Annotated in this window: 223 protein-coding genes, 3 tRNA genes and 7 pseudogenes (1 of these 233 only partly in view); 166 read left to right on the top strand and 67 right to left on the bottom strand. The window is 72.8% G+C overall.

Going from position 1 to position 227,496, the window contains the following annotated elements:
• Both CRP29_RS06825 and CRP29_RS06820 read right to left on the bottom strand, forming a co-directional pair.
• Nucleotides 1-1,127: the 5' portion of a DUF222 domain-containing protein gene (locus tag CRP29_RS06825; protein WP_245852568.1), read on the bottom strand. 310 nt of this gene lie to the left of the window's left edge; only the first 1,127 of its 1,437 coding nucleotides appear in the window; its start codon is at nt 1,125-1,127; its stop codon lies beyond the left edge, outside the window.
• A gap of 99 nt (nt 1,128-1,226) precedes the next feature.
• Entirely contained in the window at nt 1,227-1,895 is a 669-nt protein-coding gene (locus CRP29_RS06820; protein ID WP_097194322.1) for an ACT domain-containing protein, read from the bottom strand.
• Nucleotides 1,896-2,071: 176 nt separating this feature from the next.
• On the opposite strand from CRP29_RS06820, the gene gatC reads away from it, so the two are divergent.
• Genes gatC through gatB form a run of 4 tightly spaced genes read left to right on the top strand, consistent with a single transcriptional unit; the run spans nt 2,072 to nt 5,614 of the window.
• Nucleotides 2,072-2,389, top strand: a complete 318-nt coding sequence (gene gatC, locus CRP29_RS06815) for an Asp-tRNA(Asn)/Glu-tRNA(Gln) amidotransferase subunit GatC (protein ID WP_097194321.1) — start codon at nt 2,072-2,074, stop codon at nt 2,387-2,389.
• The gene (gene gatA / locus CRP29_RS06810) at nt 2,386-3,912 is read left to right on the top strand and encodes an Asp-tRNA(Asn)/Glu-tRNA(Gln) amidotransferase subunit GatA (RefSeq protein ID WP_097194320.1); all 1,527 of its coding nucleotides are present in this window, start codon (nt 2,386-2,388) and stop codon (nt 3,910-3,912) included. Before gatC ends, gatA begins: the two co-directional genes overlap by 4 nt.
• Nucleotides 3,909-4,112, top strand: a complete 204-nt coding sequence (locus tag CRP29_RS06805) for a hypothetical protein (RefSeq protein WP_097194319.1) — start codon at nt 3,909-3,911, stop codon at nt 4,110-4,112. The genes gatA and CRP29_RS06805 overlap by 4 nt, the downstream gene beginning before the upstream one ends.
• Nucleotides 4,109-5,614, top strand: a complete 1,506-nt coding sequence (gatB, locus tag CRP29_RS06800; protein ID WP_097194318.1) for an Asp-tRNA(Asn)/Glu-tRNA(Gln) amidotransferase subunit GatB — start codon at nt 4,109-4,111, stop codon at nt 5,612-5,614. Before CRP29_RS06805 ends, gatB begins: the two co-directional genes overlap by 4 nt.
• A gap of 78 nt (nt 5,615-5,692) precedes the next feature.
• Here gatB and CRP29_RS06795 read toward each other — a convergent pair whose 3' ends face one another.
• Nucleotides 5,693-6,811 (bottom strand): PQQ-dependent sugar dehydrogenase, encoded by a 1,119-nt coding sequence (locus CRP29_RS06795; RefSeq protein WP_097194317.1) that lies wholly within the window; start codon nt 6,809-6,811, stop codon nt 5,693-5,695.
• 61 nt (nt 6,812-6,872) lie between these two features.
• Between CRP29_RS06795 and CRP29_RS06790 the strand changes: the two genes are divergently transcribed.
• A complete protein-coding gene (locus tag CRP29_RS06790) occupies nt 6,873-7,820 on the top strand; it encodes a 2-hydroxyacid dehydrogenase (RefSeq protein ID WP_245852565.1) in 948 nt (315 codons plus the stop codon).
• Here CRP29_RS06790 and CRP29_RS06785 read toward each other — a convergent pair.
• A complete protein-coding gene (locus tag CRP29_RS06785) occupies nt 7,814-8,197 on the bottom strand; it encodes a PH domain-containing protein (protein ID WP_245852562.1) in 384 nt (127 codons plus the stop codon). The genes CRP29_RS06790 and CRP29_RS06785 overlap by 7 nt on opposite strands.
• Nucleotides 8,198-8,220: 23 nt before the next feature.
• Entirely contained in the window at nt 8,221-9,039 is an 819-nt protein-coding gene (locus tag CRP29_RS06780; RefSeq protein WP_097194315.1) for a helix-turn-helix transcriptional regulator, read from the bottom strand.
• 83 nt (nt 9,040-9,122) lie between these two features.
• Between CRP29_RS06780 and ilvD the strand changes: the two genes are divergently transcribed.
• From ilvD to ilvC, 6 genes are all read left to right on the top strand, one after another.
• A complete protein-coding gene (gene ilvD, locus CRP29_RS06775) occupies nt 9,123-10,847 on the top strand; it encodes a dihydroxy-acid dehydratase (protein ID WP_097194314.1) in 1,725 nt (574 codons plus the stop codon).
• An 87-nt stretch (nt 10,848-10,934) separates the two neighbouring features.
• Complete coding sequence (locus tag CRP29_RS06770; RefSeq protein ID WP_141437079.1) at nt 10,935-13,559, top strand: putative bifunctional diguanylate cyclase/phosphodiesterase; 2,625 nt, start codon at nt 10,935-10,937, stop codon at nt 13,557-13,559.
• Between the two features lie 13 nt (nt 13,560-13,572).
• Nucleotides 13,573-16,305 (top strand): putative bifunctional diguanylate cyclase/phosphodiesterase, encoded by a 2,733-nt coding sequence (locus tag CRP29_RS23545; protein ID WP_141437078.1) that lies wholly within the window; start codon nt 13,573-13,575, stop codon nt 16,303-16,305.
• Between the two features lie 222 nt (nt 16,306-16,527).
• Nucleotides 16,528-18,396: an acetolactate synthase large subunit gene (locus CRP29_RS06760; protein WP_097194311.1), complete on the top strand. Its 1,869-nt coding sequence runs from the start codon at nt 16,528-16,530 to the stop codon at nt 18,394-18,396.
• The gene (gene ilvN, locus CRP29_RS06755) at nt 18,396-18,923 is read left to right on the top strand and encodes an acetolactate synthase small subunit (protein ID WP_097194310.1); all 528 of its coding nucleotides are present in this window, start codon (nt 18,396-18,398) and stop codon (nt 18,921-18,923) included. The genes CRP29_RS06760 and ilvN overlap by 1 nt, the downstream gene beginning before the upstream one ends.
• A 59-nt stretch (nt 18,924-18,982) precedes the next feature.
• Nucleotides 18,983-20,008, top strand: coding sequence for a ketol-acid reductoisomerase (ilvC, locus tag CRP29_RS06750; RefSeq protein ID WP_097194309.1), 1,026 nt, complete (start codon nt 18,983-18,985; stop codon nt 20,006-20,008).
• A 63-nt stretch (nt 20,009-20,071) separates the two neighbouring features.
• Here the strand turns inward: ilvC and CRP29_RS22985 are convergent, their stop codons facing one another.
• Together CRP29_RS22985 and CRP29_RS06740 are read right to left on the bottom strand one after the other, a co-directional pair.
• Nucleotides 20,072-20,653 (bottom strand): DUF805 domain-containing protein, encoded by a 582-nt coding sequence (locus tag CRP29_RS22985; RefSeq protein WP_141437077.1) that lies wholly within the window; start codon nt 20,651-20,653, stop codon nt 20,072-20,074.
• A gap of 76 nt (nt 20,654-20,729) precedes the next feature.
• A complete protein-coding gene (locus CRP29_RS06740) occupies nt 20,730-21,299 on the bottom strand; it encodes a hypothetical protein (RefSeq protein WP_097194308.1) in 570 nt (189 codons plus the stop codon).
• A 168-nt stretch (nt 21,300-21,467) separates the two neighbouring features.
• On the opposite strand from CRP29_RS06740, the gene serA reads away from it, so the two are divergent.
• Nucleotides 21,468-23,081: a phosphoglycerate dehydrogenase gene (serA, locus tag CRP29_RS06735; RefSeq protein ID WP_245852560.1), complete on the top strand. Its 1,614-nt coding sequence runs from the start codon at nt 21,468-21,470 to the stop codon at nt 23,079-23,081.
• A gap of 14 nt (nt 23,082-23,095) precedes the next feature.
• Nucleotides 23,096-24,118: a 3-isopropylmalate dehydrogenase gene (locus CRP29_RS06730; RefSeq protein ID WP_097194307.1), complete on the top strand. Its 1,023-nt coding sequence runs from the start codon at nt 23,096-23,098 to the stop codon at nt 24,116-24,118.
• Between the two features lies 1 nt (nt 24,119).
• Here CRP29_RS06730 and CRP29_RS06725 read toward each other — a convergent pair whose 3' ends face one another.
• Entirely contained in the window at nt 24,120-24,521 is a 402-nt protein-coding gene (locus CRP29_RS06725) for a hypothetical protein (RefSeq protein ID WP_141437076.1), read from the bottom strand.
• Between the two features lie 177 nt (nt 24,522-24,698).
• Between CRP29_RS06725 and cimA the strand changes: the two genes are divergently transcribed.
• Nucleotides 24,699-26,291, top strand: coding sequence for a citramalate synthase (cimA, locus tag CRP29_RS06720; RefSeq protein WP_176522872.1), 1,593 nt, complete (start codon nt 24,699-24,701; stop codon nt 26,289-26,291).
• Between the two features lie 4 nt (nt 26,292-26,295).
• Here cimA and CRP29_RS06715 read toward each other — a convergent pair whose 3' ends face one another.
• Nucleotides 26,296-26,622 carry a putative quinol monooxygenase gene (locus tag CRP29_RS06715; protein WP_097194840.1) on the bottom strand — a complete coding sequence of 109 codons (327 nt, stop codon included), beginning with the start codon at nt 26,620-26,622 and terminating at the stop codon, nt 26,296-26,298.
• A 167-nt stretch (nt 26,623-26,789) separates the two neighbouring features.
• A complete protein-coding gene (locus CRP29_RS06710; protein ID WP_245852552.1) occupies nt 26,790-27,221 on the bottom strand; it encodes a VOC family protein in 432 nt (143 codons plus the stop codon).
• Here CRP29_RS06710 and CRP29_RS06705 point away from each other — a divergent pair.
• The 6 genes from CRP29_RS06705 (at nt 27,214) to CRP29_RS06680 (ending at nt 30,930) form a co-directional block, all read left to right on the top strand.
• On the top strand, nt 27,214-28,032 hold the full coding sequence (locus CRP29_RS06705; protein WP_097194304.1) for a fumarylacetoacetate hydrolase family protein: 819 nt from the start codon (nt 27,214-27,216) through the stop codon (nt 28,030-28,032). The genes CRP29_RS06710 and CRP29_RS06705 overlap by 8 nt on opposite strands.
• A complete protein-coding gene (gene gltX / locus CRP29_RS06700) occupies nt 28,029-29,516 on the top strand; it encodes a glutamate--tRNA ligase (protein ID WP_097194303.1) in 1,488 nt (495 codons plus the stop codon). The genes CRP29_RS06705 and gltX overlap by 4 nt, the downstream gene beginning before the upstream one ends.
• 38 nt (nt 29,517-29,554) lie before the next feature.
• A complete protein-coding gene (locus CRP29_RS06695; protein WP_176522871.1) occupies nt 29,555-30,523 on the top strand; it encodes a CPBP family glutamic-type intramembrane protease in 969 nt (322 codons plus the stop codon).
• A 41-nt stretch (nt 30,524-30,564) separates the two neighbouring features.
• Nucleotides 30,565-30,636 (top strand) — tRNA-Gln (locus tag CRP29_RS06690).
• 47 nt (nt 30,637-30,683) lie between these two features.
• A tRNA-Glu gene (locus tag CRP29_RS06685) sits at nt 30,684-30,756 on the top strand.
• Nucleotides 30,757-30,857: 101 nt separating this feature from the next.
• Nucleotides 30,858-30,930, top strand: a tRNA-Glu gene (locus tag CRP29_RS06680).
• 53 nt (nt 30,931-30,983) lie between these two features.
• Here CRP29_RS06680 and CRP29_RS06675 read toward each other — a convergent pair.
• Nucleotides 30,984-33,431 (bottom strand): glycoside hydrolase family 3 protein, encoded by a 2,448-nt coding sequence (locus CRP29_RS06675; RefSeq protein ID WP_245852551.1) that lies wholly within the window; start codon nt 33,429-33,431, stop codon nt 30,984-30,986.
• A gap of 155 nt (nt 33,432-33,586) precedes the next feature.
• On the opposite strand from CRP29_RS06675, the gene CRP29_RS06670 reads away from it, so the two are divergent.
• Genes CRP29_RS06670 through CRP29_RS06655 form a run of 4 tightly spaced genes read left to right on the top strand, consistent with a single transcriptional unit; the run spans nt 33,587 to nt 36,842 of the window.
• Entirely contained in the window at nt 33,587-34,417 is an 831-nt protein-coding gene (locus CRP29_RS06670; RefSeq protein ID WP_097194300.1) for a nucleotidyltransferase family protein, read from the top strand.
• A 43-nt stretch (nt 34,418-34,460) separates the two neighbouring features.
• Nucleotides 34,461-35,411 (top strand): ROK family protein, encoded by a 951-nt coding sequence (locus CRP29_RS22980; protein ID WP_217991483.1) that lies wholly within the window; start codon nt 34,461-34,463, stop codon nt 35,409-35,411.
• Nucleotides 35,408-36,355 carry an ROK family protein gene (locus tag CRP29_RS06660; protein WP_217991482.1) on the top strand — a complete coding sequence of 316 codons (948 nt, stop codon included), beginning with the start codon at nt 35,408-35,410 and terminating at the stop codon, nt 36,353-36,355. The genes CRP29_RS22980 and CRP29_RS06660 overlap by 4 nt, the downstream gene beginning before the upstream one ends.
• A complete protein-coding gene (locus tag CRP29_RS06655; RefSeq protein ID WP_141437074.1) occupies nt 36,345-36,842 on the top strand; it encodes a hypothetical protein in 498 nt (165 codons plus the stop codon). The genes CRP29_RS06660 and CRP29_RS06655 overlap by 11 nt, the downstream gene beginning before the upstream one ends.
• Nucleotides 36,843-36,850: 8 nt before the next feature.
• Here CRP29_RS06655 and CRP29_RS06650 read toward each other — a convergent pair whose 3' ends face one another.
• Nucleotides 36,851-37,552: an IclR family transcriptional regulator gene (locus tag CRP29_RS06650; RefSeq protein WP_097194296.1), complete on the bottom strand. Its 702-nt coding sequence runs from the start codon at nt 37,550-37,552 to the stop codon at nt 36,851-36,853.
• Nucleotides 37,553-37,642: 90 nt separating this feature from the next.
• Between CRP29_RS06650 and leuC the strand changes: the two genes are divergently transcribed.
• Together leuC and leuD are read left to right on the top strand one after the other, a co-directional pair.
• Entirely contained in the window at nt 37,643-39,049 is a 1,407-nt protein-coding gene (gene leuC, locus CRP29_RS06645) for a 3-isopropylmalate dehydratase large subunit (RefSeq protein WP_097194295.1), read from the top strand.
• Nucleotides 39,050-39,052: 3 nt separating this feature from the next.
• Entirely contained in the window at nt 39,053-39,652 is a 600-nt protein-coding gene (gene leuD / locus CRP29_RS06640; RefSeq protein WP_097194294.1) for a 3-isopropylmalate dehydratase small subunit, read from the top strand.
• 1 nt (nt 39,653) lies between these two features.
• On the opposite strand, the gene CRP29_RS06635 is transcribed toward leuD, so the two are convergent.
• Genes CRP29_RS06635 through cofC form a run of 3 tightly spaced genes read right to left on the bottom strand, consistent with a single transcriptional unit; the run spans nt 39,654 to nt 43,309 of the window.
• The gene (locus tag CRP29_RS06635) at nt 39,654-40,574 is read right to left on the bottom strand and encodes an NUDIX hydrolase (protein WP_245852550.1); all 921 of its coding nucleotides are present in this window, start codon (nt 40,572-40,574) and stop codon (nt 39,654-39,656) included.
• The gene (locus tag CRP29_RS06630) at nt 40,558-42,627 is read right to left on the bottom strand and encodes an RNA degradosome polyphosphate kinase (protein WP_245852549.1); all 2,070 of its coding nucleotides are present in this window, start codon (nt 42,625-42,627) and stop codon (nt 40,558-40,560) included. Before CRP29_RS06630 ends, CRP29_RS06635 begins: the two co-directional genes overlap by 17 nt.
• A 4-nt stretch (nt 42,628-42,631) precedes the next feature.
• On the bottom strand, nt 42,632-43,309 hold the full coding sequence (gene cofC, locus CRP29_RS06625; protein ID WP_097194292.1) for a 2-phospho-L-lactate guanylyltransferase: 678 nt from the start codon (nt 43,307-43,309) through the stop codon (nt 42,632-42,634).
• A 112-nt stretch (nt 43,310-43,421) separates the two neighbouring features.
• Here cofC and CRP29_RS06620 point away from each other — a divergent pair, with 112 nt between their 5' ends.
• From CRP29_RS06620 to CRP29_RS06610, 3 genes are read left to right on the top strand one after another with little or no spacing between them, the layout of a single operon-like run.
• Nucleotides 43,422-44,258, top strand: a complete 837-nt coding sequence (locus CRP29_RS06620) for a lysophospholipid acyltransferase family protein (RefSeq protein ID WP_245852548.1) — start codon at nt 43,422-43,424, stop codon at nt 44,256-44,258.
• Nucleotides 44,255-45,250: an NAD(P)H-dependent glycerol-3-phosphate dehydrogenase gene (locus CRP29_RS06615; RefSeq protein ID WP_097194291.1), complete on the top strand. Its 996-nt coding sequence runs from the start codon at nt 44,255-44,257 to the stop codon at nt 45,248-45,250. The genes CRP29_RS06620 and CRP29_RS06615 overlap by 4 nt, the downstream gene beginning before the upstream one ends.
• Entirely contained in the window at nt 45,247-46,401 is a 1,155-nt protein-coding gene (locus CRP29_RS06610; RefSeq protein WP_245852547.1) for a cystathionine gamma-lyase, read from the top strand. The genes CRP29_RS06615 and CRP29_RS06610 overlap by 4 nt, the downstream gene beginning before the upstream one ends.
• On the opposite strand, the gene CRP29_RS06605 is transcribed toward CRP29_RS06610, so the two are convergent.
• On the bottom strand, nt 46,375-47,142 hold the full coding sequence (locus CRP29_RS06605) for a CDP-alcohol phosphatidyltransferase family protein (protein ID WP_097194289.1): 768 nt from the start codon (nt 47,140-47,142) through the stop codon (nt 46,375-46,377). The genes CRP29_RS06610 and CRP29_RS06605 overlap by 27 nt on opposite strands.
• 76 nt (nt 47,143-47,218) lie before the next feature.
• Between CRP29_RS06605 and CRP29_RS06600 the strand changes: the two genes are divergently transcribed.
• Together CRP29_RS06600 and CRP29_RS06595 are read left to right on the top strand one after the other, a co-directional pair.
• The gene (locus CRP29_RS06600; RefSeq protein WP_097194288.1) at nt 47,219-48,340 is read left to right on the top strand and encodes a D-alanine--D-alanine ligase family protein; all 1,122 of its coding nucleotides are present in this window, start codon (nt 47,219-47,221) and stop codon (nt 48,338-48,340) included.
• Entirely contained in the window at nt 48,337-49,002 is a 666-nt protein-coding gene (locus tag CRP29_RS06595) for a hypothetical protein (RefSeq protein WP_245852546.1), read from the top strand. Before CRP29_RS06600 ends, CRP29_RS06595 begins: the two co-directional genes overlap by 4 nt.
• 11 nt (nt 49,003-49,013) lie before the next feature.
• Here CRP29_RS06595 and CRP29_RS06590 read toward each other — a convergent pair whose 3' ends face one another.
• A complete protein-coding gene (locus CRP29_RS06590) occupies nt 49,014-49,535 on the bottom strand; it encodes a DUF3515 domain-containing protein (protein ID WP_245852545.1) in 522 nt (173 codons plus the stop codon).
• A 126-nt stretch (nt 49,536-49,661) separates the two neighbouring features.
• Nucleotides 49,662-49,895 carry an Lrp/AsnC ligand binding domain-containing protein gene (locus CRP29_RS06585; RefSeq protein WP_097194286.1) on the bottom strand — a complete coding sequence of 78 codons (234 nt, stop codon included), beginning with the start codon at nt 49,893-49,895 and terminating at the stop codon, nt 49,662-49,664.
• Between the two features lie 47 nt (nt 49,896-49,942).
• Here CRP29_RS06585 and CRP29_RS06580 point away from each other — a divergent pair, with 47 nt between their 5' ends.
• From CRP29_RS06580 to CRP29_RS06570, 3 genes are read left to right on the top strand one after another with little or no spacing between them, the layout of a single operon-like run.
• On the top strand, nt 49,943-51,016 hold the full coding sequence (locus CRP29_RS06580) for a thiamine-phosphate kinase (protein ID WP_342745216.1): 1,074 nt from the start codon (nt 49,943-49,945) through the stop codon (nt 51,014-51,016).
• Nucleotides 51,000-51,566 (top strand): GNAT family N-acetyltransferase, encoded by a 567-nt coding sequence (locus tag CRP29_RS06575; protein WP_097194284.1) that lies wholly within the window; start codon nt 51,000-51,002, stop codon nt 51,564-51,566. Before CRP29_RS06580 ends, CRP29_RS06575 begins: the two co-directional genes overlap by 17 nt.
• On the top strand, nt 51,554-52,189 hold the full coding sequence (locus CRP29_RS06570) for a cytidylate kinase-like family protein (RefSeq protein ID WP_097194283.1): 636 nt from the start codon (nt 51,554-51,556) through the stop codon (nt 52,187-52,189). The genes CRP29_RS06575 and CRP29_RS06570 overlap by 13 nt, the downstream gene beginning before the upstream one ends.
• 76 nt (nt 52,190-52,265) lie before the next feature.
• Here the strand turns inward: CRP29_RS06570 and rpmB are convergent, their stop codons facing one another.
• On the bottom strand, nt 52,266-52,448 hold the full coding sequence (gene rpmB, locus CRP29_RS06565) for a 50S ribosomal protein L28 (RefSeq protein ID WP_425427062.1): 183 nt from the start codon (nt 52,446-52,448) through the stop codon (nt 52,266-52,268).
• Nucleotides 52,449-52,620: 172 nt separating this feature from the next.
• Between rpmB and CRP29_RS06560 the strand changes: the two genes are divergently transcribed.
• From CRP29_RS06560 to smc, 11 genes are all read left to right on the top strand, one after another.
• The gene (locus CRP29_RS06560) at nt 52,621-54,243 is read left to right on the top strand and encodes a DAK2 domain-containing protein (RefSeq protein ID WP_097194282.1); all 1,623 of its coding nucleotides are present in this window, start codon (nt 52,621-52,623) and stop codon (nt 54,241-54,243) included.
• Between the two features lie 18 nt (nt 54,244-54,261).
• Nucleotides 54,262-56,451 carry an ATP-dependent DNA helicase RecG gene (gene recG / locus CRP29_RS06555; RefSeq protein WP_217991480.1) on the top strand — a complete coding sequence of 730 codons (2,190 nt, stop codon included), beginning with the start codon at nt 54,262-54,264 and terminating at the stop codon, nt 56,449-56,451.
• On the top strand, nt 56,448-57,002 hold the full coding sequence (gene rsmD, locus CRP29_RS06550) for a 16S rRNA (guanine(966)-N(2))-methyltransferase RsmD (protein WP_097194281.1): 555 nt from the start codon (nt 56,448-56,450) through the stop codon (nt 57,000-57,002). Before recG ends, rsmD begins: the two co-directional genes overlap by 4 nt.
• A complete protein-coding gene (coaD, locus tag CRP29_RS06545) occupies nt 56,999-57,487 on the top strand; it encodes a pantetheine-phosphate adenylyltransferase (RefSeq protein ID WP_097194280.1) in 489 nt (162 codons plus the stop codon). The genes rsmD and coaD overlap by 4 nt, the downstream gene beginning before the upstream one ends.
• Nucleotides 57,484-58,161 carry a hypothetical protein gene (locus CRP29_RS06540; protein ID WP_097194279.1) on the top strand — a complete coding sequence of 226 codons (678 nt, stop codon included), beginning with the start codon at nt 57,484-57,486 and terminating at the stop codon, nt 58,159-58,161. Before coaD ends, CRP29_RS06540 begins: the two co-directional genes overlap by 4 nt.
• 117 nt (nt 58,162-58,278) lie before the next feature.
• Nucleotides 58,279-58,926 carry a YceD family protein gene (locus CRP29_RS06535; protein WP_097194278.1) on the top strand — a complete coding sequence of 216 codons (648 nt, stop codon included), beginning with the start codon at nt 58,279-58,281 and terminating at the stop codon, nt 58,924-58,926.
• A 3-nt stretch (nt 58,927-58,929) separates the two neighbouring features.
• The gene (gene rpmF / locus CRP29_RS06530) at nt 58,930-59,109 is read left to right on the top strand and encodes a 50S ribosomal protein L32 (protein WP_097194277.1); all 180 of its coding nucleotides are present in this window, start codon (nt 58,930-58,932) and stop codon (nt 59,107-59,109) included.
• A gap of 17 nt (nt 59,110-59,126) precedes the next feature.
• On the top strand, nt 59,127-59,897 hold the full coding sequence (rnc, locus tag CRP29_RS06525) for a ribonuclease III (protein WP_097194276.1): 771 nt from the start codon (nt 59,127-59,129) through the stop codon (nt 59,895-59,897).
• Nucleotides 59,898-59,901: 4 nt separating this feature from the next.
• Nucleotides 59,902-60,822: a bifunctional DNA-formamidopyrimidine glycosylase/DNA-(apurinic or apyrimidinic site) lyase gene (gene mutM / locus CRP29_RS06520; protein WP_097194275.1), complete on the top strand. Its 921-nt coding sequence runs from the start codon at nt 59,902-59,904 to the stop codon at nt 60,820-60,822.
• 149 nt (nt 60,823-60,971) lie between these two features.
• On the top strand, nt 60,972-61,160 hold the full coding sequence (locus CRP29_RS06515; RefSeq protein ID WP_097194274.1) for a hypothetical protein: 189 nt from the start codon (nt 60,972-60,974) through the stop codon (nt 61,158-61,160).
• Nucleotides 61,161-61,232: 72 nt separating this feature from the next.
• Nucleotides 61,233-64,799 (top strand): chromosome segregation protein SMC, encoded by a 3,567-nt coding sequence (gene smc, locus CRP29_RS06510; RefSeq protein ID WP_097194273.1) that lies wholly within the window; start codon nt 61,233-61,235, stop codon nt 64,797-64,799.
• A 30-nt stretch (nt 64,800-64,829) separates the two neighbouring features.
• Here smc and CRP29_RS06505 read toward each other — a convergent pair whose 3' ends face one another.
• Together CRP29_RS06505 and CRP29_RS06500 are read right to left on the bottom strand one after the other, a co-directional pair.
• On the bottom strand, nt 64,830-65,648 hold the full coding sequence (locus CRP29_RS06505; RefSeq protein WP_097194272.1) for an endonuclease/exonuclease/phosphatase family protein: 819 nt from the start codon (nt 65,646-65,648) through the stop codon (nt 64,830-64,832).
• Nucleotides 65,649-65,660: 12 nt separating this feature from the next.
• A complete protein-coding gene (locus CRP29_RS06500; protein ID WP_097194271.1) occupies nt 65,661-67,334 on the bottom strand; it encodes an alkaline phosphatase D family protein in 1,674 nt (557 codons plus the stop codon).
• An 85-nt stretch (nt 67,335-67,419) separates the two neighbouring features.
• Here CRP29_RS06500 and ftsY point away from each other — a divergent pair, with 85 nt between their 5' ends.
• Nucleotides 67,420-68,619, top strand: a complete 1,200-nt coding sequence (gene ftsY, locus CRP29_RS06495) for a signal recognition particle-docking protein FtsY (RefSeq protein WP_097194270.1) — start codon at nt 67,420-67,422, stop codon at nt 68,617-68,619.
• 101 nt (nt 68,620-68,720) lie between these two features.
• Here ftsY and CRP29_RS06490 read toward each other — a convergent pair whose 3' ends face one another.
• From CRP29_RS06490 to CRP29_RS06480, 4 genes are read right to left on the bottom strand one after another with little or no spacing between them, the layout of a single operon-like run.
• Entirely contained in the window at nt 68,721-69,464 is a 744-nt protein-coding gene (locus CRP29_RS06490; RefSeq protein WP_097194269.1) for an energy-coupling factor ABC transporter ATP-binding protein, read from the bottom strand.
• Entirely contained in the window at nt 69,461-70,243 is a 783-nt protein-coding gene (gene cbiQ, locus CRP29_RS06485; RefSeq protein ID WP_097194268.1) for a cobalt ECF transporter T component CbiQ, read from the bottom strand. The genes CRP29_RS06490 and cbiQ overlap by 4 nt, the downstream gene beginning before the upstream one ends.
• Nucleotide 70,244: 1 nt before the next feature.
• Nucleotides 70,245-70,604: a PDGLE domain-containing protein gene (locus CRP29_RS22625; protein ID WP_176522870.1), complete on the bottom strand. Its 360-nt coding sequence runs from the start codon at nt 70,602-70,604 to the stop codon at nt 70,245-70,247.
• Nucleotides 70,601-71,296 (bottom strand): energy-coupling factor ABC transporter permease, encoded by a 696-nt coding sequence (locus CRP29_RS06480; RefSeq protein ID WP_176522869.1) that lies wholly within the window; start codon nt 71,294-71,296, stop codon nt 70,601-70,603. Before CRP29_RS06480 ends, CRP29_RS22625 begins: the two co-directional genes overlap by 4 nt.
• Nucleotides 71,297-71,536: 240 nt before the next feature.
• On the opposite strand from CRP29_RS06480, the gene CRP29_RS06475 reads away from it, so the two are divergent.
• From CRP29_RS06475 to CRP29_RS06440, 8 genes are all read left to right on the top strand, one after another.
• Nucleotides 71,537-72,868, top strand: a complete 1,332-nt coding sequence (locus CRP29_RS06475) for an ammonium transporter (RefSeq protein WP_097194267.1) — start codon at nt 71,537-71,539, stop codon at nt 72,866-72,868.
• A complete protein-coding gene (locus CRP29_RS06470; protein ID WP_091980408.1) occupies nt 72,865-73,203 on the top strand; it encodes a P-II family nitrogen regulator in 339 nt (112 codons plus the stop codon). The genes CRP29_RS06475 and CRP29_RS06470 overlap by 4 nt, the downstream gene beginning before the upstream one ends.
• A gap of 100 nt (nt 73,204-73,303) precedes the next feature.
• Nucleotides 73,304-75,667 (top strand): [protein-PII] uridylyltransferase, encoded by a 2,364-nt coding sequence (locus CRP29_RS06465; RefSeq protein WP_097194266.1) that lies wholly within the window; start codon nt 73,304-73,306, stop codon nt 75,665-75,667.
• A 39-nt stretch (nt 75,668-75,706) separates the two neighbouring features.
• Nucleotides 75,707-75,898 carry a hypothetical protein gene (locus CRP29_RS06460; RefSeq protein ID WP_097194265.1) on the top strand — a complete coding sequence of 64 codons (192 nt, stop codon included), beginning with the start codon at nt 75,707-75,709 and terminating at the stop codon, nt 75,896-75,898.
• Nucleotides 75,899-75,962: 64 nt separating this feature from the next.
• On the top strand, nt 75,963-77,534 hold the full coding sequence (ffh, locus tag CRP29_RS06455; RefSeq protein WP_097194264.1) for a signal recognition particle protein: 1,572 nt from the start codon (nt 75,963-75,965) through the stop codon (nt 77,532-77,534).
• Nucleotides 77,531-78,622 (top strand): amidohydrolase family protein, encoded by a 1,092-nt coding sequence (locus CRP29_RS06450; protein WP_245852543.1) that lies wholly within the window; start codon nt 77,531-77,533, stop codon nt 78,620-78,622. Before ffh ends, CRP29_RS06450 begins: the two co-directional genes overlap by 4 nt.
• Before the next feature lie 29 nt (nt 78,623-78,651).
• Nucleotides 78,652-80,400 (top strand): proline--tRNA ligase, encoded by a 1,749-nt coding sequence (locus CRP29_RS06445; RefSeq protein ID WP_097194263.1) that lies wholly within the window; start codon nt 78,652-78,654, stop codon nt 80,398-80,400.
• Between the two features lie 149 nt (nt 80,401-80,549).
• The gene (locus tag CRP29_RS06440) at nt 80,550-80,915 is read left to right on the top strand and encodes a ribonuclease E inhibitor RraB (protein WP_097194262.1); all 366 of its coding nucleotides are present in this window, start codon (nt 80,550-80,552) and stop codon (nt 80,913-80,915) included.
• Here CRP29_RS06440 and CRP29_RS06435 read toward each other — a convergent pair.
• Nucleotides 80,912-81,328, bottom strand: a complete 417-nt coding sequence (locus CRP29_RS06435; protein WP_217991479.1) for a VOC family protein — start codon at nt 81,326-81,328, stop codon at nt 80,912-80,914. The genes CRP29_RS06440 and CRP29_RS06435 overlap by 4 nt on opposite strands.
• 154 nt (nt 81,329-81,482) lie before the next feature.
• Between CRP29_RS06435 and rpsP the strand changes: the two genes are divergently transcribed.
• The 10 genes from rpsP (at nt 81,483) to CRP29_RS06385 (ending at nt 87,711) form a co-directional block, all read left to right on the top strand.
• Nucleotides 81,483-81,980 (top strand): 30S ribosomal protein S16, encoded by a 498-nt coding sequence (gene rpsP, locus CRP29_RS06430; RefSeq protein WP_097194261.1) that lies wholly within the window; start codon nt 81,483-81,485, stop codon nt 81,978-81,980.
• Between the two features lie 3 nt (nt 81,981-81,983).
• The gene (locus tag CRP29_RS06425) at nt 81,984-82,220 is read left to right on the top strand and encodes an RNA-binding protein (RefSeq protein WP_091980387.1); all 237 of its coding nucleotides are present in this window, start codon (nt 81,984-81,986) and stop codon (nt 82,218-82,220) included.
• An 11-nt stretch (nt 82,221-82,231) separates the two neighbouring features.
• Nucleotides 82,232-82,777 (top strand): ribosome maturation factor RimM, encoded by a 546-nt coding sequence (gene rimM / locus CRP29_RS06420; RefSeq protein ID WP_245852542.1) that lies wholly within the window; start codon nt 82,232-82,234, stop codon nt 82,775-82,777.
• Nucleotides 82,774-83,511, top strand: a complete 738-nt coding sequence (gene trmD / locus CRP29_RS06415) for a tRNA (guanosine(37)-N1)-methyltransferase TrmD (protein ID WP_097194260.1) — start codon at nt 82,774-82,776, stop codon at nt 83,509-83,511. Before rimM ends, trmD begins: the two co-directional genes overlap by 4 nt.
• 4 nt (nt 83,512-83,515) lie before the next feature.
• Nucleotides 83,516-84,016, top strand: coding sequence for an NUDIX hydrolase (locus CRP29_RS06410; protein WP_097194259.1), 501 nt, complete (start codon nt 83,516-83,518; stop codon nt 84,014-84,016).
• A gap of 153 nt (nt 84,017-84,169) precedes the next feature.
• The gene (gene rplS / locus CRP29_RS06405) at nt 84,170-84,526 is read left to right on the top strand and encodes a 50S ribosomal protein L19 (RefSeq protein ID WP_097194258.1); all 357 of its coding nucleotides are present in this window, start codon (nt 84,170-84,172) and stop codon (nt 84,524-84,526) included.
• Nucleotides 84,527-84,602: 76 nt separating this feature from the next.
• The gene (lepB, locus tag CRP29_RS06400; RefSeq protein WP_097194257.1) at nt 84,603-85,541 is read left to right on the top strand and encodes a signal peptidase I; all 939 of its coding nucleotides are present in this window, start codon (nt 84,603-84,605) and stop codon (nt 85,539-85,541) included.
• A 193-nt stretch (nt 85,542-85,734) separates the two neighbouring features.
• On the top strand, nt 85,735-86,463 hold the full coding sequence (locus CRP29_RS06395) for a LuxR C-terminal-related transcriptional regulator (protein WP_097194256.1): 729 nt from the start codon (nt 85,735-85,737) through the stop codon (nt 86,461-86,463).
• A 136-nt stretch (nt 86,464-86,599) separates the two neighbouring features.
• Nucleotides 86,600-87,394 (top strand): ribonuclease HII, encoded by a 795-nt coding sequence (locus CRP29_RS06390; RefSeq protein ID WP_097194255.1) that lies wholly within the window; start codon nt 86,600-86,602, stop codon nt 87,392-87,394.
• A complete protein-coding gene (locus tag CRP29_RS06385; protein WP_091980364.1) occupies nt 87,391-87,711 on the top strand; it encodes a DUF2469 domain-containing protein in 321 nt (106 codons plus the stop codon). The genes CRP29_RS06390 and CRP29_RS06385 overlap by 4 nt, the downstream gene beginning before the upstream one ends.
• Nucleotides 87,712-87,714: 3 nt before the next feature.
• Here CRP29_RS06385 and CRP29_RS06380 read toward each other — a convergent pair whose 3' ends face one another.
• Nucleotides 87,715-87,945, bottom strand: a complete 231-nt coding sequence (locus CRP29_RS06380; RefSeq protein ID WP_097194254.1) for a hypothetical protein — start codon at nt 87,943-87,945, stop codon at nt 87,715-87,717.
• Nucleotides 87,946-88,055: 110 nt separating this feature from the next.
• On the opposite strand from CRP29_RS06380, the gene CRP29_RS06375 reads away from it, so the two are divergent.
• Genes CRP29_RS06375 through CRP29_RS06365 form a run of 3 tightly spaced genes read left to right on the top strand, consistent with a single transcriptional unit; the run spans nt 88,056 to nt 90,090 of the window.
• Nucleotides 88,056-88,412, top strand: a complete 357-nt coding sequence (locus tag CRP29_RS06375) for a YraN family protein (protein ID WP_097194253.1) — start codon at nt 88,056-88,058, stop codon at nt 88,410-88,412.
• Nucleotides 88,409-88,690 carry a magnesium chelatase domain-containing protein gene (locus CRP29_RS06370; protein WP_097194252.1) on the top strand — a complete coding sequence of 94 codons (282 nt, stop codon included), beginning with the start codon at nt 88,409-88,411 and terminating at the stop codon, nt 88,688-88,690. The genes CRP29_RS06375 and CRP29_RS06370 overlap by 4 nt, the downstream gene beginning before the upstream one ends.
• An 8-nt stretch (nt 88,691-88,698) precedes the next feature.
• On the top strand, nt 88,699-90,090 hold the full coding sequence (locus tag CRP29_RS06365) for a recombinase family protein (protein WP_141437073.1): 1,392 nt from the start codon (nt 88,699-88,701) through the stop codon (nt 90,088-90,090).
• 334 nt (nt 90,091-90,424) lie between these two features.
• Here the strand turns inward: CRP29_RS06365 and CRP29_RS06360 are convergent, their stop codons facing one another.
• Together CRP29_RS06360 and CRP29_RS06350 are read right to left on the bottom strand one after the other, a co-directional pair.
• Nucleotides 90,425-90,727 (bottom strand): hypothetical protein, encoded by a 303-nt coding sequence (locus CRP29_RS06360; protein WP_097194250.1) that lies wholly within the window; start codon nt 90,725-90,727, stop codon nt 90,425-90,427.
• Between the two features lie 417 nt (nt 90,728-91,144).
• Nucleotides 91,145-91,351 carry a hypothetical protein gene (locus tag CRP29_RS06350; RefSeq protein ID WP_097194249.1) on the bottom strand — a complete coding sequence of 69 codons (207 nt, stop codon included), beginning with the start codon at nt 91,349-91,351 and terminating at the stop codon, nt 91,145-91,147.
• A 354-nt stretch (nt 91,352-91,705) separates the two neighbouring features.
• On the opposite strand from CRP29_RS06350, the gene CRP29_RS06345 reads away from it, so the two are divergent.
• From CRP29_RS06345 to CRP29_RS06285, 13 genes are all read left to right on the top strand, one after another.
• A complete protein-coding gene (locus CRP29_RS06345; protein ID WP_097194832.1) occupies nt 91,706-92,158 on the top strand; it encodes a helix-turn-helix domain-containing protein in 453 nt (150 codons plus the stop codon).
• A gap of 529 nt (nt 92,159-92,687) precedes the next feature.
• Nucleotides 92,688-92,972 (top strand): hypothetical protein, encoded by a 285-nt coding sequence (locus CRP29_RS23205; RefSeq protein WP_245852541.1) that lies wholly within the window; start codon nt 92,688-92,690, stop codon nt 92,970-92,972.
• 314 nt (nt 92,973-93,286) lie between these two features.
• Nucleotides 93,287-93,877: a hypothetical protein gene (locus CRP29_RS06335; protein WP_245852540.1), complete on the top strand. Its 591-nt coding sequence runs from the start codon at nt 93,287-93,289 to the stop codon at nt 93,875-93,877.
• Nucleotides 93,874-94,560, top strand: a complete 687-nt coding sequence (locus tag CRP29_RS06330) for an SAF domain-containing protein (protein ID WP_097194248.1) — start codon at nt 93,874-93,876, stop codon at nt 94,558-94,560. Before CRP29_RS06335 ends, CRP29_RS06330 begins: the two co-directional genes overlap by 4 nt.
• A gap of 15 nt (nt 94,561-94,575) precedes the next feature.
• Nucleotides 94,576-95,379, top strand: a complete 804-nt coding sequence (locus tag CRP29_RS06325) for a CpaE/TadZ family protein (RefSeq protein WP_097194247.1) — start codon at nt 94,576-94,578, stop codon at nt 95,377-95,379.
• Nucleotides 95,369-96,790, top strand: a complete 1,422-nt coding sequence (locus CRP29_RS06320) for a TadA family conjugal transfer-associated ATPase (RefSeq protein WP_097194246.1) — start codon at nt 95,369-95,371, stop codon at nt 96,788-96,790. The genes CRP29_RS06325 and CRP29_RS06320 overlap by 11 nt, the downstream gene beginning before the upstream one ends.
• A complete protein-coding gene (locus CRP29_RS06315; RefSeq protein ID WP_097194245.1) occupies nt 96,787-97,695 on the top strand; it encodes a type II secretion system F family protein in 909 nt (302 codons plus the stop codon). Before CRP29_RS06320 ends, CRP29_RS06315 begins: the two co-directional genes overlap by 4 nt.
• Nucleotides 97,692-98,606, top strand: a complete 915-nt coding sequence (locus CRP29_RS06310; protein ID WP_097194244.1) for a type II secretion system F family protein — start codon at nt 97,692-97,694, stop codon at nt 98,604-98,606. The genes CRP29_RS06315 and CRP29_RS06310 overlap by 4 nt, the downstream gene beginning before the upstream one ends.
• A 28-nt stretch (nt 98,607-98,634) precedes the next feature.
• Nucleotides 98,635-98,832: a hypothetical protein gene (locus tag CRP29_RS06305; protein WP_091929634.1), complete on the top strand. Its 198-nt coding sequence runs from the start codon at nt 98,635-98,637 to the stop codon at nt 98,830-98,832.
• Nucleotides 98,833-98,839: 7 nt separating this feature from the next.
• Nucleotides 98,840-99,304, top strand: a complete 465-nt coding sequence (locus CRP29_RS06300) for a TadE/TadG family type IV pilus assembly protein (RefSeq protein ID WP_245852539.1) — start codon at nt 98,840-98,842, stop codon at nt 99,302-99,304.
• A gap of 26 nt (nt 99,305-99,330) precedes the next feature.
• Nucleotides 99,331-99,726, top strand: coding sequence for a TadE/TadG family type IV pilus assembly protein (locus tag CRP29_RS06295; RefSeq protein WP_245852538.1), 396 nt, complete (start codon nt 99,331-99,333; stop codon nt 99,724-99,726).
• On the top strand, nt 99,723-100,163 hold the full coding sequence (locus CRP29_RS06290; RefSeq protein WP_097194242.1) for a TadE/TadG family type IV pilus assembly protein: 441 nt from the start codon (nt 99,723-99,725) through the stop codon (nt 100,161-100,163). Before CRP29_RS06295 ends, CRP29_RS06290 begins: the two co-directional genes overlap by 4 nt.
• Nucleotides 100,160-103,366 (top strand): AfsR/SARP family transcriptional regulator, encoded by a 3,207-nt coding sequence (locus CRP29_RS06285; protein WP_097194241.1) that lies wholly within the window; start codon nt 100,160-100,162, stop codon nt 103,364-103,366. Before CRP29_RS06290 ends, CRP29_RS06285 begins: the two co-directional genes overlap by 4 nt.
• A 289-nt stretch (nt 103,367-103,655) precedes the next feature.
• On the opposite strand, the gene CRP29_RS06280 is transcribed toward CRP29_RS06285, so the two are convergent.
• From CRP29_RS06280 to CRP29_RS06270, 3 genes and pseudogenes are all read right to left on the bottom strand, one after another.
• Nucleotides 103,656-104,225, bottom strand: a complete 570-nt coding sequence (locus tag CRP29_RS06280; RefSeq protein ID WP_097194240.1) for an RNA polymerase sigma factor — start codon at nt 104,223-104,225, stop codon at nt 103,656-103,658.
• A complete protein-coding gene (locus CRP29_RS06275) occupies nt 104,222-105,079 on the bottom strand; it encodes a hypothetical protein (RefSeq protein ID WP_097194239.1) in 858 nt (285 codons plus the stop codon). Before CRP29_RS06275 ends, CRP29_RS06280 begins: the two co-directional genes overlap by 4 nt.
• A 140-nt stretch (nt 105,080-105,219) precedes the next feature.
• Nucleotides 105,220-105,398 (bottom strand): annotated as a pseudogene (locus tag CRP29_RS06270) (transposase); the annotation flags it as partial.
• A 637-nt stretch (nt 105,399-106,035) separates the two neighbouring features.
• On the opposite strand from CRP29_RS06270, the gene CRP29_RS06265 reads away from it, so the two are divergent.
• From CRP29_RS06265 to CRP29_RS06210, 12 genes are read left to right on the top strand one after another with little or no spacing between them, the layout of a single operon-like run.
• The gene (locus tag CRP29_RS06265) at nt 106,036-106,725 is read left to right on the top strand and encodes a hypothetical protein (protein ID WP_176522866.1); all 690 of its coding nucleotides are present in this window, start codon (nt 106,036-106,038) and stop codon (nt 106,723-106,725) included.
• Nucleotides 106,722-107,111: a hypothetical protein gene (locus CRP29_RS06260; RefSeq protein WP_097194237.1), complete on the top strand. Its 390-nt coding sequence runs from the start codon at nt 106,722-106,724 to the stop codon at nt 107,109-107,111. The genes CRP29_RS06265 and CRP29_RS06260 overlap by 4 nt, the downstream gene beginning before the upstream one ends.
• Nucleotides 107,111-107,920, top strand: a complete 810-nt coding sequence (locus CRP29_RS06255) for a hypothetical protein (protein WP_097194828.1) — start codon at nt 107,111-107,113, stop codon at nt 107,918-107,920. The genes CRP29_RS06260 and CRP29_RS06255 overlap by 1 nt, the downstream gene beginning before the upstream one ends.
• Nucleotides 107,913-109,484 (top strand): hypothetical protein, encoded by a 1,572-nt coding sequence (locus tag CRP29_RS06250; protein WP_245852537.1) that lies wholly within the window; start codon nt 107,913-107,915, stop codon nt 109,482-109,484. The genes CRP29_RS06255 and CRP29_RS06250 overlap by 8 nt, the downstream gene beginning before the upstream one ends.
• Nucleotides 109,481-110,995 (top strand): SCO6880 family protein, encoded by a 1,515-nt coding sequence (locus tag CRP29_RS06245; RefSeq protein ID WP_217991478.1) that lies wholly within the window; start codon nt 109,481-109,483, stop codon nt 110,993-110,995. The genes CRP29_RS06250 and CRP29_RS06245 overlap by 4 nt, the downstream gene beginning before the upstream one ends.
• On the top strand, nt 110,992-112,500 hold the full coding sequence (locus CRP29_RS06240) for an ATP-binding protein (RefSeq protein WP_097194236.1): 1,509 nt from the start codon (nt 110,992-110,994) through the stop codon (nt 112,498-112,500). Before CRP29_RS06245 ends, CRP29_RS06240 begins: the two co-directional genes overlap by 4 nt.
• The gene (locus CRP29_RS06235) at nt 112,497-113,666 is read left to right on the top strand and encodes a M23 family metallopeptidase (RefSeq protein WP_097194235.1); all 1,170 of its coding nucleotides are present in this window, start codon (nt 112,497-112,499) and stop codon (nt 113,664-113,666) included. Before CRP29_RS06240 ends, CRP29_RS06235 begins: the two co-directional genes overlap by 4 nt.
• Nucleotides 113,667-113,724: 58 nt before the next feature.
• On the top strand, nt 113,725-115,632 hold the full coding sequence (locus CRP29_RS06230; protein WP_097194234.1) for a type IV secretory system conjugative DNA transfer family protein: 1,908 nt from the start codon (nt 113,725-113,727) through the stop codon (nt 115,630-115,632).
• Nucleotides 115,632-116,204, top strand: a complete 573-nt coding sequence (locus CRP29_RS06225; RefSeq protein ID WP_097194233.1) for a hypothetical protein — start codon at nt 115,632-115,634, stop codon at nt 116,202-116,204. Before CRP29_RS06230 ends, CRP29_RS06225 begins: the two co-directional genes overlap by 1 nt.
• On the top strand, nt 116,201-116,794 hold the full coding sequence (locus CRP29_RS06220; RefSeq protein WP_245852536.1) for a hypothetical protein: 594 nt from the start codon (nt 116,201-116,203) through the stop codon (nt 116,792-116,794). The genes CRP29_RS06225 and CRP29_RS06220 overlap by 4 nt, the downstream gene beginning before the upstream one ends.
• Nucleotides 116,791-117,087: a hypothetical protein gene (locus CRP29_RS06215; RefSeq protein WP_097194232.1), complete on the top strand. Its 297-nt coding sequence runs from the start codon at nt 116,791-116,793 to the stop codon at nt 117,085-117,087. The genes CRP29_RS06220 and CRP29_RS06215 overlap by 4 nt, the downstream gene beginning before the upstream one ends.
• Nucleotides 117,088-117,090: 3 nt before the next feature.
• On the top strand, nt 117,091-118,413 hold the full coding sequence (locus tag CRP29_RS06210; protein WP_097194231.1) for a hypothetical protein: 1,323 nt from the start codon (nt 117,091-117,093) through the stop codon (nt 118,411-118,413).
• A 348-nt stretch (nt 118,414-118,761) separates the two neighbouring features.
• Here CRP29_RS06210 and CRP29_RS06205 read toward each other — a convergent pair whose 3' ends face one another.
• Nucleotides 118,762-119,811, bottom strand: a complete 1,050-nt coding sequence (locus CRP29_RS06205; RefSeq protein WP_245852535.1) for an NAD(P)/FAD-dependent oxidoreductase — start codon at nt 119,809-119,811, stop codon at nt 118,762-118,764.
• Between the two features lie 77 nt (nt 119,812-119,888).
• On the opposite strand from CRP29_RS06205, the gene CRP29_RS06200 reads away from it, so the two are divergent.
• The 15 genes and pseudogenes from CRP29_RS06200 (at nt 119,889) to CRP29_RS06135 (ending at nt 133,286) form a co-directional block, all read left to right on the top strand.
• Nucleotides 119,889-121,799 (top strand): AMP-dependent synthetase/ligase, encoded by a 1,911-nt coding sequence (locus tag CRP29_RS06200; RefSeq protein ID WP_176522865.1) that lies wholly within the window; start codon nt 119,889-119,891, stop codon nt 121,797-121,799.
• 130 nt (nt 121,800-121,929) lie between these two features.
• Nucleotides 121,930-123,165, top strand: a complete 1,236-nt coding sequence (locus CRP29_RS06195; RefSeq protein ID WP_176522864.1) for an ABC transporter substrate-binding protein — start codon at nt 121,930-121,932, stop codon at nt 123,163-123,165.
• 60 nt (nt 123,166-123,225) lie between these two features.
• Complete coding sequence (locus CRP29_RS06190) at nt 123,226-124,101, top strand: branched-chain amino acid ABC transporter permease (RefSeq protein ID WP_176522863.1); 876 nt, start codon at nt 123,226-123,228, stop codon at nt 124,099-124,101.
• A 37-nt stretch (nt 124,102-124,138) separates the two neighbouring features.
• On the top strand, nt 124,139-125,263 hold the full coding sequence (locus CRP29_RS06185; RefSeq protein WP_176522862.1) for a branched-chain amino acid ABC transporter permease: 1,125 nt from the start codon (nt 124,139-124,141) through the stop codon (nt 125,261-125,263).
• A 9-nt stretch (nt 125,264-125,272) separates the two neighbouring features.
• Nucleotides 125,273-126,049 carry an ABC transporter ATP-binding protein gene (locus tag CRP29_RS06180; protein ID WP_097194226.1) on the top strand — a complete coding sequence of 259 codons (777 nt, stop codon included), beginning with the start codon at nt 125,273-125,275 and terminating at the stop codon, nt 126,047-126,049.
• Nucleotides 126,046-126,843, top strand: a complete 798-nt coding sequence (locus CRP29_RS06175) for an ABC transporter ATP-binding protein (protein WP_097194825.1) — start codon at nt 126,046-126,048, stop codon at nt 126,841-126,843. Before CRP29_RS06180 ends, CRP29_RS06175 begins: the two co-directional genes overlap by 4 nt.
• Nucleotides 126,844-126,939: 96 nt before the next feature.
• Nucleotides 126,940-127,857: a Phenylacetic acid catabolic protein gene (locus tag CRP29_RS06170; protein WP_097194225.1), complete on the top strand. Its 918-nt coding sequence runs from the start codon at nt 126,940-126,942 to the stop codon at nt 127,855-127,857.
• Complete coding sequence (locus tag CRP29_RS06165; protein WP_097194224.1) at nt 127,854-128,180, top strand: hypothetical protein; 327 nt, start codon at nt 127,854-127,856, stop codon at nt 128,178-128,180. Before CRP29_RS06170 ends, CRP29_RS06165 begins: the two co-directional genes overlap by 4 nt.
• A complete protein-coding gene (locus CRP29_RS06160; protein ID WP_097194223.1) occupies nt 128,177-128,896 on the top strand; it encodes a Phenylacetic acid catabolic protein in 720 nt (239 codons plus the stop codon). Before CRP29_RS06165 ends, CRP29_RS06160 begins: the two co-directional genes overlap by 4 nt.
• Nucleotides 128,893-129,381 carry an iron-sulfur cluster assembly protein gene (locus CRP29_RS06155; protein ID WP_097194222.1) on the top strand — a complete coding sequence of 163 codons (489 nt, stop codon included), beginning with the start codon at nt 128,893-128,895 and terminating at the stop codon, nt 129,379-129,381. The genes CRP29_RS06160 and CRP29_RS06155 overlap by 4 nt, the downstream gene beginning before the upstream one ends.
• Nucleotides 129,374-130,159: an enoyl-CoA hydratase-related protein gene (locus tag CRP29_RS06150; protein WP_097194221.1), complete on the top strand. Its 786-nt coding sequence runs from the start codon at nt 129,374-129,376 to the stop codon at nt 130,157-130,159. Before CRP29_RS06155 ends, CRP29_RS06150 begins: the two co-directional genes overlap by 8 nt.
• A gap of 9 nt (nt 130,160-130,168) precedes the next feature.
• A complete protein-coding gene (fdxA, locus tag CRP29_RS06145) occupies nt 130,169-130,510 on the top strand; it encodes a ferredoxin (protein ID WP_097194220.1) in 342 nt (113 codons plus the stop codon).
• Nucleotides 130,507-130,641: pseudogene (locus CRP29_RS23790) on the top strand (zinc ribbon domain-containing protein); the annotation flags it as partial. The gene fdxA and the pseudogene CRP29_RS23790, both read left to right, overlap by 4 nt.
• A gap of 102 nt (nt 130,642-130,743) precedes the next feature.
• The gene (locus CRP29_RS06140) at nt 130,744-132,108 is read left to right on the top strand and encodes a thiolase family protein (RefSeq protein WP_097194219.1); all 1,365 of its coding nucleotides are present in this window, start codon (nt 130,744-130,746) and stop codon (nt 132,106-132,108) included.
• On the top strand, nt 132,105-133,286 hold the full coding sequence (locus CRP29_RS06135; RefSeq protein WP_176522861.1) for an acyl-CoA dehydrogenase family protein: 1,182 nt from the start codon (nt 132,105-132,107) through the stop codon (nt 133,284-133,286). Before CRP29_RS06140 ends, CRP29_RS06135 begins: the two co-directional genes overlap by 4 nt.
• A gap of 72 nt (nt 133,287-133,358) precedes the next feature.
• On the opposite strand, the gene CRP29_RS06130 is transcribed toward CRP29_RS06135, so the two are convergent.
• The 8 genes and pseudogenes from CRP29_RS06130 to CRP29_RS06090 all read right to left on the bottom strand — a co-directional run bounded on the left by CRP29_RS06130 (nt 133,359) and on the right by CRP29_RS06090 (nt 140,077).
• Nucleotides 133,359-134,126, bottom strand: a complete 768-nt coding sequence (locus tag CRP29_RS06130) for an SDR family NAD(P)-dependent oxidoreductase (RefSeq protein ID WP_097194217.1) — start codon at nt 134,124-134,126, stop codon at nt 133,359-133,361.
• A 1-nt stretch (nt 134,127) separates the two neighbouring features.
• Nucleotides 134,128-134,700, bottom strand: coding sequence for a TetR/AcrR family transcriptional regulator (locus CRP29_RS06125; RefSeq protein ID WP_097194216.1), 573 nt, complete (start codon nt 134,698-134,700; stop codon nt 134,128-134,130).
• Nucleotides 134,701-134,755: 55 nt separating this feature from the next.
• Entirely contained in the window at nt 134,756-135,511 is a 756-nt protein-coding gene (locus CRP29_RS06120) for an SDR family oxidoreductase (RefSeq protein WP_097194215.1), read from the bottom strand.
• On the bottom strand, nt 135,508-135,915 hold the full coding sequence (locus CRP29_RS06115; protein ID WP_097194214.1) for a MaoC family dehydratase: 408 nt from the start codon (nt 135,913-135,915) through the stop codon (nt 135,508-135,510). The genes CRP29_RS06120 and CRP29_RS06115 overlap by 4 nt, the downstream gene beginning before the upstream one ends.
• Nucleotides 135,916-135,919: 4 nt before the next feature.
• The gene (locus CRP29_RS06110) at nt 135,920-136,333 is read right to left on the bottom strand and encodes an FAS1-like dehydratase domain-containing protein (RefSeq protein ID WP_097194213.1); all 414 of its coding nucleotides are present in this window, start codon (nt 136,331-136,333) and stop codon (nt 135,920-135,922) included.
• A 628-nt stretch (nt 136,334-136,961) separates the two neighbouring features.
• Nucleotides 136,962-137,216, bottom strand: a complete 255-nt coding sequence (locus CRP29_RS06105; RefSeq protein WP_097194212.1) for a hypothetical protein — start codon at nt 137,214-137,216, stop codon at nt 136,962-136,964.
• 74 nt (nt 137,217-137,290) lie between these two features.
• Nucleotides 137,291-138,019: pseudogene (locus CRP29_RS06100) on the bottom strand (amidase family protein).
• A 219-nt stretch (nt 138,020-138,238) separates the two neighbouring features.
• Entirely contained in the window at nt 138,239-140,077 is a 1,839-nt protein-coding gene (locus tag CRP29_RS06090) for a flavin-containing monooxygenase (RefSeq protein ID WP_097194209.1), read from the bottom strand.
• 44 nt (nt 140,078-140,121) lie between these two features.
• Here CRP29_RS06090 and CRP29_RS06085 point away from each other — a divergent pair, with 44 nt between their 5' ends.
• Nucleotides 140,122-141,285 carry a thiolase family protein gene (locus tag CRP29_RS06085; RefSeq protein ID WP_097194208.1) on the top strand — a complete coding sequence of 388 codons (1,164 nt, stop codon included), beginning with the start codon at nt 140,122-140,124 and terminating at the stop codon, nt 141,283-141,285.
• 389 nt (nt 141,286-141,674) lie between these two features.
• Nucleotides 141,675-141,835 (top strand): annotated as a pseudogene (locus CRP29_RS06080) (helix-turn-helix domain-containing protein); the annotation flags it as partial.
• A 53-nt stretch (nt 141,836-141,888) separates the two neighbouring features.
• On the opposite strand, the pseudogene CRP29_RS06075 reads toward CRP29_RS06080, so the two are convergent.
• A pseudogene (locus CRP29_RS06075) lies at nt 141,889-143,119 on the bottom strand (IS256 family transposase).
• 208 nt (nt 143,120-143,327) lie between these two features.
• On the opposite strand from CRP29_RS06075, the pseudogene CRP29_RS23200 reads away from it, so the two are divergent.
• A pseudogene (locus CRP29_RS23200) lies at nt 143,328-143,525 on the top strand (transposase); the annotation flags it as partial.
• Between the two features lie 97 nt (nt 143,526-143,622).
• Nucleotides 143,623-144,856: pseudogene (locus CRP29_RS06065) on the top strand (IS110 family RNA-guided transposase).
• 28 nt (nt 144,857-144,884) lie between these two features.
• On the opposite strand, the gene CRP29_RS22975 reads toward CRP29_RS06065, so the two are convergent.
• The 3 genes from CRP29_RS22975 to CRP29_RS06050 all read right to left on the bottom strand — a co-directional run bounded on the left by CRP29_RS22975 (nt 144,885) and on the right by CRP29_RS06050 (nt 147,348).
• The gene (locus CRP29_RS22975) at nt 144,885-145,442 is read right to left on the bottom strand and encodes a DUF6158 family protein (RefSeq protein ID WP_217991476.1); all 558 of its coding nucleotides are present in this window, start codon (nt 145,440-145,442) and stop codon (nt 144,885-144,887) included.
• On the bottom strand, nt 145,439-145,897 hold the full coding sequence (locus CRP29_RS06055; RefSeq protein ID WP_097194206.1) for a MaoC/PaaZ C-terminal domain-containing protein: 459 nt from the start codon (nt 145,895-145,897) through the stop codon (nt 145,439-145,441). The genes CRP29_RS22975 and CRP29_RS06055 overlap by 4 nt, the downstream gene beginning before the upstream one ends.
• Before the next feature lie 65 nt (nt 145,898-145,962).
• Nucleotides 145,963-147,348 carry an aldehyde dehydrogenase family protein gene (locus CRP29_RS06050; protein ID WP_097194205.1) on the bottom strand — a complete coding sequence of 462 codons (1,386 nt, stop codon included), beginning with the start codon at nt 147,346-147,348 and terminating at the stop codon, nt 145,963-145,965.
• Between the two features lie 56 nt (nt 147,349-147,404).
• Here CRP29_RS06050 and CRP29_RS06045 point away from each other — a divergent pair, with 56 nt between their 5' ends.
• From CRP29_RS06045 to CRP29_RS06035, 3 genes are read left to right on the top strand one after another with little or no spacing between them, the layout of a single operon-like run.
• A complete protein-coding gene (locus tag CRP29_RS06045) occupies nt 147,405-148,235 on the top strand; it encodes an amidohydrolase family protein (RefSeq protein WP_176522860.1) in 831 nt (276 codons plus the stop codon).
• Between the two features lie 10 nt (nt 148,236-148,245).
• On the top strand, nt 148,246-150,000 hold the full coding sequence (locus CRP29_RS06040; RefSeq protein ID WP_097194203.1) for an acetate--CoA ligase: 1,755 nt from the start codon (nt 148,246-148,248) through the stop codon (nt 149,998-150,000).
• Nucleotides 149,997-150,812 (top strand): enoyl-CoA hydratase/isomerase family protein, encoded by an 816-nt coding sequence (locus CRP29_RS06035; protein ID WP_097194202.1) that lies wholly within the window; start codon nt 149,997-149,999, stop codon nt 150,810-150,812. The genes CRP29_RS06040 and CRP29_RS06035 overlap by 4 nt, the downstream gene beginning before the upstream one ends.
• A 25-nt stretch (nt 150,813-150,837) precedes the next feature.
• On the opposite strand, the gene CRP29_RS06030 is transcribed toward CRP29_RS06035, so the two are convergent.
• Together CRP29_RS06030 and CRP29_RS06025 are read right to left on the bottom strand one after the other, a co-directional pair.
• Nucleotides 150,838-151,881: an MBL fold metallo-hydrolase gene (locus CRP29_RS06030; RefSeq protein WP_217991475.1), complete on the bottom strand. Its 1,044-nt coding sequence runs from the start codon at nt 151,879-151,881 to the stop codon at nt 150,838-150,840.
• Nucleotides 151,871-153,568 (bottom strand): acetate--CoA ligase, encoded by a 1,698-nt coding sequence (locus CRP29_RS06025; RefSeq protein ID WP_097194201.1) that lies wholly within the window; start codon nt 153,566-153,568, stop codon nt 151,871-151,873. The genes CRP29_RS06030 and CRP29_RS06025 overlap by 11 nt, the downstream gene beginning before the upstream one ends.
• Between CRP29_RS06025 and CRP29_RS06020 the strand changes: the two genes are divergently transcribed.
• Nucleotides 153,567-153,881, top strand: coding sequence for an acyl-CoA dehydrogenase family protein (locus tag CRP29_RS06020; RefSeq protein ID WP_245852534.1), 315 nt, complete (start codon nt 153,567-153,569; stop codon nt 153,879-153,881). The two genes, CRP29_RS06025 and CRP29_RS06020, sit on opposite strands and share 2 nt — an antisense overlap.
• Here CRP29_RS06020 and CRP29_RS06015 read toward each other — a convergent pair.
• Together CRP29_RS06015 and CRP29_RS06010 are read right to left on the bottom strand one after the other, a co-directional pair.
• Nucleotides 153,871-154,155: a transposase gene (locus CRP29_RS06015; protein WP_097194200.1), complete on the bottom strand. Its 285-nt coding sequence runs from the start codon at nt 154,153-154,155 to the stop codon at nt 153,871-153,873. The two genes, CRP29_RS06020 and CRP29_RS06015, sit on opposite strands and share 11 nt — an antisense overlap.
• On the bottom strand, nt 154,149-154,340 hold the full coding sequence (locus CRP29_RS06010) for a hypothetical protein (protein WP_097194199.1): 192 nt from the start codon (nt 154,338-154,340) through the stop codon (nt 154,149-154,151). The genes CRP29_RS06015 and CRP29_RS06010 overlap by 7 nt, the downstream gene beginning before the upstream one ends.
• A gap of 534 nt (nt 154,341-154,874) precedes the next feature.
• On the opposite strand from CRP29_RS06010, the gene CRP29_RS06005 reads away from it, so the two are divergent.
• Nucleotides 154,875-155,105 carry a hypothetical protein gene (locus CRP29_RS06005; RefSeq protein WP_097194198.1) on the top strand — a complete coding sequence of 77 codons (231 nt, stop codon included), beginning with the start codon at nt 154,875-154,877 and terminating at the stop codon, nt 155,103-155,105.
• A gap of 155 nt (nt 155,106-155,260) precedes the next feature.
• Nucleotides 155,261-155,686 (top strand): acyl-CoA thioesterase, encoded by a 426-nt coding sequence (locus CRP29_RS06000; protein ID WP_176522859.1) that lies wholly within the window; start codon nt 155,261-155,263, stop codon nt 155,684-155,686.
• A 573-nt stretch (nt 155,687-156,259) separates the two neighbouring features.
• Here CRP29_RS06000 and mobF read toward each other — a convergent pair.
• Nucleotides 156,260-161,755: a MobF family relaxase gene (gene mobF / locus CRP29_RS05995; protein ID WP_097194822.1), complete on the bottom strand. Its 5,496-nt coding sequence runs from the start codon at nt 161,753-161,755 to the stop codon at nt 156,260-156,262.
• A 924-nt stretch (nt 161,756-162,679) separates the two neighbouring features.
• Between mobF and CRP29_RS05985 the strand changes: the two genes are divergently transcribed.
• The 4 genes from CRP29_RS05985 (at nt 162,680) to CRP29_RS05970 (ending at nt 168,012) form a co-directional block, all read left to right on the top strand.
• Nucleotides 162,680-163,795, top strand: coding sequence for a hypothetical protein (locus CRP29_RS05985; protein WP_097194195.1), 1,116 nt, complete (start codon nt 162,680-162,682; stop codon nt 163,793-163,795).
• Nucleotides 163,792-165,210 carry a hypothetical protein gene (locus CRP29_RS05980; RefSeq protein WP_097194194.1) on the top strand — a complete coding sequence of 473 codons (1,419 nt, stop codon included), beginning with the start codon at nt 163,792-163,794 and terminating at the stop codon, nt 165,208-165,210. The genes CRP29_RS05985 and CRP29_RS05980 overlap by 4 nt, the downstream gene beginning before the upstream one ends.
• Nucleotides 165,211-165,274: 64 nt before the next feature.
• A complete protein-coding gene (locus CRP29_RS05975; protein WP_141437071.1) occupies nt 165,275-167,080 on the top strand; it encodes a DEAD/DEAH box helicase in 1,806 nt (601 codons plus the stop codon).
• A gap of 119 nt (nt 167,081-167,199) precedes the next feature.
• Nucleotides 167,200-168,012, top strand: coding sequence for a protein NO VEIN domain-containing protein (locus CRP29_RS05970; RefSeq protein WP_176522858.1), 813 nt, complete (start codon nt 167,200-167,202; stop codon nt 168,010-168,012).
• Between the two features lie 43 nt (nt 168,013-168,055).
• Here CRP29_RS05970 and CRP29_RS05965 read toward each other — a convergent pair whose 3' ends face one another.
• The gene (locus CRP29_RS05965) at nt 168,056-170,107 is read right to left on the bottom strand and encodes a hypothetical protein (protein ID WP_097194191.1); all 2,052 of its coding nucleotides are present in this window, start codon (nt 170,105-170,107) and stop codon (nt 168,056-168,058) included.
• 329 nt (nt 170,108-170,436) lie between these two features.
• Between CRP29_RS05965 and CRP29_RS05960 the strand changes: the two genes are divergently transcribed.
• Entirely contained in the window at nt 170,437-170,757 is a 321-nt protein-coding gene (locus CRP29_RS05960) for a hypothetical protein (protein ID WP_097194190.1), read from the top strand.
• Between the two features lie 536 nt (nt 170,758-171,293).
• A complete protein-coding gene (locus CRP29_RS05955) occupies nt 171,294-171,869 on the top strand; it encodes a hypothetical protein (protein WP_097194189.1) in 576 nt (191 codons plus the stop codon).
• Nucleotides 171,870-171,937: 68 nt separating this feature from the next.
• On the opposite strand, the gene CRP29_RS05950 is transcribed toward CRP29_RS05955, so the two are convergent.
• The 3 genes from CRP29_RS05950 to CRP29_RS05940 all read right to left on the bottom strand — a co-directional run bounded on the left by CRP29_RS05950 (nt 171,938) and on the right by CRP29_RS05940 (nt 173,308).
• Nucleotides 171,938-172,297, bottom strand: a complete 360-nt coding sequence (locus CRP29_RS05950) for a hypothetical protein (RefSeq protein WP_097194188.1) — start codon at nt 172,295-172,297, stop codon at nt 171,938-171,940.
• A 24-nt stretch (nt 172,298-172,321) separates the two neighbouring features.
• Entirely contained in the window at nt 172,322-172,558 is a 237-nt protein-coding gene (locus tag CRP29_RS05945; protein WP_141437070.1) for a hypothetical protein, read from the bottom strand.
• Between the two features lie 210 nt (nt 172,559-172,768).
• Nucleotides 172,769-173,308 (bottom strand): hypothetical protein, encoded by a 540-nt coding sequence (locus CRP29_RS05940; protein ID WP_097194186.1) that lies wholly within the window; start codon nt 173,306-173,308, stop codon nt 172,769-172,771.
• Nucleotides 173,309-174,089: 781 nt separating this feature from the next.
• Between CRP29_RS05940 and CRP29_RS05935 the strand changes: the two genes are divergently transcribed.
• A complete protein-coding gene (locus CRP29_RS05935; protein WP_245852533.1) occupies nt 174,090-175,445 on the top strand; it encodes an HNH endonuclease family protein in 1,356 nt (451 codons plus the stop codon).
• 76 nt (nt 175,446-175,521) lie between these two features.
• Here CRP29_RS05935 and CRP29_RS05930 read toward each other — a convergent pair whose 3' ends face one another.
• A complete protein-coding gene (locus CRP29_RS05930) occupies nt 175,522-175,818 on the bottom strand; it encodes a hypothetical protein (RefSeq protein WP_097194185.1) in 297 nt (98 codons plus the stop codon).
• A gap of 252 nt (nt 175,819-176,070) precedes the next feature.
• On the opposite strand from CRP29_RS05930, the gene CRP29_RS05925 reads away from it, so the two are divergent.
• From CRP29_RS05925 to whiG, 10 genes are all read left to right on the top strand, one after another.
• Nucleotides 176,071-176,445 carry a phage major capsid family protein gene (locus CRP29_RS05925; RefSeq protein WP_097194184.1) on the top strand — a complete coding sequence of 125 codons (375 nt, stop codon included), beginning with the start codon at nt 176,071-176,073 and terminating at the stop codon, nt 176,443-176,445.
• 184 nt (nt 176,446-176,629) lie between these two features.
• The gene (locus CRP29_RS05920) at nt 176,630-177,106 is read left to right on the top strand and encodes a hypothetical protein (protein ID WP_141437068.1); all 477 of its coding nucleotides are present in this window, start codon (nt 176,630-176,632) and stop codon (nt 177,104-177,106) included.
• Nucleotides 177,103-177,759: a hypothetical protein gene (locus CRP29_RS05915; RefSeq protein ID WP_097194182.1), complete on the top strand. Its 657-nt coding sequence runs from the start codon at nt 177,103-177,105 to the stop codon at nt 177,757-177,759. Before CRP29_RS05920 ends, CRP29_RS05915 begins: the two co-directional genes overlap by 4 nt.
• A complete protein-coding gene (locus CRP29_RS05910; protein WP_097194181.1) occupies nt 177,759-178,760 on the top strand; it encodes a hypothetical protein in 1,002 nt (333 codons plus the stop codon). Before CRP29_RS05915 ends, CRP29_RS05910 begins: the two co-directional genes overlap by 1 nt.
• Before the next feature lie 29 nt (nt 178,761-178,789).
• The gene (locus tag CRP29_RS05905) at nt 178,790-178,987 is read left to right on the top strand and encodes a hypothetical protein (RefSeq protein ID WP_097194180.1); all 198 of its coding nucleotides are present in this window, start codon (nt 178,790-178,792) and stop codon (nt 178,985-178,987) included.
• Between the two features lie 36 nt (nt 178,988-179,023).
• Complete coding sequence (locus CRP29_RS05900) at nt 179,024-179,287, top strand: hypothetical protein (protein ID WP_097194179.1); 264 nt, start codon at nt 179,024-179,026, stop codon at nt 179,285-179,287.
• A gap of 205 nt (nt 179,288-179,492) precedes the next feature.
• A complete protein-coding gene (locus tag CRP29_RS05895) occupies nt 179,493-180,773 on the top strand; it encodes a YifB family Mg chelatase-like AAA ATPase (RefSeq protein WP_342745220.1) in 1,281 nt (426 codons plus the stop codon).
• Nucleotides 180,770-182,029, top strand: a complete 1,260-nt coding sequence (gene dprA, locus CRP29_RS05890) for a DNA-processing protein DprA (RefSeq protein ID WP_097194178.1) — start codon at nt 180,770-180,772, stop codon at nt 182,027-182,029. Before CRP29_RS05895 ends, dprA begins: the two co-directional genes overlap by 4 nt.
• A gap of 31 nt (nt 182,030-182,060) precedes the next feature.
• A complete protein-coding gene (locus CRP29_RS05885; RefSeq protein WP_097194177.1) occupies nt 182,061-182,996 on the top strand; it encodes a tyrosine recombinase XerC in 936 nt (311 codons plus the stop codon).
• 91 nt (nt 182,997-183,087) lie between these two features.
• The gene (gene whiG / locus CRP29_RS05880) at nt 183,088-183,888 is read left to right on the top strand and encodes an RNA polymerase sigma factor WhiG (RefSeq protein WP_097194176.1); all 801 of its coding nucleotides are present in this window, start codon (nt 183,088-183,090) and stop codon (nt 183,886-183,888) included.
• Here whiG and CRP29_RS05875 read toward each other — a convergent pair.
• Nucleotides 183,779-184,408 (bottom strand): M23 family metallopeptidase, encoded by a 630-nt coding sequence (locus tag CRP29_RS05875; protein ID WP_097194175.1) that lies wholly within the window; start codon nt 184,406-184,408, stop codon nt 183,779-183,781. The two genes, whiG and CRP29_RS05875, sit on opposite strands and share 110 nt — an antisense overlap.
• Before the next feature lie 302 nt (nt 184,409-184,710).
• On the opposite strand from CRP29_RS05875, the gene rpsB reads away from it, so the two are divergent.
• From rpsB to CRP29_RS05850, 5 genes are all read left to right on the top strand, one after another.
• Nucleotides 184,711-185,646, top strand: coding sequence for a 30S ribosomal protein S2 (rpsB, locus tag CRP29_RS05870; RefSeq protein WP_097194174.1), 936 nt, complete (start codon nt 184,711-184,713; stop codon nt 185,644-185,646).
• A gap of 98 nt (nt 185,647-185,744) precedes the next feature.
• Nucleotides 185,745-186,560 (top strand): translation elongation factor Ts, encoded by an 816-nt coding sequence (gene tsf, locus CRP29_RS05865; protein WP_097194173.1) that lies wholly within the window; start codon nt 185,745-185,747, stop codon nt 186,558-186,560.
• A gap of 100 nt (nt 186,561-186,660) precedes the next feature.
• Entirely contained in the window at nt 186,661-187,431 is a 771-nt protein-coding gene (gene pyrH, locus CRP29_RS05860) for a UMP kinase (protein WP_425427060.1), read from the top strand.
• 70 nt (nt 187,432-187,501) lie between these two features.
• On the top strand, nt 187,502-188,059 hold the full coding sequence (frr, locus tag CRP29_RS05855; RefSeq protein ID WP_091980337.1) for a ribosome recycling factor: 558 nt from the start codon (nt 187,502-187,504) through the stop codon (nt 188,057-188,059).
• 265 nt (nt 188,060-188,324) lie between these two features.
• The gene (locus CRP29_RS05850) at nt 188,325-189,188 is read left to right on the top strand and encodes a phosphatidate cytidylyltransferase (protein WP_245852530.1); all 864 of its coding nucleotides are present in this window, start codon (nt 188,325-188,327) and stop codon (nt 189,186-189,188) included.
• 3 nt (nt 189,189-189,191) lie between these two features.
• Here the strand turns inward: CRP29_RS05850 and CRP29_RS05845 are convergent, their stop codons facing one another.
• Nucleotides 189,192-190,304 (bottom strand): DUF952 domain-containing protein, encoded by a 1,113-nt coding sequence (locus tag CRP29_RS05845; RefSeq protein ID WP_097194171.1) that lies wholly within the window; start codon nt 190,302-190,304, stop codon nt 189,192-189,194.
• Between the two features lie 17 nt (nt 190,305-190,321).
• Between CRP29_RS05845 and CRP29_RS05840 the strand changes: the two genes are divergently transcribed.
• Nucleotides 190,322-190,963 (top strand): TrmH family RNA methyltransferase, encoded by a 642-nt coding sequence (locus CRP29_RS05840; RefSeq protein ID WP_097194170.1) that lies wholly within the window; start codon nt 190,322-190,324, stop codon nt 190,961-190,963.
• On the opposite strand, the gene CRP29_RS05835 is transcribed toward CRP29_RS05840, so the two are convergent.
• Entirely contained in the window at nt 190,960-191,730 is a 771-nt protein-coding gene (locus CRP29_RS05835) for a polyphosphate kinase 2 family protein (RefSeq protein WP_097194169.1), read from the bottom strand. The two genes, CRP29_RS05840 and CRP29_RS05835, sit on opposite strands and share 4 nt — an antisense overlap.
• Before the next feature lie 91 nt (nt 191,731-191,821).
• Here CRP29_RS05835 and rlmN point away from each other — a divergent pair, with 91 nt between their 5' ends.
• Together rlmN and CRP29_RS05825 are read left to right on the top strand one after the other, a co-directional pair.
• Nucleotides 191,822-193,006, top strand: coding sequence for a dual-specificity RNA methyltransferase RlmN (rlmN, locus tag CRP29_RS05830; protein WP_097194168.1), 1,185 nt, complete (start codon nt 191,822-191,824; stop codon nt 193,004-193,006).
• Nucleotides 193,003-193,719: a VIT1/CCC1 transporter family protein gene (locus CRP29_RS05825; protein WP_097194167.1), complete on the top strand. Its 717-nt coding sequence runs from the start codon at nt 193,003-193,005 to the stop codon at nt 193,717-193,719. Before rlmN ends, CRP29_RS05825 begins: the two co-directional genes overlap by 4 nt.
• Nucleotides 193,720-193,728: 9 nt before the next feature.
• On the opposite strand, the gene CRP29_RS22620 is transcribed toward CRP29_RS05825, so the two are convergent.
• The 4 genes from CRP29_RS22620 to CRP29_RS05805 form a co-directional block, all read right to left on the bottom strand.
• Nucleotides 193,729-194,748 (bottom strand): hypothetical protein, encoded by a 1,020-nt coding sequence (locus CRP29_RS22620; protein WP_097194166.1) that lies wholly within the window; start codon nt 194,746-194,748, stop codon nt 193,729-193,731.
• Nucleotides 194,749-194,928: 180 nt separating this feature from the next.
• Nucleotides 194,929-195,255 (bottom strand): DUF2631 domain-containing protein, encoded by a 327-nt coding sequence (locus tag CRP29_RS05815; protein WP_097194165.1) that lies wholly within the window; start codon nt 195,253-195,255, stop codon nt 194,929-194,931.
• Nucleotides 195,256-195,367: 112 nt separating this feature from the next.
• Nucleotides 195,368-196,339 carry an LCP family protein gene (locus CRP29_RS05810; RefSeq protein WP_097194164.1) on the bottom strand — a complete coding sequence of 324 codons (972 nt, stop codon included), beginning with the start codon at nt 196,337-196,339 and terminating at the stop codon, nt 195,368-195,370.
• 2 nt (nt 196,340-196,341) lie between these two features.
• Complete coding sequence (locus CRP29_RS05805) at nt 196,342-197,232, bottom strand: LPXTG cell wall anchor domain-containing protein (RefSeq protein WP_097194163.1); 891 nt, start codon at nt 197,230-197,232, stop codon at nt 196,342-196,344.
• Nucleotides 197,233-197,396: 164 nt separating this feature from the next.
• Here CRP29_RS05805 and dxr point away from each other — a divergent pair, with 164 nt between their 5' ends.
• Entirely contained in the window at nt 197,397-198,593 is a 1,197-nt protein-coding gene (gene dxr / locus CRP29_RS05800; protein ID WP_097194162.1) for a 1-deoxy-D-xylulose-5-phosphate reductoisomerase, read from the top strand.
• The gene (locus CRP29_RS05795) at nt 198,523-199,947 is read left to right on the top strand and encodes a M50 family metallopeptidase (protein WP_245852528.1); all 1,425 of its coding nucleotides are present in this window, start codon (nt 198,523-198,525) and stop codon (nt 199,945-199,947) included. The genes dxr and CRP29_RS05795 overlap by 71 nt, the downstream gene beginning before the upstream one ends.
• On the opposite strand, the gene CRP29_RS05790 is transcribed toward CRP29_RS05795, so the two are convergent.
• Nucleotides 199,863-200,843, bottom strand: coding sequence for an EamA family transporter (locus tag CRP29_RS05790; RefSeq protein ID WP_245852526.1), 981 nt, complete (start codon nt 200,841-200,843; stop codon nt 199,863-199,865). The two genes, CRP29_RS05795 and CRP29_RS05790, sit on opposite strands and share 85 nt — an antisense overlap.
• Nucleotides 200,844-200,879: 36 nt before the next feature.
• Between CRP29_RS05790 and CRP29_RS05785 the strand changes: the two genes are divergently transcribed.
• Nucleotides 200,880-201,809 carry a LysR family transcriptional regulator gene (locus CRP29_RS05785; RefSeq protein WP_217991474.1) on the top strand — a complete coding sequence of 310 codons (930 nt, stop codon included), beginning with the start codon at nt 200,880-200,882 and terminating at the stop codon, nt 201,807-201,809.
• 4 nt (nt 201,810-201,813) lie between these two features.
• Here the strand turns inward: CRP29_RS05785 and CRP29_RS05780 are convergent, their stop codons facing one another.
• Nucleotides 201,814-203,169 carry a hypothetical protein gene (locus tag CRP29_RS05780; protein WP_097194161.1) on the bottom strand — a complete coding sequence of 452 codons (1,356 nt, stop codon included), beginning with the start codon at nt 203,167-203,169 and terminating at the stop codon, nt 201,814-201,816.
• A 126-nt stretch (nt 203,170-203,295) separates the two neighbouring features.
• On the opposite strand from CRP29_RS05780, the gene ispG reads away from it, so the two are divergent.
• Genes ispG through CRP29_RS05765 form a run of 3 tightly spaced genes read left to right on the top strand, consistent with a single transcriptional unit; the run spans nt 203,296 to nt 207,287 of the window.
• Complete coding sequence (ispG, locus tag CRP29_RS05775) at nt 203,296-204,456, top strand: flavodoxin-dependent (E)-4-hydroxy-3-methylbut-2-enyl-diphosphate synthase (protein ID WP_097194160.1); 1,161 nt, start codon at nt 203,296-203,298, stop codon at nt 204,454-204,456.
• 28 nt (nt 204,457-204,484) lie between these two features.
• Nucleotides 204,485-205,363 (top strand): GNAT family N-acetyltransferase, encoded by an 879-nt coding sequence (locus CRP29_RS05770; protein ID WP_245852524.1) that lies wholly within the window; start codon nt 204,485-204,487, stop codon nt 205,361-205,363.
• Nucleotides 205,364-205,394: 31 nt separating this feature from the next.
• The gene (locus CRP29_RS05765) at nt 205,395-207,287 is read left to right on the top strand and encodes a penicillin-binding transpeptidase domain-containing protein (RefSeq protein WP_097194158.1); all 1,893 of its coding nucleotides are present in this window, start codon (nt 205,395-205,397) and stop codon (nt 207,285-207,287) included.
• 9 nt (nt 207,288-207,296) lie between these two features.
• Here the strand turns inward: CRP29_RS05765 and CRP29_RS05760 are convergent, their stop codons facing one another.
• From CRP29_RS05760 to CRP29_RS05750, 3 genes are all read right to left on the bottom strand, one after another.
• The gene (locus tag CRP29_RS05760) at nt 207,297-208,025 is read right to left on the bottom strand and encodes a hemerythrin domain-containing protein (RefSeq protein WP_097194157.1); all 729 of its coding nucleotides are present in this window, start codon (nt 208,023-208,025) and stop codon (nt 207,297-207,299) included.
• Between the two features lie 124 nt (nt 208,026-208,149).
• Entirely contained in the window at nt 208,150-208,623 is a 474-nt protein-coding gene (locus tag CRP29_RS05755) for a ferritin-like domain-containing protein (protein WP_097194156.1), read from the bottom strand.
• Between the two features lie 12 nt (nt 208,624-208,635).
• Complete coding sequence (locus CRP29_RS05750; RefSeq protein WP_097194155.1) at nt 208,636-209,121, bottom strand: hypothetical protein; 486 nt, start codon at nt 209,119-209,121, stop codon at nt 208,636-208,638.
• Nucleotides 209,122-209,388: 267 nt separating this feature from the next.
• Between CRP29_RS05750 and rimP the strand changes: the two genes are divergently transcribed.
• The 18 genes from rimP (at nt 209,389) to dapB (ending at nt 227,213) form a co-directional block, all read left to right on the top strand.
• Nucleotides 209,389-210,072, top strand: coding sequence for a ribosome maturation factor RimP (rimP, locus tag CRP29_RS05745; RefSeq protein WP_097194154.1), 684 nt, complete (start codon nt 209,389-209,391; stop codon nt 210,070-210,072).
• Nucleotides 210,069-211,187: a transcription termination factor NusA gene (gene nusA, locus CRP29_RS05740; RefSeq protein ID WP_097194153.1), complete on the top strand. Its 1,119-nt coding sequence runs from the start codon at nt 210,069-210,071 to the stop codon at nt 211,185-211,187. The genes rimP and nusA overlap by 4 nt, the downstream gene beginning before the upstream one ends.
• 8 nt (nt 211,188-211,195) lie before the next feature.
• Nucleotides 211,196-211,606, top strand: a complete 411-nt coding sequence (locus tag CRP29_RS05735) for a DUF448 domain-containing protein (protein WP_097194152.1) — start codon at nt 211,196-211,198, stop codon at nt 211,604-211,606.
• A gap of 86 nt (nt 211,607-211,692) precedes the next feature.
• Nucleotides 211,693-214,611, top strand: a complete 2,919-nt coding sequence (infB, locus tag CRP29_RS23540; RefSeq protein WP_097194151.1) for a translation initiation factor IF-2 — start codon at nt 211,693-211,695, stop codon at nt 214,609-214,611.
• 22 nt (nt 214,612-214,633) lie between these two features.
• Nucleotides 214,634-214,933, top strand: a complete 300-nt coding sequence (locus CRP29_RS05725) for a DUF503 domain-containing protein (protein WP_245852521.1) — start codon at nt 214,634-214,636, stop codon at nt 214,931-214,933.
• A 72-nt stretch (nt 214,934-215,005) separates the two neighbouring features.
• Entirely contained in the window at nt 215,006-215,539 is a 534-nt protein-coding gene (gene rbfA / locus CRP29_RS05720; RefSeq protein WP_097194150.1) for a 30S ribosome-binding factor RbfA, read from the top strand.
• Nucleotides 215,536-215,778 (top strand): hypothetical protein, encoded by a 243-nt coding sequence (locus CRP29_RS05715; RefSeq protein ID WP_097194149.1) that lies wholly within the window; start codon nt 215,536-215,538, stop codon nt 215,776-215,778. The genes rbfA and CRP29_RS05715 overlap by 4 nt, the downstream gene beginning before the upstream one ends.
• A 3-nt stretch (nt 215,779-215,781) precedes the next feature.
• Nucleotides 215,782-216,801, top strand: a complete 1,020-nt coding sequence (locus tag CRP29_RS05710) for a DHH family phosphoesterase (RefSeq protein WP_097194148.1) — start codon at nt 215,782-215,784, stop codon at nt 216,799-216,801.
• Nucleotides 216,798-218,111, top strand: a complete 1,314-nt coding sequence (locus CRP29_RS05705) for an MATE family efflux transporter (protein WP_097194147.1) — start codon at nt 216,798-216,800, stop codon at nt 218,109-218,111. Before CRP29_RS05710 ends, CRP29_RS05705 begins: the two co-directional genes overlap by 4 nt.
• Nucleotides 218,112-218,130: 19 nt before the next feature.
• Complete coding sequence (gene truB, locus CRP29_RS05700) at nt 218,131-219,048, top strand: tRNA pseudouridine(55) synthase TruB (RefSeq protein WP_097194146.1); 918 nt, start codon at nt 218,131-218,133, stop codon at nt 219,046-219,048.
• A 42-nt stretch (nt 219,049-219,090) separates the two neighbouring features.
• Nucleotides 219,091-219,429 (top strand): antibiotic biosynthesis monooxygenase family protein, encoded by a 339-nt coding sequence (locus CRP29_RS05695; RefSeq protein WP_097194145.1) that lies wholly within the window; start codon nt 219,091-219,093, stop codon nt 219,427-219,429.
• A gap of 105 nt (nt 219,430-219,534) precedes the next feature.
• Nucleotides 219,535-220,674, top strand: a complete 1,140-nt coding sequence (locus CRP29_RS05690; protein ID WP_176522857.1) for a branched-chain amino acid aminotransferase — start codon at nt 219,535-219,537, stop codon at nt 220,672-220,674.
• Between the two features lie 29 nt (nt 220,675-220,703).
• The gene (locus tag CRP29_RS05685) at nt 220,704-221,663 is read left to right on the top strand and encodes a bifunctional riboflavin kinase/FAD synthetase (protein WP_097194144.1); all 960 of its coding nucleotides are present in this window, start codon (nt 220,704-220,706) and stop codon (nt 221,661-221,663) included.
• A 137-nt stretch (nt 221,664-221,800) separates the two neighbouring features.
• A complete protein-coding gene (rpsO, locus tag CRP29_RS05680; protein WP_040338171.1) occupies nt 221,801-222,070 on the top strand; it encodes a 30S ribosomal protein S15 in 270 nt (89 codons plus the stop codon).
• Between the two features lie 305 nt (nt 222,071-222,375).
• Nucleotides 222,376-224,634 carry a polyribonucleotide nucleotidyltransferase gene (locus tag CRP29_RS05675; RefSeq protein ID WP_176522856.1) on the top strand — a complete coding sequence of 753 codons (2,259 nt, stop codon included), beginning with the start codon at nt 222,376-222,378 and terminating at the stop codon, nt 224,632-224,634.
• A complete protein-coding gene (locus tag CRP29_RS05670) occupies nt 224,631-225,992 on the top strand; it encodes a M16 family metallopeptidase (RefSeq protein WP_097194143.1) in 1,362 nt (453 codons plus the stop codon). The genes CRP29_RS05675 and CRP29_RS05670 overlap by 4 nt, the downstream gene beginning before the upstream one ends.
• Entirely contained in the window at nt 225,992-226,363 is a 372-nt protein-coding gene (locus tag CRP29_RS05665) for a VanZ family protein (protein WP_176522855.1), read from the top strand. The genes CRP29_RS05670 and CRP29_RS05665 overlap by 1 nt, the downstream gene beginning before the upstream one ends.
• Nucleotides 226,364-226,412: 49 nt before the next feature.
• The gene (gene dapB / locus CRP29_RS05660; RefSeq protein WP_097194142.1) at nt 226,413-227,213 is read left to right on the top strand and encodes a 4-hydroxy-tetrahydrodipicolinate reductase; all 801 of its coding nucleotides are present in this window, start codon (nt 226,413-226,415) and stop codon (nt 227,211-227,213) included.
• The last annotated feature ends 283 nt before the right edge of the window (nt 227,214-227,496 follow it).

Here is a 227,496-nt window from a genome sequence, read left to right as displayed (position 1 = left end):
GAACGGCTCCTCGGCCCACCAGCGCTCGAGCACGTCGAGCGGGGATCCTCCGCACCGCCCCACTCGCCCCGCAGTGCCCGCTCCTCGATCGCGGCCCACCACCGTTCGTCGGCCGCGCGCACCGCGTCGGTCCACGCCCCGGCCGGGGGCTCGTCCGGCCGCAGGTCGGGATCGGGGGAGGAGCCGGGCGCCTCCGGCCTCACCTCGGGCAGGAGGCCCAGGGCGCGTGCCAGCGCGCGCACCAGCTCCGCCGGCACCGGTTCGCCGTCGATCTCTCCGGGCTGGTCACCCCCTAGCAGCGTCGCCACCCCGGCCACCAGGGTCAGCCGTGCCTGCACCGGCGGGCCGTCCTGCTCGCCGGGTCGGAGCACCAGATCGAGCAGGCAGTCGGCCATCTTCTGGCCGCGGGTACGGGTGTCGCCCGGTTCGTCGATCGCGTCGGCGTACTGCCCCAGGACGTCCAGCAAGGCATGCGCCTCGGGAACGGTCAGCAGGGCGTCGAAGACGGCCATGCCCTCTCGGCGGTCGGACCGGACGGAGACGCCGCGTTCGCGCAGCGCTCTCGCCAACCGCTGGGCTGCGGCGGCCGCGTCGTGCTTGAGCACCGACCGCCGAGCCTTCGCGCCCAGCTGTGCCGGGGTGGTGACCGACCGGCCGGCCACCCAGTCCAGCACTCCCCGCTCCACCCGGGCGCGGATCGCCGCGTCGGCGATCGGCGCGACCTTGTCCAGCAGGTGCCAGAGGTGCCCGTCGTGGATCAGCCCGGACTCCAGCGCCACCAGCGTGCGCGGCAGCCGGTGCACCAGCGTGAGCGAACGTTGCAGCAGGTTCTCGGCGGCGACCTGGGTGATCGACATCGCGATCACCAGCTCCTGCGCCGCCCACTCGCTGACGCCCGCCAGCACCTCCGGCCGGGACGCCCGCCGGTCGGCGCTCATGGCGCCGGGCGTTCCGGGAGGCCGGTCGTCCGACGCGGGCCGCGTCGCGGCGAAGGCGGCCACCGCCCGAGCGCGGAGCGCGGTCTGCCGGCCGATCTCTCGGGCCGCCGCCTGGGCGATTCCGAGCGGGCCCTCAGCCCACCCGACGGTCGGAGAGGGGGCGGCCCTCGTCTCCGCCGTCACGTCCATGTGTTCGATCATACGTTCGAACAGAGGGGTCGACAAGGTGCTTGTGGACGGAGAACGTGCAGGTGGGAGCTGGTCGGCAGGTCGCCGGACAGGACGCGGTCAGGCCGGCGGCAGGTGCACGACGGTCGAGGCGATGCCGGCGAGGTGTGCCAGCCGGAGCAGCTCCGAGCGGCGGAACGCCGGTCCGCCCGACCGGCCCAGGACCACCGCGCAGGCGTCCCCGCCGTACGGCACCGCCATCATCTCGATGGCCATCTCCCGCCAGCGCTCGGGCAGCCAGTCGTCGTCACTGGGCAGGAGCCGGGCCCCGGTCAGTGGCATCCACGGCAGTTCGAGCCCCTCGAACGCCGGCGCGGCGTCCGACGTCGCGCGTACCTCCCACGAGCCGTCCGGGCCGCAGTCGAGGACCACCGCCCACCCGCAGTGGAAGACCCGCGGCAGTTCGGCGGCCAGCAGCTTCTCCGCACCGTCCTCACCGGCGCGGGCCAGCCCGTCGAGCAACTCCAGCTCGCGGTGGGTGTCCAGCGCGCCGGAGAAGGGCCGCAGCGACTCCACGACGACGTCCGGCACGCTCTGCGCCACGGTGATCAGGCTGTCGGGTAGCCGGTCGGGCGGGAGGTCGACCACGACGTCGTCGACGGCGACGCCGCTGCCCCGCTCGAGCACGTCCAGGGACACGATGTCGATGCCGGCGGTGCCCAGGGCGGTGGCGACCGCACCCAGGATGCCGGGTCGGTCGGGCATGACCAGACGCAGGAGATAGGACACGGTTCCTCCGGGACGTCCTCGGGCGCGGACCGATCTCCGTTGATCGCAGGCGAGGGCAGCTTCTCACGGTGACGGCCTGCGCAGACCCCCCACGTACAGTGGGACGGTCAGGCCCCGGTCCCGCAAGGGGTTGCCGGCGCCGGCCAGTCGCCCCTCGAAGTGGAGTTCCGTCCCGCATGAGCACGCCGTCCCGCAAGGACCGACTCACCCGTGACGAGGTGGCCCACCTGGCCCACCTCGCGCGGCTGGCCGTCACCGACGAGGAGCTAGACCTCTTCGCCGGGCAGCTGGGCGCCGTGCTGGACGCCGTCGCACAGGTGGGCCGGGCCGACGTCGCCGACGTACCGCCGACGACGCACGCCGTGCCGATGACCAACGTCTTCCGCGAGGACGTCGCCCGTCCCAGCCTGCCCCGTGACGCCGTGCTGGCGGGCGCCCCGGCGGCCGAGGACGGCCGCATCCGCGTGCCGCGCATCCTGGGGGAGGGAGCATGAGCGACCTGACCAGTACGGACGCCGCCGAGCTCGGCCGGCTGCTCACCGCCGGTGAGGTCACCGCCGTCGAGGTGACCCGCGCCTACCTGGACCGCATCGCGGCCGAGGACGACGCGCTCGGGGCCTACCTGCACGTCGACGGCGAGGCCGCGCTGCGCACCGCGGAGCAGGTCGACGCCGCCCGCGCCGGCGGCACCGCCACCGGCCCGCTGGCCGGCATCCCGCTGGCGCTCAAGGACGTCGTCGTCACCGAGGGCGTGCCGACGACGAGCGGCTCGAAGATCCTCGAGGGCTGGCGCCCGCCGTACGACGCGACGCTGGCCGCCCGGCTCAAGAACGCCGGCACGGTCCTGCTCGGCAAGACCAACATGGACGAGTTCGCGATGGGCTCGTCCACCGAGAACTCCGCCTACCGCGTCACCCGCAACCCCTGGGACCACGACCGCATCCCGGGCGGCTCGTCGGGCGGCTCCTCGGCGGCCGTGGCCGGGGGCCTCGCCCCGTGGGCGATCGGCACCGACACCGGCGGCTCGATCCGCCAGCCGGCCGCCGTCACCGGCCTGGTCGGGCACAAGCCCACCTACGGCTCGGTCTCCCGCTACGGCCTCATCGCCTTCTCCTCGAGCCTCGACCAGGCGGGGCCGATGACCCGCACGGTCCTCGACGCGGCGCTGCTGCACGAGGCGATCGCCGGGCACGACCCGCTGGACTCCACCTCCATCGACTCCCCGGTCCCGGTGCTCGCCGAGGCCGCGCGCCGCGGCGCCGAGGGCGACCTCGCCGGCCTCCGGGTCGGCGTCGTCACCGAGCTCGGCGGTGACGGGCACACCGACGGCTACGACGAGGGCGTGCTCGCCCGGTTCGCCGAGACGGTGGCCCTGCTGGAGAGCCTCGGTGCCGAGGTCCGCCCGGTCTCCTGCCCGGCCTTCGATCTCGCGCTGCCGGCCTACTACCTGATCGCCCCGAGCGAGGCGTCGTCCAACCTCGCCCGCTTCGACGGCGTCCGGTACGGGCTGCGCGTCGGCGACGACGGCGACCGCGACCTCGACGAGGTCATGGCGCTCACCCGCGAGCAGGGCTTCGGGCCCGAGGTGAAGCGCCGGATCATCCTCGGCACGTACGCGCTCTCCAGCGGCTACTACGACGCCTACTACGGGCAGGCGCAGAAGGTCCGCACGCTGATCACCCGCGACTTCACCCGCGCGTGGGACGACGTGGACGTGCTGGTCAGCCCGACCAGCCCCACCGTCGCCTGGGAGGTCGGCGCCCGCGTGGACGACCCGATCGCCATGTACGCCGCCGACCTCTGCACCCTGCCGGCCAGCCTCGCCGGGGTGCCCGCCATCTCGGTGCCCTGCGGGCTGTCCGAGGGGCTGCCGGTCGGCTTCCAGATCATGGCGCCGGCGCTGGCCGACGACCGCTGCTACAAGGTCGCCGCCGCGCTCGAGGCCGCCCAGGACGCCGCTCGCGGCTCCCGCTTCCTCGACCAGCTCGCCGCCCGCCCGGCCGGGAGTGCCGCATGAGCGCCGCGCTGAAGGCCGCCTGGGCCCTGACCGCCTTCGTCATCGTCGGCGGCATCGTCGGGTGGATCGCCTCCGGGCGCCCCGTCTTCGCCGTCTTCCTCGTCCTGGGCGTGCTCACCGCCGCCGGCGCCGTCGTCACCGGCCGCGCCGAGCGAGCCGCAGGTCGGCCCCCCGCACCCAAGGAAGGCCCCACCCCGTGAGCGCCACCCCCGATCGGCTCGTCGACTACGACGAGGTCCTGACCCGCTACGAGCCGGTGTTCGGTCTGGAGACCCACGTCGAGCTGGGCACCGCGTCCAAGATGTTCTGCGGGTGCTCCACCACGTTCGGCGCCGAGCCGAACACCCAGACCTGCCCGACCTGCCTCGGGCTGCCCGGCTCGCTGCCGTCGGCCAACGCCGCCGCCATCGAGTCGACCATCCGCATCGGCCTCGCGCTGGGCTGCCGCATCGCCACCTGGGCGCGGTTCTCCCGGAAGAACTACTTCTACCCGGACATCCCCAAGGGCTTCCAGACGACGCAGTACGACGAGCCGATGTGCACCGCCGGCCACCTCGACGTCGAGGTGGACGGCGAGACCTACCGCGTCGAGATCGAGCGCGTGCACCTCGAGGAGGACACCGGCAAGAACCTGCACGTCGGTGGCTCGACCGGGCGCATCCACGGTGCCGACCACTCGCTGATCGACTACAACCGGGCCGGCATCCCGCTCGTCGAGATCGTCACGCGGCCCATCCCGGGCGCCGGGGCCAAGGCGCCAGAGGTCGCGAAGGCCTACGTCACCGAGCTGCGCGAGATCCTGGTCGCCCTCGGCGTCTCCGAGGTGCGCATGGAGCAGGGCAACCTGCGCTGCGACGTCAACACCTCGCTGGCGCCGATCGGCAGCCTCGAGTGGGGCACCCGCACCGAGACGAAGAACGTGAACTCGCTGCGCTCGGTGGAGCGCGCGGTGCGCTTCGAGATGCGCCGGCAGGCCGCGCTCCTCGACGAGGGGCAGCGGATCTTCCAGGAGACCCGGCACTTCCACGAGGACACCGGCACGACCTCGCCCGGCCGCAGCAAGGAGGAGGCGACCGACTACCGGTACTTCCCCGAGCCCGACCTGGTGCCGGTCGCCCCCGACGAGGAGTGGGTGGCCTCGCTGCTCGCCGCGCTCCCCGAGCTGCCCGCCGCGCGCCGCAGCCGGCTCTCCGACGAGTGGGGCATCGCGCCCACCGAGATGGCCTGGCTGGTCAACGCCGGCGCCGTCGAGCTGGTCAGCGACACCGTCGCCGCCGGCGCCTCGCCGGGCGACGCCCGCAAGTGGTGGCTGGGCGACCTCGCCCGCCGCGCCAACGACACCGGCACGGAGCTCGGCGAGCTGGCGGTCACGCCGAAGCAGGTGGCCGAGCTGATCGGGCTGATCTCCGCCGGCACGATCAACGACCAGCTGGCGCGTCAGACCCTGGACGGCGTGCTGGCCGGCGAGGGCGACCCGGCGGCCGTGGTCGAGGCGCGCGGGCTGGCCGTCATGGGCGAGTCCGACGAACTGGTCAGCGCCGTCGACGGCGCGATCGCGGGCAACCCCGACGTCGCCGAGAAGGTGCGCGGCGGCAAGGTGCAGGCGATCGGCGCGCTCGTGGGCGCGGTCATGAAGACCACCCGCGGCAAGGCCGACGCCGCCACCGTCAAGCGCATGCTCGAGGAGAGATTGATCGGTTGACCTGTCGCGCCGAGTGGGCCCCGGAGGGGTCCGCGCAGGCGTGACGGTGGGGCTCTGCGCAGCCGGGCACGACCCCGCTTACAGCGGTGAGCCGCCAGCCGACGACGGCGGGTTGATGCGCAGCACCTTGTCGTCGTCCTCGGCCGGGGTGCCGGTCCCGTCGCGGTTGGACGTGGTGATCCACAGCGCGCCCGTGGGGTCGGCGACGACGGTGCGCAGCCGGCCGTAGCGGCCGCCGAGGAACTCCTCGAGCTCGCCGGACACGGTGTCCGACGCGTCGACGGGGACGGCGTGCACCCGCTGGCCGTCCAGCGCGCCCAGGAAGACGGCGTCGCCGGCGACGGCGCAGCCGCCCAGGCCGTCCTCGCCCGGCACGAACTCGACGACGGGCCCGGCGACGCCGTAGTCCTGCCCCTCGGTGAGCGCGTTCAGCTCGTCGGCGCCGTCGCGCGCGGCGTCGGCGGCGAACAGCCGGTCCTCCTCGCCCACGCAGACGGCGGTGACGTCTCGGTGCCCGCTGGTGAACACCGGGCCCGCGCCGAGGGGCCGGCCGAAGACGTCGACGTGCAGCACCTTGCCGCCGAGCGAGGCCGGGTCGCTCGCCAGTGCGGGGTTCCCGGTGTCGCCGGTGCCGACGTACAACGTCCCGTCGGCGCCGAACACCAGGCCGCCGCCGTTGTGCACCTCGCCGCGCGGGATACCGGTGACCACGGCGTTCGGCGTCCCCCCGATCGGGAAGCGCACCACGCGGTTGTCCACGGCCGTCGACACGTAGGCGTAGAGCAGTCCGTCCTCGGGATAGGTCGGGGACGCCGCCAGCCCGAGCAGGCCGCCGTCGCCGGCGGTGTCCACGCCCGGCACGATCATCAGCTCGCGGGCGGGGGAGCGGTCGGGGAAGACCTGCAGAATGCGGCCGCTGTCGCGTTCGCCCACGATCGCGGTGCCGTCGGGGAGCAGCGCCAGCCCGGTGGGGACGGCCAGCCCGGTGGCGACCACGGCGGGGTCGCCGTCGGTCTCCTCGGCGCCCGGCTCGGCGGGGCGCCCGGGGTTCGGTGCGCTCGACGGGGGCGGTCCGACCTGGGGCGGTGCGCCCTCGAGGAGCGGGCGGAAGGGCCCGGACGGTTCGTAGCCGTCGTCGCCGCACCCGGTCAGGAGGGCGGCGGTCAGGAGCAGCGCACCCGCCGAGACCCGCCGCATGGCTCCCACAGTACGTGCGCGCCGTGGGCGGGGCGGGCGGTTGCGCCTAGTCTCGGCGCTCGTGAGCGAACCGCTGGTCGGCCCCGACGAGGTGCTCGACGTCCTGGTCCCTTCCCGTGCCCTGGCTGCTGCCGTCGAGGCGGTCTCGCCACGCGTGCGCGCGCACCGCTGGGCGGCGGCCGACGGCCCGCCCACCGGTGACGCCGCCCGGTCGAAGGTCTGGATCCCGCGGTCCGGCGGTGCCCCGTTCCCGGGGGAGGAGTTCTTCGCCGCGCTGCCCGGACTCCGCGTCGTCCAGCTGCTCAGCGCGGGCGCCGAGCGCTTCGCCGGGCGGCTGCCCGACGGGGTCTCGTTGTGCAACGCCCGCGGCGCGCACACGCCCTCGACCGCCGAGTGGGCAGTCACCGCCACGCTCGCCGCCCAGCGCGGGATCCCGTTCTTCGTCCGCGAGCAGGACGCCGGCCGCTGGACGCCGCGCACCCACCACAAGCTCGTCGGCGCGAAGGTGCTCGTCGTCGGCGCGGGCGACATCGGCCGCACGATCGGCCGGATGATGGCCGGGTTCGACGTCGAGCTGACCTTCGTCGCCCGCAGCGCCCGCGACGGCGTGCACGCCACCAGCGAGCTGCCGGAGCTGCTGCCGCAGGCCGACATCGTCGTCGTGATCGTGCCGGTGACCGACGAGACCATCGGCCTGGTCGACGCCGCCTTCCTCGCCGCGATGAAGGACGACGCCCTGCTGGTCAACGCCGCCCGCGGCGTCGTCGTCGACACCGACGCGCTCCTCGCCGAGCTCACCGCCGGCCGGCTGCGCGCCGCCGTCGACGTCACCGAGCCCGAGCCGCTGCCCGAGGGGCATCCGCTCTGGACGGCGCCGAACCTGCTGATCACCCCGCACGTGGGCGGGGACGTGCCCGGCACCAACGAACGGGCCGCGGCCGCGGTGGCCGACCAGCTGGAGCGGATCCTCGACGGCCGGCCGCTGGTGAACGTGGTCGACCGCTACTGATCCGTCGGTGGCGTGGGCACCGGGATCCGGCCCCCGGACGCCTGGCCGATCGCGGGCAGGTCGCGGGCCCGCACCGCGGGCAACCGCACCTCGGTGCCACCCGTGGTCACCAGCCAGAGGTCGGCCCGCTCGCCGACCCGCACGCCGGCGAGCTCGGTCCACGGCACCCGGCGGCGGCCGGCCAGCGTGCGCACGGTGATCGCGCCGGGGTCGATGTCGAAGCCGGTGCGCCACACCCAGGCGGCCACGACCGCGGGGACGAGCAGCAGCAGCAGGAGCCACGCCGAGGCCGCCGACAGCGGGATCAGGCAGAAGGCGAACACCAGCACCGGCAGCAGCGTGGTGCGGTTCATCCGGAAGCGGGCGGTGGTGTCCACGAGCGCCGATCCTCCCAGACGGCTCAGCCCGCGAGCCGGGCCAGCCCTGCGCTGCTGCCGGGCTCGGCGGCGGTGTAGACGACCAGCTGGAGACCGGGGGCGTCGGCCGGCGTCAGCTGGTGGTGCTCGAGCACCAGGGAGCCGACGGCGGGGTGCTCGAACCGGCGCTCGGTGGAGGTGAACCGGTCGACGTCGTGGCTCGCCCACCCCTCGCGGAAGGCCGGGCTGACCGCCTGGAGCCGCGTCACGAGGTCGACCACCTGCGGATCGGCCAGCCGCGGGCCGACCTCGGCCCGGAACTGGGTGAGGAACCGGCGGCTGTCGGTCGTCCAGTCACCCAGGAGCCGGCGGACGGCGGGGTCGGTGAACACCACCCACAGCAGGTTGCGATCAGCGGCGGGCAGATCGGCCACCCCGGGATAGAGGCGCTCGTAGGCCCGGTTCCAGCCGACGATCGACCAGGTCGAGGTGATCGCGTACGCGGGGGAGGGGCCCAGGGCGTCCATCAGCCGCTGCAGGTGGGCGGGCATCGTCTCCTGCGCCTCGACCGTCGGCGCCGGCTCGTTGCCGGACAGCCGCAGCACGTACTCGCGCTCGGCCGCGGTGAGCTGCAGCGTCCGGGCCAGCGCGTCCATCACCTGCACGGAGGGCCGGATCTCCCGCCCCTGCTCCAGCCACGTGTACCAGGTGTGGCTGACCCCGGCGAGCAGCGCGACCTCCTCCCGCCGCAGCCCCGGTGTCCGGCGGTTCGCGCCGGGCGGCAGGCCGACCGCGCCCGGGGACAGCTGACGGCGGCGCGAGCCGAGGAACTCGGCGAGTTCGCGGCGGGCGGAGGCGGTCACGGCGGGCTCCCGATCGGTGGTGGTGCCGGTACTAGCACCGACGCAGTCTCCGACATGTCCGACCTCCGGCCTAGCATCGCCCCGTGACGATCGGCGAGGACCTCATCCCGGGCAACGACTCCGCCAGCGCGACGCGCAATCCGATGAAGCCGCGCAGCTTCGAGGTGACCGACGGGGACGCCAAGGCCCCGGCGCGCGCCATGCTGCGCGCCGTCGGCATGGGCGACGAGGACATGGTCAAGCCGCAGATCGGCGTCGCCTCGTCCTGGAACGAGATCACCCCCTGCAACCTCTCGCTGGACCGGCTGGCCAAGCGGGCCAAGGACGGCGTCCGCGCCGCCGGCGGCTTCCCGATGGAGTTCGGCACCATCTCGGTGTCCGACGGCATCTCGATGGGTCACGAGGGCATGCGCGCCTCGCTGGTCTCCCGCGAGGTCATCGCCGACTCGGTCGAGACCGTCATGTTCGCCGAGCGCCTCGACGGCTCGGTGCTGCTGGCCGGCTGCGACAAGTCGCTGCCCGGCATGCTCATGGCCGCCGCCCGGCTGGACCTGGCCAGCGTCTTCCTCTACTCCGGCTCGACGATGCCCGGGAAGCTCGGGGACCGCGACCTCACGATCATCGACGTCTTCGAGGCCGTCGGCGCCTGCGCCCGGGGGCTCATCACCCGCGACGAACTGGTCGAGATCGAGAAGGCCGCCTGCCCCGGCCAGGGCTCCTGCGGCGGCATGTACACCGCCAACACGATGGCCAGCGTGGCCGAGGCCCTCGGCATGGCCCTGCCGGGCAGCGCCGCACCGCCGGCACCCGACAGCCGGCGCGACGACTACGCCGTCGCCTCCGGCGAGGCGGTCGTGAACCTGCTGCGCCTGGGCATCACCGCGCGGCAGATCATGACCAAGAAGGCCTTCGAGAACGCGATCACCGTCGTCATGGCGCTGGGCGGCTCGACGAACGCCGTGCTGCACCTGATGGCGATCGCCCACGAGGCGCAGGTCGACCTCGAGCTCGAGGACTTCAACCGGATCGGTGACCGCACGCCCCTGCTGGCCGACGTGAAGCCGTTCGGCCGCTTCGTCATGACCGACGTGGACCGCATCGGCGGCGTCCCCGTCGTCATGCGCGCCCTGCTGGACGCCGGCCTGCTGCACGGCGACGTGCTCACCGTGACCGGGAAGACCATGGCCGAGAACCTGGCCGACATCGCCCCGCCTGACCCCGACGGCGCGATCATCCACGCGATGAACGACCCGATCCACGCCACCGGGGGCCTGTCGATCCTCCGGGGCTCGCTCTCGCCCGAGGGGGCCGTGGTGAAGTCCGCCGGCTTCGACACCGAGGTCTTCGAGGGCACCGCCCGCGTCTTCGACGGCGAGCAGGGCGCCATGGACGCCGTCACCGAGGGCACGCTCAAGCCGGGCGACGTCGTCGTCATCCGGTACGAGGGCCCGCGCGGCGGGCCCGGGATGCGCGAGATGCTCGCCGTGACCGGCGCCATCAAGGGCGCGGGCCTGGGCAAGGACGTCCTGCTGCTCACCGACGGCCGGTTCTCCGGCGGCACGACCGGCCTGTGCATCGGCCACGTGGCGCCCGAGGCCACCGACGGCGGGCCGATCGCCTTCGTCCGCGACGGCGACACGATCCGCCTGGACCTGACCACCCGCACGCTGGACCTGCTGGTCGACGACGCGGAGCTCGCCCGCCGCAAGGAGGGCTGGGAGCCGCTGCCGCCGCGCTACACCACCGGGGTGCTCGGCAAGTACGCCAAGTTGGTCGGATCGGCCGCCCAGGGCGCGATCTGCGGCTGATACCCCCGGGAGGGCGCCCCCCTCCCAAGGGGTGAGGTCCGCCCGCCACCGCTTGGCCGGGCCCCGCCCGGTGCCGAGACAACAGGCGTGGACCCGCGCCGTTGGTGGTTGCTCGCGGTGGCCGTGCCGGCGATTGTCGCCTGCGCCGCCGCCGCCGCTTCGCCTGCCCTCCGTGACCTCGGCGATCTCGCCGTCGTCCTCGTCGGCCTGATCACCTCCGCCGTCCTCTGGACCGCGGGAGGCCGGCCGGGCCGGCCTCCGGCCTGGCGGCTGTTCGCCGTCGCACCCCTGTTCCCGGTGCTCGGCGCGCTCCTGGCGTGGCTGATCGACGCCGGCGACCCGCTCGACCGGGTCGTCGTCCGCTGGCTGCCCACCGTTCCCGGCTACCTCATCGCGATCGTGGCGCTGCTCGGGCTGGCGGGCCGGTCCCGGCTGCGCACCGGACGTCGTGCGGCCGTGGAGGTCGCGCTGTTCCTCGCCTCGTGCCTGGTCGCGATCCGGCTGCTCGTCGCAGGCCCGGTCGGCGACTGGTCCGGGATGTACCTGCCCGAGCGGCTCGTCCTCGGTGCCGCTGTCGTCGTGACCTCGGCGACCATGACCGCCGCGCTCGTCCTGCTCGGCGTCGTCGAGCCCGCCCGCCGGCGCATGGCCGTCGTGCTCCTGGTCGGCACAGTGCTGCTCACCAGCGGCCGCGGTCTGGGCACCTCCGCCGTCCTCGCGGACGCCGTCGGCCTCACCTCCCTATCCCGGTTCCTCGTCCTGGGCGGCCTGCTGCTGCTCGCCCTCGCGGTCCTGGTGGACCCGGGGTGGAGCAGGCCCGCGCCCACCACCGGCTTCTCCCGTGCCGTCGACGTGGGCCAGCTGCTCCCCATGGGCGCGCTGCTGGTCGCCGTCGCCGCGGCCGGCGTGGTCCGGTTCATGGGCCACTCCCTCGACATCGTCACCTGGGTCGGGCTGATGCTCGCCGTCCTGCTCGCGCTGGCGCACCGCTGGGCCACCGCCTGCCAGGAGCACCACCTGTCGGCCCGCCTGCGGCGCAGCGAGGCCTACTTCCGGTCCCTGGTGCACTCCGGCATCGACGCCGTCGTCCTCCTCGACGATGCGTTGCGCGTCACCTGGGCCTCGCCGGCCCTGGAGCGCGTCTTCGGCTCCGCCGCGACGGAGCTCGTCGGCCGGCCGCTGCTCGACGCCGTGCACCCGGAGGACCAGGCCGCCCTCGGCGAGGCGCTGGCCCCCGGCGAGCGCGCCCCGGCCCTGCTGGGTCTGCGACTGCGGGACGCCGACGGCGTGTGGCGCTGCCTCGAGGCCGGCATCGCCGACCTCCGCCACGACTCCGACGTCGGTGCCGTCGTCCTGCAGTGCCGCGACATGACCGAGCGGCAGGCACGCGAGCGCTCCCTGCAGAGCGTCGCCTACATCGATCCCATGACCACCCTGCCCAACCGCGCGGGCATGCTGCAGCTGCTCACCGAGCGGCTGGCCGCCCCCGTGGAGGGGGAGGAGCCCGGCACCCTGCTGATGGTCGAGCTCGACGGCATCCTCGAGGCCCGCGAGCACGCCGGCCGCGACGTGGTCGGTGCCGTCGTCGCCGAGATCGGTCGCCGGCTGCGCGCCACCGTGCGCGGGGAGGACGTCGTCGCCCGCATCGGTGGCGGCACCTTCGCCGTGCTCGCCACCGGGCAGGGCCCGGACGCCGACCGGCTGGCCGGCCGCATCCTGTCCGTCGTCGAGCAGCCGATCCTGACCGACGCCGGCATCGTCGACCTGACCGCCGGTGTGGGGCTGGTCGAGCTCGACGAGGGCCTCGCCGTCGAGGACCTGCTCGTCCGGGCCGACCTCGCCGTCCGTGCCGCCCGCGCCGCGGGTTCCGGCATGGCGCAGCGCTACCGGGCCGCGCTCGGTGAGGCCGCGGCCCGCCGCGAGCAGCTGCGCGAGGACCTGCGCTCGGCGCGGGCCAACGGCGAACTGTTCCTGCTCTTCCAGCCCGTGGTCTCCCTGGCCGAGCAGCGGCTCTCCGGCGTGGAGGCGCTGCTGCGCTGGCGGCACCCCACCTTCGGGGAGGTCCCGCCGGCGGAGTTCCTGCCGATCGCCGAGCAGTCCGGTCTCCTGGGCGAGCTGCAGCGGTTCGCGCTGGACGAGGCCGTCTCCGCCGCCGCGGCCATGCCGGAGTCCGCCTCCGGCATCCGGGTCAGCCTCGACGCGCCCGCCGCCTACCTGGCCACCGGTGCGATCGTGCCCGACGTCGAGGCGGCGCTGCGCCGGTCGGGCCTCCCGCCCGAGCGCCTCGTGCTCGAGATCAGCGACGCGACCGTCACCTCCAGCGAGGAGCGCGACGGCCTGGACGTCGCGACCCTGCGGCTCATGGGCGTGCACGTGGCCCTCGCCGGCTTCGGTGGCGACTCCTCGATGCTCACCCACCTGACCAAGCTGCCGATCGACATGGTCAAGCTCGACCGGGCCTTCGTGTCCCGGATCGACCGCGACCCCAAGACCCGCGCGCTGTGCGAGTCGATCGTGGGCATCGGCCGGGCGCTGGGCATGTCGGTCGTGGCCGAGGGCGTGGAGACCTCCGCGCAGCTGGCCGTCCTGAGCGGCTTCGGCTGCGACTGCGCGCAGGGCTTCCTGCTCGCCCGCCCGATGCCGCTCGAGCAGCTCATGGGCATGATCCGCCTCGAGGCAGCGGTGTGGCCCGGCCTCGTCAGCGCCCGATGACCGGCGGCGGGCGATGAGCCCCGCCGCGGGAGCGGGCTGGCCCCGGCGTCCGGTGCTCCTCGGCTTCGCGGCCACCGCCCTGGTCCTGGCGGTCCAGCAGCTCGTCGTCCCGGGCTGGAACGGGTGGAGCGGCCCGGCGGTCCTCGCGCTCGCGACGTTCGCCGTCGCCGCGCTCGTGGGCCGGCACTGCCTCCGGCTGACGCCGGCGGTGGCGGGCACCTGGCGGTCCTTCGCCGTCATCGCGGTGCTGCTGGGCCTGGGCCACCTGGTCCGGGCCGTCACCGCTGCGGGCGTGAACCCCACGTCCGCGGGCCTCTCGGACCTCTTCCTCGCCGCCACCGGCCCCGTGGCCCTGCTGCTCTGCGTGCGGCTGACGCGGTCGGCCGGCGGGCGCGTCCGCATGCAGGTGGTGCTGGACGCCGCCGTCGCCCTCGTGGCCCTCGGCGTGCTGCTGGAGATGCTGGTGCCGCTGACGGCCGGCCCGGCCGGCGCGCCCGCGGACCCGCTGCTCACCGTCTTCTACCCGGCGGTCTCGGCCGTCCTCTGCGCGGTCGGGCTCGTCACCTTCGGCGCGGTCACCCCGCGCCGGCGGGCCGCGGCCGGCTGGCTGCTGCTGGGCTTCGCCTCGCTGTCGGTCACGATGGCCGGCGGCGCGCTCGCGGTCTCCGGCCCGTCCGCACTGCTGGACGCCGTCGCGACGACGGCCTACCTCGGCATGCTCGCGTCCGCCACGCTGGCGCTCGCCGCCGACCCGGGGCCCCGGGGCGCGGGGGAGACCGCCGGCGGGGTGCCGCTGGTCGGCGTCGTCGTGAGCTACTGCCTGAGCTTCGGCGTCCTCCTGCTGCTGCTCGGCACCCTCGCCGCGGGCCGGCCGCTGCACACGGCGGAGGCGCTCACCGTCGCCGTGCTGATGGCCCTGACCTTCGCGCGCACCCTCGTGTGGGCCTCCGACGGCGCGCGCCTGTCGCGGCAGGTGCTGCGGACGGAGGCCTACTTCCGCACCCTCGTCCACTCCGCGGCCGACGTCACGGTGGTGCTGGACGCCCGGGGGCAGGTCACCTGGGCGGCGGCCTCGACGGCGGAGGTCTCCGCCTGGCTGCCCCGCGACCTCGAGGGCCGGCCGCTGCGCGACTTCGTGCACCCCGACGACCGCCACGACCTGCACCGCGCCCTCGACCCGGGTGCCGAGCGGGGCAGCGCGTCCGGCGGCGGTCCCCGTCCGTACCTCCGGCTGCGCGGGCGGGACGGTGCCTGGCGCACCTTCGAGTCGGTCGGGCCGGCGTCCTCCGCCGGGCTGCCGACCGTCACCGACGCTGCCGTCGGCGACGGCCTGGTCCTGCACCTGCGGGACACCGACGGGCAGCGCAGCACCGAGCTGGAACGGCTCGCCTACACCGACTACCTCACCGGGCTGCCCAACCGCGCCCGGCTCATGGCGGCGCTCACCGACGCCCGCGACCGTGCCGCCCAGGGCGAGCCCGCCTCGTTCCTGCTGCTGGACCTCGACGGCTTCAAGCTGGTCAACGACGTCGCCGGCCACGAGGCGGGGGACGACCTGCTGATCCAGGTCGCGGGCCGGCTGCGGGCCGCCGTGCGCGACGGCGACCTGGTCGCCCGGCTCGGCGGCGACGAGTTCGCCGTCCTCGTGCCCGGCACGCTGGACGAGGCCGTCGGCCTGGCCGAGCGGATCGTGGCCGACCTCCGGACCGTCCGCGCCGCCGCGGACGGTGCCGGGCACGCCGCCGGGGTCGTGTTCGACGTCGCCGGGAGCATCGGGGTGACCGCGCTGGACGCCGCCGACGAGGTGTCGGCGACCATCCGGCAGGCCGACATCGCCCTGCGCGCGGCCAAGGCGGACGGGAAGTCCTGCGTCCGGACGGCGGCGCGTGCGATCGACAGCGCGATGGGACGGCGGGCCCGGCTGGCCCGCGACCTGCCCGCCGCCCTCGAGCAGGAGCACTTCCGGATGGTCTACCAGCCGGTGGTCGGGGTCGAGGAGCGGCGCATCCTGGGCCTGGAGTCGCTCGTCCGCTGGGACCACCCGCAGCTGGGCACCGTGCCGCCGGACGAGTTCATCTCGCTGGCCGAGGACGAGGGGCTGATCGTCCCGCTGCAGCGCTGGGTGCTGGGCCGGGCGACGCGGGACGCCGCGGCGCTGCACGCCGCGGGCTTCGAGGTCATGACGAGCATCAACGTCTCCGTCCGCCACCTCCAGGCCGGCTGCCTCGCGCCCGACGTCGCCTCGGCCCTGGCCGAGGCGGGCCTGCCGCCGCACAAGCTGATCCTCGAGATCACCGAGTCGGTGATGCTCGACGCGGAGGACCGGCTGGAGAGCGACCTGGCCACGCTCAAGGAGATGGGCTGCGTGCTGTCGGTCGACGACTTCGGTCGCGGCTACTCGTCGCTGGCCTACCTCGCCCGCCTGCCCGTGCAGATCCTGAAGATGGACCGCGAGTTCGTCGCGGACATCGAGCGGGACGAGCGCGGTGCGACGCTCGTGGCCGGTGTCCTCGACCTCGGTCACCGGCTGGGCCTGGACGTCGTCGCCGAGGGCGTGGAGACCGTCGGTCAGCTGCGCATGCTGGAGGAACGGGGCTGCCGGTTCATGCAGGGCTGGCTGTTCGGCCGGCCGGTCGACGCCGACTCGCTCCCGGAGGTGCTGACGGCCTTCGACTGGGGCTCGTTCACGGCAGTGGAGAACGCGGATCTGGACATCGGTGTCCAGTCAGTGGGACTGGCTGGTTGACGAGCCGCACGGTGGAGGAGCACAGTGTGCAGGTGCCCTCCGCCTGCATGCTCGTCGACGACTGCTCCCGCAGCCTCCTCGTAGTTCCCTAGCGCGTCGGTCCTCACGACCGACGCGCTGACCCCTCCGTGCCTGCGGCACGAGGGGTTTTTTGTTGCCCGACAGCTGTCGACGCCCCGCCGGCACCCGCACCCACCTCCGTTCGGCCCAGGAGAGAACCGCATGACCACCAACCAGGGCGAGTCCGCCACCCGCGAGGCCGCCGCCGCCCTCACGGGTGTCGAGACCACGGCCCGCTCGATCCACGAGGCCGCTCACGAGCCGGCCACGGGCATCACCGGGGCGCAGAGCCTCGTCCGCTCGCTGGAGGCCATCGGCGTCGACGTCGTCTTCGGCATCCCGGGCGGCGCGATCCTCCCGCTCTACGACCCGCTGTTCGACTCGAAGGTCCGCCACGTGCTGGTGCGCCACGAGCAGGGCGCCGGCCACGCCGCCACCGGCTATGCCCAGGCCACCGGGCGCGTCGGCGTCTGCATGGCCACCTCCGGCCCCGGCGCGACCAACCTCGTGACCCCGCTGGCCGACGCCTACATGGACTCGGTGCCGATCGTGGCCATCACCGGCCAGGTGCCCAGCGGCGCGATCGGCACCGATGCCTTCCAGGAGGCGGACATCCGCGGCATCACGATGCCGATCACCAAGCACAACTTCCTGGTCACCGACGCCGCGGACATCCCGCAGCGGATCGCCGAGGCGTTCCACCTGGCCTCCACCGGCCGCCCCGGCCCGGTGCTCGTCGACGTCCCCAAGGACGTGCTGCAGGCGACGACGGACTTCTCCTGGCCGCCGCGGATCGACCTCCCCGGCTACCGGCCGACCACCCGGCCGCACGGCAAGCAGGTCCGCGAGGCCGCCGCGATGATCGCCGGTGCGAGCCGGCCGGTGCTCTACGTCGGCGGCGGCGTGCTCAAGGCCGGCGCCACGTCCGAGCTGGCAGCGCTCGCCGAGCTGACGGGCGCGCCGGTGGTGACCACGCTGATGGCCCGCGGCGCGTTCCCGGACAGCGACCCGCAGCACCTGGGCATGCCCGGCATGCACGGCACCGTCGCCGCGGTGACCGCGCTGCAGAAGTCCGATGTCCTGGTCGCCCTCGGCGCGCGGTTCGACGACCGGGTGACCGGCCAGCTGTCCAGCTTCGCGCCGGACGCGCTGGTCGTGCACGCCGACATCGACCCGGCCGAGATCGGCAAGAACCGCAAGGCCGACGTGCCGATCGTGGGCGACGCGAAGGAGACCATCGCCCAGCTGGTCACCGCCCTGCAGGCCGAGCACGCGGCCGGGCGGACGCCCGACCTCGCCGCCTGGTGGACCCAGCTGGACGGCTGGCGCGACCGCTACCCGCTGGGCTACGACGAGCCCGAGGACGGCGCGCTCTCGCCGCAGTACGTGATCGAGCGGCTCGGGGCCATCGCCGGCCCCGACGCGGTCTACACCTCCGGCGTCGGCCAGCACCAGATGTGGGCCGCGCAGTTCATCAAGTACGAGAAGCCCGGCACCTGGCTCAACAGCGGTGGCCTCGGCACGATGGGCTACGCCGTGCCGGCGGCGATGGGCGCCAAGCAGGGCCTGCCCGACGCCACGGTGTGGGCGATCGACGGCGACGGCTGCTTCCAGATGACCAACCAGGAGCTGGCCACCTGCGCCATCGAGGGCATCCCGATCAAGGTCGCCGTCATCAACAACGGCAACCTCGGCATGGTCCGGCAGTGGCAGACCCTGTTCTACGAGGGCCGCTACTCCAGCACCAAGCTGCACGCCCAGAACGCCGACGGGACGCCCAAGCCGGTGCGCATCCCCGACTTCGTCGCGCTCGCCGAGGCGCTCGGCTGCGTCGGGCTGCGCTGCGAGAGCAAGGACGACGTCGACGCCGTCATCGAGAAGGCCATGGCGATCACCGACGCCCCCGTCGTCATCGACTTCGTCGTCGGCTCGGACGCGCAGGTGTGGCCGATGGTGGCCGCCGGCGCGAGCAACGACGACATCCTGGCCGCGCGCGACGTGCGGCCCGTCTTCGGAGAGGGTCAGGTCTGATGCCCCGCCACACGCTCTCGGTGCTGGTCGAGAACAAGTCCGGCGTCCTGGCCCGCGTCTCGGCGCTGTTCAGCCGGCGCGCCTTCAACATCGAGTCCCTCGCCGTCGGCCCGACGGAGAACCCCGGGCTGTCCCGGATGACGATCGTCGTCGAGGCCGAGGCCTCTCCGCTCGAGCAGATCACCAAGCAGCTGAACAAGCTGATCGAGGTCATCAAGATCGTCGAGCTGGAGACCGGGGCCGCGGTGCAGCGCGAGCTGCTCCTGGTCAAGGTGCGCGCGCCCCTGGCCGAGCGCACCCAGGTGCTCCAGACCGCGGAGCTCTTCCGGGCCCGCGTCATCGACGTCAACCCGGAGACGGTGACCCTCGAGGCCACCGGTACTCCCGACAAGCTCCAGGCGCTGCTCGCCGTCCTCGCCCCGATGGGGATCAAGGAGATGGCGCAGTCGGGCACCGTGGCCCTGGGCCGCGGCCCGCGGTCCATGTCCGGCACCGGTACCTTGCGCCCGGTCGAGCGCACCGCCTGAGACCCGCTCCACCCATCCGCTCCACCCGCTAGAGCAGAACCGAAGGGAACAGCACGCACATGGCTGCCGAGATCTTCTACGACGACGACGCCGACCTCTCGATCATCCAGGGGCGCACCGTCGCCGTCCTGGGCTACGGCAGCCAGGGACACGCGCACGCGCTGTCCCTGCGCGACTCGGGCGTCGACGTCCGCGTCGGCCTGCCCGAGGGCAGCAAGAGCCGCGCCAAGGCCGAGGCCGAGGGCCTCCGCGTGGTCACCCCCGCCGAGGCGTCCGCCGAGGCCGACCTGATCATGATCCTGGCCCCCGACCACGTGCAGCGGACGCTGTACACGGAGTCGGTCGAGCCCAACCTGCAGGACGGCGACGCGCTGTTCTTCGGCCACGGCTTCAACATCCGGTTCGGCTACATCAAGCCCCCGGCCGGCGTCGACGTCGCCATGGTCGCCCCCAAGGGCCCCGGCCACCTGGTCCGCCGCGAGTTCGAGAACGGCAAGGGCGTGCCCTGCCTCATCGCCGTCGAGCAGGACGCCAGCGGCAACGCCCAGGCGCTCGCGCTGTCCTACGCGAAGGCCATCGGCGGCACCCGCGCCGGAGTCATCAAGACGACCTTCGCCGAGGAGACCGAGACCGACCTGTTCGGCGAGCAGGCCGTGCTCTGCGGTGGTGCCAGCGCGCTGATCACCGCCGGGTTCGAGACGCTCACCGAGGCCGGCTACCAGCCCGAGGTCGCCTACTTCGAGTGCCTGCACGAGCTGAAGCTGATCGTCGACCTCATGTACGAGGGCGGCATCGCCAAGCAGCGCTGGTCGGTGTCCGACACCGCCGAGTACGGCGACTACACCTCCGGCCCGAAGGTCATCGACGCCCGCGTCAAGTCCTCGATGAAGGACGTGCTGACCGCGATCCAGGACGGCTCGTGGGCCGCGGCCTTCATCGCCGACCAGGACGCCGGCGCGCCCGACTTCAAGGCCAAGCGCGCCGCCGCCGAGGCGCACCCGATCGAGGAGACCGGGCGCAAGCTGCGCGGCCTCATGAGCTGGGTCTCGGCCTCCGACGACTACACCGGGACCGCCGCGCGCTGATCCCGCGAACGCAGAACGGGCCCCGTCACCGAGAGGTGACGGGGCCCGTTCGCCGTGCGGGGGTCAGTAGCCGTAGCCGCCGGCCGCCTGGTACTTCGGCGAGGGACCGTGCTGGTTGGTCGCCGGGTCGCTGTCCTGCGCCCAGAAGACGATCAGCACGATGATGCCGACCAGCGGCACCAGCGCGATCAGCTGCCACCAGCCGGACTTGCCGATGTCGTGCAGGCGACGCGCGCCGACCGCGAGGCCCGGGATGAGCAGGCCGAGGGCGACGACGACCTGGAACAGCGGCACGCCGATGACCTGGTCGATGATCGAGGCGACGATCGAGGCCAGGAAGTTGGCCAGGTAGAACCACCAGAACTCCGAGCGGCGCGCGCGGCCGGTGAAGTTGGCGTACTGCGTGAGCACGCTGCGCACCGCGGTGGCGATGTCCAGCTGCGGGGCGGCCGCGCCGGGCGCGCTGTAGCCGGGGGCGGCGGGGTAGGCCTGGCCGTAGCCGGGGGCCTGGCCGTAGCCGGGGGCCTGGCCGTAGCCCGGTGCCTGGCCGTAGCCGGGTGCGGGCGGCGGCGGGGGAGGAGCTCCCCAGCCCGGCTGGTCCTCGGGGGGCACGTTCTGGCCGTAGCCGGGGGGTGGGGTGGTCATCGCGGTGCATCCTCCTGTGGCGCCCGCCACGGTGGCGGGTCGAAGGGCGGAGTGTAGGGGCTCCCGTGCCCGCGGATCAGCCGCCGCGACGGGCCCGGTGGGCGGCGAAGTACTCCGCGGCCGGCCGCAGGGACAGCAGCAGCACGATCGCCAGCGCCCCGGCGAAGAGCAGCAGGTTGACGACGACGTCGCCACCGCTCGTGCTGCCGAGGCTGCCCAGGAACCCCAGCGTGGTGAAGAAGAGCGCGATCGAGCCGCCCACGAGCAGCAGCACGCGGCTGCGACCGGTCAGCGCCCACACCGATCCCCAGATGAGCAGCACCGTCCACGCCAGCGCCAGGAGACCGAGGGCGAGGGCGACCCCCGCGGCCGCGTCGGCGAACTCGTCGAACCCGCCCGTGGAGTCGTCGTCCAGGCTCCCGGCGATCGCGCCCAGGACGATCGCCCCGAGCGTCACCACGATCCCGAGTGCCCCGAACAGGAAGCCCAGGACGGCGGCGGCGATCACCGAGCCGGGCCGCGCGGGCGGCGGCCCGTACGGGCCGAACTGCGGCGCTGGCTGGTAGCCGGCCTGGTACCCGGCGTAGCCGAACTGCTGGCCCTGCGGTGGCTGGTTCCACTGCGGGTCGCCCGGGGGCAGGGTCATGGTCTCCTCCGTCGGCGTCGGACGTGCCGGCTGTCGTGGCCCGGCCAGGATGGCGAGCGCGGGGCGCGGCGGCAACAGCGCCCCGTTCGTCCCGAGCAGTGGGATGCTCCTCCCACGCCTCGCACCCGGCCGACCCCGCGAGGTGCGCCGTCCCTAGGCTGTCGATCCGTGACAGCCATCGTGTCGGGGACAGCGCCCGTCGTCCTGATCGCCGAAGAGCTGGCCCCGAGCGTGCTGGAGGTGCTCGGGAGCGACGTCGAGATCCGGCACGTCGACGGGGCCGACCGGTCCGCGCTGCTGCCCGCGCTGGCCGACGCCGCCGCGGTCATGATCCGCAGCGCCACGCAGATCGACGCCGAGGCGCTCGCGGCCGCGCCGAACCTGAAGGTCGTGGCCCGGGCCGGCATCGGTCTGGACAACGTCGACGTCGCCGCCGCCACCGAGCGCGGCGTCATGGTCGTGAACGCGCCGACCTCGAACATCGTCAGCGCCGCCGAGCACGCCGTCGCCCTGCTGCTGGCCGCCGCCCGCCAGATCCCCGCCGCCGACGCATCGCTGCGCGAGGGCGCCTGGAAGCGCTCCAAGTTCATGGGCGTCGAGATCACCGACAAGACCGTCGGCGTCGTCGGGCTCGGCCGCATCGGCGTGCTGTTCGCGCAGCGGCTGGCCGCCTTCGGCGTCGAGCTCATCGCCTACGACCCCTACATCCAGCCCGGCCGCGCCGCCCAGCTCGGCGTCCGGCTGGTCTCGCTGGAGGAGCTGCTCCGCGAGTCCGACTTCATCTCCATCCACCTGCCCAAGTCGCCGGAGACCCTCGGTCTCATCGGGGCCGAGGAGCTGGCGCTCACCAAGCGCGGCGTGATCATCGTCAACGCCGCCCGTGGTGGCCTGGTCGACGAGGCCGCGCTCGCCGATGCCCTGCGGTCGGGCCAGGTCGGGGCGGCGGGCCTGGACGTCTACGCCACGGAGCCCACCACCGACAGCCCGCTGTTCGGGCTGCCCAACACCGTCGTCACCCCCCACCTGGGCGCCTCCACGACCGAGGCCCAGGACAAGGCCGGCACCGCCGTGGCGCGTTCGGTGCGCCTGGCGCTGCAGGGCGAGTTCGTGCCCGACGCGGTGAACGTCCAGGCCGGCGGCGTCGTCGCGGAGGACGTGCGCCCGGGCCTCCCGCTGGCCGAGAAGCTCGGCCGGGTGTTCACCTCCGTTGCCGGAGGGCTCGCCCAGTCGGTGACCGTCGACGTGCGCGGCAAGCTCGCCGAGTTCGACGTCGCCGTGCTGCAGCTCGCGGTGCTCAAGGGCGTCTTCTCCGACGTGATCGAGGAGCAGGTCACCTACGTCAACGCGCCGCTCTTCGCCGAGCAGCGCGGACTCGAGGTGGCGCTGACCAGCGACCCGGAGAGCCCCACCTTCCGGAACCTGGTCACCGTGCGCGGCGCGATGGCCGACGGCCGCCAGGTCTCGGTGTCGGGCACGCTCTACGGCAAGAACCAGGTCGCCCGGCTCACCGAGGTGGCCGGCTTCGAGATCGACCTGGCCGCCGAGGGCCGGCTGCTGTTCTTCACTTACGCCGACCGGCCGGGCGTCGTCGGCGCCGTGGGCGCGGCGCTGGGGGAGGCCGGCATCAACATCGCCGGCGCCCAGGTCAGCCGCACGACCGAGGGCGGCGAGGCGCTGATGGCCGTCACGGTGGACAGCCCCGTCAGCCCCGAGCTGCTCGAGGACATCGCCGTCCGCATCGGCGCGCGCGAGGCCCGCGCCGCCGATCTCGACACCCTCTGAACCGGGAGTTCCCCATGCGCTTGGCAGTGATCCCTGGTGACGGCATCGGTCAGGAGGTCGTCGCGGAAGGCCTCAAGGTCCTCCGCGAGGTCGCTCCGGACCTCGAGACGACGCCCTACGACCTCGGCGCCGCACGCTGGCAGCGGACGGGCGAGCTCCTGCCCGACACAGTGCTCGACGAGCTGCGCGGGCACGACGCGATCCTGCTGGGCGCGATCGGCGACCCGAGCGTGCCCCCGGGCATCCTCGAGCGCGGGCTGCTGCTGCGGCTGCGCTTCGAGCTCGACCACCACGTGAACCTGCGGCCGGCCAAGCTGTTCGACGGCGTCCGCGGACCACTCACCGCCGAGGGCCCGATCGACATGCTGTGCGTGCGCGAGGGCACCGAGGGGCCCTACGTCGGCAACGGCGGCGTGCTCCGCAAGGACACCCCGCACGAGATCGCCACCGAGGTCAGCCTCAACACCGCCTTCGGGGTCGAGCGCGTGGTCCGCTACGCCTTCGAGCGGGCCGTCGCCCGCCCGCGCAAGCACCTGACGCTGATCCACAAGACCAACGTGCTCACCCACGCCGGCGGTCTGTGGTCGCGGATCGTCGAGGAGGTCTCCGCGGAGTTCCCCGACGTCGCCGTCGCCTACCAGCACGTGGACGCCGCCTCGATGTTCTTCATCACCGACCCGGGCCGCTACGACGTCATCGTCACCGACAACCTCTTCGGCGACATCGTCACCGACATCGCCGCGGCCGTGACCGGCGGCATCGGGCTGGCCGCCAGCGGCAACCTCGACGTCTCGGGCACCAACCCGAGCATGTTCGAGCCCGTGCACGGCTCGGCGCCCGACATCGCCGGGCAGGGCATCGCCGACCCGACCGCCACGGTCCTGTCGGTCGGCCTGCTGCTCGAGCACCTCGGCCGCGCGGAGCAGGCGAAGAAGGTCAACGCCGCCGTCGCGTTCGACCTCTCCACCCGCGACCCTCAGCAGCAGATCCGCACCACGCAGGTCGGCGACCGGCTGGCCGCGCTCGCCAGCGGCTGAGTCACGCCGCGGGGGGCTCCGCCCGCAGCAGGTCGCCGACGGGGACGGGCAGCGCGGCCCGTCCGGTCTCGCCCGGCGCGGGCCACTCGGGTCGCACCGTGCAACCGGCGGGGGAGGACTCCACCAGCACCACGGCCTGCCAGGTCCAGTCCGCCGCCGGCTCCCCGGCCCCGACGACGCCGCTCAGCGGCTCGCCGGGCAGCCGGGCCCACCACCGGCGGTCCAGGGCGCGCAGCCCGTGGGCGCGGAGCAGGGCCGCGCCGTCCTCCCTCGGGCCGGCGTCGGCCAGGGGCGTGCCGGTGAGCAGCAACGGCACGGCCAGGCCCGGGCCGCCGTCGGGCGCCAGCCAGCCCACCTGCTCGCCGTCGGCACGGTGCACGGGGGTCCAGCCGGGAGGGATCACGGTCGGCCAGCCTGCCAGGGGTGGAACGACGGCCGCGCATGATTTACTCGTCGGGATGTACGCCACCCGCACGATCATCATCGTTTAGCGCGCAGTCCCCTCCTCGACTGCGCGCAGACCTCCCGTACCCGGGGGGTCTTTTTCGTGTTCGGGCCGGCCGCACCCCCAGGAGTTCCCATGACGAGCGACCAGATCGACTTCCACGTCTTCGACACGACGCTGCGCGACGGCGCCCAGCGCGAGGGCGTCAGCTACTCCGTGACGGACAAGCTCGCCGTCGCCCGGTTGCTGGACGAGATCGGGGTCGGGTACATCGAGGGCGGCTGGCCGGGCGCGATGCCCAAGGACACGGAGTTCTTCTCCCGTGCCCGCACCGAGCTCAAGCTGCGGCACGCCCAGCTCGTCGCGTTCGGCGCCACTCGGAAGGCCGGCGTGCGGGTGGAGGACGACCTGCAGGTCCGTGCCCTGCTGGACGCCGGGACGCCGGTGGTGTGCCTGGTCGCCAAGAGCGACGTGCGGCACGTGCGCGAGGCGCTGCGGACGACGCTGGAGGAGAACCTGGCGATGGTGGCCGACACCGTCGCCTTCCTCGTCGCCGCCGGGCGCCGGGTGTTCGTCGACTGCGAGCACTTCTTCGACGGCCACGCCGCGGACCCGGACTACGGCGTGGCGGTGCTGCAGGCGGCGTTCGACGCGGGTGCCGAGGTCGGCGTCCTGTGCGACACCAACGGCGGCATGCTGCCCTCGGGGGTGAGCCCGGTCGTCACCGACGTGCGCACCCGGGTGAGCGGCCGGCTCGGCATCCACTGCCAGGACGACACCGGCTGCGCGGTGGCCAACTCCCTGGCCGCCGTCGAGGCCGGCGTCACCCACGTGCAGGGCACCGCCAACGGCTACGGCGAGCGGGCCGGCAACGCCGACACGTTCGCGCTGATCGGCAACCTGGTCACCAAGATGGGGCTGCCCGTGGTGCCGGCCGAGTGCCTGCCCGAGCTGCAGCGGGTCAGCCACGCCATCGCCGAGCTGGCCAACATCGCCCCCGACGACCACCAGCCCTTCGTCGGGGCGTCGGCGTTCGCGCACAAGGCCGGGCTGCACGCCAGCGCCATCAAGGTCAGCCCCGAGCTCTACAACCACCTGGACCCCACCGTCGTCGGCAACGACATGCGCATCCTGGTCACCGAGATGGCCGGCCGGGCGTCGGTCGAACTCAAGGGCCGCGAGCTCGGCGTCGACCTCACCGGCCAGTCCGACGCCATCGGCCGGGTGGTCGACCGGGTCAAGGTGCTCGAGGCCGACGGCTGGTCGTTCGAAGCGGCCGACGCCTCCTTCGAGCTGCTGCTGCGCGGCGAGCTGCCCGACGCCCCCGCGCCGCTGTTCGAGCTGGAGAGCTACCGGACCTCGGTCGAGCACTGGGGTAACGGCGTCGTCGTCAGCGAGGCGACGGTCAAGGTGCACGTCGACGGCCGGCGAGTCATCAGCACCGCCGAGGGCAACGGCCCGGTCAACGCCCTGGACAACGCGCTGCGCCATGCGCTCGTGCACCGCTACCCGCAGCTGGCCGACGTCGCCCTCGCCGACTACAAGGTCCGCATCCTCGGCTGGCGGGGCGGCACGAGCGCGACGACGCGGGTGCTCGTCGACACCACCGACGGCGTGGGGGAGTGGACCACCGTGGGCGTCCACGCCAACATCGTCGAGGCCTCCTGGCACGCCCTCGTCGACGCGATGACCTACGCCGTGCTCCGCCGGCCGTCGCCGACGGACTGAGCGCTCAGCGGGGCTGGATCTCGCCCATCGGGCCCCAGCCGGAGACGTCCGGCGCGTCCACGTAGATGATCTGCGGCTGCGCGGCGACCAGGTCCGGGGCCTGCTCGACGAAGCGCTTGAAGGCGTCGGTGCCCACGTGTGCTGCACCGGCGTCTGCGTCGCGGAAACCCTCGATGCAGACGTACGTGCCCGGCTCCTCGAGGCTGCGGGACCACTCGAAGAACAGCGACCCCTCCTCGGCGTTCACCGCGGCTGCGTAGTCGGCGGCCAGCGCCGTCCACTCGTCAGCGCGCTCGGGACGGACGGGGAACTTCACGACGATGAGGATCACCGGGAGATCCTCGCCCTGCCCCGACTGCCGTGCCACCCGCCCGCCGGGCCGCGTGACCACCGCTCGCCCGGTCGGTCGACGTCCTCCCTCACCGCGCAGCGTCCTCCCTCACCGTGGGACGTGAGGTAGGACGCTCGATGATCAGGTCACCTGATCCCAGCGCGGTGTCAGAGCGGGTCCAACCGCCGCTCCAGCAGGCAGAACTCGTTGCCCTCGGGGTCGGCGAGGACGTGCCAGTTCTCCTCGCCGGTCTGCCCGACGTCGGCCGGGACGGCGCCCAGCCCGAGCAGCCGCTGAAGCTCGGCGTCCTGGTCGCGGTCGGTGGGGCTGACGTCGATGTGCAGCCGCCGCCGGCCGGGAGTGGGGTCGGCGACCGGCCCGAAGACCAGCGTCGGTGCCGCTCCGCCGAAGCCCTCGGCGGGGCCGATCTCGATGCTGCCGTCGTCCTCCCGTCCCAGGACGCGGTAGTCCAGCACCGCGGCCCAGAAGGCGGCCAGCGCCTCGGGATCACGGCTGTTCACGACGAGCTCGGAGAAGCGGCAGGCCATGGGCGCCCGGTAGCCGGGACGGGGCGCGACTAACCTCGCGTCCGTGCGCATCGTCCGTTTCGCCTCCCCCCAGGGCATGTCCTTCGGCGTCCTCGACGGAGACGGCCAGGTGGCCCAGATCGAGGGCCACCCCTTCGGCCAGATCTCCTTCACCGGCGCCCGCTACGCGCAGGCCGACATCCGGCTCCTGTCGCCGATCCTGCCCAGCAAGGTGGTGTGCGTGGGCAAGAACTACGCCGACCACATCGCGGAGATGAAGGGGCTCACCGGTGACGCGCCGAAGGAGCCGCTGCTGTTCCTCAAGCCGTCGACGTCGGTGATCGGCCCGGGCGACGCGATCCGCATCCCCGCGGGCAGCACCAACGTGCACCACGAGGTCGAGCTGGGCGTGGTCATCGGCGCCCGGGGCGCCCGGAACATCTCCCCGGAGCAGGTCGGCGCCAGCATCTTCGGCTACACGATCGGCAACGACGTCACCGAGCGGGACATGCAGCAGAGCGACGGGCAGTGGACCCGCGCCAAGGGCTTCGACTCCTTCTGCCCGCTGGGCCCGTGGATCGAGACCGACCTGCCCGGCGTCGGCCTGGACCCGGCCGACCTCGAGGTCACCTGCACCGTCGACGGCGAGCAGCGCCAGTCCGGCCGCACCAGCTCGCTGATCTTCGACGTGCCGACGCTGATCTCCTACATCTCCCGCGTCATGACGCTGCTGCCCGGCGACGTCGTCCTCACCGGCACGCCCGCCGGGGTCGGCCCGATCCGGCCCGGCCAGCGGGTCGAGTGCACGATCGAAGGGCTGGGCTCGCTGGCCAACTCGGTCGCCGCCGCTGACGCCGTCTCCACCGCCGGTGGCTCGCGATGACGGGTGTGCCCGGCCCGGTGCGCACCCGGTTCTGCCCGTCGCCCACCGGCATGGTGCACGTCGGCCTGATGCGGACGGCGCTGTTCAACTGGGCGCACGCCCGGCACACCGGCGGCACCTTCGTCTTCCGCATCGAGGACACCGACGCCGCGCGGGACTCCGAGGAGTCCTACCGGCACCTGCTCGACTGCCTGCGCTGGCTCGGCCTGGAGTGGGACGAGGGCCCGGAGGTCGGCGGCCCGTTCGGCCCCTACCGGCAGTCGGAGCGGTCCGAGATCTACCGCGACGTGGCCGCCAAGCTGCTGGAGTCCGGGCACGCCTACGAGTCCTTCTCCACCAACGAGGAGGTCGACGCCCGCCGCCGGGCCGCCGGCCAGGACCCCAAGCTCGGCTACGACAACGCCGACCGCTTCCTCACCGACGCGCAGAAGGCCGCCTTCCGCGACGAGGGGCGCTCGCCCGTCCTGCGACTGGTCATGCCCGACGAGGACCTCGTCTGGACCGACCTGGTCCGCGGCGAGGTGCGGTTCGCCGCCGGCTCCGTGCCCGACTTCGTGCTGGTCCGCGGCAACGGCGCACCGCTGTACCCGTTCGTGAACCCGGTCGACGACGCGCTCATGCAGATCACCGACGTGCTCCGCGGCGAGGACCTGCTGCCCTCCACCCCGCGCCAGCTCGCCCTCTACGCCGCGCTCACCGACATCGGCGTCGCGCAGGGCACCCCGCGCTTCGGCCACCTGCCCTACGTCACCGGCGAGGGCAGCAAGAAGCTCTCCAAGCGCGACCCGCAGTCCAACCTCGACATCTACCGCGAGCGCGGCTTCCTGCCCGAGGGGTTCGCCAACTACCTGGCGCTGCTGGGCTGGTCGATCGCCGAGGACCGCGACATCTTCTCGATGCCCGAGATGGTCGAGGCCTTCGACGTCACCCGGGTCAGCGCCAACCCGGCCCGCTTCGACCTGAAGAAGGCCGAGGCCATCAACGCCACCCACCTGCGCGCGCTGCCGGTCGAGGAGTTCACCGAGCGGGTGGTGCCCTACCTCGCCGCGGCGGGGCTGGTCGCCGAGCCGCCGACGGCCGAGCAGCAGCAGACGCTGACCGCCATCGCGCCGCTGGCGCAGGAGCGGATGATCGTGCTGTCCGAGGCCGTGGGCCTGCTCGGGTTCCTCTTCGTCGAGGACGTCGAGATCGACCCGGCCGCGGCCGAGAAGCAGCTGAACGGCGACGGCGCGGTCGCGGTGCTCGACGCCGCGACGGCGTCGCTGCGCGAGCTGGCGGAGTGGTCCACCCCCGAGATCGAGGCGGCGCTGAAGTCCGCGCTCGTCGAGGGCCTGGGCCTCAAGCCCCGGCAGGCGTTCGGCCCGGTACGGGTCGCCGTCAGCGGCCGCACCGTCTCGCCCCCGCTCTACGAGTCGATGGAGCTGCTCGGCCGCGAGCGCACGCTCGCCCGGCTCGCCGCGGCGCGCGACGTCGCCGGCGGATGACCGCCGGGGCGTCGCGGGGACTGGCGCCGGAGGATCAGGTGGCGGAGCGCTACGCCGGTCCGCCGCCCACCCTGCGTCCGTCGCCGGACCTGCTGCCCGAGGCGGCGCCGCGGGAGGCGGCGGTCGCCGAGGAGCCCGAGCCGGTCCGGGCGACGCCCTTCCTGCTGGCGATGCGCGACGCGTCGTGGGTCTGGTGGCGCCCGGTCGCGGGCCTGCTGCTGATCGCCTTCCTGCTCGGCATCGCGCTGGTCCTCACCCGCATCGCCGACGTGCTCACCGGCACCGGCGCCGACCTCGATCCGGTTCCGCTCACCTGGCGCGGGCTGATGGTCACCGGACTGTTCCTCGCCGTCGCGCTGCCCGCGGTGCTGCTGGCCTGGCCGGTGGCCCACGGCGTCGGGCCCGGGCGCGGGCTGTCGGAGGCCGGCCGGTTCCGCCGGCCGCTGCTGTGGCGGTTCTCGCTGCTGGCACTCGCCACCGCGGGTACGGGGATCGGACTGGGGGTCCTCGGTGCCGTCGTCCTGGCCGACCGCGACGTCCCGGGGCCGGTGGACGACCTGCCCTGGGTGCTGCTGGCCGGGCTGCTCACGGTGCCGCTGCGCGCCGCCGCGGAGGAGGTGCTGCTGCGCGGGTACCTGAGCCAGGCCGTCGCCGGCTGGATCGGCCGGCCCCGGGCCGGCGCCGTCGTCGCCGCGGTGGTCGCCGCGCTGCTGGGCGCCCTCCTGCACGGCACGGACGACGTGCCCGCCTTCCTCGGCCGCGTGGCGCTCGGGCTGGCGGCCTCGGCGGTGGTGGCGGTCACCGGCGGGCTCGAGGCCGCGGTCGCGCTGCACGCCGTCGTGGCCGTGGCGGTGCTCCTGCTCGGCGCCGGGCTGGGGGAGGACGCCGTCCCGGGGCTGGTGCCGGGCGGCCCCGGATCGGCGTACGCGCTGGTCGGAGGGCTGGGGCTGGCCCTGTTCGTCGCCCTGGCCGCGCGGACCCGGAGGGGGGTGCGCGCAGCCGGCTGAGCGTCGGGTATCGTCTTCTGCGGCGCCGTGAGAACGGCCCATGGGGTATGGGGTAATTGGCAGCCCGACGGTTTCTGGTTCCGTTAGTCTAGGTTCGAGTCCTGGTACCCCAGCGAGGATGCGTCATTTCCTCCGCTGGAGCATGATCGCAGCACTGCACGGCCCCGTCGTCTAGCGGCCCAGGACGCCGCCCTCTCACGGCGGTAGCGAGGGTTCGAATCCCTTCGGGGCTACAGCGAGCGAGAGCCCCCGACCGGCAACGGTCGGGGGCTCTCGTCGTTCTCGGACCCCCCGTGCCGCCCGGTCGAGCAGCCGTGGCAAAATCGTCGCGTCCGGCCCCGTCGTCTAGCGGCCTAGGACGCCGCCCTCTCACGGCGGTAGCGAGGGTTCGAATCCCTTCGGGGCTACAACGAACGAGGGCCCCCGACCATCGGTCGGGGGCCCTCGTCGTCCCTGGACCTCAGCCCAGCGTCAGCGTCGTCTCCAGCGGGAGGTCGACCGCGGTCGTGCCGGCCCGCAGCCGGTAGGCCCCGGGCTCGTACTGCCAGCCGTCCGCCCAGTACGCCAGCAACCGGGTGTGGACGGCCACCTCCACCCGGGTCGACTCCCCGGCGGGGACGCGCACCGGGGTCGAGCCGACCAGCCAGCGCACCGGCCGGTCGACGGCGGAGTCGGGCCGCTCGGCGTAGACCTGCACCACCTGCTTGCCGGCGCGGTCGCCGCGGTTGGCCACCTCCACGGTCACCGTCACGATCTCGCCTCCGCGGGCGCTCCCGGGTGCGTCGACGCCGGTGAGGTCGATCCGGGTGTAGCCCTGGCCGGCGCCGAACCAGTAGGCCGGCGGCGTCTCCTGCTTCAGCCAGGCCCGGTAGCCGACGTGGATGCCCTCGGCGTACTCCAGCGCCCCGTCGACCGGGGTGCAGGAGAGCACCGGCACGTCGGCCTCCGCGTCCGGCCACGTCGTCGGCAGCCGCCCGCCGGGCTCGGTCGCACCGAGGAGGACGTCGGCGACGGCGTTGCCGAACTCCTGCCCGCCGAACCAGCCGAGCAGCAGGCCCGCGACGTCGTCCCGCCACGGCAGCAGCACCGGCGCGCCGGAGTTCACCAGCACCACGGTGCGCGGGTTCGCGGCGACGACGGCGCGGACCAGGTCGTCCTGCCGCCCCGGCAGGGCCAGCGTCGTCCGGTCGTAGCCCTCGGACTCGACGAGGGAGTTGGTACCGACGACGACCAGCGCGACGTCGGCGTCCGCGGCGGCGCGGGCGGCCTCGGCGATCAGTGCGTCGGCGACGACGTCGGCCGGCTCGGTGCCCAGGCGCAGCGACATCGCGCGGGCGTTGAAGCCGCGCCGCCGGCGCAGGTCGTACACCAGCCGCAGGTCGACCGGCGTGCCCGCGGTGAGCTCCACCGGCGCCGACGCCGTGGGCGGGTTGGTGAAGGCGGCCCCGACGGCCTCCGGGCTAGGGCGCAGCCGCTCGTCGAGCAGCAGTTCGTCGTCGACGTACAGCTTCGCGGTGCCGACGAGGGCGACGCCGAGGCGGACGACGCCGCTCTCCGAGGGGGTGAACCGGGTGGTGAGTTCGAACTCGGCGGCGTCCTCGATCGGCACGTCGCTGCCGAAGTAGACGAGGTTGCTGGAGCGGCGGTCCTCGGCGAGCAGCTCCGCGCCGTCCTCGGCGAGGAAGCGCGCGTGCAGGCCCGGCTCGCCGGTGGAGGGGTTGGTCAGATCGCGCAGCGGGAGCTCCACGACGCCGTCCTGGACCACCGCGCCGACCGAGTACCGCACGTCCACGCCGGGCAGGGCGCGGCGCAGGCCCTCCAGCGGGGACACGGTGTACTCCGGGACGACGGTCGCGCTGCCACCGCCCTGGGTCCGTGCGGCCGAGGCGTTGTTGCCGATCACGGCGACCGAGCGCAGGGCGGAGGCGGCCCACGGCAGCTCTCCCCGGTTCTCCAGCAGCACGATGCCCTCCGCGGCGGCCTCGCGGGCCAGCGCCGGGCCGTCCTCGACCAGGACCGGCTCGGCCGGTTCCGAGCCGGAGAGCGCCCCGACCCGCTCGGCCAGCCGGAGGATGCGCAGCACCTTGCGGTCGACCGTCGCCTCGTCGATCTCCCCGGCGCGGACCGCCGCGACCAGCGCCTCGCCCCAGGGGCCCTGCGGGCCGGGCATGACCAGGTCCTGCGAGGCCTTCGCGCTCTCCAGGCTCCGGACGCCGGTCCAGTCGCTGATGACGACGCCGTCGAAACCCCACTGGCTGTTCAGCGGCGTCTCCAGCAGCTCGTTCTCGCTGGCCGTGGCGCCGTTGATCGAGTTGTAGGAGCTCATGACCAGCCAGGCCCGCGCCTCGACGACCGCCTTCTCGAACGCCAGCAGGTACAGCTCGCGCAGGGTCCGGTCGTCGGCCCGGACGTCCACGGTGAAGCGGTCGGTCTCGAAGTCGTTGGCGATGTAGTGCTTCGGCGTCGCGCCGACGCCGTTGTCCTGGACACCGGAGACGTAGGCGGCGGCAAGCTCGGCGGTGAGCACCGGGTCCTCGCTGAAGCACTCGAAGTGCCGGCCACCCAGTGGCGAGCGGTGCAGGTTGATCGTCGGCCCGAGGACGACGTCGACCCCCTTGCGGCGGGCCTCGACCGCGGCCGCGGCGCCGTAGCGACGGGCGATCCCCGGATCCCAGGAGGACGCCAGGGCTGTGGCCGAGGGCAGGTTGAGCGAGGGGTCCCGCTCGTCCCAGACCTCGCCCCGGACGCCGGAGGGGCCGTCGGACACCAGGATGCGGCGCAGGCCGATCGACTCCATCGGCCAGGTGGTCCAGAAGTCGCGGCCGGTGAGCAGCTGGACCTTCTCCTCGAGAGACAGCGCGGCGAGGGCCTGGATCAGCCGGGTGTTCCGGGCGGCTGCGTGCGTCATGGTGTCCGATCTCGTCATCCGTCGGCTGGTGGGCGAGTGAGCCAGGGCACAACCTAGACGCGACCTGCTCTCCGCCCGGGTCCGCAGTTCTGCGACGTGACCCGCTTGCGTCCGGCCGCTACCGTGCCCTCCACAGCCCGGACACTGGAGGACCCGTGCAGTTCGACCTCGCCGCGGGGCACGCGACGGAGCCCTGGGAGAAGCCGGACCGGTCGTCCTATGAGGAGTGGCTGGCTCGGGTGTGGACGGGTGATCGCCGGGAGCTGCGACGTGGGCGTTACCTCCAGCAGCAACGGGATCTGCAGAAGGCCTTCGAGGAGTCGAAGTTCTTCCTGCAGCTGTCGAACCGTCTGCGTGACTGGTCGCTCGACTACGAGGACCGCAAGGGCGTGCCACTGTTCGGTGCCCCGCCGGAGATCAAGCTCGAGCTCAAGCCCTGGGAGTCCTTCCTCAGCAAGACGTGGCGGGCCAACGTCCACAACAACCCCAACTGGCCCGCTCCACCGGCCGATGGCTGGCTGTCGCCGGACTGCTGGTTCGAGGGTCTGTGGGATGTCGTCCGCTGTCGCATCGTCGTCCGGTATCTCGACGGCGTGCAGGAACTCGCCGACCACATGACGTCGCTGGGCGGCGAGGTGGGCGCGGACGTGGAGGTCTGGACCCACGCGCAGGACTACGGGTATTACGCCATGCACGTGACCGTGCGCCAGGACTTCCGCGTGCAGACGCTCAACTTCGAGGACGAGGAGGAGCGGTTCTCCAAGATCGAGATCCAGCTGACGACCGAGCTGCAGGAGACCATCGGCTCGCTCACGCACGGGTACTTCGAGAAGCGGCGAGAAGAGAAGCAGGATCCCGACCAGAAGTGGCAGTGGAACTATCAGTCGCCGGAGTTCACGCCGTACTACCTGGGCCACATGCTCCACTACCTCGAGGGGATGATCATGCGGGTCCGCGAGGACATCGGGCGGGCGCCCGATGCCTGACGAGCCGACACGGGCCGCCGGGGTTTCGCTGGCGTCCGGCCGGATGATCGTCACGGTGCGGGAGGACTCCGACCCCGAGCCCGTCTTCCTGCAGGAGCAGGTGGTCACCGTCCCTGATCCCGAGGGGGCCCTGGACGTGATCGGTCAGGCGCTGGTGGAGGCGGAGAAACGCGTGGGTCGCCTCGCGGGCGTGGGGCTGTCCATCGGGGGCCACATCTCGGACGACGGCCGGCGGGTCGTCGTCGCCCCCGGGCTCCTGCAACCCGGCTACGACTGGACCGACGTTCCGGTCGCCGACCTACTCACCGAGGCCTCGGGGCTGCCCGCCGTCGCCGAGAACGACGTGAACTGCATGTGTGCATACGAACAGCAGGTCGGCGTGGCCGCCGGCGTGGACGACGTCGTCGTGGTCTACCTCGCCCCCGACGTCCAGGGCCTCGGTTGCGCCATCGTCGCGCAGGGGCAACTCGTCCGCGGGGCGACCGGAGGTGCAGGCGAGTTCGGGCACATCGTCGTCCAGCCGGAAGGGCCCCTCTGCCGATGTGGCAACCGCGGTTGCCTGGAGGCGATGCTGGCGGTGACCAACTTCGACCGCGACATGAACTGGGGCGGAGTGAGCCGCTCGCGCGGTTTCGCAGACGCAGCGGCCCTGCTCGACGGCCCGCACGGTGATCGTGCAGCGCGGGTGTTCCGTCGCAGTGGCCGCTACCTAGGCCAAGGGCTGGCGACGGCCCTCAACCTGCTGAACCCGAAGATGATCGTGCTCGGCGGACCCGCTGAACTGGTAGGCAACGGGGACGGGTCCGGACCGCGATGCAGCGAGCTGTTCATGACGGGGGTGCGAGAGGCCATGCAGACCAACTCGTTCAGCTCGATGGCCCGCGACTGCGCTGTTGTCGTGGACCGGCTGGATCTGCCGATGGCGGCAGCCGGCGCGGCGATCCTCCTGCAGCGGGCGGTCCACGAGGAGCGCGTCCCGGCTCGGTCGGCGTGAGTCCCGGCGGGGGCACGCGAGCGATCGGCGTCGACGTCGGAGGCACCAAGATCGCAGCGGGGGTCGTAGGACCCGACGGGCTGATCGGGGAGCTGACCCGGGTGCCGACACCGCCCGGCCCTGGGGTCGACGACGCGATCGTCGCCGTGGTCGAGCCGCTTCTGGCTACCGGGGATGTGGTCGCCGTCGGGCTCAGCGTCGCGGGCTTCGTGCGGGCCGACCGTCGATCCCTCGTCTTCTCGCCGAACATCGACGGCTGGCTGCCAGGTGACCTGGCCGGTGCCGTTGAGTCGCGACTGGACCGGCCGGTGGTCGTCGAGAACGACGCGAACTGCGCCGCCTGGGGCGAAGCGGTCCACGGCGTCGGACAGGGGGCGACCACAACGGTCTGCCTGACGGTGGGCACTGGCCTCGGCGGGGGACTGGTCATCGATGGGCGGTTGCACCGGGGGTTCGGCGGGTTCGCCGCCGAGTACGGCCACATGGCGCTGGTCCCGGATGGTCTGCCGTGCGGGTGCGGCGGCGTCGGCTGCTGGGAGCAGTACGTCAGCGGAGCAGCACTCGTGCGCGCCTACCTGGCCCATCAAGGCGCAGGGCCTGACGCCGCCGTCTCCGGTCGCGCAGTGACCGAGGCGGCCGAGAACGGCGATCAGAGCGCACGGGCCGCTTTCGGCACCGTGGGAACGGCCTTGGGACGGGGGATGGCAGTGCTCGGCGCGGCGCTGGACCCAGAGCTGTACGTCATCGGTGGTGGGGTCGCCGACGCGGGGGCACTGCTGCTCGATCCCGTGCGCGAGGCCTACGAGGCGGCTCTGACGCCGAGACAGCTGCATCGCACTCCCGCCCGCGTCGAACTCGCCGCTCTCGGCAGCGCTGCCGGCGTCATCGGCGCCGGGGACCTGGCCCGGCGTCACGCGGAGGAGGGGCCGGCCCGTGGCCGTTGACTGGGGCGATGTGGCGACGTGGATGTCGGGCCTGGCCACCACGGGGGCGGTCGGCTTCGCGGCCGTCCAGCTGCGTGAGTTCCGTGCCCTCCAGCAGCGTGACCGGCGGATCGAGCTCGCGGGTGTCAGCGTCGAGTGGCGGCTGCGACAGGCGCCGGACCCGGTGGTGGACGGCGTGGCCCAGTCGCACTACGTGTTCGCGCTGGTCAACCCGGGGCGACTCCCGGTGACCCATGTCGAGGTGGAGGTCAGCGTGCCGATACCGGTGCAGCTCGTGGACAACGACGGCGCCGTTCGGCCTCCGACGACGTCGTTCCGCCTGGACACGCCCGTGGTCGCCGGCGCCAACGTCCGCGAATGGTGGCGGACTCTCCGTTTTGCCGACGCCGACCGCGAGGGCCTGCGGGACATGGTGGCCGTGGTCCGCTTCCAGGACCTCGACGGCAAGGCCCACGAGAACCGATGGGGCCGCCCCGCAGCAGCCTGACCGAGACGTCAGCGCGCGGCGCGGGCGATCGCGGCCGCCGCGTCCAGAACCGCGCCGACCACCTCGGGGGCCGGCCGGCGGCCGAGCCGCTCGACCGGGCCGGAGATGGAGACCGCGCCGAGCACGGCTCCGTAGCCGTCCCGCACCGGTGCGGACAGCGAGGCGACGCCCGGCTCGCGCTCGGCGATGCTGTGCGCCCAGCCGCGGCGGCGCACGTCGAGCAGCGTGCGGGCGGTGAAGCTCGCCGAGGGGAGCAGGCGGGTGACCTCGTCGGCCGGGGTGAACGCCAGCAGCGCGTGCGCGGCGGATCCCGCGGTCATGGGCAGGCGTGCGCCGACCGGGACGGTGTCGCGCAGGCCGCTGGTGCGCTCGGCTGCGGCGACGCAGACCCGGCTGGCGCCGTCGCGGACGTAGAACTGGGCGCTCTCGCCGGTCACGTCGCGCAGGGCCACCAGGTGCCGGGCGGCGACGTCGCCGAGGTCGGCCGAGCCGCGGCCGAGCTCGGCCAGCGCCGGACCGGGCGCCCAGGTGCCGGTGTCGGTGCGCCGGACCAGGCGGTGACCCTCGAGCGCGACGGCCAGCCGGTGCGCCGTGGCGCGCGGCAGACCGGTGCGCGCCACGAGCTCGGCGAGGGTCGCCGGCTCGTCGGCGACGGCTCGGAGGATCGCGACCGCTTTGTCCAGAACCGCAACGGGGTTAGGCTGTCCCACACAGCAATACTTGCATCTCACCTGATGAGACACAAGCGGAGTGAGACGCAAGCGCGACGAGCCGGGTGATCCCCGGTGAGAGGACGGACCGTGCCCAAGACCCTGGCCGAGAAGGTCTACGACGCCCACGTGGTGCGCAGCGCCGCCGGAGAACCCGACCTGCTCTACATCGACCTGCACCTCGTCCACGAGGTCACCAGCCCGCAGGCGTTCGACGGCCTGCGCGCCGCCGGGCGCACCGTGCGGCGTCCCGACCTCACGATGGCCACCGAGGACCACAACGTCCCGACGTTGGACATCCTCAGCCCCATCGCCGACCCGATCAGCCGGGCCCAGGTGGACGCGCTGCGCCGGAACACCGCCGAGTTCGGCATCCGGCTGGCCCCCATGGGCGACCGCGACCAGGGCATCGTGCACGTCATCGGCCCGCAGCTGGGGCTCACCCAGCCGGGCATGACCATCGTCTGCGGCGACAGCCACACCTCGACCCACGGCGCGTTCGGCGCACTGGCGTTCGGCATCGGCACCAGCGAGGTCGAGCACGTGCTGGCCACCCAGACGCTGCCGCAGTACAAGCCCAAGCAGATGGCGGTGAACGTCGACGGCGAGCTGCCCCCGGGTGTCTCGGCCAAGGACGTGATCCTCGCCGTCATCGCCCAGATCGGCACCGGCGGCGGCCAGGGCTACGTCATCGAGTACCGCGGCAGCGCCATCGAGAAGCTCTCGATGGAGGCCCGGATGACGATCTGCAACATGTCCATCGAGGCCGGCGCCAAGGCCGGGCTGATCGCGCCCGACCAGACCACGTTCGACTTCCTGCAGGGCCGCCCGCACGCGCCGCAGGGTGCGGACTGGGATGCCGCCGTCGCGGAGTGGTCGACGCTGCGCACCGACGAGGACGCGGTCTTCGACGCCGAGGTGCACATCGACGCCACGAGCCTCACGCCGTTCGTCACCTGGGGCACCAACCCCGGTCAGGGCCTGCCGATCGACGCGAGCGTGCCGGACCCGGCCGACTTCGCCGACGAGGGCGACCGCCGCGCCGCCGAGCAGGCCCTCGAGTACATGGGTCTCACCGCCGGCACGCGCCTGCGGGACATCAAGGTGGACACCGTCTTCCTCGGCTCCTGCACCAACGGCCGGATCGAGGACCTGCGGGTCGCCGCCGAGCTGCTGCGCGGCAAGCGGATCGACGCCGACACCCGGATGCTCGTCGTCCCCGGGTCGGTGGCGGTCAAGGCGCAGGCCGAGACCGAGGGCCTGGACCGGGTGTTCCTCGACGCGGGTGCGGAGTGGCGGGGTGCCGGGTGCTCGATGTGCCTGGGCATGAACCCCGACCAGCTCAAGCCGGGGGAGCGCTCGGCGTCCACCAGCAACCGCAACTTCCAGGGCCGTCAGGGCAAGGGTGGGCGCACCCACCTGGTGAGCCCCGCCGTGGCCGCGGCGACCGCGCTGACCGGTCGCCTGACCGCCCCCGCCGACCTGATCGGAGCTTGAGTCATGGACGCCTTCACCACCCACACCGGCACCGCCGCGCCGCTGCGCCGGACCAACGTCGACACCGACCAGATCATCCCGGCCGAGTACCTCAAGCGGATCACCCGCACGGGGTTCGAGGACGGCCTGTTCGTCGCGTGGCGCACGAACGAGCCCGACTTCGTGCTGAACCGGCCCGAGTACGCGAACGCCTCGATCCTCGTGGCGGGCCCGGACTTCGGCACCGGCTCCTCGCGCGAGCACGCCAACTGGGCGCTGCTCGACGGCGGCTTCCGGGTGGTCATCAGCCCGCGGTTCGCCGACATCTTCCGCAACAACTCGACCAAGGCCGGGCTGCTCACCGTCGTCCTGCCCGAGGCCGACGTCGAGGCGCTGTGGGCGGCGATCGAGGCGGATCCCGCGCTGCCGGTGACGGTCGACCTGCAGGCCGAGCAGGTCACCTACGGCGACGTCACCGTGCCGTTCCAGATCGACCCGTACACCCGCTGGCGGCTGCTCGAGGGGCTCGACGACGTCGGCCTGACCGAGCGGCACCTCGACGACATCCAGGCCTTCGAGGACGCCCGCCCGGCCTGGAAGCCGAAGGCGCTCCCGGCGGTGTGACCTAGGCGGGGCGGGCGTCGGGGTCGGGGGTGACGTCGCGGTAGTAGTCGGCGGCCAGCGCACCCGGCCGGCCACCGAGCGCCCACACGCTGCCCTTGGCGACCGGCGGGAGGAGGCCGGGGACGCCGTGCCCGTGGATGCCGAGCGCCTGCAGCACGGCGGGGATCGTCCCGCCCTGGCTGCAGACGACGGCGACGCCCGGCACGGTCAGGGAGCGCAGCACGGCGTCCAGGGCGCGCTGCGGGTCGCCGCCGAACTCGGGCTCCCCGAACTCCGGGCGCTCGTCCACCGCGAGACCCAGCCGGTCGGCGAGCGGCGCGACGGTCTGCCGGCAGCGCAGCGGCGTCGCGGCGGCGACCGAGGTCGGGCCGAACAGCGGCAGCACCGCGGCGAGCCGGCGGGCCTGCTCCTCGCCGGCGGAGGTGAGCGGGCGCTCCTCGTCCGGCCCCTCCCACTGCTCGCTGCTCCCGGCCTTGCCGTGCCGCACCAGCAGCACCGACACCTCCCGCGGGACGTCGGTCCGCGCGGCGTCGGCGATCACCCGGCGGTCCTGCTCGTAGCTGCACAGCTCCGCGGCGGCCGCCGGGGGGAGCCAGCGCAGCTCGTCGCACTCGTCGTTGGCGAGGAACTCCCCACCGACGCAGCGCACGACCCAGTAGTCGACCCGCTTGGGGGCGCCGTCGACCTCGTACCGGGTGGTCAGGCTCCGGCGGCCGGCGACCACGCTCAGCCCCGTCTCCTCGGCCACCTCCCGGCAGGCGGCCTGCAGGGAGTGCTCGCCGGCGTCGACGTGGCCCTTGGGCAGCGACCAGTCGTCGTGCCGCGGGCGGCGGACGACGGCGATCTCGACGTCGTCGCCTGCTCCCCTCCAGACGACCCCGCCGGCGGCCGCGATCACCGGAGCCTCAGCCCGCGAGCTCATGCATGCGCTCCGTCAGCTCGGCCTGGTAGTCCCGCCCCTCGAGGTGCTCCCAGCTGCCGTCGCTGCGCAGCTCCCAGCAGCGCACGCCCGGCGCCATGGCCGGGGCGAGCGTCTCCTCGAGCTGGGTGCGCAGCCGGTCGTCGCAGACCCGCAGCAGCACCTCGACGCGGCGGTCCAGGTTGCGGTGCATCAGGTCGGCGCTGCCGAGCCACCACTCGTCCTCGCCACCGTTGACGAAGGACATGACGCGGGAGTGCTCGAGGAAGCGGCCGACGATGGAGCGCACGCGGATGGTCTCGGACAACCCGGGCACGCCGGGGCGCAGGGCGCAGATGCCGCGCACGAACAGCTCCACCTGGACGCCGGCCCGCGAGGCCGCGTACAGCGCGTCGATGATCTTCTCGTCGACGATCGAGTTGGCCTTGATCCGGATGCCGGCCGGCTTGCCCTCGGCGGCGTGCCGCACCTCGCGGCGGATCTTCTCGATCAGGCCGTTGCGGATGCCGTGCGGGGCCACCATCAGCGTGCGGTAGTTGGTCTGCCGCGAGTAGCCGGTGAGCACGTTGAACAGATCGGTGAGGTCGGCTCCCACCCGCGGGTCGGCGGTGAGGATGCCCAGGTCCTCGTAGAGCCGCGCCGTCTTCGGGTTGTAGTTGCCCGTGCCGATGTGGCAGTAGCGCCGGATCACGCCCTGCTCGCGGCGCACGACCAGCGCCGTCTTGCAGTGGGTCTTGAGCCCGACGAGGCCGTAGACGACGTGGCACCCGGCCCGCTCCAGCGAGCGGGCCCAGCTGATGTTGGCCTCCTCGTCGAACCGGGCCTTGATCTCCACCAGGACGACGACCTGCTTGCCGGCCTCGGCCGCCTCGATCAGCGCGTTGACGATGGGGGAGTCGCCGGAGGTGCGGTACAGGGTCTGCTTGATCGCCAGCACGTCCGGGTCGGCGGCCGCCTGCTCGATGAACCGCTGCACGCTGGTGGCGAACGAGTGGTACGGGTGGTGCACCAGCACGTCGCCCTCGCGGAGGGTGGCGAACACGCTCTTGGGCGTCTCGCCCTCGCTGAGCCGCGGGTGGGTCGTGGGCACGAACGGCTCGTCCTTGAGCTCCGGCCGGTCCAGGTCGTAGAGGGCCATGAGCGAGGCGAGGTCGAGCAGCCCGGGCACGTGGACGACGTCGGCCGGCGAGACCTCGAGCTCGGAGATGAGCACCTCGAGGATCCGCGGGTCCATCGGCTCGGCGACCTCCAGCCGCACCGCCGGTCCGAAGCGGCGCCGCGCCAGCTCGCGCTCGAGGGCCTGCAGCAGGTCCTCGTCGCGGTCCTCCTCCACCTCGACGTCGGCGTTGCGGGTGACGCGGAAGAAGTGGTGGTCGAGCACGTCCAGCCCCGGGAAGAGCTGGTTGAGGTGCGCGGCGATGAGGTCCTCGAGCGGCAGGAACACCGCGGTGGACTCGGTCCGGCCGCCGGACACCGGCACGAACCGGGGCACGTTGTTGGGCACCTTGAGCCGGGCGAAGCGCGGGGCGTTCGTGTCCGGGTCGTGCACCGACACCGCGAGGTTCAGCGAGAGCCCGCTGATGTAGGGGAAGGGGTGCGCCGGGTCGACGGCGAGGGGGGTCAGCACGGGGAAGACCTGGTCGCGGAAGTACTCGCGCAGCCGCAGCGCGGCCGACTCCTCCAGCTCGTCCCACCGCACGATGCGGATGCCGGCCTCCTCGAGGCGCGGGAGCACGTCGTCGTCGAAGACGTCGGAGTGCCGCTGCACCAGCTCCTGGGTGCGGGCGGTGATCCGCTCCAGCTGCTCCCGGATGGTGAGCCCGTCGGGGGAGCGGACGGTCAGCCCGGTGCTGTGCCGGCGCTTGAGCCCGGCGATGCGGACCATGAAGAACTCGTCGAGGTTGCTCGCGAAGATGGCCAGGAACTTCACCCGCTCCAGCAGCGGCAGCGTGCTGTCCTCCGCCAGTTCCAGGACGCGGGCGTTGAAGTCCAGCCAGGACAGCTCGCGGTTCAGGAACCGGTCGGCCGGCAGGGGAGCGTCGTCGGGGGAGGGCACGCGATCATCGTGCCGCACCCAGCTGAACGGCGAGAGTCGGCGAGCCGGCCAGCAGGCGCGCCGTGTGCCGGCCCACGCCCAGACCCACCGCGGCCCGCAGGTCGTCCAGGTCGTCGACGTCGCGGAGCAGCCCGGGCCAGTCGCCGGCCAGGGCGAGCGCGCCGTCCTCGCGGTGGGCCCCCGCCGAGCCGGTGCCGAAGCGGGGCCGCAGCGGTGTCCCGATCGCGGTGAGCAGCGTGGTGCCCGTGCCGTGGACGTCGGGCACGAAGCTGCGCGGCACCGCGGCCGCCGCCCCGAGCGCCGCGGTCAGCTCCGCCGGGCGCAGCGCGGGCAGGTCGGAGGAGAGGGCCGCCACCGCGTCGCCGGCGGCCGCCCCCGCGCCGTGCTCGAGTGCGGCGTTCAGGCCGCCGTCCGGCTCGTCGGCCACGGTGCGGGCGCCCAGACCCCGCACCAGGTCCGCGGCGGCCGGTTCGTCGGTGACCACGACGACCTCCGCGACCAGCGAGCATTCCCGCGCGGCGGCGACGGTGTCGGCCAGCAGCGCCAGCACGAGGGCCTGGTGGAGTTCCTCGCGGGCGACGGCGGGGTGCGCGGCCTGGTCGGTGAGCGGCCGCAACCGGGTCTTGGCCACGGCGAGCCGCTTCGCCGGGACGACGACCGACCAGGCAGGCACGGCGACCATGTGAACACATCCTCCGCCGGAGGGGAGTTCGCGCCGTCCCGGACCCGGTGGCCCGCCCGGTGCGGGGAAGGGTCGATCATGGGACAGATCACAGCGACGGGGAGGCGATCCGGTGGCGGAGGAGAGGTCCTGGGCGGACCCGGGCACGGCCGGTGCCCTCGCGCCCCCGCAGGCAGCGAACCGGCGGCCGGGGAAGTGGCGCACCCGGGGCCACATCGGCTGGGCGTTCTGGCTGTGCATCGCCGTGGTCTTCCCGGCGTCGAAGCTGATGTTCCGCATCCGCTACCGCCACGGCGAGCGGCTGCCCACCAGCGGGCCGGTGCTGCTCGTGGCCAACCACGTCTCGATCCTCGACCCCCTCGCCTGCGCCCGGCTGGTGTTCGACCACGGACGGATGCCGCACTTCCTGGCCAAGGAGTCGGTGTTCAAGGGGCTGGCCGGGGCCATCCTGCGCTCGGCCGGGCAGATCCCCGTCGCCCGGTACTCCACCGACGCGCAGGGGGCGCTGGCCGCGGCCCAGGACGACCTGGCCGCCGGCAACCTCGTCGTCATCTACCCCGAGGGCTCGGTCACCCGGGATCCGCACTGGTGGCCGATGCAGTCGCGCACCGGTGCCGCCCGGCTGGCCCTGACCACCGACGCCGTGGTGCTCCCGGTCGCCCAGTGGGGCCCGCAGCGGCTGCACGACTACCACGCCAGGAAGCTGCACCTGCGGCTGCGCACCCCGACCGAGTACCTCGTCGGCGAGCCGATCGACCTGTCCGAGATCCGGGCGCAGCTGCGCGCCGGGCGCCCGCTCACCGCTGAACTGCTGAAGGAGACGACCGATCTGATGATGGGCCGCGTGCGCGACCAGCTGGCCGAGCTCCGCGGGGAGCCGGCGCCCGTGCTGTTCCACCCGCGGCCTCGACGTGAGCTGCCCGGCGACCTCCCCGGGGGTGCCGCGTGAGGCGCGCCGCCGTCCTGGGCGCCGGCTCCTGGGGGACGACGTTCGCCAAGGTCCTCGCCGACGCCGGCTGCGACGTCACGCTGCACGCCCGCCGTCCCGAGCTGGTGCGGGCCATCACCGACGACGGCGAGAACCCCGACTACCTGCCGGGGATCCGCCTCCCCTCGACGGTGCGGGCCACCGCCGACGCCGCGGAGGCGCTCGCGGGCGCCGACGTCGTCGTCCTCGCGGTGCCCTCGCAGTCGCTGCGGGACAACCTCACCGCGTGGAGCCCCCTGCTGCCGCCGGACGCCACCCTGCTGAGCCTGATGAAGGGCATCGAGCTCGGGACGACGAAGCGGATGAGCGAGGTCATCCGCGAGGTGACCGGCGCCGGCGCCGACCGCGTGGCGGCGCTCTCGGGCCCGAACCTGGCCCGCGAGATCGCCGAGGAGCAGCCCGCCGCGACCGTCATCGCCTGCCCCGACGCCGACCGCGCCGCGGCGTTGCAGGTCGCCTGCCACACCCGGTACTTCCGGCCCTACACCAATGCGGACCTGGTGGGCTGCGAGCTGGGCGGGGCGGTCAAGAACGTCATCGCGCTGGCCTGCGGCATCGCCGAGGGGCTCGGGTTCGGCGACAACACCCGCGCCTCGCTGATCACCCGCGGGCTGGCCGAGACCGCCCGCCTGGGCCTCGCACTGGGCGCCGAGCTCACCACCTTCGCCGGGCTGGCGGGCCTGGGCGACCTGGTCGCCACCTGCAGCTCGCCGCTGTCCCGGAACCGCACCTTCGGCGAGAAGCTCGGCCGCGGGATGACCGTGGAGCAGGTCCAGGAGAGCACCCGCCAGACGGCCGAAGGCGTGAAGAGCTGCCGGTCCGTGCTGGACCTGGCCCGGGCACACGGCATCGACGTCCCGATCACCGAGGCCGTGGTCCGCGTCTGCCACGAGGGGGAGTCGCCCGCGCAGATGGTGAAGGAGATCATGTCGCGCGAGGCGAAGCCGGAATGAGTGCAACCGGCATGGGCCTCGACGACAGCTGGGGCGACGGCACGCGCTCGGTGCGGGCGGGGGAGCAGCCGGCCGTGCCGGGGGCCCCGCTGCGCCCCTCGCCGGTGTTCGCCGCCCCCTTCCACCTCGGCGACCAGCCACCGCGGGCCGGCGGCGTGGACGCCTACGCCCGGACCGAGCAGCCCACGCTGCGGGACTTCGAGGCCGCCGTCGGGGAGCTCGACGGCGGCCGCTGCCTGTCCTTCGCCACCGGCATGGCGGCGCTGACCGCGGCGGTGCTGGCCTGCGCCGGCAGCGGCGACCGGGTGGTGCTCCCGTCGGACGGCTACTACGCGACCCGCCTGCTGGGCGCCGAGGAGCTCACCCGGTTCGGCATCCAGGTGGTGCAGGTGTCCACCCCGGACGTCGAGCGGTTCGCCGCCGACGGCGGGCTCGAGGGCGTCCGGATGGTGCTGCTGGAGACGCCCAGCAACCCCCAGCTCGACGTGTGCGACATCGCCGCGGTGGCCCGGGCCGCGCGGGCGGCGGGCACCTTGGTCGCCGTCGACAACACCACCGCGACGCCGCTCGGCCAGCGGCCGCTGGCCCTCGGCGCGCACCTCACCGTCGGTAGCGACACCAAGGCGCTGACCGGGCACAGCGACCTGCTGCTCGGGCACGTCAGCACGTCCGACGACGAGCTGCACGCGCGGCTCAAGGGCTTCCGCGACCGCACCGGCAGCACGCCGGGGCCGTTCGAGGCCTGGCTCGGGCACCGGTCGATGAGCACGCTGGACCTGCGGCTGGCCCGCCAGGCCGCGAACGCCGCCGCGGTGGCCGAGCTGCTGGCGTCCTCGCCGGCGGTCACCGGGCTGCGCTGGCCGTGGCGGGCCGGCGATCCCTCAGCCGGGCTCGCCGCCCGGCAGATGCTGCGGCCGAACGGGGTGCTCTCGTGCGAGCTGGCCGACGAGGACGCCGTCGCCCGGCTGCTGGGTGCCACCCGGCTGTGGGCGGCCGCCACCAGCTTCGGTGGGGTGCACAGCACGATCGACCGTCGGGCGCAGTGGGGCGGCGACGCCGTTCCGCCGGGTTTCGTGCGGCTGTCCTGCGGCATCGAGGACACCGCCGACCTGGTCGCGGACCTCTCAGCCGGCCTGGACGCCCTGCTCTGACGCCGACCGCTTCCGGCTGCCGGCGACGGTGAGCCAGATGCTCACGCCGAAGTAGTAGACGAGGTAGGCCAGGCTCAGCACGACGACCACCGGGTGCGGGTCGGGGTACTGGACCAGCAGCACGGCGTAGCTGACCATCCACATGGTCGCCAGCGCCAGGTTGAGGCCGTGCAGCAGGCGGGTGCGCGAGGGGTAGACGTACTTCACCGGCACGAACACCAGCACGGTCAGGACGGCCAGTGCGACCCCGACGCCCGTCGTCCCGACCTCCAGGACGATCGCGTAGAAGGCGACCACGTTCCAGTAGCTCGGGAAGCCCAGGAAGTAGTGGTCGTCGGTCTTCGCGTCGGTCCGGCAGAACTGGTAGCAGGAGGCCAGCAGCGGCAGGGCCGCCAGCACCCAGCCGAGCGCGCCGCCGGGCAGCCGGTCGGTGGTCCAGAGCAGCACGATGGGCGCGAAGACATAGGTCAGGTAGTCGACGATGTCGTCCATCCGGGCGCCGTCGAACCACGGGATCGTCTCCTTGACCCGGAACCGCCGGGCGAGCATGCCGTCGGTGCCGTCGACGAACAGCGTGGCCAGGACCAGCCACAGGGCCGTCTCCACCTCGCCCTCGACGGCGGCCAGCACGATGAGCAGGCCCAGCACCGAACCGCTGGCGGTGTACAGGTGGACGGCGGCACCGGCCAGTCGCTGGCGCCGCGAGAACGTCTCCGCCGGGGGAGCTGTCTGATCCTGCACGCGACGAGGCTGCCACACGCGCCGGAGCTCGGCGGGACGGCGCGGGGGCCCAGGACCGGCAGCTAGGGTCGTGTCGATGAACGGGCAGGCAGGCAAGGTGCGCGTCGCGGTCGTGTTCGGGGGCCGCAGCGCCGAGCACGCCATCTCCTGCGTCTCGGCCGGGAGCGTGATGGCGGCGCTGGATCCCGAGCGCTACGAGGTCGTGCCGGTGGGCATCGCCCGCGACGGCCGGTGGGTGCTGGCCGACCCCGACCAGCGGCTGGCGATCGCCGACGGCGTGCTGCCCGAGGTGTCCGGCGGGACGGCGGTCTCCCTGGTCGGCGACCCCGAGGGCCGCGGCCTGGCGGTGCTGGAGCCCGGCTCGGCGGTCGGGCAGGCGCTGACGGAGGTCGACGTCGTCTTCCCGGTGCTGCACGGCGCCTACGGCGAGGACGGGACGATCCAGGGGCTGCTGGAGATGACCGGCCTGCCCTACGTGGGCTCCGGGGTCTTCGCCAGCGCCGCCTCCATGGACAAGGAGTTCACCAAGAAGCTGCTGGCCGCCGCTGGTCTGCCGCAGGGCGAGCACGTCGTCCTGCGCGATGCGCACGGCGCCATCTGCGCCGACCCCTCCGTCCTGGACGACGCCGCCCGGGAGCGGCTGGGGCTGCCGGTGTTCGTGAAGCCCGCCCGCGCCGGCTCCAGCATCGGCATCACCCGGGTCACCGACTGGGCGCAGTTCCCGGCCGCCGTGGCCGAGGCCGCCGCCCACGATCCCAAGGTGATCGTGGAGGCCGCCGTGCCGGGCCGGGAGATCGAGTGCGGCGTGCTCGCCGCGCGCGGCACCGGCCTGCCGGAGGCGAGTCTCCCGGCGGAGATCCGGCTGCGCGAGGGCGTGGACTGGTACGACTTCGCCGCCAAGTACCTCGACGACGCCGCCGACTTCGACATCCCCGCCGACCTCACCCCGGAGCAGATCGAGGCGGTCCAGGCGGCCGCCCGCCGCGCCTACCTGGCCCTGGACTGCCAGGGGCTGGCGCGGGTGGACTTCTTCCTGGGCACCGGCCCCGACGGCGACGACCTCCTGGTCATCAACGAGGTCAACACCATGCCCGGGTTCACCCCCATCTCGATGTTCGCCCGGATGTGGGCGGCCACGGGCGTCGACTTCGCCGAGCTCGTCGACCGGCTCGTCTCCGGCGCCCTGGCCCGGCGGTGAGCGCCGGGCGGGGGGCCGGCGCGCACCGGGCCGCCGTCCTGCTCGCGCTGGTCCCCGTCCTGATCGCCGTTCCCGGCTGCGCACAGGAGAGCGAGGGCGCGGTCGACGCCGCTCCGGCGGAGACGAGCACACCCGGCGAGCTCGAGCGCCTGGTCTCCGACGAGGTCGCCTCGGGGCTGCCGCGGCTGCCCGACGACGCGATCAGCCCGCCGGCGGGCGCCAAGCGGGTGGAGGACGTGGCCGCGTACTCCGACGACCCGGCGCGCGAGCGCGCGGTCCTCGAGGACTACGGCTACCGGCACGGCTGGGAGCGGTTCTGGGGGTCCGGCACGGGGACGGGACCGCAGACCGGGATCTTCGTCGACCAGTTCGAGCAGCCCGGAGGGGCACTCGCCTACGCCGAGGACCTCGCGCGGAACGACGCCGACCACTACGGCGGGCTGCTCAGCGAGGGCTCACCCGACCTGCCGTCCGACTGCTGGCGGCTGGTCGTCGACGAGCCGCGCCCCGACCAGGGGCTGGCCGGCCCGGCAGCCTTCGCCTGGTGCACGCAGGGCCCGTTCAGCGTCTCGGTGAGCGCCGTCGCGGAGTCGGTGGACGCCGCCACCGAGGAGGTCGGCGCGGTGGTCACCGACCAGCTGGACCGGCTGCCGCCCGGGTGAGCGGCGGGGCCTCACTCGCCGGGATCGGGCTCCCGGTACGGCAGGGCCTGACCCAGCTCCACCGTCAGCGCCGTCACCGGTGCGCTGTCGACGCCGGACGGAAGGCGCACCTCGACGTAGACCGGCCGGTCGACCGTCGTCCAGACGGTGCTCGCGGGGTCGCTGGTGTCGACGTACCACTGCACGCCGTTGATCTGGATCGCCGAGGCGCCGACCGTCCAGCCGGTGGGTCGGTCGACCCCGCACACCAGGACGACGGGCGGCTCGCCCCACGCGTAGACGAACGGGGAGTCGGAGTCGACGGGCCGGGACTGCTCGCCGGCCAGCTCCAGCGGCAGCGAGCGCATCACCGCCTCGCAGGGCTCCACCGCCTCCGGGGGTGCCGGCGGGACCGTCACGGGCAGCGGCGGGAGATCGGCGCGCTGGGGTGCGGCCGTGCCGTCGATCTCGGCCGGTCCGGCGACCCCGTTGTCGTCGCCGGCGTCGTTCGCGAGGACGTTGGCCAGGATCACCAGCGCCACGACGACCGGCACGAGGACGGCCGTCGCGATCAGGGCGATGCGCCGCAGCGGATCGGCCGGCGGCTCCGGGGTCGGCGGCCCGACGGGCTCGACGGGCGGCGGGTGCTCGGTCAGGGGATCAGAGCTCGCAGGGGTCGGTCAGATGTTGACGACGGGGCAGGTCAGCGTCCGGGTGATGCCGTCGACCGACTGCACCCGCGCCACGACCAGACGACCGAGGTCGTCGACGGTCTCGGCCTCGGCGCGGACGATCACGTCGTAGGGGCCGGTCACGTCCTCGGCGCGCGTGACGCCGGTGATCTCGCTGATCGTGGAGGCGACCTGGGCGGCCTTGCCGACCTCGGTCTGGATGAGGATGTAGGCGTGGACCACGGGAGATCCTTCCTCCGGCAACTCGGCCGATACGTCGTCCCCGCCAGATGGCGGACAGGTCGGCAACCTACCGCAGTGACCGGAGGCACCTCATGACTCGGGCCCGTCCACCCCTCCCTGCCGACACCGTCCGGGAGGTGGGGGAGTTCGGCGTCATCGCCCGCGTGGTGGCCCGCGCGGGCGCAGCCCGGCTCGCCGAGGTCGGGCCGGGGGACGACGCCGCGGTCGTCACCACGCCCGACGGACGCGTGGTCGCCACCACCGACGTCCTGGTCGAGGGCCGGCACTTCCGCCGCGACTGGTCGTCGGCGGAGGACATCGGGCACAAGGCGGCGGCGGCGAACCTGGCCGACGTCGCGGCCATGGGCGCGAGGGCGACCGCGCTGCTGGTCGGCCTCGCCTGCCCGTCGGACACCCCGATCGGCTGGCTGGAGGGGGTCGCGACGGGGCTCGCCGAGGAGTGCGCGCCCCTGGGCGCCGCGGTCGTCGGCGGCGACACCGTGGCGTCGGCGCCCGGCAGCGACGCCGTGGTGCTGTCGGTGACGGCGCTGGGCGACCTCGGCGGGCGCCCGCCGGTGCTGCGGTCCGGAGCCAGGGCCGGCGACGTCGTCGCGCTCGCCGGCCGGCTGGGCTGGTCGGCGTGCGGCCTGGCCGTCCTCCGCCGGGGCTTCTCCAGCCCGCTGGCCGCCGTCGCCGCGCACCGCCGTCCGTCGCCGCCGTACGCCGCCGGCCCGGCCGCGGCCGCCGCGGGCGCGACCGCGATGTGCGACGTGAGCGACGGCCTGCTCGCCGACACCGGCCACGTGGCCGAGGCCAGCGGGGTGGTCCTCGACCTGGACCGCGCCGCCCTGGGGGATGCCTGCCTCGTCCCGGAGGGCCCGCTGCAGCAGGTGGGCGCCGCCCTGGGGGTGGACCCGCTGGTCTGGGTGCTCACCGGAGGCGAGGACCATGCCCTCGTGGCGACCTTCCCGGCGGGCACCCCGCTGCCCGCCGGCTGGCGGGTGATCGGAGTGGTGCGGAGCGCGGACCCGGCTGCCGGCGTGCTCGTGGACGGAGAGCCGGCCGAGACCGTGGCCCGCGCCCTGGGAGCGGAGGGGACGGGCCATGCCCACTTCGGCTGAGCGGCCCACGTCGGCTGATCGGCCCACGTCGGCTGAGCGGCTGCGACCGCTGCCCTATGACCACCCGGTCGCCCAGCACCTGGTCGAGCGGGTGCAGCAGGAGTACGTGGTCCGGTACGGCGGGCGCGACGCGGCCGTGGTCGACCCGGCCGATTTCACGCCGCCTGCCGGCCTGTTCCTCGTCGCCGAGGTGGACGGCGTGCCCGCCGGGTGCGGCGCGTGGCGGGTGCTCCCCTCGGGCGAGGTGGAGATCAAGCGCGTCTACGTCGAGCCGGCCTTCCGGCGCCGCGGGCTGGCCCGGCGGCTCATGGCCGCGCTGGAGGACAGCGCCGCCCGGGCGGGTCACCGCTCCGTCGTCCTGAACACCGGCCAGCAGCAACCCGAGGCCGTGGCGCTGTACACGCAGCTCGGCTACCGGGCGGTAGCCGGTTACGGGGTGTACGCATGTGCGCCGGACGCGGTGTTCCTGGGCAGGGAGCTCGAGCAGAGCTCCCGCACCCAGGACACCGAGGGCAACGAGGGTGGAGAGGGGATCTCATGGGCGTCGTGACGCTGTCTGCGGCCTACGGGTCCGGCGGTCCGGAGATCGGGCCGGCGGTGGCCGGGCGCCTGGGCCTGCCGTTCCACGACCGGGTGATCCCGGTGAAGGTCGCGGGCCGGCTCGGGGTGCCGATCGAGGAGGCCGAGGCCAACGACGAGACGGTGGTGACCGGGCTCTGGCGGATGGTGGCCAGCCTCGGCGCCATGCCGGACACCATCGGTGGCGTGATGCCGAGCCCCGGGATCCCCGACGCGCGGGCCTTCCGCGAGCAGACCGAGCGGGTGCTCACCGAGATCGCCGCGCCGGCGGGCGGCGGCGGCGTGGTGCTCGGCCGGGCGGCGGCGCTCGTGCTCGGGGACCGGCCCGACGTGCTCAACGTGCGCCTCGGTGGGCGCCGCGAGCGGCGCCTGGAGGCGGCGGTGGCGCGGTACGGCCGGCCGGCCGACGAACTGCGCCGCGAGATGGACGCCAACGACCGGGCGCGGGAGGCCTACGTGCGGCACTTCTACCGCGTCGACGCGTCCGCGCCGCGGAACTACCACCTGGTGATCGACAGCACCGCGCTCCCGCTGGAGACGGTGGTCGACCTGGTGGTGACGGCGGCGCGGGCACGGGGCATCGGCGCCGTCTGACCCGCAGCACGACGAACCCCGGAGGTCGGAGGACCTCCGGGGTTCGGCGCGATGTTCGGTTGCCGTACGGCGCGGACTAGGCGCGCACGACCTTGCCCGCGCGGATGCACGAGGTGCAGGCGTTGATGCGCCGGCGGTTGCCGGGGGCGATCAGCGCCCGCACGGACTGGATGTTCGGGTTCCAACGGCGCGGCGTGCGGCGGTGCGAGTGCGACACCGACATACCGAAACCGGGGCCCTTGCCACACACATCGCACACGGCAGCCACGGTGGATCACTCCCAGAAAGAAATCGTTCACAGACGGCGGGGCAGGAAGCACCCGCAACAAGACCGTGGAGGAGTCTAGCCGCTCCGGGGACGACGTGCCGCCACCGCCCCGGACGGGGCTCGTCGGACCGGTCCTGTCGGCGGCCACGGGTAGCCTGCGCCCGTGCTGCTGGCGCTGGACGAGGCCGCGGTCGGCCACTGGTGCCGCACCGCGGTCGACGCGCTGTCCGCGGCGCGCAGCGTCCTCGACGAGCTGAACGTCTTCCCGGTCCCCGACGGGGACACCGGCACCAACCTGCTGCTCACCGCGCAGGCCGCGCTCGCCGCCCTCGAGCGCGACGCCGCCCGCACGACGGAACCGGCCTGGTCGGTGCTCTCCCGCGGCGCGGTCCTCGGCGCGCGCGGCAACTCCGGCACGATCCTCGCCCAGCTGCTGCGCGGCCTGGCCGACCAGCTCGCCGGCCAGCCGCCGGCCGACGGGCCGACGCTCGCCGCCGCCCTGCAGAAGGCCGCGGAGACCGCCTACACCGCCGTGGCCGACCCGGAGGAGGGCACGTTCCTGAGCGTCGCCCGGGGGGCGGCCGAGTGCGCGGTCGCCCAGGTCGAGGCGGGCCCGGCCACGCTCGCCGACGTCGTCACGGCGGCCGCGGACGGCGCGCGCGCCGCCCTCGACCGCACCCCCGGCCAGCTGGCGGCGCTGCGCGAGGCGGGCGTCGTGGACGCCGGCGGCGCCGGGTTGTGCCTGGTCCTCGACGCGTTCGTCACCACCGTCACCGGCGTGGAACCGGCCCGCACGCCGCTGGCCACCCGGCGCGAGACGGGCCACCGCCACGCCCAGCGCACCGACGCGCGGAACGTCCCGCACCAGCCCCCGCCCGGGCCGGGCAGCGAGGTGCAGTTCCTGCTCGCCGACTCCGACGAGGAGTCGGTCGCCCGCATGCACGCCCGCCTGGCCGAGCTCGGGGACAGCCTCGTCGTCGTCGGCGTGGACACCCCCACGGGCCGGGAGTGGAACGTGCACGTGCACGTCTCCGACATCGGCGCCGCGATCGAGGCCGGGATCGAGGCCGGGCGTCCCTACCGGGTCTCGGTCGAGCCGCTGGCGCCGGTCCCGCCCCCGGCGCCCGTGGCCGGGACGCGGGCCCTGATCGCCGTCGTGTCCAGCGACGGCCTGGCCGAGCTGTTCGCCGAGGCGGGCGTGCGGGTGATCACCTGCGGTCCCGACGGCGTGACCGAGGACGACGTGCTGGCCGAGATCGTCGCCTCGGCGGCGCACGAGGTCGCCGTGCTGCCCAACGACTCCGACCTGATCCCCGTCGCCGGCCGGGCCGCCGTCCGTGCCCGCGAGCTGGGCCGCGAGGTCGGCGTCGTGCCGACGCGCTCCCCGGTCCAGGGCCTGGCGGCCTGCGCCGTCGCCGATCCCGGTCGGCGGTTCGGCGACGACGTCATCGCCATGGCCGAGGCGGCCGCCGCCACGCGGTGGGCCGAGGTGACCCTCGCCGAGCAGGAGGCGCTCACGTCGGCCGGCCGCTGCCAGCCCGGCGACGTGCTCGGCTCGGCCGAGGGGGACGTCGTCGTCATCGGGCAGGACCTCGCGGACGTCGCCTGCGACCTGCTCGACCGGATGCTCTCGGCCGGAGGGGAGATGGCCACGCTGCTCGTCGGCCCCGACGAGGACCTCGGCGACGCCGTCTGCCGCCACCTGTCCTCGGTGCACCCCGCGATCGAGGTCGTCCGCTACGACGGCGGGCCGGCCGGCATCCCGCTGCAGGTCGGCGTCGAGTGAGCCGGCAGGAGGTCTGACGTGACCGTCACGATGCAGACGCCGCTCGCGCGCGTGCTGGGCCCGAAGACGGCCACCGGCATGAGCGAGCAGCTGGGGCTGGAGACCGTCCGCGACCTGCTCCGGCACTATCCGCGCCGCTACGCCAGCCGGGGGGAGCAGTCCGACCTGGCCGACGTCCAGGTGGGCGACCGGGTGACGGTGCTGGCCCAGGTCCGCAGCGTCACCACCCGGCCGATGAAGAACCGCCGGGGGTCGCTCACCGAGGTGGTCGTCGGCGACGGCAGCGGGCGCATGAAGCTGGTGTTCTTCAACCACCGGCACGCGCAGCTGAAGCCGAACGCGTGGGGGATGTTCGCCGGCACCGTGGGGGAGTGGCGCGGTGAGAAGCAGTTCGCCCACCCCGACATGCACCTGCTCGACGGGGAGGACGACGACACCGACTGGGCGCGCGCCCTGGTGCCGATCTACCCGGCGAGCAAGGACGTCTCCAGCTGGGTGATCCAGAAGTCGGTGAAGCTGCTGCTCGGCGCGTCCGGGGAGCTGGGCGACCTGGTCGTCGACCCGCTGCCCGAGGAGATCCGGTCGCGGCACGGGCTGCTCTCCCTGCCCGCCGCCCTGCTCGACATCCACCGGCCGACGTCGATGGACGACGTCGAGCGCGCGGTGTCGCGGCTGAAGTGGGACGAGGCCCTGGTCCTCCAGCTCACCCTCGCCGCCCGCCGCCGGGCCGCGGCGCTCGAGCCGGGCATCGCGCGGCCGTGCCGGGCTGGCGGGCTGCTCGACGCCGTCGACGCCGCCCTGCCCTTCGCGCTCACCGAGGGCCAGCGCGAGGTGGGGGAGGAGCTCGCCGCCGAGCTCGACCGCGACCAGCCGATGCACCGGCTGCTGCAGGGCGAGGTGGGCTCGGGCAAGACGGTGGTGGCGCTGCGCGCGATGGCGCAGGTCGTCGACGCCGGCGGCCAGGCGGCGCTGCTCGCGCCGACCGAGGTGCTCGCCGCCCAGCACGCCCGCGGCATCCGCCAGCTCCTGGGCCCGCTCGGCCGGGCCGGTGAGCTGGACGGCGACGCGGCCGGCACCCGCGTCACGCTGCTGACCGGCTCGCTCAAGGCGGCCGCGAAGCGCCAGGCGCTGGCCGAGGTGGCCGACGGCAGCGCCGGCATCGTGATCGGCACCCACGCGCTGCTGCAGGAGGGCGTGGACTTCGCCGACCTGGGCCTGGTCGTCGTCGACGAGCAGCACCGCTTCGGGGTCGAGCAGCGCGACGCCCTCCGCGCCAAGGGCACCCGCCCGCCGCACGTGCTGGTCATGACCGCCACCCCGATCCCGCGCACCGTCGCGATGACCGTCTACGGCGACCTGGAGATCTCCACGCTGCGGCAGCTGCCCAGCGGCCGCGGCGGCGTCTCCAGCTCCGTCGTGCCGGCGACCGAGAAGCCCGGCTGGGTCGACCGCGCCTGGCAGCGGCTGCGCGAGGAGGTGGCCGCCGGCCGGCAGGCCTACGTCGTCTGCCCCCGCATCGGGGACGTGCCCGGCGACGAGCCCGAGGACGCCGACGGCGCCCCGCCCGAGGACGACGGCCCGCGCAGCGACCGGCGACCGCCGCTCGCGGTCCTCGACGTCGCCGAGCTGCTCCGCTCCGGCCCGCTGGCCGGGCTACGGCTGGACGTACTGCACGGTCGGCTGAGCCCGGAGGAGAAGGACGACGCGATGCGCGCCTTCGCGGCCGGCGAGACCCAGGTCCTCGTCGCCACCACCGTCGTCGAGGTCGGCGTGGACGTGCCCAACGCCACCGTCATGGTGGTGATGGACGCCGACCGGTTCGGGGTCAGCCAGCTGCACCAGCTCCGCGGGCGGGTGGCCCGCGGGAAGCACGCCGGGCTGTGCCTGCTGGTCACCGACGCCCCGACCGCGTCCCCGACCGGCACCCGGCTGGCGGCGGTCGCCGCGACCTCCGACGGCTTCGAGCTGGCCCGGCTGGACCTGGAGACCCGGCGCGAGGGCGACGTCCTGGGCGCCGCGCAGTCCGGCACCCGGTCGGGCATCCGGCTGCTCTCCCTCCTGGAAGATGAAGAGCTCATTGCCACCGCACGCACCGAGGCGACCGCGCTGCTGACCACCGAGCGCGGTCTGGCCGACCATCCCGGCCTGGCCGCCGAGGTGGCGGCGCTCGCCTCCGACGAGCGCGCCGACTGGCTGGAGAAGGCATGACACGGGTGATCGCCGGGCTCGCGCGGGGACGGAAGCTCGCCGTCCCGCGCACGGGCGTGCGGCCGACCGGCGACAAGGCCCGGGGGGCGCTGTTCAACAGCCTCGGCTCGCTGCTGGAGCTGGAGGGCGCCGCCGTCCTCGACCTCTACGCCGGCTCCGGTGCCCTCGGCCTGGAGGCGCTCAGCCGGGGGGCGCGGTCGGTGCTGTTCGTGGAGTCCGGCGGCGGGGTGCTCCCGGTCCTGCGGGCCAACCTGGCCGCGGTCGGGCTGCCCGGCGGGCGGGTGCAGGCCGGCTCGGTGCCCTCCGTCGTCGCCGGCACCGCGGCGGAGCGGTTCGACCTGGTCCTCGCCGATCCGCCCTACGCGACGCCCGCCGAGGAGGTGCTCGCCGTCCTGCAGTCGCTCCTCACCAAGGGCTGGCTGGCCCCCGACGCCGTGGTCGTCGTGGAGCGCGGCCGGCGCGACGAGCCGTGGGAGTGGCCGACACCGCTGACCGGACTGCGCGATCGGCGCTACGGCGAGGCAGTCCTCCGGTACGGTCGGCTGTCGTGAGACGCGCCGTGTGCCCCGGTTCGTTCGACCCGGTCACCAATGGCCACGTCGACGTCATCAACCGCGCCTCGGCGCTGTACGACGAGCTGGTCGTGGCCGTGCTCGTCAATCCGGGCAAGGCCGGGTTCTTCCCGGTCGAGGAGCGCATGGAGCTGCTCCGCGAATCCGTGGCGCACCTGCCCAACGTGACCGTGGACAGCTTCTCGGGGCTGCTGGTCGACTACTGCGGCGCGAACGAGATCCCGGTGATCGTCAAGGGCCTGCGCGCCGTCAGCGACTTCGAGTACGAGCTGCAGATGGCCCAGATGAACCGCGAGCTCGCCGCGATCGAGACGCTGTTCGTCCCCACGGCCCCCCAGGTCGGCCACCTCTCCTCGAGCCTGGTCAAGCAGGTCGCCACCTTCGGCGGGGACGTCTCGCGCCTGGTGCCGAAGGTCGTCAACGACCGCCTGCGCGAGCGGACCGCCCGGGGGACGACGCCATGACGCGCCCCGGGCGCATGAACACCACCGAGGTCGTCTACCGGCTGTACGAGACCGTCGACGAGCTGACCACCGTCATCGAGAACGCGCGCAGCGTCCCGATGTCCAGCTCCTGCATGGTGCCGCGCGACCACGTCCTCGACCTGCTCGACGACCTCCGCGAGTCCCTGCCCGAGGACGTGCAGGCCGCCGGCGCGATCGTCGAGCAGCGCACCGAGATCCTCCAGCAGGCGCAGGCGGAGGCCGAGCGGGTCACGACCCGCACCCGGGACGAGGCCGAGCGGCTGCTCGAGGCCGGCCGCCGGCAGCGCGACGAGCTGCTGGGCACCGCCCGCCGGCAGCGCGACGAGCTCATCAGCCAGGCGCAGCTCGACGTCGAGCAGCTGATCGTGGACGCCGAGGCCGAGGCCGAGGTGCTGGTCGCCGACGGGCGCCGCAGGCGCGAGTCGATGATCGCCGAGGCGCAGGCCGAGCACGAACGGCTCATCACCGAGACCGAGGTCTACCGCACCGCGGTCGACCGGGCCGACGCCCTCGGGGAGCAGGCCCACGCCGAGGCGGCCCGCATGCGCGCGGAGGTCGACGAGTACGTCGACACCCGGCTGGCCGACTTCGGGACGACGCTGGAGCGGATGCTGCGCTCGGTCGAGAAGGCCCGCACCACCCTGCGCGAGTGATCTCCCTCGCCGCCAGCGGCGGCGGTCTGCCGGTCGGGTAGGCTGGCGTCCTGGTTCGACCGCCGGTGGTCCCGCCCCGGGTCGAGCCGTTCCCCACTACCTACCGCGAGTACCGACATGCCTGCCGCTCCTGCGCCCCGCCGCGACGCCGCTCCCTCTCCGGGCCGGCGTCCCTCCGCCAACCCCTGGACGATCGACCTCCGGGAGCTGGGCCGCCGCGCGGGTGCGCTGCAGGAGCTGGAGCGCACCGTCCCCGCGCCGGCTGACTGGCGGGTCGAGCTCATCGGCGTCCCGGCCGGTGGCGAGGTGCACCTGCGGCTGCGCCTGGAGTCGGTCATGGAGGGCGTGCTCGTCAGCGGCGAGTTCGACGTCCCCGTCGAGGGTTCCTGCGCGCGGTGCCTCGAGCCGATCGCGGACACCCTGACCCTCCCGGTCCAGGAGCTGTACGCCTACGAGGGCAGCGCCACCGAGGAGACCAGCGAGGAGGACGAGGTGCGCCGCATCGAGGGCGACTTCCTCGACCTCGAGCCGCTGGCCCGCGACACCGTCGTGCTGAGCCTGCCGCTGTCCCCGGTCTGCTCCGAGGACTGCTCCGGCCTCTGCGTCGACTGCGGCCTGCGCCTGGACGACCTCCCCGAGGACCACACCCACGAGATCACCGACCCGCGCTGGGCCGGGCTGGCCGAGCGCTTCGGGATCTCCGAGACCGACCCTCACGCCTCCTCACCGGACACCTCCGGTGACGACACCACCAAGGAGAACTGAAAAGTGGCTGTTCCGAAGCGGAAGATGTCCCGCGCCAACACCCGTATGCGCCGCTCGCAGTGGAAGACCACCGCCCCCACGCTCGCGCCCTGCCCGAACCGCGCCTGCGGCGAGCTCAAGCCGCCGCACATCGCGTGCCCGACCTGCGGCCAGCACTCCGGCCGCCAGGTCCTCGCGGTCTGATCGACCACCGCATCGCCGTGGGCAGGACGGTCGCCGGTACGCACCCCGACGAGGGTGCCGAGGCCGACCGTCCGCCCGGTGGTCCGGAGCACGCCGAGCGCGCCGCCGCCTGGGCGCGCGACGCCCTGGGCGTCGAGCTGCCCGGCGGGCTGCTCGGCCTCGCCCTGACCCACCGCTCGTTCGCGTACGAGAACGGCGGCCTGCCGACCAACGAGCGCCTGGAGTTCCTCGGCGACTCGGTGCTCGGCCTCGTCGTCACCGACGAGCTCTACCGCAGCCAGCCGGACCTCCCCGAGGGCCAGCTGGCCAAGCTGCGTGCCTCCGTGGTCAACATGACCTCGCTGGCCGGCGTCGCCCGCCGGCTGGGGGAGCGCGGCGTCGGGCCGCACCTGCTGCTCGGCCGCGGCGAGGAGACCACCGGCGGCCGCGAGAAGGACTCGATCCTGGCCGACGTCGTCGAGGCGCTGATCGGCGCCGTGCACCTGGGCTGCGGCCTGGACGCCGCGTCCGGGCTCGTGCACCGGCTGTTCGACCCGCTCCTGGTCGAGGCCGCCACCCGCGGCGCCGGCCTGGACTGGAAGACCAGCCTCCAGGAGCTCGGCGCCGGCCTCGGCCTGGGCGCCCCGGCGTACGAGACCCAGGACGAGGGCCCGGACCACGCGAAGACCTTCACCGCCGCGGTCGTGCTGGCCGGCACCGTCCACGGGCGGGGCAGCGGCCGCACCAAGAAGGCCGCCGAGCAGGAGGCCGCCGAGGTGGCCTGGCGCGCGCTCTCCACCGAGGCCTGACGCCGTGCCGGAGCTGCCCGAGGTCGAGGTGGTGCGTCGGGGCCTGGAGCAGTGGGTCGCCGGGCGCACCGTCGCCCGCGTCGAGGTTCACCACCCGCGCGCCGTCCGCCGTCACCTCGAGGGTGCCGACCACTTCGTGGAGTCGCTGACCGGCCGCACCCTGACCGCCGCCCACCGCCGCGGCAAGTACCTGTGGCTGCCCTTGGCCGACGCCGACGGCACCCCCAGCGGCCGCGCGCTGGTGGGGCACCTGGGCATGAGCGGGCAACTGCTGGTCGAGAAGCCCTCGGCTCCCGACGAGACGCACCTGCGGGCCCGGTTCACCTTCACCGACGGCGGCCGCGAGCTGCGCTTCGTCGACCAGCGGACCTTCGGCGGGCTGGTCGTCGAGGAGCTCGGGGTGGGCGGGGACGGTGACGACACCGTGCCGGCCCGCCTGGCGCACATCGCGATCGACCCGCTCGACGAGGGCTTCGACGTCGACGCCTTCTCCGCGGCGCTGCGCCGCCGCCGGACCGAGGTGAAGCGGGCCCTGCTCGACCAGACGCTGATCGGCGGCGTCGGCAACATCTACGCCGACGAGGCGCTGTGGCGGGCCCGGCTGCACGGCGCCCGGCCGACCGACAAGCTCACCCGCGGCCAGGTGGCCGACCTGATCGAGGGCGTCCGCGACGTGCTCGGCGAGGCGCTGGCGCAGGGCGGCACCTCCTTCGACTCGCTGTACGTCGACGTCAACGGGCAGAGCGGCTACTTCTCCCGCTTCCTCGCCGTCTACGGCCAGCTCGACCGTCCCTGCCCCCGCTGCGGGACGCCGATCCGCCGGGAGTCGTTCATGAACCGCTCCAGCTACAGCTGCCCGGTCTGCCAGCCGCGACCGCGGACGTCGACCGCTCGGACGCGCAAGGCCCGACCTTCCGCGGAGTGACGAATCCGACACGCCCCCGACACGGGGGGCGGGCAGGGTGGCCGTTGACCTGCGTCTGCGGGGCTGTCACGCTTGTACCACCACAGCCGCGCCGACCGGATCCCGGGGCGCCGGCTCACCCTCTCGCTGTCTGAAAGGCCGCTCCAGTCATGGCCAAGGCCCTGTTCGGTCACATCGTCGCCCCCGCGCAGCTCCGCTTGGTCGAGGAGAACGCGGCGCTGCGGGCGAAGGTGCGCCGCTTGGAACTGGAGCTCGACGAGCTGCGCTCCCAGCGCGACGCCGCCATCGCCCACGAACTGCTCTCGCTGACCGGTGACAACGAGCCCGCGCTCGCCTGACGTCGTCCCACCCGCACCACCGGCCCCGCTGCACCCCTACCGAGCGTGCCGCGGCACTAAGCTCCCCGTTCCGTGCACCTCTCCAGCCTGACGCTCAAGGGCTTCAAGTCCTTCGCGTCCGCGACGACGCTCCGGCTGGAGCCCGGCATCACCGCCGTCGTCGGCCCCAACGGGTCCGGTAAGTCCAACGTCGTCGACGCCATCGCCTGGGTCCTCGGCGAGCAGGGCGCGAAGAGCCTGCGCGGCGGCAAGATGGAGGACGTCATCTTCGCCGGCACCGCCGGCCGGCCGGCCCTGGGCCGCGCCGAGGTCACGCTGACCATCGACAACTCCGACGGCGCGCTGCCGATCGCGTACACCGAGGTCTCGATCACCCGCCGCATGTACCGCTCCGGCGAGAGCGAGTACGAGATCAACGGCGACAAGGTGCGCCTGCTCGACGTCCAGGAGCTGCTCAGCGACTCCGGCATCGGCCGCGAGATGCACGTCATCGTCGGCCAGGGGCAGCTCGACGCCGTCCTCTCCGGCCGGCCCGAGGACCGTCGCGCCTTCATCGAGGAGGCCGCCGGCGTCCTCAAGCACCGCAAGCGCAAGGAGAAGGCGCTCCGCAAGCTCGACGGGATGCAGGCCAACCTCGACCGGCTGGCCGACCTCACCGCCGAGCTGCGCCGCCAGCTCAAGCCGCTGGGCAGGCAGGCCGAGGTCGCTCGCCGGGCCGCCGGGGTGCAGGCCGACCTGCGCGACGCCCGCCTGCGACTGCTGGCCGACGACCTCGTCCAGTTGCGCGACGCCCTCGACAAGGACGTCGCCGACGAGAACGCCGCCCGCGAGCGCCGCAGCGTGGTCGAGCAGGGCCTGGCGACGGTGTCCCTGCGCGAGGGCGAGCTGGAGTCGGGCCTGGCCGAGAGCGCGCCGCGGCTCGCCGCCGCCTCCGACACCTGGTACCGGCTCTCTGCCCTCACCGAGCGGTTCCGCGGCGTGGCCTCGCTCGCCGCCGAGCGGTCCCGCCACCTGTCGGCGCCGGCTCCCGCGGAGACGGCGGGCCGCGACCCCGACCAGCTGGACGCCGAGGCCGACCGGGTCGCGGCCAACGAGACCGAGCTCGCCGCGGGCCTGGAGGCCGAGCGGGCCCGACTGGCGGCGGTCGTCACCGACCGGGGACGGCTCGAGGCTGCCCTCGCCGACGCGGAGAAGGCCTGGGTCGCCGCCGCCCGCGCGCTGGCCGACCGGCGCGAGGGCCTGGCCCGCCTGTCCGGTCAGGTCGCGGCCGCGCAGTCGAAGGTGAGCGCCGGCCAGGCCGAGATCGAGCGGCTGGCGCGCGCCGCGGCCGAGGCGGCCGAGCGGGCGGAGGCCGCCGCCGACCGGCTGGCCGACCGGCGCTCCTCGGTGGCCGAGCAGGAGGACTCCGACGTCGCGCTGGTCACCGCGCACCAGGACGCCGTCGCTGCGCACACCGCGGCCGCGAAGGCCGTGACCGAGCTGACTGCCGCCGAGCGCGCCGCGGAGCGCGACCGCGCCTCCTGGCAGGCCCGTCGCGACGCACTGGCCCTCGGGCTCACCCCGGCCGACGGTGCCGCGGCCGTGCTGGGGGCCGGGCTGCCCGGGATCCTCGGGCCGGTCGCCGACCGGCTCACCGTCCGTCCCGGCGACGAGGTCGCGCTGGCCGCCGCGCTGGGCGGGATGGCCGACGCCGTCGTGGTGTCCGGGGTGGCCGGCGCCGCCGGTGCGCTGGAGCGGCTGAAGACCACCGACGGCGGCCGGGCCGGGCTGCTGGTCACCGGCGGGCTCCCACCCGTGCCCCGGGACGGGTGGCCCGAGCTGCCCGCCGGCGCCCGCTGGGCCCTGGACGCGGTCGAGGCGCCCGAGGAGCTGCGCCCGGCGCTGGCCCGGGCGCTGGAGCGGGTGGCCCTCGTGCCCGACCTCCCCGCGGCGGTCGAGCTGGTCGGCACCCACCCCCGGGTCCGTGCCGTGACCGCCGACGGCGACCTGCTGGGCGCGGACTGGGCGCTGGGCGGTCAGCGGGACGCGCCGTCCAACCTCGAGGTGCGGGCCCGCGTCGACGAGGCCGAGGGCGAGCTGCGCGGTGCGATCACCCGGGCCGCCGCGCTGGCCGACGAGCTGTCCGCCGCCCGGGACGCCGCCCGCGCGCGCTCCGCCGAGGTGGACGCGTCCCAGGCCGCCCGGCAGGCCGCCGACCGCGGCCGGTCGAAGGTCGCCGCCGAGCTCGCCGAGCTCGGCGCCGCCGCGCGCTCCGCCGCAGCCGAGGCCGAGCGGCACGAGGCCGCCCGCGTCCGCGCCGAGGGGGACCTCGAGCAGGCCCAGCTGGCGCTCGCCGGGCTGCAGACCCGGCTGGCCGAGGCCGAGGCGGCGCCGGTCGAGGAGGAGCCGCCCACCGAGGAGCGCGACCGGCTGCGCGCCGAGGTGACCGCGGCCCGCCAGGCGGAGACCGAGGCGCGGCTGGCGGTGCGCACCGCCGAGGAGCGCGCTCGGGCGCTGTCCGGCCGGGCGGAGTCGCTGCGTCGGCAGGCCCGGCAGGAGCGCGCCGCCCGCGAGCGCGCCGCCGCGGCCCGGGCGTCCCGCGAGCGCGGTGCCGCCGTGGCCGAGCGGGTCCGGGCCGACGCCGAGCGCGCGCTGGTCGCGCTGGGCACGTCGCTGGCGCGGGCCGCCGCCGAGCGGGACGCGCTGGCCACCGGCCGGGCCGCCGCCGAGGCCGAGCTGCTGGAGGTCCGCGGCCGGGTGCGGGCGGCGACCGCCGAGCTGGACCGGCTCACCGACGAGGTGCACCGCGACGAGGTGGCCCGCGCCGAGCAGCGGCTGCGGATCGAGGCGCTCGAGGGCCGGGCGGCCGAGGAGTACGGCGTCGACCTGCCCACCCTGGTCGCCGAGTACGGGCCCGCCGCGCCGGTGCCGCCGTCCCAGGCGGAGGAGGCGGCCGCGCAGGCAGCGGGCGAGGAGCCGCCGGCGCCGAGCGCCTACGACCGGTCGGTCCAGGAGCGGCGCGCGGCCCGTGCCGAGCGAGACCTGGCCACCCTCGGCAAGGTCAACCCGCTGGCGCTGGAGGAGTTCGCGGCGCTGGAGGAACGGCACACCTTCCTGGCCACCCAGCTCGAGGACCTCAAGAGCACCCGCCGCGACCTGCTCACCGTCGTCCGCGAGGTCGACGACCGCATCCACGACGTCTTCGCCGCCGCGTTCGCCGACGTCGCCCGCGAGTTCGAGGGCGTGTTCGCCACCCTCTTCCCGGGCGGGCTGGGCCGGCTGGTGCTCACCGAGCCCGACAGCATGCTCACCACCGGCATCGAGGTGGAGGCGCGCCCGCCGGGCAAGAAGGTCAAGCGGCTCTCGCTGCTCTCCGGTGGCGAGCGCTCGCTGACCGCCGTCGCGCTGCTGGTGGCGATCTTCCGGGCCCGGCCCTCGCCGTTCTACGTCCTCGACGAGGTCGAGGCGGCGCTCGACGACGTCAACCTCGGCCGGCTGCTCACGCTGGTCGAGCAGCTGCGGTCGACGTCCCAGCTGATCGTCATCACCCACCAGAAGCGGACGATGGAGATCGCCGACGCCCTCTACGGCGTGAGCATGCGCGGCGACGGCATCACCGGCGTCATCAGCCAGCGGCTGCGCGAGCTCCCCGCCGCCTGACCTCGAGGGCAGAAATGGCCATGTCTGCCCTCATACGCCGGACGGGATCCGGAGGTCGACGACGAGCGGCAGGTGGTCCGACGCGCCCTCGGCGTCGAGGACGCGGGCGCTCGCGACGGTGACGCCGGCCGACACCCACGCCTGGTCGATCCGGCGGTGGGGTGACCGCGCCGGGTGGGTGTGCCCCTCGTCGCGCTGCCAGAAGCGCCAGCCGGCCTGGTCTCCGCGGTCCTCGGCCAGCTCCCAGGCGTCGGTGAAGCGCTCGCGCAGCGGGTGCAGCTCGGGCGCGTCGGGACGGGCGTTGAAGTCGCCGACGAGGACGCCGGAGGCCATCTGCTCGGTGTGCAGCGCGGCGAGAGCGGCCACCTGCTCGGCGCGCTCCTGCGCCGAGCGCGTGGTCAGGTGCGTCGCGGTCACCCACAGGGTGCCGCCGTCGAGCTCGAGCATGGTGCGCAGGGCGCTGCGCGGCTCGCCGGTGCCGGGCAGCCGGTGGACGTCGCTGATCAGGATCGGCAGCCGGGAGAGCAGCGCGTTCCCGTACTGACGGCGCGGCCTCTCGCCCGGGTGCGGCTCGTCGATGGCCGGGCCCCACGCCAGCTGCATGTCCAGGGCGCGCGAGAGCAGCAGCGCCTGGTCGACGTCCTCGCTGCGCTCGCCGAACCAGCGGTCGACCTCCTGCAGGCAGATGACGTCGGCGTCGGCGGACGCCAGCACCCTGGCCAGCCGCGGCAGGTCGTGCCGGGAGTCCTCACCGACCCCGTGGTGGGTGTTGAAGCTGACCAGCCGCACCGGGATGGGCGGCTGGTCGGGCCCGGGGGCGGGACGGATGCCGAAGGGGTCGTCGGTCACCCGTCCAGCCTCTCAGGCATCGGACAACGGCATGTCCAGCACCTGCCGCAGGGCGTCGTCGCCGACCTCGGAGACCGAGAGCAGGAAGCGCGCCTCACGGCCCTCCAGCACCAGCTCACCGATCTGGTTGCCGAAGAACGGCCCGGACTGCTTGCTCCACTCCAGCTCGGTCGGCTCGGCCTTGGCCAGCCGCGCCAGGCGCTCGGTGAACCGGCGGGCCGCCCGGCTCCAGCCGATCTTGAAGCCGACGCGGATCGGGTGCGGTGCCTGGTTGTGCAGCGGGGAGACGGTGAGCTGGTGCACCCGTGCCGCCAGACCCTCGGGGCGCACGAGCTCGGCGGCGTAGGCGTGGTGGACGTCGCCGGAGAGCACCAGCGCCGTGGCCGGAGCCCGGCCCTGCTCCCCGCGGGCGACGGCGGTGAGCGCGGCGCCCAGCCGCTCGAAGGAGTGCCCGAACGCCGCCCAGTGCTCCAGATCGGCGCCCTGCCGGATCTTCTCGGCGAGCCGGCCGCGCCAGTGCCCGTGGTGGCGGACGTTGAGCGTCTCGTTCCACCGCTCGAGGTTGTGGATCGCGTGCGGCAGCAGCCACGGCAGCGAGGTGCCGAGGATCAGGTGCTCCACGCCCTCGTCGACGGCGCGCTGCATCGCGGCCTCGACCCAGGCGAACTCGTCCTCGTCGAGCATCCGGCGGTGTTGCTCCTCCAGCACCCGGCCGGCCCGGCTGTCGACCATGATCAGCCGGGCGTCGCCCCAGTGCCGCACGAAGCTCCACCGGATCGTGGCGGGCTCGGCGTCGGCCAGCTCGGCCGTGCGGCGCAGCATCGGCTCGGCGTCCCGGACGTCGTCGTCGTCGGCCATGTCCTGGATCGACTGCCAGGTCGCGTTCTCGGCGAGCTCCTGTGGGCTGAGGTTGCCCAGGTGCTGGTACACCCAGTAGCTGACCAGGCCGCCGGTGATCCGGCTGCGCCACCACGGCTCCTGCGCGACGGTGGCGCGCCAGGCGGCCGAGGTGTTCCAGTCGTCGATCATCTCGTGGTCGTCGAAGATCATCGAGGACGGGATGGTCGACAGCAGCCACCGCACCTGGGGGTCCAGCCAGGACTCGTAGTACAGCCCCGTGTACTCCTCGAAGTCCGCGACCTGGTCGTCCGGGGACTTCTCCTCGGTCCTCCGGTCCCGCCGGCGGTGCAGCAGCGACTTCGTGCGGGTGGTGAGCTCGTCGGCGTAGACCTGGTCGCCCAGGAGCACCAGCGCGTCGGGCCAGCGGTCCTCGGGCTGCCCGGCGATCTGCTGGGCGTAGAGGTCCAGCGCGTCGGGCGGGATGCCCTCGCTGTCCTCGACGGTGCGCGGGCTGGCGTACCGGCAGGAGCCGAACGCCAGGCGGAAGGGCCCCGGGCGGCCCGGCGTCCGGATGCGGCTCGGCGGGAACTCCGTGTCCGCGGGCGGCCACACCAGCGCCCCGTCGAGGAGCACCTCGTAGGGGGTGGTGCTGCCGGGCTCGAGCCCCTCGACGACGACCAGCGCGTAGTGGTGGCCGGCGACGCAGAACGTGCGCGCGGACCGCCCGAGGACCTCCACCCGGCAGGGGCGGTCGGTCTCCACCCAGACGGTCGCCGAGACCGGGTCGACGTGCCGCAGCAGGGGGCCGAGCAGGAGGGTGGGTTCGCTCGGTCCGGTGGCTGACATGGGCCCAGCCTGACGCATCGACCTGGGAAACGGTTGCGCCGGGAGTCGCCTCGGCGGGACCGCCGCGGACTGGGAGACTCCGGGCATGGAATTCGTGCTGATCGCGATCGCGATCCTCGTCGTCGCGCTCCTCGTGGGCATCGGCCTGCTCGTCGGGCGGGGACGGCGCACCACCCGCCTCGACGACGACGCCGTCGCCGGCACCACACTCACCCGCCCGCGGCCGCCCGAGACCCAGGCGCCGACGGCGCCGACCGCGCCCCCCACGCCCTCCGGATCGACGGCGTCCGGTCTCGGCCTGCCCCCGGAGACCGTCGAGCTGCCGCCGGCGGAGGCCGAGCCCGGACTGGTCTTCGAGACGCCGCCGCCCTCGGCCGGCCGCCTCGTGCGGCTGCGCTCCCGGCTGGCGCGCTCGCAGTCCTCGCTGGGCCGCGGCCTGCTCACGGTGCTCGCGCGCGAGAAGCTGACGGAGGACGACTGGGAGGAGATCGAGGAGACCCTCCTGGCCGCCGACGTCGGCATCTCCGCGACCACGCAGATCGTCCAGCGGCTGCGCACCCAGTCGCTGGTGCTGGCCACCGCGTCGCCCGCGGAGCTGCGCGAGCTGCTGGTCTCCGAGCTCACCGGCGTCCTCGGGCCCGACCTGGACCGGACGCTGGGCACCGATCGTCGTGAGGGGCGCCCCGGCGTCGTCCTGGTCGTGGGGGTCAACGGCGCCGGCAAGACGACGACGGTCGGCAAGATCGCGCGGGTGCTCGTGGGGGACGGGAAGAGCGTCATCCTCGGCGCGGCCGACACCTTCCGCGCCGCCGCCGCCGACCAGCTGGAGACCTGGGGGGAGCGCGTCGGCGTGCTCACCGTCCGGGGCCGCGAGGGCGGCGACCCGGCGTCGGTGGCCTTCGAGGCCGTGCGCACCGGCGTGGAGGCCGAGGTGGACACCGTCGTCGTCGACACCGCGGGCCGGCTGCACACCAAGTCGGGGCTGATGGACGAGCTCGGCAAGGTCAAGCGCGTCGTGGAGAAGCAGGCTCCGGTCACCGAGGTGCTGCTGGTGCTCGACGCCACGACCGGGCAGAACGGCGTCGTCCAGGCCCGGGTGTTCACCGAGGCGGTGGAGGTCACCGGCGTGGTGCTGACCAAGCTCGACGGCACCGCGAAGGGCGGCATCGTCGTCCGCGTGCAGCAGGAGCTCGGCATCCCGGTGAAGCTGATCGGGCTGGGGGAGGGGGCCGACGACCTGGCGCCGTTCGAGCCGCGCGCCTTCGCGGAGGCGATCGTCGGCTGACGCCGGCGGGAGCATCGCAGCGAGCGCCAGCGAGCGAGGAGCGGAGCGGGGGCGGAAGCCGACCAGTGTGATCGTCGGCTGACGCCGGCGGGAGCTGCTGGTCAGGTCCGAGTCGGGTCGAAGCCGTAGGGCAGTTCGAGCCGGTGCGCCGCGAGCAGCTGCTGGTCGGCGAGCAGCTCGCGGGTGCCGGCGTCGGCGACGACCGCGCCGGCGTCGAGCACCACCGACCGCGGGCACAGCTGCATCGCGTAGGGCAGGTCGTGGGTGACCATCAGCAGGGTCACCGGGAGCGACTCGAGCACCTCGGCGAGCTCGCGGCGGCCGGCCGGGTCGAGGTTGGACGAGGGCTCGTCGAGCACCAGGATCTCGGGATGCATGGACAGCACGGTGGCGACGGCGACCCGGCGGCGCTGCCCGAACGAGAGGTGGTGCGGCGGCCGGTCGGCGTAGCCGCCCATGCCGACCTGCTCGAGCGCCGTGGCCACGCGCGCGGCGACCTCGGCCTCGGGCAGCCCGAGGTTGCGCGGGCCGAAGGCCACGTCCTCGCCCACGGTGGGCATGAACAGCTGGTCGTCGGGGTCCTGGAAGACGATCCCCACCCGGCTGCGGATCTCCCGCAGGTTCTGCTTGGTGACCGGCAGCCCGGCGACGCTGATGCTGCCGCGCCCGGGCCGCAGGATGCCGTTGAGGTGGAGGACCAGCGTCGTCTTGCCCGCCCCGTTGGGGCCGAGCAGCGCGACCCGCTCGCCGGGCTCGATGCGCAGGTCCACGCCGAACAGCGCCTGGTGGCCGTCGGGATAGGCGAAGGCGACGTCCTCGACCAGCAGGGAGGGGGCGGTGCTCACCCCAGCAGCATCCCCGTCGCGAGCACGGCCCCCGCGGCGAGGGGCAGGCTCAGCCCGGTGAGCCAGTCCCGCGAGGGGACGGCGGCGACCGGCCCGCGGGGCAGCCGGCCGGTGTAGCCGCGCGACAGCATCGCCAGGTGTACCCGCTCGCCGCGCTCGTAGGAGCGGATGAACAGCGCTCCCGCCGCCGCCCCGACCACGCGGAGCGCGCCGCGTCGCCGGCCGTCGAAGGCACGGGACTCGCGGGCCACCCGCATGCGGTGCAGCTCACCGCTCACCACGTCGACGTACCGGATCATGAACCCCAGGATCTGGACCAGTGCCGACGGCAGCCGGAGCCGTTCGAGGCCGTGCATCAGCTCCCGCGGCTCGGTGGTCGCCGCGAGCACGGTGGCGGCGAGCACCGACAGCGTGGCCTTGGCCAGCAGTGCGCCGCCGGTCTGCAGGCCGCTCTCGGACAGGGACAGCCCGAGCACCTCGACCCGCGGCCCGCGCGTGACGAAGGGCAGCAGCAGGGCGAAGACGACGAACGGGGTCTCCACGACCAGGCCTGCGGCCAGCCGGCCCGGTCGCACGCCCGCGACCGCGGCGGCGGCGAGCACGGCGAGCAGGTAGCCGGCGTACGCCCACGGAGCCCAGCCGGCGTGCACCGGCGTGGCGACGACGACCAGCGCGTAGGCGAGGACGGCGACCAGCTTCACCTGCGGCGCCAGCCGGTGCACCGGGCTGGTGCCTGCCACGTAGCGGGCGCTCAGCGCACCGCCGTGGCGGGCGCCCACGTCAGGACCTCGAGGTGGGCGGGGGCCCGGCGTCGGCGTCGGCGTGCTCGTCCGCGGTGTCGTGCCGGCGGCGGACCAGCAGGGTGATCCCGCCGGCGAGGACCAGCGTCACGGCGACGCCGATGACCCCGGCGAGCCCACCGGAGAGCCGGCCGTCGTCCACGCCGGAGACCGAGTAGTCGGCGAGCGGGGAGTCGGCGGTCGCGCTGTCCTCCGCCGTGTCGAGGAAGCCCTCCTTCTCGGCCGACCACTCCAGGCCGTCGGGGGAGCTGCTGGCGTAGTAGCTGCCGATGCCGGCGACGACCAGGGCGACGAGCAGGCCGACGAGCAGGAAGCCGGTGGTCCGGCGGCGGGAGGTCATCGCGGCGCCACCACCTCGGGACGGCGGAGCAGCGCGTCGGCGCTCCGCAGGTGTGCGGCCCCGTGCACGAGATCCGGCCGGGCGGCGAGCACGGCCCCGAGCACGACCACGGTGATCGCCGCCTCGCCGAGACCGATGAGCACGTGGATGCCACCCATCGTGGCCGCCACCGCCCCGAGGGAGATGTCGGCGACGCCGCCGGCGGCGAACAGCGCCACGAAGGCCAGCGCCGCGAGGGGCACGGAGGCGAAGGCGCCCACCCCGGCCCCGATCAGGAAGCCGGTCCGGGTCCGGGGCAGCACCGCCACCAGCAGGCGGAACAGGCCGTAACCCACGCCGACGGCCACCAGGGCCATCAGCGTGACGTTGGTGCCCAGCGCGGTCAGGCCGCCGTCGGCGAACAGCACCGCCTGGACGAGCAGGACGACGGTCATGCAGAGCACCGCGGTCCAGGGGCCGACGAGGACGGCGGTCAGGGCGCCCCCGATGAGGTGGCCGCTGGTGCCGGCGCCGACCGGGAAGTTCATCATCTGCACCGCGAAGACGAAGGCCGCGGTGAGGCCGGCCAGCGGCGCGGTGCGCTCGTCCAGCTCCTCGCGCGCCTTGCGCAGTGCCAGCGCGACGGTGCCCGCGGCGAGCACGCCGGTGGCGACGGAGGTGGGGGCGTCGAGGAAGCCGTCGGGTACGTGCACGACGTCCACCTTATTGCACATCGTTTGCAACTAGCCACCTGCCGAGGGGTTCCGAGCCCTCGGCAACACGGCCGCAACGTGGGTGGTGAACACGCGGTGCGGAGTTCACGGCTGCGAAACAAGCGGGCGCTGCCAGCGGAAACACGCGCCCGGCACGGTGAACGCCACGTCGCCCTCCCACCCGGAGGGGCCGGCGCCACCGAACGGCCCCCCGGCCGACGACCCACTCAGGAGGTTGCCGTGGTCAACACCGGCGACACCGCCTGGATCCTCACCAGCGCGGCGCTCGTGCTGCTGATGACCCCAGGCCTCGCGCTCTTCTACGGCGGCATGGTCCGCGCGAAGAGCGTGCTGAACATGATGATGATGAGCTTCGGGGCGCTGGCACTGATCAGCATCCTGTGGGTTCTCTACGGCTACTCCATGGCCTTCGGCGACGACATCGGCGGCGGCCTGCTCGGGGACCCCGGTGAGTTCTTCGGCCTGAAGGGCCTGATGGAGGACACCACCGGCGAGGAGGGTGGCCTGCCGGTCATGGCCTTCGTCGGCTTCCAGGCCGTCTTCGCCATCATCACCGTCGCCCTGATCTCCGGTGCGATCGCGGACCGGGCCAAGTTCGGCTCGTGGATGGTCTTCGCCGGCATCTGGGCGACCGTCGTCTACTTCCCGGTCGCGCACTGGGTCTTCGCCTTCGACGTCGACGAGGTGGTCGGCGGCTGGATCGCCAACGACCTGGCCGCGCTCGACTTCGCCGGCGGCACCGCGGTCCACATCAACGCCGGTGCGGCGGGCCTGGCCCTCGCCCTGGTCCTGGGCAAGCGGCGCGGCTTCGGCCGCGAGGCGATGCGCCCGCACAACCTCCCGCTGGTCATGATCGGCGCCGGTCTGCTGTGGTTCGGCTGGTTCGGCTTCAACGCCGGCTCCGCCCTCGCCGCGAACAACACCGCCTCCGTCGCCTGGGTGAACACCCTGGTCGCCACGGCCGCGGCCACCCTCGGCTGGTTGCTGGTGGAGAAGATCCGCGACGGCCACTCGACCTCGCTGGGTGCCGCGTCCGGTGTCGTCGCCGGCCTGGTCGCGATCACCCCGGCCTGTGCCGCGGTCTCGCCCATAGGCGCGATGATCATCGGTGTCATCGCCGGTGCGCTCTGCGCCCTGGCCGTAGGCCTCAAGTACAAGCTGGGCTACGACGACTCGCTCGACGTCGTCGGCGTCCACCTGGTCGGAGGCCTCTGGGGCACCGTCGCCATCGGCTTCCTCGGCTCGGCGGACTCGCCCTCGGGGATCGACGGACTGTTCTACGGTGGCGGTGTCGACCAGCTCTGGCGCCAGGTCGTCGGAGCGCTGGCCGTGCTGGTCTTCTCCTTCGTGCTGACGTGGATCATCGGCACCGTGATCCAGAAGACGATCGGCTTCCGGATCAGCGAGGAGGACGAGATCACCGGCATCGACAACGTCGTGCACGCCGAGTCGGGGTATGACTTCGCCTCCCTCGGCAGCAGCGGCTCCACCGCCCCCCTGTCCGGCCAGGCACGTGCCGAGGCCCGCAACACCGAGAGGACCCTGGCATGAAGCTCGTCACCGCCATCGTCAAGCCCTTCAAGCTCGACGACGTCAAGAACGCCCTCGAGCTGATCGGCGTCGCCGGACTGACCGTCAGCGAGGTCCAGGGCTTCGGCCGCCAGCGGGGCCACACCGAGGTCTACCGGGGCGCGGAGTACCAGGTGGACTTCGTGCCGAAGGTCCGCATCGAGGTCGTCGTCAGCGAGCTCGACGCCGCCCGCGTCGTCGACGCCGTGGTCGAGGCCGCGTCCACCGGGCAGATCGGCGACGGCAAGGTGTGGGTGACCACGATCGACGAGATCGTGCGGGTCCGTACCGGCGAGCGCGGGGACGACGCGCTCTGACACAGCACCACTGAGCACACCCGTCGGCCGGGGTGGTGGGAGGACCGCCCACCACCCCGGCCGACGCACTTCCTGCTGTTGCTCCACCCGAGGGGGACGCGTGCTGGACACCGCCGCGCTGCCGGACCTGCCCCGCGCCGAGCGCGTGCAGGTCGTGGACGGCTGGCTCTCCGGACTGCTGGACGACGCCGTCGCCGGGACGCCGCCACCGCTGGCCAAGCGGGGGAGCGCACCGCCCCGCAGCGGCACCGAGGGCCTGGCGCTGATCGCCGTCGGCAGCCTCGGCCGCCGCGAGCTCCCGCCGCACGGCGACCTGGACCTGGTCCTCGTCCACGACGGCCGGCCGGAGATCGCCGCGATCGCCGATGCGCTCTGGTACCCGATCTGGGACGCCGGCGTCCGGCTGGACCACTCCGTGCGCTCGGTGGCCGAGGCGGTCGCGGTCGCCTCCACCGACGTCAAGGCCGGGCTCGGGCTGCTCGACGCACGGCTGGTCGCCGGCGACGCCGAGCTGGCCGGCCGGCTCCGGACCGCCACGCTGAGCAGCTGGCGGCAGGCCGCCTCGCGGCTGCTGCCGGCGCTGCGCGACCTGCGCCGGGGACGCGCCCGCCAGGTCGGCGAGCTGGCGTTCCTGCTCGAGCCCGACCTCAAGGAGGCCTACGGGGGGCTGCGCGAGGGCCAGGTGCTGCGCGCGGTCGCCGCCGCCCAGCTCGCCGACGAACCCACCGCCGAGGTCGAGACGGCCTACGCCTTCCTGCTCGACGTCCGCGACGAGCTCCGGCGGCGCAGCGGCCGGCCGAGCGACGTCCTGGTGCGGCAGGAGCAGCGGCCGGTCGCCGACGCCCTCGGGCTGTCCGGGGAGGACGCGCTGCTGCGCGAGGTCAGCCTCGCCGGCCGCCGGCTGGCCTTCGTCGCCGACGAGACCTGGCGCCGGGTGGAGGCCGCGCTGGTGCGCCGGCCGCGCAGCCGCTACCGCCGGGTGCGCCGCGAACCGCTGGCCGAGGGCGTGGTGCGCCAGGGCGACGAGGTGGTCCTCGCCCGCGACGCCCGCCCGGCCGCCGACCCCGGCCTGCTGCTCCGCGCCGCGGCGGCCGCCGCCCGCGCGGACCTGCTGCTGTCGCCCTACACGCTCAAGGTGCTCGCGGTGCACAGCCAGGCCATGCCCGAGCCGTGGCCGCCGGAGGTGCGCTGGTCGTTCCTCCGCCTGCTGGCCAGCGGGCGCTCCGCCGTCGCCGTCCTCGAGCAGCTCGACCAGGAAGGGCTGCTGTCCCGGCTGATCCCCGAGTGGGACCGGGTGCGCTCGCTGCCGCAGCGCCACCCCTGGCATCGGTTCACCGTCGACCGGCACCTCGTCGAGGCGGCGGCCGCCGCGGCCGAACTGACCCGGGACGTCGACCGGCCCGACCTGCTGCTCGTGTCCGCGCTGCTGCACGACATCGGCAAGGGCTGGCCCGGGGACCACAGCGAGGTCGGCGAGCCGATCGCCGCGACGATCGCCACCCGCATGGGCTTCGCCGAGACCGACGTCGCCGTCATCGGCACGCTGGTCCGCCACCATCTGCTGCTGCCGGCCACCGCGACCCGGCGGGACATGGACGACCCCGCGACCATCGACCGCGTCGCGGACACCATCGGGTCCGACGCCGCCGTCCTCCAGCTGCTGCACGCCCTCGCCCAGGCCGACGGCGCCGCGACCAGCGCGTCGGCCTGGTCGCCGTGGAAGGCCCACCTGGTGGCGGCGCTGGTGGCCCGGGTGCAGGCCAAGCTCGGTGGGGCGCCGCTCGGGGAAGCCGCGGCGGTGCTCAGCCCGACGACCCCGCAGGTCTCCACGGCGACCCCGGCCCTCCCCGGCACCACCGCTCCGGTCACGGTCGGCATCCAGGACGTCGCCGACGGCCAGGAGGTCACCATCGGCGCCCCCGACCGCCCGGGCCTGCTGAGCACCTGCGCCGGCGTCCTGGCGCTCAACCAGCTCGACGTGCGGGCGGCGAAGATCACCGTCGAGGGCGGGCACGCCACGAGCGTGTTCGCCGTCCGGCCGCGGTTCGGCCGGGCCCCCGTGCCGGAGATCCTCGCCGACGGCGTGCGCGCCGCGCTGGAGGGCAGCCTGCCGCTGGCCGAGCGGCTGCGGCAGCGGGAGGTCGACTACCGCCAGGACGGCGTGCGGTCCGCGCCGCCACGGATTTCGTGGCACAACGGCGAGGTCAGCGGCGCGGCCACCGGCATCGTCGAGGTGCGCGCGGGGGACCGGGCGGGGCTGCTCTACCGGCTGACCGCGGCGATCGCGGGGGAGGGCCTCGACGTGACCTCCGCCCGGATCGAGACCCTCGGCGCCGACGCCGTGGACTGCTTCTACGTCGCCAACCCCTCCGGGGACCCGGTCGACCCCGAGCAGCGCCGCCGGGTCGACGAGGCCCTCGTGGGGGCCCTGCGCCCGGCCGCGGAGGCGGACACGCCGGTCTAGGTCCGCGGAGCTGTCGGTGCCCCGTGCGACGGTCGGGACATGGACCCCCAGCTGTGGCACTGCTCCGAGTGCGGCGACGAGCGCGAGTTCGTGCAGCCGTCGTGCGTGGACGGGCACACCGAGGACGGCGGGCTCTGCCCCGAGTGGGCCTGCATCGACTGCGGCGCGGCGCTGGTCACCGGCGTCGACGTCCGGGAGCTCGTCGCGTCGGGCCTGACGCACGCCGCCTAGTCCGTCGATACCCTCGGTGCGGACGGCGCGACGTGCTCGCGCCCGGAACTGCTGAGGACGTGCTGTGTTCGAGACCCTCTCCGACCGCCTGGACAAGGTCTTCACCGGCCTGCGGGGCAAGGGCCGGCTGACCGACGCCGACATCGATGCCACCGCGCGCGAGATCCGCATCGCGCTGCTGGAGGCCGACGTCGCGCTGCCGGTGGTGCGGTCGTTCATCGACGCGGTTAAGGAGCGCGCCCGCGGGGCGGACGTCTCCCAGGCGCTGAACCCCGCACAGCAGGTCATCAAGATCGTCAACGAGGAGCTCGTCGGCATCCTCGGCGGCGAGACCCGCCGGATCCGGCTGGCCAAGCAGTCGCCGACGGTGATCATGCTGGCCGGTCTGCAGGGTGCCGGTAAGACCACCCTGGCCGGCAAGCTCGGCCGCTGGCTCAAGGAGCAGGGGCACACCCCGCTGCTGGTGGCGGCCGACCTGCAGCGCCCGAACGCGGTCAACCAGCTCTCCATCGTCGCGGGCCAGGCCGGGGTGGACGTCTACGCCCCCGAGCCGGGCAACGGCGTCGGCGACCCGGTGCAGGTCGCCCGCGACTCCATCGACCACGCGCGCCGCACCATGCACGACGTCGTCGTCGTCGACACCGCCGGCCGCCTGGGCATCGACGCCGAGCTGATGCAGCAGGCCGCGGACATCCGCGACGCCGTGCACCCCGACGAGACGCTGTTCGTCGTCGACGCGATGATCGGCCAGGACGCCGTCACCACGGCGCAGGCGTTCCAGGACGGGGTCGGGTTCAGCGGCGTCGTCCTCACCAAGCTCGACGGCGACGCCCGAGGTGGTGCGGCGCTCTCGGTGCGGCACGTGACCGGTCAGCCGATCATGTTCGCCTCGACCGGCGAGAAGCTCACCGACTTCGACGTCTTCCACCCCGAGCGGATGGCCTCGCGCATCCTCGGCATGGGCGACGTGCTCACCCTCATCGAGCAGGCCGAGAAGACCTTCGACGCCGACCAGGCCGAGCGGATCGCGGGCAAGCTCGCCTCCCGCGAGGGCTTCACCCTCGAGGACTTCCTCGAGCAGATGATGGCGATCCGCAAGATGGGGCCGATCGCCAACCTGCTCGGCATGCTGCCGGGCGCGGGGGCGATGAAGGAGCAGCTCAAGCAGGTCGACGACCGGGACCTGGACCGCACGGCGGCGATCATCCGGTCGATGACCCCGCAGGAGCGGGTCAACTCCAAGATCATCAACGCCTCGCGGCGGGTGCGCATCGCCAACGGCTCCGGCGTCAGCGTCACCGACGTCAACCAGCTGCTGGAGCGGTTCGGGCAGGCCCAGAAGATGATGGGCCAGATGGCCGGCAGCATGGGCATGCCCGGCATGGGGCCGATGTCGAAGAAGGCCCGCGGCCGCCAGATGCAGGCGCAGTCGAAGAAGGGCAAGGGGAAGAAGGGCAAGGGGAAGGGCGGTCCGGCCCGTCGTCCGGTCGGTGGCCCCGGCCTGCCGCCCGGCGCGTTCGGCGGCGGGATGCCCGGTGGGATGCCCCCTGGGATGCCGAGCCTGCCCCCCGGTCAGGGCCTGCCGGACCTCACCAAGCTGAACTTCGACCAGTTCAAGGACGGCAACGGCCGGTGAGCCAGTCGCTGCCCCCGCTGCACCTGTCCGGGGTGGTGCTGCCCGAGGGCGAGCACCGTGACGTCTGGGTGCGCGAGGGCAGGTTCACCTTCGAGCCCGTGTCGGGAGCCGAGACGGTCAGCACCGGTGGCTGGCTGATCCCCGGCCTGGTCGACGCGCACTGCCACGTCGGGATCCTCCGCGGCGGCCTCCACGCGGAGGACCTGACGCAGGCGCGCGAGCAAGCCCTGGCCGAGCGCGACGCCGGGGTGCTGGCGCTGCGCGACTGCGGGTCGCCGGTGGACACCCGCGCGCTGGACGACGAGCCCGACCTGCCGACGATCATCCGGGCCGGGCGGCACATCGCCCGCACCCGCCGGTACATCCCCGGGCTGGGCATCGAGATCGAGCCCGAGGATCTGGTCGAGCAGACCCGCGTGCAGGCCCGGCGCGGGGACGGCTGGGTCAAGCTCGTGGGGGACTGGATCGACCGCTCGGTCGGCGACCTCGCCCCGGAGTGGCCGGCCGACGTCGTCGCGGCGGCGATCGCGGCCGCGCACGAGGAGGGCGCGCGGGTCACCGCGCACACGTTCGGCACCGACGCGCTGCCTGCGCTCATCGCGGCCGGCATCGACTGCATCGAGCACGGCACCGGGCTGACCGAGGAGCTCATCGGCGAGATGGCCGCGCGCGGCACCGCCGTCGTCCCGACGCTGGTGAACGTGGAGAACTTCCCCGGGTTCGCGTCGGCCGGGGAGAAGAAGTTCCCGACGTACGCGAGCACGATGCGGCGGCTGTACGCGAACTCCGGCGCGGTCGTGCGGGCCGCGTACGAGGCCGGCGTGCCGGTGTTCGCGGGCACCGACGCCGGGGGCGGCATCGAGCACGGCGTCATCGCCGACGAGATCCGCGCGCTGTGCGAGGCGGGCATCCCGGCGGAGGACGCGCTCGCCGCGGGCTCCTGGAAGGCGCGCGAGTGGCTCGGGCTGCGCGGCATCGAGGAGGGCGCCGTGGCCGACGTCGTCGTCTACGAGCGCGACCCCCGCGCCGACCTGGACACGCTGCAGTCGCCGCAGCGCACCGTGCTCCGCGGACGGGTCGTCGGATAAGGGTTCGCGAGGCCTGGGAGACTCGTTCCGTGCTGCTCCGGATGTCGACCCTGTTCCTGCGGACCCTGCGTGACGACCCGGCCGATGCCGAGGTCGCCAGCCACCGCCTCCTGGCCCGTGGCGGGTACATCCGCCGGGCCGCCCCGGGCGGGTTCACCTGGCTGCCGCTGGGCTACCGGGTCTTCCGCAACGTCGAGCGCATCATCCGCGAGGAGATGGACGCGATGGGCGCCCAGGAGGTCGCCTTCCCGGCCCTGCTGCCACGCGAGCCCTACGAGGCCACCGGTCGCTGGACCGAGTACGGCCCCAACCTCTTCCGGCTGAAGGACCGCCGCGGGAACGACTTCCTGCTCGGCCCCACCCACGAGGAGATGTTCACGCTCCTGGTGAAGGACCTCTACGGCTCCTACAAGGACCTGCCGGTCTCGCTGTACCAGATCCAGACCAAGTACCGGGACGAGGCGCGTCCCCGCGCCGGCCTGTTCCGCGGCCGCGAGTTCACGATGAAGGACAGCTACTCCTTCGACATCGACGACGCCGGCCTCGACAAGTCCTACGCGCTGCACCGCGACGCCTACATCAAGATCTTCGACCGGCTGGGCCTGGAGTACGTGATCGTCTCGGCGATGTCCGGGGCGATGGGCGGCTCCCGGAGCGAGGAGTTCCTGCACCCGACCGCGATCGGCGAGGACACCTTCGTCCGCTCGCCCGGTGGCTACGCCGCCAACGTCGAGGCCGTCACCACCGTCGTCCCGGACGAGGTCCCGTTCGACGGGCTGCCCGCCGCGCACGTCGAGGACACCCCCGACACCCCGACCATCGAGTCCCTGGTCGCGGTCGCCCAGCAGCTGTTCCCGGACGCCGGCTACACCGCGGCCTCGACGCTCAAGAACGTCGTCATGACGCTCGTGCACCCCGACGGCAGCCGCGAGCCGTTGGTCATCGGTCTGCCCGGCGACCGGGAGGTCGACGCCAAGCGCCTCGAGGCCCAGCTGGCGCCGGCCGAGGTGGAGCCGTTCACCGACTTCGCCGGCAACCCGGCGCTGGTGAAGGGCTACATCGGCCCGCAGGTGCTCGGTGCCGAGAGCGACTCGAAGATCCGCTACCTGGTCGACCCGCGCGTGGTCGCCGGCACCCGCTGGATCACCGGCGCCAACGAGGCCGGCAAGCACGTGTTCGACCTCGTGGCCGGCCGGGACTTCACCTGGGACGGCGTCATCGAGGCCGCCGAGGTGCTGCCCGGCGACCCCGCGCCCGACGGTTCCGGCCCGCTGGAGCTGGCCCGCGGCGTGGAGATGGGCCACATCTTCCAGCTCGGCCGCAAGTACGCCGAGGCGCTGGACCTCAAGGTGCTCGACGAGAACGGCAAGCTCGTCACGGTCACCATGGGCTCCTACGGCATCGGCGTCTCGCGCGCCGTCGCCGCCATCGCCGAGTCCACGCACGACGAGCTGGGCCTGGTCTGGCCGCGCTCGGTGGCTCCCGCGGACGTGCACGTCGTCGCCACCGGCAAGGACGCTGCCGTCTTCGAGGCCGCCGAGGCGCTGGCCGCCGAGCTGGTCGCGGCCGGGCTCACCGTCCTCTACGACGACCGGCCGAAGGTCAGCCCCGGCGTGAAGTTCAAGGACGCCGAGCTGCTCGGGATGCCGACCATCGTCACCGTCGGCCGCGGGCTGGCCGAGGGCGTCATCGAGGTGCGCGACCGCAGGACCGGCGAGCGCGAGGAGGTGCCGGTCGCCGAGGCCGGCGCCCGCGTGCTGGCCGCCACCCGCGGCTGAGGTTCCTCGGCCCGCGCTGGGATCAGGTCCCCTGATCCCAGCGCTTCCTCCCTCACCGTGCGCGGTGAGGGAGGAAGCGCTCCCGTGAGGGAGGACGGCGTCAGGCGGGGCGGCAACCAGTTCGGCGCAGCGCGTGATCTCCTCTCGGCATGCCGCAGGACGTCGAGGAGCAGGTCGCGCAGAGCGCTCAGGTGGTCGAGCAGAACCTCGCCCTGGGTGACCAGGTGCACGAGCTCCGGCCGATCGACCACCTGGCCGATTTCCGGTCGCGCCGCGCTGCCGAGGCGGCGGGGGAGGAGCTGGTGGCCGCGGGCTACCGCATCGACGGCCTGCGCCGCCGGTTCCTCACGGTGTGGCTGGAGTTCAGCGCCATGACCGCCGTCGACCACGCCACGGCGGCCGCCTTCACCCGCGAGGTCGTGGGCATCGTGAACCGGCACGGCGGCACCTACGACGGCTGGGGCGGCTTCCTGGTGGCCGCCCACCCCGAGGACGACGCCGACCGCGCGGACTAGTCGACCGGGTCGGCGACCAGTTCGACCTCGTAACCGTCGGCGTCCTCCAGGAACGCCGCACGGTGCGCCGGACCGCCGGCGAACGGGTGCTTGTCGGCGAACATCAGCCGCCAGCCGTGCCGGGGCGCCTCGGCGACCAGAGCGTCGAGGTCGGCGGGGGAGCCCGCGCGGAACGCCAGGTGGTTCACGCCCGGGGAGCGGCGCTCGTGCCGCGTCCCGACGAGCGCCGGCGACTGCTCCACGACGACGTAGACGCCGCCCTCCTCGGGGCTCCAGCGCCACGACCGGCCGTGCTCCCAAGTCTGGTACGGCTCGGCGCCCAGCCGGGTGAGCAACCACCCCCAGGACGCCTGGGCGCGGGCGAGATCGGGCACCCACAGCTCGATGTGGTGCAGGGGACCGGTGCTGGCCACGGTGCTCCTTCCGGGATCTGGCATCATGGTCGGTCGAACATGGCGGTGGCGGCCCTCTCACCGTTTCCGGCCGTGTCCATCGCTCCGCCCCGGCGTAACCCCACACGTCGCCCGGCGAGCAACCACACTGCGTTCGAGGAGTACACCACCCACCGTGGCCACCAAGATCAAGCTCATGCGACTGGGCAAGATGCGCGCCCCGTACTACCGCATCGTCGTCGCCGACGCCCGCACCAAGCGTGACGGCCGCTCGATCGAGACGATCGGCAAGTACCACCCCAAGGAGGACCCCTCCTACATGGAGGTGGACGCCGAGCGCGCCGCCTACTGGCTCGGTGTGGGCGCCCAGCCGACCGAGGCCGTCCGCGCCATCCTCCGGGTGACCGGCGACTGGCAGAAGTTCAAGGGCGAGCCCGCCCCGGCGCCGATGCGCGTCGCCGAGCCCAAGCCGGACAAGAAGGCCCTCTACGAGGCCGCCGTCCGCTCGGGCATGGACGAGCCGACGACGGAGGCGACCACCGCCAAGAAGAAGGCCGCGCCGAAGAAGGCCGCTGCCGCCGACGAGGCGCCCGCTGCTGACGCTCCCGCCGCCGAGGCTGCGACCGAGGCTCCGGCCGCGGACGCCACCCCGGCCGAGACGCCCGCCGAGTAAGACGTGCTCGAAGACGCGCTCGAGCACCTGGTCAAGGGCATCGTCGACCACCCGGAAGACGTGGCCGTCGACCTGCTCACCAACCGCCGCGGCAAGACCCTCGAGATCCGGGTGCACCCCGACGATCTCGGCAAGGTCATCGGCCGCGGCGGTCGTACCGCCAAGGCGCTGCGCCAGGTGATGACCGGTGTCGGTGGACGGGGCCTGCGGGTCGACGTCGTCGACACCGACGGGCGCTGAGCGCACCTCCCTTGCCGGAGAACCTGCACGACGACGACACCGTGGTGGTCGGCCGCATCGGCCGGCCCCACGGTGTTCGTGGTCTGACCACCGTCGAGGTGCGCACCGACGACCCGGACCTCCGCTTCGCCCCCGGCACGGTGCTGCGCACCGAGCCGGCCGAGCGCGGCCCGCTCACCGTCGTCGACAAACGCTGGCACAGCGGCACGCTGCTGCTGCAGCTCGCCGCCCCCTCCGGTGAGGTCTACGCGCTGCGCGAGACCGTCGACGCCCTCCGCAACACCCTGCTCCTGGTGCCGGTGGCCGAGCTCCCGGAGATCGACGAGCCGGACTCCTACTACGACCACCAGCTCGTCGGCCTGCGCGCACAGCTGCCCGACGGGTCCGTGATCGGCGAGATCACCGCCGTCCGGCACGAGGCGCAGGACCTGCTCGTGGTCCGCCGGCCCGAGCGGGCGGAGGCGCTGATCCCCTTCGTGGCCGCGATCGTGCCCACCGTCGACGTCGACGGCGGCTTCGTGGTCGTCGATCCGCCCGAGGGGCTCCTCGACCTGTGAGCTTCCGCGTCGACGTCGTCACGATCTTCCCCGAGTACCTGGCGCCGCTGCGCCAGTCGCTGCTGGGCAAGGCCGCCGAGCGCGGCCTGGTGAGCATCGGCGTGCACGACCTGCGGCAGTGGACCGACGACGTGCACCGCACCGTCGACGACGCCCCGTACGGCGGCGGCCCCGGCATGGTGATGAAGCCCGAGCCGTGGGCGCAGGCGCTGGAGGCCGTGCGTCCGCCCGGCACGCGACTCGTCGTCCCGACGCCGGCCGGCCGCCCCTTCACCCAGGCGTTGGCGGCGGAGTGGGCCGCCGAGCCCGGGCTGGTCTTCGCCTGCGGCCGCTACGAGGGCATCGACCAGCGCGTCGCCGACTGGGCCGCGGACGCGGGGCCCGTGTCCGAGGTGTCCATCGGCGACTACGTGCTCGCCGGCGGGGAGTCCGCCGTCCTCGTCATGGTCGAGGCGGTCACCCGGCTGCTCCCCGGCGTCGTGGGCAACCGCGAGTCCGTCGAGTTCGACTCGCACGCCGACGGCCTGCTCGAGGGCCCGTCCTACACCCGCCCGGCGACCTGGCGCGGCCACGAGGTGCCGCCGGTGCTGCTGTCCGGGGACCACGCGGCCATCGACCGCTGGCGGCGCGCGGAATCGCTGCGGCGGACGGCGGAGCGTCGTCCCGACCTGCTGGCGGCCCTGCCCGACGGCGCGCTGGGCGACGCCGACCGCGCGGTCCTCGACGGCCGCTGACGCCGTGGGGGCGAAGGCCGTCGTCCGGCCGTCGGCGCGGGTCGTCGTCCTCGATCCGGTCGGCCGGATCCTGCTGCTGGGCGCCCGGCTGACCGATCCGGACATCCCGCCGGGGCGCGTCCTGTTCTGGTACACCCCCGGCGGGGGTGTGGAGGCGGGCGAGTCGCTGCGCACGGCGGCGGTGCGCGAGCTGGCCGAGGAGATCGGTCTGGACGTCGACCCGGCCGCGCTCGAGGGCCCGGTGTGGCTGCGGCGGTTCGTCGGGCCGTTCGCCGGCGTGCCGATCGACAACCGCGAGACCTACTTCCTGCTCCGGGACGTCGTGCACGACGTGGATCCGCGCGGCCGCACCGAGCTGGAGATCCTGGGGGACGAGCCGCACCGCTGGTGGACCGCCGAGGAGATCGCCGCGAGCAGCGAGGAGTTCGCACCGCGCGAGCTGGCCGCCGTCCTCCGGGCGCTGCTGGCGGGCCCCTGGACCGGGGTGCCGCGCATCGTCACCTGAAGATGTGGCACAGTAGAGGACTGCTGCGCACCGTCGGCCGAGTCGACGGGGGAGTTCCTCCGAGGAGCCCCGCAGCTCCCGGGAACGGACAGCCGGGGAGTTCCGCTGTCCGCACCGTTGACGAGCCACTGCCAGAACATGAGGACTGCCGAGATGAACACCCTGGACGCACTCGACGCCGATTCGTTGCGCGACGACATCCCGACGTTCCGCCCGGGTGACACCGTCAAGGTGCACGTCCGCGTGGTCGAGGGCACCCGCTCCCGCATCCAGGTCTTCCAGGGCGTGATCCTCCGTCGCCAGGGCGGCGGGATCCGCGAGACCTTCACCGTCCGCAAGGTCAGCTTCGGCGTCGGCGTGGAGCGCACCTTCCCGGTGCACACCCCGGTGGTGGAGAAGATCGAGGTCCTCACCCGCGGTGACGTGCGTCGCGCCAAGCTCTACTACCTGCGCGAGCTCCGCGGCAAGGCCGCGAAGATCAAGGAGAAGCGCGAGGTCGTCACGCGCTGATCTGCGCTGACACGACGGGCGGCCGCGCCGCCCTCTGCGTCTCCGGCGGGCCCTCCGCGCCGTACGCTGCTCCTTGATGAGCAGCGAACGGCCCGGGGGGCCCGCCGACGTCGTTCCGGGGGAGCCCGACCCGGAACGAGAGACCGGTACCGAGGCGCAGGAACAGCCGGCGAAGGATGCCGCGTCGGGCCGCTCGGGCCGCAGGCGCAAGGCCGGCGAGCCCAGGAAGGGCTCCCTCCTGCGGGAGCTGCCGGTGCTGCTGGTGGTGGCCTTCGTGCTCGCGCTGGTGGTGAAGACGTTCTTCGTGCAGGCGTTCTTCATCCCGTCCGGGTCGATGGAGCAGACCCTGCACGGCTGCCCGGGCTGCACCGGCGACCGGGTGCTGGTCAACAAGGTGCCGTACTGGTTCGGGGAGCCCGAGCCCGGCGACGTCGTCGTGTTCAAGGGGCCTGACACCTGGAGCCCGGAGGTCACCGTGGCCGAGCCGGGGAACGCGTTCACCGGCGCGCTGCTGTGGCTGGGCCGGACCGTGGGCGTGGCGCCGCCGAGCGAGGACGACTTCGTCAAGCGGGTGATCGCCGTGGGCGGGCAGACCGTCCAGTGCTGCGACGCCGAGGGGCGGGTGACCGTCGACGGCGAGCCGCTCGACGAGCCGTACATCTTCGAGGACACCGCTCCCGACGCGCGCGCCTTCGGCCCGGTGACGGTCCCCGAGGGGCGGTTGTGGGTCATGGGTGACCACCGGTCGGCCTCCGCCGACTCCAGGGCGCACGTGAGTGACGAGCACTCCGGCACCGTCGGGGTGGACGACGTCATCGGCAAGGCGGCGGTCATCGTCTGGCCGGTGAGCCGTTTCGGGTTCGTGGGATCACCCGACATCCAGGCCGTCGGTGCCGCGGGCGCCGGGGTGGACGGCGGCGCGACCGGAGTGCGCCCGGACCTGCTCGCGTCCTCCGCGGTCGGACTGGTCGGCGCCCTCCCCGTGGTGGCGTGGCGACGGCACCGGCGCCGCTGACCCATTCCGAATGCGGTGCGCACTCACCGCGAATGCGCAACCGGGGTTTCCTGTGTGACGTGAACCGCAGGAATGGTCCGTGCGCAATGAATGTCGAAAAATGTCGGCAAAGTGTTCAAGCAACCGTTTCACCCTTCCGATGGAGGTAGAGCAAGCAATTCGGAGTGAAACGGAGTCAGTTGTGTCTGCACCCATGGCGAGCACCGCGCGCGGAGTCACCCGCGTGCTCCTCCTCGCCGACGCGCCCGTCCTGCGTCGTGGCCTGGTCAGCATGATCAACGAGACCGCCGGCATGCAGTCGGTCGGTACGCCCGGCGAGCTGCGCCGCGCCATGACGCTGGCCGAGTCGGCCCGCCCCGACGCCGTCGTCGTCGAGCTGGGTCACGGCCGCGCCGCCACGCTGAACGCCTGCCGCGACCTCCGTCGTCGCTTCCCCCGCGTCGCCATCGTCGCGCTGGCCACCTCCGAGGACCCGGCCGTCGTCAACGAGGCGCTCGCCGCCGGTGTCGGTGGCTACCTCCTGATCAACACCTCGCCGACGCTGCTCGGCTGGGCCATCCTGGCCGCCCGCGCCGGCCGCACCGTCGTCGACCCGCAGATCCGCCGGGTCGAGCCCTCCGCCACCCCGGCCGCGAAGCCCTTCACTCCTGAGGTGCCCCTGACCCGGCGCGAGCAGGACGTGCTGGACGAGCTGCTGCAGGGCCAGTCCAATCGGGCGATCGGCCGCAACCTGTTCATCAGCGAGGACACCGTCAAGAGCCACGTCAAGGCCATCCTGCGCAAGCTGGGTGCCCGCGACCGGGCCCACGCGGTCTCCCTGGTGCTCTCCTCGCGCAACCCGGTGTGCAGCTGCGGCGCCCACGGCGCCGGCCGCTCGGAGGAGCCCGCCGAGGTCTCCACCGAGATCCCCGCCGAGATCTGAGCTCGGGGGCGTCCGCGCCCCGCCACGTTCCTCCGCACGCCGGGCCGGCCCTCCCCAGGGCCGGCCCGGCGTGTTTCCGCGGGTACGTCGACCGCCCCCCGGGCCCGGTCCGCCGGGGTCGTAGGGTCGGATCCCGATGGCTGCCCGACCCGTGCACTCCGCTGCCGCCCCGGTGCCCCGTGGGCGCCGGGTCGTCGTCGACGACGACCGTCCCGACGCGCTGTGGGACATGGAGCGCTCCCTGCGCCGCCGGGGCTTCGCGGCGGTCGCCGGCGCCGACGAGGCCGGCCGGGGCGCCTGCGCCGGGCCGCTGGTCGCCGCGGCCTGCGTCCTGCCGGCGGGCAAGCGCGGCCGGGTGCCCGGGCTGGCCGACTCCAAGCTGCTGACCGCGGCGGCCCGGGAGCGGGTCTACGCCGAGATCGTCGACCGCGCGGTGTCGTGGTCGGTGGTGCAGATCCCGGTGGAGGAGCTGGACGCGCGCGGCATGCACGTGACCAACCTCGAGGCACTGCGCCGGGCGGTGTGCACGCTGGACCCGGAGCCGGACTACGTGCTCACCGACGGCTTCCCCGTGCCCGGCCTCGCCCGGCCGGGCCTGGCCGTGTGGAAGGGGGACCGGGTCGCGGCCTGCGTCGCGGCCGCGTCGGTGCTGGCGAAGGTCACCCGGGACCGGGTGATGCTGGACCTGCACGAGCGGTGGCCCGAGTACGACTTCGCCGGGCACAAGGGCTACATCACCGACGTGCACACCGCCGCCCTGGAGCGGCACGGGCCGTGCCCGGCGCACCGGATGCGCTTCGTCAACGTGGCCCGCGCCCGCGACCTGCAGGTCGGCAGACTCCTCCGGCTGCCCGACCGCCCTGCCATGCACGATGATGGGGACATGCGCCCTGTGTCCTGCGAGCCCGCGACGAGCACCGAGGACCGATGAGCACCGAGGATCTCGAGAAGTACGAGACCGAGATGGAGCTTCAGCTCTATCGCGAGTACAAGGACATCGTCCGCCAGTTCACCTACGTGGTGGAGACCGAGCGGCGGTTCTACCTCGCCAACTCCGTCGACCTCCAGGTCCGCGAGGCCGGGGGCGAGGTGTACTTCGAGCTGAAGCTCTCCGACGCCTGGGTGTGGGACATGTACCGGCCGGCCCGGTTCGTCCGCAACGTCCGGGTGCTGACGTTCAAGGACGTCAACGTCGAGGAGCTCGACAAGCCCGACCTCGAGCTGCCGGACAACCCGCGCCTGCCCTGAGCGCTACTCGTCGAGGGCCTGGACGCGCTCGATGTTCGTGACGTCGAGGACCTCCGCGGCCGACACGACGAGGACGCGACCTCCGGCGAGCGGCTTCATCGTGAGCCACCCGGCGGGGCTGAAGCGGACGAGGGCATCGACGGGCGGCCGGCTGCTGACGGCGGCGGACCGCAGCCGCACGCTGGCCTGGTAGGTGTCCCGCTCGTTGATCTGGACGACCGTCTCGACGTACATGCCGGGACGGTAACCACCGGTCCTCGTCGTCGCCGTCCACAGACACGCCCCCCGTCCACAGCTTCGCCGACGGTCTGGGTTCGCCGGACCCGGCCGGTGAGGGTGGACGGGTGCCTCCTCCCCGCCTCGGCGACCACGGCGAACGCATCGCCGCCGCCTTCCTGACCGACGCCGGCCTGCGCGTCCTCGACCGCAACTGGCGGTGCCGCGAGGGCGAGCTGGACATCGTCGCCCGCGATGCGGGCGCCCTCGTCTTCTGCGAGGTGAAGACCCGGCGGGGCACCGGCTACGGCCATCCCGCCGAGGCGGTGACCCCCGCCAAGCAACGGCGGATCCGGACGCTGGCCCAGCGGTGGCTGGCCGCGCACGACGAGCACGCGCCGGAGATCCGGTTCGACGTCGTGGGCGTGCTGGTGCGGCGGGACGAGCCGGCGCTGGTCACGCACCTGCGGGCGGCGTTCTCGTGACGCTGGCGCGCACCTGGTCGGTCGGGCTGGTCGGCGTCCGGGGCGCCCTGGTCGAGGTCGAGCTCGACATCGCCCAGGGCCTTCCGGGGGTCGCCCTCGTGGGGCTGCCCGACGCCGTGGTGCGGCAGTCGGTGGACCGGGTCCGCGCGGCCGTGACGAACAGCGGCGGGGAGTTCCCGGCGCGGCGGATCACGATCGGGCTCTCGCCCGCGTCGATGCCGAAGCAGGGCAGCGGATTCGACCTATCCAAAGTTGCGATGGGACACTCTTCCTTGTGAGCCGCCGAGTGGTGATCTACACCCGTATGAGCAAGGACCGCGCAGGTGCCGGTCTGGGCGTCGACAGGCAGCGGCAGGACTGCGCCGACCTCGCCGACCGGCTCGGTTGGAGCATCATCGGCCATCACAGTGACAACGACCTCTCCGCCTACTCCGGCAAGCCCCGGCCCGGCTACCGCGCCCTGCTGGACGACCTGGAGCATGGGCGCGCGGACGCCGTGGTTGTGTGGCACACCGACCGCCTCCACCGGCGCCCCGTGGAGCTGGAGCACTACATCGACGTTTGTGACCCCCGTGGCGTCATCACGCAGACCGTCAAGGCCGGGCCCCTCGACCTCGCCACGCCGTCAGGCCGCATGGTCGCCCGAATGCTCGGCAGCGCGGGCCGCTACGAGGTCGAGCACATGATCGAGCGCCAGCAGGCGGCGAAGCTCCAGGCAGCTACATCGGGGCGGTGGAAGGGGGGCAGGAGACCGTTCGGGTACGAGGTCGACGGCGTCACCGTCCGCGAAAGCGAGGCGAACGAGATCCGGCGGGCCACCGACGGCCTGCTGACCGGGATGAGCCTGCACGCCCTCGCCCGCGACTGGAATGCCCGCGGAGTCACTACGTCCACCGGCGGGGTGTGGAAGCCGACGGAGGTTCGCAAGTTGCTCGCCCGGCCGCGGAACGCCGGGCTGATGGAGCACCGCGGGGAGATCGTCGGCGCGGCGGAGTGGCCGGCCATCGTGGACGAGTCGCTGTGGCAGGCTGTGCGGGCGCTTCTGGGCGACGAGAGTCGCCGTACGACGACCGGGAACGCCCGCCGGTGGCTCGGGGGTGGCCTATACCTGTGCGGGATCTGCGGCGCCCCTCTGAGGGCGACGACGGCAGGGACGGGCGGCCGAGGGCGCGGGCATGCACCCGCCTACCGCTGCGAGCACGGCGCGCACGTCGTCCGGCGCTGCCAGTCACTGGACAACTTCGTCGAGCAGGTCGTCATCGAACGGCTCTCCCAGCCGGACGCCGCCGACCTCCAGCGCGTCCCCGCAGCGGTCGACACGTCGGCCCTGCACGTGGAGCGCCTGGCGGTAAAGGCGCGGCTGTCCGAGCTGGTCGACCTCTTCACAGGTGATCAGATCACCGCGCACATGATGGAGCGTGGTTCCGCGACGCTGCGGACAAGGCTCGATGATCTCGACCGGCAGCTCGCCTCGGCCGTGGGCGAATCGGCGCTCGATGGGGTTACCGGTCCGGGTACCGCCGCGGTCTGGTTGACGCTAGACCTGTCTCGACGACGGGCCATCGTGGACACGTTGATGACCGTCACCGTTCATCGGACTCGGCGAGGACGGCCACCAGGATGGCGGCCGGGGGACTCCTATTTCGACCCGGCGGGTGTGGAGATCACCTGGCATTGAGCGTTGCCCTGTGCTGCGCCTGAGGCGCTCTGTCCCGCCTGGAGTGAGTGGTGCTGGCCCGATACGACTTCGACACCACCGCCCAGGGCGTGGCGTGATCGATTGGTACGACGGGCTTTGCTACCACCAGCGCTGGTGCAGTGCGCCGCCGGCCAGTCGCCGATCAACCCCGAGAACGTCGCCCTCAACCGCAAAGCGCAGAGCAGTGACGAGGCAGTCGGGGCCGACCGTTTGGCGTTGAAGGCGCGGCTGAGGGGCGGCATGGTCTTGGCCACGGGACAGTTGGCAATGGTCCCGGCCTACGTCGGGGTCGACGCGTGGCGGCGTGGGCTGGTCAGACGCCGCTTCCGCGGAGAAGCAGGGTCAGCTTGTCGCGCTGCTCGGCGGTCAGAGGCGGCGCCGCGTCCACGACCCGGTGGATGTGATCCTCTACCCGCTCCACTCGCCGGGGTCCGGCTAGTTCGCGGAAGGCGGCGGGGCGTCGGGGGTCGTCGGTTGTTCCGTCGCGGCTGAATGCGGCGATGTCGGCCTCGCGGTCGAGCCGTTGTTCTCTACCGCGGTAGTCCCCGGCCCGAATGATGGCTGACGGCTCGTCCCGTTCACTTGCGATGGCGCGAGACTGCATTGCCCGGGTCATCCGTCACCCGGTCCTTGGCGTACGACTTGTCGGCGGAAGCCACTCGCCGGGGACGCGGCCCGCCTCGATGAAGGCGTTGAGCGAGAAGCGTTGCAGGCGCACGTACCTGTCGAGCTTGACGTAGGAATGCGCCGCTGGGCGACGGGTCTGCGGATGAATCGCTCGCCGGTCCCGAGGTACTCCCCGGCTTGACCGATGGTCAGCAGCTCATCCTGAGGGGCGTGGCCCGTAGCGGCGCTCAAAGAATTCGGTCGGCTCACGAGGGTGAGCGTGGTGCCTGTTCCTCCAGTATTCCGCCGGTGGCCGCAGCGACGTCTGGGTGGACGTGATGTCCGTCCCCGAGTTGCCCAGCCCTTCTCCTGTAGTGCCCCGGTCGATGAGTCGTCTCATGCCCCGACGAGGCCGTCGAAACGGGCATCAGGACAAGGTGAATCGGCGACCCCGCTGGCCGATGTAGGCGGCCAGACGTTGACCGGTCATGGACTGCGGGGCGTGCAGGAGGTCGGCGGGTGGGCCTTGGTAAACGACGGTGCCGCCGGCGTTGCCGGCGCCGGGGCCCCGATCGATGACCCAGTGGGTGCCGGCGATGACGCCGTGAGGCGTGGCCGCGGTCGGCTCGGCCACCGGCCATGGCGATGGACAGCCGGAGTCGCTCGCGCTCGCCGCCGGACAGCGTCGGCAGGGGGTGGCCGAACGTGAGGTATCCCAGGCCCACGTCGACCAGTGTGTGCAAGACCCACTCCTTGGCACGTCCGATGACGGGCGCCTTGCGGTCAGCGCCCCAAGCCCGGTACGCGGTCCGCCTGCATGACCTGGATCTGCTCCGAGCGTGTTCTCCGGTTCTGCTCCTGTAGTTCGCCGGTCAACGAGAGTCGTCTCGCCACGACGAGGCCTGTCAGACGATGTTGAGGAGGCGGCTAGGGTTCGACGTCACACGAGCGGGTGTCCACCGAACGGGTGATGTGGGGGAGAGCTGCCATGGCGCGGCCACTGCTTCGAGGCGATCGCTTGCAGACTGCCCGGGAGGCCGTGGGTCTGACCAGAGAAGAACTGGCCACGAGACTGGAGCTCTCCAGCCCGGCGCGCGTTCGGGTGTGGGAGTCGGGGCTCGAGCGCCCGCGACCCCGCTTCGTACCGCGGCTGGCGGCTGCGCTGGGCGTCGACCCGTTGTATCTGCTCAACGTCGATGCAGGTGACCCGCCCTTGGCAGCTCTTCGCCTGGCGGCTGGATTCGCAACGAACCAGGTGACTGCTCCCGGCCTGTCAGTCATGACGTACGTGCGCCTGGAGGACGGTCGCCCCGGTGTTGATCACTCCGCCAAGGTGATCACCGCCGTGGCCGAAGTCCTCGGTGTGGACGTCGCTCGCGTGAAGGCGGCCATCCGCCGTTCCCGCAGCGACCACGCGGCCTTGGCGTCCTTCGGCGGCTGAACAGGAGGATTACGGGAGGAAGGGCTTGCTTCCACGGGCGATCTCGGTGGTAATTTCCCCCACCACTGCCCAGGAGGTGCCCATGGCCCGCACGACAAATTCGAGCGCGACATGGGCCAGCGTGCGCTTGAAGCTCGCAGCCCGCCCACTTTCGGCTATCCACCTGTCGGTGCTCGTGTCGGAGCGCGGCCTGCGGACTGGGCGAGGGCACTCGACGAGCACACGACGATGGATGGCTGGCCTACTCCTTGCGCTGCTGCCCCTCGCCGCCTGCACGGAGGATGAAGCCGGCCCGGAGGGCACCTCCCCAAGCGCGACGACGTCCTTGTCTTCGCCAACTCCGACGACTCCTCCGGCGACGAGCAGGGCGTCAAGCCTCGAGGAAGAGGCGGCTGAGGCCGCTACGGAGGCTTTTGAAGGCCTGCTTCGCGTTAGCGATGCGGCCAGCCGTGAGCCAAGCGCCCAAAACTGGGAGCCGGAGATCCGTCAGTACGCGGCCGATCCGGCCGCTCTCCTTACCGTCCAGTCCGTGCGGGACTACGCCACCCTCGGGCTCCGACAAGAGGGCGATTCAGCAGTAGACCTACGGGTCACCGGCGTCGACTTGGCTTCGCCAGAGGGACCAACAGTGAGGATCACCGGCTGCTACGACAGTCAGAGCGCCCAGACAGTCAACGTCGAGACCGGTGAGGTGGTGCCACCCGGGACGCCGCCTCGTTACGTCTGGGACATTACGGTCGTCCAGTTTGTGGCGGAGCCCGAAACGCCTTGGTTGGTGGCCACGCTGGAGCCCCTGACGGACCAGCCGTGCTGAGGCGCATCCTTTCCCTGTCGACGGCGGTCGCAGCGATCGGCATGGCCACTGCAGGTCTCGCTGCTGCGGAGCCAGCGGTTGAGTGCTCGAAGACCAACCCCCGCACCGGGGCCTGCCTGCTATGGGCCTCGACGCCGGGCAGCGAGGGCGCCACTGGTGACGTCGGCGTGGGCGCGGCTTCGGACAGTCCCAGCAACAGTGTGCGTGACAGCGCTGGTGGTGCTTCTGCGAATCCGTGCACGTACACCGTGGCCGAGCCCCAACCGGCGCCGACCAGCGTCCTGTGGGAGGGGAGGTCTCCGGACGATGGCGTGATGTACGTGCAGGTCTGTCCACGGGTGGACGGGTCCGGCCTCACCACGATGCTCGTCTTCGTGGCGAACGGCACCGCGCCGCCTGCACCTCCCGTGGATCCGCGGGTTCTGGCAGAGCAGGCGATTGCATCGCTGGTGATGCGCGCGCCGGAGATCCGGATGGCGCCGCCGCCGGGCTCGACCAGCGGGCTGGTTGGACTGCCGGTGTGGATGTGGACCGAGCGCGGGGAGGCGTTCCTTGGGCCGACTCGGCAGTCGGTGTCAGCCGGTGGCGTCACGGTCGCTGCCGTGGGCCGGGTAGGCCGCATCGTCTGGGACATGGGGGATGGCACCACGGTGGTGTGCGGCGCTGGGACGCCGTACTCGCCGGGCGCCGAGGGCCCATCACCGGACTGTGGCCACGTCTATGCGCAGGCGTCGAGTCGACACGTGCCGGGTGGCGGCCCGTGGCCGATCACCGCGACGAGCACGTGGACGGTCACCTGGTCCGGCGGGGGGCTGTCGGGAACAGAGACGCTGGAGCTGTCCTCGGCGTCGGAGTTGTTCGTCGGTGAGCTGCATGTCCTGAACCAGGACGGGAGCAGCCGATGACTCGCACCCAGCCGCCCAAGGCCAGCGCGGCGCCTGCTTCCGAGGCGGGCAACGGACTGTCCCGGGCGCCGGTGCTGCCGCCGCCGCGTCGCCGGCGCCGTCCGGCGCTGCTAGCGCTGGCGGTGACCATGGTGGTCCTCGGAGCGCTTGGGGCGACCTACCTCGCGACGTCGCTGGGCCAGACGTCCCCGGTGATCGCGCTCGCCCGGGAGGTGCCCTGGGGCCAAGCCATCACCGCTGCGGACCTGGTGGAGGCGAGGATCTCACCCGATCCGGCGTTGCAGCCCATTCCGTACGGTGACCGCGACCAGGTGATCGGCATGGTGGCGGCGACCACCCTGACGCCGGGGTCGCTGCTCACCCGCGATGCGCTGACCGATCAGCGCCTTCCGACCCCCGGTCAGCAGTTGGTCGGGGTCGGGGTGTCGACGGTGCAGCTGCCAACGACCGCGCTGCGGCCCGGCGATGACGTTCTCCTGGTGCCCGTGGCCGCCGGCAGCGCTCCGGTCGCGACCGACGTAGGGGCTCCAGGCGTGGTGGACGCGACCGTGGTGCAGACAGGTCCGCCGGGGCCTGACGGGTTGCGGGTGGTCGACGTGCTCGTCGCCGCGGCCGACGGGCCGGACGTCGCCGCCCGCGCCGCTGCAGGTCTGGTCGCCATCGTCGTGGTCGCCGACGAGTAGGCGGGGGCGGCTGCCGTGTTGATCGCGCTGTGCTCGGCCAAGGGCGCGCCCGGGGTGACTACCAGCGGCCTGGCACTGGCGCTGTCCTGGCCGCGGCCGGTGGTTCTGGCCGAACTGGACCCGGCCGGCGGGGACGTGCTGGCGGGATACGGCCGAGGCGAATTCTCCGCCGGCGGGCTGGCCGACCTGGCGCTTGCGGCGCGGCGGGGCGGGCTGGCCCGACACCTGGACAGCCAGCTGCTGCGGCTCGACCCCGAGGGGCGGGCGCGGCTCCTACCGGGCTTGGCCGACCCCGCCGGCGCCCGACACGTGGACTGGGACCGACTGGCCGCCACGTTGGCGTCGGTGGAGGACGGCGCTGTCGACGTGATCGCCGACTGCGGCCGGTTGCGCGCCGAGCACTTTCCGGCCTCCGTCGTCCGGCGGGCTGCCGCCGTGGTTCTGGTCACCGGCTCGACGCTGCGTGCCGTGCGTGCGGCGACGCAGGCGATCGCCGAGCTCCGCGGAGGGAACGGCCACGTCGGCATGGTGGCCACGCTGGTAGTCGGGCCGGGTGAGCCGTACGGCGAGCGGGAGATCGGCGAGGCGCTCGGCATTCAGGTCATCGGTTCGCTGCCGCGCGATGCCAAGGCGGCGTCGGTGCTCAGTGATGGTGTGCCGGCCGGTCGGCTGTTCGCCCAGTCAGCGCTGCTGCGGGCTGCGCGGACGGTCGCAACCCGCCTGGTCGAGTTCGCCGCAGCGCACGAAAGCCGGCTGGCGCCACCGCCGGCGCCCGTGCCTGCGTCGGCGACCGCGATCGGGGGCAGCCGTGTCCGCTGACCTCACCACCGACATCCTCGGCACCGTCGCCGTGCCTCGAGCGCTCGACGCATCACCGGTCTCGGTGGACTGGACGCTTGTCCGCCGGCTGCACGAGTCGACGGCGACGGCGCTGGCCGACGAGCTCAAACGGCGCCCGACGCTCAGCACGGCGGCGCAGCAGGAGCTGGCCCGCACCCTGGTTCAGGATGGCGTCGATGAGCTGGTGCGCGAACGGATGCGCGCCGGGCAAGCGGTGCCCACCCCGGAGGACGAGCAGGCGATCGCCGAGGCGGTGTTCGCGGCCCAGTTCGGGCTGGGTCGGCTGCAGCCCTACTTGGACGACCCGTTGGTGGAGAACATCGAGGCGCACGGGCACGACAACGTGTGGGTCGGCTATTCCGACGGCCGCGACGTCCGAGTCGATCCGATCGCGGACTCGGACGAGGACCTGGTGCGTCAGCTGCAGCACATCGCCGCCCGGCTGGGCCGCTCGGAGCGGACGCTGACCACGGCAAGTCCGCTGCTGACCATGCGGCTGCCGGACGGGTCGCGGTTGGCGGCGGTGATCGAGACCGTGCCGCGTCCGCAGTTGGTGATCCGGCGGCACCGGATCCGCGACGTCGACCTCGACGACCTGGTGGACCTGCGGGCGATCGACCGGCCGCTGGTGGAGTTCCTACGGGCGGCGGTGCGGGCCCGGAAGAACATCGTGGTCACCGGCGCGCAGGGCGCCGGCAAGACGCTCATGCTGCGCGCGTTGGCCAACGAGCTGCCAGTGAGCGAGAACCTGGCCACGATCGAGAAGCACTTCGAGCTGCTGCTGCACGAGCTGCCCGATCGGCATCCGCGGGTGGTGCCGTTCGAGGCCCGGGAGGGCTCCGGGGAACGCGGCCCGGACGGCCGCCGCCTCGGCGAGGTGACGCTGACCGAGCTGGTGGAGCAGGCGTTGGTGATGAACGTCAGCCGGGTGTGGCTGGGGGAGGTCCGTGGCGAGGAGGCCTGGCCGCTGATCGAGGTGATGGAGGCCGGCGAGGGCGGTTCATGTTGCACCCTGCACGCCCGCTCGGCACGCCACGCATTCGAGCGGCTGGCCAATCTGTGCATGCGCGGCCGCGCCGCGGTCACCCCGGAGCACGCGTACCGGTCGTGTGCGTCGGCGATCGACCTGGTCGTGCACATCACCACTGTGGACGAGCGGTGGATCGGCGGTGAGCGGCAGCGGTTCGTCAGTCAGGTCGTCGAGTGCAACGGCATCGGCGAGGGCGGACGCCCGGCGGTCACGGAGGTTTTTGCTCCGGGACCCGACGGGCGGGCGGTGCCCGAGCACGATCCGGTGGACTTGGCGGACTACGTCCGGGTCGGCTTCGACCCCGGCTGGCTGCGCGTCGGCCAGGGACCGTGGGCCGACACGGTCGGAGGGCGACGGTGAGCGGCGCGGGACTGCTGGCCGGCGTGTGCGGAGCGCTCTTGGTCGCCGGCCTGCTGCTGGCCGCGCACGCGCTCACCGCCCCGGACACACCAGCTCAGCCGCAGCGCCGCAGACCGCGTCCGGCGTCGTCGGTCGACCCCCCGGCGGTGCGGCGGCAGCGAATGCTGTCGGGAGCCGCCGCGGTGGCGGCAGCCGTGGTGTGGCTGGTTTCGGGCTGGCCGGTCGGCGGGGTGCTGGTCGGGCTGGCGGTCGTCGGGGTGCCATGGTTGCTGGCGCAGTTCGCCGCCGGCAACGCTGCGGTGGAGCGGCTGGAGGGGCTGCAGGAGTGGGTGCGCCGTACCTCCGACGTCCTGGCCGCGGGCGGTGGGCTGGAGCAGACGCTGATCCGGTCGGCCCGCACCGCGCCCGAGCCGATCCAGACGGAGGTGGCCACGCTGGCGGCGCGGCTGCAGGCGCGCTGGCCGACAGCCCGGGCGCTGCTGTCCTTCGCCGACGATCTCGACGACGCCGCTGGGGACCTGGTCGTGGGCGCACTGCTGCTGGGCGCGGAGCTGCGTGGGCCGGGACTGGCGCGAGTGCTGACTGAGCTGGCGGGCAGCCTCAGCGAAGAGGTCACCATGCGCCGCAAGGTCGAGGCCGACCGCGCCAAGCCCCGCGCGAATGCCCGCTGGCTGTTGCTGATCACCGTTGCGGCGGCCGGGCTGGCGGCGCTGAACGGCGACTACCTGGCGCCCTACGGCACCGGGTTGGGCCAGCTGGTGCTGGCGGCCATCTGCGGGCTCATTGTCGGCTGTCTGCTGTGGATGCGCCGGCTCACCGTGGCCGTGCCGTCGACCCGCTTCTTGGTCGATCGCGACGGCGGCCGGCGGACCGAGCTCGCTCTCGAGGAGGTGCCGGTCCGGTGAGCGGCGCTCAGGCGTTGCTGGTCGGCTTCGGTGCGGTCGTCGGGCTCGGCGTGTTCCTGCTGCTGCGCGCCGCCGTGGTGGTCGAACAGCCGCGGCTTGCCGACGCGCTGGTCCGTCTGGACGGGCGCGCGGTACGCGCACCGGTCGGGCTGGTCACGGGGGAGGGTGACCGGTGGGCACGGGTGGCCGGCCGCGCCGGTATCTGGGCCGCCGCCCGGTTGCCGGGGGCGGGTCGGCGGGCACCGGGACAGGCGCTGGAGTTGATCGGTTGGACGCCGGAGGGCTACGCCGCGCGCAAGGTGGGCCTGGCAGCGTTCGGCGCGGCCTTCGTGCCGCTGCTCACCTCCGTGCTCGGAACGGTCGGCGTCCGCATGCCAGTAGTGATCCCGGTGGCCGGATCGCTGGCGTTGGCCGTCGTCCTCTTCTTTGTTGTCGATCTCGTCGTGCGTGATCAGGCCTCCGAGGCGCGCTCTCAGATGCGCCGGGCGCTGTGCTCCTATCTGGACCTGGTGAGCCTGCGACGCGACGCCAGCGAGGGCCCCACCATCGCCCTGGAACGAGCTGCCGCGCTCGGCGACGGGTGGGTGTTTCGGCGGATCAACGACGCGCTGGTTGCCGCCCGGCTGGCCGGGGAGCCGCCGTGGGACGGGCTGCACCGCTTGGCCACCGACACCGGGGTCGGCGAACTGGCCGATGTCGCCGACATCGCCGCGGTCGCCGCCGTCGAGGGCGCCTCGATCGCCCCGACGCTGCGGGCCCGCGCCCAGTCGCTGCGGGTGCAGCTGCTGGCGGAGGAGGAGGCAGCGGCCAACACCGCCAGCGAGAAGCTCACCGCTCCGGTTGCGCTGCTGTCGATCGCCTTCCTGTTGCTGTTCCTCTATCCCGCCCTGGCCCGACTGATGGCCACCTGACTGCCATGCCCCTCAGAAGGAGAGTCCGATGATGCCGCTGCTCACCACCTTGACCGCCCTCGGCGCGGCGCTGCGCGAGCGGCTCCACGAGCTGCGCGACGAGCCGGAACGTGGCTCGCTGTCGGTGGAGCAGGTGATCATCACGGTGGCGCTGATCGGCATCGCCGTCGCGCTGGTCGCGGTGATCGCCAACGCGGTCACCTCCCGCTCGAACTCGATCCAGTAGCGACCCCGTGGTCCGCTCCTCCAGCCCACGCGGCGCAACAGCGCTGTCCCGGCTCGGCCATGCCTCTGGCCGCCGGTCCAGCGGCGTGGTGCGCGAACGGCTGTCCGGGGAGCGCGGCGCGGCGTCGATGGAGCTGGCGATCACGTTCCCGGTCGTGCTTCTGCTAGTCATGACGCTGATCCAGGCGGCTCTGTGGTTCCACGCCCGCTCGATCGCCCTCGGCGCTGCGCAGGAAGGCGCACGAGAGGGCCGGGTACAGCCAGCCTCGACTGCGCGCGCCGAATCGGCGGCCAAGGGCTTCCTCGACCAGACCGCCGCCGATCTGCTCACCGGCCGGGACGTGACCGTGGCCGGCTCGCCGAGCAGCATCGAGGTGACCGTGACCGGCACTTCCCTCAGTCTCTTCCCCGGTTTCTCCGGCTGGTCGGTCACCCAGAGCGCTGCCGGCCCCGTGGAACGGCCGACTCCATGAACGGCCGGGCAGGGGAGCGGGGATCGGTGTCGGTCGAGCTGGCGCTGCTGGCCCCGGCGCTGCTCCTGCTTCTGTCTTTCGCCGTCGTCGCCGGGCGCACCCAGGTCGCCGAGGGCGCCGTCGCCGAGGCTGCTCGCGCAGCCGCCCGGGAAGCCTCCCTGTCCGGCGACCCCACCATCGCGACGGCCTCGGCAACCGCGCCGGCGGAGCGCACCCTGGCCGCTCAGGACCTGCGGTGTGAGCGCACCACGATCGATGTCGACACCGCCGGCTTTCAGGCACCGCCCGGCCAGTCGGGCGACGTCACCGTGTCGATCACGTGCGTCGTCGAGATGGCCGATCTTCTGGCACCCGGTCTGCCCGGTTCGGTGACCGTGGACGCGACCTTCACCAGCCCCGTCGACGCCTACCGCGAACGATGAACCCCCGACAGCGCCTACGAGACGAGGATGCCGAGCGCGGGGCGCTTGGCGTCTTCCTCGCCGTCCTTGTCCCCGGCCTGCTGTTGATCATCGGCCTGGCCGTCGACGGCGGCGCCAAGGTGGCCGCCACCCAGCGCGCCAACGCCATCGCCGACGAAGCCGCCCGTGCCGGCGGCCAAGCCCTCGACGTCTCCGCCGCTCTCGCTGGAGATGTACGGGTCGATCCGGCCGCCGCGGTCGCCGCAGCGCAGAACTACCTGGAGCGCAACAGCGTGCAGGGCACGGTGACGGTTGTGGACGGCGACACCCTCACGGTGACCACGACGATCACCGAGCCCACCGCCTTCCTCGGCCTCATTGGCATTCAGACCATGACCGTGGAGGGCTCCGGGACCGCCGACCTCATCACCGACCAGGACGCCGGAGCGGAGCCATGACCACGACGCCGCGGGCGCTCGACGTGCTGCGCCGACTGCTCGCAGTGTTCGTCCTGACGGCTGCGGTCGCTGGAGTCCCGATCGCGCTCTGGCAGCTGGGCGCCGCCTACCTGCCGCCAGCGCTCTCGTCGTGGGAGCAGGTCACGGGCGCGTTGAGCGGGCCGGACAACGGTGCGCTCTTCCTCGGCCTGCTCGTGGTGATCGGCTGGGCCGCGTGGGCGGTGTTCGCCCTGTCGGTGGCCGTCGAGCTCGCCGCCCAATTGCGCGGTCTCCCACCGCTACGGCTGCCCGGCCTGGCAACACCCCAGCAGCTGGCCGGCCTACTCGTTGCCGCCGTCGTCGGCGTCGGAGGTGCGCCTCTGCTCGCCGCCCCGGCGTTCGCCGGACCACCGGTGGTCGCGGAGCAGCCGACCGACGAGCCGCCATCGATACCTTCCTCCGTACCGGATGCCGAGCCAGCCGAGCCTGCCGCGAACGGCCCCACCTACACGGTGCAGCCGCGCGACACCCTCGGCCGTATCGCCGCCCGCTCCCTTGGGGACTGGACTCGGTTCGAGGAGATCCTCGAGCTCAACCGCGGCCGGCCCCAGCCCGACGGCGCCGTCCTGACCGATCCGGCGCTGATCCGCCCCGGCTGGGTCTTGGTCCTCCCATCCGACGCCACGCCTCCCGAGGCGGAACCGACCGCAGGCGAGGTGACGGTGCGGCCCGGCGACACCCTCGTCGACATCGCCGCGCAGCACGGGCTGGACAGTTGGCAGCCGATATTCGATCTCAACGCCGGTGAACCGATTCCCGGCGGCGGCCGGTTCACCGACCCCGACTTGATCCGCCCTGGGCAGGTCCTCGACCTTCCGTCCGCCGACCCGGCAGTGTCCGATTTGCCTCCGCCGAACGCTCCGGAACCACCGGCCGAGGACGCGCCGCCGTCGCCGGCGGAGCGCGAGGCACCCGTGCCGGCTACCCCATCGCCGACACCGCCCGCCTCGCCGCCACGGGAGAGTCCCTCCGACGAACCAGTGCAACCGGCAGCCGACGCTCCCGATGCCGAGGCCGACCAGGTCCCGTCGGAGCTCGTGGCCGTCCTCGCCGGAAGCGGGGCACTGCTCGCAGCGGGTGTGGGCGCGACGTGGCTCGCCCACCGCCGCCAGCGCCTACGTCGTCGGCGCACCGGTCGACGCCTGGCCCCGATGCCGCCGACGCTGTCGGCCACGCAGACGGCTGTGACCTCGGCGGCCGACGCGGGCACGGCTGACTACGCCGGGCTCGACCTCGCCCTTCGCAGCTTGGCTGTGCGGCTATCGGAGGACCCCGACGGACAATTACCGGACGTCGTCGCCGCCCGGCTGGATGGCGGCCGCCTGGAGCTGCGGCTGCACGCCCCGGCCGACCGTCCTCCGCCCGATCCGTGGACCGCCGACGACACCGACCTGTGGTGGTCGGTGCGGCTCGACCAGGACACCGGCGTCGCGCCCGAGGTGGCCCGGGCACGCCTGGCCCCGTACCCGACCTTGGTCACCATCGGCGTCGACGGCACAGGCCGTTGGCTGCTGGACCTGGAACGCCTCGGTGCCGTCCACGTGACCGGGCCAGCCGAACGCCGGGAGGACTTCGCCCGGCACCTGGTCGCCGAGCTGGCCGTCAACAGCTGGTCGGACTTGCTCACCGTCACCCCCGTCGGCTTCGGCGACGAGCTGGTCGACCTGGCTCCGCACCGCATCCGCCCCGTGGACACTGCCGCCGCCCCCGCACTGCACACAGCCCTGCGCGACAGCCCCGAGCAGAACACCGACGACGTGCTGGACGGGCGACTGCGCGCCGGAGCCGGCGACGGCTGGATGCCCCAGATCGTCCTCACTACTTGCCAGCTGCAGGACGGCGGTGAGCTGGCCGTTGCCGCCGCTGTCCTGCGGGACTCGGAGCAGCGCGCAGCGATCGCTGTGGTGCTCGCCGTTGAGCCGACGCAGGTCGGCGACGAGTGGCTGCTCACGCTGACCGACGACGGGTCGCTGCTCGTCCCGGCACTCGGACTGTCACTCCCGGCCCCACAGCTGACCGTCCAACAGGCTTGCGACATCGCCACCCTGCTGGCCTTCGAGCGCGACGCGATGGACGACGCCATCCCCGCATCCGACGGGGACCGGCCCTGGCAGGTCCACACCGACGCCGCCGGCGCACTGCTCGATGACGCGACGGCGGAGGAGCCCGGCGACGCTCCGGAACGCTTGCCCCAGCCACGGCCAGCCCGCCGGCCTTCTGCTGGTGGCGCCGCACTCGGGCCGGTGCCACCTGAGGACCGTCTCAAGGCTGCCGATGGCAACGGCCAGAAGACGCAAGGCGAGTGGCACCCGACCGAGCTGCGTCAGCGGATCGAGGACGACCTTGAGCAACTTGACCGTGACCTGGCGGATTGGTGGTCACCGGACTGCGCCCGGCCACGGCTGACTCTGCTCGGACCGGTCAAGCTGCGCGCGCACGGCGACGAGCACGCCGTCGCCAGGTCTGGGCGGCGGCGCCGCTACGAAGAGGTGGTCGCCTACCTGGCCACCCGCCCGCACGGTTCCACCGCCGACGAGGCCGCCACCGCCTTGCAGCCGGCTCGCGGCGGCAAGACCGACCCGGTCAGCGTCCGCGCCTACGTGCACCGGATGACCGCCGGTGCCCGCGCCTGGCTCGGTGAGGACCCGGCGACCGGAGAGAAGCATCTGGGCTCCGGCTACCGCGGCCGCTACACGCTGACCAATGTGCTCGTCGACGCCGACCTGTTCCGCCAACTGCGCGCCCGCGCCGCCGTCCGCGGCGACGACGGATTGCCCGATCTGCTGGCCGCCCTCGAGCTGGTGTCCGGGCCGCCGTTCGCCCAACGCCCCGCCGGCTACGAATGGCTCGACGGCCTGGACTTCACGCTCACCGCGGCCATCTGCGACGTCGCCCACCAGGTCGTCACCGCAGCCCTCGCCGTCGACGACCTGACCACGGCCCGCACCGCCGCGGCCACCGCCCTGCTCGTCGCGCCGGACGACGAGAAGGTGCTGCTCGACGCGATGTGGGTCGCCTACCTGCAAGGCAGCCGCGCAGAAGCCGAAACCTACGTCGCACGCATCGTGGCAATCCACGACGGCGAAGACGAGATGGACCTCCCCATGAGCACCGCGGAGACCATCAACCGCGCCCGCCGGCACTTCCTGGACCGGGCCTCGTAAGAACTCGCCGCAGCCTGCCGACCCTGCGAGGGAGGTTTTCCGCCACCCACGCCGTGTCCGCCGCGGGCGCAGCCGCGCCCGCTGCCCGCGTTCGCTTCCCAGCCCAACCGACACAAGACGTCGACCTCGTCACCGAGGGTCGCCGGCATCGGCACCGGGTGGAGACGTTGGTCTGGCTCATGGCGCGATGACACCCCGCGGGGTTGGAACGCGCAGCGCGGGGCCTGCCACCTCCGCGCCGTCCCCTCGCGGTGCTCGCCGCCGAGGGACCGGCGCGGAGGCCGGTTCGTCAGGCCGGGGCCGCTTCGGAGGACACGGGTTTGGTGGCGTGGCACGCCTCTTCGTCTGGGTCATCGAGCACGGCCTGGAGGCGCGGGTCACGGGCGAGCCGGGCGCGAGCGCGGTGCAGCCGCACCCGCGCCGTCCCTGCTGCGATGCCGACGACGCGCGCGGCGTCCGCCGTGCTCAGGTTCTCCCATGTCGTGAGGGTGACCAGTTCCCGGTCGAGGTCGCTGAGCGATTCGAGGGCACGCCGCACGGCCTCACCTCGCGAGTCACGCGGTCCGCCGTCTTGGAGGAGACGTTCCGGCGCGTCAGCGTCGGGGGCCCCGCCCTCGGCGTTCGCCCGCTTCCATGCGAAGCGGTGGTGCTCGGCGAGTAGTCGCCGAGCGACGCCGAACAGCCATAGTCGCCGCTCGTCGCCTGGCGGCAGGTCCGCGCGCCTCCGCCAGGCGATGAGGAAGACCTCGGCGAGCAGGTCGGCCGCGTCATGGGGTGCCGCACGGCGAGTCAGGTAGTCCAGGAGCGGTGCGCGGGTGTCGCGGAACAGGGCCTCGGACTGCGCCTGCTCGTCGCTCATCGGGCACCCCCGTAGTTGGGGTCGGTGCTGATGACCGGAAGGACCTCGGCCGCGCACTGGTGACCGGTCGCGACCGCGTCGAGGACCCCCTGGCGGTCCCCAGACTGGGCGGCCTGGACCAGCGGGCGCAGCCACCCGTAGTAGGAGCCTCCGGCGCCCGGATCCACGCCGGTGCTCGGATCCATGGGGTCGGGCTCGTCGTGATCCTCGTTGAACGTCTGGATGGGCTCCCAGGTGACGGACTCGGCGAGCGTCCCCGTCGCCGCATCGCGCGCTGCCAGGTCTCCGGAGTTGTCGTACGCCACCCATGCGTCGGCCCAGGTGCAGATGGCGTGGCTGGCCGTGAAGGAGCGGAGGTGACTCTCGGTGATAGCCGTGTCGCTGTCCTGGGGGAAGAAGTCCAGGGCGTAGTCGCGCTGAGCCTCGTACCCCGGCGCGAAGCGGATGTCTGCGGTCACCTGCTCGAAGACCTGACGCCGATCGGTGCCGCCCTGGTTGAGGATCTCGCCGGAGCCTCCGGCTCCGACTTCCCAGCCGGTCGCCTCCTCGCCGGTCCGGGTGGCAAGGAACGCTGCCGCCGCTGTCCCGGCGCTCGCCACGACGACCGCCAGGGTCACCGACGCCACCTTGGCCGCCCGGCGGCGACGGCGAGCCGTCAACTCGCGATCGGCGATCAGAGTGTGCCGCCGGTCGTGGACGGCGTCGTCGGAGGTCGCAGCGCCGTCGTTCATGGACGCCTGCACCCGCGACCACACGTCGGCGAAGGTGCGCTCCTCCTGCGCGGGATCACGCTGGATCGTCGCTGCGCTGCGCAGCAGCGCGTCCAGGTCGTCGTGGACATCGGGGTTTCTCATCGTGTCGCCCTCCGTTGAACCGAGCCCGCCAGGTGCTGGCCTCACTCACACATGTCAGACCGTTACAGAGAGGCGTCGACGCCCACAGCGCGACGACCTGCGTCTCCCTCTGGCGGTTCCTGAGTACGGCGACCCCTGCGGGTCAGCGTGCCGTCGGCAGCGGTCTTCTTGCCGGTTCCGTGCAGGTCGAGCCACTGGCGCAGGGTGCGGCGTTCGACCCTCAGGTCGGCGGCGATGCCCGGCGCTGTCGCTCCCGGGTGGACTCGTACAAGTCGACGGCCTGCCGACGGAACTCATCGGAGTAGTTCTTGCGGGCCATGGTTCTCGATCATCTCGGTTCCCAGCAGATGCTGGGTTCAGCGTGTCCGAGAACCGGGGTCGGGGCCCGAGGGCGTGGAAGGCATGCAGGAGCAAGCCTCTGGTATGTGGCCAGCGGTTGGGTCAGGGTGAGACACACCACGCCAGGCAGCCCTCCGGCCGTCGCGCTTGGTCGCTGTCGCGTCTCGGCTCCGATCTCCCGTAAGTCTGCGGTAGCTCACCGGCGCGGGGCCGTCATCGCCGCCTGCGCCGGCACGCGCCCGTCCGCGGGCAGGAGACCTCCGTGGCGTAGCCGACGGGAGGATTACGAGAGGTCGGGGCGGCACGGTCGGCGCATGCAGACCGCACCCCCGCTTCGGGGATCGAGGCGTGACCGAACGAGCCGTGAAACGGCGCTGTCATCGTCATTGGCGATCGGCAGCCCGGCGCGTCCCCGTGGGGACCGGCCGATGACGGTTGAGGCAATGCGTGCGGCCGTCGTTGCGATCCGCGCGGGGATCTTCGACGAGGTCAGCGGTCATGGTGTCGTCTGCGGGTGGCCGGCGTCCGGCGCTGCGGTCACCGGTAGGACCTGCCGGTCAGATGCCGGTCGGACTCCTTGGGCGGGAGCCGGTGTCGGCGGCCGTGTGGTTCTGGTGGTGGCCGGTCACGCCGGGGCCGGGGCCTCGACGGTCGCGTTGGCGGTCGCCGAAGGGCTCGCGGAGGCCCGGCGGGTGCAGCTGATCGACTACGCCGAACCGGTCCGATCGGGGCTGACGGCGGCATCGACCATCGAGTTGGGCACGGACGGCGGCGGCTGGCGGCACGGTCGGCGCGGGAGACTCGACGTGGTCCGCCTCGCCCGCCGCCCAGGCGAGGGCGAGTCCCTGCCGCCACCGGAGACCGACGACACCGGTCGGCTGCTGGTTGTCGATGCGGGCTGGTCGCTGACCACCGCGCTGCTCGACGCACCCGGTCCCCTCATCCGAGACGCCAACGTGGTCGTGGTCACCCGGGTGACGGTTCCCGCGGTCCGGCAGACCGAGCACGTGCTGGCCGCCCTGGACGGCGAGCCGGTGATTGCGGCGGTCGGCCCAGCGCGCTGGCCGCGGACGGTGCAGGCCAGCTGCGGGCCACGACTGCGTGAGCTGCGGTCGCGGGGGCGGGTGGTTCGGGTGCCGGTTGACCGGCGACTGGAGACCGACGGTCTGGCCGGTGACCGGCTGCCGAAGCCGGTAGCGGCCGCCGGCCGGTCGCTGGCCGCGCTGCTGGTGCCGGCCGCGGACCCGCAGCCCCGGCATCGGCGCCGGGCGGCGCAGTCCCGGACCGGCTGGCAGGCAAGCCGATGAGGAGCAGGCACGGGACCGCGCATGTGGCGCTGCGCGCGACCTCGGCCGTCGTCCTCGTCCTCGTCGTCGCCGGGCTGCTGGTGCTGGGCGCGGGGCCGGCGGCTGCGGCGCCGGTGGAGATCACCGCGGCGGTCTGCCCGGAGGCGCCGCCGGGGATGCAGGCCTTCGCCGACGACGTGACGGCCTGGGTGAAGTGGGGGGTGCTGGCGCTGATCGGCATCGGCGCGGTGATGTCACTCGGCTCAATCCTGGTGGGGCGAATCTTCTCCCATCCGCACGCCTCCCGGTACGGGGCGATGGGGGTGGCGGTGGTGGTGATGGTGGCCATCGCCTACACGGTGATCCTGGCGATTCTCGGGTCGATCACCGGCAGCGGGTGCACCTGATGACCCGCCGTCACAAGTCCCAGGGCCGTGGTGCGGCGGAGTGGGGCCCGGCCCGGCTGCTGACCCTGCTGGTGGTCAGCGCACTGGTGGCGCTGGCGGTGCTGGCCGGGCTGGTCCTCACCGTCATCGCGGCGCTCACCGACGGCGACTCCGGCCCAGCGGACAGCGCAGCCCGGGCCGCGGCTCCGGTGGGGGAGCTGTCTCGGGAGGATGCGCTGGCCGCCGCTGCGATGCCGGCCGCCGAGCCGCAGGAGGCGATGCCGGGTCCGGTGTCGAGCAGGGCGGCCGAGGTGCTTGTGCTGCCGCGCGCCACCGACGTCGGGCCGGCGGGGGTGGCCACGGGCTTCCCTCCCACCCCGGAGGGAGCGCTGGCGCAGCTGGCGTCGATCGATGTGGCGGCGATGCAGTCCGGATCGATGTACGGCGTGCGCGAGGTGATCAGCCGGTGGGCGGCTGCCGGCGGTCCCACTGCGGAGAACTGGTCGGGGGTGACCGGCATGGCCAGCCTGCTGTCGGGAGCGGGGCTGTCGGGCGCCGGCTCCCCGCAGCTGGCGATCGTCGTCCGCCCGGTCATGGGGCTGATCAAGGGAACGGTGGGCCCGAAGTTCGCGGTCGTGTGCGTGGACCTGGAATTCACCGTCACCCTCGAGCGGACGGCCCGGATGGCGGTGGCGGACTGCCAGCGCATGACATGGGTCGCCGACCGGTGGCTGATCGGCCCCGGCGCCGAGCCGGCACCGGCCCCGTCGATCTGGCCGGGCACCGACGCGGCGATCGACGCCGGCTGGCGAGACCTGCGCCATGCCTAACCCCGTCGCGCCTGCACGCGGCTGGAGCCCGGGGGCGCGCCACCTCCTCGTCGTCCTCCTGCTGGCGGCCGTTGCCTGGCTGGGGGCGGCGACGCCGGCCGCGGGCGAGCCGACGGTCACGGCCCTGCCCGCGGCGGCTCCTACCGCCCTGCCCTGTCTGCCGATCGACCCCCTGTGCGCGCTGGGTGAGGCGGCCGGTGGCCTGCTCGGTGACGCGGCCGGGAACGTGGCGGAGAGCGTGTGGACCAGCGCCATGCTGTCGCTGTGGGACGCCGGGCTGTGGCTGCTGCGCCTGGCGTTCTCGGTGATCGACGCTCTGACCACCCCGGACCTGTCCGCCGGCGGCCCGCTGGCGGCGGTGTATCCGGTGACGTTCGGCATCGGGGCGACCGTGGCCGCGGGAATGGCCATGGTGCAACTGGGTGTGGCGGCGGTACGCCGGGACGGGCAGACGCTGGGCCGGCTACTGGTCGGCCTGGTGCAGTTCGGGCTGGTGTGGGCCGGCTACGTCGGGGTGGCCGCGCTGCTGGTCACCGGCGTCTCGGGCCTGACCACTGCCCTGCTGCGCAGCCTGCTGGGCATCGACACCATGGCGGCGTTCGAACCGTCGATCAGCGTGGGCCGTGATCTGGTCGACGGCACGGTCGCCACCGTCCTGGGGGTGTGTTCGGTCTTCCTGCTGGTTCCGGCCAGCGTCGGGTTCCTGCTGCTGATGTTGGTCCGGGAGGCGGCGCTGATCGTGCTGGCGGCCACGTCGGCGATCTCGGCCGGCGGGCTGCTGGCGCAGACGTCGAGCTCCTGGTTCTGGCGCAGCCTTCGCTGGTTCCTCGCCGCGCTGCTGCTCGCCCCGGTGGCCGTGTTGGTCCTCGGCGTGGGGGTGACCATCACGGAGGGCATCGTGACCGGAGCCGAGGAGACCAGCACCGAGGCCGCGGTCGGCATGGCGGTGGTCGGCTGCCTGCTCATTTTGCTCGCGGCGGTCTGCCCGCTGGCGCTGTTCCGGCTGCTGGCCTTCGTCGACCCGGGCACCTCCAGTGGTGCGGCGTTGCGGTCCTCGCTGGCCGCCTCCGGCGGAGTGATGGGCGCGCTGCAGAAGGCTGGTGGCGGGGGAGCGGCCGTGGCCACCGCGGCGGCGGGTGCCGCATCCGGTGGGGTGGCCGCGACGGGCGCCGCCGCGCAGTTGGCCGGGGACCGGGCGCAGGGCGAGTCGACCGCGGACTCCGCCACCCAGGGCCGGTTCGCCGGCGTGCTGCACGGACTCACGGTCGGCACCGCGCAGGCGGGCCGGCTGGCCGCGGGGGTGGCCGCCTCGGCGGCCGACGTGCTTTCCGGCGCTGGCATCGGGCACTCCGCGCACTTCTACGGGCCGCCGGTGCCCGGCCGGGCAGCGCCCGACTCACCGGGGACCAGGCACGCCGCGGGGACAGAGGACGGCGGCCTGCCGCCGGGTGCCGCCGCCGTGTCCGCCTATGGGCTGGCCGCGGACCGGAACGACAGCCCGGGTGAGCCCGGCCCACCGGCTCCCGCTGAAGGCGACGGGCCCGCCGAGGGGGGTGCGCGGTGAGCACGCACCGCTACGGCGACTACTCCCGCGACGTGTCGGGCTGGTTCCTGGGGATGACCGGCGCCCAGCTGGCCCTGGTCACCCTCGCCGGGCTGCCGGCGCTGCTTGCGCTCAACGCCCAGGCCTGGAGCCTATTCGTCCTGTGGTTGCCGGTGTGGGCGGTGCTGGCGGCGGTCCTGCTGGTGCCCGTGCGGGGCCGCGCGGCCGGCCGCTGGCTGGCCGACCTGATCCTGCACGCGATCGGCGTCCTCACCGGATGGGCGGCGTTCGGCTCCCGCGCCGCCGCCGGAACGGCCGACGACCTGGCTGAGGCCGACCTGCCCGGGGTGCTGGCCGGCATCCGCACCCACGACGGCCCGCCGTTCGGGCACCTGGTGGACCGCCCGGTGATCGTGCAGGACACCGCGGCGCGCACCTGGGCGGCGGTGGCCCGGATCACCCATCCGGGCATCGGGCTGGCCGAGCCCGGTGAGCGGGACCGGATGGGAGCGGGGCTGGCGGGGCTGTGCGAGCTGGCCGCCCGCACCGAACTGGTCGACCTCCTCGCCGTGCACGTGCGCACGGTGCCCGATGACGGCGCCGAACGCGCCACCTGGGAACGCGCCCACGTCCGCGGTGACGCTCCGGCCGTGGCCACCGAGGTGAACGCGCTGCTGGGCGCGATGCTGACCCCGGCGGCGGTGCGCACCGAGGCCTTCCTCACCGTCGTCGCCGGTGAGGGCCGGATCGCCCGCGCGACGAAGGAGGCCGGCGGCGGGGTGGACGGCCGCGCCCGGGTGCTGCACGGGGTGATGGCCGAGGTTGAGGCCGCGCTGCGCGGCCCGGTCGGCTGCACCGCGGTGACCTGGCTGGATTCGGCTGCGCTGGCCGCCGCGGTGCGCACCGGCTTCGCCCCCGGCGACCGCGGCCAGCTGGTCGCTGCCGACCTGGCCGTCGCCGCCGGTGCCCGGGTGGCGACGGGGGTGCCGATGGCCGGCGCCGGCCCGACCGCCGCCCGCGCCGAGGTGCGGCACTACGCGCACGACGCGTGGGCGTCAGTCACCGACACGATCCTGCTGCCCGACTCCGGGGCGCTGCTCGGCGCACTGGCGCCGGTGCTGGTGCCCACGACGGCGGGGGAGCGGCGCTGCCTGACGGTGTTCCTGGCCCCGCTGCCACTGGAGCGGGCCACCCGGCTGGTGGGCCGGGAGGAGATGAGCGCCACCACCGGCAACGAGCTGCGCGCCCGGATGGGTTTCCGGCAGCGGGCCCGCCAGCGCCGCGACACCGAGCGGATCGGTGCCGCCGAGGAGAAACTGGCCACCGGCCGGGCGCTGGTCCGGCTGGCCGCCGCGGCCTGCGTCACCGTGCCGGCGTCCTGGCCGGTGGCCGAGCACGGCCGCCGGCTGTCCGCCTCCGTCCGCGCCGCCGGATTCGTGCCGCTGCGGCTGGACCTGGCCCAGGACGCCGGCTTCGCCGCCGCCGCCATCCCGCTGGGTGTGGGGCTGCCCAACCGGCGGGGACGACGATGACCCGCCGCCATTCCCGCCGTGGGCGCGATGTCGCCGCACTGCTTGACGACTTCGGCCACCGCCTGCCCACCGCCCCGACCGCGCCGGCGGCGCCCCGGGAGCCGGGGCCGTTTCCCGCCCTGGTGCCCCGCCGCGGCCCCCGGGGCCGCGGCCGGGGCCGGGCCGCGACACCGGCGCCGCTGTCGGTGTGGCGGATGACCTCGGAGCAGACCCCGGTGGCGTGGCCGCTGATCCCCACCCCCGGCCTGCCGCCCACCGGCGCACCGATGGGCATCGACCTGCTCTCGGGTGGCACGTTCTACTGCGACCCGGTCGGCTGGGTCACCGACGACGCCATCCCGGTCACCAACCCCAACGTCGTCGTCTTCGGCAAGCCCGGTCGCGGCAAGTCCGCCACCGTCAAGGCCTTCGCGCTGCGGATGCTCTGCTACGGCTACCGCACCCTGATCCTGGGTGACACCAAGGACGAGTACGAGCCGCTGTGCCGGGCCCTGGGGGTGGAGCCGTTCGCCATCGGCTCCGGGCTGCCCGCCCGGGTCAACCCGCTCGCGTTCGGGCCGCTCGGGCACGGCTGGGAGCGGCTGCAGGCGGCCGAGGCCCGCCGCCGTGAGGCGATCATCTTCACCCGCTGGCTGGTGCTGCTGCGCGGTCTGGTCGGCTCCCAGGCGGTTCCGTTCGGCCCGGTGGAGGAGACCGCGGTGGGGGAGGCGCTGCGGCTGCTCACCGGCTACGCCCGCGGCGCCACCCGGCTGACCGAGCCCACCATCCCGCAGCTGTGGCGGGCCCTGGACGAGCCCCCCGACGAACTGGTCACCGGCTGCCGGTACGCCGACCGGAGGCACTTCCTGGACGCCACCCGCACCCTGCGCGACGCCCTCGGCGCCCTGGTCAAGGGCTCGCTGGCCGGGCTGTTCGACGACCACACCAGCATCGACGTCGACTGGCGCGCACCCATCCAGTCGCTCTCGCTGTCCCGGCTGGAGCCGCTGGGCGACCAGGCCGTCGGCATCGCCCTGACCTGCCTCAATTCCTGGGGACAGGCGATGCGCGAGATCGCCGACCCCGGCGACCTGCGCATCGTCATCCGCGACGAGACCTGGCGGCAGATGCGCCTGGGTGTCGAGGCGATGAAGAGCCTGGACGCCAACCTGCGGCTGTCCCGCCGCGACGCCGACGTGCAGATCCTGCTCGCACACAAGCCCTCGGACATGCTCACCGCCGGCGACGCCACCTCCCAGGCGACCGCCATCGCCCGCGACCTGCTGCACCTGTGCGACACCCGGGTACTGCACGGCCAGGACCAGGCCGTCGGCGCCGAACTCGGCACCCTGCTCGGGCTCTCTCCGACCGCGCAGCGGGTGGTCACCGACTGGGCGCTGGCCGGAAAGGGCCGGGCGCTGTGGCTGGTCGGGGACCGGGCGTTCAAGGTGCAGACCGTCCTCACCGCACCCGAACTGCGGCTCACCTACACCAACGACGCCCTCACCGCCGGAGGAGCGGCATGACCGGGACGGCGGAAGGGGTGGCCCGGGCGTATGCGGCGCGATGGCTGTGGAAGGCCGCCGTTCCCGCCGCCCTCCCGGTATTCGGCGCACTCACGCTGCTGCTGATCCCCCTCGCCGTCCTCGCCGCTCCGCAGGCATCGACGCAGCCGGCCTCCTCGGCCTGCTCAACCGCTGGTACCGCCGCCACGGTCGCCGGCATCGCGCTGGAGGCCGTCCAGATGGGGCAGGCGCAGACCATCGTGCGCGTCGCCGCGGCCCGCGGGCTCGGACCGCACGCGGCCACCGTGGCGCTGGCCACCGCCTACCAGGAGTCCCGGATCCGGATGCTCGCCAACGACGGCAGCAGCCCACACCTCACCGCCCAGCAGGCCGCGGTGACCGCCACCAGCCTGACCTACGCGCACGACGGGCTGGGCGCCGACCACGACAGCGTCAACACCTTCCAGCAGCGCTGGACCGCCGGCTGGGGCACCGTCGCCCAGCTGATGGACCCAGTCCACGCCGCCGACGCCTTCTATGCCCGGCTCGTCCAGGTGCCGGACTGGCAGACGGTGCCGCTGACCCGGGCCGCACAGGCCGTGCAGAACTCCGCCGCCGGCGGCGCCTACGCCGGTTGGGAGCCGCTGGCCCGGGAGCTGACCGCCATGCTCTGGCCCGCCGCCCAGGACAGCGCCGCCACCCCCGGCGGCGCGGTGGCCGCCGTCTGCCCCGGCCTGCCGGTGCCGGCGGGGTCGTGGGTGCGGCCCAGCCCCGGCGCGGTCACCTCCGGCTACGGACCCCGCCAGGGCGTCCTGCACGCCGGCGTCGACCTCGCCGGCCCCCGCAATACCCCGGTCTACGCCGCCACCGGCGGCAGCGTGACCACCGCCGCCTGCACCAGCGCCTTCTGCGACCGCGACGGCAACCTGAACGTGGCCGGCTACGGCAACCTCGTCGAACTCGACCACGGCAACGGGGTGACCACCCGGTACGCCCACCTGACCGGTTTCACCGTCACGCCCGGCCAGCAGGTGCCCGCCGGTGCGCTGCTGGGTTTCCAGGGGTCCACCGGCAACAGCACCGGCGTCCACCTGCATTTCGAGGTCCGGCAGAACGGGGCGCCGGTCGACCCGCTGCCGTGGTTGGCCGACCGCGGCGTCGATCTACACGCCCCCCACCCCACATGAACCTTCATAACTCCACCCGAGGGGAAGCCATGAACGCTGCACGTCCGGGAGGCCGGCGGTGAGCGCCGGTCGGCCGCGGCCCGACGTCGGCCCGGCCAGCTGGGAGATCCCGGCCGCCGCCGTCGTGGTGTGGCTGACCGCGGGCGCGCTGCTGCTGCCCGCCGCCCGGGCCGCCGCGGCGCTGGTGACCGGCGGCGGCTGGGTGTGGCCGACCGGATCGCCCGCCCTGGTGACATCTGTGGGCGGGCTGCTCACCGGCGACCCGGCCGCCGGCCTCGACCCCACCCAGGCCGCCGCCCTGCCCGCAACCGGCGCCGTGTACGCCGCCGTCGCCACCGTCTTCGTGCTGTTCCTCACCGGCAGTGGGGGAGCGGCGTGGGCCGCACACCGCTGGCTTGGCGGGGGAGCGGGCATGGCCACCCGCGGGCAGGTCGCCGAGGTCCTCGGCCGCGCCCGGCTGCGCCGGGTTGCTGCTGTCGTCCGCCCGGACCTGCCTGGCGGTCCCCGACGTGGAGTCCGCCCGCCGATCGAGCGCGAGGTCGGGTGGCGGCTGGGCCACGCCGCCGTCCCGGCTGCCGGCGAGCTGTGGGTGCCCTTCGACCGGACCACCGGCGTCTACGGCCCCCAGGGCTCCGGCAAGACCCTCGACCTGCTCGCCCCCGCGCTGCTCGACGCCCCGGGCCCGGCGCTGGTCACCCTGACCAAGGCCGAGGACCTGCTGCTCACCCTTGACGCCCGCGCCGACGGCGACCGCCCGGTCGCCGTGCTTGACCCCTTCGGCGCGGTGCCCGGCCTGCCGGAGCTGGTGTGGGACCCGGTCGCCGGCTGCGTGGACCCGATGGTCGCCGAACGCCGCGCCAAGGCCTTCACCGCGGGCACCGTGACCGGCGCGGTTACCGGCGGTGCCAGCGACAGCGCGGCGCGGTTCTACGCGTTCGAGGCTGCCAAGGTGCTGCAGGCCTATCTGCACGCCGCCGCGCTCACCGGGCGCACGATCGCCCACGTCCTGGAGTGGGCCGCCCACCCCCAGGCCGCCGGCCAGCCGGCCGACATCCTGCGCGCCCATCCGCACGCCGCACCGTTCTGGGACGGGCTGCTGCACGGCGCCCTGCAGGGTGACCCGCGCACCGCCGGCAACACCGCCACCACGGTGCAGCAGGCCCTGGCGTTGTTCTTCCAGGCCGACATCCGCGCCCGCTGCGTGCCCGCACCGGGTCGGTCGGCCACCGACATCCCGGCGCTGCTGTCCGCCGGCGGCACGATCTACCTGCTCGGCCGGGAGGACCCCTACGCCTCGGCGTCGCCGCTGATGACCGCGCTGGCCGAGCACGTCCTGGACACCGCTCTGCAGCTGGCCGCCGCCGCGCCCACCGGCCGGCTGTGCCCGCCGCTGCTGGCCTGCCTGGACGAGCTGCCCTCCACCGCGCCGCTGCCGACCCTGCGCACCCGGATGGCCAACGACCGGGCGCTGGGGGTCAGCTTCCTCTACGCCGCCCAGACCTGGCGGCAGCTGGTGCTCGTCTACGGCGAGGACGAGGCCCGCGCCCTGTTCGGGCTCACCAACGTGATCGTCGCCTTCGGCGGCGGCAAGGACGGCGGCTTCTACCGGGAGCTCTCCGAGCTGCTCGGCACCACCCGGGTGCGGCGCACCTCCTACACCTACCGCGGAACCGGGTGGGGCCGATCCACTTCCGGGGAGACCGTGCCGGTGCTGCGACCGGAGGAGATCCGCCAGCTGCCGCCCGGCCGCGCGCTGGTCGTCGCCGAGAACGCTCCGCCGCTGATCGTCCGGCTCACCCGCTGCCTCACCGGCCGCCGCGGCGCCCGGCTGCTGGCGGCCCAGTCCGCCGCCCGCGACCGCGTCGCCGCTGCCCGCACGCAGGCCGTTCCGCCCGCTGAGCGCGCCGTCCTCGCCCACGAGGCGGCCGCCAACGCCGGCCTGGCCCCGACCGGGCACGACATCTGATGACCGGCTCCCAGCTCGCCGTCCCGTTTCCCAAGCCGCCCCAGGAGGTGCGCCGCGCGCTGGACCAGCTCCGGGCGGCCGAGGACGCCCGCCTGCCGCCCGCCGGCCTGCCGCTGCTGGACCGGCCCTGGGACCCGGCCACCTGCTCGGCAGTCGTACGGCAGCAGCTGTGGCCGTGGCTGGACGGGGTCGCGGCCTGGCTCAACGACACCTACGCCTGGCAGACCAGCTCCGCCATCCCGTCCTGCTGGCCGGCCCACCCGCACCTCGTTCAGGAGCTCGCCGTGCTCGCCTGTCTGCGCGTCACCGCCGCAGCCGCCCTGGCCCCGCACGGGCTGGAGGAGTGGCACCGGTACGCGCTACCGACCTTTCACGCCCGGATGACCGAACGACTCGGTACGGGCTGCCCGCCCGGCCGGCACACCGATTGGCCCGCCCGCTCCCGGGCCGCCGACTACGCCAGCGCGAAGGCCACCGCAGCACGCCGGGCACTGTTCGACCGTGACCTCGACCGCCCCCTGCCCGCCGGGACCGACCCAGGGCTGACCGGCAGCGGGGCGGGCAGGCCATGAACGGCCCGGCCGCGCACGACCACGGGGACTGGATGTCCCTGCTGGACGGGGTGCGGATCAGCCGCGCCTGGATGACCCGGCGCACCCCGCAGCTGCTCGCCGCCTGGTGCGACGCCCCCACCGCCGAGCGCCGGCGGGCGATCGCCGCCCGGATCCTGCAGATCGCAGCCGGCCTGGAGAGCGAACCCGACGACGCTGAGGACACGGCAGCCGAGTCGGCCTGGATGGGACTCGCCGCCCGGATCGACGCTCGCCTGACGGACGGCCCGGACTGGCTCCCGCTGGCCGCCGCGCTGAGCCGGGCCGCGGCCGCCGGCTACGACGTCGCCGCCCGGCTCCCCGCGCTGGCCACCGCCGCGCCGCTGCCCGCCCGTCACCCGGCCCGGGAGCTGCACTGGCGACTGCTCGACGACTGCCCTCACGCCCCGCCCGTACTCGGCCCCACCGGTGATCCCACGGCGACCCCCGAGCCGGCCCCGGACGTCCACAACGGCCCCGGCCGTCCACAGAAGCCCCGCGGCGGCCCGCCCGGCCCGCCGCACCGACCGAGCCTCGACACAGCCAACCTTGAGGACAGGAGACCGTCATGACCACCGACGCGGCCAGCGACCCGCTCAGCTACGCCGCCTCCCTCCTGGACGCCGTCGGCGCCGACAGGGAACAGGTCCCCGCCGACATCGCCCTGGACTGCCTCTACGCCGCCGAACTGCTCGAACTCGCCGGTGCCCGCACCGAATCGACACCGCTGATCGACGGCGACCCGCGGGCCAGCGTCCGCGCCGCCATGGCAGCACTCGGCCTCATCGACCTGGCCGCCTTCGCCAACCCCCCGGTGCTTGACGCCGCCCGCGCCGCCCGGCACGCCCTACGCCGACTGGGCTGAGAAGTGGCCACCACCCTGCAGCAGCTCCTCGACGGCCTCACCGCGCGGGCCACCGCACCGCAGCCCGCCGCGACGATCGAGGACGTCACCGGCGCCGTGGCTCACCTCGGGCGGGCGCTCACCGGCCTGGCCCACGACGGGCTCACCCCCACCGACAGCATCCGGCAGCGCACCGCCGCCGACCTCGCCGCAGCCTGCACCACCGCCGGGCGGCTGTGGCCGCACACCGGCGGACCGCTCACCGACCTCGCCGGCACAGCCGCCGACCTCACCGGCCGCGACCACGCACTCATGGGCCGCTCGCACCGGTGGGCGGTCACCGTGGAAGTGGCCGAGGTGGCCGACCACTGCGCGCGGCTCGGCCGCCGCCTGCTCCCCCAAGCCGCGGCCCCGGAGCTGGCCACGGTCGGTGAGCTGGCCGTCGCCGTGGAACGGATCGCGCAGACCGACCCTCCGACAGCGAGCGGTGCGGTGATCCTCGACCGCCTGGTACCCGCCGCCGGTGACCCGCGGGCAGCCGCGCAGCTGACCATTCTCGATGCTTCCGCGGCGCTGGGCGCGGCCATCGACCGGGCACAGGACAACGGCGAGTTCACCCTGCGCGACTTCCGCGCCGTCGTCGCCGCCGCCGAGATCACCAGCCGCAGCGCCGGCACCATCACCGCAGCTGCCACCGGCAACGACGCCGGACCGCTGCTGGTCACCGGACTCGCCTGGCAGCTGGCCGGCCGCGCCAGCACCGTCTTCGACGACGGCCGCCCAACTCGGCCCACCGACCCGCACGGCGTCGTCCCGTGGGCGCGGACGCTCGTGGCGCACGTGCGCGCCCAGGTCCCGGTCGACACCGACACCGCGGCGCTGCGCGACCGCGACCATCTGGCGGCCGCCGCCGGTAGGATGCAGCAGGTCACCACCCAGCTGCCGGTCCTCGCCGACCAGCTCACCGCGGCAGTCGACCGCTGGTCCCGCACCGGACAGCTGTACGCCAACGCCCGCGACCTGCCACCCATGGACAACATGCCCGAGCACCGGGTAGCCGCGGTGATCGCCGGACGACACGTGCAGGCCCGCGGCGACGATCTCGACCGCCTTCGGCAGGTCGTCGGCAGGGCGGCGGAGCTGTCCACCGGACTGGCCGACGCCCTACACTGCGCCACCCCGGCCGGCCCGTCCGCCCACCGACACCAGGCCCACCTCTACGCCCAGGAGACCCGAGCACCCGGCGCGGCCGAGCGCCTGCTCCACCACGCCCAGGCCGTCCACCGCGACATCACCACGATCCGGTCCCCGCATCAGGTCGCGCGGGAAGTCCCATCGTCCCGTTAGCCGATCCCTTCTCCGAGCTGCTGCTGGGCGGAGGTCGCTGACCTGAGGATGGGCTGCCGCCACGTCGACGCCGCCTGAAAACTGACCCCCTGGCGTAGCGGATGGCCGCCCCGACTGGGGGTGCCCACGCCACCGAAACTTGCTAGCCCCTGTGGGAGCTCGCCCCAAGCACGCGGACTCTCTGCGATGCCTCGGGTGTACGCCGGCGGTGCGGCGCTTGAAGCGGTCGACCGGAGGGGGCAGTCTCCAACGTGTAGCCGAAAGCCTTCAGTTCGCGAACGTCGTTGCCGGACTTGTCCTGCTTGGCTCGAAGGACGGAAGTACGCCAGGCGTTCCGCTATCTCCCGGTCAGGCAAGGGCGGGACTCGGCTGCGATGTCCTGGTCGCGTCCGATGTGGTGGTCGCGTCCGTGGAGTGCCCGGGGAACAGATCCGCCGCGGGGTCCAGATACGTGGCCGCGTTGTTGATGGCCGTGGCGGCCTCGCCGAAGCCGACCGAGATGAGCCGGACTTTGCCCGGATAGGCCGTGATGTCTCCCGCGGCGTAGATCCCCGGCAGGCCGGTCGACATGGCCGTGTCCACGACGATGTTCCGGTTGTCGAGGGTAAGCCCCCAGGTGGCCAGCGGACCGAGGTCGGCTGTGAAGCCCAGCGCGGCGACGACAGTCTGGACGTCGTGGCTCTCGATCGCTCCGTCCTCGTCGCGGCGGATGTCGACGCTCTTAACCCACTCGTTCCCATGGACTGCGTGCACCTGCCGGCGGGTGAGCACGCGCACCGAGCTGGCCATCACCTGGTCGACGGTGTGCTGGTGCGCCCGGAAGCTCTCCCGGCGGTGCACCAGCGTGACGGACCGCGCGAGCGGCTCAAGGGCCAGGGCCCAGTCGAAGGCGCTGTCCCCGCCGCCGACGATCATGACGTCGCGACCGCTGAGCTCGGCGAGCGTTGGCACAAAGTACATGAGCCCACGGCCGAGGTGGGCCTCGCCTGCGGGGAGCGGTCTGGGACGGAACGTGCCGATGCCGGCCGTCAGTACGACGGCACCGCAGGACACCGTTCTCTCCGCTGCCGTCGTGAGGACTATCCCCCGGTCACCGTGGTCCTGGTGTGGTTGCCGCTGGAGTCCGACGACCTGGTCGCCCAGCACGTAGGTCGGGTCGAACGGGGCCGCCTGCTCGACGAGGCCGCTGACGAGATCACGGCCCCGCACTGCCGGGAGGCCGGCCACGTCGTAGATGGGTTTCTCCGGGTACAGGGCGCTGATCTGGCCGCCGGGCTCGGGCAGCGAGTCCAGCACGGCGACCGTGAGTCCGCGGAAGCCTGCGTAGTAGGCCGCGTACAGGCCCGAGGGCCCGGCGCCGACGACGGCGATATCGACGGTGAGGAGGTTCGGCTGCACCGTTCGATTGAACAATAAATCGACCGCGCGGGCAAGATGCTTGCCAATCGTTCTATCAATCGGGCAGTCTGTGCGGCGTGACGCAGACCACTGTTTCGTCGGTGCGCCCCTACGAGGGGCGCCTCGACAACGCAACGAAGTCCCGCCTGGCCGAGCTGCCCATCGGCCGCGCCATCCGTGAGCGCGCGGCCCTCACGCCGGGCGACGTCGTCGTCCGTGAGCAGCAGTTCGGGATCTACGCCGAGCACACCTGGGCGCAGTACAGCCATGATGTCGAGACTTTCGCCTGCGGGCTGCTCCGGCTCGGTATCCGGCCGGGCGACTCAGTAGCGATCATGGGCGACCCGAGCTACCTCTGGATGGTGGCCGACGCGGCGATCATCAGCATCGGCGCAATCTCCTTCGGCATCTACACGACCTGCTCCACGGAGGAGATCGCCCACCAGCTGAATACCGCCGGCGCGGTCGCGATGATCGCGGAGAACCAGGAGTACGTCGACAAGCTCCAGGCGCTGGGCGACCAGAGCCCCACCGTGCGGCACGTCGTCGTCGACGACACCCGGGCGCTGTTCGGCTACAACGATCCGCGCATCTTGCCCGCGGCCCAGCTGCTCACCCCCGAGGAGCCGTACACCACGACCGAGCGGGCCCACGTGGGCGAGCTCGCCGCCCGCGCTTCCGCCGACGACGTCGCGCTGCTCGTCTTCACGTCGGGGACCACGGGCCAGTCCAAGGCGGCGATGATCACCCACCGAAACTTCATGGTCGGTGGCGCCCTGCAGATGTGCCGCGTCTTCCCGGAGATCACCGGCCCCGACCCGCGCCCGGTGATTTGCCACCTGTCACTGGCACACGCGTTCGAACGGATCGTCTGCTTGTACTCACCGATACTCACGGCAATGGTCGTGCACATCGGTGAGGACGTCGAGGACCTCGCGACGACGATGGTGCAGAGCCAGCCGTACTTTTTCCACGCCGTGCCCCGGATCTGGCAGAAGATGGCCAGCCAGGCGGTGACCAACATCGACCGTTCCAGCCCCGTGAAGCGGTGGGCGTACCGACGGGCCATGGCCGTCGCCCGACGGGAGCGCGCCGCCCGCTGGGACGGTAAGACCCCGTCCTTGGGGCTGCGGGCAGCCTACCGCCTGGCCCGCATCTGTGTCTTCGTGCCTCTACTGCGCAAGTTCGGGCTCGGTCACACCGAGATCGGGCTCACCGCCGGGACACACACCCCCGAAGAGGTCCAGCGGATGTGGCAGTACTGGGGCCTGAACCTCATCAACGGGCTGGGCATGACGGAAGTCGGCTTCGTCGCCTTCCAACGCGGGCACTACCCGGTCCCCGGCGCCGTGGGTCAGCGCGTCCCCGACCTCGAGGTGCGGATCGCCGACGACGGCGAGCTCCAGTACCGCGGGGCCGGCGTGTTCCATGGCTACCTCGGCGAGCCGGAGCGTACCGCCGAGGCGTTCACCGCCGACGGCTGGTTCTGCAGCGGCGACATCGGAACAGTGGAGGTCGGCGGTGACATCGTTCTCCGGGACCGCAAGAAGGACATCATGATCACCGCGGGCGGCAAGAACATCACGCCGAGCCTGGTGGAGAACGCCATCAAGGGCAGTCCCTACATCAGCGAATGCGTCCTGTTCGCCGACGGGCACAAATACCCCACCGCGCTGATCGAGATCGACCTCGACGCGGTGACGGAGTGGGCCGAGAGCCGCAGTCTGGAGTTCACCGGCTTCACCAGCCTCACCCAACTGCCGCAGGTCGTGTCCCTCATCGACTCCGAGGTGCAGCGACTCAACGAGCAGCTGGCACGGGTCGAGCAGGTGAAGAAGTTCCGCATCCTGCCCAAGGAACTCGATCCGGAGGAGGGCGACACCACTCCCACCCGCAAGATCCGCAGGGGGCACTTCGAGCGGATGTTTCAGCATCTCATCGAAGACATGTACGCCGACGAGCGTCAGGAAGCCCAGCAGCTCCAGTGAGGCCGTTCCTGGCCCGGCTGTTGCCCGTAGCCCGCCCCCGGTCTGCGGTTGTTCCCCAGGTTCCACCCACAGGAGGAGAATCATGTTGCGCAGATCAGGGAGACTCACGGCGGTTGCGGCGGCCGGAGTTATGGTGCTCAGCGCGTGTGGAGGCGGCGGTGACGATGCGGCCACCGCGCCCGGCGGATCGACCGGAGAGGCTGCGTCGGGGGAGCCACTCAAGATCGGCTGGCTGACCGACGCCACCTCGGTCACGCGTGGCACGTACTACCCAGAGTTCGAGGGCGCCCAGCTCTTCTTCGAGACGCTGAACGCCGCCGGCGGTATCGACGGCCGGCCGGTCGAGCTCGTAATGCGTGACATGAAGATCGATGCGGAGCTCGCGGTGACCTCGGCCACCGACCTCATTCAGGGCGAGAACGTGCTCATGCTCGCAGGGGGCTCCATCGAGGGCCGGATGCCGCCCGTCTTCGACGTTGCCCGGGCTAACGAAACGCCGTTCCTCGCCGGGCACAGCGCCCGGCCCGACATGTTCCCGCCCGAGCCCGATCCGCTGCTGTTCACGGTCGGGAACGTCTTCGAGGCAATGTCCGACGCGCGTCTGGAGATCTGGCCGAAGCTCATGGAGGAGATCGGCGTCGACGGCGGGGAGATCGCCTGCTACATCCACCAAGCCCCGGCTGCGCAGGCCGTCTGCAACCGCTGGCTGGACGAGCAGGTCAAGGTGACGCCGGAGTTCTCACAAGGCCCGATTGTCAACGCCCCCCTGCAGACGACCGACTTCACGTCCTTCGTCCGGCCGATCGTCGACGCAAACCCGGCGGCGTTCTTCGACATCTCGATCGCCTCGCATGCGATCGGAGTGGCCGTCGCGGCCCGCAACCTGGGGTATGAGGGTCCGATCGTCTTTTCGATGACCGCGACGCCGGAGACCGACATCCAGCAGGTCGCGGACCAGGCCGGCGGTGAGGACCTCTACGCCCTCTCGAACATCACGTCGATCTCGGAGACCGACGTGGAGGAGATCCAGCGCATTCTCGATGCTGCCGAAGAGTACGGCACCGAGATCGATCCGAGCTCGGCCACGGTCAACGGCTGGCTCATGGGCATGGTCATCGCCGACGCCCTCGAACGGTGCGGTGCCGACTGCGACCGCGCCGGCCTCCGGGACGCCCTGGAGGAGACCGACCTCGACACCCAGGGCCTGACCGGCGGTCCGCTGACCTACTCGCCGACCGACCACATGGGGACTCGCTACTGGACGGCGTACCGGTGGGACGACGGCGACGGGGCGCTGGTCCGGGCCGTGGACGAATGGACCGAATTCGACCCGGCGACCGACCTCGTCGCCCCGCTGGCCCCGTAGCAGCACCTGTCTCGTGACCCGGGTGGCTCGGCCACCCGGGTCACGGAAAGGAACACTTTCGTGGACTTCTCGATCATCCTCGATGCCCTGAAGCTCGCCAGCGTGTACGGTGTCCTGGCGCTCGGCTTCGTCATCGTCTACCGCACCTCGCGGGTGCTGAACCTGGCGCAGCCGGGTGTGGTGCTCCTGGCCGGGCTCATGGCGCTGACGTTCATCCCGCGGGATGCCACGCCGACCCGCTTCTGGCTCACCGCCCTGGTCCTCTTGGCGCTGGGTGCGCTGGCGGGGCTCGCCCTCTACGCGCTCCTCCTCCGCCCCATGGCCGGGCAGTCTCACATCTCCCAGGTGCTGATGACCCTGGCCGCGCTGTTCCTCCTCCAGGCCATCTCGGAGGCCGGCTGGCGCGGCGAGTCGGGCTTCATCCCGATGCCAGGCAGGCAGGTGGCCTGGGAGCTGTTCGGCACCAACGTGCGACTGCTGGACGTCGCCCCCATTGTCGTGGCCGCCGTCGTGGTGGCCGGCCTGGCGCTGTTCTACCGGTACTCCCGCTCCGGCCGGCAGATGCGCGCCGTCGCGGAGAACCCGGCTCTGGCCGCCCGTCGGGGGATCAACATCGAGAAGATCGGGGCAATGGCCTGGGCTATCGCGGCCGCGCTGGGCGTGGTCGCAGTGTTCCTGACCAGCACCCAGGGGTCGGTCAGCCTGCTGCTGGTGGGCACCACCCTCAAGGGCTTCACCGTCGCGCTGGTCGGGGGACTGGACAGCCTGTCCGGCCTCGTACCGGCGGCCCTGCTGGTCGCGGCCGCGGAGGTCGTGACCGTCCGCTTCATCGACCAGCAACTCGGCGAGGCGGTTCCCTACGTCGTCCTGCTCGTCGTCCTGCTGGTCAAGCCATGGGGCCTTGCGGGTACCCGAGAGGAGCTCGATCGTGTCTGACACAACGGTGCGGGGCGCACCGACGACAGGAGTTCCGGTGCAGTCGCCACCAGTGCTCCGTGGCCGGAGCCGCCGCTGGCGGCGTTCGCCGTACCTGCGCACCGACTACCGGCGCGAGCTGGCACTCTTCCCCTACAGCGGTCCCCGGCTCGCCGTCATCGCGGTCACCGTGCTCCTCGTAGCGGCCTATCCCTTCCTGGCCGACGCGTACTGGCTCGGTGTCATCAACCTGGCGGTGATCGCCGCAATCGGCGCGCTGGGACTGCAGATCGTCACCGGGATGGCCGGGCAGCTGTCCCTCGGGCACGCGGCGTTCCTCGCGGTCGGGGGGTTCTTCGCCGCGGGGCTGTACCTGCACCTGGGGCTGCCGCTGTGGATCGCCGGGCCGGCCGCCATGCTGGCGGGGGCCACCGTCGGCGCGATCGCCGGGCTCCCAGCGCTGCGGATCCGCGGCTTCTACCTCGGCATCACCACGCTGGCGGTGCAGTACGTCATCATCGCCATCGGCCTGAAGTACCAGGGTTATCTGCAGACCAGCTTCGGTACGTCGGGCTCGTTGAGCCTGCCGATCCCGGACCTCGGGCTGTTCACGCTCACCAGCACCATGGACTGGTACTACTTCCTCGTCGTCCTGACCGGCGTCGTCATCCTGGCGGTCACCAATCTCAAGCGCTCGGCGCTGGGCCGAAGCTTGCTGGCCGTGCGCCAGCGGGAACTGGCCGCCGAGGCGCTGGGCGTCAACGTCGCCCGGGTCAAGATCACGGCCTTCGCGCTCAGCGGTGCGCTGGGTGGCCTGGCTGGGGCCCTCTCGGCGTACTACTACCGCGGCGTTGGCATCGAGGACTTCGACCTGCTGCTCAGCGTCGAGTACCTCGCCATGATCATCGTCGGCGGTCTCGGCTCGATCCTGGGCGCGGTCCTCGGCGCGGTCTTCGTCATCGCCACGCCGCTGCTGGTCGGCCAGCTCATCGCGGTCCTCGGCCTGGAAGGGGTGCTCTCCCAGCACCTCCGGGCCATCGAGCTAGCCGTCTTCGCGCTCACGATGATCGGCTTCCTGCTCTTCGAGCCCGACGGGCTCGCGGGGGTCTGGCAGCGGCTGAAGACCTACGTCACGCGCTGGCCGTTCAAGTACACCGCCATGTCCACGCAGGCGAAGCGGTAGGGGGCCGACATGCTCGAGCTGCATCAGGTCGAGGTCGCGTACAACAAGACGGCCACCGCGGTGCGCGGGGTCTCCATGCACGCGGAGCAGGGCAAGATCACCACGCTCCTCGGCACCAACGGCGCCGGGAAGACCACGACCCTGACTGCCATCTCCGGCTTCATCGGCATGGAGAACGCCGACGTCGTGGGCGGGGAGATCGTCTACAAGGGCAGGCGACTCAACCGGCTCGCCCCGCACCGGGTGTCGCGGCTGGGTATCGCGCTGGTCCCGGAACGCGACAAGGTGTTCGACACACTGACCGTCACCGACAACATCAAGCTCACCGCCGGATCGGCAGGCAAGGCCCGGGCTGTCTACGAGGAGTTCCCCCGGCTCGGGGAGCTCGCCGGCCGTACGGCGGGCTACCTGTCCGGCGGGGAGAAACAGCTGCTGGCCCTGGCGATGGCCCTGGTCACCGAACCGGAAGTGCTGCTCGTCGACGAACTGTCGCTCGGGCTCGCCCCCCGGGTGACCAGCGACCTGCTCGGCGAGCTGCAGCGGGTGCAGCGGGAGCGTGGCCTCACCGTGCTGCTGGTGGAGCAGAACGCCGCCGCGGCGCTCGCGGTCGCCGACTACGGCTACGTCATGGAGGACGGGCGCCTCGTGCACGACGGCACCCCGGAGGCGCTGCTGTCCCATGGCGACATCATGGAGTTCTACCTGGGGACCGGGAACGGCGACGACCAGCGACGCTCCTACCGGGACGTCAAGCAGTACCGACGGAAGCGGAGGTGGGCGGGATGATCCCGACCCTGGAAGTTGACAAGGTCCGTATCACCTTCGGTGGCATCACCGCCGTCGACGACGTGTCCTTCGACCTGTCGGGGCAGGAACTCGTGGCGCTGATCGGGCCGAACGGCGCAGGCAAGACCGCGCTGCTCAACAGCATCTCGGGCATCTACCGTCCGTCCAGCGGTGAGGTGCGGCTGGAGGGGCGCAGCCTGAACGGCGTGCCGGTGCACAAGATCGCCACCGGTGGCGTCGGCCGCGCCTTCCAGCACGCGGAGCTCTTCGCCGGCCTGACGGTCGTGGACAACCTCATGGTCGGGCGGCACCGCCAGCTCAAGGGCAGCCTGCTGTCGATGGCGGTGCGCGTGGGTCCCTACCTGCGGCGCGAGGTCGCCCAGCGGGCCGTGGTGGAGGAAGTCATCGACTTCTTCGAGCTGGAGCAGGTACGCAACCGGCCGGTCAGCAGCCTGCCGTTCGGCGTCCAGAAGCTGGTCGGGGTGGCGCGGGCGCTCTGTATGGAGCCGCGGGTCCTGCTGCTGGACGAGCCCTCGTCGGGGCTCACCCGGCAGGAGAAGGAGGACTTCGCCCGTTTCATGCTGCGGATCCGCCATGACCGCGGTCTGCCGATGCTCTGGGTCGAGCACGACATGCAGATGGTCATGGACCTCGCCGAGCGAATCGTCGTCCTGGACCACGGGGTCAAGATCGCCGACGGTGCTCCCGACGCGGTGGCCGAGAACCCGGCGGTGCGTACGGCCTACCTCGGTGTCGATGACACGGAGATGACGCGCGCCGGCTCGCCCGGCTGATCGGCACGGCCCGTCCGGCCCCTTGTGTGGATTGCGGATGGCGGGTACACCTATAGTATCTCAATCGGTTGATCGAACGATTCAAGGAGTCCCACGATGACTGTCCTGGCGCCGGACGAGGTCGACGAGAGCGAACAGCGACTCGCCCGCAAGTACGAACTGTGGAGCGAGATGCCCGAGGGCTACCGCGAGGCGGCCGCACGAATCGCGTCGTTCCAGGCACTGGCCGAGGTTGTTGGCGTGCTCCCGTTCACGGAGTGGATTGACCGCGCGCCGGACTACGCCCGCAAGCAGATGCTGATCGCCAAGGTGCAGGACGAGGTCGGCCACGGTCACGTGACCGCCCGGGTCGCCGAGGACCTCGGCCTGCCGCGCGAGCAGATCCTGACCGACTTCGTTGAGGGCCGCACCAACCTGCTAAACATCTTCCACTACGGCTTCGACTCCTGGGAGGAACTCGGCCCGGCCGCGCTGCTGATGAACAGCTCCGCGATCGTGCAGTTTCAGGCGCTGCACCACGGCACCTACCTCCCGTACACGCGCGCTCTCCGCAAGATCGAGAAGGAGGAGAGCTTCCACTACCACCACGCCATGGACATGACCCACCAGACGATGGTGTACGGGACGGCCGAGCAGCGTCAGAGGGCGCAGGAGGCCTTCGAGACCTGGCTCCCGCGACTGCTCGCCTACTTCGGCCCGCCGGACAGCGACACGTACCGGTCCAACCCGATGTACAAGTTCGGGCTCAAGGTCCGCTCGAACGACGAACTGCGTCAGCAGTGGCTGACCAAGATCATCCCGGTGTTCAAGGAGCTCGGCATCCACGTCGACCCCCAGCTCGCGCGCTTCGACGACGAGCGGCAGGAGTGGGACTACGCGTCCCCGGACTGGGTGGAGACCAAGCGGATCATCAAGGAGGGCGGCCCCCGCTACGAGCAGTGGCGCAGCCACATCGCCGCCAGTCTCGAGCGCAACGCCACCTACCGCGATGTGGCGTTGAAGGCGGCGGTATGAGGCGCGGGGGGGACGCCGACGTCTACGAGGTCTTCGCCCGCTTCGGCGACGACCCTCAGGAGCCCATCCGCTGGCTGGGCAGTGTGCGGTCCGGTGACCCGGAGCTAGCGTGGCACGCGGCGAAGGAGATCTACACCCGCCGGGAGGACTGCACCCTGCTCTGGGTCGCACAACGCGCGGCCATGGTGCTCAGTGAGCCGTCGGATGCCGAAGCCCTCCGGTCCCCGTCCCGGCTCAGCTACCGGGTGCCAGCCTTTCCCGGCCGGCACCGCCGCGCCCGCATGAAGGCCGCGGCCCTGGCCGCGGCGGAGGCCTCCTCGTGACCCGGCTCGACGGCCTGCTCCGGGTCGCTGAGGACCGCTTCCTGCACGGTCACCTGCTGAGCCGGTGGATCACCGACTACGTGGACCTCGAGGAGTCCCTGGCGGTCGGGTCGATCTCCCAGGAGGAGCTGGCGCACGCCGCCACGTTGATGGAGTTCGCGGGCCTGGACGACGAGGGCCGGGACGCCTTCATCTTCGAGCGCCCCGTGCAGGCATGGCAGCCCACTGCGCTGGTCGTGCACCGGCTGGACGACTGGCCGGCGACGGTGCTCCGGGGTTATCTGCTCGCCTCCGTCGGTGAGGTCGGCTCCGTGCTCCTCTCGCACGCCCGCCGTCCGGAGCTGCAGAGCGCCGGCCAGGTCATCGCGGCCGAGCAGCGCCTGCACGTCACTCACTGGGAGCGCTGGGTCAGCATGCTGGGCCAGGACCAGCGGACGGGGGACGAGTTGCGTGCCCGCGCCGCCAAGGTGCTCCCGCTGGCGACCGACGTGTTCGGGTCGCCGGCCTTCGACCAGGCCAACGGCGAGGCCGCGCACGCTGCTTGGGTTGACTCGGTGTCGGGACCGCTGACCGCGGTCGGCGTCTCCGTCGACGCCCTCGGTCGGATCCCGGCGCCGCGCGGGGAACTCGCGGGCTCGGACCTGGCCGACATCCTCGGCGAGATCCAGTCGTTGCGCGTCGGCGCCGGCGACGGAGTAAGGGGACTCTACCGATGAGCGACCTCCAAGACCGCGTCCGCGCGGCCGTGGCCACCGTCGAGGACCCGGAGGTCCCGATCACTCTGCAGGACCTCGGCGTCGTCCGGGACGTGCGGGTCACCGGGGGACAGGCGCGCGTCGTCCTCCGCCCCACCCGGCTGGCCTGTCCGGCGCGCGGGGAGATGGCGCGGCGGGTGCACGAGGCCGTGCGGTCGGTCGCACCGGACGTGGACGTGGAGGTCGACTGGGAGATCGCTACGTGGCGCGGCAGCGACGTCTCCGGCCGGGGCACTCAGGTACTCCTGCAGATCGGCTACGCCGACCCCGGTGTCGGTGCGTCGACGGCCTGCCCATTCTGCGGGTCCCCCGACGTGCGCAGCGAGGGAGCTTTCGGCGGCTCCGTCTGCAAGGTCCCGTTCTCGTGCCGGTCCTGCGGTTCCACGTACGACGCGCTGAAGGGGTCGACCGCTGCCGCGGCCGCCATAGGAGGTACCCGTGGGTGACGAGGTCCTGTACGAGGTGACGGATGGCGTCGCCCGGATCACCCTGAACCGCCCAGAACGCCTTAACGCCTTCACCCTGGACGGCGCCAAGCGGATGCGGGAGTGCTTCGAGACCGCGGCGAACGACCGGTCGGTCGGCGTGGTCGTACTCACCGGCACCGGTGACCGCGCGTTCTGCACAGGTGGTGACGTCGGGGACTTCAGCGACTTCACCATCGACGTCGACCGCGCCATGAACGCCGAGCTGCTGCGGCTGTCGCACGAGATGCGGAACGCCGGCAAGCCGATCATCGCGCGGGTCAACGGCTATTGCATCGGGGCTGGCAACGAGCTGAACATGCAGTGCGACCTCACCATCGCCGCCGAGCACGCCTCGTTCGGACAGACCGGTCCGAAGATGGGCAGCACCCCCAACTGGTGGGTCACGCAGCTGCTGCCGCGGTCGGTGGGTGAGAAGCGGGCCAGGGAGATCGTCTACCTCTGCAACCGCTACACCGCCGCCGAGGCCGAGACGATGGGCTGGGTCAACAAGGTCGTGCCCGGCGACCAGCTGGACGCCGCCGTCGACGAGTGGTGCCGGTCGTTGCTCGAGAAAAGCCCGACCGCTCTGCGACTGGCCAAGATGGCCATCAACCAGGGCTCGGATCAGCTGTCAGGTGCGGTGACCCAGGGCATGGAGCTGATCACCTTCTTCCACGACACCCCCGAATCGCGGGAGGGGATGCAGGCGTTCGTCGAGAAGCGGAAGCCGGACTTCCGTCCCGATTCCAGGAACTAAGGAGCTGACATGCCGTTCGTGATCGGCAGCGCCTGCATCGACACGATGGACAAGTCCTGCATGGAGGAGTGCCCTGTCGACTGCATCTACGAGGGCGACCGCAAGCTCTACATCCAGCCCAACGAGTGCATCGACTGCGGCGCGTGCGAGGCAGTCTGTCCCGTCGAGGCCATCTCCCCGCACCGGAAGGTGCCCGAGGAGCAGAAAGAGTTCGTCGCGGACAACGCGCGGTTCTTCCTCGATGTCCTGCCTGGCCGCTCGGCCCCGCTGGGCTCGCCAGGCGGGGCGGCGAAGATCGGCCGCGTCGGCGTGGACACCCCGTTGGCGCAGGCTGCCGGGGGCGTCTCGTGACTACCGCTGTCGGCGGCGCGCGGATCCTCGGGGAGGGCTCCTGGTACGACTCCGGGGCAGCGGCGTTGCGGGGCGCGGTGTGCGTCAGCTGTGCCACGCCGTCCTTCCCGCCCCGGGCGTTCTGCTGGCGGTGCGGCTCAGAGACGCGCCCGTGCCTGCTTCCGCGCAGCGGCCGGGTGGTGGCGCGGTCCCGAATCCGGGTCTCACCTCCCGGCTTTCCTGACACCTACGACGTGGGCGTCGTAGAGCTGGCGGGCGATCTCCGGGTGATGGTGCGGTTCCAGGACGAGGCCCCCGACCACGGCGCCGTGGCGACAGTCCGCACCGGGCATCTCCGGGACGACGAGACAGGCCCCGTCGTCGGCCCGGTCTTCGCGGCCGATCCCGCCGGCGAGCCGGTACCGTCCGGCAGTCGTGACACCGGCGCCCCGGACGGGTCGGTGCGTCCCAGCCATGGCGGTCCGTTGGACGTCACGGTGGCGGGTGTAGCGACGACCGCGTTCGGTCGCCCGGACCTTCCCGCGGAGGAACTCGCCGGGCGGGCTGCGCTCGCGGCCGTGGCCGACGCAGGCCTGTCGCCGCACGACGTGGACGCCGTCGTCGTCGGCAGCGCCTTCTCCACGGCGGCCCTCGGGCAGCGGATGCTGCGGCACGTGCCGTGGGGCGGGCGGCGGCTGGTCAATGTGGAGAACGCCTGCGCCAGCGGCACGTCCGCCCTCGCCGAGGCGGTCGCCCTCATCCGCGCCGGGATGGCCGACGTCGTCGTCGCAGTCGGTGCGGACGTGCCGGTCCGGTCCGGTGGTGGGCTCATCGCCCTGGACCAGGACGACCCGGTGGCCGGAATCGGCGTCACCCTGCCAGCGCTCTACGCCCTGGTCGGCGACCGGTACCGAGCCACGTACGACGTCGCCCTCGACGCCTTCGCCGAGGTCGTCGTGCGCAGCCGCGCCAATGCCGTGGGCAACGAGAAGGCATTCCGGCGCGGCACGGTCAGCCGCCAGGAGGTCCTGGCCTCGCGCCCGATCGCCGATCCGCTGACGCTGTTCCAGTGCGCCCCCAACGCCGACGGCGCGGCTGCCGTGGTGGTCGTCGCCGACCACCTGGCCGGCCGTCTTCCGCACCCCCCGGTGCAGATCGCCGCGCTCGGCCTGCACACCGGCCTGACCAAGGACCGGTTCACCGGTGGCAGCGTCGTGCAGCGTGTGGCGCGGTCGGTGTACGCACAGGCGGGGATTGACGCTCGTGACATCGGCGTCGTCGAGCTCCACGACGCCTTCGCCCCCGCCGCCTTGACCAACCTGGAGTACCTGGGACTAGCCGAGGCCGGGACGGCAGGCCACCGGCTGATGGCCGGCGATTTCGCGGGCGGGTCCACCGGCGCGATGCTCAATCCGAGCGGCGGCCTGCTCTCGCGCGGCCACCCGCCGGGCGCCACCGGCCTGGCCCAGGTGACCGAACTGGTGCGGCAGCTACGCGGCGAGGCCGGTGACCGCCAGCTCGCCGACCCCGGGGTCGCGCTGCTTCACACGATGGGCGGGACCGTGCTGGAACTGGAGACCAACGCGTGCACGATCGGCGTCCTGCGGCGGGTCCGGTGAGCGGCCCCCGGGTCGCCGAGCGCTACGGGCTCTCGGACGACGAGCTCACCGTCCGCGCGTGGGCCGCACGGCTGGCTGCGAGCCTCGCGCCCGACGACCACGCGTGGGAGGAGCGCGCCGAGTTCCCGTGGAAGGAGTACCGACGCCTCGCCGACGAAGGGGTCCTCCGGCTGACCTGCCCCGCGGATCAAGGCGGCCGGGGCGGCTCCCGGCTGGACGCGGTCCTGCTGCAGGAACAGCTGGCTGCCCGGTCCTTCGTGCTGACAGAGGCCGTCCACGTCGCCCTCAACGGCCCGGCCTACGCCATCGCCCGTATCGGCGATCCGCGGCTGGCGGCCCGGTGGGTGCCGCGAGTGTTGTCGGGGGACTCGATCATCTCGATCGCCATCACCGAGTATGACGCCGGCACGGCCCTGGGTGATCTGGCGACCACGTTCACCCGCCTCGACGACGGGTCGGTCCGCGTGGACGGGCACAAGTGCTTCGTGACCGCGGGCGGACTGGCCGACGCCTTGCTCGTCGTCGGCCGCTTCGGAGGCACCGGGCTGGAGGGGCTGGGCGCGGTGCTGGTCCCCTCTAACACGACCGGACTCGTGGTTGAGTCGACCTGGTCGAAGATGGGCGGCAACGCCATCCCCGAGGTGGCGGTCCGCTTCGAGGCCTGCGTTGTCCCGCCGGAGAACGTCCTCGTGGCGGGGGAGGCGGGCTCCACCCAGGGCCTGCGGGACACCCTGCACGTGTACGACGCGCTGCGTCTCGGCATCGCCGGCATCTGCCTGGGGGTGGCGCAGGGCTCGATCGATCGCGCCGTGACCCATTTACGGGAACGGACGCAGGCCGGCCGGCGGCTGGCCGATCACCAGGGTCTGCGGTGGACCTGGGCCCGGCTCGCCCTGCAGCTGGAGCAGGCGCGCCTGCTCACCTACCGCGCCGCCCGGCTTGCCGACGAGTATGGCTTCCCTCCGGCGACGGAGACCGCCATGGCCAAGCTGGCTGCCTCCGAGGTCGCAGTCGCCGCGTCCGAGGCGGCAATCCAGGCGCTCGGCTGGCGGGGGGTCGTCCGACACGCCGGCCATCCCGCCGAGCGGGTCTACCGGGAGGCGCGTGGCTGGACGATCGCCGGTGGGACCACGGAGAGTGCGCTCAACACGCTCGCCCGCGAGCTCTTCGGCAAGTAGCCGCCCGACGGCCGCCCGCGTGCGCGTGGTGGGCGGCCGTCCGACGTCAGCGAACGTTCAGAGGGTAGCCGTTCAGAGGGTAGCGTAGCCGCCGTTGACACTCAGTGTCTGCCCGGTGACCCACTCTGCGTCGCGGCCGGCGAAGTACGTGACCGCCGCGGCGGCGTCCTCCGGTCGGCCCAGGCGGCGAACCGGATAGAACTTCGGCATCCGGTCCAGCTGCTCCTCGGTGAAGGTGTCGTGAGCGCCGGGAGTGACGGTGGTCGACAGGGACACGCAGTTGACAGTGACCCCGTGCTTGCCGACCTCCTTGGCCAGCACCCGCGAAAAGCCTGCGACCGCAGCCTTGGCGGCGGCGTACACGGAGACCCCGGGTTCCCCCACGCGGGCCGAGTCGGAGATGACGTTCACCACGCGCCCGTAGCCGTGTCGCGTCATGCCTGGGACGACCAGGTGAGACAGGTGCAGCACCCCACCGAGATTGACGTCGAGCTGAGTCTGCCAGTCCTCCGGGGACGACTCGAGGAAGCGACCGCTGATCCACATCCCGGCGTTGTTCACCAGCACGTCCAGGCGACCGGCCAGGCCTTCCGCGTCCTCCACCACCGACGCCAGCGCCTCGCGGTCCCGCACGTCTGCGGCGTAATGGCGCACGACCCGGCCCGTCTCTGAAACGATCCTGTCGGCGACGGCGCGCACGGTGTCGGCGCGCAGATCCACCAGGGCCAGGTCGGCTCCCGCGGCGGCAAGCCTCGTTGCGATCGCTTCGCCGACGCCCTGCCCGGCGCCGGTCACAAGGGCTACCTGGCCCGAGAAGGATGAAGGGGAGAGGAAGGTCACGTCACATGTCCAATCCGATCAGGCGGCAGTAGATGTCGGCGATGCCCTTGGCCTCGAGGCTTCCGCTGGGCCGGTACCAGTGGTACATCCAGCTGGGCATGCTGAGGATCGCGCGGGCCATGAGCAGCGGCGGGCCCTCGGGCATCTGCCCCCGTTCCTGGAGGTCCTGGATCAGCCCGCCGACCTTGACGACGAAGTCGCGCTCGTCGGCGGCGATCTTCTCTCTGACCCCCGGCTCCATGGAGTGCAGTTCCTGCCAGAAGACGGCGAAGGAGCGGCGGTCGTGGACGACGGCAGCGGTGTACGCGTGGAGGACGTTGCGCAGTTGCACGGCGGGGTCGTCCGATGACGCCATCCCGGTGTCGAGGGCGGCCAGCATGTCCCGGTCGACCTGCAGGGCGATCTCGCGCAGCAGGTCCGCCTTGGAGCCAACGTAGTGGTAGATCGCCGGCTGGCTGAGGCCCACCTCTGCCGCGATCTCCTTGGTGGTGCCTGCGGCGAAGCCGCGCCGGACGAAGACCTCTGAGGCCCCCTCCAGGATGTCCCGCCGTTTGACCTCGTACTCCTCGGTCATCTGTGTCCCAGCTTCTCCAGTGACGGTACGGACCGCATCACTCTAGATTGCCCCATCAGGAGAGCCCGCCGTCGACGTAGATCGTCTGGCTCGTCACATAACCAGCGTCGCGGCTGCAGAGAAACCGCACGACGGCCGCGACGTCTGCCGGGGACCCTGCCCGCCGCATGGGGACCCGGGACAGGAAGGCCTCGAAGGCCTCCGGTGCCCGGCCGCGGAAGTCTGCCTGGGCCGGCGTCTCGATCACGCCGGGGCAGATGATGTTCGCAGTGACGCCCAGGGTGCCTCCCTCGGCTGCCGCGGTGCGGCCGAGGCCTACCAGGCCGGCCTTTGCGGCCGCGTAGTTCGCCTGGCCGACGTTGCCGTCCTTGGCGATGGAGGAGATGTAGACGAGGCGGCCGAAGCCGGCCTCCTTCATGGTCGGCCACAGCGCCCGGGTGAGCAGGAAGGCGGCGGTGAGGTCGACGCGGAGCACTTCGTCCCACGCCTCGTCGGTCATCCGTTGCAGCCGGGCGTCGCGCCAGGTGCCCGCATTGGCCACGCCGGCCACGAGCGGCCCGAGCGCCCGGGTCGCCTCGTCCAGCGCCGCCATGAGAGCGGGCCCGTCGGCGACGTCGGCCCGGTGATAACTCAACCGCCCCTCGTGCCGGGCCGCGAGATCGGTGAGGGCACCGGGCATGGGCTCTTGCAGGTCGAGTGCGGCGACCCGCCAGCCGGCGTCCAGGAGCGCGTCGCAGACCGCTGCGCCGATGCCCTGGGCAGCCCCTGTGACTACTGCCACAGGCGCCGCCGGTGCGGCCGGGTTCGTCATGCCGCCGGCTGTTCGACGGTGGCCGTTCCCCGACCGACGCGCACCCCGTCCTGGTTGGTCACGGTCACGTCGATCGTGAGGAGCTGACCGTCGGCCGCAGGGTCGGCGCCGGTCACGACCGCCTGCGTACGCAGCACGTCGCCCGGGAACACCGGTGCTGTCACGTCGACCCGGATCCTCCGGACGGCGTCCACGCCCACGGCACGGCTGACTGCGGCGCCGGCGTACGAGGTCACGAAGGTGCCGTGTGCGATCACGCTGGGCAGCCCTGACTTGGCAGCGTAGGAGTCCTCCACGTGCACCAGGTTGGGATCCCTCATGGACACCGCCATGTAGGCGATCCGCAGCCGGTCGATCGCCGGCGTGAGGACCTCGGGCAGTTCGTCCCCGACTCGCAGTGACATGTACTCAGCTCCTCTGCACGGTGTTGGAACGCTCGACGATCACCACGGTGCCGTCTTCCCGGGCGTACTCGGTGGTCAGTTCAACGAAGGTGAGGTGCCCGGACTTGCCGTCCTTCTCGCTGACCCCTGAGATCTCGGGGGTCACCGAGAGCCGGTCGCCCACCCGCACCGGTTGCCGGTACTCGATCTCGCTCCCGCCGTAGACGGTGCGGAACATGTCGAAGTCGAGCATGTCGTGCACCGGCCCTGCGCCGTACGTGGTGACGTACATGAAGAAGCCGGGTGGGACGACCGCCCCGAACTCGGCGCGGTATTCCGGCTCGGGCTCGACGCCGAGAGCCATGACGTACTCCTCGACGCGAACCGGGTCGACGGTGAACTCCCGGGCGGGAAATCGGTGCCCGACCTGCCTGGCCATGTCACTCCTCTGTTGCCGCCGGGGGCGGCTCGTCGACGTCGGACTCGTTCCACTTTGCTCCTAATCGGTTGATCTATCAAGAGTCCGTAGCGTTGACGCGCCGCCGCTGCCGGAACGACGTCCGGGAAAGTCGTTCGGCTCTGCAGGCATTGCGTCGTGGCCGACGGTCTGCGCCTCCTGCTCTCTGCGTGGGGCCTGGCGGCCGACGCCCGCCGCCCGACCGGGCCCACCGACGTCAGCCGACTGCTTCGGGCGCGTCAGCGGCAGTCGCCGCCGGGAGCGGGAGGGCGTCCTCCACCACTGCTGCGACCCGGTGGAGGTTCGTCTGAGATAGCCGGGGACCGATGATCTGCAGCCCGACGAGAAGGCCGTGCAGCCCGGTGCCGGCCGGAATGGTAACCGCCGGACGACCGGTGAGATCGAGCGCGCACGTTTTCGGACCGCGAGGCCGGCCAGGCGGTCGACCATCCCCAGGGACCCGGCCCGTCTGTTCAGCAGCTCAGTGGCCACCGTCGGAGTGGTCGGCGTCAGCAGCGCGTCCACGCCACTCAGCGCCTGCTCTACCTGTCGGCGCACTCCAGACGGAGGTTCTGGGTCTTGGCCTAGTGCACGCCCAGGTAGACCTCCCTCAGATGCGCTCGACGGCGATCAGGAGCAGGCGGGTTATCAGGGCCAGGTCGTCGGCGCTGGTCCGCATCTGGGACACGGCGGTCTGCATCGTGGCCGTGTTGATCCGCCCCATGTGGCCGTAGCCGGCTCCGCCGGAGTCGATCATCGCCCGGAGGACGAACCCAAGAACACCGCTCTGGATCGTCCACGCCGAACTCCACAGCGGGACGGCCGCGACCTTGACCGTCGCGGCGGCGTTCCTGAGACGTCGCACGCGGACTCGAAGGCAGCCAGGACATCGGGGCTGCAGCCGATGGGCGCCAGTGCCTCCTGCACGATTGCCGAAGGTCATGCCGCGTACGCCACGATCGAGTCCGGCGGTTTAGCTGCCCGTGGCACAGAACCGCGGAACCATTGCGGGTCGCGCTCGTCCTCCCCAGCGATCACCTCGAGCACTCGGACGTTGGACTCGACGGAGGGCGTGATCGGCCCGATGTGGTCGATCGTGTGATCCATGTAGGTCATGCCGTAGGACGGGACGAGGCCGTGCGTGGCCTTCACGCCGACGAGGCCGGACCAGGACGCAGGGATCTGGACGCTGCCCGCCTCGTCGGCGCCGAGCGCGATGTCGGCCGCGCCCGGTGCCACGGCGGCGGCCGATTTGCTCGACGACCCGCCGGCGCGGAACCGCGGGTCGCGCCGCACCGTAGGCGCTCCCCTCGCCGAGCCTCATCGCCATGTCTTCCAGGTTGGTCTTCCCGGTCACGGTGGCCCCGCGGCGAGCAGTCGCTCGACGACGACGGCGTCCTCCGAGGGGACCCGCACCGGCTGCATGCGGGAACCGTTGGTCATCGGCACGCCGACCACCGCGGTGGAGTCCTCGACCGCCGCGCACACCCCGGCGAGCGGGCCATCGGCAGCGCCTTCACGGGGCAGAACCGGATGTAGGCGTTGTAGGGGTCCTCCGCGGGCAGCGGTGCCCGGCCGGCCGGGATCCCGGTCGTGGAAGGCGAGCGTGACCGGCGGCTCGGGCAGCTCGTCGATCTTGTCGAAACCCTGCAGGATCCCGGGGATCACCGGTGCGAACTCGGCGGGCCTGCTCGTCGGTCAAGGTCATGCGGTGTCGTGCGGCGTACTCCTGGAGCTGGCGACGGCAGGGGGGCGTAGGTGGCCGTAGACACGGCCGGACGCATGAGAACTCCTTCGTGATCATGTGGCGACGAGGGGAGTCGTTCCGGTCACGGGACGAGGGTCGGACGGGCGGGTGCGCGCGTCGCGCGCGGTAGGGTGAGCGGATCACTTCCCCCGGGCGGCGGAGTCCGAGAGCACGTCGGCATCCCGGGTCGCGTTCGTCCGGAGAGACGGCAGCAGGCCGCTGAGGTCGGCGCGGATCTGGAGGGCGAGGAACCGCGACCACAGCCGCGACTCGTTCATGGCGCCGCCCATGATCCACAGACCGCGCTGGGCGGTCCGCCGCCACATGTTGCGCATGAAATGGTTCTCATCGAACCCCCAGATTGGTCCGACGCGGTCGGCCACGTCATCGCCGAAGAGCCGCCGAAGACCCTGCTGCTGGTTCTCGTACCCGGTCGCCAGAACGACCACGTCGCAAGGGATGCCCGTGCCGTCGGCAAGCCGCAGTCCGGCGGACGTGAACCTGTCGATGTCGCGGGCCTGGACGAGACCGACCTCGCGCCTGGCGATCAGCTCCGAGCATCCGACGTTGATGTAGTAGCCACCACCCGTGCGCAAGTACCGCATGTGGAAGCCTGTCCCGTCGGGCTCGAAGTCTGTCTCGAAGCCGACGGCGTGCAGGCCGTTTAGGAGTTCGCCGTCGAGTTCGCGCGTCCGCTTGGTGAGCCACTGGTAGCTGCTCTTCAGGACCGGATACGGAATCGCGGCGGTGATGAGGTCGACGTCCTCGATCGGCGGACCTTCGGAATAGAGCGCGTACACCATCGTCCCGCTCGGGACGAGGCTGATGACGCACGTGGGGCTGCGCTGAACCATGGTGACCTCGGCGCCGTGGCTGTGCAGGTCCTGGGCGACGTCGTGGCCGCTGTTGCCGGTGCCGACGACGACAGCCCGCTTCCCCGCGTACGAGGCTCCGTCGGTGAAGTGACTGGAGTGCAGGACGTCGCCGGTGAAGGAGTCGAGACCGGTCATCGCGGGCAAGCGCGGCAGTCCGCTGACGCTGCCAGTAGCCATCACGATGTGGGGGACGCGAACGACGCGCTCCGGTTGGTCACCCGTGCGGAGGTGGGCGGTCCATTTGCCGGTCGACTCGTCATAGGCGCCATTGAGGAGTTCGGTGTCTGTCCAGACGTTGAGTTCCATGAACTCGGCGTAGGCCGCCAGCCAGCCGGCCAGCTTGTCTTTCGGCAGGAACGTCGGCCAGGTCGCTGGGAAGGGCAGGTAGGGGAGGCTGTTCGCCCAGACCTCGTTGTGCAGCGTCAGCGAGTGGTACCGGTCTCGCCAGTTGTCCCCGATACGGGCGTTTCGTTCCACGATCAAGGCGTCCACGCCCATCTGCCCGAGCCGTGCGGCGAGACTCAGGCCGGCGTGGCCGCCACCGACGATCAGGACTTGGGGGTCGCGGTCCTCATACCGCTGGGTCCGGAGGCGCTCGTCCAGCCAGTTGTCGCCGGGGACGTGCGCCGTGTGCCGGTGGCCCGTCGGCCGCCGCTCGCCGATCTGCTCCTCGAAGCCGCGGATTCCCGGCAGCGCAGTCAGCGCGATCCATGCCCTCGAGGCCGGCGGATCGGCCGCGTCCACCAGGAGGCGCACGAAGCAGCTCGCTCGTCCGACGTCGGTGTCCAGGTCCAGGAATCCTTCTACGACGGCTTGGCCCGAGCGCTTCAGCAATCGTGGCGCGGAACGATCGGGTGCAGCCCGGGCCGCACGCGGCCGTGCGCGTTCAAGGGTGGCGGCGAAACCGGCCCGAATGTCGTCCACGCCCGAGTAGGTGCGGAAGTCCCAGTCGAAGGCGAGAAGGTCCTTCCAAAAGCCGTCCGCCAGAAAGCAAGCGCTGAGTCGTTCCGCGTCGGCGTCGTTCAGGGCGGTACCGAACCGGGTCAGCCACGCGTTGAAGATCTCCTGCGCGAGGCCGGCCCCCCGAGTGTCCGAAACGCCCATGGGGGCACCTTGCTCTAAATCGGTCGATCTATCAAGATGGCGGCATGAGCGATGTCGCACTGATCGGAACAGGGATCACCCGCTTCGGCAAGGCGCTAACCATCCCGCTGCGTGCCCTGGTCGAGGAGGCCGTGACGGGGGCGCTGGCCGATGCCGGGGTGGACGCAGGTGATCTGCAGGCGGCGTTCTGCGGTAACGCTATCGCGGGCCTTATCACTGGCCAGGAGATGGTGCGCGGGCAGGTGGCCTTGCGCAGCATGGGTATCCAGGGCATTCCCGTCGTCAACGTGGAGAACGCTTGCGCCACCGCCTCGACCGCCCTGCACCTGGCGTGCACCGCGGTCGCCTCCGGCCAGTACGACCTCGTGCTGGTCGTCGGTGCCGAGAAGATGACGCACGAGGACCGGCGCCGGCCCGTGCTGGCCGTGGCCTCCGCTCTCGACGTCGAGGCCGACGTGGACCTGGACTCCCCGTCCCCGTTCATGGACGTCTACGCCGCGAAGGTGCGCGAGTACCTCGCCCACAGCGAGGCGACCGTCGAGGACCTCGCCCGCGTGGTCGTGAAAGCCCAGCGTTTGGGGGCTCTGAACCCCAAGGCGCAGTACGGCGGTGAGGTCACCGTGGAGCAGGTGCTCGCTGACCCGGTCATCAGTGACCCGCTCACCCGCTCGATGTGCTCGCCCATCGGTGACGGAGCCGCTGCCGTGGTCGTCGCCTCGGTGGAGCGAGCCAAGGCGCTCGGCATCCCGCAGCCCGTCCAAGTGCTGGCGTCGGTGCTGCAGTCCGGGTCGGCGCCGGGTTCCAGGGACCCAGCCGGTGTCCGGTCGGCTCGCCTGGCCTACGAGCATGCCGGACTGGGTCCGGAGGACCTGGACGTTGTCGAACTGCATGACGCCGCGGCGTCGTCGGAGCTGACTCGCTACGAGTCTTTGCAGCTGTGCGGCGCGGGTGAAGGAGCCCGACTGATTCGTGATGGGACGACCGACCTCGGGGGCATGCTGCCGGTCAACACGGGAGGCGGCCTACTGGCGCGGGGTCATCCTATCGGCGCCACGGGCTCCGCCCAGGTCGTGGAGCTGTGCGACCAGCTACGCGGACGATCCGGGGCCCGCCAGGTCGCCGGGGCGAGGATCGCGCTGGCCGACAACGGTGGGGGATGGGTCGGCGGCGACTCGGCCGCGGAGTGCGTCCACATCCTGGCCACCTGAGCAGCCCGCCGGGCCCGGGCTCGCCCCGTTACCTTCTTGATCAAGCCCGGTGAGGGCTTGCAGGCCACCGGCTGCGGCATGATTTCTGCCCCCTGTCATCCATGATCTGGGGGGTGTTGTCACCGTGGCCGGAGGCGCCCACGACCGCTGATAGAGATCTGACCCGTTTGCGTGGTCTGCACGTAATGTGGCAGCCGGCGCTGGTGTCCGGGTTGGCAGCCACGGCGAGTAAGGAGCGGTGGTTGTCCGAATCCGACAAGATGCCGTCGACGGGCTACGCGGTGTTCTGCGGGCTAGATGTACTGACCGAGACCCTTGTTGACGTAGGAGCGACCTCCGGGTCGGGTGGAGCTGTCTGACGGCATCCATTCCGACCGCGGAGGTCGCTCGTGTCCCACGCTAACGCCCGCCTGACGCCTGCCGGGCGGTTGATCTTGGTCCAGCGGATCGCCACCGGTCGCCCACCGGCGCACGTGGCCGCAGAGATGGGCGTCTCCCGGCGTGTGCCTACAAGTGGTGGGGCCGATGGAAGGCCGAGGGCAACGCTGGGGCCTGTCAAGTCTTCTTTGTAAGCGGGCCTAGCCGTTCTGTGGTGAATGCTGGTCAGAGGGGTGGGCGGTCGGGGAACTGGAGGGCGAAGGCGTTGAGGGCGTTCTTCCAGCCGTGGGTGCCGGTGCCGGCTGCACCCCCTCTCTGGTCGCTGATGTTGCGTAGCGCGAGGTAGAGGATCGTCATGGCGGCCTCGTCGGTGGGGAACGAGCCGCGGGCCTCGGTCACCTTCCGGAGTTGGAAGTTGGTCGACTCGATCAGGTTCGTGGTGTAGATGACCTTGCGGATCTCCGGTGCGAAGGCCAGGAACGGGGTGAACTCTTCCCAGGCCCGCTCCCAGGCGGCGACCGCTCCGGCCGCCCGGGTGCCCCACTCGTCCCTGAAGGCGCTGAACGCCAGCTCGGCGGCCTGCACGGTGGGGGCGGTGTAGATCGGCCGCAGCGCCGCGGTCATCGCCTCGCGGTCCTTCCAGGACACGTAGCGCATCGAGGCGCCGATCAGGCGCACCACGCAGGTCTGCACCACGGCCTGCGGCCAGACGGCGTTAACCGCGCCGGGAGGCCGGTCAGACCGTCGCAGCAGACGAATAGCGCGTCCTTGAGGCCGCGGTTGCGCAGCTCGGTGAGCACACCGGACCAGAACTTGGCGCCCTCGGTCTACTGGATCCACACCCCCAGAACCTGCTTGCGGCCCTCCAGATCGATCCGACGACCAGGTGGGCGGCCTTGTTGGCCACCACTCCGGCGTCACGGATCTTGATCCGGATCGCGTCGATGTACAGGATCGGATACACCGGATCGACCGGCCGGTTTTGCCAGGCGGCGATCTCATCGGCGACCACGTCGGTGACCCGGCTGATCGTCGCGGCGGACACGGTTGCGCCGTAGATCTCCTCGAGGTGGGGGGTGATGTCCCGGGTGGACATGCCCCGGGCGTAGAGGCTGATGATCATGTCTTCGACGTTGCCCAGGCGCCGCTTGCGCTTGGGCACGATCACGGGGGCGAAGCTGCCGTTGCGTTCTCGCGGAAGGGTGAGCTCGACCGGGCCGGCGGTGGTGTGCACCGTCTTGCGGCCGTGCCCGTTGCGGGAGTTGCCCGAGCCGTTGCCGGCCGGGTCACCGGCCTCGTAGCCCAGGTGGTCGGTGATCTCCACGTCCAGGGCCCGCTCGAGGACTGCCTTGGTCATGCGAGCCAGCAGCCCGTCCGGGCCGTCGATCGCCGTGCCGGCGGCCTCGGCGTCGGCCAACAGCCCGTCGATCGCCTCGGGAGACAACATCCCGGCCAGCCGCTCCGCAGGGCCTGGGGTGCCCGATGCCGGGTCCGGCGTCGAGGCGTTGGTCATGGTGGTCAAGGGTGCTCCTGTTCCAGCTGCCGGGGTCGGCCCGACAGCTATCTCAGGCCACGCCCCTTACACAGCTGATGAGACACGCCCCGGAGATGGCCCGCCATGACCTGCTCGCCGAGCACTTCGCCGACGGCATCTTCTTCGCCCACCCCGCCAGCCGTGGCTGCGCGGCACCAACGAGAACACCAACGGGCTGCTCCGTCAGTACTTCCCCAAGGGCGGTGACCTCCAGAAGTACACGGCCGACGAGCTCAGAGCGGTCGAGCGGCGGCTCAACGAGCGTCCTCGCAAGCGCCTCGGCTGGCGCAGCCCCACCGGCGCCATGGAGCTCGAGCTGGCACAGTGATGGCGTCAGCGTTGCCACGACCACGCGAATCCGCCGTGGAACCCGCCCGACGCCCAGGGGGTCAGTTTTCGACCGGCGTTCACACCCTCTTGCCGATCTGGCTGGACCACTACAACCTGAATCGGCCCCACCTGGGACCTGCGGGTCAGTACAGCTAGACGTGGGCAAGTCCGAGCATCACGCCTGCGCCCTGGATCCGGCCGGGCGACGGCTGCACGACCGGCCACTGCCCAACGACCAGACCGCGCTGACCGAGATGTTCACCCGGCTGACCGAGCACGGCCCAGTGCTGGCGATCGTCGACCAGCCCGCCTCGATCGGCGCCCCGTCGATCGCCGTCGCTCGTTCGCTGGGCATCGAGGTCGCCTACCTGCCCGGGCTGGCGATGCGCCGGATCGCCGACCTGCACCCCGGGGAGGGGACGGACACCCGGGACACCTACGTCATCGCCGACGCCGCCCGCACCATGCCCCACACCCTGCGGCGGGTCGGCACCGACGACGAGACCCTCGCCGAGCTGACCGTGCTCGCCGGCTACGACGACGACCTGGCCGCCCAGTGCACCCGGCTGACCAACCGGCTGCGGGACGCCCTGCTATACGTCCACCCTGCCCTGGAACGGCTGCTCGGGCCGCACCTGGACCGCGGTGGCGTCCTGGACCTGCTCGCGGCCGCCCCGACCCCGCAGCAGCTGCGCGCCCTCGACTCCGACGGCATCACCGAGGTTCTGCAGCCCCGGTCCCCGCGGCTGGCACACGCACCACTGCCCGCCCAGCTCCTCATCGCACTGGGCACCCAGACCCTCATAGTCCCCGGCACCGCAGCGCGTTCGGCCGGGTCATCGCCGGAGTCGCCGCCCAACTGCGCGACACCCGCCAGGAGCGGGCCGCTCTGGCTGCGGACCTCGAGGCCCACCCTCTTGCCGAGGTCCTGACCTCGATGCCCGGCCCCGGGTTCAATACCGCCCTGAAGACCCTCACCAACGTCGGCGACGGCACCGCGTTCCCCACCGCCGGACACCTCGCGGCCTACGCCGGCCTGGCCCCGGTGACCCGCCGATCCGGCTCCTCGATCCGCAGCGAAACGCGCTCCCAGCGCGGCAACCACGCGCTGAAGTCTGCGCCTTGTTCTTGTCGGCTTTCGCCAGTCTCGCCGACCCCACCAGCCGGACCTACTACGACCGCAAGCGCGCCCAGGGCAAGCGACACAACGCCGCCCTCATCTGCCTGGCCCGCCGCCGCGCCGACGTCCTGTTCGCTATGCTCCGAGACCGCACCCCCTACCAGGCGCCCACGACGACACCAACCGTCCCCGAGGCGGCCGCCGCGTGACAGCGACATAGAGACGCCCCCTTGCGGCTCAAGCGCCCGGCCGCTCCAGCCTGCGCTGCCCCTCGTGGGTCAGGACGCGGTAGTCACCCTCGGCGCGCAGCAGCGGGGGATCGGCCTTGTACAACTCGGCCAGCTCCAATGGCGGCACGCCAACCTCACGGGCCAGCTGGTGCGCCTCCAGCTTGTGCAGCCGGCCGTCCTCGGCCGCCGCGAAGCGGCGCAGCAACTCCGGCACACCCACGGCGCGGTCCCTCGTCCCGCTCGCGCCGGGAAGCGTGGGGTCTGAAAGCAGCGCATCGATCTGGCGCATGACACCCCGCAGCTCCAACCTCAGCCGGCTCAGCGGGTCGAGGCCCGCCACGTCGTCGGTCCGCGCGATGCCCTGCCAGGTCCGTTTGGGATGGCGCCGGAGGTACTCCTGCTCGAGCTCCAGCATGCGTTCCGTGTGGTGGCGGAACTGCTCGGCCGTGCCGTGCAACAGCACCCACGTGCGGGTCGCATGTGTGTAGGTGCCCTGCCGTTCCAGTTCCTCGTCCGACAGTTCCCGCGCGGGCACGCCCGCGGAGCCCTCCGTCGTGCCGGTCACCGTTCGACCGCCAGTGAGTCGACCTCGTCGGCCAGCCGCGCAAACAGACCCGTCGTCGAGAACTCCAGCAACAGCTGGCCGTCCTGGTCGACGAGCTCGAACCGCATGGTGGCCAGGCCCTTGCCCTGGCTGGTCAGCCGGACCTGATCGATGTGGACGATGCTGCGCACTTCCGTGCCGGCGTAGAGCGGCCGGTGCCAGCGGGCCTCCCCGAGACCGATTCCGCCGCGACCGTGGTCGCCCATGCCGGTATCCACCCACAGCCGCCAGGCGAGGGCCATGGTCTGGAAGCCGGAGGCAATGACATCGCCGAAGGGCCCCCTGGCCGCGAAGTCGCGGTCGAGGTGCATCGGCTGGGGGTCGTACGCCGCGGCGAACTCGCGCAGCTCGTCCGCTGTCAGCACGTGGGAGCCGGTGCGGTACACCGCGCCCTCGGACAGATCCTCGAAGTACATGTGATCACCCGTCGTGAGTTCGTGGCCGCCGCACGGGCGCGCCGCATGCTGTGGTCGGTGTGGTCTCAATGGGAAGCGGCCGGATAGATGAAGGTTCGGTCCTCGAGATAGGACTCGAGCGCTTCGACGCCGTGTTCGCGTCCCATCCCGGAGGCCCGGACGCCACCGAAGGGCAGCTCGTCGTAGACCCGGCCGAGGGCGTTGATCCAGGTATAACCGGCGGGGATGCGCCGGGCGACGTCCCAGGCCCGCTGCCGGTCCGCCGACCAGACCGAGGCGCCGAGCCCGTACGGGGTCTCGTTCGCCACCGCGATCGCCTCGTCCTCGTCCCGTACGCGGACGACGGACAGGACGGGGCCGAACGTCTCCTCGGTGCGGACGCGCGCGCCCTGCGGCGGGTCGAGGAGGAGGGCCGGGCGAACGAACCAGCCCCGTCCCGTCCTTTCACCGTCCGGGCGGCCGCCACCGACGAGCTCGGCCCCGGCGTCCACGGCGTCGGCGATCTGTTCCTCCAGGACGGCCCGGCCCCGCTCGGTGTGCAGCGGTCCCATGGTGGACTCCGGAGCCAGGCTCGGGCCGGGCACGACCCGGTTGATCCGCGTGGTCAGGAGATCGATCATCTCGTCGGCGACCGCGTCCTGGACGATCAGCCGCTTGGGTGCGACGCATACCTGGCCTGCGTTGTAGAACCGGGTGCCCATGAGCGCCCGGGCAGCGGCGCCCGTGTCGGCGCCGGCGAGCAACACGAACGGGTCACAACCGCCCAGCTCCAGGCTCACCCGCTTCAGCCCCTGGCCGGCGCGGGCGGCGATCCGTCGTCCCACGGCGGTGGAGCCGGTGAACGCGACGCGGGCCACACCGGGATGCTCGACCAGCAGCTCGCCGACGTCCGGCCCGCCGATCACGACGTCGAGCAGGCCCTCGGGCAAGTGGACCTGGGCGATCTCCGCGAGCCGCAGGGTGATCAGAGGTGTGGTTTCGGCGGGCTTGATGAGAAAGCCGCAGCCGGCCGCGAGGGCGGGGGCGAGCTTGCTGCCGAACAGCGAGGCCGGGAAGTTCCAGGGGACGATCGCCGCGGTGACGCCGACCGGCCCGCGCTCCACGTGGCCGGCGACGCCGCCGCCGAGTTGGTGGTGCCGACCTCCGACAGCGGTTGCCAGCCCGGCGTACTGGATGAATGGCCCGATGTAACGGTCCAGCTCCATCAGCGCTTCCTTGCGCGTCTTGCCCTGCTCCTTGGAGAGCTTCTCCGCCAGCTCCGGCAGGGCCGCCTTCGTGTCGGCGGCGATCTGCAGCAGCACCTCCGCCCGGCGCATGGGACCCGCATCGACCCAACCGGCCATGGCCCGTGCGGCGGCCTTCACCTTGGCGTCGATGCTCGCCGCATCGTCGGTCGGCAGCTGGCCCAGGACTGTGCCGTCGTCGGGAGCTTGGATGGAGAGCGGCGCCATCGGCTTCACCTTGCTGGTCGATTGATGAGTCGATTGGTAGGTTAGCCGTCATGTCAATGCTCGTGGACTGCCACGTCCATGTCGGGGCCCGTGACCGCTGGATTCCCGAGGGGCTCCGGCTGGCCGACCAGCTGGCCGCTCCGGAGGTCCGCGAGGTGCTGGCTGGCGGCGGTCCGACCGGCGATCGGCTGCTCGCGTATCTGGACAGCCAGGGGGTGGACGTCGCAGTGGCCATTCCGAGCGGCCGTGAGCCGGTGCAGGAGTACGCCCTGGACGAGGCCGTCGGCACGGATCGGATCCTGCCGTTCGTGCAGTACGACCCGCGCTCAGCGCCGGACGCGTCGCGCCGTTTCGCGGCGGCGATCGACGCTGGTGCCCGAGGCCTCAAGGTGCACCCGATGAGCCACCAGCTGCCGGCGAACGACCGGTCGCTGTACCCGCTGTTCGCGATCGCCGAGGAGCGGCGCATCCCAGTGATGGTGCATGTCGGTTCCTCGGTCTTCCCCGGCGCGAAGATGCGGTTCTGTGACCCGCTGCTGGTGGACGAGGTCGCCGCCGATTTCCCCGACCTCCAGGTGCTGTGTGCCCACTCGGGCCGCGGGTTCTGGACGCAGCAGGTGTTCGAGTTGACCCGCATGCGAGGCAACGTGTGGATGGAGCTGTCGGGACTGCCCGCGCGCCGGATCGCCGCGCTGTTCCCCGAGCTGGACCGGGTGGGCGATCGCGTCCTGTTCGGCAGCGACTGGCCTTCGTCGCCCGCCATTTCCCGGCTCGCGAAGGAGTTCCGCGGGCTCCCCTTCTCCGAGGAGCTGACCGAGAACGTGCTCTGGCGCAACGCCTGCCGGCTCTTCGGCCTGAAGCCACCCACCACCACCGACGCGAAGTGAGGAGAGGACCGTGGACGACACCGGCGGAGAAGAAGCCGTGGCCACCGATGAGAAGGGGGTGACAGCCAGCTGGGGTGCGACGCTGTTCGGCAACGTGCCGCGCCGGTTCCTGCCGGAGCCCGAGCACCTCCCGCTGCTCACGTTCGGGGCGCCGACGCTGTCCTACGCCTGGTCCCCGCGGCCGCTGAACGCCTGCGTCGCGCTGCTCGACGACACGATCGCCCGGCTGGGGCCCGACCGGCCTGCCGTGTTCGCGGTCACCGCCTCCGGTCCCGTGACATGGACCTACGGTGAGCTGCTCGGGCGCGTCGTCAGGACGGCCGCCGGTCTGGCCAGGACTGGCGTGCGGCCGGGTGACCGCGTGCTGGTGCGCATGCCCGACGTGCCTGAGACCGTCGTCGTGCAATTGGCCGTGTGGCGCCTCGGCGGCATCGTCGTGCCCTCGTCCGTGCTCGAGGCCGCAGGGGAAGTGACGTTCATGGCCAACGACACGGAAGCGGTGGCCGTCGTCTGCTCGAGCGCCCACGCCGGCGAACTGGAGAAGGCCCTCCCTGCCACCCCGACCGTGCGGCACGTCATCGGCTGGCCGGAGTCAGTGGCCGGCGGCCCTACGCTGGATGAGATCGCCGCGGGTCAGCCCGAGGTCTTCGAGCCCCATCCCACGCGGCCGCTGGACGCCTCGGGCATCTACTACACGGGTGGCACAACCGGCCTGCCGAAGGGCTGCCTGCACACCCACGCCGCCGAGGTTGCTCTCGCAGATCTCAACATCGCCGCTCGCGGGGCGACGGACAACTCCGTCTTCCTGACCCACGCTCCCATCGGGCACGCCTTCGGCAACGGGGAGAAGATCAACTTCCCGCTGCGCGCCGGCGGCGCCGTCGTCCTGCTGGACCGGCCCGGGCCGGCGGACATGTGGACGGCACTGACCGACCTCGGCGTCACCACCATGGCCGGAGCGGCAACGATGTACCGGATGATGTTGGCCGAGCCACCACCGCACGAGGTGACCCGGGACCTCCCGCTGGTCAGCGCGGTGAGCTCCGGTGAGGTGCTCGACCCTCCCACCCAGGGGAAGTGGGCGGCGCTGATGTCGGTCCCGCTGCGCAACGCCGTCGGCATGACGCCGATGCGGCACCTGTTCATCGACTCCGACATCGGCGGGACGAAGGCCGCCCCTGGGCTGTCGGTCGGTGCGCCACTGCCCGGGTATGAGGCCCGGCTGCTGGCTCCCGACGGCGGCCTGGCCCCCTCCGGAGAGCCGGGGCGCCTGGCCGTCCGTGGGCCGACGGGCATCACCTACTGGATCAACGCGCACCCGGCCGCGGCCGAGCGCAGTCGACGCGACGTCGTCGACGGCTGGAGCCTGCTCGACGACGCATATTTCCGCGACGACGACGGTTGGCTGTGGTTCCACGGGCGGCTGGACGACATGATCGTCACCGGCGGCCGACAGGTGGCGCCGATCGAGGTGGAGCGGGCGCTGTCCTCACACCCCGCCGTGGCCGAGGTCTGCGTCGTTCCGGCACCGGACTCCGTGCGCGGCCAGGTGGTGACGGCGGTCGTGGTGGTGAACAAAACGGCCACCCCGGGCGACGAACTGGCCGCGCGACTGCAGGCGCACGTCAAGGACTCCATCGCGTCCTACAAGTATCCGCGCCGAATCGAGTTCGTCGACCAGCTCCCCAAGGACGGTGTCGGAAAGATCCAGCGTCGTCGGCTTCGGGAGCAGCTGCAGGCCGCCGGACCTGGCGCGGCCTCGTGACCGCGCCACCGCGCGGCCTGGTCCGCACCCGGGCGGATCGAGTGGCGGAGCTGGTGCTGGACCGCCCCGACCGGCTGAACGCCATCGACGCCGAGCTCGTGGAGGATCTGCACGCCGCGCTGGAGGAACTGCGCGAGGACACCGGTGTCGGCGTCGTGGTGGTGCGCGGCAATGGCCGCGCCTTCTGTGCCGGCTCGGACGTCCGCGACATGGCGCAGCGACCGCAGAGGCACCTACTGCAGGGGGAGGAACTGGCCAGCGCGCGGACCGCGGAGCGCGCTCGCCTCGCCCGGGCGTTCGACGTCGTCGTCCGGCTGGCTGAGATGCCTCAGCCCACCCTTGCCGGGCTCCACGGCTCGGTGGCAGGTGCGGGGATCGGCCTGGCGCTCACCTGTGACCTGCGGATCGCCGCGGCGAGCACCGTATTCGTGCCCGCTTGGCCGGCGCTGGCGCTGCCCGGGGACTGGGGGGTCACCCGACTGCTCCCGGCCAAGGCCGGGGACCGGGCCGCGCGGCGGCTACTGATCGGGGGGGAGCGGGTCGGTGCGCAGGAGGCGCTAGCCCTCGGGCTGGTGGACGTCGTCGTGCCGGACGGCGACCTGCCGCAGGCGCTCGCCGAGCGGGCTCGGCAGCTGGCCGCTGAGTCGTCCGTCTCGGCGGTCGGCGCCACCAAGGACCTGCTCGCCGTGCCCGGCCTGCGGGACGCCGTCCGGGAGGAGGTCGAGGCAACGTTGCGTTGTCAGGAATCCGCCGAGCATGCCGCCGCCGTCCGCCGCTTCGCCGCCGGGGCCGCAAGCCGAGCCCGGAGCTAGGCATCGGAGGTGCAGCCGCTCCTGGTCAAGACTGGGGGCTGGTCGCGGATGGAGTGTAGATGGTCGGGCCATAGCCGGAGCGCGCGTGGAGCCGGCCCATGGACGCAAGCAGTTGGAGGTGGGCGTGGGTCTCCACGACGGCCAGCATCTGGTTGAAGTCATCGAGTGAGTCCAGACGGCGCTGCCGGCGGGTCCAGCCCAGGACCGTGGCGACCTCCTGGGCAGTGGTCGCTCCGGAGGCGACCGCGGCCAGGCACCTGGCGAGGCGGTCGTCATGGTGGTCCAGAAGCTCCTTTACCCTATCGTGCGCGCTGTCAGTGACCGGCCCGTGGGCTGGGAGGAGTCGGAGGTCGGGCAACTCGAGCACCACCCGCAGGGAGTCCATGTAGTCGCCCAGGGGGAGTGGTGCGGGGATGGGCTCGAACCCGATGGACGGCGTGATGTGTGGCAGGACGTGGTCCCCGGCGAACAGCAGTCCCGCCTCGGGATCGGCGAAGACGACATGCCCCTGGGTGTGGCCGGGCGTCGGGATCGCCAGCAGTGTCCGTCCGCGCAGCGCTATCTGGGCGCCCCTCTCCAGCCAGTCGTCAGGCGGCTCCCAGTCCTCGATCGGACCCTCCACCATGTCGGCGCGCCGCAGTCTCTCGATGAGTGCGTCGGCGCCGCTGGCGCGCAGCGCCACGATCTGCGGCTCGAAACGGCGCAGGGGGTCATCGGTCAGGAGCAGATCGATGGCAGGTTTCTCGCCGACGCCGAGGCTGACGTGTGCACCGACATCCCGCCGGAGGGCGATGGCCTGGGTGTAGTGGTCCCGGTGTAGATGGGTGACGAGGAAGCGGCGGATGTCGCCGAGCCGGTAACCCAGGGAGCCCAGGGCCGCAGACAGTTGGCTGCGGGACTGCTCGAGGGCCCAGCCCCCGTCTATCATGACGAGCCCGTCTTCGTCCTCGATGACATAGACGTTGACCGCCCGCAGGCCATCCATGGGAAGGGGCAGCGGCACCCGGTAGACCCCGGGCGCCACCCGGAAGGCGCCGGCATCGGCCCAGTCGGGGCGATCAGCGGACACGAGAACCCGCCGGGAACTCGCCGGTGTCCGCCCAACCGGCGAGGGTCTTCATCACGATCTTCCCGAGGGGGTCACGGGGGAGCCGCTCCAGGAAGACGATCTGCCGCGGGTACTTGTAGGGAGCCAGGCGGTCCTTCACGAACCTCTGGAGCTCGACACGAAGCGCCTCGTCTGGTTCGGTGCCCGGGGTCAGGACGACCCACGCCATGACGGTCTGCCCGAGCTTCGCGTCCGGCGCGGCGGTGACGGCCACCTCGGCGACCGCCTCGTGTGCGGAAAGGGCCTGCTCCACCTCGACCGGCGCCACCTTGTGACCACCGGGGGTGATCATCATGTCGGACCGGCCCATGTACCAGTAGTGGCCGTCGGCATCTACGCGGACGAGGTCGTCGGTGACGGTCCACCCTTCACGAACGTCGCGGGACTGCAGCTCGGGGCGGTTCCAATAGGTGAGTCCGGTGACGCCTCGGACCGCCAGCTGCCCGATCTCACCGGGTGGCACGTCCTCCAATGGCGAGGTGTAGGGGGTCACGACTCGGGCGATCCATCCGTCCGTCGGCGCCCAGATGCTCAGCGGAGGAGTACGGCCGTCGTGCGGCGGGATGAAGAACCAGGCAGCGAAGGCGGTGCTGCCCACGGGGTTGAGCAGATCCAGGCCGTGCTTGCGCCAGGCCTCGTGCAACCACTGGCCGTTGCTCGTGATGAACGGCGCGTATGTCCGGCGCAGCGAGGAGAGGTCGTATGCGGCTGGATCGTTCTCGAGAACCGGCAGCATCTGCGCCCAGGTCGTGCCCATGGCCAGCAGCCAGGTAACCCCGTAGTCGCCCACCGCGCGCAGTACCGTCTCTGGGTTGCTGAAGTCCTCCAGTTCGACGAACGTGATTCCGGCGACGAGCGAGAACGTGGCCCGGGACAGCCAACCGGCGGCGTGTCCGATTGGCGCAGGGAACATGTGGACGTCGTCGTCCGATACGTCGTAGCCGGCGACCGTGCACTCGGCTGCGAGCAGCAGGCGTCGCGCAGTGTGGTAGCAAGCCTTCGGGACACCGGTGGTCCCGCCGGTGTGCCAGATGACGCCCACGGCGTCCGCCGGATGCGGTACCGGGTCGAAGCTCTCCGGCTGTCCCTCGATGAGTGCCTCCCATGAGAGATGCTCGGTGCCGGCGGCGTCCGGATAGGCGATCACGTGTTCCACCGACGCGATGTCGCTTCGCCCCAAAGCGTCCAACTCGTCCAGGCTGGCGCTGGTGTTCGCTACCACGAGCACCTTGACGAGCGTGTCGTTCAGGAAGAAGCGCAGCTCATCGCGCCGGGCAGCGGCGGGGACGAGGACCGAGATGGCGCCCAGGCGCCAGGCGGCGAGGAACGCGATCAGCGCCTCGGGTCGGTTGGGAGTCCGCACGGCGACCCGGTCGCCAGGGCCCACACCGAGTTCCTGCAGTGCGTGCGCCAGTCGGGCGCTCGCGCGGCTCAGGTCGGCGTAGGTGTACAGGCTGCCGTCGTCGGCGAGGTGGATAGCGACACGGTCCCCGCGCCCCTCGCGCACGTGCCGGTCGACCAGCGCCTCGGTGAGGTTCAAGGTGCCCCCTACGGCCGAGTCGGGGCGCTCGGGATAATCGGGCTGGTCCTCCACGGGCACCAACCAACCGGCGGGCACGGAAGAGTACGCGGGGTAGATGTCCTTCATGGCCGGAGTCTACGATCGGTTGATCGATCAGTCCATGACCCCGGGGGAGCGCGGAGTGGTTTCGTTGGCCGAACACGAGAGTGATCTCGTCGCGCTCGTCGCCCAATTCGTGGATAACCGGTTGCGGCCGAGGGTCCGTCACTTCGAGGGGGTCGACCGGTACCCGGAGGAACTGATCGAGCAGATGAAGAAGCTCGGCTTCTTCGGATTACTCATCCCCGAAAGATGCAGCGGGGGTGGGATCAGCATGGCCTGCTTCGCTAGGGCGTGTCTCCTGGATCTTGCTTCGCGGGGTCGCGGAGTCAGATCCTGATCGATGCGACATCGATCGTGCCGCGGTACACGAACTCGCGCTTGTCGGTGCGCATGGCGACCGCCCGGAAACCCTTGAGCTTGTTGATCGCTCGCTCGACGGTGTTGCGCACCCTGTACGCCTCGCCGTCGAACGCCGGTGGTCGGCCTCCGGCCCAGCCTTTCGCGGCGCGGCGTTTCTGCTGGTCGGTCTTCTCCGGGATGGTCGCCTTGATCGGGCGTCGGCGCAGCTCAGTGCGGATCCTCCGGTTGGAGTAGGCCTTGTCCGCTAGCATCCGATCCGGCCGGGTCCGCGGCCGGGAGGGTCGCCCGCGCGAACTACCCGCAGCTTCTTCATCAGCGGGTCGAAGGCCAGCGAGTCGTGCCGCTGCCCGGCGGTGGTCACGTGTACCAGCGGCCGGCAGTTGGTGTCGGCCAGCGGGTGGATCTTCGTGGTAAGCCCGCCGCGGGAGCGGCCCAACGCCTCCCGGTCCCGGCCGCGATGAGTTGACGCGGGCGGATTGTTGTCATTCGACTCAGCCCTGTGTGGCCCGCCGGCTCGGCCACGGCCGAGGACGTCGTGGCCGGCTCCGGCAGCAGCGGAGCCAGCGCCTCGGCCGACACATCCTTGGGCGGCGCATGACGGGCGCCCGCTGCTTGCTCGTGCGCTCGGACCACGGTGGAGTCGATCGCCAACGCCCACTCCTGGGAGGTCGTCCTCGAGACCCGTCCCTCCGGACGGGACGGGCTGCTCCGGGTCGAGGAACGGCAGGATCTGGTGTTTCGGGAGGCCCCCGGCCCGGCCGACGGCCCCCCGCCGCCCGAGTCGGCCGCAGCCCTCCACCCGGCCGGAGTCCCGCTGCCGCGACGGCGCGGCGGAGTGGTCCCTGGCCACCGGCCCGACGCTGCTGATGCGCTTCAGCGCGGGCACCGCCAACGCACACCGTATTCACTACGACTGGCCCTACGCCAGACCGGTCGAGGATACCCGGGCCTGGTCGTACATGGGCCGTTGATGACACCACTGCTCGTCGAGAGCCTTCGCGAGGCCGGCGCGCTACCCGACCGGGCCCGGGTACGACACCGTAACCAGGCACCGCTGTTCTGCGCCCAGCCCGCCACCGTCCGGCATCGGGCCGACGGGCATGGCGTCATCGCGACGCGCGAACGCGGGGCGCGCGACGAGACGATGATCTGCACGAGTCTCACCGCACAGCCCCTGGAGAAGAGCAGTCCCCATGCGTGAAGCAGTCACTGCGAGCCGGTCCGCACCCCGATCGGCCGTACGGTTGCATGCTATTTTGCCCCTGGCCGCCGCGAACCCCGACGTGGCCGCGCTCAGCGCTCCGGTTGAGCCCACCGGAATCGTGCCGTGAGATGACGGAGGAAGGGCCAAGAGCAGTGACACTCGCCATCACAAGCCGACGACTCTCCATGGGAGATGTCGACCAGGTCATCGCCTTCTACGGCCGCTACTTCTCCTGGATGGACGACGGCTTCTCCGAGCTCCTCAGAGTCTTGGGACATCCAGTCAGCGGCATACTGCAGGACGGGTACGGGCTGCCGGTAGTTGAGACCGGATGCCGGTATTTGCGAGCCGTGGGACTGGATGAGTCGCTCAGGATCGAGACCGCTGTCGTCGCGACGCGACGCACCAGTCTTGATATCGGGCATGTTATGTGGGCCGACGATGATCAAGTCGCTGTCGCGCAAACTACTCACGTCTGGGTGCGACGCACTCCCGAGCTGAGTCCCGAGCCAGTACCCCAGTGGATCCGGGCAGCGGTGACCATTCCGGAAGGGTATCAGCCCCCTCCGTCGCGGTAGTTGCTCGACAGGTCCGGCGAGGACGTCCCGATTTCCGTGGACCTTCGGTGGCGGCCCGAAGATCTCAGGCTACGTTCACGAGTTCATCTTGCACGACGGTTCGACAGTTTCCGTGACCTCTCACTCCACGACGGCGCGTAGTGCTGGCAGGTGCAGGTGCAGGTGCAGGTGCAGGTGCAGGTGCCGTAGCGGAACTGGTTGCTTGCAGCCCTCGACCATCCCTCGGCGCAGCGCAGCGCCCACCTAGCCGACACCTAGCCGTCCAACCCAGTCCTTGATCCACCACACACGATGAAGGGCCACGCATGATGATCACGGCCCGAAAGTCGCTACTCGCGAATCTGGGTCTGATGAGCTCCTGGCTCACTTCCCAGGCGGTAGCCAGGCCGGCCGACGCGGAGGCGCCCGCACCGACGAGCGCGGGCCAGCGTGCCCGGGCCCGCGTCGAGGGCGAGTCCAAGCGAGACGTGAGGCTCCACCCTCTCAGCATCAAGGCCGGACCAGCAGTGGCAGCGACCCGGGGGCCATGATGATGCTCGGCCCGGCCCGTTGGCCGTCCCCCGCAAGTCGAGCCTAACGGGAAGGGCGCACGTCCGGCTGGGTGCCATGCGACGGCCGTCCCGTATGACCCGCCCGGTGAAGATCTTCGGATGGGGGCGTCAACCGGGACGCCTGCTGGGTGCCGGGCGTGAACGGGTGGCGAGATGCGGTGCTCGGATCGGTGTTGAGCACGGCTTGGTGGACAACGCCGGGTGGCACGCCGAGGACCTCGGTGACTCGGTCGATGTGGGCCAGCCAGCGGCCCGGTGGCAGAGCGACGATGACGGCGGCCACGTCGCGAAGCGTGGCGGGGATGCCCGAGGTGCTTTGGTCGCGCACGCTCGGGGTGAGGCGTGCGTCGAGCAGGGCGTCGGCGAGGCTGCCTGAGCTATCGATAGCCGTCCGCAGTCGGGCTGAGCCGTCGCGGTGGAAGAGGTCAGCGGGATCGAGCCCGTCGGGGAGGGCAAGGCGGCGCGGGTCGTCGCCGCGGGTGGTGAGCTGCCAGTAGATGCGCTCGGCGGCCTGCTGCCCGGCGGGGTCGTTGTCGGTGGCCGCCAGGATGCCGGGGGCGCCGTCGTCGACGTGGGGGAGGAGCAGGTCGGCCTGCCGGTCGGTGAGGGCGGTGCCGAGGGTGGCCACGCCGACGGTGCGTCCGGCGCCGGCCAGGGTGAGGGCGATGGCGTCCAGTGGGCCTTCGACGAGGGCCGGGGTGGCTCCGGCGGCCAGGGCGGCCCGGCCCTCGTGGAGCCCGAACAGATGCTCGCCCTTCCGGTACAGGTCGGTGCCCGGGGTGTTGAGGTATTTGGGCTCGGCGCGTCCGTCGTCGGGTGCGGTGGGGTTGCGGCGGGCGATGAAGCCGACGACGGCGCCGTCCCGGTCGTGGATGGGGAAGGTGAGTCGGTCGCGGAACCGGTCGATCAGCGTGCCGGTGCGGGCTCGCTGGGCGAGGCCGGCGGCGAGTAGTTCGGTGTCGGTGGCGCCGTGGCCGCGCAGGTGGTCGACGAGGGCGGTCCAGCCGGCGGGGGCGTAGCCGGGGGCGAACCGTGGGTCGCCGGTGAGGTCGGTGCCCAGCCGCTCGCGCAGGTAGTCCGCCGCCCAGGAGTCGGGGTAGTGGCCGGTGTAGAAGGTGGCGGTCTGGGTGTTGAGCTCGATGAGCCGGTCGCGGCTGACGGCGGCGGTGGCCCAGAAGTGCTGGTCGAGCAGGTAGTCGGCGTCGTCGGTGGGCGGTTCGCCGAGGGCGAAGGGGTCGGGGGTGCGGTACCGCCGGTCGGCCGGCGGCGACTCACCGTCGTGGGGGGCGGAGGGCTCCTGGTCCGCGCCGGTCAGGTCCGGATGGTCGGTGACCGCGGACGCCGCGTCGTCCTGGGCCGGGGGGAGCTGGTGGGCGTCGTCGGGTGGTTGCAGGTCGGCCGGCAGCGGCTCGGGGGCGTCGATGGGTGCGGGGTCGGTGAGCGCGGCGACGCGGAACACCAGGGCCTCGGCGATCTCGTCGCCGGCCTGCGCGGTGACCGCCGCGGGGAGGCCGGTGACGGCGGCGTCGAGGAGATCGGTCGGCGTCCAGCCGGCGCGGATGCCGGTGGTGACCGCGGCGACCAGCGCCGGCCAGGCCGGGGCGCCGAGCACCTGGTGGCGGTGCTTGACGGGCAGCAGCTCGAGGAGGGTGGCGCACCACTGGGGGCGCAGCGCTCCGGCGTCGGGTCCGGTGGCGGGCACGGTCGCGGGGGACAGGTGCGGTGCGAGCCGCCACCACAGGGCGGCGGCGGGCAGGTCGTCGGGTAGCGGCCGCCGGGCGGCGACGGCGGCGAGCAGGCCGGCGGCGTCGAGGCCGGCGCGGTCGGCGGCGGCCAGCCGTTCGGCCAGGGCCGGCCAGTGGGTGTCGCGGCGGATGCGCGGGTCGAGGCTGTCGGCCAGCGCCATCCACACCGACCGTCCCGGGGTGGGGGTGACGGCGATGGCTCGGTCCAGTCGGGCCTGGTGGTGTCGTTCGGCGGTCGGGAATCGCGGCGGGCCGGTGGGGCGCCGGTCCTGGTCTGGAACATCGAGGGCGGCCCGCCAGACGGCGAGGTCCGCGCGCAGCGCGGCTTGTTCGGGGGCCAGCAGGGAGCCCGCCCAGCCGGGTGCGGTGGTCGGGGTCATGGTCGCGGCAGTGGCGGCGACCCGGGCCGCGCAGCCGGTGAGGTGGCCGGCGCGGGCGGCCAGGTAGGGGCCCCAGTGCGGATCGTCGGCCAGCGCGGGAGGGACGGCGGGCAGCCACGGCAGCGGACCGGGCGGGCCGGCGGCAGGTAGTCGCCAGTCCAGGACGGCGGCGGGGTCGGCGGCGCTGTCCAGGTCACGCATGCCGGCGGTGTGGGTGAGCGCGGCGAGCGGGTCGCTGCCGGCCAGGGCCAGCAGCGCCAGGTGGCCGCGCAGGGTCGGCCAGGCCGGTGCCGCGGTCAGCCCGGGCAGGAGATTGTCGGCGGCGTCCTCCAGTTGTTCTCCTGTTCCCGGTTCGAGGCGGTGCTCGGCGGCGAAGCGCAGCGCGTCGGCGTAGCGGACGGCGGCGGTGTGCAGCTGCCCGGCCGGGTCGGCCAGCGCCCGGCGGATGGCGGTGGCCGAGGTCTGCGCGTCGTCGCGGGCCAGCATGGCCACCAGCAGGTCGGTCGCGGTCGGCGGAAAGACGGCGGCGGGGGTGATGATGCTGTGCGGGTCGCCGTCGGCCACAGTGGAGAGGTAGAGGTGGTTGGCGGAGCGGCCGCGGGAGAGCGCCACGTAGAGCAGTTGCCGGCTCTCGGTTCCGGTCAGGACGGTGTGGCAGGTGTCGGCGGTGACGCCCTGGGCGCCGTGCACGGTGGCCGCGTAGCCCAGCTGCACGTGCTCGCGGACATAAGCCGCCGGCAGGGTCAGGTGCCGGCCGGTGCCGGTGTGGGTGACCATGAGGGTGCCATCGTCGCCGACCGCTTGCACGGTGAAGCGGTCGCCGTTCTTCACCCAGTCGGTGGCGCCCAGCGGCAGGGTCCGGTCGTTGCGTCGGGTGAGAACAGGATCGCCGGCGCCGGCCCGGGTGCCGTCGGCCAGCACCACCTCGGGGCCGGGCGGGCCGGGGGAGGAGGCCAGCCGGTCGGCGCGGGCCCGCTCATTCAGCCGCGCCACGACCTCGCGGGTGGCCGCCAGCAGCAGCGCGTCCACCCCGGCGGCGCGGTCGGCCGCCCAGGCTGCGTAGGCCTGGTCGGCGCAGCTGGCCAGCTCGCCGACGTGCACCCGGCCGGCGTCGAGGTAGAAGCCCAGCCCGGTGGTGTCACCGTCGCGGATAGCGACGGTGGCAGCGGCCTCGGCGGAGTCGGCGAAGCGCACCAGCTGGGTCAGCGTCACCGCCCCGTGCGTGGCGGCGATCTCGCTGAGCACACCGCCGGCGGCCACCGCGGTCAGCTGCCGCGGGTCACCGACCAGCCGGAGGCTGCCGCCCCTGGCCAAGACGTAGTCGGTGGCGCGGGCCAGCTCCACGGTGCCGGCCATCCCGGCCTCGTCGACGATGACCAGCGTGCCCGGCCCGATGCCGGCCACCCAGTCGGGCAGCTCCGCTTCGTCGAGGGACCAGACCAGCTTGGTCAGGGTGTCGCAGCGGTCGGGCAGGGAGGAGCGCAGCGCTGCCGCGGCGACCGCGGAGGGGGCCAGCCCGAGCACCGTTCCGCCGCCGGCGGTCCAGGCGCGGGCCAGGGTCGCCAGCGCGGTGGTCTTCCCGGCCCCGGCCGGGGCGACGGCCAGCTGCAGCCGGGCGCCGCTGCCGGCCAGCTGGCGGACCAGCTGCGCCTGTCCGGGGTTGAGCTCGGTGCCGTTGGCGGCGGCCTCCAGCAGCGCCAGCTCCACCACCGCCGGATCGGCGCGGCGGCCACCGCCGCGGCCGGCGGCCGCGACCAGCCGGGTCTCGGCGTCCAGCACCGCCTGGCTGGTGTACAGCTGGGCGCCGGCGACGGTGTAGACGCTGGCGCCGTCGCAGCGCCGTAGCTCGGCGGGCTCGGCCACCGGATCCGGTGCCCCCAGCGGAACGGACAGCGCCGGGGACAGGGCCGTCTCGGTGACCCGGGACACCGCGACATCGACGTCGTCGGGGGCCACGTCGGCGGCCCGCACTGCCCGCTCAGCCTCGGCGCGCACGTGCCAGAACTGCCAGCTCGCCCGCTGCCCGCTGACCCTCTCCAGCACCCGGGTCGCCGCCGAGTGGACCCAGGCCTCGGTGATCCCCGGTGGGCGCGGCGGCGGCCGGCCGCCCAACACGCGGTCGAGCATGATGGCCAGCGCCGCCGGCCCGCCGAGCACTTCGAGGGCCTGCCGCCGCCAGGCCGCCCGCTGCTCGTCCAGCGAGCGCGGCTCGTGCTTGGCCTCCCGGGTCTCCAGCGTGGCCTGCTGGGCGAGCGCGATCGCCTCGGCTGCCGTCGGTGGCCGGCCGTGCTCGGCCTGGAATGTCGTCGCCAGCTCGCCGCGGCGGACGTCGATCACCCGTCGCCGCGAGGACCAGGCGGCCAGCAGCCCGGCGTCCAGGCCGGCGATCTCGCGCACCGGCCGCTTGTCGGCGTCCCGGCCCGGGCGCTCGGCGAAGCGCACCCCGAGCCCGGCGGTCAGGTGGGCCTCCAGTCGGGTGTTGTAGTGCTCCGAGGCCGCGACGTTCGCCTTGTACAGCACGCGGCCGTCCAGCGCCCGCCACCGTCCGTCGCGGGTCTGCACCTTGTTGCTGACCGCCACGTGGCTGTGCAGGTCGGGGTCGCCCGCGCGGGAGTCGCGGTGGGTGAACACCGCGGCGATCAGTCCGCGGGTCTCCACCTGCCGCGCCCCTCCCGCGCCCAGCCGGGTGAAGACGGCGTGCCGTTCCAGCCAGGCCAGCGTGTCGGCGACCGCTGCGGCGTGGGCGGCCTCGATCTGCTCGGCGACCTCCCGTGGCGCCAGCGCCCACAGCGCCGACACCGACTTCACCGGCGAGAACGTCAGGTCGTAGCCGGCCACCGCCGTGGTGGCCGGCCGGGACGCCCGGGCGATGAACCCCGACAACTCCCGGGCGTCAGCCGGCGGGCGGCCGTGCTCGGCGCGGAACATGCCGCGCGCCACCTCGCCGCGGATCCGAGCCCGCTCCTCCTCCGGCAGCGGGGCGTCGAACGGCCGCCCCTGCGACATGTTGGCCGCGCCGAACTCCTGCGCACAGCGCGCCCGAAAACCGTCGGCGGCCGCGGGGTAGGTCAGGAACGGCAGACCGAGGGCGCCCGCGGCCCGCGCCTGATCGCCGGTCCGCCCGGCGGCCAGAGCCTCCCGCTCCAGGCGTTCCGCGTCGGGATGCCGACCCTCGCCGAACAACGCCTTCATCTGCGCCTCGCCGACCGGCTGTCCGGCACCCACCCCGGTGACGCCGGCCAGTCCGCTCCCGGCCCAGACGCCGGGAGACTCGCCGCGCTGGGAGTAGTAGTCACCCAGGCCCACATGACCTCGCTCGGTGGCATCCAACGCCGCCACCTGCCGCGTCAGGTACGTGTACCCGTCACCCGCGGTCAGCTTGTGCAGCGACATCACGTCCGCGGACGCTAGGAAGACGACCTCCTGTTTCTGCCTCGTAATCCTCGCGTCCCACGGTCCTACCGGCCGAGTGACCGTTCCGAGGGATCGACGTGCTTCACCGCCGCGGCGCGCAGGTCACCAAGGGCGGGCAAGGCAGAGTCGACAGAGCCGCGCGCTTCCGACAGGCGACAAGGCCAACGGATCCCCGAGACCAGGCAGTCGGGCTGCGTCGCACCTCTCCGGAGGACAGACCAGGCTTCGGCCGCCGGGTCAGCCGTCCCGGCGAGGTAGCGCAGGACCGTCGCACGAGCCAGGCAGCCGCCGCATCACATGCAGATCCCTACGGTCCCGTATCCGACAGTGCATGAGGTGTGTCAGCTCGTGATCTTGATAGCTGCTGGCGGTCTCCAGTAACCGCCTGCTGGGGTGAGGCTCGGTTCCGGGGCCGTGGCATGAGGCCGTGTGATGATCCGGCGGTCGGTCAGCTGGACGAGTGGAGGAAGCGGTGGTCAGAACGCTGAGTCGGCAGGCGGCAGCGCTGACGAAGGCGCGGGAGGAATGCCGGGCGCTGGACGCCGACCACGATGCCCATAACCGTTAGGATCGGGGAGGCGACGGCGGAGGCGCTCCTGGTCCTGGAGGCGCGAAGCGAGGTTGAGCAGGCGGCGGCGCTCGGCGAGGAACTGCGCACGCTGCTCGCCGAGGACGTGCCGGCCGAGCGGGCGGCCGCGCTACTGGAGCTGGAGGTTCGGCGGCTGACGAAGGCGGCCGACCGGCCGACACAGATCCGGCCTGCAAGGACGCCCCGCCGTGGCGGATCAGGCTTTGCTGCGGGGCCGGGCAGAATAGGGCACCGTGCCAGTTCTTAACGCTGATCCGATCCCGATGCCAGAAGGGCAACGCGCTCTTCTGCTAAAGATTACCGGTCGAGAGGACGTGGTAGACGCGCTGCACTGGATCGCGGAGCGTCGACCGTTGGTCGGCGGCATCCGTTCGAACGCTTTGCTCACGGCGCTGGTGGCCGCGGCCGATGCCGGGCTAACTGGGGCCGGAGCCGCCTTGCGAGAGGCCTCGCGAGCCGCCCTGTCGAGCACATTCGACACAAGTGCAGATCTGTTGGCTACTGACACGATCGTGGCGCCGCATCGCTATGACCGGGCACTGGCTGAGGTCGCCGGCTGTGTCACCACGGGCTCCCTGGTGGATATCGCGCCTGAGGCGGTCGAGGCAGCTCAGTCCGCCAACCCCGACGTTGTCGAGACGCTGGGCCTCGTTGCCGGGCTCAGCTGGCGGGATCTACGTGATCGGGCAGCCGCACGTGGCGTGCCACTGCCTGGCAAGGCAACAGGACCGTGGAAGAACCGCCAGATCAAGACTGTGTTCGAGATCGTCGATGAAGTGGTCACTGGACGGGGTCAACCTCAGCTCCTAGGGGCAGTCGCATCGCGTCCCCTCGAGCTTCTGCTCGGGCTCAAGGGCACCGGTTGGGCGGCCGTTGAGGCGTTTCGTACAGCCCAGGTGACTTACGGAACGCTCCTGGCCCAGCGCGACGTCGGTAGCGCCTGGAGCGCGCACCGCAACCGGACTAACAACGAGATCAGCCGCCTGATGGTCATGCGGCTGCTGGAGGCCCTGGACGCGGCCGGAGTTGCCTACTGGTCGACGGACGGGAACAGCCCGGTCGCCAAGACGTTTCTCGCCGGCAAGGCAGTGAAGGAGGGGAGGACGCTCGGTCAGCTCTCCGTCGTCACCCGGGACGCCGGTGGTCGGCCTCGCTACGCGATTCTGATCGCTGTAGCTCGCGACGGTGGCACCGCGCGGCGATCGGCTGCGACCGTCCTTAAGTTGCCAGGCAACCTCGTCCTGCCGGGGGTCGCGGTGTTGCTGGGTACGGGATGGTCGGAGCGCGGCGAGAGCGACGATCTGATCCGCGCCTTCGAGGGGCGGGTCTACACCGAACGCGGGCTCACCGACCTGGCTGCGATGGCTACAGATCAGTCAGACCCTGCTGGCATCATGACCAACTCCACCAGCGGCCAGGAGCGATCATGAAAACCAGCATCACCACTGAGGCACGCCGCGATGGCATCGCCGCCGCTCTAGAGGCCGCCAGGCAGGCGACGGCTGCCGGCCAGGGCACCAGCGCCAGCATCATGTGGAAGGGCAGCGAACTTGTCGTGCCGGTGGCCTCGGTGGATCTTGACCTCGTCCTGCTCAACCCCCATAGCCACCGCATCAGTGCACAACTGCAGTCACTGTCCCAAGACGTGCAAGACATGGTCGCTGGCAACCCGTACGGGCCGGAGGCACAAGCAACGATCACCAAGATTCTGCAGGAGACCTCCGGGTACGAGCGGATAAAGATGGCCCTGCTCAACGATGGGCAGCTGGATCCTGGCGTGATAACAACCGCCGGGGTGCTCATCAACGCGAACACCCGAGCCGTCGCGCTGCGGGAGCTTCGGAAGAGCTACGTCAAGGTCCTCGTCCTGCCCCAGGATGCGACGACCAAGGAGATCATTGATCTTGAGCTCCTGCTGCAGATGCGCCAGGACGTCAAGCAGGACTACAGCTTCCCAAGTCAGGCGCTGTTCATTGAGGACCTGATCGAGAGTGGTCACTTCACGGTGCTGGAGGTTGGGCGGCGCATCCGGTCCGACCTTACTGAGAGCGCCGCGGACAAGAAGAAGGCGAGCGAGTTGGTCCAGCTTGAGCTGCGACTCCTCGGCCTCATGCGCGAAGTCCGTACCGCCAGCCGCGGTGCCGTCACCTGGACGTACTTCGACGACAAGCGTCAGGCTCTGCTCGAGATCGATCAGGACTATCAGAAGCTGAAGAACACCAAGCCCGAGGAGGCTACTCGGGTCCGGGACGCCCAGCTCGCCGGAGTGATCGCAGGCGTGGAGTACCGCAAGCTCCGTGAGATCGATGCGTCGCTCATGGACAACTACGTCGAGGGGGCCATGCGAGAGGTCAGCGCGCTGGCCCCGCACGTCGACGCGCTGCTCGGCAGCGGCGCCCCCGATTTTGAGGCGGCACCTGAGGGGCTGGACCTCCTCGATGACGAGACGACCGGCGCCGGCCCGACGCTGTCTGGGCTCTACACCCTGCTGGCCCAGGCCGGTCCCGATGACACCGTGGCCTTGCCCACCAACGATGGACCTCCCCTTGAGCTGCCGCGTAAGGCTGTCGCCGCTGCCTTGTACGGGGCGCTGTCTACGGCGATCGAGAACAAGCAGCGCGACAACCGGCGCTTGGACGATTTGACCGCGCCCATGGTCTTCCTGAAGGAAGCGACCCGGTCGCTGGATAAGGCGACCGGCGCCTACACCGACGTACGGCAGCGCACGGCGTTCGATCACGCGGCCTTCGCGAAGGCCATGCAGGAGTTCCACCGTGCCGCGGCCGAGCTGCTGACCGTTGCTCCGCCCGCGACTCCTGGCAGCGGTGGACCCGCCGGTGCCTGACCCGGCGCTCGGCCTGGCACTGGCCGGCAGTCCGCCGGCCGTTCTCGCTAGTCGCATTGGGCCGGTGCCCAAAGGGTTCTGGCTGCAACTGATCAGCGAGTGGGGCGCGGACGGCGACCAGCCCGGACAGCAGGTACTCCTCTCCTTGGAGCGGCTCCTGGCTCACATGTCGTGGCTTCGTCCTGCATGCACCCGGTATGGCGTCGGCATCCGCTGGCAGCCCGAGCTCCGGGCTCTTCTGGAGCAGACCCGCGCCCAGCGCCGTCTCCTCGACCAGTCCCTGACCGCCCCGGAACCGCTGGATGCTGCTGCTGTCGCCGACCGCCTTACCGGCGGCCGTTTCAACCGCGACCTGCGCACATTCCAGATCCGGGATCTCGGGCACCTGCTGTCTTTGCCCAACGGGGCCAACTTCTCCGTGCCCGGCGCCGGCAAGACGACCGTCGCATACGCCGTCTACGACGCCGAACGCACCGCCGGCCGGGTTGAGCAGATGCTCGTCGTCGCCCCGTTGTCAGCCTTCGAGGCCTGGATGGGCGAGGTCGCGGAGTGCTTCCCGGACGGAGCGCAGCCCGTCGTCGCCCCTTACGTCGACGACGTGCCCGACGACGCCGAAGTACTGGTAGTCAACTACCACCGACTCGGCGGGCACTACGAGGACCTCGCCCGGTGGGTCGCCAAGCGGCCCACCCTCGTGCTGCTCGACGAGGCCCACCGGATGAAACGCGGCTGGAACGGCACCTTCGGCAGCGCCTGCCTGAGCATCGCCTTCCTGGCCGCCCGCCGAGACATTCTCACCGGCACCCCTGCACCCCAGAGCCCGCAGGACCTCGTGGCGCTGTTGGACTACCTGTGGCCGGGGCAGGCCCGGCGGGTGCTGCCCTCGGCCGCGCTGGTCAATCCGCCCCCCGTCGACGCCGGGCACCAGGTGGCGGCTGCCATCGCGCCGCTGTTCGTGCGCACGCGCAAGGGCGAACTGCAGCTGGAGCCACCGCAACTTCGCGTGATTCAGGTCGAGCCCGATGACCTGCAGCGAGAGATCTACCAAGCACTACGCGACCGATACGCCGGGCTAATGCAGGTCAGCATGACCGACCGCATGAACTTCGCGCGGATGGGCGACATCTTCATGTACCTGCTCGAAGCCGCGACCAACCCCCAGCTCCTCACCGCCGGCTCCGGGGCCGATGATGAGTCCGAGTTCCGGCACCCGCCCCTGGAGGTTCCGCCGGGCAGCAAGCTGTGGGACTTGCTGCAGCAGTACAACCAGTACGAGACCCCGGCCAAATTCACCCACCTGGCCCAGATGGTCGCCGACAACGCGGCCGCCGGCCGCAAGACGCTGGTATGGACCAACTTTGTGCGCAACCTCCAGACGCTGGAGCGGATGCTTGCGCTGCACGAACCGGCACTGATCTACGGGGGCATCCCGCCGGCGATGAGTGACCCGACGGCCCCGCGCACCCGCGAGAGCGAGCTCTACCGCTTCAGGAATGACCCTTCCTGCACGGTGTTGCTAGCCAACCCGGCAGCGATGAGCGAGGGCGTCAGCCTGCACCACGACTGCCACGACGCGATCTACCTCGACCGGACATTCAACGCCGGCCAGTACTTGCAGAGCATCGACCGGATTCATCGACTCGGCCTGCCGCCCGGCCAGAGCACACGCATCAGCTTCCTTGTCAGCAACGGCACCATCGACGAGGTGGTGGACGACCGCATCAAAGAGAAGGCAGCCCGCCTCGGGGAGATGCTCGACGATCCGGACATCGCGACGATGGCGCTGCCGTCCGATGAGGACTACGGGCCCGCGATCGACACCCACGACGACCTCGTCGCCCTGTTCGCCCACCTCCGCGGGGAGGAGTGATCACCAGCCCCCCGCCCGGTGCCTCGAGCAGCAGCCGGACCACACCAACGGCCTTCCAGCTGCACGCAGCCGTCCTCGCCGGCCGGGTGCTAGAGCCAACCGGGAACACTACTTCGGCGTTGATCGAGAGCTACGGCAAGCTCGTCACCGGGGGGCTGTATCGGCCGCAGGACCTGCAGGCCGGCCATCAGCTGCTGGTGCGCTCCCGACTCGTGTCCGAGGAGGGCGGCCGCCACATCCCCTCGGAGTCGCTGAAGCGGCTCCGGGATCTCCCCGATGACGTTGCCGCCGAGCTCCTGCTGCACGAGCTGCTGCTGCGTGAGCCCCCACTGTGGCTGTACGCGGCAGTCGTCGACGACGAGGTCCGCTGGGAGAACGTCCCTGACGCCGATCAGGATGCGCTTCGTCAGCTACTGGCGGACGCCGCCCGCCGGGAAGCGCTGCTGCTCACCCTTGGGCGCACCCTCGACGCTGCGCTGCTGGCTGAGTACGGCAAGGCGGGGGAGGAGCACGTCGTATGGGCGTGCCGGCGCTACCTGCGCGATGATCAACAGCGCCCCGACCTCGCGGCCCAAGTGCACCAGGTCAGCCTTCGGAGCGACCAGCTTGGCTACGACGTCACCAGCCCCGACGTCACCGGGCACCGCCACCGCATGGAGATCAAGACCACTGGCAGCGCCGCCGGCGGGCTGGTGGAGTTCTTCCTGTCAAGGAACGAGGCGACCGTTGGCGAGCGTGACCCGTCTTGGTGCCTCGTCGCTGTACGACGGGAGGCGGATATGAGCCTTCATATAGTCGGTTGGTGCCGCGGCGTCACCCTCTTGCCGCTGCTGCCCCGCGACCTGTCCCCGCAAGGACGCTGGACCAGCGTGCGACTGAGCGTGCCCACCACCGACTTCACCCCTGGTCTTCCTCTGGACGTCTGGGTATGAGGCGGCCGATATGCCCGTAGCGACGGGTCAGTTGTCTAGGTAATTAACCGCGTCGCCGCGGCTGGACGAACGCGGCGGCCGCAGCTTGCTCCAAGAAGGCCTCGTGCCAGCCGGTGCCTAGGTCGCCGACCTGTAGCACGTACCGCGTGACAATGTCGAGGAACTGTCCCTCGTCGCCTGCTGCTGTCGCCGGGCGGTGCTGCTCAACCGGCTTCGTGGACAGAGGCACCAGATCGAGAAGCAGATCGAGCGTGCAGGCACGCACCCCGCGCTTGGCGTGGTCGGTCTCGTTTTCGCTGTGCACGACTGCGCAGCCGGCCGCGCGCAAGCCGGCGCGCTGCAGCGCCTCAAGCAACTCCACCCACACCTTCGGGTCGCGGTTGGCGAAGCTGAAAATCAGGTGGCCGTCGGGCCGGAGCAGGCGGGCCGACTCGCGGAAGATCGAGCTGAGCAGTGCCGAGTAGCTCCCGGCTGCGACCAGCTGGCCGGTAGCCCGGTTGACCACCGCGTCCCCGACGGACTCCGGGCTGGCCAGTCCCGCCCAGGCCTGCAGAGGCTGAGAGAGTTCTCCGTACTGCACGTCGTCGTGGTACGGCGGGTCGGTCAGCACAAGGTCGACCGATCCCGTCGGCAGCAGTTGGCGCTGAGAGCTGCCGGCGACCACCAGGACGTCGGGTCGCTGCAGCGCCACCCCGTCGACGTCTGTACCCACCAGCGGACTCACGCTGGCGGACGCGGCCGCAACAGGACCCTGCACCTGCAGGCGCCGGCCTGTGCGCCCCTGCAGCCATTCGGCAGCCTTGACCAGCTGGACCAGGCGCCGCAGCGTCGTTCCGCGACCGCTGGTCACCGTGCCCCAGGCGTTGGGCTCCACCGGCAGGGTCGTGAAGTTGAACCGATGCCCGGCCATTGACTCATAACTCTTGAGGTAGTAGCGGTCCCACCGCGACAGCAGGCCGGCCATCTCGGTCGAACCCACTACCGCCAGGCGCAGAGCCGCCACGACGGCGGGGTCGGACGACGACTCGACGGTGAGGTCCAGCAGTTGCTCCACCATCGCCCGCTGCCGCCGTGGGTAGAGGTCCTCCCAGTTGCGGAAGCCGTGGCGCAGCAGGACCGCGGTTTCTTGCCCGGCCGGAATGGCGCCCAACTGGCGGGTTGGGCGACTGTGCTCGGCAGCCGCGGCGCTCAGTTCCCCAGGCGTCGGCAACCCGAGCTCACGGCGGCCGCCGCCAGCGCGCTCGACGAGCACCACCTCCCAGTCCAGCCCGGTGACGGCGGCGCGGGCCTCCAGCCGGTCCTGGTGGCCGCACGGGCAGGTCACCACCCGACGCGGGGTGTAGGTGGCCGCCGGGTCGATGAGAACCGAGCAAGTGGGACAGCGTCGGGTGCGGTCCCGGTGCCCCTGGAACAGGTGACCGTTCGGGCAGGCCAGAAAGGCCTCGGGGAGACCGCGTTCGACCCGGCTAAGCAGGCTGACAAGGGCATGCGGGAACAGCTTCTGTCTGGTGCCGCAGTGCGTGCAGGCCGCCACCGCGACCCGGAAGGTGTGTGAGACCTGGCCCGGCGTTCCGTTGGACAGCACGGTTCCGTAGGCGGCCTGGGCTGGAGCCAGCACCCGCTGGGACAGCGCGGCGACGCCGGCCCGCAGCGACTCGGGGTCGGGCAGGTCCAACATCGCTGCCAGGCCGGCGGCGGCCCAGGGGTTGAGATCTTGGGCGTAGACACTGTGCCCGCGCATTACTGCGGCCAGAGGGATGACCCCACCGCCGGCGAAGGGGTCGCTGACCACCAGGCGGCCGGGGTGGTCAGAGTTGACCGCGTCGATGATTGCCCCGTTCACCGACTCGGTACGACGGGCCCACCAGCGGTAGGTGCTCACCGGGGGCAGGTGGACCTCGCGGTTGCGGACCTCACGGCGGACCCGCGCAGAAATTGCCTCGGCGTCCAGGTGTCGCAACGGGCTACGCAGGATGTTCCGCTCGGGTTCGCCAGAGGTGCCGAAGTCAGGCACCTTGAGCAGGTCGACGTTGAGCGCCGCCCGGGTCCGGTGACCGGCCGCAACGGACGCGTCGGGAGTGACGCCGCTAGTCATGACAGCCCCAGCCGGACGGCGGTCGCCGACAAGGTGCTTACCGCTCGGGCGGCCGCGGCGTAGTCGGCGGCTCGGGCCAGCAGGTCTGGCGACAGTGGCACTTCAGGCCTCGCCAGAGTGCCTTCTGAAGCGGCAGCGAGGGTGGTCACCCGACCAGCCTGTCAGCAGGTGCTGACAGAGTCACGCGGCTCGCTGGGTCCTGACGAGCATCACCTTCTCAGACGGCAGGAGCGTTTTGGGCACAGCGACATCTTCCCCGGGGGGCAAGGTCGCGCAAAACGAGTTGTCAACTGAAGTCGCAGCAGTCCCGTCCTCCTAGCATTGCGCCCGTGCCAGGCGACCTCTCACTCTTCGGCGAGGATCCACCAAGTGAGCCCGATCAGCCCATCGTCCCCACTGAGCAGCCTCTCGCCGGCTGGATGGTCGACTCCCTGAGGGAGGCGTTGACCGCCCGCGGCCTCACTGCTACGGCCGAGCGGCAGCAGGCCATCGAGGTCGCCGTAGGACGGCCGGTCGACTCGTTGCGGTCGCTGACCCGCGCTGAGGCGCTGCGCGCACTAGAGCGGCTGGCGTCCACATCTGCGCCGCAGGCGCGATCGACGTCGAGTTGGGACAGCCGCGACGAGGACACCTGGATCGACCGACTCTGACGGGGTCTGGGCGGCTCGCCAGGCGGCCGCGCGGCGGGCACTCACCCCGGGACGAAGAGGCTGACCCTGGTCTGTCACACGGGGGACTGCCCCCGTGTTGAGTTGACTCCTCTGCACACGCCGGCGCTCATGCTGGGGCGCCAGCGGCTGATCGCTGAGACCGAGCGTTACAGCGGCCCTGTCACCGGGCGTCATGGGCCCCGCACCGCGACCCGCCGTTCCATCGCGCGAGACCAAACGGGACGTCCGGAGGGCACACGCCTACGTCCGCGCCCTGCGCGACGCGCGACCGAGCGGCTCGATGGGCCAAGCAGTCAACTAAACCGGTGACGTCCCGCCTTCTTTCCATCGCTGCTCGCTGACCTGGCCGGCGACAGGCCGGAACCTCAGGTCCCCAACTCGGAGGAGTCGTCAACCGGCCGGGTCGCTAGCTTCGTTGGTCTCCGGGTGTGACGCGGAGGGGTGACCGTGAGGGCAAGCTGTCCGTAGCGTCCCCGTCCGTGGGGACTGGGGGAGCGCCGTGGTGGCTCAGCATCGTGACGGCGCTCATCGCGGGCGGCTTCGCGTTGCTGGGCGTGCGCTGGACCCAGCGGCACGGAGCCGAGCAGCGCCGCCTGGACCTGCACGAGAAGCGGCGCGTCGAGCAGCGCGATGCTCTCGTGGACGTGCTGCTCACCGGCCGGGAGTGGTCCCGTGCTACGCGCCGACTGATTGCCGCCGCTCACTTCGCCCGACCCGAAGGGCAAAGACCGGCTCAGACCCTCGTGGACATGTACCGCGAGCTCGCTGCGGCCCATGAGCGGGCGCTGTGGACCGCGCGCGTCGTTGTCAGCGACTCGAACGTCTGGTCCTTGCTGCCGCAGCTGGCTGATCACAACGAAGCCGTGACAAGGGCCATGCTGGACGTGCTAGGTCGGCTCGAGTTCAGCGAGGGGGACGACGCGAATGAGTGGGATCAGAACGCCGGCCTCACCTTGTCCAGGGTGGACGCCAGCTTTGTGCAAATGGAGAAGCTGACCCGCTGGGTGATGGTGGAGGAGCAACCGCCGGAGCGTCGCCGCCGTCACTTCTCGTCGCGTCGCACGACGGATAAGTCCCCTCCACCCCCCTAACCTGCGGTCACGCAGTCCAGGCCGTCATGTGGCAGAGGTGGTGGTCCCGTCTAGCGGACATTGACGGGTCACCCTGCCGCCAGAGTGACCTGGTCGTCCTCGGTTACCACGTACACGTCGATGCGCAGCCGTGCCCGTACCCATGCCGGGACCCGCTGCGCTGAAGTGACCGCCACGTCGGGGACCACCACGGCGTAGCGAACGCCGGGCACGTCTTCGCCCTCCATGCGCCGCAACAGCTGCCCGTACAGGATGTCGAGCGCCGTCCCTGTGTCCGGCCCCGCCCTGCCCTTCACCTCGGCGTAGATCGTCCGCCCGTCCCGCCGGGCCACCACGTCCACCCATTTGACCCCGGTCTGGACGGCCCAGCCGTCAGCCGTCAGGTAGGCGCAGAAGGCCGCCACCACCCGGGCCTCGTCACCCTTCACAGCATCCGTCCCTCGGAGAAGAAGTCACCTGGAAGCAGGCGTAACCTCACCGCCCACGTCCTTGACCAAGCCGTCCGGTCCCACCACCAGCTGCCGCACCCGCAGGACGCCGTGCGCGGGGAAGCGCAGCATCAGGCCGTTCATGTCCGGCTTGCCGTCCCGGCTGGCCAGCCACCGGAGGGTGCCCACCACGCCCTCGTCGTCCAGCGCCACCCACCCGTCGCCGCGCCGCTCCACCCGCAGCTCGTCTCCGATGCGCACCTGTGCCACGCCGGTGGCGATGGGTCGCTTTGAGGCGAACCCGTGCATGGGGGTGTGCCCGCCGCGTACAGGTTCACGGCCAGCGATCCGGTCTCGCCCACCAACCGGTACCCGGTATTGGAACGAACCGAGATCACCGGGCACGTGACGGGGTCCTGACGCGCGCTGGTCATGGGGGCAGTGTCTCCCGCCTCGGTGGTCGGGCAGCCGTCAGGTGGTCAGCTCCAAGTACGTGCTCCGCAGGCGGCGCAAAATGCCCATCAACACGACGACCAGATGCGCGGCCAGCCACGTCAGGGGGACCGCCCACCACAGCGAGAGCCCCGGGTCGGGCTGGCCTTCGGGGGCCTGCGGCGCTGTCGCTGCGGCGACGACGAGGCCAGCCACCAGGCACAGCGACAGGGCGGACGAGTACGTGAGGTTCGCCCGCAGGTCATCGACCATCGTCACCACGGGGTCCGTGGTCCTCCAGCGGGGGTCGTTCCTGATCTGGATGCCCTGCTGCCACACCAGGATGAGCAGAGCGAAGAGGAGCGCGGTCAGCGCCGCCAGCCCGGCGATGAGTTCAGCCACGGCCTGCGGCCGGACGCCGAATATCCACACCAGCGCGGCCGGGACGGCGGGGGTCGCATACTCCCGTGCTGCGGCCCGCAGCCGGTCACGGCGTCCGGCGCTGCCCGATTGCATGCTGTACGTCTCGATGTGGTCAGCGAGGATCTTCTGCGCCGTGCCGCCCCGCCAGTGTGGCACCGCGCGGCGATCGGCTGCGACCGTCCTTAAGTTGCCATGCTGGGTCCCAGGTCCGTCAGCGCCTTGTGGATGCACTCAAGCAGGTCGGTGCCCTGGCCGTCCATGTCGCTGAGGCGGTGCAGGCGACGGGGCCGGTGGGGCGTGTTCGCCCGCAGCAGGTAGACGAGGTACGCACCACGTCGGCGTGAAGCCATGCGAGGGTCCCTTCCGGGTCGGTGTCGTAACGGTATCGGCCCGGGGACTGCCCGTTACCGTGCGGCCACGCAAGTGGACCCGTTCCCACGGTCGCTGGCCGCCACGCACCGTCACCCACGACTGCCCGCACAGTTCTCGCTGTTCAGCTGTCTCTACGCGTCCCCCCTGTGCGAGAAGTGGATGGTGATGCCTTTCGTCCGTGACGCCTCGACCCCGGGGCATCCGGTCCGCGCCTGGTCGGAGAGGTCGGATAGACGTGTCCTGACCGTCGTATTGACCTAGCCCCCGCTTCCTGCTCACCTTGATGAGTTGGTCAGAGAAGCTGCGGGCGGGGCTCAGGGGCCCTATTCCTGTTGCGAACGGACGTGTCGCCTCGTTACCTCACGTCACGTCGTTCCGAGAGGTTCCTGGCCCCTGCACCCATCGACCGATACGGTCCAGGTTCGCACGGGGGACAGGGGCACACGGCATGGCAGGTAGCAGGAGTGCGCGCGTCTGGCGCGGCGTGGGCATCGCGGCCGGGGGCTTCGCCCTGTTGCTGGTGATCGCTGGTTTCGCTTCGAGTGGGTGGGCCGGCGGAGTCGTCATGATCGGGCTCATCGGCTTGATCGTGGGGCTGGTGGCGGTGGCCCGCGGCCGCCTGCCGGGTATCGGCAGTCGGAAGGTTGCTGGTGGCGTCGCCGCGGCCGCCGTCGGACTGATGATCGTGGGCACCGTGGCATCGCCACCCACACCGACGGACACGACCAGCGCGGCGTCAGAGGCCGCCCGTGAGACCGCAGACCGCGAAGCGGAGGCGCGCGAACGCGCAGCCGACCAGAAGGCCGAGGCCGAACGCGCGGAGGCGGAAGCGGCCGAGGAAGCCGAGATTCGAGCCGCGGAAGAGTCACTGGTCGCTGCCGAGGAACGGGTAGTCCCCGAAGGCAGCGGCGAGCCTGGTCAGCTGCCCGACCAGGCAGTCGAACAGGCCGTCGCCGGAGCCGGCCAGACGACCGCACTGGCCGCCCTGGCCGCCATCGAGGTGAAGGGACGTGCGCCGCGCACGGGCTACGACCGTGACCTGTTCGGCTCCGGATGGGTCGACACCGACCGCAACGGCTGCGACACCCGCAACGACATCCTGAAGCGGGACCTGACCGCCGAGACGTTCAAGCCCGGAACACAGAACTGTGTGGTCCTGACCGGCACCCTGGCCGACCCGTACTCGCCGAAGACCATCGCGTTTCAGCGCGGGCAGACCACCAGTGACGACGTGCAGATCGACCATGTGGTGGCGCTGTCGGACGCCTGGCAGAAGGGCGCCCAGCAGCTGCCGGAGGACCGGCGTCGGGCGTTCGCCAACGATCCGCTGAACCTGCTGGCCGTCGACGGGCCGCTGAACATGCAGAAGGGCGACGGGGACGCCGCCACCTGGCTGCCCCCGAACAAGTCCTACCGCTGCGCCTACGTTGCCCGGCAGGTGGCCGTGAAGGCGACCTATGACCTGTGGATGACCCAGGCGGAGAGGAACGCGATCGCCACGGTGCTGTCGGCCTGCCCGAACGAGCCGCTGCCGGCTGGTGTGGTGGTGGATGTGCCGGAGCGGCAGTCGCCAACCCCGCCCCCTCCGGTGGCCCAGCCTGCGCCGCGGGACCAGCCGCCGGTGGTGGTCGTCCCACCGCGCCCCGCTCCTCGTGCGGTGCCCGCGCCGCCGCCTGCGCCCAGGCCGGCACCCCTTCCGCCGCCACCTGTCACGAGGCCCGCGCCCCTCCCTCCGCCGCCGCCACCCCCGCCACCGCCGCCGGTGTCGGTCGGGAATCCTGGGGACACCATGAACTGCAGCGATTTCTCCACCCGAGCCCAAGCTCAGGCCTGGTTCGACCGGTACTTCCCCGCCTACGGAGACGTCGCCGGACTCGATGGCAACGACAGAGACGGTCTCGCCTGCGAGAGCCTTCCGTAACGCCGGAAGCGACAACTGCCCCACCGCCCATGACGGAAGGTGGGGCGGTTGCTTTCGGTGGCGCGGCGGCCGGCGGTCAGGGGTAGCTGACGACCTCGGCCGGCTCTCTGCGGTCGGTGCGCCGGTGGAACTCGTCGGTGGGCAGCACCTCGAGCGCGTAGACCTCGTGCCCGGTGGCCAGAACGACGGACAGCGCCGTGACCGTCGCCAGCCGGATCGAATCGGCCGGCACGGTGAAGATCAGCTCGACGCGGCCGCCATGCACCGCCCGGGCAACGACACCGCGATGGTCGGCGACGACGTCCATCAGGACGTCCACGGCCACCTCGTCGAAGTCGTGGGAGTCGAGCTCGACCCGCGCGTTGTAGTCCATGCGTGCGCTCCGAAGCCTGTGTGGCCGCGAGGCAGGTGACCTCGCCGACGGCGTCAGAATGTCAGGTTCGATGGGTCTGGCGCGCAGATATCCACATGGTCGAGCAGCAGTGACAAAACGGGCGCCGCCCACCCCGCTGCATTGCCGGCGGGCGTATCTACCCGGGCTGGCTGCCCCGACCACGGCCCGCAGATCCCGGGCGACCTGTCCAAGCCCTGGAGAGCGATAAGAAGACGTTCTCTCACCGGACGAGTGGTCCTGCCGGGACGTGAACGAGGAGCCGACCGCCCAGATCATGGCCGATCGCACCGCGCGCACCCTCGCGAAGCTCAAGGACGGCTCGGGCGCGTACCTGCCGCCCCCGGTTACCTCGACGGCGTCCGCCGGCTCACGACGTCGCAGGTCGGTACGGCGTTCACGACCGGGACGAGCAACGACACCAGCGACGTATTCACCGGCGACTTCCGGCAGCTGATCCTCGGCGTCCGGACGGCGCTCCAGGTGACCGTGCTCCAGGAGCGCTACATGGTCGAGTCGGGCTCTTTCGGCCTGGTCGGTTGGTCGACGTGTGATCTCGCCGTCGCCCGGTCCAAGGCGTTCGACATCGTCCGGGGCGTCCGCGCCTGACGGTGACCCACTAGACCTCGATCCCCGGCCGCCGTCCTCGTCGCGGAGCTGCTGCGGCGGACCGGGGGTCGAGCCCCACCGAGCCAGTACTTACGGCGACGCCGTCCCGGCCGTCGCTGGATCGTTAGCGGGCGAAAATCGCCCCCGGGCGAAACCATCAGCAGGGGCGGGCAGTATGTCGAACGTGCCCCCCGTTCAGCTCGTCCTCCGCGATCGCGGGGACGGGTCTGAGCAGCTCGACGCCGTGGAGAACCCGCTGGCCAAGGGGCCAGACGAGCTGGAGTCGGACGACGCCTCCCTGCACGTGCCGCGCCTCGGCACCGATGCGTTCGTGCGACTGGTCGCCGCACTGAGCGATCGGGGCTTCAGGGTCGAGCGGTTCGAGTTCCGTGACCGGCGGATGCACCCGGTGGAGGGCGAGGAAGCCGACGAGGTGTCGGCGAAACTCCGGGAGCTGATCAGCGACGGCGACGTCTCCGGCGCGCTCCGCTACCTCAACCGGGAGGCAGAGGACATCTACATCGTCGCGATCACCGTCAGCGAGCCGAGTCGCCGTCGCTTCCGCCTGGGGCGCTTCGGCTCCATCACCGGGAACAACTCGTCGCCTGACGAGCTGATCTCCGCGCTCCGCGTCGCCTGGTCCAAGGTGCGGCTGGGTTGATCTCCGAGGCTGTCAAGTCCGGGTCCTGGGACGTCGCCCGGATCATCGCGACGATTTGGGTCAAGAGCGAGATCGATCCACTGTTCGAGCCCTTGGAAGGGCTCGCGTGGAAGATCGTGCCGGACGTCATCTCCCTGCTGCTCAGCGCGGTGCTCGTCGTCTTCCTGGGCAACCGGCTGCTGCTGCTCCCCAGGGTGACGTTCACCTGGTCCGACGAGAACAAGCTGCCGGTGCCCAACGGCACCCATGGGTTCGCGCACCCCCCGGCCGAGCGTCCGTTCCAGGTGCTGGTCGAGTGGGACGGCCGCTCGGTGCTGGCCTCGGCGGTGCGGGCGATCCTCAAATCGGGCAGTCCGGCGGCGCGCCTGGAGCTGGGCAGCCAGTTCCTCGACGTCGTCCACGAGAAGTCGCCCCCAGCCGACCTCGCTCAGGTGCGGGGCGTCCGGCGCGGGCTGGAGTTCGACCTCGACCTCACCGACCAGGCGCCGGCCAACTGGTCGGACTGCGTGGTGCGAGTGGTCCGCGCTCCAAACTCCGCGACGGTGCCGGTGGTCTACCGTGTGGTCGCTCGGGGTCGGTTCCGGAACTTCGTCGCCCGTCTGGTACGCAAGGTGCCCAACCTCACGAAGTTCCAGCTGGACAGGACGAACTGATGCCCCCCGTAACCCGTGGCCGACTCCTGGTCACGCCGGCCACGCTGAACACCAAGGCGTCCCTCTCGCAGCTCGCCGCCGCGATGAACGAGGACCGCCTGCCGCGGGGGTCGGTGCTCAACTCGGGTTGGGGCGCGCTGACCGACGACGAGACGCGAGTCGGGCTCACGGGTCCGGTGCCGTTCCGTGGCGGCGAGGCGATCGTCGTCGCGGAGGACGGAGAAGTGCCGGAGCACGTCCGCGGCCGCCTGTACTGGCGGCAGACGAGCCCGGCAGCCATCAAGTTTTACGGCAAGGGGGCGGACCAGGAGCAGCTCCTGGAGCTGCGCGCCGCCGACATCTTCATCAGCAGGACGGGGGAGGACGGCAAGCTACTCGTCCTGATGACGCTCAAGGACGCCGTCTCCGTCAAGCGTCAGGTGACTCCGTACCTGACCGAGACGGTGCGAACGGTTGACCCAGCAGCGACGCTGCTCACCTCGGACACGGTGCTCACCATGGGGGATGGCGACTTCTTCCGCTGGCTGCTCTGGCGCACGTACAACAAGCCGGAGCTGAGTGACACCCTGACGATCCTGGAACTGATCAACCTCCACTGCCAGGACCAGGTCTTCCGTACGGCGGCGCTCTCCGGCGGCATCGACATGGACCGCATGGAGTTGCTGACGTTGATCATGCGGGACGCCGTGGGCTTCGGGCCGGCCACCTTCACGCTCTCGGACACCGTCGTCGGCCTGGACGCCCAGATCCAGCTCTGGGCCGACGGCAGCTTCGCCTGCACCCTCGGGGAAACGGGCTACGACGAGCCCTCGCCCCGGGCGGAGAAGGGCATCCGGGTCACCCTCGACCTCGCGCACGAGGTACTCCCGGAGCTGCGCCGCGCCTACAACGCCGACAACGACTGGCGGACGACCCATCGGGCGCAGTCCATCCAGGAGGCCGGGGCGGCGCTACTGGCTGCCCACACCCTCTGGCTGAGTCAGTTCCCGACGCGGCCCTAACGCGGTGAACGGCGCGGGATGATCCGGTGGTGACGATCCCGCCGACGCCCGTCCTGCTCTCCGCCGCCGACGCCGCGACCTACGCCGTGGTCCGTCCGGCGACGCTCCGGATCTGGCGACACCGCTACCGGATGGAGCCCCGTTGGAGCCCGGACGAGGCGTCGCTCTACTCCCTCGACGAGCTGGCGGCGGTCCTCGCCCGGCGGGCGGACAGCTCGGTCGACTAGGGCTTTCTGTCAGTGCCTCGGCCTACGGTGCCAGCTATGCCCATGCCTACGCAGTCCGGTCCGCTCTCCCCCGACGACGCCCGTGAGCGCACGGTCGCCTGGATCCTCAAGCAGGGGGCGGGCCACATGACCTGCACCCTCTGCAAGCGCGACGAGTTCACCGTGACCGAGCCGCTCGCGCTCGCCGAGGTCGGCCCCGACGGGGTGAACACCACGGAGCGTGGGATGAAGTTCATCCCCGTGGTCTGCGACCACTGCGGGAACACGCTGCTCATCAGCGCCCATGTCGCCGGGCTCTAGTCGCACCTGCGTATGAGCCGGGGGGGGGCTGCCCAGACTTCGGTTAACACTTGCGGTCAAGACGCCGCTGCTCAGCTGCGACCGGGCGTCCATCCCGGTGAGGGAGCAGGTGGTCATGCCTTCGTCCGTGACGCCTTGACCCGGGGGTACGGGCGGCTCACGCCCGGCCGGCTGAGGTTCGCTTTAGACGTGTCCTAACCGTCATATTGACCTGGCGCTCGCCGTCGCGGTCCTCGCGGCCGCCGGCACCGTGCCCGGCGAGGCGATCGACCAGCTGGTGCTGCTGGGTGAACTCGGCCTCGACGGCGCCGTCCGGCCGATCCGCGGGGTCCTGCCGTCGGTGCTGGCCGCGGCCCGGGCCGGTCACCCGCAGGTCGTCGTCCCGGCCGCCAACGCCGACGAGGCCGCGCTGGTGGAGGGCATCGAGGTCTTGGCCGTCCGGTCGCTGGAGGAGGTGGTGGCGCACCTCGCCGGCCGCCGCGTGCTCGCGCGGCACGAGCGTGCAGCCGTGCCCGCCCCGGCGCCGGCCGCCGACCTGGGTGACGTGGTCGGGCAGTCCGTGGGGCGCCGCGCGGTCGAGATCGCCGCCGCCGGCGGGCACCACCTGTTCCTCGCCGGGCCACCCGGTGCCGGGAAGACGATGCTCGCCGAGCGCCTGCCGGGGCTGCTGCCGCCGCTGGACGAGCAGGCGGCGCTGGAGGTCACCGCCATCCACTCGATCGCCGGGACGCTGCCGTCCGACGCACCGCTGCTCACCCGCCCGCCCTTCGAGGCGCCGCACCACTCCGCGACCATGGCGGCGCTGGTCGGCGGCGGCTCGGGCCAGATCCGGCCCGGTGCGCTGTGCCGGGCCCACCGCGGCGTCCTCTTCCTCGACGAGACCCCCGAGTTCCCCCGGGCGGTGCTCGACACGCTCCGCCAGCCCCTGGAGCGGGGCGAGGTCACCATCTCGCGGGCCTCCGGGTCGGCGACGTTCCCCTGCCGCGCGCAGCTCGTCCTCGCCGCCAACCCCTGTCCCTGCGCCAGCGCGGCCGGTGACGCCGCCTGCACCTGCAGCCCGCTGGAGCGGCGCCGCTACCGGTCCCGGCTGTCGGGTCCGCTGCTGGACCGCATCGACCTGCGCGTGGAGCTGCCGCCGGTCACGCGCGCCGCCTGGCTGGACGGGCTGGGGGAGCCGGAGTCGACCGCCGTCGTCGCCGGACGGGTGCGGCGGGCACGGGCGGTCGCCGCGCAGCGGCTGGCCGGCACCGGGCTGACGCTCAACAGCCAGGTGCCCGGCCGCCTGCTGCGCGGGCGCTTCGCCCCACCCCGGGCGTCGCTGGCGCTGGCCGAACGGGCACTGGAGCGGGGCGCCCTGTCGGTCCGCGGCTTCGACCGCGTGCAACGCGTCGCGTGGACGCTGGCCGACCTCGCCGGCCGCACCGTCCCGGGTGCCGACGAGATCGCCGAGGCCCTCGGCATGCGGCTGCAGAGGGTGGCGGCATGACCACGCTGGACGAGGACCTCGAGGACGCCGCCGCTGCGTCCGGCGGGCCGGTGCACCCGGGTCTGCGTCGGGCCCGTGCCTGGCTGAGCCGCGCCGTGGAGCCGGGCACCGTGGACCTCTGGCGCTACGTCGACGACCACGGCCCGGTCGAGGCCGTGCGGCGGTTGCGCGACGGCCGGGCCCCCGACACGGTGCGGTCGCTGATCGGGGCGCGGGCGGAGCAGGACGGCACCCTCGCCGACCTGCAGCGGGCGGAGCGCTGCGCGGCGCGGCTGGTGATCCCCGAGGACGACGAGTGGCCACACCTGCCGCTGCACGCGCTGACCCTCGCGGTCGCCGCGGAACCGGACGAGCGGCGGCACCAGACCGAGCGCACGAAGGCGCTGGTGCCACCGCTGGCGTTGTGGCTGCGCGGGCCGGGCCGGCTCGACGAGCTCGTCGACCGGTCGGTGGCCGTCGTCGGCTCCCGCGCCTCGACCGCCTACGGGGAGCACGTCGCGGCCGAGCTCGGGCACCAGCTGGGGGAGCGGGGTTGGACGGTCGTGTCCGGCGGCGCCTACGGCATCGACGCCGCCGCGCACCGCGGGGCCCTGGCGGCCGAGGCGCCGACGGTGGCGGTGCTCTCCTGCGGGGTGGACCGCCCCTACCCGGCGGCGCACGGTGCGCTGTTCGCGCGCATCGCCGAGACGGGCCTGCTGGTCAGCGAGTGGCCACCGGGCTCCGCGCCGCTGCGGCACCGATTCCTCGTCCGCAACCGCCTGATCGCCGCCCTCACGCGGGGCACGGTCGTGGTCGAGGCCGCCGCACGGTCGGGTGCCCAGGCAACGGCCCGTCGGGCCCGCGACCTCGGGCGGTCCCTGCTCGTCGTCCCGGGACCGGTGACCAGCGCCATGAGCGTGGGATGCCACGAATTGCTGCGCGAGGGAGAGCTCGGAGCTCAACTGGTCGCATCGGCGGCGCACGTCATCCAGGCGGTCGGGAGCTTCGGCGACGACCTCGCCGAGCCCGCGTCCAAGCCCGCCACCGCGCGGGACGGGCTCTCCGACCTCGCCGCCCGGGTGCTCGACGCCTGCCCGGTGCGGAGCGGGGTGAGCCCCGAGCGGCTGGCGGCGGTGGCCGGCTGTGACGTGCTCGAGGTGCTGCGCGTCCTGCCGGCCCTCGAACTCGCCGATCTGGTGCAGTGGACCGGCACCGGGTGGCGGCTCGCGCCGCCGCCGAAGGTCCGGGCCGGCGGCGGCTCCGGCGCGGCACCTTGACCGCCCGCCCGCGCCGACGGACGGTTCCCCCGTGGGCACCGGGACGGCAGACGCGCGCGCCGCCCTCCCGCCTGCGCTGACCGAGGTGCTGGCCGGCTACGAGGAGCACCTGCGCAGCCAGCGGGATCTCTCCGAGCACACCGTCCGCGCGTACGTCACCGACGTCGTCGGACTGCTGGACCACCTGGCCCGCCGCGGCGGCGAGCAGCCCGACCACCTCGACCTGGCCGCGCTCCGCAGCTGGCTCGCGCAGGGCCGCACCACGGGGCACAGCCGGGCCACGACCGCCCGGCACGCCGCCGCGGCCCGCTCGTTCACCCGGTGGCTGCACCGCGCCGGGCACGCGACCGAGGACGTCGGCCTCCGGCTGGTCAGCCCGCGGGCCCACCGCACGCTGCCCGACGTGCTCGCGCCCGACCAGGCCCGGGCCGTCGTCGAGTCCGCCGCCGGCGCCGAGGAGCCGATCGGCCTGCGCGACGCCGTCGTCCTCGAGCTGCTCTACGCCAGCGGCATCCGCGTCAGCGAGCTCGTCGGCCTCGACGTCGACGACGTCGACCGCGGGCGGCGGGTGCTCCGCGTGCTCGGCAAGGGCCGCAAGGAGCGCACCGTCCCCTACGGGCTCCCGGCCGAGAAGGCCCTCGACGCCTGGCTGACGCGCGGCCGCCCGGCCTTGGCGGCAGCCGACTCGGGCCCGGCGCTGCTGCTCGGCGCGCGCGGGCGCCGGCTGGACGCCCGCGAGGCCCGCCGCACCGTGCACGCCGCCGTCGCGGCCGCTCCCGGGGCCCCGGACATCGGTCCGCACGGGCTGCGTCACTCCGCGGCGACCCACGTCCTGGAGGGCGGCGCGGACCTCCGGTCCGTCCAGGAGCTGCTCGGCCACGCTAGCCTCGCGACGACGCAGATCTACACGCACGTGACCGTCGAGCGACTCCGTGCCGTCCACGCCCAAGCCCATCCACGGGCCTGAACGGACGGCGGGGTACGGATGCGTCAGGCGGCAGCCACCACCAGGCAGGACAACGGGGCGCGAGCCCGCAGCGCGAGCGAGGAGGGCCACCGTGCCTGAGGCAACGATCCACCGGCTCGACGACGCGGCCGAGGACACCGACGCCTTCGTCTCGCAGCTGTGGGCCCAGTACGTGGCCGACCGGTCCCCGGCCCTGCGCGACCGGCTGATCCTGCACTACGCCCCGCTGGTCAAGTACGTCGCCGGCCGGGTGGGCAGCGGCCTCCCGGGACACGTCGAGCAGGCCGATCTGGTCTCCTACGGCACGTTCGGCCTCATCGACGCCATCACCCGCTACGAGCCGACCCGCGAGGTCAAGTTCGAGAGCTATGCGATGGCCCGCATCCGCGGCGCGATCATCGACGAGCTGCGCAACACCGACTGGATCCCGCGGTCGGTGCGCATGAAGGCCCGCCAGTTCGAGCGCACCGTCGCCGAGCTCGAGGCCAAGCTGCACCGGACGCCGACCGACGACGAGGTCGCCGACGCCATGGACATGGACGTCGAGGACATCCGCAAGTTCCTCGGCCAGCTGTCGCTGGTCAACGTGGTCGCCCTCGACGAGCTGCTCACCGACGACGACGGCGGCTCGCCGCGTCTCGGCGACACCCTGCAGGACACCCGCGCCCTCGACCCGCAGGCGATGGCGGAGAACGGTGAGGCCCGCCAGCTGCTGGCCCGCGCGGTCGAGCAGCTGCCCGAGCGGGAGAAGGTCGTCGTCTCCCTCTACTACTTCGAAGGCCTCACCCTCGCCGACATCGGCCGCGTGCTCGGGGTGACCGAGAGCCGCATCTGCCAGCTGCACACCAAGGCCGTGCTCCACCTGCGCACCAAGCTCGCCGACATCGCCTGAGCCCCCGCAGCGGCAGCAGGCGCACCCGCGGTACCGCGAGCAGCTGCAGCGGGTCCAGGTAGACCTCGCCGCGGCGCAGCCCCCAGTGCAGGCAGGCGTCGGCGGGGCAGCCGGCGTGACCGGGGGAGAGCGTGCCGATCCGGGAGCCCCGGGTCACGCGCTGGCCGGCGCCGACCGACGCGTCGACAGGTTCGTACGTCGTCCGCAGGCCGCCGGCGTGGTCGATGCTGACCACGGGCCGGCCGGCCACCATCCCGGCGAACGCGACCACGCCGTCGCCCGCCGCCAGCACCGGCGCCCCGGGCGCACCCCCGAGGTCGGCGCCCCGGTGTCCGGGGCCGTAGGCGTGCGCCGGTGGCTCGAACGGCCGGGTCACCGGCGGCTCCCCGCCCAGCGGTGCCGTCCAGGCGCCGACCGGCGGGCCGGTCGCGTCCGGGGCGAGCGGACCAGCCGTGGACGGGGCGGGTGCCAGGGCCGCGACGGCGAGGGCCGTCAGCACGACGGCGAGCCCTGAGCGCATGGCTCCAGCGTGGGCCGCCGCGGCCCCCGCGGAACCGCCTCGCGCACGGCTGTGGACGGTCCCGGCGGCGGGGGAGGAGCTCTCGGGAGGTCGCGTATGCTGTCCGGTGCGACCCGTCCGACGGGTCGACTTCGCGTGTCCTCTTCCCGCCGATCGGCGGGGCAGCTGCCACCTCGGTCCTGGCCCGCAAGGGCTGGGGGAGTGGTGCTGCAGGACGCCAGGGCGGGCGCCACCCGGTGCCCGCGACAACCGGACCATGCGTTGCGGCCCCGTGGGTCGTACGCGCAAGAAGAGAGGCTGCAATGGCAGTCGTCGGCATGAAGCAGCTGCTCGACAGCGGCGTCCACTTCGGGCACCAGACCCGTCGCTGGAACCCGAAGATGAAGCGATTCATCTTCACCGAGCGCAATGGCATCTACATCATCGACCTGCAGCAGACGCTCGGGTACATCGACAACGCCTACGAGTTCGTCAAGCAGACGGTCGCGCACGGCGGTTCGATCCTGTTCGTCGGCACGAAGCGTCAGGCGCAGGAGGTCGTCGCCGAGCAGGCGACGCGCGTGGGCATGCCCTACGTCAACCAGCGCTGGCTCGGCGGCATGCTCACCAACTTCCAGACGGTCTTCAAGCGCCTCGAGCGCCTCAAGGAGATCGAGGACATGGAGCAGACCGGCGTGCTGGTCAGCCTGTCCAAGAAGGAGCAGCTGGTCCTCAGCCGCGAGAAGGCCAAGCTCGACCGCTCCCTCGGCGGTATCCGCGACATGAAGAAGGTGCCCAGCGCCATCTGGATCGTGGACACCAAGAAGGAGCACATCGCCGTCGGCGAGGCGCGCAAGCTCAAGATCCCCGTGGTCGCGATCCTCGACACCAACTGCGACCCCGACGAGGTCGACTACAAGATCCCGGGCAACGACGACGCGATCCGCAGCATCGCCGTGCTGACCCGCGTGATCGCCGACGCCGTCGCGGAGGGCCTCATGGCCCGCTCGGCCGCGCAGGCGAACGCCGGCCGCGAGGACGGCGCCGAGCCGGTCATCGGTGGCGACCAGCCGCTGGCCGACTGGGAGCGCGAGCTGCTGACCGGTGGTGACGCCGCAGCTGCCCCGGCCGCCGACGACGCCACCGCCACGCCGCTGCCGGAGACCCCGGCCGAGGCGCCCGCCGTCGCCGCCGCCGAGGTCGCCCCGGTCGAGGACGTCCCCGCCACCACCGGCGGCAAGGACAACAACGCCGTCTGACGGATCGGCGCCGTCCCCCTCCCGTCGACCGGCAGGGGGGCGGCGCCGCCGCCTGTCCGCTCCACCAGCAGCATCCACGGACCTACAGAGGAAGTGACATGGCTGAGTTCACCGCAGCCGACGTCAAGCGTCTCCGCGACGCCACCGGCGCCGGCATGATGGACTGCAAGAAGGCCCTGACCGAGGCCGACGGCGACTACGAGAAGGCCGTCGAGTTCCTGCGCGTCAAGGGCGCCAAGGACGTCGGCAAGCGCCTCGAGCGCTCCACGACCAACGGCATCGTCGTCAGCAAGGACGGCGCGCTGCTCGAGCTCGACTGCGAGACCGACTTCGTCGCCAAGAACGCCGACTTCATCAAGCTGGCCGAGCGCCTGCTCGAGATCGGCCTGCAGAGCAAGACGGCCGACGCCGCCTCGCTGCTCGGCTCCGACGTCGACGGCCAGACCGTCGCCGCGCTCGTCGAGGGCGAGTCCGCCCGCATCGGCGAGAAGCTGGTGCTGAGCCGGTTCGCGATCTTCGAGGGCACCGTCGCCACGTACCTGCACAAGCGGGCCACCGACCTGCCCCCGGCCATCGGTGTCGCGGTGCAGTACAGCGGTGGCACCGAGGAGGCGGCCCGCAGCCTGGCGATGCACATCGCCGCCGCGCGCCCGCGTTACCTCACCCGCGAGGAGGTCCCGGCCGAGGCGGTCGAGACCGAGCGCCGCGTCGCCGAGCAGACGGCCAAGGAGGAGGGCAAGCCCGAGCAGGCGATCACCAAGATCGTCGAGGGTCGGGTCAACGCCTACTTCAAGGACTTCGTCCTGCTCGAGCAGCCGTCGATCACCGAGCCCAAGCGCACGGTGAAGCAGATCGTCGACGAGGCCGGGATGACCGTGGAGCGCTTCGCGCGCTTCGAGGTCGGCCAGGCCTGAGGCATCACGCACCGACGTCCGGCCCCGCTCCTCTCCAGGAGCGGGGCCGGACGCCTGTACGGCAGGATCAACCCACTGATGTCGAACGAGGGATGACGCGTTGACCGAGACGACCGCACCGCTGTCCGCGCCCACCGCGTTCCAGCCCGCCGACGGCAGCGGCTACAAGCGCGTGCTGCTCAAGCTCTCCGGTGAGGCCTTCGGCGGCGGCAAGGTCGGCATCGACTCCGGCATCGTGCACAGCATCGCCGAGCAGCTGGCCGAGGTGGTGCACAAGGGGACGCAGGTCGCCGTCGTCGTCGGGGGCGGCAACTTCTTCCGCGGTGCGGAGCTCGCACAGGCGGGCATGGACCGTCGACACGCCGACTACATGGGCATGCTCGGCACGGTGATGAACGCGCTCGCCCTGCAGGCGTTCTGCGAGCAGGTGGGCCTGGAGACCCGGGTGCAGACGGCGATCACGATGGGCCAGGTCGCCGAGCCCTACATCCCGCGCAAGGCGGTGCGGCACCTGGAGAAGGGCCGGCTGGTCATCTTCGGCGCCGGCGCCGGCATGCCGTACTTCTCGACCGACACCGTCGCCGCCCAGCGCGCCATGGAGATCGGCTGCCAGGTGCTGCTGATGGCCAAGAACGGCGTCGACGGCGTGTACGACGACGACCCCCGGACGAACCCGGCGGCCACGATGTACCACGACCTCGACTACGCCACCGTGCTTGCCGACGAGCTCAAGGTCGCCGATGCGACGGCGATCAGCCTGGCGATGGAGAACCGGATGCCCATCGTGGTGTTCAACCTGCTGCGCGACGGCAACATCGCCCGGGCGACCGCAGGTGAGAGGATCGGCACGCTGATCAGCCAACCGGCCTGACGCCGGCGCACGATCCGCACAGACCAGGACGACGGCGGCCGCGGTCCGGCCGCCGCAGGAGGGACAACCCGTGATCGACGACACCCTGCTCGATGCCGAGGAGCGGATGGACAAGGCCCTGTCGGTCGCCCGGGAGGACCTCGGGTCCGTCCGCACCGGACGGGCCGCACCGTCCATGTTCAACCGCATCATGGTCGACTACTACGGCGCCTACACGCCCGTGCCGCAGATGGCGTCGATCACCGTGCCCGAGGCGCGGATGGCCGTCATCAAGCCCTACGACATGAGCCAGCTGACGGCCATCGAGCGGGCCATCCGCGACAGCGACCTCGGCGTCAACCCGACCAACGACGGCCAGATCCTGCGGGTGGTCTTCCCGCAGCTGACCGAGGAGCGGCGCCGCGACCTGGTCAAGCAGGCCCGGTCCAAGGGCGAGGACGCCAAGGTGGCGATCCGCAACATCCGCCGCCGCGCCAAGGACGAGCTCGACCGCATCGCCAAGGACGGCGAGGCCGGTGAGGACGACGTCCGCCGCGCGGAGAAGGAGCTCGACACCCTCACCGAGCAGCACGTCGCGCTGGTCGACGAGGCGATGAAGAACAAGGAGACCGAGCTGCTCGAGGTCTGACCTCCGACGGCCGACCGAGCCCATGACACCCCCTTCCGCCGACCGCCCGGGCGCCCTGCGCCCGGAGGCTCCGCCCTTCCCACCGACGGGCTCCCGCCCCGCCGGCGGGCGATCCGACCGGGACACCGGTCCGGTGTCCCGGTCGCGGTCGGTGCCCCCGCTGCCACCGGTCTCCGCGCGACCCCCAGCCCCCGACGCCACGGTGGAGGCTCCGGCGGTCGTGCCGCCCGCCGCTGCGGACCAGGGGCCGGTGGAAGAGGTGCCGATGAGCGACGTGCCCGCGGGCGAGCTGCCCGAGACCGAGAAGCCCGTGACCGGGCACGGCCGGGCCGGGCGGAACCTGAAGGCCGCGATCGGCGTGGGTGTCGGCCTCGTCGGACTGGTGCTGGCCTCGCTGCTGATCTGGCGCGCGGCGTTCGTGGGCCTGGTCGTCGCGGCGATGCTCGTGGGCGTCGTGGAGCTCACCCGCGCGCTCCGGGCCGGCGCGTTCCGCGCGCCGCTGGTGCCGCTGCTCGTCGGAGTGCCGGCGATGCTGGTGCTCGCCTGGACCCGCGGGCCGACCGGGCTGGTCACCGGTTTCCTGGTCACCGTGCTGGCCGTGCTGCTGTGGCGGCTCGGTGACGGTCCGGCCGGCTACCTGCGCGACGCCTCCGCCGGTGTCTTCGTCGCCCTGTACGTGCCGTTGCTCGCCGGGTTCGCCGTCCTGCTGGCCGTCCCCGACGACGGCGTGGCCCGGGTCCTGGCCTTCATCGCCACCGTCGTCTGCAGCGACGTCGGCGGCTACGCGGCCGGCGTGCTCTTCGGCAAGCACCCGATGGCGCCGTCGATCAGCCCGAAGAAGTCGTGGGAGGGGATGGCCGGCTCGGTGCTGGCCTGCGTGGTCGTCGGCGTCTGCCTGTTCACCTTCACCTTCCACGAGCCGTGGTGGGGCGGGGTGGTCTTCGGGGTGGCCCTCGCCCTGTCGGCGACCATCGGCGATCTGGGGGAGTCGCTGATCAAGCGGGATCTCGGGATCAAGGACATGGGCAACCTGCTGCCCGGGCACGGCGGGATCATGGACCGTCTCGACTCCTTGCTGCCCTCCGCCGCGGTCGCCTACCTGCTGCTGTCGCTGCTCGCGCCCGTCTGAGCCTCACGCCTCGCGGCTGACCGACCAGGTCCGGCCGATCTCGGCGAAGCCCCGCCGGGCGTACCACTCGCGCGGCCAGTCGTCCGCCGACGCCTCCAGCACCACCAGGTCGCAGCCCGCCGTCCCGGCGAGCTCCAGCGCCCGCGCCAGCAACGCGTCGGCGTGCCCGCGGCCGCGGGAACCGGGGTCGGTCATCACCGACTCCACGGCGGCGGTCGCGCCGTCGACGCGAAGCTGCGCGGCGGCGACCACCCGGCCCTCCTCGCGCACCACCAGGTCGGTCACCGCGACGACGAGGTCGTTGAGCCGCTCCCGCCCCACGAGCTGCCCGACCACGGCGTCCAGCCGTGCGCCGGTCGTCGCGAGGTTCCGGCGCCACGAGCGCTCCCACAGGTCGTGCACCTCGGTCTGCGCGACGACCTCCACCCGCTGCGTCGCTGCCGGCTGCGGGTCGGCGGGGGAGCGGGCCATGAGCACGAGCTGCTCCACCTCCCAGCCCGCCCGTCCCAGCTCCGCCGCGACCGGGGCGGCGCCAGGCCAGCCCAGCAGCGCTGCCCGGTACGGCCAGCCGGCGTTGCCGCCGACCTCCTCGGCGGTCGCGGTCACGGTCGCGGCGTCGACCGGGGAGGTCAGCAGCAGCCGGTTGTTGTCGTGGGAGGCGGGGACGTCGGGATCGAGCACCACCACGCCGCCGGGCACGTCACCCACGCCGACGGCCCGGCGCACCGGGAGCGACGTGTACAGCGCCAGCGCCCGGGCGAGCGGATCGCCGGGGGAGGGCAGCACCGGCTGCACCGGCGGCCGGTACGGGACGACGGCGACGACGGCGCGCGTCGGCAGCGGGCCGTAGAGGTGCGGGAACAGCATCCCGGCCGGGTCCTCGGGCCGGCCGGGTTCGAGCCGCACCGGGTCGGTCAGCCGGGCCGGGTCGACGACGAGCAGCACCAGGTCGCGCCGGCCGGGGAAGAGCGCCTCCGCCGGCAGGTGCACCTGCTCCGGCGTCGACAGGTGCACGAACCCGACGGCGTCCAGCGACGGCGGGCGCACCGCGCCCAGCTCCAGCGCCGCCCGCCAGGCAGCGGGTTCGATCAGGTGGACGTAGACGTCGGCAGCCACCCTGCGATCCTGCCTGCGTGCCCGACGACCAGCTGCCCGGCCCCACCGACTGGGGGACGACGGTCGGTGTCGGCCCCTGGGTGGGCCCCTGGCCGGAGGACCCGCGCTACGACCCCGAGCTCCTCGCCGGGGGCGACCGGCGCAACGTCGTCGACCGGTACCGCTACTGGACCGTCGAGGCGATCGTCGCCGATCTCGACCACCGTCGGCACGGCTTCTCCGTGGCGATCGAGAACTTCGGGCACGACGCGAACATCGGCACGGTGGTGCGCACGGCCAACGCCTTCCTCGCCGCGGAGGTGCACATCGTGGGCCGCCGCAGGTGGAACCGGCGGGGCGCCATGGTCACCGACCGGTACCAGCACCTGCGCCACCACGCCGACGTCGGCGAGCTGCTGGCCTTCGCCGCCGCCGAGCGGGTGCCGGTGGTCGCCGTCGACAACCACCCCGGCGCCGTGCCGATCGAGACCGCCGTCCTGCCCGAGCGCTGCCTGCTGCTGTTCGGGCAGGAGGGGCCCGGGCTCACGGAGGAGGCGCGGGCCGGTGCCTCGCTCACCGTCTCGATCGCGCAGTTCGGCTCGACCCGGTCGATCAACGTGGGCGTGGCCGCCGGCATCGCGATGCACGCCTGGGTCCGCCAGCACGCGCGGATCGGCTAGCCGCCGGTCAGCGGCGGATCGGCGTCGATGCCGCGCGCGGCGAGGGCGCGCTCGATCGCCTCGCAGACGGTGCGGACCACGAACACGCGTGCCCAGCGCTTGTCCTCCGCGGCGACGACGTGCCACGGGCCCGCCGGGTGGTCGGTGCGCTCGAGCATCTCCTCGACCGCAGCCTCGTACTCGGGCCGCTTCTCCCGGTTCCGCCAGTCCTCGTCGGTCAGCTTCCAGGCCTTGTACGGGTCGGCCCGGCGCGACTCGAAGCGCTGCAGCTGCTCCTCGGCCGAGACGTGCATCCAGAACTTGACCAGCACCGTGCCCTCGGCCGCCAGCGTCGTCTCCAGGTCGACGATCTCCCGGTAGGCCCGGCGCCACGTCTCCTCGGTGGCGAAGCCCTCCACCCGCTCCACCAGCACCCGGCCGTACCAGGTGCGGTCGAGGACGGTCATCCCGCCCCAGCCCGGCAGCACCGGCCAGAAGCGCCACAGGAAGTGGTGCCGCTTCTCGTCGGAGGTGGGCGCGGCGAACTGCGCGACCCGGGCGTGCCGGGGGTCGAGCGGCTCGACCAGCCGCTTGATCGCCCCGCCCTTGCCCGAGGCGTCCCAGCCCTCGAAGAGCACCAGCAGCGGCGGGCCCAGCTCGCCCGGGCCGATCTGCCCGCCCAGCAGCAGGCGCAGATGGGTCAGCCGCTGCTGCACGGCGGCGAGCTGGTCGGCCGACTCCTTCTTGTCGAGGGAGGCGGTCAGGTCGACGTCCGCGAGCCGGCTCATGACCGCAGACCCTGCCAGGGATCGTCCGGACGGGGTGAGTTCGGTCTCCGGAGGGCTGCACGGGCCGGGGGAGTGGGACGATGGAGCCGCCATGACTGCCCTGCCCCTCGTCTTCGACGCCCCCCGCCGCGGCAAGCCGCCGCGCCACCTCGCCGACCTCACCCGCGACGAGGCCCGCGCGGCGGTCGCCGAACTCGGGCAGCCGGCCTTCCGCGCCGACCAGCTGGCCCGGCACTTCTACCGCGGGGTCACCGACCCGGAGCAGATGACCGACCTGCCCGCGGCCGTCCGCGAGACGCTCACCGAGGCGCTGCTGCCCGGCCTGCTGACCGTCGTCCGGCACCAGACCGCCGACGACGGGCGCACCCGCAAGACGCTGTGGCGCCTGCACGACGGCGCGCTCGTGGAGAGCGTGCTCATGCGCTATCCCGGCCGCGCCACCGTCTGCATCTCCAGCCAGGCCGGGTGCGGCATGGCCTGCCCGTTCTGCGCCACCGGCCAGCAGGGGCTGACCCGTAACCTGTCCGCCGCCGAGATCATCGGCCAGGCGGTCGCCGCCTCCGCGGCGATGGCGAACGGCGAGATCGCCGGGGGCCCCGGGCGGTTGTCCAACGTGGTCTTCATGGGCATGGGGGAGCCGCTGGCCAACTACCCCCGCGTCCGCAAGACCCTCGACGCGCTGCTGACCCCCGCCCCGCACGGCCTGGGCCTGGCACAGCGCTCGGTCACCGTCTCCACCGTCGGTCTGGTCCCGGCCATCCGCCGGCTGACCGACGAGGGCCTCAACGTCACCCTCGCGGTGAGCCTGCACGCCCCGGACGACGAGCTGCGCGACACACTCGTGCCGATCAACACCCGCTGGAAGGTCGGCGAGGTCGTGGACGCCGCCGACGCCTACGCGAAGCGGACCGGCCGCCGCTACTCGGTGGAGTACGCGCTGATCCGCGACGTCAACGACCAGCCGTTCCGGGCCGACCTGCTCGGCAAGCTCCTCGCCGGCAAGCTCGCGCACGTCAACCTGATCCCGCTCAACCCCACGCCGGGCAGCAAGTGGGACGCCAGCCCGCTGCCGGCCCAGCGCGAGTTCGTCGCCCGGCTGCGCGCCGCCGGCGTGCCGACGACGGTGCGCGACACCCGCGGCCAGGACATCGACGGCGCCTGCGGCCAGCTCGCCGCGGCCGACCAGGTCGACGGCGTGCCGAGCGTCGCCCTGCCCACCCCGTCGGCGGAGCCGGTCGAGCCGCCCGTCGAGCTGGGTGCCGAGGGCGACGCGTGAGCGCGTCGACGCCGCAGGCAGAAGCGCACGACCACAGCCATTCCGACGTCTCCGGTGGCTGGCTGCGGGCGGCCGTGTTCGGTGCCATGGACGGGCTGGTCACCAACACCGCCCTGGTGGCCGGTGTCGGCGGCGGTGGCGCGGCACCTCGGGCGATCGTCCTGGCGGGCGTCGCGAGCCTGGTCGCCGGCGCGATCTCCATGTCGCTCGGCGAGTACACCTCGGTGAAGACGCAGAACGAGCAGCTCGACCGCGAGGTGGAGAAGGAGCGGCGCGAGCTCGAGCGCAATCCCGAGGGGGAGCTGCGGGAGCTGACCCAGATGCTGCAGGTGCGCGGAGTCGACGAGGCGTTGGCCCGCGAGGTAGCCGTCCAGCTGTCCCGCGACCCGGAGACGGCGCTGCGCCTGCACGTCGTCGCCGAGCTGGGCCTGAGTCCCGAGGACAAGCCGTCGCCGATGACGGCCGCCGTCTCCTCCTTCGTCACCTTCGGCGTCGGTGCACTGATCCCGCTGCTGCCCTACCTGTTCGGCGTCGCGGTGCTGTGGCCGGCTCTGCTGTGCGGCGGCATCGGGCTGGTCGTCGCCGGGGCGCTGTCCTCGCTCTTCACCCCGCGGCCCTGGTGGTTCTCCGCCGGACGCCAGCTGCTCTTCGGCGCGGCGGCCGCAGGCATCACCTACCTCATCGGCGCGGCGATCGGCGTCACCGTCGCCTGACCCTGTCGGTCAGACGCCCGGGGCGGTCCGACGGCGGTGCAGCGCGACGCCGCCGGCTCCGAGCAGCAGGGCGGCGAGGCCGCCGCCGACCAGCCAGGGCGTGAGCGCCCCGTCGTCCGACGTGGCCTCGGCGGCCGAGCCGGCCGCGGAGGCCGCCGCACCATCGGCCGCGGCGACGCGGAACGGCAGGACGACGAGGTCGCCGCTGAGGGGACCCGAGAACGTGAGGGTGTGCGCGCCGGCCTCCGCCTCGTCGGGCAGCTGGAGCGCGGCGGTGACGGTGCCCGTGGCGTCGGTCGTGAACGTGCCCAGCGTGACGGGCTCCGAGCGCATGACCACCGTGACCTGCTCGCCGGGCTGGAAGCCGGTCCAGCTCAGGCTCAGCTGCTCCCCGGCCTCCAGTGGCTCCTCGGCGGCCAGCCGCCCGCAGTCCGTGCAGGCGGCCGAAGGGCCGGGGCTGGCCGGAGACGTGGAGGGCGCCGCTGACGAGGGTGGCGTGGTGGGTGTCGTGGTCCGCGGTGCGGCGCTGGGCGGCGACGCGGGTGCGGGCGCAGAGCTCCGCGGCACGGTCGGGCGGGCCACGGGCGGAGGCGCCGGAGGGGTGACCGGCGCCGGAACCGGCGCAGCGACCGGCGGAGGCGTGGCGGGCATGATGAACAGCCGCACCTGCTCGTAGGAGAAGACCCGGGCGCCCGGACGGTCGCAGTGCGCAACGACGAAGCCCGATCCGGTCGGGTGCGTGGCGTCGGTCCGCAAGGTCACCGACCAGGAGCCGTCGGGAGCGGTCCTCGGGACCGTCCCGTTGATCCATCCCATGCCCACCCACACCCTCCAGGGGTGCTCCTCGGTGTTCGGCGGGGCCTGGTCGGGGCCCCCGCAGCCGGTGCCCGAGACGGTGAACGAGCCTCCGGGGTTGACGGTCGTGGGCGACACGATCACCGCCGGGGCGGCGACGGCGTCCGTCACCGGGATGAGCAGGCCGGCGACGACAGCGGCGAGTACGACGACCAGGGCGAGCAGGCGGGGCATGGGCACTCCGTCGGGCGCACGGCCCGGCGTGCCCGAGCTCCGGCGGAAGGGTACGGTGCCGGGCCGTTCAGCTCCGGAGTACGGCGTGGACGTGTCCCGGAAGGCCTCGGTCCGGGTGCCGGAACGACGAAGGGCCCGCCCCGGGACGGAGCGAGCCCTTCGTCGTCGACCGCAGCGCGGTCAGCGGCTGCGCCAGGCGTTCTTCCTGCGGAACATGTCCCAGACCAGGATCACGACGAGCACGACAGCGATGCCGAGCACCCACAGGTCCTCGACGCGCCCCTCGTGGTTGCCGATCAGGTAGCTGAGCGTCACGAGCACGGCGATCCAGGCGCCGAAGCGCCCCTTCCTGCCCGTCTCGCCGTGCCAGCCCCAGTCGGCCGGCTCCTCGTGCTCGACGGGGTGCGCACCGGCGCGGACCACGCCCTCCTCGCGCCCGGGCTGGTTGACCCGCTCGGTGCCGGGGTCGTCGATCGAGATCCGATCCCGGTGCGTCTGCTCGCTCACGTGCTCTCCTCGCGACGCTGCTGTGTCCTTGGTCAGCTCGCAGGACGCTGACCCGCTCATAGTGCCAGGCGTGCCCGGCGGCCACCGGCCAGGGCGGCCGCGCGTCGCCGGGTCAGCCGCCGCAGGCCAGGCCGGCCGTGGCGACCGCGGCGGTCGTGCCGGCCGTGGGCAGGCGGAGCAGGGCGCCCTCGACGGGCGGGCTCGCAGGCAGCACGGTGGCCGCGGTGAGCTCCGTGCCGGCCAGCGCCGCGAGGTCGGCGAGCGAGGTGCCGGGGTCCAGGGACATGGCGCCGGAGGCGGCCCACGCCGTCCTCTGCAGGCGCCAGGGCTGGGAGCGGGCGTCGGCCACGCGCTCCAGCAGTGCCCCGAGCACCTGGGCCGCCGTCGCGGCGCGCCCGTCGGGGTCGACGGGCGCCGGCTCCCAGCCGCCGTCCGCCGGCATCTCCGGGTGCCGGGAGCGGACGAGGGCCAGAGCTGTCGCGCCGTCCAGCTCCTGTCGCCCGGAACCGGTGAGCAGCAGTCCTGCCTGCGGGTCGCGGACCGGTCCGGGCAGGTCGACGTCCACCCCGCCGACGGCGTCCACGAGATCGGTGAAACCGGCGAGGTCGACGGTGACCAGGTGGTCGGTGGGGATGCCCAGCCCGCACAGTGCGGCGACCGTGGCCTGCGGCCCGCGCAGCCAGCTGAGTGCCAGCCGGCCGGTGTGACTCCCGTCGGTGACCAGCAGGTCGCGAGGAACCGACAGGACCCGTGTGCCGGCGTCGGTCCGGTGGACCACCAGCACGACGTCCGCCCGGCTGCCCGGGACCTCCTCGGTGCTCCCGAAAGCGTCTGCTCCCGCGCCGGCGGGCAGGGACTCGCGCGAGTCGAGCCCGACGAGCACCCAGGTGCGGCCGTCCCCGTCGTCGGCGCGGAGGTCCACCTGGACCTGCCCCATCCGGGCGGCGAGGAGGGCGGCGTCGACACCGACGGCGAGGAGGACCAGCAGCGCGGTCGCGACGGCTGCCCGGAGCCACCTCCGGGACCACGGCCGACGCCGGCCAGGGCGGACCTGGCCGGCGTCGGGATCGTGCGGTGCGGTCATGCTCAGGCCTGCACGGCCCCCGCGGACCGGCGACGCGCGGCGAACACCAGCCCGCCGCCGGCGGCGAGGGCGCCCAGGCCCAGGCCCAGCGGCAGGGCGACGCTGGCACCGGTCGAGGCCAGCTGGCTCGAGCCGGTCGTGGCGAGCGTGGCGGAGGCCACGGCGAAGGACTCCTGGAAGTAGGTGCCCTTGTCGCCCTCGTAGACCAGCGTGTGGTCACCGACCGGCGTGCCCGCGGGGACCGTGAACTCGATCCGGACGGTGCCCGACGCGTCGGCGGTGAACGAGCCCACCCGCTGCGGGGTCGAGTTGAGGGTGACCGTGACGACCTCGAAGGGCTTGAACCCGGTGAGCACCTTCACGACCTTCTGGCCCAGCGGAGCGCGGTCACCGGTCGCGGCGCCCGTGTCGGGGCTCGTGACGCCGGGGGTGATGGCCGCCTGGCCGCGGGGGGTGCCGGGCGCGACGGGCGCGGACGCGGGGGTCGGCGCCGGGGCCGGGGCCGGGGTCGAGGGCGTGGCCACCGTGAGCGTGAAGTTCTGGTAGTCGAAGCCGTCGGTGTACCAGTCGCAGACGGCGGCGAACTCGTAGGTCCCGGCCTCCGTCGGCGCGGTCTGGGTGATGCTCCAGGAGCCGTTCACGGCCGCCGGCTCGGCGTCGGCCGACTGGGCGCCGACCGCGAGGAAGACGACGCCCAGGGCGTCGTAGTTCGAGTCCTGGGAGATGCACTCCGTGCCGGAGACGGTGTAGGTCGCACCGGGGGCGACGGTCGACTGGCTGACGGTCACGGAGGGGGCCGCCATGGCGGCAGGGGCGAACGCCACGCCGAGGGCGGCGGTGCCGAGGGCGAGCCCAGCGGCGGTGACCGCACGACGAGGGGAGAACTGCGACATGGGGAGAGGCCTTCCTTGGCATCTGCGGTCCGGTGCTGGGCCGTCATCTGCACCATCGGCACGATCGCGTTCCGCTTGAGCCCGGATCACCTTTCCGGGGCAGGAGTGACGGATGGGGTGGGTGAGGCCGAGGTCCTGGGGCGCGGCTTGGCAGGATCACCGGCATGAGCCAGCCGCGTGAGGTCACCGTGCTCGGATCCACCGGTTCGATCGGCCGGCAGGCGGTCGCGGTCGCCGGCCAGAACCCCGACCGGCTGCGGATCACCGGCCTGGCCGCCGGCGGGGGGGACGTCGCACTGCTCGCCGAGCAGGCGCTGGCCCTCGGCGTGCGCACCGTCGCCGTCGCCAAGGCCACCGCCGCGCAGGACCTGCAGCTGGCCTTCTACGCCGCGGCCTCGAAGCGGGGGTGGTCGCGCGGGGAGTACGCCCTGCCGGAGATCCTCGCCGGGCCGCGCGCCGCCGAGGAGCTGGCCGCCCGCCCCGCCGACGTCGTCCTCAACGGCATCACCGGCTCCATCGGCCTGGGCCCGACGCTGTCGGCGCTGCGGGCGGGCCGCACGGTCGCGCTGGCGAACAAGGAGTCGCTGATCGCCGGGGGAGACCTCGTCCTGGCCGCCGCCGCACCGGGCCAGCTCGTCCCCGTCGACTCGGAGCACTCGGCCCTGGCGCAGTGCCTGCGCGCCGGGTCGCGCGAGGAGGTCGCCCGGCTGGTGCTCACGGCCAGCGGGGGGCCCTTCCGGGGTCGCTCGGCGGCCGAGCTCGAGGCGGTCACCGTCGAGCAGGCGATGGCCCACCCCACCTGGGACATGGGCCCGGTCGTCACCATCAACTCGGCGACCCTGGTCAACAAGGGCCTCGAGCTGATCGAGGCGCACCTGCTCTTCGGCGTCCCGTACGCCGACATCGACATCGTCGTGCACCCCCAGTCGATCGTGCACTCGATGGTGACCTTCGCCGACGGCGCGACGATCGCCCAGGCCAGCCCGCCGGACATGCGGCTGCCAATCGCCCTCGGCCTGGCCTGGCCCGACCGGCTCCCCGACGTGCAGCCCGCGCTGGACTGGACCACGGCCAGCACCTGGGAGTTCTTCCCGCTCGACGAGCAGGCGTTCCCGGCGGTGCGGCTGGCCCGCTCGGCGGGGGAGGCCGGCGGGGTGGCGCCGGCGATCTTCAACGCGGCGAACGAGGAGGCGGTCGCGGCCTTCACGGCGGGTCGGCTGTCGTTCCCAGGGATCGTGCAGCTCGTCGCGCGTACCCTCGACGAGGCGCCGGACCTCGGCGCCCCCACGCGTGTCGAGGACGTCCTCGCTGCGGAGAAGTGGGCCCGGGAGCACGCCCGGGGCATCATCGCCGGAGGCTGAGCTGAGCGGGTTCCTGCTGACGGTCCTCGGGATCGTCGCCTTCGCCCTCGGCCTGCTGTTCAGCATCGGGTTCCACGAGTTCGGCCACTTCTTCTGGGCCCGGAAGTTCGGCATGCGGGTGCCGCAGTTCTTCGTCGGCTTCGGCCCGACGGTGTTCTCGCGCCGATTCGGTGAGACCGAGTTCGGCATCAAGGGCATCCCGCTCGGCGGCTACATCCGCATCGTCGGCATGATCCCGCCGGCCGAGGAGGGTGAGAGCAAGCGCGCCACCCGCATGCGCAGCTTCATCGCCGAGGTGCGCGGGCAGGCGCTCGACGACGTGCTGCCCACCGACGGCGACCGGGTCTTCTACAAGAAGCCCTGGTGGCAGCGGATCATCGTCATGTTCGCCGGCCCCTTCCACAACCTCGTGCTGGCGGTCCTGTTCTTCACGATCGTGCTCACGGCCTTCGGCATCCCCGGGGCGACGACGACGGTCAGCGCGGTCCCGGAGTGCGTGCTGCCGGCGGACGCCGCCACCCGCACCTGCCCGGAGGACGCCGAGCCGTCGCCCGCCGCCGCCGCCGGGATCCGGGCAGGCGACACCGTCGTCGCGATCGACGGCCGCCCGGTGTCGTCGGTGGCCGACACCGGTCAGGACGACGAGGCGACCGGCTGGGGCCAGGTCCAGGACGCCATCCGGGCGAGCATCGACACCCCCGTCGTCCTCACCGTCGAGCGCGAGGAGGGCGGCGCCACGCGGCAGCTCGACCTCACCGTCACCCCGATCGCCAACACCGTCCGCGTCGACGACGACGGCGACGGCGAGGCCGACGGCACCCGCACGGTCGGCTACGTGGGGGTCCAGGCGGCGCAGACCTACGTCCAGCAGCCGCTCACCGCGGTGCCGGGCTTCGTCGGCGACTACGCCGTCAGGGCGGTCGACCGGCTGGCCGAGATCCCGCAGCGCGTCCCGGCGCTCTTCCGGGCCGCCTTCCTGGGGGAGGAGCGCGACCCGCTGGGGCCGATCGGCGTCGTCGGCGTCGGCCGGATCTCCGGTGAGGTCTTCGCGCTGGACCGGATCACCACCACGGAGAAGATCAGCACGTTCTTCCAGCTGCTGGCCGGGATGAACCTGGTGCTGTTCCTGTTCAACCTGCTGCCGATCTACCCGCTCGACGGCGGGCACGTCGCCGGTGCGCTGTACGAGAAGGCGCGCGCGACCGTCGCCCGGCTGCGCGGGCGCCCGGACCCCGGGCCCTTCGACATCGCCCGGCTGATGCCCGTGGCCTACGTGGTCGCCGGGCTCTTCCTCGTGCTGTCGGGGCTGCTGTTCATCGCCGACATCGTCAACCCGATCACCCTCGCCGGCTGAGCCGGCCGCGAGCCGATCAGCACGCCGGCGACGACGAGCGCCCCGGCCGCCAGTTCCACCGGGTCCAGGACCTCGCCGAAGGCCAGCCACGACGCGAGCACGCCGACCACGGGCACCAGCATGGAGAACGGCGCGACCACGTTCGACGGGTGCCGGGACAGCAGCGAGTTCCACACCCCGTACCCGATCAGCGTGGCGACGACGACCACGTAGAGCAGGCCCAGGACGGCCGGCAGGGCCTCGGCGGTGGCGACGTCGGCCAGCGACCGGCCGATCCGGTCGGGGCCCTCGACCAGGAGCGCCAGCACCAGCATCGGCAGGGGCGGGACGACCGCCGACCACAGCGTGAGGTGCAGCCCGTTCGACGCCTTCGCCTGCCGGCTGCAGACGTTCCCGATCGCCCAGCCCAGCGCCCCGCACAGGGTCAGGACGACGGGCAGCCATGCCGCGGTCTGCGAGCGGTGCAGCGCGATCACCGCCAGCCCGGCGACGGCCAGGCCGACGCCCGCGAGCTGCCGGGCGGACAGCCTCTCGTGCAGCCAGACGCCGGCGAGCAGGACGGTGAAGGGTGCCGAGGCCTGGAGGACGAGCGAGGCCAGGCCGCTCGGCATCCCGGCGGCCATGCCGAGGTAGAGGAAGGCGAACTGCAGCAGCCCGATGCCCAGCCCGACCCCGACGAGCCAGTGCACCGGCACCGGCGGGCGGGGCACGAACAGCAGGGCGGGCAGCGCCACCAGGGAGAACCGCAGCGCGACCATGAACAGCGGCGGGAAGTGCTCGAGGGCCAGGGCGGTGGCGGGGAAGTTGACGCCCCAGCAGACGGCGACGAGGCAGGCGAGGAGTCGGTCGCGGACGGGCACGCGGTCGAGCGTCGGGCCCATCAGGGTGAAGGACAAGCGCAAAGCGGTGCATCGACCATGTAGCGTCGCTTCATGATCGAGGACGGGCTCTGGCGTCGGGTGGACGTCGCCCACCTCGCCGTGCTCCGCGAGCTGGCCGAGCACGGGTCGGTGACGGCGGTGGCCCGCGCCACGGCCCTGTCGCCCTCGGCGGTCTCCCAGCAGCTCAAGGTGCTGCAGCGGCGGCTCGGGGTCGTGCTGGTCGAGCGGGCCGGCCGGGGGGTGCGGCTGACCGACGCAGGCCGGGCACTGGCCGGCATCGCGGCGAGCGTCTCCACCGCCCTGGCCACCGCGGAGGCCGACTGGCAGCGCTACCGCGGCGGGGTCGGCGGGACCGTCCGGCTGGCCACCTTCCACTCGGCCGGCGAGCTGCTCGTCCCCGGCCTGCTCGACCGCATGGCACAGCACCCCGGCGTCGTCCTGGAGACCGTCGACGAGGACGTGCTGCAGGATGACTTCGCCGGCCTGACCGCCGACTACGACGTCGTCGTCGCCCACCGCTCGGACGACGTCGTGCCACCGCGGCGCGACGGCCTGGAGGTCCGCCTGCTCCTCCGGGAGCCGCTCGACGTCGCGCTGCCGCTGGACCACCCGCTCGCCGGACGCGACCGCGTCACCCCGGCGGACGTCATCGACGAGGACTGGATCGCCCCGCCGCCCGAGTTCCCCATCGACCGCGTGCTGACCGCCCTGGCGGCGCAGGCGGGCCGCCCGGTGCGCGTCGTGCGCCGGACCACCCACCTGCCCCTGACCGAGAAGCTGGTCGCCCGCGGGCACGGCATCGCCCTGCTGCCGCGCCACACGACCCGCGACCGGGCCGAGGGCCGGCTGGCACTGGTGCCGCTGGCCGACCTGCGCGCGGGCCGGGTCGTCGAGGCGCTGATGCGCCCCGACCGGGCCGCCCGGCGGTCGGTGCAGGTCGTCCTCGAGGCGCTGGTCGCCGAGGCCGCCTCCTACGCCTGACGCGTCAGGACCGCGGAAGGGCGGCGGTCGGCGGGGCGACGACGGGCAGTCCGGCCCAGCGGCGCGCGACGCCGAGGACCTCGCCCGGCTCTCCCGAGTACTCCCACGGGAACTCGTTGAGGCTGCGGCCGATCGCCTCCAGGTGCGGCCGGGCGCCGTCGGGGTCGTCGGCCAGCCAGAACGCGTACGCGGCGATGTTGTGGCCGAACAGACGCGCTCCGGGCATCGGCGTGCCCTCCGGCCCTCTCATCCAGCGCGTCACGCACTCGCGCAGCTCCGTGCGCGTCGCACCGGAGGTCATGTGCCGGGCCGCAGCGGCCGGGCCCCCGCGACCGCTCTCGAGGTGCAGGTGGTGCTCGACGTGCGCCATCGCCGGCAGCAGGCACACGGCGGAGCCGTCCGGTGCCTCAGCGGCCAGTTCGCGTGCCACCCCGAACATCGCGTCGGTCGACCCCATCCACTTCTCGCAGAGGGTCTGCAGGACCGCCAGAGAGCCCTGCACGTGGTGCGGGCTGCGCTCGAAGAGTTCCTGCGTCCGCCGCTCGAACTCCTCCTGCGGGACCTGCTGGCCGCGGGCCATCTGCACGAGCGTCGCCCAGGGCGCCGGATCCGCGGGCGCCAGCTCGATCGCCCGGTTCGCCAGCCGCTCGGCCTGGTCCAGTCCCGTGGAGAAGGCGCGGAGCTGCTGCTCGCCGGTCTGGTCGGCGTACGCGGCGCCGCGGGCGGCCCACGCCCGCTGCAACGCCAACTCCGCCCGCACGGCGTGCACCGTCGCTTCGTCCGGGCGCGCGGCGAACCACTCCTCGACCCACTGCGAGTCGTGGACCGACTCCTGGGCGAGGATCCAGAGCCGCTCGTAGCGGACGTCGGCGTCGCCCGTCGCGCCGAGCAGGGCGGCCGCCTGCTGCCACTCGCCGCGCCGGGCGGCCTCCAGCGCGTGCGCCAGGTCGACGTCGTCGCCCACCGCGTCGGCCGGGATGATCTCGTCGGGCGAGAGCTCGCCCTCGACGGCGGTCCGGCCGCCGATCAGGAAGGTGACGAACCGGGCGAACCGGGCAGCGGTCAGCACCAGCACGCCGCCCGCGGCGGCGAACCCGGCCTGCGACGGCAGGGCAGTGGTCTGCACGTGCGGTGCGACCAGTCCGTAGGTCAGCCCCCAGACCGCGACCAGCAGCGCCGGGTAGGCGACCACGACGCTGATCGCCCGGACACCCGTGGGGTTGAACAGGAACGGGTACTCGGGCCGGACGCCGATCAGACGCCCCAGGGGGCTGCCCGCGACGGCGTACATGACGGCGAAGAGCAGGACGACGACGGCGGCGGTCGTCGCCACGTCCGCGCCGGTGGGATCCAGGGTCATGGGGCGGGAATGTAGGCGGGCCGAGGCGGTCGTCGACGGCGAATCACCACGGCGCGGGAGCCCGCCGGCCGCTCATGTCACAACCGCGCCACCAGCATCGAGCGTCCCGCGGGGGATACTGGCTGCATGGCGATCCCCGTCGGTCTCGGCATGCCGGCCGCACCCCCGCCCGTACTCGCTCCGCGACGCAAGACGCGACAGCTCGACGTGGGCGGCGTCGGTGTCGGCAGCGACTCCCCGGTGAGCGTGCAGTCGATGTGCACGACCAAGACCGCCGACATCAACGCGACGCTCCAGCAGATCGCCGAGCTGACCGCGTCGGGCTGCCAGATCGTGCGGGTCGCGGTGCCCGACACCGACGATGCCGAGGCGCTGGCCACGATCGCGCGGAAGTCGCAGATCCCGGTGATCGCCGACATCCACTTCCAGCCGCGCTACGTGTTCGCCGCGATCGACGCCGGCTGCGCCGCCGTCCGCGTGAACCCCGGCAACATCAAGAAGTTCGACGACAAGGTCGGCGAGATCGCCCGCGCGGCCAAGGACGCGGGGACGCCGATCCGCATCGGCGTCAACGCCGGGTCCCTCGACAAGCGGCTGCTCGCCAAGTACGGCAAGGCCACGCCCGAGGCGCTGGTCGAGTCGGCGCTGTGGGAGTGCTCGCTGTTCGAGGAGCACGACTTCCGCGACATCAAGATCTCGGTCAAGCACAACGACCCGGTGATCATGGTCCGCGCCTACGAGCTGCTCGCGGCCCAGTGCGACTACCCGCTGCACCTCGGGGTCACCGAGGCCGGGCCGGCCTTCCAGGGCACGATCAAGTCGGCCGTCGCCTTCGGCGCGCTGCTGTCGCAGGGCATCGGCGACACCATCCGCGTCTCCCTGTCGGCCCCGCCGGCCGAGGAGGTCAAGGTCGGCAACCAGATCCTGGAGTCGCTGAACCTCAAGCAGCGCGGGCTGGAGATCGTCAGCTGCCCGTCGTGCGGCCGCGCGCAGGTCGACGTCTACAAGCTCGCCAACGAGGTCACCGCCGGCCTGGAGGGCATGGAGGTGCCGCTGCGCGTCGCCGTCATGGGCTGCGTCGTCAACGGCCCCGGCGAGGCCCGCGAGGCCGACCTCGGCGTGGCCTCGGGCAACGGCAAGGGGCAGATCTTCGTCAAGGGCGAGGTCGTCAAGACCGTGCCCGAGTCGATGATCGTCGAGACCCTCATCGAGGAGGCGCTCCGGATCGCCGCCGAGCAGACCGATGCCGGCATCGCCTCGGGTCCGCCCGTCGTCTCCGTCAGCTGACCGGCCCGTACCCGCCCGCTGCCTGCCCGTGCTGAGATCGCCAGGGTCATCCGCCCACCCCGCCACCCCGACGGCCCGCGTCCTGGACGAGGCCGACGAGTCCGCCGTCCACCGGCTGCTGGCGACCGACCCGGTGGCGGCCTGCGTGCTGGCGGGACGGGTCGAGCTCACCGGCACCGCCCAGGGCGCCGTCGGTGCGCCGCTGTGGGGCTTCGGGTCCGGGCGGTCGCTGGAGGCGATCTGCCTGGCCGGCGCCAATCTCATCCCCTTCGCCGTGCCCGGTGCGGAGCACGCCGCCGCCGTGGCCTTCGCCGAGCGGGCCCGCCGCGGCGGCCGCCGGTGCAGCACGATCGTCGGGTCGGCGGCCTCCGTGGCACCGCTGTGGGAGCTGCTGGCGCCCTCCTGGGGCCCGCCTCGGGACCACCGCCCCCGCCAGCCGCTGATGGCCATCGACGGCCCGGCGGCCGTCGCGCCCGAGACGCGGGTCCGCCCGGTGCGGGAAGACGAGCTGGACGTGCTGCTCCCCGCGGCGGTCGCCATGTTCACCGAGGAGATCGGGGTCAGCCCCCTGCGCCTCGACGGCGGGGCCGGGTACCGGGCGCGGCTGGCCGAGCTCGTCCGGGCCGGGCGGGCGCTGGCCTGGATCGAGGACGGCCGGGTGGTGTTCAAGGCCGAGATCGGGGCGGTGAGCCGAGCGGCCTGCCAGGTGCAGGGCGTGTGGGTCGCCCCCGCGTACCGCGGCCGGGGCATCGGCGCTGCGGGCACCGCCGCGGTCGTGGAGTACGCCCGGTCGGCCCTCGCCCCCGTGGTCAGCCTGTACGTCAACGACTACAACCTCGCGGCGCGCGCCGCCTACCGCCGGGTCGGCTTCCGCGAGGTCGGGCAGTTCTCCAGCGTGCTGTTCTAGAACGGTCGGGTCCGTCTGGAACGCTGCGGACGTGCGCGCGAGATCTGGCTCCCTCCTGCTGACGTCCGTCCTGCTCGCCGGCCCCGTCCTGGCCGCCTGCTCGGGCGGGGGAGAGGACGAGGCGCGGCAGGCCGCGCAGGCGTTCCTCGACGACTGGGCCGACGGGGACGCCGCAGCCGCCGCGGCGGCCACCACGGATCCCGACGCCGCGACGACGTTCCTGGAGCAGGCGGCCACGGACCTGCCCGATGCGACGCTGGCCGCCGAGCTCGGCGCCGTCACCGTGGAGGACGGCACCGCCACCGCCGCCTGGACCGCGACCTGGGACCTGGTCGCCGCCCCTGACTGGAGCTACGAGGCCACGTTGCGGCTCGAGGAGGGGGAGGACTCCTGGGTGGTCGTCGCCGAGCCCACCGTGGTGCACCCCGAGCTCGCCGAGGGGCAGCATCTGGTGCTGAGCCGCGCCCTCCCGGAGCGCGCCGCCCTCACCGACGCGTCGGGTGCGCCCCTGTTCACCCTCACCGAGGTGGTGGACGTGGGCGTCGATCCCGCTCAGGTGACCGACCTGCCGGCCCTGGCCGGCGCCCTGTCGGCGGCCACGGGCATCGAGGCCGCGACGATCACCGCCGACGTCCAGGCCGCTCCGGCCGGCCAGTTCGTCCCCGTGATCACGCTGCGCCGCCCCGCCTTCGAGGCGATCCGCGCCCAGGTCTTCGACCTGCCCGGCGCGGTCTTCCCGACCCGGACGCGGCTGCTGGCGCCGTCGGCCCAGTTCGCCGAGGCGCTGATCGGCCGGGTCGGCGCGGCGACCGCCGAGATCCTCGAGGAGTCCGCCGAGGACGGCGAGCCCCGCTACGCCCCCGGCGACCAGCTCGGCACCTCCGGGCTGCAGCGGGTCTACCAGGACCAGCTGGCCGGCACCCCGGGCTTCGCCGTCCGGGTGGCCGCCCTCGACGAGACCATCGGGGACGAGGGCCGCGAGATCGCCGCCGTCGATCCCGTGCCCGGCGAGCCGGTGCAGACCCCCCTCGTACCGGCGGTCCAGAACGCCGCCGACGCCGCCGTGGCCGCCGAGCCGCGCCCCACGCACATCGTCGTCGTCCGGCCGGGCACCGGTGAGCTCCTCGCCGTCTCCTCCAACGAGGTGGCCGACGCGGGCAACGCCCTGGTTGGCCGCTTCCCGCCCGGCTCGAGCATGAAGGCGATCACCGCCACGGCGCTGCTCTCCGCCGGGACGGTGACCCCGGACAGCGCCGTCCCGTGCCCGGGGACGACGGTGGTCGAGGGCCGCGAGTTCGAGAACCAGGACCAGTTCGACCTCGGCACCGTGCCCTTCACCGAGGCCTTCGCCGAGTCGTGCAACACGACCTTCATCCAGCAGGGGATGCAGCTCCCCGAGGGCGCGCTGGCCGACGCGGCGGCCGCGTTCGGGGTGGGCACCGACTGGCAGCTGCCGGTCGACGTCTTCTCCGGCAGCGTGCCCGCCGACAGCACCGGCACGACCAAGGCCGCGAACATGATCGGCCAGGGGCAGGTGCTCATGAGCCCGGCGCAGATGGCGCTGGTGGTCGCCGGTATCGCCGGAGGCACGCCGGTCGCCCCGGTCGAGGTCGTCGGCGCAGAGCCGGCCGGGGCGGTGCCCTCGGGCCCGGGTCCGCAGGTCCTCGACGCGCTGCGCCCGATGATGCGGCAGGTGGTGCTGACCGGTACCGCCGCCGCGCTCGCCGACCGCGGCGAGGTGTTCGGCAAGACGGGGACAGCAGAGTTCGGGACCAACACCCCGCCGGACTCCCACGGCTGGTTCGTCGGCTACCGGCTCGACGGGGCCGGCGGGCCGATCGCCTTCGCCGTCCTGGTCGAGGCCGGTCAGTCCAGCGGCGCCGCGGTGGCCGTCGCCGACGCCTTCCTGGGTGCGCTGGGCTGAGGTGTCCCCTCAGGCGAACCGGAAGGCCAGGGACGTCTCCCGCGCATAGCGGCGCCGGGTTCCCCAGAGCACGACGCGGAAGACGTTGCCGACGCTGGCGAACGCCGCGTCCAGCTGCGGGCGGGTGAGGCCGTCGGCGATCCACGGCACGAGGAACCGCATCCGCTGGATGCTCGTGCCCGAGCCCGCGGCCTCCTCGACCGCGTCCCAGCCCTCCTGGGACAGCAACCGCTGCACGATCGGGAGGGCCTCTTCCTCCTCGTGACGCAGGTGGTGGGCCAGCACCTCCCGGGTCCGGCCGACGCACCCGGCCAGCTGCTGCCGCGTTCCCTCCTCCGGGCGCTCGGCCATCGCGGCGAAGCCCTCGGCGCAGCCGGCCAGCAGGGGGTCGATGAGGTGGTGCTCGGTCTCCATGGCCTCCAGCGTCGCGCGCCCGTCGGCATCGCCCTGGCCATCGACGAGGTCGAGCAGCTGCGGCCACAGCACCTCGTCCTCGGCGGAGTGGTGGTGGTGCAGGACGTGACCGAAGCGCTCCCACCGGACGCCCAGTGCCCGCCACACCTCGCGCTCGGGGACGGGCGTACCGGCGGCGGCGCGGGCGAACGACGCCAGGTCCCGGCGGAAGGCGTGGTGGGCCAGGTACATGCCGTTGAGGTCCAGGGGGCCCTCGGCCACGGACGTCTGGCCGGGCAGGTCCAGCAGCGCGGGGCCGGCGGGGCGGTGCGCGATGGGGCTCATGGGTGGTCTCCTCGTGCGGGCGGGACGGGGTGTGCGTACCCCGTCGCCTGCAGCGTGGGACCGGCCGCTTGTGCCGCACTTGAGGTCCACTGCAACGGCGGCGCAGAGCCGCCGGCCGAACCGCTCAACCCGGCGGCAACCCCGGCAGGGCCCGGGTGACCGGCGTCTGGCCCGCGGCGGTCCGCCAGCCCACGGCGCGCACCTCGGCGCCGCTGAGCGCCTCGAGGGCCAGCTCGCGGGTGCCGGACCCGGCGGCCTGGTCGAGCACGCGCACCCAGGCGGTGGCGGTGCCGTCCTCCAGGACCACGGCCAGTGTCGCCGCGTCGACCGCGGAGAGCACGGGAAAGGGCAGGGCGTAGGCGCCCTCGGCCGGGGCCGGCTCCACCGAGCGCTCGGCCAGCAGGGTGATCACCCGGTCGCGGACGTCGCGGTGGGCGGCCTCGGCGCTGCCCGCCGCGCCCCGCGCCCCCGGCTCGAGCGCCGCACCCACCACGCCGTAGCCCCAGACCGCGGCGTGCGCGGCTTCCAGTGCCAGGCCGAGCGCGGCGTTCTCCGCGGCCAGGTCCTGGGCGCCCTCGTCGGCGCCGTCGTCAGCCATTCCGGGCTCCCGTCATGCCAGTCGTCCGTCCTGTCCGCGCAGTCCGGCGGAGATCGAGCCGAGCAGCGCGGCCCGCGCGCCGGACTGGTTCACGCAGGCGGTGGCGTGGGAGGTGGCCGCCGCGGCGACCTGCGCGCGCAGCCACGAGCGGGCCTCGCCCGGGGAGGGCGGCGAGCCGGGGGAGACCGCCGACGGCGTCGCCCCCGGGGCCGCTGCCCGCAACCGCGCGAGCTGCTCGCCGGCCTGGGCGGCGAGCTCCGCGACCTCCCCGGCGAGACCCGGGTCGGCGGCGCCGGCCGCCGTGTACGCCGCCACGAGCGTCTCCTGCACGCCGACCTGGCCCAGCAGCTGGTCGGCCTGCTCCCCGGTCACCCGTTCCCGCTGCTCCGTCCGGGACGAGGTGCAGCCCGCGGCGAGGAGCGCCAGTCCGGCGGCCGAGGTGGCCAGCAGCGTGCGCCGGGAGAAGCCCCGGGGGCCGGGGGGAGGGAGGGAGGACATCGGGGCCCATCCTCGCAGCCGTCGGCGGCCGGGGTCGGCACGGTCGGCGCCGGGCGAGTTCCGCGTCGGCCCGCCGGTCAGGGGAGTCCCGCCCGCACCTCGCGCCCCACCGGAGCGGGCGGGCGGCGGCACCGGTGCCCGGTCCCGGGCCCCCGCGCCGGGCGGTAACCTGACCTCTTCCCCTCGGAACCCCCGCCCGGCTGTGCCGGAACGGGTCCGGGGACGCGCACCGCACCCTGCGGCCGCCCGAGCCAGGAGGAGGTAGCAGTGTCCGCCTCTCGGAGCACCGCCCGCACCGACCCCGCCGCCGCCCGGCTGGCCGGGTGGATCGAGCCCGTCGTCGAGGGGGCCGGATACGACCTCGAGGAGCTCGTGGTCACCCCCGCGGGCCGTCGCAGCGTCGTCCGGGTGGTCGTCGACCGGGACTCCGGGGTGACCCTCGACGACATCGCCGAGGTCAGCCGCGCGGTGTCCGAGGTCCTCGACAGCGAGGACGACGGCATGGGCCGCACGCCCTACGTCCTGGAGGTCACCAGCCCCGGCGTCGACCGGCCGCTCACCGAGCAGCGGCACTGGCGGCGCAACCTCGGCCGCCTCGTGACCGTGACCGTGGGGCCGGCCGGCGACGAGGTCACCGGCCGCATCACCGCGGTGGAGGACGGCGGCGTGACGGTCGCGGTCGAGGCGCAGGGCAAGCCCGGCGCGAAGAAGCGCCCGCCGACTCCGCGGCACGTGCCCTGGACCGAGCTCGGCAACGGGCGCGTGCAGGTGGAGTTCGGCCGCCCCACCCCGGAGGACGACGTCGTCCCCGGCACCGACACGGATGAGGACGACCTGCTCGACGACGAACTGATCGACGACGAGCTGATCGACGACGACATGGACGACCCCGAGCTCGACGACGACGTCGCGCCGGGGAACGCGCCCCAGGCGCGAGGAGGAGCACAGTGAACATCGACGTCACCGCGCTCAAGGCGGTCGTGGGGGAGAAGGGCATCCCCGCCGACACGGTCATCCAGGCGATCGAGAGCGCCCTGGTCACCGCCTACCGGCACGCAGACGGCGCCGCCAAGCACGTCCGCGTCCACGTGGACCGCAAGAGCGGCGAGGTCGCCGTCCTGGCCCAGGAGCTGGGTGCCGACGGCGAGGTCGTGCGCGAGTGGGACGACACGCCCACCGACTTCGGCCGGATCGCCGCCAGCACCGCCAAGCAGGTCATCGTGCAGCGGCTGCGCGACGCCGAGCACGAGCAGACCTTCGGTGAGTACGCCGGCAAGGAGGGCGACATCGTCAGCGGCATCGTGCAGGCGCACGACCGCCGCAACGTGCAGGGCACGGTGCTGATCGACATCGGCAAGGTGGAGGCGGTGCTGCCCTCGACGGAGCAGGTGCCCGGGGAGGACTACACCCACGGCAGCCGCATCAAGGCCTACGTCGTCTCGGTGGCCCGCACCTTCCGTGGCCCGCAGGTGACCGTCTCCCGCAGCCACCCGCACCTGGTCCGCAAGCTGTTCGCCCTCGAGGTGCCCGAGGTGGCCGACGGCAGCGTCGAGATCGTCGCGGTGGCCCGGGAGGCGGGCGCCCGCTCGAAGATCGCCGTCCGCACCACGGTGCCCGGGCTCAATGCCAAGGGCGCCTGCATCGGCCCGATGGGCCAGCGGGTGCGCAACGTCATGAGCGAGCTGCACGGCGAGAAGATCGACATCGTCGACTGGTCGGACGACCCGGCCACGTACGTGGCCCAGGCGCTGAGCCCGGCCCGCGTCACCGAGGCCCGCGTCGTCGACGCCCAGGCGAAGGCCGTGCGGGTCGTGGTCCCGGACTACCAGCTGTCGCTGGCCATCGGCAAGGAGGGCCAGAACGCCCGTCTCGCCGCCCGGCTGACCGGTTGCCGGATCGACATCCGCAGCGACGCCCAGGCCGACGACGCCGCCGCCGAGCCCTCTCCGGGAGTGGGCCGGGCGCCGCTGCGCTCGGGTGCGCCGGCTCCCTCCACGGGGGGACGGCCGAGCGCTCATCGGCCCCCACCCCGACGTGTGGAACATCGGGGACCGACGACGCGCTAGAGTGCAGGGTGGCCGAAACGTCGATCCCGGTGCGCACCTGTGTGGGCTGCCGGCGCCGCGCTCCGGTCACCGATCTGCTGCGTGTCGTCGTCTCGTCCGGGATCCTGGTCCCGGACCCGCGGCGGCGGCTCCCCGGGAGGGGGGCGTCGGTGCACCCCACTCCGGGGTGCCTGCTCGCAGCGGAGCGACGCCGGGCCTTCAACCGGGCACTGCGCCTCCCCGGAGGCAGCCAGCTGGAGGCCGGTCCGCTCCGGGAGCACGTCCACGGATCCTCCTCGGAGGGCGCAGGGACGCGAACCCGGACGGGCAGCAGTACAGAGGTGGAGCAGGGCGGCGGTGCCGCGCTCACCACTTCCGGAAGTTCCACGTCGGACCGGCACTCGGCCGGTCCGCATGTCGACAGGACGCAAGTCGGATGACTCAGCCGTGAAGTTCTCACGATGACCATGCGCCACTAACGACGAGGTCGAGCGGGCAAGCCGCCGGCCTCACAAAGAGGAGACCCGTGCCAGGCAAAGCCCGCGTACACGAACTCGCCAAGGAGTTCGGTGTCGACAGCAAGACCGTGCTCGCCACGCTCAAGGAGCAGGGCGAGTTCGTGAAGTCCGCCTCGTCGACCGTCGAGGCCCCCGTGGCCCGTCGGCTCCGCGAGGCCCTCGGTGCCGCCACCGGCGCCGCGACCCCGAGCGCGCCCGCGCCGGTGACCGCCCGTCCGGGCCCGGCGGCGGCTCGTCCGTCCGCTCCGGCTCCGGGTCCGCGCCCGGCCGCTCCGGCCCCGCAGGCGCCCGCGCCCGTGCAGCAGCCTCCGGCGGCCCAGGCCCCGGCTCCGGCCGCCCCGGCTCCGGCCGCTCCGGCTCCTGCGCAGCAGGCTCCCGCGGCCTCCGCGCCCGTGCAGCAGCCCCCGGCGGCCCGCCCGGCCGCCCCGCGTCCGGCTGCGGCCGGCGGCGGTGCACCGGCCGGCGCCGGCCCGCGGCCCGGACCTCGTCCGGCCCCGCGTCCCGGCAACAACCCGTTCAGCTCCCCCCGCCCGGCCGCACCTCCGGCCGCTGCGGCCGGCGGCGCTCCCGCCGCCGGTGCGGGCCCCCGTCCCGGCCCCGCGGCGCCCGGCGCCCGTCCGGCTCCGGGCGGTCCTCGTCCGGCGGCCGGTCCCGGTGGACCGCGTCCCGGCCCCGGCGGCCCGCGTCCCGCGCCCGGCGCCGGCGGTCCCCGCCCGGCTCCCGGTGCCGGTGGCCCGCGTCCCAACCCGGGCATGATGCCGCAGCGGCCGAGCCCGGGCATGGTTCCCGGTCGCCCGGCCGGCGGCCGTCCCGGTGGCCCCGGTGGTCCCGGCGGCCGTTCCGGTGGTCCCGGCGGCGGTGGTCGTCCCGGTGGTCCCGGCGGCGGCGGCGGCTTCCGCCCCGGCGGTGGTGGCGGCGCTCCTGGTGCCGGCGCGCCCGCCGGTGGTGGCTTCCGTGGTGGCGGTGGCCCGCGTGGCCGCGGCCGTGGTGGCTCCGGTGCCACCACCGCGGGTGCCTTCGGCCGTCCCGGCGGTCGCGGCCCGGTCCGCGGTCGCAAGAGCAAGAAGCAGCGGCGTCAGGAATTCGACTCGATGGCGGCGCCCAGCATGGGCGGCGTCATGCTCCCGCGCGGCAACGGGCAGACCGTCCGGCTGCCCCGCGGCGCCTCGCTGACCGACCTCGCCGAGCGGATCAACGCCGAGCCGGCCGCGCTGGTCACCGCCCTGTTCCACCTGGGCGAGATGATCACCGCGACGCAGTCGGTCAACGACGAGACGCTGCAGCTCCTCGGTGCCGAGATCGGCTGGGTCATCCAGGTCGTGAGCCCCGAGGACGAGGACCGCGAGCTGCTGGAGACCTTCGACCTCACCTTCGGCGACGAAGAGGGCGAAGAGGGCGACTGGGAGTCCCGTCCGCCGGTGGTCACGGTCATGGGTCACGTCGACCACGGAAAGACCAAGCTGCTCGACGCCATCCGGCACGCCAACGTGGTCTCGAAGGAGGCCGGTGGCATCACCCAGCACATCGGCGCCTACCAGATCGTCACCGAGCTGGAGCACAACGAGCGGCCGATCACCTTCATCGACACCCCCGGTCACGAGTCGTTCACCGCGATGCGTGCCCGTGGCGCGAAGGTCACCGACATCGTGGTCCTCGTGGTCGCGGCCGACGACGGCGTCATGCCGCAGACGGTCGAGGCGCTCAACCACGCCCAGGCCGCCGAGGTGCCGATCGTGGTCGCGGTCAACAAGATCGACAAGGAGGGGGCCAACCCCGCCAAGATCCGTCAGCAGCTCACCGAGTACGGGCTGGTGGCCGAGGAGTACGGCGGCGACACGATGTTCGTCGACGTCTCCGCGACCACCCGTCAGGGCCTCGACGAGCTCCTCACGGCGATCCTGCTGACCGCGGACGCCTCGCTCGACCTGCGCGCGAACACCGAGCAGGACCCGCAGGGTGTCGTCATCGAGGGCAAGCTGGACAAGGGTCGGGGCCCCGTCGCCACGGTGCTCGTCCAGCGCGGCACGCTGCGCCAGGGCGACTCGATCGTGGCCGGCGACGCCTACGGTCGCGTCCGGTCGCTGCTCGACGAGCACGGCAACAAGCTCAAGGAAGCCCTGCCGTCGCGGCCGGTGCAGGTCGTCGGCCTGACCTCCGTCCCGCGTGCCGGCGACACCTTCCTGGTCGTCGAGGAGGACCGGACGGCGCGCCAGATCGCCGACCGCCGCCAGGCCCGCATCCGCAACGCGCAGAACGCCTCCATGCGCAAGCGGATCAGCCTCGAGGACCTCGACGCCGCGCTCAAGGAGAACCGTCAGCTCAACCTGATCATCAAGGGCGACAACTCGGGCACCGTCGAGGCGCTCGAAGAGGCGCTCATGAAGATCGAGGTCGGGGACGACATCTCGCTGCGGGTCATCCACCGCGGCGTCGGTGGCATCACCAAGAGCGACATCGACCTGGCGCTGGCCGACGACGTCATCGTCCTGGGCTTCAACGTCCGGGCCGAGGGTCAGGCCACCGAGCTCGCCAACCGCGAGGGTGTGGACGTCCGGTACTACACGGTCATCTACCAGGCCATCGACGAGATCGAGGCCGCTCTCAAGGGCATGCTCAAGCCCGAGTACGAGGAGGTCCAGCTCGGGACCGCGGAGGTCCGCGAGGTCTTCCGCGTTCCCAAGATCGGCAACGTCGCCGGTTCGCTGGTCCGCTCCGGGACGATCGTCCGCAACTCGAAGGCGCGTCTGCTCCGTGACGGCAACGTGGTCGCCGACAACCTGACGGTGGAGTCCCTCCGCCGGTTCAAGGACGACGCGACCGAGGTCCGCGAGGGCTACGAGTGCGGTATCGGCCTGGGGTCGTTCAACGACATCAAGGCCGAGGACGTCATCCAGACGTTCGAGATGCGCGAGATCCCGCGCGTCTGAGTCCGTTCGCAGCAGGGAGGCGGTGAGCGTGTTCACCGGCACGCTCACCGCCGACCTCCTGCTGGGCGACGTCCACTCGCTCAAGGGCAAGCGCGCCGTGGTGCGGCCGATCGTGGCCGAGCTGCGGCGCCGCTTCGCCGTCTCCGCCGCCGAGGTCGGCGACCAGGAGCTGCACCGCAGGGCGCTGGTCGGTCTGGCGACCGTGTCCGGCGACGCCGGTCAGGTGGCCGACGTCCTCGATGCCTGCGAGCGGTTGCTGGCCGAGCGGCCGGAGGTGACGCTGCTGTCGACGCACCGTCAACTCCACTCGGACACCGACTGAGCCGTTGTTCCCGATTCCTGTCCGCCCCGGCGCCCCGGACCCGTCCGGTGCGCCCTCTCGAGGAGGTCCGTCATGGCTGACCCGGCCCGCGCACGCAAGCTGGCAGTGCGCATCCGTCAGATCGTCTCCGCTGCGATCGAGACGTCGATCAAGGACCCGCGACTGGGCATGGTGACCGTCACCGACGCCCGGGTGACCAGCGATCTCCGCGAGGCGACGATCTTCTACACCGTCTACGGCGACGAGACGCAGATCGCCGACTCCGCCGCCGCCCTGGCCAGCGCCACCGGCGTGCTCCGCTCCACCGTGGGCAAGCAGACCGGCATCAAGTTCGTGCCGACCCTGGAGTTCATCGCCGACATCGTCCCGGACACCGCGCGCGAGCTCGAGGAGGCGCTCGAGCGCGCCCGGCACGCCGACGCCGAGCTCGCCCGCGCCCGTGAGGGTGCCCAGTACGCCGGTGAGGCCGACCCCTACCGCAAGCCGGGAGAGGACGAGGACGACGACGAGGCCGAGCACGAGGTGCCGGCCGAGGACACGTCCGCGTCCGGCCCTGCCGATGACGGTGCCGAGGACCTCCCCGCCCGGACCAGGAGTGCGCTGTGAGTCAGGACGACCCGAACCCGTACGAGCCCGACGAGGGCCAGGGCACGTCGATGCTGGGCGACAAGAAGGTCGACGGCACCGGTGACCCCACCGACGGCGGCAAGCGCGGTCAGATCGGCGAGGCGCCCAGCATCGCCGCCGACGAGCCGGACGACGGCAGCACCTACCCGGTGGGCGGTGGCACGGTCACCGAGGAGGAGAACGCTCCGCCGGTCGCCGACCCGGGACCGGACGCCTGACCCATGGCCGTTCCCCCCACCGCCGCGGCCACCGCACGCCTGGCTGCGGCGTCCCGCACCGTGGCCGGCGTCCTGGCCGAGGCCGCCGAGTCCCGCGCCACCGTCGTCCTCTCCGGACACGTGAATCCCGACGCCGACGCCCTGGGCAGCACGCTGGCCCTCGCCGAGGGGCTGCGCCGGCGCGGAGCACGCGTCCTGCCGACCTTCCCCGGCGAGTTCACCCTCCCGGCCTCGCTGGGCTGGCTGCCCGGCGCCGAGGGGCTGGTGCCCTCGTCGGCGCTGCCGTCCGCGCCGGACGTCTTCGTCAGCCTGGACGCCGCCTCGCCGGGCCGGCTCGGCGAGATCGCCGTGCTGCTCGACAGTGCGGGCACCTCCGTGGTGATCGACCACCACGCCAGCAATCCCGGCTTCGGCGAGCTCCGCCTGGTTGACCCCGGGGCGCCCGCGACCGTGACCCTCGTGGCCGATCTCCTCGACGACCTCGGCGTCGCCATCGACCGGCAGCTGGCGACCTGCCTCTATGCCGGGCTGGCCGCCGACACCGGCTCCTTCCGGTTCGGCAACACCCGGCCGCAGACCCACGAACTGGCCGCCCGCCTGCTCGCCACGGGCATCGACCACGCCGCGATCAGCCGGCGGCTGTTCGACACCGCGCCGTTCGGCTGGCTGGGCCTGCTGTCGGTGGTCACCGGCCGCGCCGTCCTCGAGCCCGACGTCGGCGGAGGCCTGGTGTGGACCTGGTCCAGCACCGCGGAGGCGGCCGAGCACGGGCTGCCCGGGGAGCAGCTCGAGGCCCTGGTGGACGTCGTCCGGGCCGCCGAGGAGGCCGACGTCGCCGTCGTCCTCAAGGGTCAGGACGACGGCTCCTGGTCGGTCTCGATGCGCTCGCGCGGCGGCACCGACCTGGCCCGCGTGGCGATGGAGCTCGGCGGCGGTGGGCACACCCTGGCCGCCGGCTACACCTCGCACCTCGACCGCGAGGGGACGATCGCGACCCTGCGCGACCAGCTCACCGCGCTGTGACATCGCGGTTCTCCGGACCGCCCTCGGTCCTGGGGCTCGCGCTGCCGGCGCTGGTCGTCCTCGCCGCCGAGCCGCTGTACCTGCTGGTCGACACGGCGGTCGTCGGCAACCTCGGCACCGTCGCGCTCGGGGGGCTGGCGGTGGGTGGCGGCCTGCTGGCCTGGTCCGCGGCGCTGCTCAACTTCCTCGCCTACGGCACCACGGCGCGGGCCGCTCGCCGCGCGGGCGCGGGGGACCGCGCCGGCGCCGTCGCCGAGGGCGTGCAGGCGACGTGGCTGGCCGCGGGCCTCGGCCTGGTCGTGCTCGCGTTCTTCCAGGTCGCCGCCGGGCCCTTCACGCGTCTGCTGGCCGGCGGGGCCGGACCGGTGGCCGAGGCGGGGGAGGAGTGGCTGCGGGTCGCCTCGCTCGGCCTCCCCCTGCTGCTGATCTCCCTCGCCGGCAACGGCTGGCTGCGCGGGGTCCAGGAGCTCCGCCGTCCGGTCCGGTTCGTGCTCGCCGGCAGCCTGCTCAGCCTGGTCCTGTGCCCGCTGCTGGTGCACACGGCCGGGTGGGGACTGGTCGGCTCCGCCGTCGCCAACGTGCTGGGTCAGGCGGTGACCGCGGCCCTGTTCCTCCGTGCTCTGGTGCGAGAGGGCGCCGGGTGGCGCCCCCGGTTCGGCGCCGTCCTGTCGCAGCTGGTCATCGGCCGCGACCTCCTCCTGCGGGCCGCGGTGCTCCAGGTGTCCTTCCTCGTGGCCGCGGGCGTCGCCGCCCGCACCGGCACGGCCCAGCTGGGCGCGCACCAGATCGCGCTGCAGCTCTTCTTCTTCCTGGCCCTGGTGCTCGACGCCTACGCCATCGCGGCCCAGACGCTGGTCGGTCACGCGCTCGGCGCCGGCCGCCCGGCCGAGGCGCGGGCGACCGCCCGCCGCGTGGCGCTGTGGGGCCTGGCCACCGGGACCGGGGTGGCGGCGCTGCTGCTCGCGCTGCGCGGCGTCCTCCCGCCCCTGTTCACCGACGACCCCGCCGTCGTCGACCAGGCGCTGCTCGTGTGGTGGTTCCTCGCCGCCATGCAGCCGCTGGCCGGCGTGGTCTTCGCCCTCGACGGCGTGCTGATGGGCGCCGGCGACGTCGGGTACCTGCGCACGCTGACCATCGGCTCGGCCGTCGTCGGCTTCCTGCCGCTGTCGCTGCTGTCCGGCCCGCTGGACTGGGGCCTGGCCGGCGTGTGGACGGGGCTGTGCCTGTTCATCGCGTTCCGGCTGGTCGGCGTCCTCGTGCGGGTGGCCGGTGACCGGTGGCTCACCGCACCTGCGACCGTTACGGCGTGAGTGCCGCGAGAGTCGAACGATGAGCCCGAGACGCCCCGACGCCGATGTCCCGCCCGGTCTCCTGCTGGTCGACAAGCCCGGCGGGATGACCTCGCACGACGTCGTCGCCCGGGCGCGGCGGGTGCTCTCGGTCCGCAAGGTCGGGCATGCGGGCACGCTCGACCCGATGGCCACCGGCCTGCTGGTCCTCGGCGTGGGGACGGCGACCCGCCTGCTCGGGTACGTCGGCGGCCACGACAAGACCTACGAGGCGACGATCCGGCTGGGGCAGTCCACGGTGACCGACGACCGCGAGGGCGAGGTCCTCACCACCGCCTCGACGGCGGAGGTCGACGACGACGCGATCCGCGCGGCGCTCGCCGCCCAGACCGGCCCGCTGCAGCAGGTGCCGTCCTCGGTGAGCGCGGTGAAGGTCGACGGCCGCCGGTCCTACGACCGCGTGCGCGCGGGGGAGGACGTCGTCCTGGAGCCGCGTTCGGTGACCGTCCACCGCCTCGACGTCCACCGCATCACCCGCCCGGAGCCCGACCTGGTCGACGTCGACGTCACCGTGGAGTGCACCGCCGGCACCTACATCCGGGCGATCGCCCGCGACGCCGGGGCCGTCCTCGGGGTGGGTGGCCACCTCACCGCGCTGCGGCGCACGGCCTCCGGCCCGTTCACGCTGGGCCAGGCCGCGCCGGTCGAGGACGCGGGCGCCGCGCTGGCCGCCGGCGGGGGAGCGGGGGCGGTCGGGCTGACCGACGCCGCCCGTCTCGTCTTCCCCGAGCGCCCGCTCACAGCCCCGGAGGCCGTCGCCGTGGGGTACGGGCAGCGCATCCCCGCCACCGGCGCCCCGGGACTGCACGCGGCCGTGGACCCCGACGGCCGGCTGGTCGCGCTGGTCGAGGACGCCGGGACGACGGCGCGCGTGGCGGTCGGCTTCCCGCCGCGCTGATCGGGGGGATTGAGGCAGCTCCGTCACGGGAACGGGGAGCCCATGAGCGTCGTGAAGATCAACGCGGTCACCGTGCCGAAGGACAAGCAGGACCGCTTCGAGGAGCGCTTCCGCGGACGGGCCGGGGCTGTCGAGTCCACGCCGGGGTTCGAGTGGTTCGAGCTGCTGCGCCCGCTGGAGGGCACCGACCAGTACCTCGTCTACACCCGGTGGAGCAGCCACGAGGCCTACGAGGCATGGCAGTCCAGCCAGGACTTCGACCGGGCCCACGACGGCGGCGGCGACACCCTGGCCCCGGCGGCGCCGCACTCGGCGCACGTCTGGACCTACGAGGTCCTCGAGTACGCCGGCCCCACGGCCAACCAGGAGAACCAGGGCTGACCGGTCCGGCGGCGGTCGGCTCCCGGCCGCCGCCGGAGGCGGGGATAGTGTGAGGCGGGCCCGGTGGACGCCGGGTGCCCGATTCCGCACACGCAGGTGGGAGCCATGACCGACACGCTGAGCGACAGCCGTACCGCCTCGCGCATGTTCACCGAGGACGTTCCGGTCGTCGTGGAGGACGTGCGTCGTCGCCCCGCCGCCGAGCGGGAGGCCGTGCTCGCCGACCCCGGTTTCGGGCGCCACTTCACCGACTCGATGTTCGTGGCCCGCTACGAGAGCGGGCGCGGCTGGTACGACGCGCGCCTCACCCAGTACGGCCCGCTGCCCATGGACCCCGGCACGGCCGCCCTGCACTACGCCCAGTCGATCTTCGAGGGGCTCAAGGCCTACGCCCAGCCCGACGGCAGCGTGGCGACGTTCCGCCCCGAGGCCAACGCCGCGCGGTTCGCCCGCAGCGCCGATCGGCTCGCCATGCCGCAGGTCCCCGAGCAGGCCTTCCTGGCCGCCGTCGACGCGCTCGTCGACGCCGACCGCGCGTGGGTGCCCACCGGCCCCGACCAGACGCTCTACCTGCGGCCCTACATGCTGGCCAGCGAGTCCTTCCTGGGTGTCCGCCCCGCGCACGAGTACCTGTTCCTCGTCATCGCCAGCCCGGCCGGCGCCTACTTCCCGCGCGGCGTGCACCCGGTCTCGGTCTTCGTCTCCGAGGACTACGTCCGCGCCGCACCCGGCGGCACGGGCGACGTCAAGTGCGCCGGCAACTACGCCGCCAGCCTGCGGCCGCAGCAGCAGGCCAGCGAGCTCGGCTGCGACCAGGTCGTCTACCTGGATGCCGTGGAGCGGCGGTACATCGAGGAGCTCGGCGGGATGAACCTCTTCTTCGTCCTGGGCTCGGGCGAGGACGCCGAACTCGTCACCCCCGAGCTCTCCGGCACCCTGCTGCCCGGCATCACGCGCGACTCGCTCATGACCGTCGCCCGCGAGCTCGGCCACCGGGTCACCGAGCGGAAGGTCAGCCTCGAGGAGTGGCGCAGCGGCGCGCTCGACGGCACGGTCACCGAGTCCTTCGCCTGCGGCACCGCCGCGGTGATCACGCCGGTCGGCGAGGTCAAGGCGCGCACCGGCGACTTCACCGTGGGGGACGGCACCCCCGGCCCGCTGACCATGCGGCTGCGCGAGGCGCTGCTCGACATCCAGCACGGGCGGGTGGCCGACACCCGCGGCTGGCTGCACCGCATCGGCTGAACCCCACCGGACCGGAGGACGTCGCACACGTGCAGCGCTGGCGAGGCCTGGAGGCCACCCCGGCCGATCTCGGCCGCACCGTGGTCACCATCGGCATGTACGACGGCGTCCACCGGGGGCACCAGAAGCTGATCGGCGCCGCGGTCGCGCGGGCGCGGGCGATGCGGCGGCCGTCCCTGCTGCTCACCTTCGACCCGCACCCCGCCGAGGTCGTCCGCCCCGGCTCGCACCCGGCGATCCTCACGGCCCTGGACCGCAAGGCCGAGCTGGTGGCGGGGCTCGGCGTCGACGCCATGTGCGTGCTGCCGTTCACCCCCGAGTTCATGCGGCTGCCGCCGGAGACGTTCACCCACACGGTCCTCGTCGAGCACCTGCACGCGGCCCAGGTCGTGGTGGGGGAGAACTTCACCTACGGCCACAAGGCGGCCGGCACGGTCAGCACGCTCACCGCGGAAGGTCGCCGGTTCGGCTTCGCCGTCGAGGGCGTGCCGCTGGCGGAGGACTCGTCGGACTCCGGCGACGTGACCATCTCCTCGACCTACATCCGCGCCTGCGTCGCGGCCGGTGACCTGGTCGCCGCCGCCCGCGCCCTCGGGCGCCCGCACCGCGTGGACGGCATCGTCGTCCGCGGTGACCGGCGCGGGCGCGACCTGGGGTACCCGACGGCGAACGTCGAGAGCCCGCCGTACACCGCGATCCCCGCCGACGGCGTGTACGCCGGGCACCTCGTGACCCGCGACCCACGCGGAGGGGCCAGCCGCGAGCGGTTCCCCGCCGCGATCTCGGTCGGGAGCAACCCCACCTTCCAGGGCAGTCGGCGGACCGTCGAGGCCTTCGTCCTCGACTACGACGGCGACCTCTACGGCGAGCACGTGGGCGTCGAGTTCGTCTCGCGGCTGCGGCCGATGGCGGCGTTCGCCGACGTCGAGGCGCTGGTCGTGGCCATGGCCAAGGACGTCGAGGACACCCGCCGCATCCTGGGTGTGTGAGCCCCTGCGGGCCCACTCGGGACGGCGCCGCGGGCCACGCTGGTAGCCTGGGGTTCCGCCGGGGTGACCCGGCGTGTGTGAAGCCTGCCCTCGTGATTCAGACCGGGGGCCACACGTGACCCGCCCCGGAGGCGAACATGGCGCTCGACAGCGCGCTCAAGAAGCAGATCATGACCGACTACGCGACGGTCGAGAACGACACCGGTTCGCCCGAGGTCCAGGTCGCGATGCTGACCCGCCGGATCAGCGACCTGACCGAGCACCTCAAGATGCACAAGCACGACCACCACAGCCGTCGTGGCCTGCTGCTGCTGGTCGGCCGCCGCCGCCGGCTGCTGAACTACCTGGCCAAGACCGACATCAACCGCTACCGGTCGCTCATCGAGCGCCTCGGCCTGCGCCGCTAGGCATCACGAGGGGGCCGCTCCCGGATCACTCCGGGACGGTCCCCTTCCTCGTGCGGCACCCGCCGCACGCGGAGAACCGGCCAGCCGCCGGACGCGTCCCTCGAGGGCCGGTCCTCGGTAGTGGCCCCCGGGCAGACTCCTCCACCGGGAGGAGTGGGCTCCCCGCGAACGGGGAACCAGATCCCGAGGGCTTCGATCGAGCACCGGTCGCCCCGGACGCAGGACGGCAACCAGTTCCCGGACTGGCCGTCAGAGGAGTCGCAGGTCGGCACGAGGCCGATGCGACGAAGAAGAGAGAAGGACACGTGTCCGCACCCACCATCACCGCAGAGTTCGACGCCGAGGACGGCGTCACCACCGCCACCGCGGTCATCGACAACGGCAGCTTCGGCAGCCGTTCCGTCACCTTCGAGACCGGCCGGCTCGCCAAGCAGGCCGCCGGCTCCGTCGTCGTCACCATGGGCGACACCATGCTGCTGTCGGCCACCACGGCCGGCCGCCAGCCCAAGGAGCAGTTCGACTTCTTCCCGCTGACGGTCGACGTCGAGGAGCGGATGTACGCCGCCGGGCGCATCCCCGGCTCGTTCTTCCGTCGCGAGGGCCGCCCCTCCGAGGACGCGATCCTCACCTGCCGCCTGATCGACCGCCCGCTGCGCCCGACCTTCGCCAAGGGCCTGCGCAACGAGGTCCAGGTCGTCATCACCGTCATGGCGCTGGACCCGGCGCACCTCTACGACGTGGTCGCGATCAACGCCGCCTCGGCGTCCACCCAGCTCTCGGGCCTGCCGTTCTCCGGCCCGATCGGCGCCACCCGCGTCGCCCTCATCAACGGCCAGTGGGTCGGCTTCCCGACCCACACCGAGCTCGAGGACGCCGTCTTCGACATGGTCGTGGCCGGTCGCGTCCTCCCGGACGGCGACGTCGCGATCATGATGGTCGAGGCCGAGGCCACCGAGAAGACGATCGAGCTCGTCGCCGGTGGCGCTCCCGCCCCGACCGAGGAGGTCGTGGCCCAGGGCCTCGAGGCCGCCAAGCCGTTCATCAAGGCGCTGTGCGACGCGCAGTCCGCGATGGCCGAGAAGGCCGCCAAGCCGGTCGCCGACTTCCCCCGCTTCCTGGACTACCAGGACGACGTCTACGCCGCCGTCGAGGCGCAGCTCGGTGACAAGCTGGCCCAGGCGCAGCAGATCGCCGGCAAGGCCGAGCGCGAGGACGCCACCGACGCGCTCAAGGACGAGGTCAAGGCCTCCCTCGCCGGCCAGTTCGAGGGCCGCGAGAAGGAGATCTCGGGCGCCTTCCGCGCACTGACCAAGAAGGTCGTCCGCCAGCGGATCCTCCGCGACAAGGTGCGCATCGACGGCCGCGGTCTCACCGACATCCGGCCCCTGTCGGCCGAGGTCGAGGTCATCCCGCGCGTGCACGGCTCGGCGCTGTTCGAGCGCGGCGAGACCCAGATCCTGGGTGTCACCACGCTGAACATGCTCCGCATGGAGCAGCAGCTGGACACGCTGTCGCCGGTCAGCCGCAAGCGCTACATGCACAACTACAACTTCCCGCCGTACTCCACCGGCGAGACCGGTCGCGTGGGCTCGCCCAAGCGCCGCGAGATCGGTCACGGCGCGCTCGCCGAGCGGGCGCTCGTCCCGGTGCTGCCCGACCGCGAGGAGTTCCCCTACGCGATCCGGCAGGTCTCCGAGGCGCTGGGCTCCAACGGCTCGACGTCGATGGGTTCGGTCTGCGCCTCGACGCTGGCCCTGCTCAACGCCGGTGTCCCGCTGAAGGCGCCCGTCGCCGGCATCGCCATGGGCCTGGTCTCCGACGAGGTCGACGGCAAGACGGAGTACGTCGCGCTGACCGACATCCTGGGTGCGGAGGACGCGTTCGGTGACATGGACTTCAAGGTCGCCGGCACCCGTGACTTCGTGACCGCGCTGCAGCTGGACACGAAGCTCGACGGCATCCCCTCCGACGTCCTCGCCGGTGCGCTGACCCAGGCCCGCGCGGCCCGGCTGCACATCCTCGACGTGATGAACGAGGCCATCGACGCCCCCGACGAGATGAGCCCCTACGCCCCGCGGGTGACCACGGTGCGCATCCCGGTCGACAAGATCGGCGCGGTCATCGGCCCGAAGGGCCAGATGATCAACGCGATCCAGGACGAGACCGGCGCCGACATCACCATCGAGGACGACGGCACGATCTACGTCGGCGCCTCGGACGGCCCCTCGGCCCAGGCCGCGGTGGACCGGATCAACGCCATCGCCAACCCGACGCTGCCCAAGGTCGGCGAGCGCTTCCTCGGCACGGTCGTCAAGACCACGCCGTTCGGCGCGTTCGTCTCCCTGCTGCCCGGCCGCGACGGCCTGGTGCACATCAGCAAGCTGGGTGGCGGCAAGCGGATCAACAAGGTCGAGGACGTGGCCAACGTCGGCGACAAGATGCAGGTGGAGATCACCGACATCGACGCCCGCGGCAAGATCAGCCTCGTGCCGGTCGCCGAGGGCGACGCCGGAGGCGCCGAGGCTGCTGCCCCGGTCGATGCCGCTGCACCCGCGGGTGAGTGACAACGCCTGACATCACGGTGACCGGGGCGGGTGCTGAGGCACCCGCCCCGGTTGCCGTCGGGGTGACCCGGCTGCTCGACCTCGACGAGGTCGGCGGCCGGGTGGAGCGCACCGAACTGCCGGGGGGCCTGCGCGTCCTCACCGAGACGATGCCCGGCGTCCTCTCGGCGACCCTGGGCATCTGGGTGGACGTCGGCTCGCGGGACGAGACGCCGGCCGTGGCCGGGTCGTCGCACTTCCTCGAGCACCTGCTGTTCAAGGGGACGACGTCGCGCAGCGCGCTGGAGATCGCCACGGCGATGGACGCGGTCGGCGGCGAGATGAACGCCTTCACCGCCAAGGAGCACACCTGCTTCTACGCGAACGTGCTCGCCAGCGACCTGCCGCTGGCCGTCGGCCTGCTCGCCGACCTGGTCACCGACGCGACCAACACGGCGGCCGACCTCGAGTCCGAGCGCACGGTGGTGCTCGAGGAGATCGCCATGCGCGACGACGAGCCCGCCGACGCCGTGCACGACCTGTTCTCCGAGACGCTCTTCGGCGACACGCCCCTGGGGCGTTCGGTGCTGGGCACCGTGGAGTCGATCGAGGAGCTGACCCGGGACGACGTCGACGGCTGGTACCGGCAGCGCTACGCGATGCCCAGGATGGTCGTCACGGCCGCCGGCCGGGTCGATCACCAGCAGGTCCTCGACCTGGTCACGGCCGCCTTCGGGAACCGCCTGAGCGGGGACGGGGGACCGGCGCCGCTCCGGCTGGGGGAGCCGGGCACCGACCGCCCGGCGCGCTCGTCCGGGCTCATCGCGCGACGCACCGAGCAGACGCACCTGCTCCTGGGCACGCCCGGCCTGGCGCGGCTCGACGAGCGGCGTTATGCCGCAGCCGTCCTCGACGCGGCGGTCGGTGGTGGCATGAGCTCGCGGCTGTTCCAGGAGATCCGCGAGAAGCGGGGCCTGGTCTACAGCGTCGGCTCCGCGCTCACCCACTACGCCGGCTCGGGCGCCTTCTCCGTCTACGCGGGTTGCTCGAAGAAGCGCGTGCCGGAGGTGCTGCGGCTGATCCGTGCGGGTCTGGACGGCGTCGCCGCCGAGGGGCTGACCGGCGAAGAGGTGGCGCGGGCCCGCGGTCAGCTCAAGGGCGGCATGGTCCTGGGTCTCGAGGACACCGGCTCGCGCATGAGCCGGCTGGGCAAGAGCGAGCTCTCCTACGGGGAGTACCTGCCGGTCCGGGAGGTGCTCGGGCGGTTGGATGCCGTCGACGAGCAGCAGGTGCGCGAGGTGGCCACCGAGCTCTTCGGCCGGCCCACGTGCCTGGCGGTCGTCGGCCCCTACCGCGAGTCGGACCTCGACCGGCTCTGATGGCGTCGCACCCCGCCCTGGCCGTCCACGGCGCGCTCGCCCGCGGCGTGTTCGCCGTCGTGGTCCTGCTGTCCCTCGCGGTGCTGTTCGCCCCGGCCTCCGACGTCCCGACGGCGCCGGCCGGGGTGGACAAGCTGGTGCACGCCGTGCTCTTCGCGGCCCTGGCGGTCACCGGCCGGTGGGCCGGCATCGGTTCCCGGGCGCTGGCACCGTTGCTGCTGGTCTACGCGGCGGTCAGCGAGGTGCTCCAGGGCCTGGCCGTGCTGGGCCGCAGCGTCTCGTTCGCCGACTGGGTCGCCGACGCGGTCGGAGTCCTGCTGGGGCTCGCGCTGTGGGCCGCGCTCGCGCGCCGGGGTGCGACGCACCGGTGAACCGGACGGGCGTCTTGCGGTTCGGCGGCCGTCCGGGAAGCCTGGCCGGGTGACCACCTCCGCGCCGAACCAGCAGCCCGCTCCGACCACCCAGGGCGACGCCCCCGTGATCAACGTCGGGGTGCTGGGGGCTCGCGGCCGCATGGGGACCGAGGTGGTCAAGGCGGTCAACGACGCGGACGACCTCGAACTCGTCGCGATGGTGGACGAGGGGGACTGGTTGTTCGGCCTCGCCGACGCCGGTACCCAGGTGGTCGTCGACTTCACCCGGCCGGACGTCGTCATGGACAACATCCGGTTCTGCATCGACAACAACATCCACTGCGTCGTGGGGACGACGGGCTTCGACGAGTCCCGGCTGGCGACGATCGCCGAGTGGCTGGCACCGAAGCCCGAGGTCGGCGTGATCATCGCGCCGAACTTCGGCATCGGGGCGCTCCTGCTCATGAAGTTCGCGCAGGAGGCGGCCCGATTCTTCCCGTCGGTCGAGGTCATCGAGCTCCATCACCCGAACAAGGTCGACGCCCCGTCCGGCACCGCGGTGCGGACGGCCCGCCTGATCGCGGAGGCGCGCCGCGCCGCCGGCATGCCGCCGGCGCCCGACGCGACCAGCGAGGGCCTGGCGGGGGCGCGCGGTGCGGACGTCGACGGCGTGCCGGTGCACGCCGTGCGGTTGGCCGGCCTGGTCGCCCACCAGGAGGTGCTCATGGGGACCTCGGGGGAGACGCTGACCCTGCGGCACGACTCCTACGACCGCGCCTCCTTCATGCCGGGGGTGCTCCTGGCGGTCCGCGAGATCGGCGGGCGACCGGGCCTGACGGTCGGGATCGAGCACCTGCTGGGCCTCTGATCGCCGTGTGACGCGGACCGCTCGACGGGGGGTTGCGAACCCACCGGGGAGGGCGTGTATGGTTCTCCATGCGCCGCGCGGACCTGAGGGTCTGCCGGACCGGGACCCGCCACTGGCGGGGGCAACGGAAACCGGCGTAGTGTTGGACATCCAGCCAGGGACGAAGCCCGTAAGGGTCGAGTGTCTGCGCGTCCGCTCTTTGAGAACTCAACAGCGTGCCGAAAGTCAGTGCCAAGTAATACCCCGTGTCGTGGGTCTTCGGATCTGCGGCTGGGATTCCTTT

It is taken from the genome of Blastococcus aggregatus (assembly GCF_900221005.1).
GTDB classification, from domain to species: domain Bacteria; phylum Actinomycetota; class Actinomycetes; order Mycobacteriales; family Geodermatophilaceae; genus Blastococcus; species Blastococcus aggregatus.
This window is presented reverse-complemented; position numbering and strand designations above follow the sequence as displayed.

Coding starts and splice junctions, on each gene's coding strand:
- CRP29_RS06330 (WP_097194248.1), top strand. CDS start 93,874: ATGACTCGCACCCAGCCGCCCAAGGCCAGCGCGGCGCCTGCTTCCGAG.
- leuD (WP_097194294.1), top strand. CDS start 39,053: ATGGACGCCTTCACCACCCACACCGGCACCGCCGCGCCGCTGCGCCGG.
- CRP29_RS06760 (WP_097194311.1), top strand. CDS start 16,528: ATGACCACCAACCAGGGCGAGTCCGCCACCCGCGAGGCCGCCGCCGCC.
- CRP29_RS05810 (WP_097194164.1), bottom strand. CDS start 196,339: ATGACCGCACCGCACGATCCCGACGCCGGCCAGGTCCGCCCTGGCCGG.
- cofC (WP_097194292.1), bottom strand. CDS start 43,309: ATGGTCGCCGTGCCTGCCTGGTCGGTCGTCGTCCCGGCGAAGCGGCTC.
- lepB (WP_097194257.1), top strand. CDS start 84,603: ATGAGCAGCGAACGGCCCGGGGGGCCCGCCGACGTCGTTCCGGGGGAG.
- CRP29_RS06540 (WP_097194279.1), top strand. CDS start 57,484: ATGACGCGCCCCGGGCGCATGAACACCACCGAGGTCGTCTACCGGCTG.
- CRP29_RS06025 (WP_097194201.1), bottom strand. CDS start 153,568: ATGAAGGACATCTACCCCGCGTACTCTTCCGTGCCCGCCGGTTGGTTG.
- CRP29_RS06220 (WP_245852536.1), top strand. CDS start 116,201: ATGAACGGCCCGGCCGCGCACGACCACGGGGACTGGATGTCCCTGCTG.
- CRP29_RS06335 (WP_245852540.1), top strand. CDS start 93,287: ATGTACGTGCAGGTCTGTCCACGGGTGGACGGGTCCGGCCTCACCACG.
- rpsB (WP_097194174.1), top strand. CDS start 184,711: ATGGCAGTCGTCGGCATGAAGCAGCTGCTCGACAGCGGCGTCCACTTC.
- CRP29_RS06120 (WP_097194215.1), bottom strand. CDS start 135,511: ATGACGAACCCGGCCGCACCGGCGGCGCCTGTGGCAGTAGTCACAGGG.
- gatC (WP_097194321.1), top strand. CDS start 2,072: ATGAGCACGCCGTCCCGCAAGGACCGACTCACCCGTGACGAGGTGGCC.
- CRP29_RS06055 (WP_097194206.1), bottom strand. CDS start 145,897: ATGTACTTCGAGGATCTGTCCGAGGGCGCGGTGTACCGCACCGGCTCC.
- CRP29_RS06115 (WP_097194214.1), bottom strand. CDS start 135,915: ATGTCACTGCGAGTCGGGGACGAACTGCCCGAGGTCCTCACGCCGGCG.
- dxr (WP_097194162.1), top strand. CDS start 197,397: ATGAGCCAGCCGCGTGAGGTCACCGTGCTCGGATCCACCGGTTCGATC.
- ftsY (WP_097194270.1), top strand. CDS start 67,420: ATGGAATTCGTGCTGATCGCGATCGCGATCCTCGTCGTCGCGCTCCTC.
- gltX (WP_097194303.1), top strand. CDS start 28,029: ATGACGGGTGTGCCCGGCCCGGTGCGCACCCGGTTCTGCCCGTCGCCC.
- CRP29_RS06165 (WP_097194224.1), top strand. CDS start 127,854: ATGAGGCGCGGGGGGGACGCCGACGTCTACGAGGTCTTCGCCCGCTTC.
- ispG (WP_097194160.1), top strand. CDS start 203,296: ATGGCGATCCCCGTCGGTCTCGGCATGCCGGCCGCACCCCCGCCCGTA.
- gatA (WP_097194320.1), top strand. CDS start 2,386: ATGAGCGACCTGACCAGTACGGACGCCGCCGAGCTCGGCCGGCTGCTC.
- CRP29_RS05850 (WP_245852530.1), top strand. CDS start 188,325: ATGAGCGACGTGCCCGCGGGCGAGCTGCCCGAGACCGAGAAGCCCGTG.
- CRP29_RS06155 (WP_097194222.1), top strand. CDS start 128,893: ATGAGCGACCTCCAAGACCGCGTCCGCGCGGCCGTGGCCACCGTCGAG.
- ilvN (WP_097194310.1), top strand. CDS start 18,396: ATGCCCCGCCACACGCTCTCGGTGCTGGTCGAGAACAAGTCCGGCGTC.
- CRP29_RS06280 (WP_097194240.1), bottom strand. CDS start 104,225: ATGAGCGACGAGCAGGCGCAGTCCGAGGCCCTGTTCCGCGACACCCGC.
- CRP29_RS06170 (WP_097194225.1), top strand. CDS start 126,940: ATGACTGTCCTGGCGCCGGACGAGGTCGACGAGAGCGAACAGCGACTC.
- CRP29_RS06610 (WP_245852547.1), top strand. CDS start 45,247: ATGAGTGCAACCGGCATGGGCCTCGACGACAGCTGGGGCGACGGCACG.
- CRP29_RS05710 (WP_097194148.1), top strand. CDS start 215,782: ATGGCCGTTCCCCCCACCGCCGCGGCCACCGCACGCCTGGCTGCGGCG.
- CRP29_RS05785 (WP_217991474.1), top strand. CDS start 200,880: ATGATCGAGGACGGGCTCTGGCGTCGGGTGGACGTCGCCCACCTCGCC.
- CRP29_RS06730 (WP_097194307.1), top strand. CDS start 23,096: ATGCGCTTGGCAGTGATCCCTGGTGACGGCATCGGTCAGGAGGTCGTC.
- CRP29_RS06240 (WP_097194236.1), top strand. CDS start 110,992: ATGACCCGCCGCCATTCCCGCCGTGGGCGCGATGTCGCCGCACTGCTT.
- CRP29_RS06675 (WP_245852551.1), bottom strand. CDS start 33,431: ATGACGCACGCAGCCGCCCGGAACACCCGGCTGATCCAGGCCCTCGCC.
- CRP29_RS05780 (WP_097194161.1), bottom strand. CDS start 203,169: ATGACCCTGGATCCCACCGGCGCGGACGTGGCGACGACCGCCGCCGTC.
- CRP29_RS06345 (WP_097194832.1), top strand. CDS start 91,706: ATGGCGCGGCCACTGCTTCGAGGCGATCGCTTGCAGACTGCCCGGGAG.
- CRP29_RS06710 (WP_245852552.1), bottom strand. CDS start 27,221: ATGCGCACGGACGCGAGGTTAGTCGCGCCCCGTCCCGGCTACCGGGCG.
- CRP29_RS06580 (WP_342745216.1), top strand. CDS start 49,943: ATGGCGGACAGGTCGGCAACCTACCGCAGTGACCGGAGGCACCTCATG.
- CRP29_RS05900 (WP_097194179.1), top strand. CDS start 179,024: ATGCCCATGCCTACGCAGTCCGGTCCGCTCTCCCCCGACGACGCCCGT.
- CRP29_RS05760 (WP_097194157.1), bottom strand. CDS start 208,025: ATGAGCCCCATCGCGCACCGCCCCGCCGGCCCCGCGCTGCTGGACCTG.
- rlmN (WP_097194168.1), top strand. CDS start 191,822: ATGACTGCCCTGCCCCTCGTCTTCGACGCCCCCCGCCGCGGCAAGCCG.
- CRP29_RS23545 (WP_141437078.1), top strand. CDS start 13,573: ATGAGCCCCGCCGCGGGAGCGGGCTGGCCCCGGCGTCCGGTGCTCCTC.
- CRP29_RS05910 (WP_097194181.1), top strand. CDS start 177,759: ATGCCCCCCGTAACCCGTGGCCGACTCCTGGTCACGCCGGCCACGCTG.
- CRP29_RS05690 (WP_176522857.1), top strand. CDS start 219,535: ATGACCGACACGCTGAGCGACAGCCGTACCGCCTCGCGCATGTTCACC.
- CRP29_RS05755 (WP_097194156.1), bottom strand. CDS start 208,623: ATGGCTGACGACGGCGCCGACGAGGGCGCCCAGGACCTGGCCGCGGAG.
- cimA (WP_176522872.1), top strand. CDS start 24,699: ATGACGAGCGACCAGATCGACTTCCACGTCTTCGACACGACGCTGCGC.
- CRP29_RS06795 (WP_097194317.1), bottom strand. CDS start 6,811: ATGCGGCGGGTCTCGGCGGGTGCGCTGCTCCTGACCGCCGCCCTCCTG.
- CRP29_RS05930 (WP_097194185.1), bottom strand. CDS start 175,818: ATGGACTACAACGCGCGGGTCGAGCTCGACTCCCACGACTTCGACGAG.
- CRP29_RS06125 (WP_097194216.1), bottom strand. CDS start 134,700: ATGACCGAGGAGTACGAGGTCAAACGGCGGGACATCCTGGAGGGGGCC.
- CRP29_RS05965 (WP_097194191.1), bottom strand. CDS start 170,107: ATGACTAGCGGCGTCACTCCCGACGCGTCCGTTGCGGCCGGTCACCGG.
- CRP29_RS06275 (WP_097194239.1), bottom strand. CDS start 105,079: ATGAGAAACCCCGATGTCCACGACGACCTGGACGCGCTGCTGCGCAGC.
- CRP29_RS06085 (WP_097194208.1), top strand. CDS start 140,122: ATGAGCGATGTCGCACTGATCGGAACAGGGATCACCCGCTTCGGCAAG.
- CRP29_RS06500 (WP_097194271.1), bottom strand. CDS start 67,334: ATGTCAGCCACCGGACCGAGCGAACCCACCCTCCTGCTCGGCCCCCTG.
- fdxA (WP_097194220.1), top strand. CDS start 130,169: ATGCCGTTCGTGATCGGCAGCGCCTGCATCGACACGATGGACAAGTCC.
- rbfA (WP_097194150.1), top strand. CDS start 215,006: ATGGCTGACCCGGCCCGCGCACGCAAGCTGGCAGTGCGCATCCGTCAG.
- CRP29_RS06255 (WP_097194828.1), top strand. CDS start 107,111: ATGACCCGCCGTCACAAGTCCCAGGGCCGTGGTGCGGCGGAGTGGGGC.
- CRP29_RS06235 (WP_097194235.1), top strand. CDS start 112,497: ATGACCGGGACGGCGGAAGGGGTGGCCCGGGCGTATGCGGCGCGATGG.
- rpsO (WP_040338171.1), top strand. CDS start 221,801: ATGGCGCTCGACAGCGCGCTCAAGAAGCAGATCATGACCGACTACGCG.
- CRP29_RS06360 (WP_097194250.1), bottom strand. CDS start 90,727: ATGACCCGGGCAATGCAGTCTCGCGCCATCGCAAGTGAACGGGACGAG.
- CRP29_RS06470 (WP_091980408.1), top strand. CDS start 72,865: ATGAAGCTCGTCACCGCCATCGTCAAGCCCTTCAAGCTCGACGACGTC.
- CRP29_RS22625 (WP_176522870.1), bottom strand. CDS start 70,604: ATGACCTCCCGCCGCCGGACCACCGGCTTCCTGCTCGTCGGCCTGCTC.
- CRP29_RS06005 (WP_097194198.1), top strand. CDS start 154,875: ATGACACCACTGCTCGTCGAGAGCCTTCGCGAGGCCGGCGCGCTACCC.
- CRP29_RS05750 (WP_097194155.1), bottom strand. CDS start 209,121: ATGTCCTCCCTCCCTCCCCCCGGCCCCCGGGGCTTCTCCCGGCGCACG.
- CRP29_RS22985 (WP_141437077.1), bottom strand. CDS start 20,653: ATGACCACCCCACCCCCCGGCTACGGCCAGAACGTGCCCCCCGAGGAC.
- CRP29_RS06225 (WP_097194233.1), top strand. CDS start 115,632: ATGACCGGCTCCCAGCTCGCCGTCCCGTTTCCCAAGCCGCCCCAGGAG.
- CRP29_RS06020 (WP_245852534.1), top strand. CDS start 153,567: ATGGCCGGAGTCTACGATCGGTTGATCGATCAGTCCATGACCCCGGGG.
- CRP29_RS06290 (WP_097194242.1), top strand. CDS start 99,723: ATGAACCCCCGACAGCGCCTACGAGACGAGGATGCCGAGCGCGGGGCG.
- CRP29_RS06175 (WP_097194825.1), top strand. CDS start 126,046: ATGATCCCGACCCTGGAAGTTGACAAGGTCCGTATCACCTTCGGTGGC.
- CRP29_RS06050 (WP_097194205.1), bottom strand. CDS start 147,348: ATGGCGCCGCTCTCCATCCAAGCTCCCGACGACGGCACAGTCCTGGGC.
- CRP29_RS06460 (WP_097194265.1), top strand. CDS start 75,707: ATGGACCCCCAGCTGTGGCACTGCTCCGAGTGCGGCGACGAGCGCGAG.
- CRP29_RS05875 (WP_097194175.1), bottom strand. CDS start 184,408: ATGCGCTCAGGGCTCGCCGTCGTGCTGACGGCCCTCGCCGTCGCGGCC.
- CRP29_RS05835 (WP_097194169.1), bottom strand. CDS start 191,730: ATGAGCCGGCTCGCGGACGTCGACCTGACCGCCTCCCTCGACAAGAAG.
- CRP29_RS06805 (WP_097194319.1), top strand. CDS start 3,909: ATGAGCGCCGCGCTGAAGGCCGCCTGGGCCCTGACCGCCTTCGTCATC.
- CRP29_RS06305 (WP_091929634.1), top strand. CDS start 98,635: ATGATGCCGCTGCTCACCACCTTGACCGCCCTCGGCGCGGCGCTGCGC.
- rplS (WP_097194258.1), top strand. CDS start 84,170: ATGAACACCCTGGACGCACTCGACGCCGATTCGTTGCGCGACGACATC.
- CRP29_RS06575 (WP_097194284.1), top strand. CDS start 51,000: ATGCCCACTTCGGCTGAGCGGCCCACGTCGGCTGATCGGCCCACGTCG.
- CRP29_RS06045 (WP_176522860.1), top strand. CDS start 147,405: ATGCTCGTGGACTGCCACGTCCATGTCGGGGCCCGTGACCGCTGGATT.
- CRP29_RS06570 (WP_097194283.1), top strand. CDS start 51,554: ATGGGCGTCGTGACGCTGTCTGCGGCCTACGGGTCCGGCGGTCCGGAG.
- CRP29_RS06110 (WP_097194213.1), bottom strand. CDS start 136,333: ATGGCCAGGCAGGTCGGGCACCGATTTCCCGCCCGGGAGTTCACCGTC.
- CRP29_RS06385 (WP_091980364.1), top strand. CDS start 87,391: ATGAGCACCGAGGATCTCGAGAAGTACGAGACCGAGATGGAGCTTCAG.
- CRP29_RS06285 (WP_097194241.1), top strand. CDS start 100,160: ATGACCACGACGCCGCGGGCGCTCGACGTGCTGCGCCGACTGCTCGCA.
- CRP29_RS06195 (WP_176522864.1), top strand. CDS start 121,930: ATGGTGCTCAGCGCGTGTGGAGGCGGCGGTGACGATGCGGCCACCGCG.
- CRP29_RS05935 (WP_245852533.1), top strand. CDS start 174,090: ATGATCGGGCTCATCGGCTTGATCGTGGGGCTGGTGGCGGTGGCCCGC.
- CRP29_RS06380 (WP_097194254.1), bottom strand. CDS start 87,945: ATGTACGTCGAGACGGTCGTCCAGATCAACGAGCGGGACACCTACCAG.
- CRP29_RS05695 (WP_097194145.1), top strand. CDS start 219,091: ATGAGCGTCGTGAAGATCAACGCGGTCACCGTGCCGAAGGACAAGCAG.
- mobF (WP_097194822.1), bottom strand. CDS start 161,755: ATGTCGCTGCACAAGCTGACCGCGGGTGACGGGTACACGTACCTGACG.
- dprA (WP_097194178.1), top strand. CDS start 180,770: ATGACCACGCTGGACGAGGACCTCGAGGACGCCGCCGCTGCGTCCGGC.
- CRP29_RS06635 (WP_245852550.1), bottom strand. CDS start 40,574: ATGAGCTCGCGGGCTGAGGCTCCGGTGATCGCGGCCGCCGGCGGGGTC.
- CRP29_RS06600 (WP_097194288.1), top strand. CDS start 47,219: ATGAACGGGCAGGCAGGCAAGGTGCGCGTCGCGGTCGTGTTCGGGGGC.
- CRP29_RS06260 (WP_097194237.1), top strand. CDS start 106,722: ATGAGGAGCAGGCACGGGACCGCGCATGTGGCGCTGCGCGCGACCTCG.
- CRP29_RS06395 (WP_097194256.1), top strand. CDS start 85,735: ATGGCGAGCACCGCGCGCGGAGTCACCCGCGTGCTCCTCCTCGCCGAC.
- CRP29_RS22980 (WP_217991483.1), top strand. CDS start 34,461: ATGATCGTCACGGTGCGGGAGGACTCCGACCCCGAGCCCGTCTTCCTG.
- CRP29_RS05980 (WP_097194194.1), top strand. CDS start 163,792: ATGAAAACCAGCATCACCACTGAGGCACGCCGCGATGGCATCGCCGCC.
- CRP29_RS22620 (WP_097194166.1), bottom strand. CDS start 194,748: ATGCCCCGCCTGCTCGCCCTGGTCGTCGTACTCGCCGCTGTCGTCGCC.
- rsmD (WP_097194281.1), top strand. CDS start 56,448: ATGACACGGGTGATCGCCGGGCTCGCGCGGGGACGGAAGCTCGCCGTC.
- truB (WP_097194146.1), top strand. CDS start 218,131: ATGAGCCCGAGACGCCCCGACGCCGATGTCCCGCCCGGTCTCCTGCTG.
- CRP29_RS06090 (WP_097194209.1), bottom strand. CDS start 140,077: ATGGGCGTTTCGGACACTCGGGGGGCCGGCCTCGCGCAGGAGATCTTC.
- CRP29_RS06250 (WP_245852537.1), top strand. CDS start 107,913: ATGCCTAACCCCGTCGCGCCTGCACGCGGCTGGAGCCCGGGGGCGCGC.
- CRP29_RS06215 (WP_097194232.1), top strand. CDS start 116,791: ATGACCACCGACGCGGCCAGCGACCCGCTCAGCTACGCCGCCTCCCTC.
- CRP29_RS05665 (WP_176522855.1), top strand. CDS start 225,992: ATGGCGTCGCACCCCGCCCTGGCCGTCCACGGCGCGCTCGCCCGCGGC.
- CRP29_RS06535 (WP_097194278.1), top strand. CDS start 58,279: ATGCCTGCCGCTCCTGCGCCCCGCCGCGACGCCGCTCCCTCTCCGGGC.
- CRP29_RS06015 (WP_097194200.1), bottom strand. CDS start 154,155: ATGCTAGCGGACAAGGCCTACTCCAACCGGAGGATCCGCACTGAGCTG.
- CRP29_RS06440 (WP_097194262.1), top strand. CDS start 80,550: ATGCCGCAGGACGTCGAGGAGCAGGTCGCGCAGAGCGCTCAGGTGGTC.
- CRP29_RS06740 (WP_097194308.1), bottom strand. CDS start 21,299: ATGACCCTGCCCCCGGGCGACCCGCAGTGGAACCAGCCACCGCAGGGC.
- CRP29_RS06390 (WP_097194255.1), top strand. CDS start 86,600: ATGGCTGCCCGACCCGTGCACTCCGCTGCCGCCCCGGTGCCCCGTGGG.
- CRP29_RS05805 (WP_097194163.1), bottom strand. CDS start 197,232: ATGTCGCAGTTCTCCCCTCGTCGTGCGGTCACCGCCGCTGGGCTCGCC.
- ilvC (WP_097194309.1), top strand. CDS start 18,983: ATGGCTGCCGAGATCTTCTACGACGACGACGCCGACCTCTCGATCATC.
- tsf (WP_097194173.1), top strand. CDS start 185,745: ATGGCTGAGTTCACCGCAGCCGACGTCAAGCGTCTCCGCGACGCCACC.
- CRP29_RS06515 (WP_097194274.1), top strand. CDS start 60,972: ATGGCCAAGGCCCTGTTCGGTCACATCGTCGCCCCCGCGCAGCTCCGC.
- CRP29_RS06180 (WP_097194226.1), top strand. CDS start 125,273: ATGCTCGAGCTGCATCAGGTCGAGGTCGCGTACAACAAGACGGCCACC.